This is a genomic window from Leclercia sp. S52 (assembly GCF_039727615.1).
In the GTDB taxonomy this organism is placed as follows: domain Bacteria; phylum Pseudomonadota; class Gammaproteobacteria; order Enterobacterales; family Enterobacteriaceae; genus Enterobacter; species Enterobacter adecarboxylatus_B.
This window is the reverse complement of the sequence record NZ_CP152474.1, coordinates 4,597,961-4,828,646: the sequence shown is the minus strand read 5'-3', so window position 1 is coordinate 4,828,646 and position 230,686 is coordinate 4,597,961. Positions and strand designations below refer to the sequence as shown.

Annotated in this window: 186 protein-coding genes, 10 tRNA genes, 6 rRNA genes, 19 pseudogenes and 1 riboswitch (2 of these 222 cut by a window edge); of the genes and pseudogenes, 125 read left to right on the top strand and 96 right to left on the bottom strand. The window is 57.5% G+C overall.

Annotation, left to right across the window (positions count from 1 at the left end):
* The 5 genes from AAHB66_RS23200 to rhaB all read right to left on the bottom strand — a co-directional run.
* On the bottom strand, positions 1–387 hold the 5' portion of the coding sequence (locus AAHB66_RS23200) for a sugar ABC transporter ATP-binding protein (protein WP_347114725.1). It extends 1,116 nt beyond the left edge of the window; the window shows 387 of its 1,503 coding nt (coding positions 1–387); the start codon lies at positions 385–387; the stop codon falls past the left edge of the window.
* Positions 388–496: 109 nt separating this feature from the next.
* A complete protein-coding gene (rhaS, locus tag AAHB66_RS23195; protein WP_106995762.1) occupies positions 497–1,483 on the bottom strand; it encodes a rhamnose ABC transporter substrate-binding protein in 987 nt (328 codons plus the stop codon).
* Positions 1,484–1,567: 84 nt separating this feature from the next.
* Complete coding sequence (gene rhaD / locus AAHB66_RS23190) at positions 1,568–2,398, bottom strand: rhamnulose-1-phosphate aldolase (protein ID WP_347114724.1); 831 nt, start codon at positions 2,396–2,398, stop codon at positions 1,568–1,570.
* A gap of 95 nt (positions 2,399–2,493) precedes the next feature.
* Complete coding sequence (gene rhaA / locus AAHB66_RS23185; RefSeq protein ID WP_347114723.1) at positions 2,494–3,753, bottom strand: L-rhamnose isomerase; 1,260 nt, start codon at positions 3,751–3,753, stop codon at positions 2,494–2,496.
* Positions 3,750–5,219 carry a rhamnulokinase gene (rhaB, locus tag AAHB66_RS23180; RefSeq protein WP_347114722.1) on the bottom strand — a complete coding sequence of 490 codons (1,470 nt, stop codon included), beginning with the start codon at positions 5,217–5,219 and terminating at the stop codon, positions 3,750–3,752. The genes rhaA and rhaB overlap by 4 nt, the downstream gene beginning before the upstream one ends.
* 300 nt (positions 5,220–5,519) lie before the next feature.
* Here rhaB and rhaS (AAHB66_RS23175) point away from each other — a divergent pair, with 300 nt between their 5' ends.
* From rhaS (AAHB66_RS23175) to yiiM, 4 genes are all read left to right on the top strand, one after another.
* Entirely contained in the window at positions 5,520–6,356 is an 837-nt protein-coding gene (gene rhaS / locus AAHB66_RS23175) for an HTH-type transcriptional activator RhaS (protein ID WP_347114721.1), read from the top strand.
* A 74-nt stretch (positions 6,357–6,430) separates the two neighbouring features.
* A complete protein-coding gene (gene rhaR, locus AAHB66_RS23170) occupies positions 6,431–7,279 on the top strand; it encodes an HTH-type transcriptional activator RhaR (protein WP_347114720.1) in 849 nt (282 codons plus the stop codon).
* Between the two features lie 185 nt (positions 7,280–7,464).
* The gene (sodA, locus tag AAHB66_RS23165; protein WP_106995768.1) at positions 7,465–8,085 is read left to right on the top strand and encodes a superoxide dismutase [Mn]; all 621 of its coding nucleotides are present in this window, start codon (positions 7,465–7,467) and stop codon (positions 8,083–8,085) included.
* Between the two features lie 76 nt (positions 8,086–8,161).
* Positions 8,162–8,845, top strand: a complete 684-nt coding sequence (gene yiiM / locus AAHB66_RS23160) for a 6-hydroxyaminopurine reductase (RefSeq protein WP_347114719.1) — start codon at positions 8,162–8,164, stop codon at positions 8,843–8,845.
* Positions 8,846–8,871: 26 nt separating this feature from the next.
* Here yiiM and cpxA read toward each other — a convergent pair whose 3' ends face one another.
* Positions 8,872–10,245, bottom strand: a complete 1,374-nt coding sequence (gene cpxA, locus AAHB66_RS23155; protein ID WP_106995770.1) for an envelope stress sensor histidine kinase CpxA — start codon at positions 10,243–10,245, stop codon at positions 8,872–8,874.
* The gene (gene cpxR / locus AAHB66_RS23150; RefSeq protein ID WP_106995771.1) at positions 10,242–10,940 is read right to left on the bottom strand and encodes an envelope stress response regulator transcription factor CpxR; all 699 of its coding nucleotides are present in this window, start codon (positions 10,938–10,940) and stop codon (positions 10,242–10,244) included. Before cpxR ends, cpxA begins: the two co-directional genes overlap by 4 nt.
* A 150-nt stretch (positions 10,941–11,090) precedes the next feature.
* Between cpxR and cpxP the strand changes: the two genes are divergently transcribed.
* The 6 genes from cpxP to AAHB66_RS23120 all read left to right on the top strand — a co-directional run bounded on the left by cpxP (position 11,091) and on the right by AAHB66_RS23120 (position 17,295).
* Positions 11,091–11,591 (top strand): cell-envelope stress modulator CpxP, encoded by a 501-nt coding sequence (gene cpxP, locus AAHB66_RS23145; protein WP_347114718.1) that lies wholly within the window; start codon positions 11,091–11,093, stop codon positions 11,589–11,591.
* A 153-nt stretch (positions 11,592–11,744) separates the two neighbouring features.
* Positions 11,745–12,650: a CDF family cation-efflux transporter FieF gene (gene fieF / locus AAHB66_RS23140; RefSeq protein WP_347114717.1), complete on the top strand. Its 906-nt coding sequence runs from the start codon at positions 11,745–11,747 to the stop codon at positions 12,648–12,650.
* Positions 12,651–12,825: 175 nt separating this feature from the next.
* Positions 12,826–13,788 (top strand): 6-phosphofructokinase, encoded by a 963-nt coding sequence (pfkA, locus tag AAHB66_RS23135; RefSeq protein WP_347114716.1) that lies wholly within the window; start codon positions 12,826–12,828, stop codon positions 13,786–13,788.
* A 288-nt stretch (positions 13,789–14,076) separates the two neighbouring features.
* Positions 14,077–15,066 carry a sulfate ABC transporter substrate-binding protein gene (locus tag AAHB66_RS23130; RefSeq protein ID WP_347114715.1) on the top strand — a complete coding sequence of 330 codons (990 nt, stop codon included), beginning with the start codon at positions 14,077–14,079 and terminating at the stop codon, positions 15,064–15,066.
* Between the two features lie 107 nt (positions 15,067–15,173).
* Entirely contained in the window at positions 15,174–15,917 is a 744-nt protein-coding gene (locus AAHB66_RS23125; RefSeq protein WP_347114714.1) for a CDP-diacylglycerol diphosphatase, read from the top strand.
* A 73-nt stretch (positions 15,918–15,990) separates the two neighbouring features.
* Positions 15,991–17,295 (top strand): SLC13 family permease, encoded by a 1,305-nt coding sequence (locus AAHB66_RS23120; RefSeq protein ID WP_347114713.1) that lies wholly within the window; start codon positions 15,991–15,993, stop codon positions 17,293–17,295.
* Between the two features lie 82 nt (positions 17,296–17,377).
* On the opposite strand, the gene tpiA is transcribed toward AAHB66_RS23120, so the two are convergent.
* On the bottom strand, positions 17,378–18,145 hold the full coding sequence (tpiA, locus tag AAHB66_RS23115; protein ID WP_106995778.1) for a triose-phosphate isomerase: 768 nt from the start codon (positions 18,143–18,145) through the stop codon (positions 17,378–17,380).
* 110 nt (positions 18,146–18,255) lie between these two features.
* Positions 18,256–18,852 carry a DUF1454 family protein gene (locus AAHB66_RS23110; RefSeq protein ID WP_347114712.1) on the bottom strand — a complete coding sequence of 199 codons (597 nt, stop codon included), beginning with the start codon at positions 18,850–18,852 and terminating at the stop codon, positions 18,256–18,258.
* Positions 18,853–18,964: 112 nt separating this feature from the next.
* Here AAHB66_RS23110 and AAHB66_RS23105 point away from each other — a divergent pair, with 112 nt between their 5' ends.
* Positions 18,965–19,384, top strand: a complete 420-nt coding sequence (locus tag AAHB66_RS23105) for a DUF805 domain-containing protein (protein ID WP_347114711.1) — start codon at positions 18,965–18,967, stop codon at positions 19,382–19,384.
* Here the strand turns inward: AAHB66_RS23105 and fpr are convergent, their stop codons facing one another.
* The 4 genes from fpr to AAHB66_RS23085 all read right to left on the bottom strand — a co-directional run bounded on the left by fpr (position 19,385) and on the right by AAHB66_RS23085 (position 23,722).
* Complete coding sequence (gene fpr, locus AAHB66_RS23100) at positions 19,385–20,131, bottom strand: ferredoxin--NADP(+) reductase (RefSeq protein ID WP_347114710.1); 747 nt, start codon at positions 20,129–20,131, stop codon at positions 19,385–19,387.
* 96 nt (positions 20,132–20,227) lie between these two features.
* Positions 20,228–21,238, bottom strand: coding sequence for a class II fructose-bisphosphatase (gene glpX / locus AAHB66_RS23095; protein WP_347114709.1), 1,011 nt, complete (start codon positions 21,236–21,238; stop codon positions 20,228–20,230).
* A 105-nt stretch (positions 21,239–21,343) separates the two neighbouring features.
* Entirely contained in the window at positions 21,344–22,855 is a 1,512-nt protein-coding gene (gene glpK / locus AAHB66_RS23090) for a glycerol kinase GlpK (protein ID WP_347114708.1), read from the bottom strand.
* 21 nt (positions 22,856–22,876) lie between these two features.
* On the bottom strand, positions 22,877–23,722 hold the full coding sequence (locus AAHB66_RS23085; RefSeq protein WP_347114707.1) for an MIP/aquaporin family protein: 846 nt from the start codon (positions 23,720–23,722) through the stop codon (positions 22,877–22,879).
* Between the two features lie 393 nt (positions 23,723–24,115).
* On the opposite strand from AAHB66_RS23085, the gene zapB reads away from it, so the two are divergent.
* On the top strand, positions 24,116–24,355 hold the full coding sequence (gene zapB / locus AAHB66_RS23080) for a septal ring assembly protein ZapB (protein ID WP_039032130.1): 240 nt from the start codon (positions 24,116–24,118) through the stop codon (positions 24,353–24,355).
* 81 nt (positions 24,356–24,436) lie between these two features.
* On the opposite strand, the gene rraA is transcribed toward zapB, so the two are convergent.
* From rraA to priA, 7 genes and pseudogenes are all read right to left on the bottom strand, one after another.
* Positions 24,437–24,922 (bottom strand): ribonuclease E activity regulator RraA, encoded by a 486-nt coding sequence (gene rraA / locus AAHB66_RS23075; RefSeq protein ID WP_347114706.1) that lies wholly within the window; start codon positions 24,920–24,922, stop codon positions 24,437–24,439.
* A 92-nt stretch (positions 24,923–25,014) separates the two neighbouring features.
* Positions 25,015–25,936 (bottom strand): annotated as a pseudogene (gene menA, locus AAHB66_RS23070) (1,4-dihydroxy-2-naphthoate polyprenyltransferase).
* A 69-nt stretch (positions 25,937–26,005) separates the two neighbouring features.
* Positions 26,006–27,337 carry an HslU--HslV peptidase ATPase subunit gene (gene hslU, locus AAHB66_RS23065; RefSeq protein ID WP_142487564.1) on the bottom strand — a complete coding sequence of 444 codons (1,332 nt, stop codon included), beginning with the start codon at positions 27,335–27,337 and terminating at the stop codon, positions 26,006–26,008.
* Positions 27,338–27,346: 9 nt separating this feature from the next.
* On the bottom strand, positions 27,347–27,877 hold the full coding sequence (hslV, locus tag AAHB66_RS23060; protein WP_032615282.1) for an ATP-dependent protease subunit HslV: 531 nt from the start codon (positions 27,875–27,877) through the stop codon (positions 27,347–27,349).
* Positions 27,878–27,971: 94 nt separating this feature from the next.
* Positions 27,972–28,965 (bottom strand): annotated as a pseudogene (gene ftsN / locus AAHB66_RS23055) (cell division protein FtsN).
* Positions 28,966–29,058: 93 nt separating this feature from the next.
* Complete coding sequence (cytR, locus tag AAHB66_RS23050) at positions 29,059–30,084, bottom strand: DNA-binding transcriptional regulator CytR (RefSeq protein WP_337018992.1); 1,026 nt, start codon at positions 30,082–30,084, stop codon at positions 29,059–29,061.
* A gap of 134 nt (positions 30,085–30,218) precedes the next feature.
* Positions 30,219–32,414 carry a primosomal protein N' gene (gene priA / locus AAHB66_RS23045; RefSeq protein ID WP_347114705.1) on the bottom strand — a complete coding sequence of 732 codons (2,196 nt, stop codon included), beginning with the start codon at positions 32,412–32,414 and terminating at the stop codon, positions 30,219–30,221.
* A 202-nt stretch (positions 32,415–32,616) separates the two neighbouring features.
* On the opposite strand from priA, the gene rpmE reads away from it, so the two are divergent.
* Positions 32,617–32,832: a 50S ribosomal protein L31 gene (gene rpmE, locus AAHB66_RS23040; protein ID WP_039032122.1), complete on the top strand. Its 216-nt coding sequence runs from the start codon at positions 32,617–32,619 to the stop codon at positions 32,830–32,832.
* A gap of 51 nt (positions 32,833–32,883) precedes the next feature.
* On the opposite strand, the gene metJ is transcribed toward rpmE, so the two are convergent.
* Positions 32,884–33,201, bottom strand: coding sequence for a met regulon transcriptional regulator MetJ (metJ, locus tag AAHB66_RS23035; protein WP_007369220.1), 318 nt, complete (start codon positions 33,199–33,201; stop codon positions 32,884–32,886).
* 278 nt (positions 33,202–33,479) lie between these two features.
* Here metJ and metB point away from each other — a divergent pair.
* The 4 genes and pseudogenes from metB to katG all read left to right on the top strand — a co-directional run bounded on the left by metB (position 33,480) and on the right by katG (position 40,545).
* Positions 33,480–34,641: pseudogene (gene metB / locus AAHB66_RS23030) on the top strand (cystathionine gamma-synthase).
* A 2-nt stretch (positions 34,642–34,643) separates the two neighbouring features.
* Positions 34,644–37,076 carry a bifunctional aspartate kinase/homoserine dehydrogenase II gene (locus AAHB66_RS23025; RefSeq protein WP_347114704.1) on the top strand — a complete coding sequence of 811 codons (2,433 nt, stop codon included), beginning with the start codon at positions 34,644–34,646 and terminating at the stop codon, positions 37,074–37,076.
* A 262-nt stretch (positions 37,077–37,338) separates the two neighbouring features.
* Positions 37,339–38,229 (top strand): methylenetetrahydrofolate reductase, encoded by an 891-nt coding sequence (metF, locus tag AAHB66_RS23020; RefSeq protein ID WP_347114703.1) that lies wholly within the window; start codon positions 37,339–37,341, stop codon positions 38,227–38,229.
* 144 nt (positions 38,230–38,373) lie between these two features.
* Positions 38,374–40,545: a catalase/peroxidase HPI gene (gene katG, locus AAHB66_RS23015; protein ID WP_347114702.1), complete on the top strand. Its 2,172-nt coding sequence runs from the start codon at positions 38,374–38,376 to the stop codon at positions 40,543–40,545.
* A 109-nt stretch (positions 40,546–40,654) separates the two neighbouring features.
* Here the strand turns inward: katG and AAHB66_RS23010 are convergent, their stop codons facing one another.
* The 5 genes and pseudogenes from AAHB66_RS23010 to argE form a co-directional block, all read right to left on the bottom strand.
* Positions 40,655–41,758, bottom strand: coding sequence for a glycerol dehydrogenase (locus AAHB66_RS23010; RefSeq protein WP_347114701.1), 1,104 nt, complete (start codon positions 41,756–41,758; stop codon positions 40,655–40,657).
* Between the two features lie 12 nt (positions 41,759–41,770).
* Positions 41,771–42,434, bottom strand: a pseudogene (fsa, locus tag AAHB66_RS23005) (fructose-6-phosphate aldolase).
* A gap of 129 nt (positions 42,435–42,563) precedes the next feature.
* Complete coding sequence (locus AAHB66_RS23000) at positions 42,564–43,331, bottom strand: helix-turn-helix domain-containing protein (protein WP_347114700.1); 768 nt, start codon at positions 43,329–43,331, stop codon at positions 42,564–42,566.
* Between the two features lie 96 nt (positions 43,332–43,427).
* Positions 43,428–46,079: a phosphoenolpyruvate carboxylase gene (ppc, locus tag AAHB66_RS22995; RefSeq protein WP_347114699.1), complete on the bottom strand. Its 2,652-nt coding sequence runs from the start codon at positions 46,077–46,079 to the stop codon at positions 43,428–43,430.
* A 247-nt stretch (positions 46,080–46,326) separates the two neighbouring features.
* Positions 46,327–47,478, bottom strand: a complete 1,152-nt coding sequence (gene argE, locus AAHB66_RS22990) for an acetylornithine deacetylase (protein ID WP_333854727.1) — start codon at positions 47,476–47,478, stop codon at positions 46,327–46,329.
* Positions 47,479–47,566: 88 nt separating this feature from the next.
* Here argE and argC point away from each other — a divergent pair, with 88 nt between their 5' ends.
* The 4 genes and pseudogenes from argC (at position 47,567) to oxyR (ending at position 52,071) form a co-directional block, all read left to right on the top strand.
* Positions 47,567–48,571 (top strand): N-acetyl-gamma-glutamyl-phosphate reductase, encoded by a 1,005-nt coding sequence (argC, locus tag AAHB66_RS22985; RefSeq protein ID WP_347114698.1) that lies wholly within the window; start codon positions 47,567–47,569, stop codon positions 48,569–48,571.
* Between the two features lie 6 nt (positions 48,572–48,577).
* Positions 48,578–49,354: an acetylglutamate kinase gene (gene argB, locus AAHB66_RS22980; RefSeq protein ID WP_347114697.1), complete on the top strand. Its 777-nt coding sequence runs from the start codon at positions 48,578–48,580 to the stop codon at positions 49,352–49,354.
* A gap of 101 nt (positions 49,355–49,455) precedes the next feature.
* The gene (gene argH / locus AAHB66_RS22975; protein WP_347114696.1) at positions 49,456–50,829 is read left to right on the top strand and encodes an argininosuccinate lyase; all 1,374 of its coding nucleotides are present in this window, start codon (positions 49,456–49,458) and stop codon (positions 50,827–50,829) included.
* Between the two features lie 323 nt (positions 50,830–51,152).
* Positions 51,153–52,071: pseudogene (gene oxyR, locus AAHB66_RS22970) on the top strand (DNA-binding transcriptional regulator OxyR).
* On the opposite strand, the gene sthA reads toward oxyR, so the two are convergent.
* Positions 52,054–53,454, bottom strand: coding sequence for a Si-specific NAD(P)(+) transhydrogenase (gene sthA, locus AAHB66_RS22965; RefSeq protein ID WP_142487548.1), 1,401 nt, complete (start codon positions 53,452–53,454; stop codon positions 52,054–52,056). The pseudogene oxyR and the gene sthA overlap by 18 nt on opposite strands.
* A gap of 196 nt (positions 53,455–53,650) precedes the next feature.
* Here sthA and fabR point away from each other — a divergent pair.
* Together fabR and AAHB66_RS22955 are read left to right on the top strand one after the other, a co-directional pair.
* Positions 53,651–54,290: pseudogene (gene fabR, locus AAHB66_RS22960) on the top strand (HTH-type transcriptional repressor FabR).
* A 10-nt stretch (positions 54,291–54,300) separates the two neighbouring features.
* Entirely contained in the window at positions 54,301–54,660 is a 360-nt protein-coding gene (locus AAHB66_RS22955; RefSeq protein ID WP_032615232.1) for a YijD family membrane protein, read from the top strand.
* Between the two features lie 45 nt (positions 54,661–54,705).
* On the opposite strand, the gene trmA is transcribed toward AAHB66_RS22955, so the two are convergent.
* Complete coding sequence (trmA, locus tag AAHB66_RS22950) at positions 54,706–55,764, bottom strand: tRNA (uridine(54)-C5)-methyltransferase TrmA (RefSeq protein ID WP_347116550.1); 1,059 nt, start codon at positions 55,762–55,764, stop codon at positions 54,706–54,708.
* A gap of 147 nt (positions 55,765–55,911) precedes the next feature.
* Positions 55,912–56,090, top strand: a riboswitch (cobalamin riboswitch).
* Between the two features lie 87 nt (positions 56,091–56,177).
* Here trmA and btuB point away from each other — a divergent pair.
* From btuB to AAHB66_RS22905, 9 genes are all read left to right on the top strand, one after another.
* The gene (btuB, locus tag AAHB66_RS22945) at positions 56,178–58,010 is read left to right on the top strand and encodes a TonB-dependent vitamin B12 receptor BtuB (protein ID WP_347114695.1); all 1,833 of its coding nucleotides are present in this window, start codon (positions 56,178–56,180) and stop codon (positions 58,008–58,010) included.
* Complete coding sequence (murI, locus tag AAHB66_RS22940) at positions 57,955–58,806, top strand: glutamate racemase (protein WP_347114694.1); 852 nt, start codon at positions 57,955–57,957, stop codon at positions 58,804–58,806. The genes btuB and murI overlap by 56 nt, the downstream gene beginning before the upstream one ends.
* 382 nt (positions 58,807–59,188) lie before the next feature.
* Positions 59,189–60,731 (top strand): 16S ribosomal RNA (locus AAHB66_RS22935).
* 71 nt (positions 60,732–60,802) lie between these two features.
* Positions 60,803–60,879, top strand: a tRNA-Ile gene (locus AAHB66_RS22930).
* A 37-nt stretch (positions 60,880–60,916) separates the two neighbouring features.
* A tRNA-Ala gene (locus AAHB66_RS22925) sits at positions 60,917–60,992 on the top strand.
* Between the two features lie 197 nt (positions 60,993–61,189).
* Positions 61,190–64,096: ribosomal RNA gene (locus tag AAHB66_RS22920) — 23S ribosomal RNA — on the top strand.
* A 94-nt stretch (positions 64,097–64,190) separates the two neighbouring features.
* Positions 64,191–64,306, top strand: a 5S ribosomal RNA gene (rrf, locus tag AAHB66_RS22915).
* The 16S, 23S and 5S rRNA genes sit together here with 4 tRNA genes alongside, the layout of an rRNA operon.
* A 55-nt stretch (positions 64,307–64,361) precedes the next feature.
* Positions 64,362–64,438: transfer RNA gene (locus tag AAHB66_RS22910), tRNA-Asp, on the top strand.
* Between the two features lie 50 nt (positions 64,439–64,488).
* Positions 64,489–64,564: transfer RNA gene (locus tag AAHB66_RS22905), tRNA-Trp, on the top strand.
* 102 nt (positions 64,565–64,666) lie between these two features.
* Here AAHB66_RS22905 and hdfR read toward each other — a convergent pair.
* Positions 64,667–65,488: an HTH-type transcriptional regulator HdfR gene (hdfR, locus tag AAHB66_RS22900; RefSeq protein ID WP_347114693.1), complete on the bottom strand. Its 822-nt coding sequence runs from the start codon at positions 65,486–65,488 to the stop codon at positions 64,667–64,669.
* 118 nt (positions 65,489–65,606) lie between these two features.
* Between hdfR and AAHB66_RS22895 the strand changes: the two genes are divergently transcribed.
* Positions 65,607–65,945: a DUF413 domain-containing protein gene (locus tag AAHB66_RS22895; protein ID WP_142487543.1), complete on the top strand. Its 339-nt coding sequence runs from the start codon at positions 65,607–65,609 to the stop codon at positions 65,943–65,945.
* Positions 65,946–65,970: 25 nt separating this feature from the next.
* On the opposite strand, the gene AAHB66_RS22890 is transcribed toward AAHB66_RS22895, so the two are convergent.
* Positions 65,971–67,491, bottom strand: a complete 1,521-nt coding sequence (locus AAHB66_RS22890; RefSeq protein ID WP_347114692.1) for a YifB family Mg chelatase-like AAA ATPase — start codon at positions 67,489–67,491, stop codon at positions 65,971–65,973.
* Between the two features lie 343 nt (positions 67,492–67,834).
* Here AAHB66_RS22890 and ilvL point away from each other — a divergent pair, with 343 nt between their 5' ends.
* The 7 genes from ilvL to ilvA all read left to right on the top strand — a co-directional run bounded on the left by ilvL (position 67,835) and on the right by ilvA (position 74,390).
* Entirely contained in the window at positions 67,835–67,933 is a 99-nt protein-coding gene (gene ilvL, locus AAHB66_RS22885; RefSeq protein WP_001311244.1) for an ilv operon leader peptide, read from the top strand.
* 86 nt (positions 67,934–68,019) lie between these two features.
* A complete protein-coding gene (gene ilvX / locus AAHB66_RS22880; RefSeq protein ID WP_196221615.1) occupies positions 68,020–68,070 on the top strand; it encodes a peptide IlvX in 51 nt (16 codons plus the stop codon).
* 2 nt (positions 68,071–68,072) lie between these two features.
* The gene (ilvG, locus tag AAHB66_RS22875; RefSeq protein ID WP_347114691.1) at positions 68,073–69,719 is read left to right on the top strand and encodes an acetolactate synthase 2 catalytic subunit; all 1,647 of its coding nucleotides are present in this window, start codon (positions 68,073–68,075) and stop codon (positions 69,717–69,719) included.
* Complete coding sequence (gene ilvM / locus AAHB66_RS22870) at positions 69,716–69,985, top strand: acetolactate synthase 2 small subunit (RefSeq protein WP_032615208.1); 270 nt, start codon at positions 69,716–69,718, stop codon at positions 69,983–69,985. Before ilvG ends, ilvM begins: the two co-directional genes overlap by 4 nt.
* Positions 69,986–70,002: 17 nt before the next feature.
* Entirely contained in the window at positions 70,003–70,932 is a 930-nt protein-coding gene (gene ilvE, locus AAHB66_RS22865; RefSeq protein WP_142487539.1) for a branched-chain-amino-acid transaminase, read from the top strand.
* 60 nt (positions 70,933–70,992) lie between these two features.
* Positions 70,993–72,843: a dihydroxy-acid dehydratase gene (gene ilvD, locus AAHB66_RS22860; protein ID WP_347114690.1), complete on the top strand. Its 1,851-nt coding sequence runs from the start codon at positions 70,993–70,995 to the stop codon at positions 72,841–72,843.
* Between the two features lie 2 nt (positions 72,844–72,845).
* Complete coding sequence (ilvA, locus tag AAHB66_RS22855; protein WP_347116549.1) at positions 72,846–74,390, top strand: threonine ammonia-lyase, biosynthetic; 1,545 nt, start codon at positions 72,846–72,848, stop codon at positions 74,388–74,390.
* A 38-nt stretch (positions 74,391–74,428) separates the two neighbouring features.
* Here ilvA and ilvY read toward each other — a convergent pair whose 3' ends face one another.
* Entirely contained in the window at positions 74,429–75,319 is an 891-nt protein-coding gene (gene ilvY / locus AAHB66_RS22850) for an HTH-type transcriptional activator IlvY (protein WP_347114689.1), read from the bottom strand.
* Between the two features lie 154 nt (positions 75,320–75,473).
* Here ilvY and ilvC point away from each other — a divergent pair, with 154 nt between their 5' ends.
* On the top strand, positions 75,474–76,949 hold the full coding sequence (gene ilvC / locus AAHB66_RS22845; RefSeq protein WP_032615195.1) for a ketol-acid reductoisomerase: 1,476 nt from the start codon (positions 75,474–75,476) through the stop codon (positions 76,947–76,949).
* 115 nt (positions 76,950–77,064) lie between these two features.
* Here the strand turns inward: ilvC and ppiC (AAHB66_RS22840) are convergent, their stop codons facing one another.
* Together ppiC (AAHB66_RS22840) and ppiC (AAHB66_RS22835) are read right to left on the bottom strand one after the other, a co-directional pair.
* The gene (gene ppiC / locus AAHB66_RS22840) at positions 77,065–77,346 is read right to left on the bottom strand and encodes a peptidylprolyl isomerase PpiC (RefSeq protein ID WP_032615193.1); all 282 of its coding nucleotides are present in this window, start codon (positions 77,344–77,346) and stop codon (positions 77,065–77,067) included.
* Between the two features lie 49 nt (positions 77,347–77,395).
* A complete protein-coding gene (gene ppiC / locus AAHB66_RS22835) occupies positions 77,396–77,677 on the bottom strand; it encodes a peptidylprolyl isomerase PpiC (protein WP_106995953.1) in 282 nt (93 codons plus the stop codon).
* Positions 77,678–77,788: 111 nt separating this feature from the next.
* Here ppiC (AAHB66_RS22835) and rep point away from each other — a divergent pair, with 111 nt between their 5' ends.
* On the top strand, positions 77,789–79,810 hold the full coding sequence (gene rep / locus AAHB66_RS22830) for a DNA helicase Rep (protein ID WP_347114688.1): 2,022 nt from the start codon (positions 77,789–77,791) through the stop codon (positions 79,808–79,810).
* A 44-nt stretch (positions 79,811–79,854) separates the two neighbouring features.
* On the opposite strand, the gene gppA is transcribed toward rep, so the two are convergent.
* Both gppA and rhlB read right to left on the bottom strand, forming a co-directional pair.
* On the bottom strand, positions 79,855–81,339 hold the full coding sequence (gene gppA, locus AAHB66_RS22825; RefSeq protein WP_347114687.1) for a guanosine-5'-triphosphate,3'-diphosphate diphosphatase: 1,485 nt from the start codon (positions 81,337–81,339) through the stop codon (positions 79,855–79,857).
* 5 nt (positions 81,340–81,344) lie between these two features.
* Positions 81,345–82,610, bottom strand: a complete 1,266-nt coding sequence (gene rhlB / locus AAHB66_RS22820) for an ATP-dependent RNA helicase RhlB (RefSeq protein ID WP_347114686.1) — start codon at positions 82,608–82,610, stop codon at positions 81,345–81,347.
* Between the two features lie 144 nt (positions 82,611–82,754).
* Here rhlB and trxA point away from each other — a divergent pair, with 144 nt between their 5' ends.
* The 17 genes and pseudogenes from trxA to AAHB66_RS22735 all read left to right on the top strand — a co-directional run bounded on the left by trxA (position 82,755) and on the right by AAHB66_RS22735 (position 97,974).
* The gene (gene trxA / locus AAHB66_RS22815) at positions 82,755–83,084 is read left to right on the top strand and encodes a thioredoxin TrxA (RefSeq protein ID WP_004386384.1); all 330 of its coding nucleotides are present in this window, start codon (positions 82,755–82,757) and stop codon (positions 83,082–83,084) included.
* A gap of 338 nt (positions 83,085–83,422) precedes the next feature.
* Complete coding sequence (rho, locus tag AAHB66_RS22810) at positions 83,423–84,682, top strand: transcription termination factor Rho (protein ID WP_001054528.1); 1,260 nt, start codon at positions 83,423–83,425, stop codon at positions 84,680–84,682.
* A 240-nt stretch (positions 84,683–84,922) separates the two neighbouring features.
* On the top strand, positions 84,923–86,023 hold the full coding sequence (gene wecA, locus AAHB66_RS22805; protein ID WP_142487533.1) for a UDP-N-acetylglucosamine--undecaprenyl-phosphate N-acetylglucosaminephosphotransferase: 1,101 nt from the start codon (positions 84,923–84,925) through the stop codon (positions 86,021–86,023).
* Between the two features lie 12 nt (positions 86,024–86,035).
* Positions 86,036–87,082 (top strand): ECA polysaccharide chain length modulation protein, encoded by a 1,047-nt coding sequence (gene wzzE / locus AAHB66_RS22800; protein ID WP_347114685.1) that lies wholly within the window; start codon positions 86,036–86,038, stop codon positions 87,080–87,082.
* Between the two features lie 57 nt (positions 87,083–87,139).
* Positions 87,140–88,270 (top strand): UDP-N-acetylglucosamine 2-epimerase (non-hydrolyzing), encoded by a 1,131-nt coding sequence (wecB, locus tag AAHB66_RS22795; protein WP_347114684.1) that lies wholly within the window; start codon positions 87,140–87,142, stop codon positions 88,268–88,270.
* Positions 88,267–89,529 (top strand): UDP-N-acetyl-D-mannosamine dehydrogenase, encoded by a 1,263-nt coding sequence (wecC, locus tag AAHB66_RS22790; RefSeq protein WP_347114683.1) that lies wholly within the window; start codon positions 88,267–88,269, stop codon positions 89,527–89,529. The genes wecB and wecC overlap by 4 nt, the downstream gene beginning before the upstream one ends.
* Positions 89,526–90,203, top strand: coding sequence for a dTDP-4-amino-4,6-dideoxy-D-galactose acyltransferase (gene rffC, locus AAHB66_RS22785; RefSeq protein ID WP_347114682.1), 678 nt, complete (start codon positions 89,526–89,528; stop codon positions 90,201–90,203). The genes wecC and rffC overlap by 4 nt, the downstream gene beginning before the upstream one ends.
* A 4-nt stretch (positions 90,204–90,207) precedes the next feature.
* Positions 90,208–91,338: a dTDP-4-amino-4,6-dideoxygalactose transaminase gene (gene rffA, locus AAHB66_RS22780; RefSeq protein ID WP_347114681.1), complete on the top strand. Its 1,131-nt coding sequence runs from the start codon at positions 90,208–90,210 to the stop codon at positions 91,336–91,338.
* A 1-nt stretch (position 91,339) separates the two neighbouring features.
* Positions 91,340–92,590, top strand: coding sequence for a lipid III flippase WzxE (gene wzxE, locus AAHB66_RS22775; protein ID WP_347114680.1), 1,251 nt, complete (start codon positions 91,340–91,342; stop codon positions 92,588–92,590).
* Positions 92,587–93,597: pseudogene (locus AAHB66_RS22770) on the top strand (TDP-N-acetylfucosamine:lipid II N-acetylfucosaminyltransferase); the annotation flags it as partial. The gene wzxE and the pseudogene AAHB66_RS22770, both read left to right, overlap by 4 nt.
* Positions 93,598–93,663: 66 nt before the next feature.
* Positions 93,664–95,016: an ECA oligosaccharide polymerase gene (gene wzyE, locus AAHB66_RS22765; RefSeq protein ID WP_347116548.1), complete on the top strand. Its 1,353-nt coding sequence runs from the start codon at positions 93,664–93,666 to the stop codon at positions 95,014–95,016.
* A gap of 12 nt (positions 95,017–95,028) precedes the next feature.
* Positions 95,029–95,769, top strand: a complete 741-nt coding sequence (gene wecG / locus AAHB66_RS22760; protein WP_347114679.1) for a lipopolysaccharide N-acetylmannosaminouronosyltransferase — start codon at positions 95,029–95,031, stop codon at positions 95,767–95,769.
* A 267-nt stretch (positions 95,770–96,036) separates the two neighbouring features.
* The gene (locus AAHB66_RS22755; RefSeq protein ID WP_347114678.1) at positions 96,037–97,419 is read left to right on the top strand and encodes an amino acid permease; all 1,383 of its coding nucleotides are present in this window, start codon (positions 96,037–96,039) and stop codon (positions 97,417–97,419) included.
* Positions 97,420–97,524: 105 nt separating this feature from the next.
* A tRNA-Arg gene (locus AAHB66_RS22750) sits at positions 97,525–97,601 on the top strand.
* A gap of 68 nt (positions 97,602–97,669) precedes the next feature.
* A tRNA-His gene (locus AAHB66_RS22745) sits at positions 97,670–97,745 on the top strand.
* A 21-nt stretch (positions 97,746–97,766) separates the two neighbouring features.
* Positions 97,767–97,853 (top strand) — tRNA-Leu (locus tag AAHB66_RS22740).
* Between the two features lie 44 nt (positions 97,854–97,897).
* Positions 97,898–97,974: transfer RNA gene (locus AAHB66_RS22735), tRNA-Pro, on the top strand.
* 501 nt (positions 97,975–98,475) lie between these two features.
* On the opposite strand, the gene AAHB66_RS22730 is transcribed toward AAHB66_RS22735, so the two are convergent.
* The 5 genes and pseudogenes from AAHB66_RS22730 to hemC form a co-directional block, all read right to left on the bottom strand.
* Positions 98,476–99,681 (bottom strand): MFS transporter, encoded by a 1,206-nt coding sequence (locus AAHB66_RS22730; protein WP_347114677.1) that lies wholly within the window; start codon positions 99,679–99,681, stop codon positions 98,476–98,478.
* 159 nt (positions 99,682–99,840) lie between these two features.
* Positions 99,841–101,040, bottom strand: a complete 1,200-nt coding sequence (gene hemY / locus AAHB66_RS22725) for a protoheme IX biogenesis protein HemY (RefSeq protein ID WP_347114676.1) — start codon at positions 101,038–101,040, stop codon at positions 99,841–99,843.
* 2 nt (positions 101,041–101,042) lie between these two features.
* Positions 101,043–102,234 (bottom strand): annotated as a pseudogene (gene hemX, locus AAHB66_RS22720) (uroporphyrinogen-III C-methyltransferase).
* 21 nt (positions 102,235–102,255) lie between these two features.
* Entirely contained in the window at positions 102,256–102,996 is a 741-nt protein-coding gene (gene hemD, locus AAHB66_RS22715; RefSeq protein ID WP_347114675.1) for a uroporphyrinogen-III synthase, read from the bottom strand.
* Positions 102,993–103,934 carry a hydroxymethylbilane synthase gene (hemC, locus tag AAHB66_RS22710; RefSeq protein ID WP_347114674.1) on the bottom strand — a complete coding sequence of 314 codons (942 nt, stop codon included), beginning with the start codon at positions 103,932–103,934 and terminating at the stop codon, positions 102,993–102,995. The genes hemD and hemC overlap by 4 nt, the downstream gene beginning before the upstream one ends.
* 344 nt (positions 103,935–104,278) lie before the next feature.
* Here hemC and cyaA point away from each other — a divergent pair, with 344 nt between their 5' ends.
* The gene (cyaA, locus tag AAHB66_RS22705) at positions 104,279–106,822 is read left to right on the top strand and encodes a class I adenylate cyclase (RefSeq protein WP_347114673.1); all 2,544 of its coding nucleotides are present in this window, start codon (positions 104,279–104,281) and stop codon (positions 106,820–106,822) included.
* An 88-nt stretch (positions 106,823–106,910) separates the two neighbouring features.
* On the opposite strand, the gene cyaY is transcribed toward cyaA, so the two are convergent.
* Complete coding sequence (cyaY, locus tag AAHB66_RS22700) at positions 106,911–107,231, bottom strand: iron donor protein CyaY (protein ID WP_156264857.1); 321 nt, start codon at positions 107,229–107,231, stop codon at positions 106,911–106,913.
* Between the two features lie 139 nt (positions 107,232–107,370).
* Between cyaY and AAHB66_RS22695 the strand changes: the two genes are divergently transcribed.
* The 7 genes and pseudogenes from AAHB66_RS22695 (at position 107,371) to corA (ending at position 114,326) form a co-directional block, all read left to right on the top strand.
* Positions 107,371–107,574 (top strand): lipoprotein, encoded by a 204-nt coding sequence (locus AAHB66_RS22695; RefSeq protein WP_106995931.1) that lies wholly within the window; start codon positions 107,371–107,373, stop codon positions 107,572–107,574.
* Between the two features lie 32 nt (positions 107,575–107,606).
* Positions 107,607–108,431 carry a diaminopimelate epimerase gene (gene dapF / locus AAHB66_RS22690; protein WP_347114672.1) on the top strand — a complete coding sequence of 275 codons (825 nt, stop codon included), beginning with the start codon at positions 107,607–107,609 and terminating at the stop codon, positions 108,429–108,431.
* Positions 108,428–109,135, top strand: a complete 708-nt coding sequence (locus AAHB66_RS22685) for a DUF484 domain-containing protein (protein ID WP_347114671.1) — start codon at positions 108,428–108,430, stop codon at positions 109,133–109,135. The genes dapF and AAHB66_RS22685 overlap by 4 nt, the downstream gene beginning before the upstream one ends.
* Positions 109,132–110,031: pseudogene (gene xerC / locus AAHB66_RS22680) on the top strand (tyrosine recombinase XerC); the annotation flags it as partial. The gene AAHB66_RS22685 and the pseudogene xerC, both read left to right, overlap by 4 nt.
* Before the next feature lie 3 nt (positions 110,032–110,034).
* Complete coding sequence (gene yigB / locus AAHB66_RS22675; RefSeq protein ID WP_347116547.1) at positions 110,035–110,751, top strand: 5-amino-6-(5-phospho-D-ribitylamino)uracil phosphatase YigB; 717 nt, start codon at positions 110,035–110,037, stop codon at positions 110,749–110,751.
* Between the two features lie 107 nt (positions 110,752–110,858).
* Positions 110,859–113,021 carry a DNA helicase II gene (uvrD, locus tag AAHB66_RS22670; protein WP_347114670.1) on the top strand — a complete coding sequence of 721 codons (2,163 nt, stop codon included), beginning with the start codon at positions 110,859–110,861 and terminating at the stop codon, positions 113,019–113,021.
* Between the two features lie 354 nt (positions 113,022–113,375).
* Positions 113,376–114,326, top strand: coding sequence for a magnesium/cobalt transporter CorA (gene corA, locus AAHB66_RS22665; RefSeq protein ID WP_032615131.1), 951 nt, complete (start codon positions 113,376–113,378; stop codon positions 114,324–114,326).
* A gap of 78 nt (positions 114,327–114,404) precedes the next feature.
* Here the strand turns inward: corA and rarD are convergent, their stop codons facing one another.
* Entirely contained in the window at positions 114,405–115,301 is an 897-nt protein-coding gene (rarD, locus tag AAHB66_RS22660; RefSeq protein WP_347114669.1) for an EamA family transporter RarD, read from the bottom strand.
* Between the two features lie 52 nt (positions 115,302–115,353).
* A complete protein-coding gene (gene yigI, locus AAHB66_RS22655; protein ID WP_347114668.1) occupies positions 115,354–115,821 on the bottom strand; it encodes an acyl-CoA thioesterase YigI in 468 nt (155 codons plus the stop codon).
* A 159-nt stretch (positions 115,822–115,980) separates the two neighbouring features.
* On the opposite strand from yigI, the gene pldA reads away from it, so the two are divergent.
* The 3 genes from pldA to rhtC all read left to right on the top strand — a co-directional run bounded on the left by pldA (position 115,981) and on the right by rhtC (position 119,445).
* Positions 115,981–116,841 (top strand): phospholipase A, encoded by an 861-nt coding sequence (gene pldA / locus AAHB66_RS22650; protein ID WP_347114667.1) that lies wholly within the window; start codon positions 115,981–115,983, stop codon positions 116,839–116,841.
* 91 nt (positions 116,842–116,932) lie between these two features.
* Entirely contained in the window at positions 116,933–118,762 is a 1,830-nt protein-coding gene (gene recQ, locus AAHB66_RS22645) for an ATP-dependent DNA helicase RecQ (RefSeq protein ID WP_347114666.1), read from the top strand.
* 62 nt (positions 118,763–118,824) lie between these two features.
* Positions 118,825–119,445, top strand: a complete 621-nt coding sequence (gene rhtC, locus AAHB66_RS22640; protein ID WP_347114665.1) for a threonine export protein RhtC — start codon at positions 118,825–118,827, stop codon at positions 119,443–119,445.
* A gap of 54 nt (positions 119,446–119,499) precedes the next feature.
* On the opposite strand, the gene rhtB is transcribed toward rhtC, so the two are convergent.
* Positions 119,500–120,120: a homoserine/homoserine lactone efflux protein gene (rhtB, locus tag AAHB66_RS22635; protein ID WP_347114664.1), complete on the bottom strand. Its 621-nt coding sequence runs from the start codon at positions 120,118–120,120 to the stop codon at positions 119,500–119,502.
* 109 nt (positions 120,121–120,229) lie between these two features.
* On the opposite strand from rhtB, the gene pldB reads away from it, so the two are divergent.
* The 3 genes from pldB to AAHB66_RS22620 all read left to right on the top strand — a co-directional run bounded on the left by pldB (position 120,230) and on the right by AAHB66_RS22620 (position 123,033).
* Entirely contained in the window at positions 120,230–121,225 is a 996-nt protein-coding gene (gene pldB / locus AAHB66_RS22630) for a lysophospholipase L2 (protein WP_347114663.1), read from the top strand.
* A 25-nt stretch (positions 121,226–121,250) separates the two neighbouring features.
* The gene (gene yigL / locus AAHB66_RS22625; protein WP_333854887.1) at positions 121,251–122,051 is read left to right on the top strand and encodes a sugar/pyridoxal phosphate phosphatase YigL; all 801 of its coding nucleotides are present in this window, start codon (positions 121,251–121,253) and stop codon (positions 122,049–122,051) included.
* A gap of 82 nt (positions 122,052–122,133) precedes the next feature.
* Entirely contained in the window at positions 122,134–123,033 is a 900-nt protein-coding gene (locus AAHB66_RS22620) for a carboxylate/amino acid/amine transporter (RefSeq protein WP_347114661.1), read from the top strand.
* Here AAHB66_RS22620 and metR read toward each other — a convergent pair.
* Positions 122,921–123,874 carry an HTH-type transcriptional regulator MetR gene (metR, locus tag AAHB66_RS22615; RefSeq protein WP_347114660.1) on the bottom strand — a complete coding sequence of 318 codons (954 nt, stop codon included), beginning with the start codon at positions 123,872–123,874 and terminating at the stop codon, positions 122,921–122,923. The genes AAHB66_RS22620 and metR overlap by 113 nt on opposite strands.
* A gap of 117 nt (positions 123,875–123,991) precedes the next feature.
* Between metR and metE the strand changes: the two genes are divergently transcribed.
* Positions 123,992–126,253, top strand: coding sequence for a 5-methyltetrahydropteroyltriglutamate--homocysteine S-methyltransferase (gene metE / locus AAHB66_RS22610; protein WP_347114658.1), 2,262 nt, complete (start codon positions 123,992–123,994; stop codon positions 126,251–126,253).
* A gap of 66 nt (positions 126,254–126,319) precedes the next feature.
* Here the strand turns inward: metE and AAHB66_RS22605 are convergent, their stop codons facing one another.
* The 7 genes from AAHB66_RS22605 to AAHB66_RS22575 all read right to left on the bottom strand — a co-directional run bounded on the left by AAHB66_RS22605 (position 126,320) and on the right by AAHB66_RS22575 (position 132,952).
* Positions 126,320–126,763: a Shiga toxin A subunit gene (locus tag AAHB66_RS22605; protein ID WP_347114657.1), complete on the bottom strand. Its 444-nt coding sequence runs from the start codon at positions 126,761–126,763 to the stop codon at positions 126,320–126,322.
* Positions 126,764–127,132, bottom strand: coding sequence for a tlde1 domain-containing protein (locus AAHB66_RS22600; RefSeq protein ID WP_347114656.1), 369 nt, complete (start codon positions 127,130–127,132; stop codon positions 126,764–126,766).
* Complete coding sequence (gene tssD, locus AAHB66_RS22595) at positions 127,129–127,626, bottom strand: type VI secretion system tube protein TssD (protein WP_347114655.1); 498 nt, start codon at positions 127,624–127,626, stop codon at positions 127,129–127,131. The genes AAHB66_RS22600 and tssD overlap by 4 nt, the downstream gene beginning before the upstream one ends.
* 204 nt (positions 127,627–127,830) lie before the next feature.
* Positions 127,831–128,667, bottom strand: coding sequence for a PRD domain-containing protein (locus AAHB66_RS22590; protein WP_347114654.1), 837 nt, complete (start codon positions 128,665–128,667; stop codon positions 127,831–127,833).
* A 23-nt stretch (positions 128,668–128,690) separates the two neighbouring features.
* Complete coding sequence (locus AAHB66_RS22585; RefSeq protein ID WP_347114653.1) at positions 128,691–130,154, bottom strand: family 1 glycosylhydrolase; 1,464 nt, start codon at positions 130,152–130,154, stop codon at positions 128,691–128,693.
* Complete coding sequence (locus tag AAHB66_RS22580; protein WP_347114652.1) at positions 130,154–131,965, bottom strand: beta-glucoside-specific PTS transporter subunit IIABC; 1,812 nt, start codon at positions 131,963–131,965, stop codon at positions 130,154–130,156. The genes AAHB66_RS22585 and AAHB66_RS22580 overlap by 1 nt, the downstream gene beginning before the upstream one ends.
* Positions 131,966–132,145: 180 nt before the next feature.
* Positions 132,146–132,952, bottom strand: a complete 807-nt coding sequence (locus tag AAHB66_RS22575) for a dienelactone hydrolase family protein (protein WP_347114651.1) — start codon at positions 132,950–132,952, stop codon at positions 132,146–132,148.
* 251 nt (positions 132,953–133,203) lie between these two features.
* Between AAHB66_RS22575 and udp the strand changes: the two genes are divergently transcribed.
* The 9 genes from udp to tatD all read left to right on the top strand — a co-directional run bounded on the left by udp (position 133,204) and on the right by tatD (position 141,081).
* Entirely contained in the window at positions 133,204–133,965 is a 762-nt protein-coding gene (gene udp, locus AAHB66_RS22570) for a uridine phosphorylase (RefSeq protein WP_045417628.1), read from the top strand.
* Between the two features lie 139 nt (positions 133,966–134,104).
* Positions 134,105–135,553 carry a DNA recombination protein RmuC gene (rmuC, locus tag AAHB66_RS22565; protein WP_347114650.1) on the top strand — a complete coding sequence of 483 codons (1,449 nt, stop codon included), beginning with the start codon at positions 134,105–134,107 and terminating at the stop codon, positions 135,551–135,553.
* 66 nt (positions 135,554–135,619) lie between these two features.
* Positions 135,620–136,375: a bifunctional demethylmenaquinone methyltransferase/2-methoxy-6-polyprenyl-1,4-benzoquinol methylase UbiE gene (ubiE, locus tag AAHB66_RS22560; RefSeq protein ID WP_347114648.1), complete on the top strand. Its 756-nt coding sequence runs from the start codon at positions 135,620–135,622 to the stop codon at positions 136,373–136,375.
* A gap of 13 nt (positions 136,376–136,388) precedes the next feature.
* A complete protein-coding gene (ubiJ, locus tag AAHB66_RS22555) occupies positions 136,389–136,994 on the top strand; it encodes a ubiquinone biosynthesis protein UbiJ (RefSeq protein ID WP_347114647.1) in 606 nt (201 codons plus the stop codon).
* Positions 136,991–138,631 (top strand): ubiquinone biosynthesis regulatory protein kinase UbiB, encoded by a 1,641-nt coding sequence (gene ubiB / locus AAHB66_RS22550; protein WP_347114646.1) that lies wholly within the window; start codon positions 136,991–136,993, stop codon positions 138,629–138,631. Before ubiJ ends, ubiB begins: the two co-directional genes overlap by 4 nt.
* Positions 138,632–138,707: 76 nt before the next feature.
* Entirely contained in the window at positions 138,708–138,962 is a 255-nt protein-coding gene (tatA, locus tag AAHB66_RS22545) for a Sec-independent protein translocase subunit TatA (RefSeq protein WP_032615095.1), read from the top strand.
* A gap of 3 nt (positions 138,963–138,965) precedes the next feature.
* Positions 138,966–139,493: a Sec-independent protein translocase protein TatB gene (gene tatB / locus AAHB66_RS22540; protein WP_347114645.1), complete on the top strand. Its 528-nt coding sequence runs from the start codon at positions 138,966–138,968 to the stop codon at positions 139,491–139,493.
* A gap of 2 nt (positions 139,494–139,495) precedes the next feature.
* Entirely contained in the window at positions 139,496–140,257 is a 762-nt protein-coding gene (gene tatC / locus AAHB66_RS22535) for a Sec-independent protein translocase subunit TatC (RefSeq protein WP_347114644.1), read from the top strand.
* 41 nt (positions 140,258–140,298) lie between these two features.
* Positions 140,299–141,081 (top strand): 3'-5' ssDNA/RNA exonuclease TatD, encoded by a 783-nt coding sequence (gene tatD, locus AAHB66_RS22530; protein WP_347114643.1) that lies wholly within the window; start codon positions 140,299–140,301, stop codon positions 141,079–141,081.
* Here tatD and rfaH read toward each other — a convergent pair.
* On the bottom strand, positions 141,078–141,569 hold the full coding sequence (gene rfaH / locus AAHB66_RS22525; RefSeq protein WP_333854917.1) for a transcription/translation regulatory transformer protein RfaH: 492 nt from the start codon (positions 141,567–141,569) through the stop codon (positions 141,078–141,080). The two genes, tatD and rfaH, sit on opposite strands and share 4 nt — an antisense overlap.
* A gap of 183 nt (positions 141,570–141,752) precedes the next feature.
* Between rfaH and ubiD the strand changes: the two genes are divergently transcribed.
* A complete protein-coding gene (gene ubiD / locus AAHB66_RS22520) occupies positions 141,753–143,237 on the top strand; it encodes a 4-hydroxy-3-polyprenylbenzoate decarboxylase (protein ID WP_262660750.1) in 1,485 nt (494 codons plus the stop codon).
* 43 nt (positions 143,238–143,280) lie between these two features.
* Positions 143,281–143,982 carry an NAD(P)H-flavin reductase gene (gene fre / locus AAHB66_RS22515; RefSeq protein ID WP_262660751.1) on the top strand — a complete coding sequence of 234 codons (702 nt, stop codon included), beginning with the start codon at positions 143,281–143,283 and terminating at the stop codon, positions 143,980–143,982.
* A 161-nt stretch (positions 143,983–144,143) separates the two neighbouring features.
* Here the strand turns inward: fre and fadA are convergent, their stop codons facing one another.
* Positions 144,144–145,307, bottom strand: a complete 1,164-nt coding sequence (fadA, locus tag AAHB66_RS22510; RefSeq protein ID WP_231313462.1) for an acetyl-CoA C-acyltransferase FadA — start codon at positions 145,305–145,307, stop codon at positions 144,144–144,146.
* A 9-nt stretch (positions 145,308–145,316) separates the two neighbouring features.
* Complete coding sequence (fadB, locus tag AAHB66_RS22505) at positions 145,317–147,506, bottom strand: fatty acid oxidation complex subunit alpha FadB (RefSeq protein ID WP_347116546.1); 2,190 nt, start codon at positions 147,504–147,506, stop codon at positions 145,317–145,319.
* 187 nt (positions 147,507–147,693) lie between these two features.
* On the opposite strand from fadB, the gene pepQ reads away from it, so the two are divergent.
* The 14 genes and pseudogenes from pepQ (at position 147,694) to AAHB66_RS22435 (ending at position 164,649) form a co-directional block, all read left to right on the top strand.
* Positions 147,694–149,025: a Xaa-Pro dipeptidase gene (pepQ, locus tag AAHB66_RS22500; RefSeq protein ID WP_347114641.1), complete on the top strand. Its 1,332-nt coding sequence runs from the start codon at positions 147,694–147,696 to the stop codon at positions 149,023–149,025.
* Positions 149,025–149,639: an IMPACT family protein gene (locus tag AAHB66_RS22495; protein ID WP_347114640.1), complete on the top strand. Its 615-nt coding sequence runs from the start codon at positions 149,025–149,027 to the stop codon at positions 149,637–149,639. The genes pepQ and AAHB66_RS22495 overlap by 1 nt, the downstream gene beginning before the upstream one ends.
* 40 nt (positions 149,640–149,679) lie before the next feature.
* The gene (trkH, locus tag AAHB66_RS22490) at positions 149,680–151,131 is read left to right on the top strand and encodes a Trk system potassium transporter TrkH (protein ID WP_142487485.1); all 1,452 of its coding nucleotides are present in this window, start codon (positions 149,680–149,682) and stop codon (positions 151,129–151,131) included.
* A gap of 13 nt (positions 151,132–151,144) precedes the next feature.
* Complete coding sequence (gene hemG / locus AAHB66_RS22485) at positions 151,145–151,687, top strand: menaquinone-dependent protoporphyrinogen IX dehydrogenase (RefSeq protein WP_347114638.1); 543 nt, start codon at positions 151,145–151,147, stop codon at positions 151,685–151,687.
* A gap of 360 nt (positions 151,688–152,047) precedes the next feature.
* Positions 152,048–153,589: ribosomal RNA gene (locus AAHB66_RS22480) — 16S ribosomal RNA — on the top strand.
* 71 nt (positions 153,590–153,660) lie between these two features.
* Positions 153,661–153,737: transfer RNA gene (locus AAHB66_RS22475), tRNA-Ile, on the top strand.
* Positions 153,738–153,786: 49 nt separating this feature from the next.
* Positions 153,787–153,862, top strand: a tRNA-Ala gene (locus tag AAHB66_RS22470).
* A gap of 197 nt (positions 153,863–154,059) precedes the next feature.
* Positions 154,060–156,967 (top strand): 23S ribosomal RNA (locus AAHB66_RS22465).
* A 93-nt stretch (positions 156,968–157,060) separates the two neighbouring features.
* Positions 157,061–157,176: ribosomal RNA gene (gene rrf / locus AAHB66_RS22460) — 5S ribosomal RNA — on the top strand.
* A gap of 178 nt (positions 157,177–157,354) precedes the next feature.
* Positions 157,355–158,383 carry a UDP-N-acetylmuramate dehydrogenase gene (murB, locus tag AAHB66_RS22455; RefSeq protein ID WP_347114637.1) on the top strand — a complete coding sequence of 343 codons (1,029 nt, stop codon included), beginning with the start codon at positions 157,355–157,357 and terminating at the stop codon, positions 158,381–158,383.
* Complete coding sequence (gene birA, locus AAHB66_RS22450) at positions 158,380–159,342, top strand: bifunctional biotin--[acetyl-CoA-carboxylase] ligase/biotin operon repressor BirA (protein WP_347114636.1); 963 nt, start codon at positions 158,380–158,382, stop codon at positions 159,340–159,342. Before murB ends, birA begins: the two co-directional genes overlap by 4 nt.
* 182 nt (positions 159,343–159,524) lie before the next feature.
* Positions 159,525–161,532: pseudogene (hmsP, locus tag AAHB66_RS22445) on the top strand (biofilm formation regulator HmsP).
* Between the two features lie 158 nt (positions 161,533–161,690).
* On the top strand, positions 161,691–162,977 hold the full coding sequence (gene dctA, locus AAHB66_RS22440) for a C4-dicarboxylate transporter DctC (RefSeq protein WP_347114635.1): 1,287 nt from the start codon (positions 161,691–161,693) through the stop codon (positions 162,975–162,977).
* Positions 162,978–163,203: 226 nt separating this feature from the next.
* Positions 163,204–164,649: a pitrilysin family protein gene (locus AAHB66_RS22435; protein WP_347114634.1), complete on the top strand. Its 1,446-nt coding sequence runs from the start codon at positions 163,204–163,206 to the stop codon at positions 164,647–164,649.
* Positions 164,650–164,749: 100 nt separating this feature from the next.
* Here AAHB66_RS22435 and AAHB66_RS22430 read toward each other — a convergent pair whose 3' ends face one another.
* Positions 164,750–165,679, bottom strand: coding sequence for a sugar kinase (locus AAHB66_RS22430; RefSeq protein WP_347114633.1), 930 nt, complete (start codon positions 165,677–165,679; stop codon positions 164,750–164,752).
* A gap of 232 nt (positions 165,680–165,911) precedes the next feature.
* Here AAHB66_RS22430 and pdeH point away from each other — a divergent pair, with 232 nt between their 5' ends.
* Together pdeH and AAHB66_RS22420 are read left to right on the top strand one after the other, a co-directional pair.
* Positions 165,912–166,682, top strand: coding sequence for a cyclic-guanylate-specific phosphodiesterase (gene pdeH, locus AAHB66_RS22425; protein WP_347114632.1), 771 nt, complete (start codon positions 165,912–165,914; stop codon positions 166,680–166,682).
* Between the two features lie 162 nt (positions 166,683–166,844).
* On the top strand, positions 166,845–168,842 hold the full coding sequence (locus tag AAHB66_RS22420) for an AsmA family protein (RefSeq protein WP_347114631.1): 1,998 nt from the start codon (positions 166,845–166,847) through the stop codon (positions 168,840–168,842).
* Between the two features lie 83 nt (positions 168,843–168,925).
* Here AAHB66_RS22420 and AAHB66_RS22415 read toward each other — a convergent pair whose 3' ends face one another.
* The 3 genes from AAHB66_RS22415 to AAHB66_RS22405 all read right to left on the bottom strand — a co-directional run bounded on the left by AAHB66_RS22415 (position 168,926) and on the right by AAHB66_RS22405 (position 172,515).
* The gene (locus AAHB66_RS22415; protein ID WP_347114629.1) at positions 168,926–170,248 is read right to left on the bottom strand and encodes an MFS transporter; all 1,323 of its coding nucleotides are present in this window, start codon (positions 170,246–170,248) and stop codon (positions 168,926–168,928) included.
* A 272-nt stretch (positions 170,249–170,520) separates the two neighbouring features.
* Positions 170,521–171,564, bottom strand: a complete 1,044-nt coding sequence (gene yhjD, locus AAHB66_RS22410; protein WP_347116545.1) for an inner membrane protein YhjD — start codon at positions 171,562–171,564, stop codon at positions 170,521–170,523.
* Between the two features lie 51 nt (positions 171,565–171,615).
* The gene (locus tag AAHB66_RS22405; protein ID WP_347114628.1) at positions 171,616–172,515 is read right to left on the bottom strand and encodes a LysR family transcriptional regulator; all 900 of its coding nucleotides are present in this window, start codon (positions 172,513–172,515) and stop codon (positions 171,616–171,618) included.
* 119 nt (positions 172,516–172,634) lie between these two features.
* Here AAHB66_RS22405 and AAHB66_RS22400 point away from each other — a divergent pair.
* Positions 172,635–173,448, top strand: a pseudogene (locus AAHB66_RS22400) (SDR family oxidoreductase).
* Here AAHB66_RS22400 and AAHB66_RS22395 read toward each other — a convergent pair.
* Entirely contained in the window at positions 173,428–173,955 is a 528-nt protein-coding gene (locus AAHB66_RS22395) for a GNAT family protein (protein ID WP_347114627.1), read from the bottom strand. The pseudogene AAHB66_RS22400 and the gene AAHB66_RS22395 overlap by 21 nt on opposite strands.
* Before the next feature lie 153 nt (positions 173,956–174,108).
* Here AAHB66_RS22395 and AAHB66_RS22390 point away from each other — a divergent pair.
* Positions 174,109–175,714: pseudogene (locus AAHB66_RS22390) on the top strand (STY4199 family HEPN domain-containing protein).
* Between the two features lie 12 nt (positions 175,715–175,726).
* Here the strand turns inward: AAHB66_RS22390 and AAHB66_RS22385 are convergent.
* The 5 genes and pseudogenes from AAHB66_RS22385 to AAHB66_RS22365 all read right to left on the bottom strand — a co-directional run bounded on the left by AAHB66_RS22385 (position 175,727) and on the right by AAHB66_RS22365 (position 181,268).
* Positions 175,727–177,377 (bottom strand): annotated as a pseudogene (locus tag AAHB66_RS22385) (alpha,alpha-trehalase).
* Between the two features lie 238 nt (positions 177,378–177,615).
* Entirely contained in the window at positions 177,616–178,338 is a 723-nt protein-coding gene (locus AAHB66_RS22380) for a hypothetical protein (RefSeq protein WP_347114626.1), read from the bottom strand.
* Between the two features lie 209 nt (positions 178,339–178,547).
* Complete coding sequence (locus tag AAHB66_RS22375; protein ID WP_347114625.1) at positions 178,548–178,817, bottom strand: monooxygenase; 270 nt, start codon at positions 178,815–178,817, stop codon at positions 178,548–178,550.
* Positions 178,818–179,002: 185 nt separating this feature from the next.
* Positions 179,003–180,355, bottom strand: a complete 1,353-nt coding sequence (gorA, locus tag AAHB66_RS22370; protein ID WP_347114624.1) for a glutathione-disulfide reductase — start codon at positions 180,353–180,355, stop codon at positions 179,003–179,005.
* A 70-nt stretch (positions 180,356–180,425) separates the two neighbouring features.
* A complete protein-coding gene (locus AAHB66_RS22365) occupies positions 180,426–181,268 on the bottom strand; it encodes a 23S rRNA (adenine(2030)-N(6))-methyltransferase RlmJ (protein WP_347114623.1) in 843 nt (280 codons plus the stop codon).
* A 203-nt stretch (positions 181,269–181,471) separates the two neighbouring features.
* On the opposite strand from AAHB66_RS22365, the gene prlC reads away from it, so the two are divergent.
* Both prlC and rsmJ read left to right on the top strand, forming a co-directional pair.
* The gene (gene prlC, locus AAHB66_RS22360) at positions 181,472–183,514 is read left to right on the top strand and encodes an oligopeptidase A (protein WP_347114622.1); all 2,043 of its coding nucleotides are present in this window, start codon (positions 181,472–181,474) and stop codon (positions 183,512–183,514) included.
* A gap of 7 nt (positions 183,515–183,521) precedes the next feature.
* A complete protein-coding gene (gene rsmJ / locus AAHB66_RS22355; protein ID WP_347114621.1) occupies positions 183,522–184,274 on the top strand; it encodes a 16S rRNA (guanine(1516)-N(2))-methyltransferase RsmJ in 753 nt (250 codons plus the stop codon).
* 97 nt (positions 184,275–184,371) lie between these two features.
* Here the strand turns inward: rsmJ and uspA are convergent, their stop codons facing one another.
* A complete protein-coding gene (gene uspA, locus AAHB66_RS22350) occupies positions 184,372–184,809 on the bottom strand; it encodes a universal stress protein UspA (protein ID WP_032615029.1) in 438 nt (145 codons plus the stop codon).
* Between the two features lie 283 nt (positions 184,810–185,092).
* Between uspA and uspB the strand changes: the two genes are divergently transcribed.
* Positions 185,093–185,428 (top strand): universal stress protein UspB, encoded by a 336-nt coding sequence (uspB, locus tag AAHB66_RS22345; RefSeq protein ID WP_032615027.1) that lies wholly within the window; start codon positions 185,093–185,095, stop codon positions 185,426–185,428.
* A gap of 56 nt (positions 185,429–185,484) precedes the next feature.
* On the opposite strand, the gene pitA is transcribed toward uspB, so the two are convergent.
* The gene (gene pitA / locus AAHB66_RS22340) at positions 185,485–186,981 is read right to left on the bottom strand and encodes an inorganic phosphate transporter PitA (RefSeq protein WP_231313475.1); all 1,497 of its coding nucleotides are present in this window, start codon (positions 186,979–186,981) and stop codon (positions 185,485–185,487) included.
* A 231-nt stretch (positions 186,982–187,212) separates the two neighbouring features.
* Here pitA and AAHB66_RS22335 point away from each other — a divergent pair, with 231 nt between their 5' ends.
* The 3 genes and pseudogenes from AAHB66_RS22335 (at position 187,213) to AAHB66_RS22325 (ending at position 190,118) form a co-directional block, all read left to right on the top strand.
* The gene (locus AAHB66_RS22335) at positions 187,213–188,406 is read left to right on the top strand and encodes an NAD(P)/FAD-dependent oxidoreductase (protein WP_347114620.1); all 1,194 of its coding nucleotides are present in this window, start codon (positions 187,213–187,215) and stop codon (positions 188,404–188,406) included.
* Positions 188,407–188,533: 127 nt separating this feature from the next.
* Positions 188,534–188,932, top strand: a complete 399-nt coding sequence (locus AAHB66_RS22330) for an ion channel (protein WP_307763290.1) — start codon at positions 188,534–188,536, stop codon at positions 188,930–188,932.
* A gap of 159 nt (positions 188,933–189,091) precedes the next feature.
* A pseudogene (locus AAHB66_RS22325) lies at positions 189,092–190,118 on the top strand (TerC/Alx family metal homeostasis membrane protein).
* An 82-nt stretch (positions 190,119–190,200) separates the two neighbouring features.
* On the opposite strand, the gene AAHB66_RS22320 reads toward AAHB66_RS22325, so the two are convergent.
* The 3 genes and pseudogenes from AAHB66_RS22320 to AAHB66_RS22310 form a co-directional block, all read right to left on the bottom strand.
* Positions 190,201–190,863: an HAD-IB family hydrolase gene (locus AAHB66_RS22320; protein ID WP_307763293.1), complete on the bottom strand. Its 663-nt coding sequence runs from the start codon at positions 190,861–190,863 to the stop codon at positions 190,201–190,203.
* 94 nt (positions 190,864–190,957) lie between these two features.
* Positions 190,958–191,752 carry an SDR family NAD(P)-dependent oxidoreductase gene (locus AAHB66_RS22315; RefSeq protein ID WP_347114619.1) on the bottom strand — a complete coding sequence of 265 codons (795 nt, stop codon included), beginning with the start codon at positions 191,750–191,752 and terminating at the stop codon, positions 190,958–190,960.
* 54 nt (positions 191,753–191,806) lie between these two features.
* Positions 191,807–192,668 (bottom strand): annotated as a pseudogene (locus AAHB66_RS22310) (LysR family transcriptional regulator).
* A 99-nt stretch (positions 192,669–192,767) separates the two neighbouring features.
* On the opposite strand from AAHB66_RS22310, the gene AAHB66_RS22305 reads away from it, so the two are divergent.
* Positions 192,768–193,274, top strand: coding sequence for a phenolic acid decarboxylase (locus AAHB66_RS22305; protein ID WP_106995291.1), 507 nt, complete (start codon positions 192,768–192,770; stop codon positions 193,272–193,274).
* Between the two features lie 5 nt (positions 193,275–193,279).
* Here AAHB66_RS22305 and acpT read toward each other — a convergent pair whose 3' ends face one another.
* The 19 genes and pseudogenes from acpT to AAHB66_RS22210 all read right to left on the bottom strand — a co-directional run bounded on the left by acpT (position 193,280) and on the right by AAHB66_RS22210 (position 209,554).
* On the bottom strand, positions 193,280–193,861 hold the full coding sequence (gene acpT / locus AAHB66_RS22300) for a 4'-phosphopantetheinyl transferase AcpT (RefSeq protein ID WP_347114618.1): 582 nt from the start codon (positions 193,859–193,861) through the stop codon (positions 193,280–193,282).
* Between the two features lie 2 nt (positions 193,862–193,863).
* Positions 193,864–195,093, bottom strand: a complete 1,230-nt coding sequence (locus tag AAHB66_RS22295; RefSeq protein WP_347116544.1) for a beta-ketoacyl-ACP synthase — start codon at positions 195,091–195,093, stop codon at positions 193,864–193,866.
* Positions 195,094–195,822, bottom strand: a pseudogene (locus AAHB66_RS22290) (3-ketoacyl-ACP reductase FabG2); the annotation flags it as partial.
* A gap of 9 nt (positions 195,823–195,831) precedes the next feature.
* Positions 195,832–196,294 (bottom strand): annotated as a pseudogene (locus AAHB66_RS22285) (3-hydroxy-fatty acyl-ACP dehydratase); the annotation flags it as partial.
* Positions 196,291–197,457 (bottom strand): beta-ketoacyl-[acyl-carrier-protein] synthase family protein, encoded by a 1,167-nt coding sequence (locus AAHB66_RS22280; protein WP_347114617.1) that lies wholly within the window; start codon positions 197,455–197,457, stop codon positions 196,291–196,293. The pseudogene AAHB66_RS22285 and the gene AAHB66_RS22280, both read right to left, overlap by 4 nt.
* Position 197,458: 1 nt before the next feature.
* Positions 197,459–198,043, bottom strand: coding sequence for a DUF3261 domain-containing protein (locus AAHB66_RS22275; RefSeq protein ID WP_347114616.1), 585 nt, complete (start codon positions 198,041–198,043; stop codon positions 197,459–197,461).
* Positions 198,040–200,358, bottom strand: a complete 2,319-nt coding sequence (locus AAHB66_RS22270) for an MMPL family transporter (RefSeq protein WP_347114615.1) — start codon at positions 200,356–200,358, stop codon at positions 198,040–198,042. Before AAHB66_RS22270 ends, AAHB66_RS22275 begins: the two co-directional genes overlap by 4 nt.
* Positions 200,327–200,932 (bottom strand): outer membrane lipoprotein carrier protein LolA, encoded by a 606-nt coding sequence (locus AAHB66_RS22265; protein ID WP_347114614.1) that lies wholly within the window; start codon positions 200,930–200,932, stop codon positions 200,327–200,329. The genes AAHB66_RS22270 and AAHB66_RS22265 overlap by 32 nt, the downstream gene beginning before the upstream one ends.
* A complete protein-coding gene (locus tag AAHB66_RS22260; protein ID WP_347114612.1) occupies positions 200,929–201,351 on the bottom strand; it encodes a thioesterase family protein in 423 nt (140 codons plus the stop codon). The genes AAHB66_RS22265 and AAHB66_RS22260 overlap by 4 nt, the downstream gene beginning before the upstream one ends.
* A gap of 3 nt (positions 201,352–201,354) precedes the next feature.
* On the bottom strand, positions 201,355–203,046 hold the full coding sequence (locus tag AAHB66_RS22255; protein ID WP_347114611.1) for a glycosyltransferase: 1,692 nt from the start codon (positions 203,044–203,046) through the stop codon (positions 201,355–201,357).
* Positions 203,037–203,390: a hydroxymyristoyl-ACP dehydratase gene (locus AAHB66_RS22250; RefSeq protein WP_347114610.1), complete on the bottom strand. Its 354-nt coding sequence runs from the start codon at positions 203,388–203,390 to the stop codon at positions 203,037–203,039. The genes AAHB66_RS22255 and AAHB66_RS22250 overlap by 10 nt, the downstream gene beginning before the upstream one ends.
* A complete protein-coding gene (locus AAHB66_RS22245) occupies positions 203,377–204,738 on the bottom strand; it encodes an AMP-dependent synthetase (protein WP_347114609.1) in 1,362 nt (453 codons plus the stop codon). Before AAHB66_RS22245 ends, AAHB66_RS22250 begins: the two co-directional genes overlap by 14 nt.
* On the bottom strand, positions 204,731–205,309 hold the full coding sequence (locus AAHB66_RS22240; RefSeq protein WP_347114608.1) for a hypothetical protein: 579 nt from the start codon (positions 205,307–205,309) through the stop codon (positions 204,731–204,733). Before AAHB66_RS22240 ends, AAHB66_RS22245 begins: the two co-directional genes overlap by 8 nt.
* Before the next feature lie 6 nt (positions 205,310–205,315).
* Positions 205,316–205,570: an acyl carrier protein gene (locus AAHB66_RS22235; RefSeq protein WP_347114606.1), complete on the bottom strand. Its 255-nt coding sequence runs from the start codon at positions 205,568–205,570 to the stop codon at positions 205,316–205,318.
* Positions 205,571–205,583: 13 nt separating this feature from the next.
* Entirely contained in the window at positions 205,584–205,841 is a 258-nt protein-coding gene (locus tag AAHB66_RS22230) for a phosphopantetheine-binding protein (protein ID WP_337018730.1), read from the bottom strand.
* Positions 205,822–206,637: a lysophospholipid acyltransferase family protein gene (locus AAHB66_RS22225; protein WP_347114604.1), complete on the bottom strand. Its 816-nt coding sequence runs from the start codon at positions 206,635–206,637 to the stop codon at positions 205,822–205,824. Before AAHB66_RS22225 ends, AAHB66_RS22230 begins: the two co-directional genes overlap by 20 nt.
* Positions 206,634–207,356 (bottom strand): beta-ketoacyl synthase chain length factor, encoded by a 723-nt coding sequence (locus tag AAHB66_RS22220; RefSeq protein ID WP_347114602.1) that lies wholly within the window; start codon positions 207,354–207,356, stop codon positions 206,634–206,636. Before AAHB66_RS22220 ends, AAHB66_RS22225 begins: the two co-directional genes overlap by 4 nt.
* A 47-nt stretch (positions 207,357–207,403) precedes the next feature.
* Positions 207,404–208,477: a class I SAM-dependent methyltransferase gene (locus AAHB66_RS22215; protein ID WP_347114601.1), complete on the bottom strand. Its 1,074-nt coding sequence runs from the start codon at positions 208,475–208,477 to the stop codon at positions 207,404–207,406.
* Positions 208,478–208,480: 3 nt separating this feature from the next.
* Positions 208,481–209,554: an AI-2E family transporter gene (locus AAHB66_RS22210; protein ID WP_347114600.1), complete on the bottom strand. Its 1,074-nt coding sequence runs from the start codon at positions 209,552–209,554 to the stop codon at positions 208,481–208,483.
* Positions 209,555–209,653: 99 nt separating this feature from the next.
* Between AAHB66_RS22210 and AAHB66_RS22205 the strand changes: the two are divergent.
* Positions 209,654–210,902 (top strand): annotated as a pseudogene (locus AAHB66_RS22205) (MFS transporter).
* 4 nt (positions 210,903–210,906) lie between these two features.
* Here the strand turns inward: AAHB66_RS22205 and AAHB66_RS22200 are convergent.
* Positions 210,907–211,464 (bottom strand): DcrB family lipoprotein, encoded by a 558-nt coding sequence (locus tag AAHB66_RS22200; RefSeq protein ID WP_333853142.1) that lies wholly within the window; start codon positions 211,462–211,464, stop codon positions 210,907–210,909.
* Positions 211,465–211,536: 72 nt separating this feature from the next.
* Positions 211,537–212,202 carry a 7-cyano-7-deazaguanine/7-aminomethyl-7-deazaguanine transporter gene (locus AAHB66_RS22195; protein WP_106995269.1) on the bottom strand — a complete coding sequence of 222 codons (666 nt, stop codon included), beginning with the start codon at positions 212,200–212,202 and terminating at the stop codon, positions 211,537–211,539.
* A gap of 170 nt (positions 212,203–212,372) precedes the next feature.
* Here AAHB66_RS22195 and tusA point away from each other — a divergent pair, with 170 nt between their 5' ends.
* The 4 genes from tusA to AAHB66_RS22175 all read left to right on the top strand — a co-directional run bounded on the left by tusA (position 212,373) and on the right by AAHB66_RS22175 (position 215,613).
* Positions 212,373–212,615, top strand: a complete 243-nt coding sequence (tusA, locus tag AAHB66_RS22190; RefSeq protein WP_333853139.1) for a sulfurtransferase TusA — start codon at positions 212,373–212,375, stop codon at positions 212,613–212,615.
* Between the two features lie 200 nt (positions 212,616–212,815).
* The gene (locus AAHB66_RS22185; protein ID WP_337018749.1) at positions 212,816–213,787 is read left to right on the top strand and encodes a TRAP transporter substrate-binding protein; all 972 of its coding nucleotides are present in this window, start codon (positions 212,816–212,818) and stop codon (positions 213,785–213,787) included.
* A 19-nt stretch (positions 213,788–213,806) separates the two neighbouring features.
* The gene (locus AAHB66_RS22180; protein WP_347114599.1) at positions 213,807–214,316 is read left to right on the top strand and encodes a TRAP transporter small permease; all 510 of its coding nucleotides are present in this window, start codon (positions 213,807–213,809) and stop codon (positions 214,314–214,316) included.
* Positions 214,317–214,326: 10 nt separating this feature from the next.
* Positions 214,327–215,613: a TRAP transporter large permease gene (locus AAHB66_RS22175; RefSeq protein WP_347114598.1), complete on the top strand. Its 1,287-nt coding sequence runs from the start codon at positions 214,327–214,329 to the stop codon at positions 215,611–215,613.
* Between the two features lie 132 nt (positions 215,614–215,745).
* Here the strand turns inward: AAHB66_RS22175 and zntA are convergent, their stop codons facing one another.
* Positions 215,746–217,932, bottom strand: coding sequence for a Zn(II)/Cd(II)/Pb(II) translocating P-type ATPase ZntA (gene zntA / locus AAHB66_RS22170; protein WP_347114597.1), 2,187 nt, complete (start codon positions 217,930–217,932; stop codon positions 215,746–215,748).
* 76 nt (positions 217,933–218,008) lie between these two features.
* Positions 218,009–218,635, bottom strand: coding sequence for a lysoplasmalogenase (locus AAHB66_RS22165; RefSeq protein ID WP_039032500.1), 627 nt, complete (start codon positions 218,633–218,635; stop codon positions 218,009–218,011).
* Between the two features lie 127 nt (positions 218,636–218,762).
* On the opposite strand from AAHB66_RS22165, the gene AAHB66_RS22160 reads away from it, so the two are divergent.
* Positions 218,763–219,122: a DUF2500 domain-containing protein gene (locus AAHB66_RS22160; RefSeq protein WP_347114596.1), complete on the top strand. Its 360-nt coding sequence runs from the start codon at positions 218,763–218,765 to the stop codon at positions 219,120–219,122.
* Positions 219,123–219,204: 82 nt separating this feature from the next.
* Here AAHB66_RS22160 and AAHB66_RS22155 read toward each other — a convergent pair whose 3' ends face one another.
* Positions 219,205–219,486, bottom strand: a complete 282-nt coding sequence (locus AAHB66_RS22155; protein WP_032614948.1) for a DUF1145 family protein — start codon at positions 219,484–219,486, stop codon at positions 219,205–219,207.
* Positions 219,470–220,072, bottom strand: coding sequence for a 16S rRNA (guanine(966)-N(2))-methyltransferase (rsmD, locus tag AAHB66_RS22150; RefSeq protein ID WP_347114594.1), 603 nt, complete (start codon positions 220,070–220,072; stop codon positions 219,470–219,472). The genes AAHB66_RS22155 and rsmD overlap by 17 nt, the downstream gene beginning before the upstream one ends.
* A 136-nt stretch (positions 220,073–220,208) precedes the next feature.
* Here rsmD and ftsY point away from each other — a divergent pair, with 136 nt between their 5' ends.
* The 5 genes and pseudogenes from ftsY (at position 220,209) to AAHB66_RS22125 (ending at position 225,947) form a co-directional block, all read left to right on the top strand.
* Positions 220,209–221,714 carry a signal recognition particle-docking protein FtsY gene (ftsY, locus tag AAHB66_RS22145; protein WP_347114593.1) on the top strand — a complete coding sequence of 502 codons (1,506 nt, stop codon included), beginning with the start codon at positions 220,209–220,211 and terminating at the stop codon, positions 221,712–221,714.
* Positions 221,715–221,716: 2 nt separating this feature from the next.
* The gene (ftsE, locus tag AAHB66_RS22140) at positions 221,717–222,382 is read left to right on the top strand and encodes a cell division ATP-binding protein FtsE (RefSeq protein ID WP_106995258.1); all 666 of its coding nucleotides are present in this window, start codon (positions 221,717–221,719) and stop codon (positions 222,380–222,382) included.
* Positions 222,375–223,434, top strand: a pseudogene (gene ftsX / locus AAHB66_RS22135) (permease-like cell division protein FtsX). Before ftsE ends, ftsX begins: the two are co-directional and overlap by 8 nt.
* A gap of 255 nt (positions 223,435–223,689) precedes the next feature.
* Positions 223,690–224,547, top strand: coding sequence for an RNA polymerase sigma factor RpoH (rpoH, locus tag AAHB66_RS22130; RefSeq protein ID WP_106995256.1), 858 nt, complete (start codon positions 223,690–223,692; stop codon positions 224,545–224,547).
* Between the two features lie 299 nt (positions 224,548–224,846).
* The gene (locus AAHB66_RS22125; protein ID WP_347114591.1) at positions 224,847–225,947 is read left to right on the top strand and encodes a branched-chain amino acid ABC transporter substrate-binding protein; all 1,101 of its coding nucleotides are present in this window, start codon (positions 224,847–224,849) and stop codon (positions 225,945–225,947) included.
* A 97-nt stretch (positions 225,948–226,044) separates the two neighbouring features.
* On the opposite strand, the gene panM is transcribed toward AAHB66_RS22125, so the two are convergent.
* Positions 226,045–226,428: an aspartate 1-decarboxylase autocleavage activator PanM gene (gene panM, locus AAHB66_RS22120; RefSeq protein WP_347114590.1), complete on the bottom strand. Its 384-nt coding sequence runs from the start codon at positions 226,426–226,428 to the stop codon at positions 226,045–226,047.
* A gap of 424 nt (positions 226,429–226,852) precedes the next feature.
* Here panM and livK point away from each other — a divergent pair, with 424 nt between their 5' ends.
* The 4 genes in view from livK to livG are tightly spaced (at most 50 nt apart) and all read left to right on the top strand, a layout consistent with a single transcriptional unit that may run on beyond the window.
* Positions 226,853–227,962 (top strand): high-affinity branched-chain amino acid ABC transporter substrate-binding protein LivK, encoded by a 1,110-nt coding sequence (gene livK, locus AAHB66_RS22115; protein WP_347114588.1) that lies wholly within the window; start codon positions 226,853–226,855, stop codon positions 227,960–227,962.
* A 50-nt stretch (positions 227,963–228,012) separates the two neighbouring features.
* A complete protein-coding gene (gene livH, locus AAHB66_RS22110; protein ID WP_039032510.1) occupies positions 228,013–228,939 on the top strand; it encodes a high-affinity branched-chain amino acid ABC transporter permease LivH in 927 nt (308 codons plus the stop codon).
* Positions 228,936–230,213 (top strand): branched chain amino acid ABC transporter permease LivM, encoded by a 1,278-nt coding sequence (gene livM / locus AAHB66_RS22105; RefSeq protein ID WP_347114587.1) that lies wholly within the window; start codon positions 228,936–228,938, stop codon positions 230,211–230,213. Before livH ends, livM begins: the two co-directional genes overlap by 4 nt.
* Positions 230,210–230,686, top strand: partial view of a high-affinity branched-chain amino acid ABC transporter ATP-binding protein LivG gene (livG, locus tag AAHB66_RS22100; protein ID WP_333853110.1) — the 5' portion only. Its footprint extends 291 nt past the window's final position; only the first 477 of its 768 coding nucleotides appear in the window; it begins with the start codon at positions 230,210–230,212; the stop codon falls past the right edge of the window. Before livM ends, livG begins: the two co-directional genes overlap by 4 nt.

Genomic DNA, 230,686 nt, shown 5'->3' with positions numbered 1-230,686 from the left:
ACGGGTGAGGATCGCCTGTGCCCGGCGATGCATCTCCGGCCAGTCGAGTTTTTTGAAAAAGCCTTTATAGAGGTACTGACCAACAAAAATATTTTCGGTGACCGACAGCTCATCGAACAGCACGGTCTCCTGGTGGATCGCGGTAATGCCCACCTTGTGCGCCGAGTCGGGGGTCGGCAGCTGAATGGGAATGGCTTTATAGAGGATCTCGCCCTCGTCGGGCTGGTAGATGCCGGTCATCACTTTGACCAGCGTCGATTTGCCCGCGCCGTTTTCACCGATCAGGGCGGTGACTTTGCCGGGCCAGAGTTCAAGCTGCACGTTCTCAAGGGCGCGCACACCGGGGAAAACCTTGGTGATGCCTTTAAGTTGAAGCAATGGGGTCATGATAGTTCTCCATTTGATCCCCTCTCCCCCCCGGGAGAGGGTTAGGGTGAGGGGAGTGCGGTCTGATGCCCTCACCCCGGCCCTCTCCCACAGGGAGAGGGAGAAGGAATCAGAAGATTTTCGAGAACTTATCAATGTTGCTGGCATCGTAAACAAAGGGCTCAGCCATCGCGCCGCTGCCGTCGGCATCCAGCTTCACTTTGCCCAGTTTGCCCATGCTGGCTTCGTCTTTGGTCGCCGTGCCTTTCACCAGGTCATCCGCTAAGTAGGTCGCGGCATACCCGAGGTCGATCGGGTTCCAGATGGCGAAGCTCTTGCTGGCACCGGATTTCACCGCGCCCGCCATTTCAGACGGCAACCCTAAGCCGGTCACATACACTTTGCCGATCTTGCCCTGATCTTTCACCGCCTGCGCTGCCGCCACGATGCCGACCGACGACGGGGAGACGATCACCTTCAGATCCGGGTAGGTTTTCAGCAGGCCGACCGCTTCGCGGTAGCTCTTATCCGACAGATCGTCGCCATAGGCCACGGTCACCAGATTGACGGACGGGTACTGCGGCAGCACCTTTTTCATCTCGGCAATCCAGGTGTTCTGGTTGGTGGAGGTTGGGGTGGCGCTCAGCACCGCCACGTCGCCTTTCTCCACGTTCAGCGCTTTCAGCGCCTCGGCCGCCAGCTTGACGTTGGTCTCGCCAATCAGCGCGTTATTGGAAGGGTTGAGGTGGATCTGGCGCCCGGCTTTCGCCACGCCGGAGTCCCATGACACCACTTTGATCCCGCGCTGCATCGCTTTTTTCAGCACCGGCACTACGGCATCAGGATCGTTAGCGGAGATGGCGATCGCATCCACCCCCTGAGCGATCAACCCGTTCAGCACTTCGATCTGCGCTTCGGCCGTGGTAGTGGTCGGCCCGGTATAGATCACTTTGACATCACCTAACTCTTTGGCTGCCTCCTGGGCACCCACGTTTGCCGCTTCGAAGAAGCCATTACCTAAGGATTTCGCCACCAGGGCGATTTTTACTTCCGCTAAAGCAGAACCGGACAACGCCAGGGCGGCAACGGTGAGGATCAAGCTTGTCTTTATTTTCATTGCTTTTACTCCACTTAATGAGGTGATTTGTGTAGGGATTGCAGGTGTAGTTCGCCCCGTCTCAATGAGCGGGGCGCGATGTTCTTATTTGTACAGATCTAACGCCGACTGCACAGGGTTAACGCCAAAGCGTTTGCCCAGCGCAATCAGCTCTTCCCGGGTGATGGTCTGCTTCATGCCACCCATTGAATACACTTTTACCAGCACTTCGGCTGACTTCTCGGCAGTGTCGATCAGACCAAAGGTTTCATCCAGCGTCGGACCACTGCCGAACACGCCGTGGAACGGCCACAGCACCAGGGAATGTTTTTGCATCTCAATCGCTGTGGCTTCGCCGATCTCATCGGTACCCGGCACCATCCACGGCAGAATGCCCACGCCATCCGGGAACACCACCAGACACTCGGTGCTGCCTTCCCACAGCTGGCGGGTGATGACGTCGGTGTTGTTCTCCAGCACGAAGGTCAGGGCGATCAGGTTGGTGGCGTGGCAGTGCATGATCACGCGATCTTTCCCGCCCGTGGCCTTGATACGCTCGCAGTGGGAGAGGAAGTGGGCCGGCAGCTCGGAGGTTGGCACCGCTTCGTCAGTCAGCCCCCAAAGAATGTGGTAGCCCGCGCCGTCGCTGTCCACTTTTACCACCCCTAAATTGGCGGTGGGATCGAGCTGCACGTTGCGGAAGAACTTGCCGGAACCGGTGACGATAAACGGCGTGTTGGCGAGCAGCGGCATCGGCTGGCTCAGGGCGATATAGCGCGGCTTCTGATGGAAGTCGGCGGCAAAGGGTTCAATATCCGCGTCGTCCAGGCGCAGCGTCAGGTTGCCGCCGTTGCGCTCGTCCCAGCCTTTCAGCCAGGCGTCGGAGGTGGCTTTGATCATGCCCTGGACGAACCAGGATTGAGTGATGGTCTGCATTCTGTGTTTCCTTTGGAAATGCCGGGTGGCGCTGCGCTGACCCGGCCTACTTTTACCCGTAGGCCCGGCAAGCGAAGCGCCGCCGGGCAATGTCTTTACTTGCGATTAACTAATACGTCCTGCTCATACGCCCGCACGGTATCCAGCCACTGGCTGCCCGCCGGAGCGTCGTTGCGCTGGCAGTACATCTCCCATACCGCCTGCCACGGCAGTGATTTTTGCTCTTCGAGCAGCGCCAGACGGGCGGTGTAATCCCCTGCGGCTTCCAGCGCGCGCAGCTCGGCGGTAGGCTCCAGCAGGGCGCGCAGCAGGGCTTTTTTCATGTTGCGGGTGCCGATCACCCAGGCCGCGATGCGGTTGATGGAGGCATCGAAGAAGTCGAGGCCGATATGCACCCGGTCAAACAGGTCATGGCGAATGATTTCGCTGGCGATGGCCTGGGTTTCGTCATCCAGCAGCACCACGTGGTCGCTGTCCCAGCGTACCGGACGGCTGACGTGCAGCAGCAGGTGCGGCACATACAGCATCGCGGCGGAAATCTTGTCGGAGATCACCTCGGTTGGATGGAAGTGGCCCGCATCCAGGCACAGCGCGGTCTGGCGGCTGGTGGCGTAACCCATGTAGAACTCGTTGGAGCCGACGGTGTAGCTCTCGGCGCCAATGCCGAACAGCTTGCTCTCCACGGCATCGATGTGGTGCGCCGGGTTCAGCTTTTCGCTAATCACGTCATCCAGCGCCGCCAGCAGACGCTGACGCGGGGCGAGGCGGTCGACGGTAATGTCTTTCATCCCGTCCGGGATCCAGATGTTCATCACCGACGGGGTGCCCAGCTGTTCGCCAAACCAGGCCGACACGCGACGGCTGGCTTTCACGTGGTCGATCCAGAACTGACGGATCTCGTCATCGGCGTGGGCGAGGGTAAAGCCGTCGGCGCTCAGCGGATGTGAGAAGCAGGAGGGGTTGAAATCCAGCCCCAGCTTATTAACTTTGGCCCACTCGACCCAGTGCTTAAAATGTTCCGGCTTGATGGCATTGCGATCGACCGGCGTGTCGGACTCCAGATAGATGGCGTGCAGGTTCAGGCGTTTTGGCCCCGGGATCAGGCTCAGGGCCAGCTCCAGATCGGCCCGCAGCTCGGCAGCGTTACGCGCCTTGCCCGGATAGTTACCGGTAGCCTGGATCCCGCCGGTCAGCGCGCCGCCCGGGTTCTCAAAACCGGCCACGTCATCGCCCTGCCAGCAGTGCATAGAGACGGGCAGACGGTCGAGCTGACGCAGAGCCTCCTCGACATCCACGCCCACGGCGGCGAAACGCTGTTTAGCCAGTTCCCAGGCTTGTTCAAGTTGAGTGGTCATGCGCAAAGCTCCTTTGTCGGTCGTTGTTGCTGAAACTGCGTGCGGTAGCGGGCAATCTCATGATCGGGATGAGGGGTAAAGGTGGTCAGGCCGTAGTTGCCGGTCACCACCTGACGGAATTGATCCACGTTGGTCAGCTCGTCGAGGGTCATCAGTTGAATGCCGATATTGCCGAGCGTCGACGCCTCAACCGGCCCGGCTAGCACAGTGATGCCGCAGGCGTTGGCGCACAGCTGGTTGAGCAGCTGGTTCTGGCAGCCGCCGCCGACAATGTGCAGCTGGCTGAACGGTTTACCGCGCAGGGTGGCCAGCTCATGCAGCACCTCGGCATACAGCAGGGCGAGGCTGTCGAAGATGCAGCGCGCCAGCTCCGCGGCGCTCTCCGGCACCGGCTGGGTGCTTTCGCGGCAGGCGGCCTGGATCTCGGCGCTCATGTTGGCCGGGTTGATAAATCGGTCGTCGTTGGGGTTGATCAGGAAAGTGCAGGCCGTCAGCTTTTCGGTTTCTGCGATAAGCGCCGGCAGGTTAGTGATGTTCTGCTCTTTCAGCACCCGTTGCAGCAGCCAAAGGCCCATAATGTTTTTCAGCACCCGGTAGCGGCCTTCGGCCCCGCCTTCGTTGGTAATGTTCGCCGCCAGCGCGTTATCGCTGGTATAGGGGGTTTTGCTCTCAAAGCCCATCAGCGACCAGGTGCCGGAGGAGAGATAAGCCGCATCCTGTGAGGCCAGCGGAGCGGCGATCACCGCGCTGGCGGTGTCGTGGCTGGCGACGGCGACTACCGGGATGGCGTTATCCTGCGGGCAAATCCAGTGGCCAATCACGTTGCCCGGATGGGTAGGGGTGCCAAACCAGTCGCGCGGCGCCCCGGTCCAGTTGAGCAGGTTCTCGTCCCAGGAGTCGGAATTGATGTTCACCAGCTGGGTGGTGGTGGCGTTGGTATATTCCCAGTTCATCTGGCCGGTGAGTCGGTAGCTGAAGTAGTCCGGGATCAGCAGGGCGTGAGCAACGTTCGCCACCAGCTCCGGCTGCTGTTCCACCAGGGCGCGCAGCTGATACAGGGTATTAAACGGCAGGAACTGGATGCCGCTGCGGCCATAGATCTCCGCTTTTCCGAGCTGCTCCAGCGCGTGCGTCATCACCCCGTCGGTGCGGCTGTCGCGATAGGAGACCGGCAGGCCCACGCGCTCGCCCTTGCTGTTCAGCAGCACGTAATCCACGCCCCAGGTGTCAATCCCGATGCTGTCGATGTGAATGCCCTCTTCACAGACCTTATTCAGCCCGGTGCGGATCTCCGCTTCCAGCGTATCGATATCCCAGCAGTCAAAGCCGTCCTGCTTTTGCAGGAAGTTCACGAAACGGTGGATTTCGCGAAGCAGAAGGGTGCGCTGCTCGCGGTGGTAGCTCGCCAGCATTACGCGGCCGCTGGATGCGCCTAAATCGACTGCCACACAATGGCGAAAAGTCATGGTCCGGTCCTTCCTGTAGTCATTGCCGGACAGTGTAAAAAAAGGAAGCGTCAGCGACCTTCTTGCCACTGACAGCGCATTTCAGGCGCTGGCAAGAAAGCAAAGATGAACGTGAGAGAGTTCACATTTCCCGCTAATTACCGGGATTTCGGGGGATGTGACGGTGGGCGCATTTCCGGATCTTTCCCGCCGTTTCTTGAAAAAGCGACAGGCTTTGCGCCTTTTGCTGTCGAAAATTTAAGGTGAGCCAGGGAACCCTAAATTACTATTTTGAGAACATTTATCATCTGGTGACCCGTTATGACCGTACTGCACAGCGTGGATTTTTTCCCTTCAGGCCACTCGCCTGTGGCGATTGAGCCGCGGCTGCCCCAGGCTGCCTTTCCGGAACATCATCATGATTTTCATGAGATCGTTATCGTTGAACACGGCACGGGCATCCATGTCTTCAACGGACAGCCGTACACCATCAGCGGCGGCACGGTGTGCTTCGTACGCGATCATGACCGGCATATGTATGAACATACCGACAACCTGTGCCTGACCAACGTGCTCTATCGCTCCCCGGAAGCGTTCCAGTTTTTGTCGGGACTGAACCAGCTCCTGCCCCAGGAGCAGGACGGCCACTACCCGTCGCACTGGCGGGTGAATCAGGCCACGCTGCAGCAGGTGCGTCAGCTGGTCAGCCAGATGGAGCAGTCCGAAGAGGGGCAGACCACTCACGCCCTCGCCAGCCGCGAGATCCTCTTTATGCAGCTGCTGGTGCTGCTGCGCCGCGGCAGTCTGGTGGAGGGGGCGGCGGATAACGACGCCCGGCTCAATCAATTGATGGCCTGGCTGGAAGATCACTTTGCGGAGGATGTCTGCTGGGAGACGCTGGCGGATAACTTTTCTCTCTCGCTGCGCACCCTGCATCGCCAGCTGAAACAGCACACCGGACAGACGCCCCAGCGCTACCTGAACCGTCTGCGGCTGATCAAGGCGCGCCACCTGCTGCGCCATACCGACGAGAGCGTCACCGATATAGCCTATCGCTGCGGTTTTGGCGACAGTAACCACTTTTCGACCCTGTTTCGCCGGGAGTTTGACTGGTCCCCGCGCGACATTCGCCAGGGCCGGGATGCCTCGCTTCAGTAACGCGAGGAAAATCACCGTTTTATTGCCGCAAACCGGGTAATAATGTCAGGTTGTTCCCGGGTAGAGGTTGTGATGTGGCTGGACAGTTGATTCTTCGCAGAGCCGATTTTTTTGCATCCGCCGCCCAGGCCGTCGCGGTCGCGGACCGCTATCCGCAAAATGTCTTTGCCGAACACACCCACGATTTCTGCGAGCTGGTGCTGGTGTGGCGCGGCAACGGACTGCATATCCTCAACGATCGCCCCTACCGCATCACCCGGGGCGACCTGTTTTATATCCGCGCGGAAGACAAACACTCCTACGCCTCGGTCAACGATCTGGTGCTGCAGAACATCATCTACTGCCCCGACCGGCTGAAGCTCAACGTGGACTGGGGAGCGAACATACCGGGCTTTCTTAACGCGCGCGGTGCCCCGCACTGGCGGCTGGGCAGCAACGGCATGGCGCAGGTGCGCCCGGTGATCGCTCAGCTGGAGCAGGAGAGCCTGAAGAACGATCCCCACGCGTTCGATATGGCCGAGCTGCTGTTTGCCCAGCTGACGATCATGCTCAAACGCTACCGCTACGCCCCGGATAACCCCGCCGCCAGCGAGCCGGAAGCGCTGCTGGATAAGCTGATCACCGCCCTGGCGGGCAGCCTGAACCGCAGCTTTGTGCTGGAGAAGTTTTGCGAGCAGGAGCAGTGCAGCGAGCGCGCCCTGCGCCAGCAGTTCCGCACCCAGACCGGCATGACGGTGAACCACTACCTGCGCCAGCTGCGCATCTGCCACGCGCAGTATCTGCTACAACATACCGAGCTGATGGTCAGCGAAGTCGCCATGCAGTGCGGCTTTGAGGACAGTAATTACTTCTCGGTGGTGTTTAACCGCGAAGTGGGGATGACCCCGGTTCAGTGGCGTCACCGCAGCCATCACGCGGCGTAACAGAATGCCCGCTCGTCCCTGAGGTCCACCGCACGCCCCGCCAGATCAGTCACATAACGAAAAGTTATATCCTTATTAAAACTACGGCATTGATAAACATTTTCAATATCATTTAATTAACTATAATGAACCAACTGCTTACGCGGCATTAACACGTTTGCCGCCCGACAATAATGGAGATGATTATGAGCTATACCCTGCCATCCCTGCCGTACGCTTACGACGCCCTTGAGCCGCATTTCGACAAGCAGACGATGGAAATCCATCACACTAAACACCACCAGACTTACGTTAACAACGCCAACGCGGCGCTGGAAAGCCTGCCAGAGTTCGCCAGCCTGCCTGCTGAAGAGCTGATCACCAAACTGGATCAACTGCCAGCTGACAAGAAAACCGTTCTGCGTAACAACGCGGGCGGCCACGCTAACCACAGCTTCTTCTGGAAAGGCCTGAAAACTGGCACCACCCTGCAGGGCGACCTGAAATCCGCTATCGAGCGCGACTTCGGCTCCGTTGATAACTTCAAAGCTGAGTTTGAAAAAGCCGCTGCTACCCGTTTCGGCTCTGGCTGGGCGTGGCTGGTACTGAAAGGCGACAAACTGGCTGTGGTTTCTACCGCGAACCAGGACTCCCCGCTGATGGGTGAAGCAATCTCTGGCGCATCCGGTTTCCCAATCGTGGGCCTGGACGTGTGGGAACACGCTTACTACCTGAAATTCCAGAACCGTCGCCCGGACTACATCAAAGCCTTCTGGGACGTGGTGAACTGGGACGAAGCAGCAGCACGTTTCGCCGCTAAAAAATAAGGTTGCAAAGCCGCCTGTGAGAAGCGAGTCTGATGACTCGCTTTTTTTATACCCACAATCTGCGTAAGGAGTCGCGATGAACTACCCCGTTAACGTATTTACCGGAAAAATAAGGGATTACGACGGCAGTCGCCCGAGCGCGATTGCCAAACTGCAGGTTGACGGCGAACTCACCCTCACCGAAAAGGGGCTGGCGGGCGATGAGCAGGCGGAGAAGAAGATCCACGGCGGGCCGGAACGCGCGCTGTGCCACTATCCGCGCGAGCATTATCAGCACTGGGCGAGCGAATATCCCGCCCAGGCCGGGCTTTTTGTCGCGCCGGCGTTCGGCGAAAACCTCTCAACCGAGGGGCTGACGGAGAAGAACGTCTTTATCGGGGATATCTTTCGCTGGGGCGAGGCCCTGATCCAGGTGACCCAGCCGCGTTCGCCGTGCTTCAAGCTCAACTTCCACTTCGGCATTAATGACATGGCCACGCAGATGCAGAATGCCGCGAAAACCGGCTGGCTCTATCGCGTGGTGCTGGCCGGGCAGGTTTCGGCGGATGCGCCGCTGACGCTGGTCTCCCGCCTGAGCGATGTCTCGGTGCATGATGCCTGCGCCATCGCCTGGCATATGCCCTTTGATGACGACCAGTATCACCGGTTGCTGTCGGCGGCGGGGTTATCCACCAGCTGGACCCGAACCATGCAGAAGCGGCGAATTAGCAACAAGATCGAAGATAATTCGCGGAGATTATGGGGAAACCAGGCCGGGTAAGGCGAAGCCGCCACCCGGCACAATAGCTACGATCGTTTGTACAACGGCAGCCACAGGGTTAACCGCAATCCGCCCAGCGGGCTGTCGTCCGCTTTCACCCAGCCGCGGTGCTGCTGAATGGCGGTCTCGACAATCGCCAGACCCAGCCCGGTGCCGCCGGATTCGCGATCTCGCGCCTCGTCGGTGCGGTAGAACGGACGGAAAATCTGCTCGCGATCTTCCGGGCTGACGCCAGGGCCATCGTCATCGACGTTAATGGTGATGCCGTCTTTGTCCACCGAGAACGCCACTTCGATTTTGGTATGCGAGTAGCGCAGGGCGTTACGCACGATATTCTCCAGCGCGCTCTCCAGCGTGTTGGGGTTACCGTATAGCGGCCACGGTCCCGGCGGGAAGTTGACGGTGAAGGATTTCCCCATCTGCTCCGCTTCGAAGGCCGCGTTATCCAGCACCTCATGCCACAGGTGGTTGGCTTTCACCGTTTCGCTGACCAGCGCGTTTTTCTGCTGATTGCGGGACATCACCAGCAGGTCGTTGATCATGCTGTCCAGACGGTGCGCTTCCGTTTCGATACGCTCCAGCTCTTTGCTTTCACCGCTACGGCGGCGCAGCAGGGCGGTGCCCAGTTGCAGCCGCGTCAGCGGGGTGCGCAGTTCATGGGAGATATCAGAGAGCAGACGCTGCTGGGTGGTCATCATCCGCTCCAGCGCGGTCACCATCTGGTTAAAGCTGGCACCCGCCGCCAGGAACTCCTGCGGCCCGGCTTCCAGTTCCGGATGCTGCCGCAGGTTGCCTTGCGCCACTTCATCCGCGGCGTTTTTCAACTTACGCGCCGGTTTCGCCAGGCTCCACGCCAGCCACAGCAGCAGCGGTGAACTCACCAGCATGGTGACAATCAGCAGCAGCAGCGGGCGGTCAAACAGCAGGTTGATAAAGTCGGACTGGGAGTTGCTCGCCGGACGAATCAGATAGAGCTGGTAATTATCTTCCCCGTCATTGACGGAAAAAGGCCCCACCATCTCTACCCGACCATATTTTTTCTTTTGCGGATGATCGGCGTTATCCGCCTGGCCAATGAAGTTGCGGATGATCTGCATTTCATTGCGATCGGCACCGATTACACGACCTTCGCTGGTGACCAGCAGCAGGCGTTGCCCCGGTGGTGCCCATTTTTCGATAGCGCGAAACAGCCTGCGCCACCACATCAAATCATTGGGCGGATCGATGGCCAGCTCTGCTTCCACGTGCTGCTCGATCATCACACCCTGACGTTGCTCGCTATCAAGGAGCTCCGTCATCTGGCGTGAGTCGAGTTTGGGTAACATCAAAACCAGCATTAAAACCAGTGCCAGCGTCAGCCAGAAGATGGCAAAGATGCGGGCGGTTAAGCTGCCTATCATGAAGCGGACACCATCAGATAGCCGCGTCCACGCAGGGTTTTAAACCACGGGTGGCCATCCTTGCGCTCCGGTAATTTGCGGCGCAGGTTGGAGATGTGCATATCAATCGCACGGTCGAACGGGGTCAGGCGTTTACCCAGCACTTCCTGGCTCAGATGTTCACGCGATACCACCTGGCCCAGATGCTGCGCCAGCAGATAAAGCAGGGTGAATTCAGTGCCGGTCAGCTCCAGCGCCTGGCCGTCAAAGCTGGCTTCCTGGCGGCCCGGATTGAGGCTCAGGGAGTCCACTTCAAGGGTTGGCGAACCGTTGTCGGTGTTTTGCTGCTGCTCGCTCCAGTGGGAACGGCGCAGGATCGCCCGAATACGTGCTACCAGCTCACGGTCGTTAAAGGGTTTAGGCAGATAATCATCGGCACCCAGCTCAAGGCCGAGTACGCGATCGAGTTCGCTACCGCGCGCGGTCAGCATAATTACTGGGGTCTGGTGCGTCTGGCGCAGCTCTTTAAGGGTGTCGATACCGTTCTTCTTCGGCATCATAACGTCGAGCAAAAGCAAGTCGATGCTATCGTCGAGTTGGCTCAGCGCCTGCTCCCCGTCGTGGGCCACCGACACGTCAAAGCCTTCCATGTCGAGCAACTCCTTTAAAAGGGATGTCAGCTCTCGGTCATCATCAACTAACAGGATTTTATTCATTGTTTAAATACCTCCGAGGCAGAAATTACGTCATCAAGGCTATCTAATCCATGACTTTACGTTGTTTTACACCCCCTGACGCATGTTTGCAGCCTGAATCGTAGACTGTCTCTCGTTGAATCGCGACACGAAAGATTTTGGGAGTAAGTGATGCGCAAAGTTACCGCTGCCGTCATGGCCTCAACGCTGGCGTTTAGTGCATTTAGCCAGGCTGCTGGAGCTATCACCGGCGATAACCGCTCCTCAGTGGAGGGCATAGCGCAGCACAGCGGCCAGGGCCATATGTTCGACGGCATAAGTTTAACCGAACATCAGCGTCAACAGATGCGAGATCTGATGCAGCGGGCTCGTCATGACCAGCCCCCTGTTAATGTTAGCGAAATGGAGACAATGCACCGCCTTGTCACCGCAGAAAATTTTGACGAAAACGCTGTACGCGCTCAGGCAGATAAAATGGCGCAGGAGCAGGTTGCCCGACAGGTCGAAATGGCCAAGGTCCGCAACCAGATGTTCCACCTGCTAACGCCTGAGCAGCAAGCGGTTTTGAACCAGAAACACCAGCAACGTATGGATCAGTTGCGTGAGGTTGCACGGATGCAGAAGAACGCTGAATCGACGCTTTTTAGTAGCAATACCCGTAGTAACCAGTAGACCCTGTTTTCCTTGCCATAGACACCATCCCTGTCTTCCCCCACATGATGTGGGGGTTTTTTTTGCCCGTCATTCAAACGTCGTAATCGTTTATTCATCTTATTGCCTCCTCTGCATCCGTTATACTAGCGGCATAGCATGACAGGAGTGTTTATGAATCAATCCTATGGGCGACTGGTAAGCCGGGCCGCATTGGCTGCGACGATCATGGCGTCGTGTCTGTTAGTGATTAAAATTTTCGCGTGGTGGTATACCGGTTCAGTCAGTATTCTGGCAGCGTTGGTCGATTCGTTGGTGGATATTGCCGCCTCGCTCACTAACCTGTGGGTAGTGCGTTATTCGCTACAACCAGCAGATGAAGAGCATACCTTTGGTCACGGCAAAGCCGAATCGCTGGCGGCGCTGGCACAAAGTATGTTTATTTCCGGTTCGGCGCTGTTCCTCTTTTTAACCGGCATTCAACACCTGTATACCCCGACGCCGATGAAAGATCCCGGCGTGGGCGTCGTCGTCACGGTTATTGCACTTATTAGCACATTGGTTCTGGTAACGTTCCAGCGCTGGGTTGTGCGTAAAACGCAAAGTCAGGCGGTACGGGCCGATATGCTTCATTATCAGTCTGATGTTATGATGAACGGCGCGATCCTGATTGCGCTCGGTCTGGCCTGGTATGGCTGGCACCGGGCCGATGCGCTATTTGCGTTAGGGATTGGCTTTTATATTTTATACAGTGCGTTGCGCATGGGGTACGATGCGGTGCAATCGCTTCTCGATCGCGCCTTGCCAGACGCAGAACGGCATGAAATCTTCGAAATTGTGACCTCCTGGCCAGGCGTCAGCGGTGCTCACGATCTTCGCACGCGGCAGTCAGGGCCGACCCGCTTTATTCAGATTCATTTAGAAATGGAAGATAACCTGCCGCTGGTTCAGGCACATCTGGTGGCTGAGCAGGTTGAGCAGGCGATTTTGCAGCGTTTCCCGGGGTCAGACGTCATTATTCACCAGGATCCCTGCTCAGTCGTACCTAAGCCAGGCAATGGACATTTTGAGCTTTCGTAATTCGTTGTAAAAAAAGTGAACCGGGCCAGCATTTTGTGGAAAAATAACCGCCATATGGCCTGACCTGAATCAATTCAGCTGGAAGTGATTGATATACTATTTGCAGTATTCGTTGGTCGTCAGAAGTCTTCCGGCAACAGATTTCATTTTTGCATTCCTAAGTTCAGAGGTAGTCATGATTAAGAAAATCGGTGTGTTGACAAGCGGCGGTGATGCGCCCGGCATGAACGCGGCAATTCGTGGTGTAGTTCGTGCTGCGTTGACGGAAGGTCTGGAAGTTTTTGGTATCTATGACGGTTATCTGGGCCTGTATGAAGATCGCATGGTGCAGCTCGACCGCTACAGTGTGTCCGACATGATTAACCGCGGCGGTACCTTCCTGGGTTCCGCACGTTTCCCGGAATTCCGCGACGATCGCATCCGTGAAGTGGCTATCGAGAACATGAAGAAACGCGGCCTCGACGCGCTGGTCGTTATCGGTGGTGACGGCTCCTATATGGGTGCAAAACGTCTGACCGAAATGGGCTTCCCGTGCATCGGTCTGCCAGGTACTATCGACAACGACATCAAAGGCACCGACTACACCATCGGTTACTTTACTGCTCTGGGCACCGTGGTTGAAGCGATTGACCGCCTGCGCGACACCTCTTCTTCTCACCAGCGTATCTCCATCGTTGAAGTGATGGGCCGCTACTGTGGCGACCTGACCCTGGCCGCGGCGATTGCCGGTGGCTGTGAGTTCGTGGTGGTTCCGGAAGTGGAATTCAGCCGTGAAGACCTGGTTAACGAGATCAAAGCGGGTATCGCGAAAGGTAAGAAACACGCCATCGTGGCCATTACCGAGCACATCTGTGACGTTGACGAGCTGGCGAAGTACATCGAAACCGAAACCAAACGCGAAACCCGCGCCACCGTTCTCGGCCACATCCAGCGCGGCGGTTCCCCGGGTCCTTACGACCGTATCCTGGCCTCCCGCATGGGTGCGTACGCAATTGAACTGCTGCAGCAGGGCTTCGGCGGCCGTTGCGTCGGCATTCAGAACGAGAAACTGGTTCACCATGACATCATCGACGCCATCGAAAACATGAAGCGTCCGTTCAAAGGTGACTGGCTGGACTGCGCGAAAAAACTTTACTAATCAGCTGTATGTTGCCGGGTGGCGCTTCGCTTACCCGGCCTCCAAGGTGTGTGCGGGCTGATGCCCTCACCCCGGCCCTCTCCCACGGGAGAGGGAGAACATATTAAAAACGGAAACCCTTGGGTTTCCGTTTTGCTTTTACCTTGAAGCCGCCACCGGGCTTTTTTTGTGCGCACAATACCGCTTTTTATTCCCTGAAGTTATAGCCAATCTTTTTTTATTCTTTAATCATTGGTTCGCTTTCTGGCACGCTGCAATCATCAAACACAACATTAAGAGAGTGGGACGATGAACAAGTGGGGCGTGGGGTTAACTTTATTGCTGGCATCGACCAGCGTTCTGGCAAAGGACATCCAGTTACTGAACGTGTCTTACGATCCGACACGTGAGCTGTACGAGCAGTACAACAAAGCGTTCGCCGCACACTGGAAACAGGAGACCGGCGATAACGTGGTGGTCCGTCAGTCGCACGGCGGCTCCGGTAAGCAGGCCACGTCGGTCATCAACGGTATCGAAGCCGATGTCGTGACCCTGGCGCTGGCGTACGACGTGGATGCTATCGCGGAACGTGGTCGTATCGATAAAAACTGGATCAAACGTCTGCCAGACAACTCTGCGCCATACACCTCCACCATCGTTTTCCTGGTGCGTAAAGGCAACCCGAAACAGATCCACGACTGGAACGACCTGATTAAGCCGGGCGTTTCCGTGATTACCCCGAACCCAAAAAGCTCTGGCGGCGCTCGCTGGAACTACCTGGCAGCCTGGGGCTACGCCCTGCACCACAACAATGGCGACCAGGCCAAAGCCCAGGAATTCGTGAAGTCGCTGTTTAAAAACGTTGAAGTGCTGGACTCCGGCGCGCGCGGCGCGACCAATACCTTCGTTGAACGCGGCATTGGCGATGTGCTGATTGCGTGGGAAAACGAAGCGCTGCTGGCGACCAACGAGCTGGGCAAAGACAAGTTTGAAATCGTGACCCCAAGCGAATCGATTCTGGCTGAGCCAACCGTCTCTGTGGTCGACAAAGTGGCGGAGAAGAAAGGCACCCAGGCCGTAGCGGAAGCCTACCTGAAGTACCTTTACACCCCGGAAGGCCAGGAGATCGCCGCGAAGAATTTCTACCGTCCACGTGATGAAGCGGTGGCAAAGAAATACGAGAACGAATTCCCGAAACTGAAGCTGTTCACTATCGATGAAGAGTTCGGCGGCTGGACCAAAGCGCAGAAAGATCACTTCTCGAACGGCGGTACCTTCGATCAGATCAACAAACGTTAATCACCCATAGCGTTTAAAAAAGCCCGGCAGAATCATACTGCCGGGCTTTTTTGTTTGTCATCAAAGTGCGTTACTCTTTTAGTTCAAGCGGATACAGGGAACGCGTTGTGAAAAAAATAATCGTGCTGGTACTGATTGTCATCGCGCTCGCTGCGGGTGGCTGGTTCTGGATGAAATCAGGTAATCCGGACGCATTGCGGCATATCGTTCTCGACCAGTGCGTGCCTGGTCAGCTGCAAAACCGTAACCCGGCGCCCTGTGCACAGGTAAAGACGGATGCGGGCTATGTGGTGTTCAAAGACCGCAACGGCCCCCTGCAATATCTGCTGATGCCAACGTATCGCATCAACGGCACCGAAAGCCCGCTGCTGACTGAGGCCTATACGCCGAACTTCTTCTGGCTGGCGTGGCAGTCACGCAACTTTATGAGCATGAAGCGGGGTTCCAAAGTACCTGACAGCGCAATTTCACTGACCATCAACTCCCCAACGGGTCGTACGCAAAATCATTTTCATATTCATATCTCCTGCCTGCGCCCGGACGTGCGCGAGAAGCTCAATGCGCATCAGGGGCAGATAAGCACTCAATGGCTGCCGTTTCCTGGTGGGCTGGAAGGGCATGAGTATCTGGCGCGTCGGGTGACAGAAGCCGAACTGGTGAAACGCAGCCCGTTTATGATGCTGGCAGAAGAGCTGCCGGAAGCCCGCGACCACATGGGACGCTTTGCACTGGCAATGGTGCAGCAGGCGGACGGCGCATTTGTTCTGCTGGCGACCGAACGCAATCTGCTGACGTTTAATCTCGCCTCCGCTGAGGAATTGCAGGATCATCAATGTGATATCCTGAAGTGATCCTACTATAAAGAACGTTTACTCCCGCTGCCTGCCGCCGTAGACTTGCTGAAAAATTCTACAGGAGACAGGCATGTCGCTCTGGTTAACTCACCCGCTGTTTCTGCCCTCGCTGATTATCGTCGTCACCATTATCCTGTGGGCGACCTCGCTGCTGCCGGAATTCCTCACCGCGCTGCTGTTCTTTACCGCGGCGATGATCGCCAAAATTGCGCCGCCTGAGGTGATTTTCGGCGGCTTTGCCTCGTCGGCATTCTGGCTGGTGTTCAGCGGATTTGTGCTGGGGGTGGCGATCCGCAAAACCGGGCTGGCGGACAGGGCGGCGCGGGCGCTGTCGTCCAGGCTGACCGACTCCTGGCCGCTGATGGTGGCCAGCGTCGTGCTCCTCACCTATGCGCTGGCGTTTGTGATGCCCTCCAATATGGGGCGCATCGCGCTGCTGATGCCGATTGTGGCGGCGATGGCGAAGCGGGCAGGCATTGCCGACGGCTCCCGGGCGTGGTTTGGCCTGGCGCTGGCGGTGGGGTTTGGCACCTTCCAGCTGTCGGCCACCATCCTGCCGGCCAACGTACCTAATCTGGTGATGAGCGGGGCGGCGGAAGGGTCGTACGGTATTCACCTCAACTATGTTCCGTACCTGCTGCTGCATACCCCGGTGCTGGGCATTCTCAAGGGCCTGATTCTGATCGGCCTGATCTGCTGGCTGTTCCCCGGCGCGCCCAAACCGGCGAGGGATCTGACTCCGCCAGCGCCCATGGGTCGCGACGAAAAGCGTCTCGCCTGGCTGCTGGCGCTAGTGCTGGTAATGTGGGTGACGGAGAGCTGGCACGGTATTGGCCCTGCATGGACCGGGCTTGCGGCATCGATTGTGGTGATGCTGCCGCGGATCGGTTTTATCACCGGGGAGGAGTTCTCGGCCGGGGTGAACATGCGCACCTGTATTTACGTGGCGGGCATTCTCGGGCTGGCGATCACCGTAACACAGACCGGGATCGGCAGTGCCGTGGGCGAGGCGCTGATGCAGGTAATGCCGCTGGATGCCGACGCGCCCTTCACCAGTTTCCTCGCGTTGACCGGCATCACCACCGCGCTGAATTTCATCATGACCGCCAACGGTGTTCCGGCGCTGTATACCACTCTGGCGCAAAGCTTCTCGGATGCCACCGGTTTCCCGCTGTTGTCGGTGATTATGATTCAGGTGCTGGGATACTCCACGCCGCTGCTGCCGTATCAGGCGTCGCCGATTGTGGTGGCGATGGGGCTGGGGAGGGTGCCTGCGCGGGCGGGGATGCTGCTCTGCCTTGCGCTGGCGGTGGTAACGTATCTGGTGCTGCTGCCGCTGGATTATCTGTGGTTTAGTATCCTGGGACGGCTGTAAAAAAAGCCCGGTGGCGCTGGCGCTTACCGGGCCTGGAGAACCGTAGGGCGGGTTAGCGAAGCGCCACCCGCCGCAAAGGCAATTACGCCTGTTTAGCTGCTTCTGCTGCTTTAACGATCACCGCGAAAGCGTCTGCTTTCAGGGATGCGCCGCCAACCAGCGCGCCGTCGATGTCTGGCTGGGTGAACAGCTCAGCGGCGTTCGCTGCGTTAACGGAACCGCCGTACTGGATGATCACTTGCTCAGCGACTTTCGCGTCTGCTTTAGCAATGTGGTCACGGATGAATTTGTGAACCGCCTGAGCCTGCGCTGGGGTGGCAGATTTGCCGGTACCGATCGCCCATACTGGCTCGTAAGCAATGACCGCGCCTTCGAACGCGCTCGCGCCCTGAGTGGTCAGCACTGCGTCGATCTGACGTGCACACACTTCTTCAGTTTTGCCCGCTTCGTTTTCGGCTTCAGTTTCACCGATGCACAGAACCGGGATCAGACCCTGCTCTTTCAGTACCGCGAATTTCTTAGCGATGAACTCGTCGGACTCTTTGTGGTAGGTACGACGCTCAGAGTGGCCGATGATGATGTATTTCGCGCCGATATCTTTCAGCATTTCAGCGGAGGTTTCGCCGGTGAATGCGCCAGACAGGTTAACGTCAACGTTTTGTGCACCCAGAACGATGTGGCTGCCGTCAGCGGCGTGTTTAGCCATATCCAGGTACATGTCCGGCGGAGCGATCGCAACAGCACAGCCCGTTACGCCAGCCAGCTCTTTACGCAGGTTAGCTACCAGCTCGTTTACCATGTGGCGGCTGCCGTTCAGTTTCCAGTTACCCATCACTAAAGGATGTCGCATTTTAATTCTCCACGCTCAAGAGCGAATTAAGGAATATGGCCACCCGGCTGGGCAGCATGGTCTGTGAATCAGTATAGAGATTTTCCCTCGAAAGGCTTTGCTTTTTGTCATTAATTCGACCCGCCGAGACTCTCAGATAACGCCAGCTTAATCGGTTCAACAGCGAAGGTCAGCCCCTTTTCGCCGTTATCTGCCACCACATAGCGAACCGCGCCTTCCGTTTCGGCGTAGTACCGTTTGTTTTTACCGGCAGCCAACAGTTTTTGCAGCTTCTGCTGGCTTTGCGATTTGGTTAACGCCGGGGTGAACGCCCGTAAAATCGCACTCATATACTCCAGCGCTTTAGCTTTGGCGGCTTTTTGCTCCGGCCCCTGAATGGGGAGCCAGGTGATCTGCATACTCTTGATTTTGAGCGTTCCGCGCTCCAGCGCCGTTGAGGCGTACAGATTCTCATTAATCTTGCTGGCGGCACGGGTCAGGTTGGGGGTATCACGGGCACTATCAATGGCACGAAACTCATTCAGCGACAGGCCAGGGTTAGCGCTGTTGAAGGTTTCGCGGAACAGGCTAATGGATTGATCAAACGTCGGCGCGCCCGGCATCACGTAGGGTGCAGTAGCCGGTGCAGATGTCTCGGCAGCGCGCAGAGAAACGCTCGCGCACGACAGTGTTAAACCCAGCCAAATAAGGTGAAACCACATCTTCATCAATAAAGTCTCTAAATGTTACTGTCACGATTAAAACGATATCTGGCTGGCTTGTCAAAAGGATGCGACTCCAGGGTAAACTACGCTCCGCAATGATTTTAAGGAACCCGACATGACCATACAGCAGTGGTTGTTTTCATTCAAAGGGCGTATTGGACGCCGTGATTTCTGGATCTGGATTGGCGTATGGATTGTCGCCATGCTGGGTCTGTTTATTTTTGCGAATAACGCGTGGCTAAGCACCCAGACGGCGGCATTCGCGCTGGTTTCGCTGCTGTGGCCGACTGCGGCGGTGTTGGTTAAACGTCTGCACGATCGCGGTCGTTCGGGGCTGTGGGCGCTGCTGGTGGTGCTGGCGTGGATGCTGCTGGCAGGCAACTGGTCGATGCTGCCTTCCATGCTGCCGTGGGCGGTTGGCAGGCTGATCCCCACCATTATTTTTGTGATGATTATTGTCGATCTGGGCGCCTTCGTGGGCACCCAGGGCGAGAATAAATACGGTAAAGATACGATCGACGTAAAGTACCGCTAATTACCAGTAATGTTCAGCGGTCATATGGCCCGGACGACGGCGTAAATGCTTGGTCATCTGCCGGGTCTCTTTCAGCAGCTGTTGAGTGTCGCGCACCATCTGCGGGTTGCCGCACAGCATCACATGGCTGGTCTCTGCCGTCATCGGCAGGCCAACGGCAGCTTCCAGTTCACCGCTTTCAATCAGGGCCGGCACGCGTCCGGTCAGTGAACCCGCCACCGTTTCACGACTGACTACCGTCTGAACTTTCACTTTCCCTTCGTAGCGTTTCTGCAGTTCAAGCATCTGCGGCAGATAGCTCAGGTCAGCGGCATAGCGCGCGGCATGTACCAGCACGATATTTTTAAAACGTTCCAGGTCTTTCCCGTACTCCAGAATCGACAGGTACGGTCCGATGGCGGTACCGGTCGCCAGCATCCACAGGGTGTCACAGTCCGGAACTTCCTCAAGCACGAAGAAGCCAGCGGCTTCGCTGACAATCTGGATCTCATCGCCAGGCTTGAGGGCCGCCAGGCGTGGGCTGAGTTTGCCATCGGGAACGGTGACGAGATAGAACTCGAGATCCGGGTTATCCGGCGCGTTGACATAGGAGTAGGCGCGCTGCACGCGTTCACCGTCGATTTCCAGCCCCAGCTTGGCAAATTGCCCGGCCGTGAAGGGATGGATGGGCGCATTGACGGTGAGACTAAATAGCGCATCGGTCCAGAACTCTACCTTTTTGACTTTACCTGTTACCCAGTCTGCCATGATGTTCTCCTGTACTGATCTCGTGGTCTATCTTCCTTACCTGAGAGGGAGATTTCCAGCCCGTGGGGGCCGGAAAGCTCAATTGATCAAACGGTTTTACAGAATGTGGGTCTGCACGTCCGGATCTTTGCGGTCGAGATAGTGAATCGACTGGATGCGGCGAATGGTGCGTGATTTACCGCGGATCAGCAGCGTTTCGGTGGTAGCCATATTGCCTTTGCGGGTGATGCCGTCCAGCAGATCGCCTTTGGTGATGCCGGTGGCAGAGAAGATGACGTTATCGTTGCGCGCCATATCATCCAGACGCAGCACGGTGTTGGCCTCAATACCCATCGCGGCGCAGCGGGCCAGCTCCTGCTCACCGATACGGCGGTTCTCTTCGCTGTCGCCTTTCACTTCGTGACGGGCCAGCAGACGACCCTGCATGTCGCCGTCGAGAGCGCGGATCACCGCGGCAGAAACCACCCCTTCCGGCGCACCGCCGATGCCGTACAGCACATCCACTTCACTGTCCGGCATGCAGGTGAGGATAGAGGCCGCCACGTCGCCATCGGGGATGGCAAAGACGCGCACGCCCAGCTGCTGCATATGGGCGATGGTGGTATCGTGACGCGGTTTTGCCAGGATGGTGACCGTCAGTTCGCTCAGCGGTTTATTGAGCGCGGCGGCGATGTTGCGCAGGTTGTCCGCCAGCGGCAGGTTGAGATCGATAACCCCTTTGGCGCCCGGCCCGACAATCAGCTTCTCCATATACATATCAGGCGCGTTGAGGAAAGTACCTTTGTCGCCCACGGCCAGTACGGCGAGGGCGTTAGCCTGACCCATTGCAGTCATGCGGGTGCCTTCAATCGGGTCGACGGCGATATCCACCGCATCGCCATTGCCGGTCCCGACTTTCTCACCGATAAACAGCATCGGCGCTTCGTCGATTTCGCCTTCGCCAATCACGATGGTGCCGTCGATGTTGACCTGGTTAAGCATAATGCGCATGGCATGGACGGCTGCACCGTCAGCGATATTTTTGTCGCCACGGCCAAGCCACTTGTAGCCCGCCAGAGCGGCGGCTTCGGTCACGCGGGAAAATTCGATAGCAAGTTCACGTTTCATTGGGTACTCGTGCGGTCAAAAGGAATTGCACGAAGTTTATCACAGAGTGGGGTGGGGTGCGGGCTGGAGACCCTCTCCCCACAGGGAGAGGGAATATGGAGTGGATTACGCCTCGTCGTGCTCTTCCCACGCCAGAGCGCGTTTCACCGCTTTCTTCCAGCCGCTGTAGCGGTAGTTGCGCTCGGTGGTTTCGATGCCCGGACGGAATTCGCGTTCGATGACCGCTTTCTCCTGCAGCTCGTCCAGGTTCTGCCAGAAACCAACCGCCAGACCGGCAAGGTAAGCCGCCCCCAGCGCCGTGACTTCACGCACTTCCGGACGCTCCACGCGGGTGCCCAGGATGTCGGACTGGAACTGCATCAGGAAGTTGTTAGCCACCGCGCCGCCGTCCACGCGCAGGGCGTGGAGACGAATGCCGGAGTCGGCCTGCATCGCTTCCAGCACGTCGCGGGTCTGATAGGCAATCGACTCCAGCGTGGCGCGGATGATGTGGTTAGAGTTAACCCCACGCGTCAGGCCGAAAATCGCCCCGCGAGCATAGGGGTCCCAGTACGGCGCACCCAGACCGGTAAAGGCCGGTACGACGTACACGCCGTTGGTATCTTTCACCTTGGTGGCGAAATACTCTGAGTCGAAGGCATCGCTGATAAGCTTCATCTCATCGCGCAGCCACTGGATAGAGGCCCCGGCCATAAATACCGCGCCTTCAAGAGCGTAGTTCACCTCGCCGCGCGGGCCGCAGGCGATGGTGGTCAGCAGGCCATGCTCTGATTTCACCGCCTTCTCGCCGGTATTCATCAGCATGAAGCAGCCGGTGCCGTAGGTGTTTTTCGCCATCCCTTCTTTGACGCACAGCTGGCCAAACAGCGCCGCCTGCTGGTCACCGGCGATCCCGGCGATCGGAATACGGGTGCCGCCTTTACCGCCGATGTTGGTCTGGCCGTACACTTCGGACGATTTACGCACCTGCGGCAGCATGGCGCGCGGGATGTCCAGCGCGTCCAGCATTTTGTCATCCCAGTCCAGTTCGTGGATGTTGAACAGCATGGTACGCGAGGCGTTGGTGTAATCGGTCACGTGGACGCGCCCCTGAGTCATCTTCCAGATAAGCCAGGTGTCCACGGTGCCGAACAGCAGTTCGCCGCGTTTAGCACGCTCGCGGGAGCCTTCGACGTGATCGAGGATCCACTTCACCTTGGTGCCGGAGAAGTACGGGTCCACCACCAGGCCGGTGGCGCTGCGCACGTACTCTTCCATACCGTCGCGCTTGAGCTTCTCGCAGATATCCGCGGTGCGGCGGCACTGCCAGACGATGGCGTTGTAGATAGGCTTACCGGTTTCGCGTTCCCAGACAATGGCCGTTTCACGCTGGTTGGTGATGCCAATCGCCGCAATCTCATCGGAACTGATATCGGCTTTCGCCAGCACTTCAACCAGCGTCGAGCTTTGCGACGCCCAGATCTCCATCGGGTCGTGTTCAACCCAGCCTGGACGAGGATAGATTTGCTCGAATTCGCGCTGTGACACGCTGACGATGTTCGCGTCATGATCCATAACGACAGCGCGGGAGCTGGTCGTGCCCTGGTCGAGCGCAACGATATATTTTTTGTCGGTCATAGTTGTGGTCCCGTAGTCAGATTACAGCGAAGCGTTTTGTTGTGTGGCAGAGGCGGCGTCCTTCTCCTCTGTGACACAGGTGTCGCACGGCAGGTGGCGGCCAATCAGCTTACGATAGCCGAATGCACCCAGCGCAGCACCTACAATGGGGCCGAACAGCGGCACCAGGAAGTAAGGAATATCTTTGCCGCCGGTGAAGGCAACGTCGCCCCAGCCAGCAATAAAGGCGAAGGCTTTCGGTCCGATGTCACGCGCCGGGTTCATGGCGAAGCCCGTCAGCGGTCCCATGGAAGCGCCGATCACCGCAATCAGCAGGCCAATCAGCAGCGGCGCCAGCGGGCCGCGTGGAATACCGTTACCATCATCGGTCAGCGCCAGGATAGTACCCATCAGGATGGCGGTAATCACCATCTCCACTGCGAAGGCCTGCACAAAGTTAATGTGCGGGTTTGGATAGGTGGAGAAGATACCCGCCAGCTCAAGGCTCTCGGTGCTGCCACGTACCATGTGATGCGTCTGCTCAAAGTCGATAAACAAATTGTAATAGAGCCCGTAAACTAACGCTGCTGCGCAAAAGGCACCGGCAAACTGCGCCACAATAAAGGGCACAACCTTGCGTTTATCAAAGCAGGCAAACAGCCACAGCGCGATGGTCACCGCAGGGTTAAGATGGGCACCTGAAACACCCGCCGTCAGGTAGATGGCCATCGCCACGCCCAGACCCCAGATCACGCTGATTTCCCACTGACCGAAGCTGGCACCCGCGACTTTCAGCGCCGCTACGCACCCTACACCAAAGAAAATCAACAACCCAGTACCCAGGAACTCTGCAATGCATTGGCCTTTCAAGGTTGATGTTTCACTCATAATCGGATCCTGACAGAAAATTAATGGTTATTGTCATCGCGCCGTTCGTCACGATGTCCTGTAGATACAGTGTTAATTTATCGTTAACGAGCAAAAACGAGAAATATCGAAATTAAAATGTGTGTGCCGCGTCAACAAAATGAGCGATAACGCGCCATGAAGTGTGCGTTAGCGTTTATACGACCGGGTGGGCTGAAGCATTCCATTAACTAAAGTGTTAACAATTTAGGGGTATATGATGCGAACGCACCAGGAGGAGACTGAAAAGTGTTGCAAACCGCAATCTGCGCGGTCTGCCGCTGGACAGGGAGGGCGGGGCTCCATACAATCGACACCAGGTGTTGTGCGCGTTTACGTCAAGCGTCGCCTTGCAAATTCAGGAGAGGTAGCATTATGTCGTTAGAAGTGTTTGAGAAACTGGAATCGAAAGTACAGCAGGCGATTGATACCATCACCCTGCTGCAGATGGAAATCGAAGAGCTGAAAGAAAAAAACAACGCGCTGTCGCAGGAAATTCAGACTGCCCAGCACGGTCGCGAAGAGCTGGAGCGTGAAAACCACCATCTGCGCGAACAGCAGAACGGCTGGCAGGATCGTCTGCATGCCCTGCTGGGACGCATGGAAGAGGTTTAATTCCCGTCATCTTTCACGTCGTAGCGGCATGGAAGGGAATTTGTAGGCCGGGTAAGGCGAAGCCGCCACCCGGCTTTTTTATTACTCGATATCCAGCGGATCTTCCGACAGGATAATGCCGGTATTATCGGCATACAGATGGTCGCCGGAGAAGAACGTCACCCCGCCGAAATTGACGCGCACGTCGCTTTCGCCAATGCCATCACCTGCGGCTCCTACCGGAATAGCGGCAATCGCCTGAATGCCGATGTCCAGCTCTTCGAGGTCATCCACCTGACGCACCGCGCCATACACCACAATGCCTTCCCACTCGTTTTGCGTGGCGAGACGGGCAAGTTCTGCATCGATTAGTGCGCGACGCACGGAGCCGCCGCCGTCGATCAGCAGAATGCGACCACGGCCGTTCTGTTCGAACAGATCGTACAGCAACCCGTTGTCCTCAAAACATTTCACCGTGATGATCTGTCCGCCAAACGACGACCGCCCCCCAAAGTTGGAAAACAGCGGTTCTACGACGTTAACATCTTCCTGGTAGATGTCACAAAGCTCAGAGGTATCGTATTTCATAGGCTTAAGGTTCAGTTGCTGCGAGTGATTTCAGTATATCGCGCGAATTGCATTGTTGGCAAAATCATCAATTGTTAATTGATATTTGTCAGCTAACTTAGCGTCTGGCTAAGCACAATTCCGACCACGAACAACAGGTTAGTGAGCAGCGCACCTTTTACCGTGCGTTCCAGCATTGGCGGCATCGCCGAGGCGTTCTGCTCACAGATGACGTAACGCGCCTGTTTGACCAGCAGCGGCGTGGCGAGCACAAACAGCCAGCCCCAGATACTGTGCAGGGAAAGCAGGTTAAACAGCGCCAGGCAGAGCAGGGCGCCCATCAGCAGGCAGGCATGGTAGCGGCGCGCATTCACCGGCCCCAGACGCACCGCCAGGGTATTTTTCCCGTTCAGCCGATCGCTGTCGATATCGCGCAGATTGTTAATATTGAGCACCGCCGTCGCCAGCATGCCGCAGGCGGTGGCCGGCAGGAACAGGGCAGGGATCAGGGTATGCGCCTGCAGATACCAGCTGCCCATCACGCTCAGCCAGCCGAAGAACACCAGCACCGAAATATCACCCAGCCCGATGTATCCGTAAGGTCGGGTGCCGACGGTATAGGTGATCGCCGCAACAATCGCCAGCAGACCGAGCACGAGGAAGCCAACCGCATCCGCCGGGGTTTTACAGGCCACCAGCACCAGCGCAATCCCGGAAAGACAAATCAGCACGACGGTGATAATCAGCGCCCGCTTCATCTGCGCCTGGGTGATCACCCCTTTCTGCATCCCGCGCAGTGGCCCGATACGGTCTGGCTTATCGCTGCCCTTCACGGCATCGCCATAGTCGTTCGCCAGATTAGAGAGGATTTGCAGGAGCCCGGCGGTGATCAGCGCCAGCGCAGCCACCAGGGGGGTCGAAATGTCCTTGCCACCAGGCAAGAGCCGTGCCCACCACAATGGCGGCGAAGGCGAGAGGAAGGGTTTTAGGACGCAGGCTTTCCAGCCAGGCACGCGTACGGCTGATTTTAGTCATAGGATGTTTAGCCAATAAAAATGGGGCTTTTCAGCCCCATCATCAGTGATGAAAATGCAATGACCGCGATTATAAGATAAAACGGCTCAGATCTTCATCTGCTACTAAAGCATCAAGATGCTTACTCACATAATCGGCATCGATGGTAATGCTTTGACCATTCAGGTCGCTCGCATCATAAGAGATGTCTTCCATCAGGCGTTCCAGTACGGTGTGCAGACGACGCGCACCGATGTTTTCGGTGGTTTCGTTAACCTGCCATGCCGCCTGGGCGATACGCTTGATACCGTCTTCGGTGAACTCAATGTTCACGCCTTCGGTCGCCATCAGCGCTTTGTACTGCACGGTGACAGAGGCGTTCGGCTCGGTCAGGATGCGCTCGAAGTCTTCGGTAGTCAGCGCCTGCAGCTCAACACGAATCGGCAGACGACCCTGCAGCTCGGGGATCAGATCCGACGGCTTAGCCACCTGGAATGCGCCAGAGGCGATAAACAGGATGTGGTCGGTTTTCACCATGCCGTGCTTGGTGGAGACGGTGCAGCCTTCAACCAGCGGCAGCAGGTCGCGCTGTACGCCCTCACGGGAGACATCCGGACCGTTGGACTCACCGCGCTTACAGATTTTATCGATCTCATCGATAAACACGATGCCGTGCTGTTCAACCGCGTCGATTGCGTCCTGCTTCAGCTCTTCCGGGTTCACCAGTTTGGCCGCTTCTTCTTCGATCAGCAGCTTCATCGCGTCTTTGATTTTCAGCTTACGCGGCTTCTGCTTTTGCCCGCCCAGGTTCTGGAACATGGACTGCAGCTGGCTGGTCATCTCTTCCATGCCTGGAGGGGACATGATCTCCACGCCCATAGGCGCGGCGGCGAGATCGATCTCAATCTCTTTGTCATCCAGCTGGCCTTCACGCAGTTTTTTGCGGAATGCCTGGCGTGCAGCAGACGGCTCAGCAGGTTGTTCTGCCTGGCCCCAGTTGTTTTTCGCCGGTGGGATCAGCACGTCCAGCACGCGCTCTTCCGCCATCTCTTCGGCGCGATAGCGGTTTTTCTCGATAGACTGGACGCGCACCATTTTGATCGCAGAATCGGTCAGATCGCGGATGATTGAGTCCACTTCTTTCCCGACATAGCCCACTTCGGTGAACTTGGTTGCTTCCACTTTGATAAATGGCGCGTTCGCCAGTTTGGCCAGACGACGGGCGATCTCGGTTTTACCGACACCGGTTGGGCCGATCATCAGAATGTTTTTTGGCGTCACTTCATGGCGCAGCACTTCATCCAGCTGCATACGACGCCAGCGGTTACGCAGGGCGATCGCCACGGAACGCTTGGCGTTATCCTGGCCAATAATGTGTTTGTTCAGTTCGCTGACAATTTCGCGTGGGGTCATTTCAGACATGAGAAATCCTTACGCCTTAGACGGCAATTCTTCGATGGTGTGGAAGTGGTTGGTATAGATGCAGATATCACCTGCAATATCCAACGCTTTCACAGCGATATCGCGCGCGCCCAGGTCGGAGTTCTCCAACAGCGCGCGGGCGGCGGCCTGGGCGTACGGGCCGCCGGAACCGATAGCAATCAGGTCGTTTTCTGGCTGCACCACGTCACCGTTACCGGTGATGATCAGTGAGGCATTTTCATCGGCTACCGCCAGCAGCGCTTCGAGCTTGCGCAGCATGCGGTCGGTACGCCAGTCTTTCGCCAGCTCAACGGCGGCTTTCACCAGATGGCCCTGATGCATTTCCAGTTTGCGTTCAAACAGTTCAAACAGCGTGAAGGCGTCAGCGGTACCGCCTGCAAAACCGGCGATCACTTTGTCGTTATACAGACGACGCACTTTTTTCACGTTGCCTTTCATGACGGTATTACCCAGCGTGGCCTGGCCATCACCGGCAATTACCACCTGGCCGTTACGGCGTACACTTACTATTGTTGTCACGAGCAGACCCCCTGGTTACAGAATCGGGAAACAGAAGCCCTGAGCCTGTGCTCAGGGCTGAATAGAATGATAGATGGGGGGGATTTTGGGGGTTTCAACCCCCGGAAGCGAGTCGAATGCAGTTTGTGTGACCTGCCATCTTCAGACGAGAGATGGTGCCATCGGCATTGTCTTTACCTTTCACCGGGCCAATCACCACGCGATTCCAGCCGTTGTTGGTGGTGATGCGTGAATCAAAGCCTTCGAAAGCCAGCTGCGCACGCACGGTTTCTGCCTGCTCTGCGCCTTTAAAGGAGCCGCACTGCACCATCCAGCGGCGCTCGTCTTTCTTCTCAGCCGTCTGCTTTGGCGCCTCGGTCTCTTTGGTGATCGGCGCGGCCTGCTGCGTTTTTGGTGCCTGGGCAGTAGTATGCGCCGGGGTCTGCAGCAGATCCTGATACGGCTGATTTTGTTTAGTCGGCTGCGCTTTAGGCTGCTGAACCGGTTGCGTCTGTGCCGTACGCGGTTGCTGATACGGCTGTTCCGCTACGCGCGTCTGCGCTTTCGGCTGCTGTACCGTCTGGCTCTGCGCCCACTGCTGTTGTTGCTGTTGCTGCTGAATCTGTTGCTGCGCCTGGCGTTGACGCTGCAGCGTTTGCTGGCGCTGCGCTGCCGTCTGCTCATTCCACGGCACTTCGTTGAGCTGGGTAGGCTGCTGGCGCATATCGGCCTGCATCTGAGCCAGCAGCTGACGCTGTTCGTTGGTTAACTGGGTAGGATCCACCACCTCGCCACCGGCAGAAGGTTCTGTCGGCGCACGGACGCCCGGCTGGCGGCTCTCAAGCTCTTTAATATAGCGCCAGCGCTCTTCCGGTTTCGGGGGGTAAGCCATTGCCGACAACTTTATTGCCCTGCAGCGCTTCTGCTTCTTCTTTTTTATGGTGCGTAATGAACCAGAGGCCGCCGATGAATGCCACCAGTACCGCCGCCGCAATCGCGACCATGGCAGGCGAGACCGCAGGCATGCTGCGTTGCGGTTTCCGTGAGCTACTCTTTTTGCGTCGCGAAGGTGCCGGCTGGCCGCGACGTACATAATCTCGTTGTGCCACTATCGTTTCGCTGTATTTTTTCGTTTGTCAGCCCGTCATGTTACTTAAGCGACGGGCCTTTGACCAGATGAGGAAGTCTGAAAGGCGGCGGCTTTACGTTAGCGCCTGGGTTGAACCGCGAACAATCAATTCACAGTCCAGTAAACGGGAGCCGCTGCTGACCGTCTGGCCGTTCAGTTGATCCAGCAATAACAGCATCGCTTCCCGGCCAATGTCATAGCGGGGCTGCGCCACGGTCGTGAGCGGCGGATCGCAAAACTCAGACAGGGAAATGTTATCGAAGCCAATGATGGAGAGATCTTTCGGCACGTTCAGGCCGCGGCGCTTGGCATACGAGAGCGCGCCCAGCGCCATCACGTCGCTGTGGCAGAACACCGCGGTCGGCGGCTGTGGCAGCGAGAGCAGTTTTTCCAGCGCCAGCCCGCCTGCGGCGTAGGTAAAATCGCCCCGGGCAATGTAGTGCGGATCCACCGTCGCCCCGGTGCGGCGCAGCGCCTGAACGTAACCCTGCAGGCGATAATGACACAGCGGCATCTCTTCCGGCCCGGCGATACAGCCGATGCGTTTATGGCCCAGCTCCTGCAGATAGTTCACGGCGTTGAAGGCAGCGGTGAGGTTATCGATGTGAACGGTAGGCAGTTCCAGCTCAGGAGCGAACTCGTTGGCCATCACCATCGGCGGCAGGTTGCGCTGCTCTTCAATGCTGGCATCGAAGGGCAGGCGTGAACCGAGCAGCAGCATGCCGTCGATCTGCTTGGTAATAATCAGATCGATGAAGGTTTTTTCCTGCTGATTCTGGTGGGCGCAGTCGCCAATCAGCACCAGGTAGCCCTGAGCCGCGGCGGTCACTTCGATGCCGCGGATGATTTCGCTGAAAAAGGGATCGCAGATGTCGGGCACAATGACCAGGATGGTGCGGGATTCGTTACGTTTGACGTTACGTCCCATCGCCTGAGGCAGATAACCGACCTCCAGCGCAGCCTGCTCAACACGATTACGTGTGGTCTGAGAGACTTTATCGGGATTCATTAAGGCTCGGGATACCGTTGCCGTTGAGACTTTTGCTTTCAGGGCAACATCTTTCATGGTCGCCGAGGCAACCTCTTTCCTGGACTTCAACCTCTTCTCCTCGCCGGCGTATCACCGCTTTTCTGACTGAGTCAGTTTTATCAGATTGCGAATGGAAGCGGTTACAGAATTTTCATAAAAAGTGTGAGGCATGTTGAATTTTTCGATCCGCCTCCCACCATTTTTTAGCTTTCGATGGGATCGACGTCCAGCACCCACTTCACTTTGCGCGCTTCCGGCAGCGTGTTAATCAACGCCAGGGTGCCGCTGACGATATGCTGCAGGCGGATCCGCGACGGGTGTTGCAGCAGGATTTGCCAGCGATAGCGCCCGCCGCGTTTGGGGGCAAGGGCCGGAACCGGGCCTAAAATCCACAGCTGGTTATCCACCAGCGGGCTGGCCTGCAGCAGGTTGCGCAGCTGCTGGAGGAACAGCGGTGCCTGCTGGTTGTTGTGATCCTCGGCGCGGATAATCACATGGCTGGTCCAGGGCGGTAATTGCAGGGTCTGGCGCTCGGCCAGCGCCTGCTCGGCAAAGGCGTCGTAGCCTTTATGCAGCAGGGTTTGCAGCAGCGGATGCTCGGGATGGTGGGTTTGCAGCACCACTTCGCCCTGCTTGCCGGCGCGTCCGGCGCGGCCTGCCACTTGGGTATAGAGCTGGGCAAAACGCTCTGCGGAGCGGAAATCCGCCGAGAAGAGCGCACCGTCAACGTCCAGCAGCGCCACCAGGGTCACGTCAGGGAAGTGATGCCCTTTTGCCAGCATCTGGGTGCCAATCAGGATCCGTGCGCCGCCGCGATGGACTTCCGCCAGCTGCTGCTCAAGCGCCCCCTTGCGGCTGGTGGTGTCGCGGTCGATACGCGAGATGGCCACGCCCGGGAAGAAGGGGGTTAACGCCTGTTCCAGCTGTTCGGTGCCCAGCCCGACCGGCACCATATGCGTCGAGCCGCAGGAGGGACACTGGCGCGGGATCGGGCGCTGGCTGTCGCAGTGGTGACAGCGCAGGTGATGCTGGGCCTGATGCAGGGTGTAGTAGTGATCGCAGCGCGGGCATTCGGCTATCCATCCGCAGTCATGGCACAGCAGCGCCGGGGCAAAGCCGCGACGGTTGAGAAACAGGATCACCTGGTTGTTGGCCTGCAGATGCTGACGCATGCGGGTAATTAACGCCGGGGCTAATCCCGCCTGCACCTGCTGGCCTTTCAGATCGAGAACATGCTGCACGGCCGGACGCGCATTCCCCGCCCGGCGCGTCAGGCGCAGCATATGGTATTTACGCTGACGCACGTTGTGCAGCGTCTCCAGCGCGGGGGTGGCGGAGCCAAGAATAATCGGGATCTGCTCGCTGTGGGCGCGGTATACCGCCAGGTCGCGGGCGTGGTAGCGCCAGCCCTCCTGCTGCTTATAGGAGCTGTCGTGCTCTTCGTCGATGACGATCACGCCCAGATTCTTAAACGGCGTGAACAGCGACGAGCGGGTGCCAATCACAATCGCCGCTTCGCCATTTCTGGCTTTCAGCCAGGCGCTGAGACGTTCGCTGTCGTTTAAACCGGAGTGCAGCACTTCGACCGGAGCGTTAAACCGCTCGCGAAAACGGGCGATGGTCTGCGGGGTCAGGCCGATTTCCGGCACCATCACCAGGGCCTGCTTGCCCTGCGCCAGCACGTTTTCCAGCACGCTCAGATAGACTTCGGTCTTACCGGAGCCGGTGACGCCCGCCAGTAGCCAGGCCGAGAAGCGATCCGAGGCGCTGTGGATCGCCCCGACGGCGGTGGCCTGTTCGGTATTGAGACGCAGGCGGTCGCCGGCCACGCTAAAGCCGTCGCGCCAGTCGATCAGCGCGGGGGCTTCACAGGCCAGCTCGCTCAGCCCCTTTTTACGTAACCCCTGCAGCGCCGCGTCGTTAAAATCGAGGCTCTCGACCTGATGACGCCAGATCCTGCCCTGGCGTAACGCCGCCAGCGCCTGCTGTTGTTTCGGGGAGCGTTTCAGGCTGTTGATGTCCACAGCCTGGCCCTGCTCGGTGGCAAACCAGTACCACATCGGCGCGTGGCTGGCGCTTTTGCCCTGGCGCAGCAGAATGGGCAGGGCGTGGAACAGCACGTCGCCGATGGGATGGTGATAATAGTCGGCAGCCCACAGCAGCAGGCGCCAGACGCTATTCGAGAACACCGGCTCGTCGTCCAGCACCTCCACCACGCTTTTCAGGTCACTGAGGGGTAGCTCGCTTTGCTCGCTTACGGAGACCACAATGCCCACCCGCTGCTGTTTGCCGAACGGCACCGTCACGCGACAGCCCGCTTTGGCCTGCATGCTGTCCGGCAGCAGGTAATCAAAGGTACGGGGAAGCGGAACGGGCAGGGCAACGTGAGCAACGGGCATCGAATCTTCCTGACTTGAAAAGTGGCGCGTTAGTATACACATTAGTGAAAGACGGCGTGCGGATCAGTTTGCATACCCTGGTTAAATTCTGTATGATTCGCCGCCTTTGGTGCACTTTGCATCAAAGAACTTACATTCAACATCGCGTGGTGTCTGGCGTTAGGGCTGGAAGAGCGACGCGGCCTTAACTGAGGTTCTCCCCATGAAAAAAGATATCCATCCTAAATACGAAATGATTACTGCAAACTGCTCTTGCGGTAACTCTATCCAGATCCGCTCTACCGTGGGCCACGATCTGAACCTGGACGTGTGCGGCCAGTGCCACCCGTTCTACACTGGTAAGCAGCGTGACGTTGCAACCGGTGGCCGTGTTGACCGCTTCAACAAGCGTTTCAGCATCCCGGGCTCTTCTAAGTAAGATGCATCCCGAAAAAAAAGCGCCGAAAGGCGCTTTTTTTATATCTGCAAATCAGTATTCCCACGTATCCGGGTCGATACCCAGCTCACGCATGATCACCTTCGCCTCTTCCGGAATTTCGTCACTACGCTCTTTGCGCAGGTCTTCATCGTTCGGCAACGGTTGACCGGTAAACGCGTGCAGGAACGCTTCGCACAGCAGTTCGCTGTTGGTAGCGTGACGCAGGTTATTCACCTGACGACGCGTGCGTTCATCGGTGAGGATCTTTAACACCTTCAGAGGAATGGAAACCGTAATTTTTTTTACTTGTTCACTCTTCTTACCGTGCTCAGCGTATGGGCTGATATATTCGCCGCTCCATTCAGCCATGAGATACCTTTAATCCTCTCTGTCATTAATATGAGGCCGACACCGCAGCGGTTCGCAGGGTTTCGCGCCATAATCTTGCGTAGTTTACCGTAGAGACGCCACCGTGACACGGATATTGCCTCTGGGTTATGCGCTAAAGCATGTAATTTTAACGGCTATTTGCGGATTGCTCAATCTATACGCAAAGAAGTTTAGATGTCCAGATGTATTGACGTCCATATAATCAATGTTTAATCTGGTGCCTGACTTTTCATCCATTAAGCCAGGAAGCCTTCACCATGACGCGTAAACAGGCCACCATCGCAGTGCGTAGCGGATTGAATGACGACGAACAGTACGGCTGCGTTGTCCCGCCGATTCATCTCTCCAGTACCTACAACTTCACCGGATTTAATGAACCACGCGCCCATGACTATTCGCGCCGTGGCAACCCGACGCGTGATGTCACCCAGCGTGCGCTGGCGGAACTGGAAGGCGGCGCAGGCGCGGTGATGACCAATACCGGCATGTCGGCTATCCACCTGGTGACCACCGTGTTCCTGAAACCTGGCGATCTGCTGGTGGCCCCGCACGACTGCTACGGCGGCAGCTACCGTCTGTTCGACAGCCTGGCGAAGCGCGGTTGCTATCGCGTGCTGTTCGTCGATCAGGGCGATGAGCAGGCGCTGAAACAGGCGCTGGCAGAGAAACCGAAGCTGGTTTTAATCGAGAGTCCAAGCAACCCGCTGCTGCGCGTGGTGGATATTGCGAAAATTTGTCAGCTTTCGAGGGATGCGGGAGCGATAAGTGTAGTGGATAATACCTTCCTCAGTCCGGCCTTGCAGAACCCGCTGGCACTGGGTGCGGATCTGGTATTGCATTCATGCACCAAATACCTGAACGGTCACTCGGACGTCGTGGCCGGGGTGGTGATTGCCAAAGATCCGGAGCTTGTCACCGAACTGGCATGGTGGGCGAATAATATCGGCGTCACCGGCAGTGCGTTTGACAGCTACCTGCTGCTGCGCGGGCTACGTACCTTGTCGCCGCGTATGGACGTGGCGCAGCGTAACGCCCAGGCGATTGTCGATTTCCTGAAGACCCAGCCGCTGGTGAAAAAGCTTTATCACCCGTCGCTGCCGGAAAATCAGGGACACGAGATTGCTGCGCGTCAACAAAAGGGTTTTGGCGCGATGTTAAGTTTTGAGCTGGATGGCGATGAGCAGACGCTGCGTCGCTTCCTGAGCGGGTTGTCACTGTTTACGCTGGCGGAATCGTTAGGGGGGAGTCGAAAGCTTAATCTCCCACGCCGCAACAATGACGCACGCAGGCATGGCGCCAGAAGCGCGTGCCGCCGCCGGGATCTCTGAGACGCTGCTGCGTATCTCAACCGGTATTGAAGATTGTGAAGATTTAATTGCCGATCTGGAAAATGGCTTCCGGGTCGCAGCCAAGGGGTAATCATGAGTGTGATAGCGCAGGCAGGGGCGAAGGGTCGCCAGCTGCACAAGTTTGGTGGTAGTAGTCTTGCTGATGTGAAATGTTACCTGCGGGTCGCGGGGATCATGGCAGAGTATTCGATGCCGGGGGACATGATGGTTGTCTCTGCGGCGGGCAGCACCACCAACCAGTTGATTAGCTGGCTTAAGTTAAGCCAGACCGATCGTCTCTCTGCGCATCAGGTTCAACAAGCGTTACGCCGTTACCAGAGTGAACTGATCGCCGGTTTATTGCCTGCCGACGTGGCCGATGGCCTGATTAGCACCTTTATCCAGGATCTGGAGCGGCTGGCCGGTTTACTCGACAGCGGCGTTACCGACACAGTCTATGCCGAAGTGGTGGGCCACGGCGAAGTGTGGTCTGCCCGTCTGATGGCGGCCGTCCTGCAACAGCAGGGCCTGGACGCCGCCTGGCTGGACGCGCGCGATTTCCTGCGTGCCGAGCGCGGCGCTCAGCCGCAGGTGGATGAAGGCCTCTCCTATCCGCTGCTCCAGCAGCTGCTGGTACAGCATCCAAATAAACGTATTGTCGTGACCGGCTTTATCAGCCGCAGCAACGCGGGTGAAACCGTGCTGCTGGGACGTAACGGTTCCGACTACTCTGCAACGCAGATCGGTGCCCTGGCGGGCGTATCCCGCGTCACCATCTGGAGCGACGTGGCCGGTGTCTATAGCGCTGACCCGCGCAAGGTGAAAGATGCCTGCCTGCTGCCGCTGCTGCGCCTCGACGAAGCCAGCGAGCTGGCCCGTCTGGCAGCCCCGGTGCTGCACGCGCGCACGCTTCAGCCGGTCTCCGGCAGCGATATCGACCTGCAGCTGCGCTGCAGCTACACGCCGGATCAGGGCTCGACCCGTATCGAGCGCGTGCTGGCCTCCGGCACGGGGGCGCGTATCGTCACCAGCCATGACGATATCTGCCTGATCGAATTCCTCGTTCCGGCCGGACATGATTTCAAACAGGCGCATAAAGAGATCGACCTGATCCTGAAGCGGGCCCACATCCGCCCGCTGGCCGTGGGGGTACACACTGACCGTCACCTGCTGCAGTTCTGCTACACCGCAGAAGTGGCCGACAGCGCGCTGAAAATCCTCGACGAAGCGGGTCTGCCGGGCGAGCTTCGTCTGCGTCAGGGCCTGGCGCTGATTGCGATGGTGGGGGCGGGCGTCACCCGTAACCCGCTGCACTGCCACCGCTTCTGGCAGCAGCTGAAGGGCCAGCCGGTAGAGTTTACCTGGCAGTCGGAAGAGGGCATCAGCCTGGTCGCGGTCATGCGTACCGGGCCCACCGAGAGCCTCATCCAGGGCCTGCACCAGTCGCTGTTCCGCGCTGAAAAACGTATCGGCCTGGTGCTGTTCGGGAAAGGTAACATCGGCTCCCGCTGGCTGGAGCTGTTTGCCCGCGAACAGACCACGCTTTCGGCGCGTACCGGTTTTGAATTTGTGCTGGCGGGCGTGGTGGACAGCCGCCGCAGCCTGCTCAGCTATGAAGGGCTGGACGCCAGCCGCGCGCTGGCCTTCTTTAACGACGAAGCCATTGAGCAGGATGAAGAGTCGCTGTTCCTGTGGATGCGCGCCCATCCGTACGATGACCTGGTGGTGCTGGATGTGACCGCCAGCGAGCAGCTCGCCGATCAGTATCTCGATTTCGCCAGCCACGGTTTCCACGTTATCAGCGCCAACAAACTGGCGGGCGCGAGTAACACCCGCAACTATCGCCAGATCCACGATGCCTTTGAAAAAACGGGCCGTCACTGGCTGTACAACGCCACCGTGGGTGCCGGTTTGCCGGTTAACCACACCGTGCGCGATCTGATCGAAAGCGGCGACAGCATTCTGGCTATCAGCGGTATCTTCTCTGGCACCCTGTCGTGGCTGTTCCTGCAGTTTGATGGCACCGTACCCTTCACCGACCTGGTGGATCAGGCGTGGCAGCAGGGGCTGACCGAGCCCGACCCACGCGTTGACCTCTCCGGTAAAGACGTAATGCGTAAGCTGGTGATTGTGGCGCGTGAAGCGGGCTACGACATCGAGCCGAACCAGGTGCGCGTGGAGTCCCTGGTGCCGACGGATTGTGAAGAGGGGTCTGTCGATCACTTCTTCGAGAACGGCGATGCGCTGAACGAGCAGATGCTGCAGCGCCTGGAGGCGGCCCGTGAAATGGGTCTGGTTCTGCGCTACGTGGCGCGTTTCGATGCCAATGGCAAAGCGCGCGTCGGGGTTGAAGCCGTACGCCCGGAACATCCGCTGGCAGCGCTGCTGCCGTGCGATAACGTCTTCGCCATCGAAAGCCGCTGGTACCGCGATAACCCGCTGGTGATCCGCGGTCCGGGCGCGGGCCGCGACGTCACCGCCGGAGCGATCCAGTCAGATATCAACCGTCTGGCGCAGCTGCTGTAATCCCTGTGTTTTCCCCCTCTCCCTGTGGGAGAGGGGATGATGTGCTCCCTCTCCCTTCAGGGAGAGGGCCGGGGTGAGGGTGAACAACCCGCTCGATCTCCTTTCATGAACTTTTTTCATCTTCCCTGAGCATTCCTCACCGTCAATGATGATATTTTCAGTTGACGCCAGTCCGCTTTTCCGTCATTTTTACATCTGGACGTCTAAACGTATAGAAGTTCGAACACAACAAAACAACGACACGCGATTGATGAGGTAAGGTATGAGCTTTTTTCACGCCAACCAGCGGGAAGCCCTGAATCAGAGCCTGGCTGAAGTAAACGGCCAGATTAACGTCTCTTTTGAATTTTTCCCGCCGCGCACCAGTGAAATGGAGCAGACCCTGTGGGCCTCTATCGATCGCCTGAGCAGCCTGAAGCCGAAATTTGTTTCGGTGACCTACGGTGCCAACTCCGGGGAGCGCGACCGCACGCACAGCATTATCAAAGGCATTAAGGATCGTACCGGTCTGGAAGCCGCGCCGCATCTGACCTGCATCGATGCCACCCGCGACGAACTGCGCACCATCGCCCAGGATTACTGGAACAACGGCATCCGCCATATCGTGGCCCTGCGTGGCGACCTGCCGCCGGGCAGCGGTAAGCCGGACATGTACGCGACCGATCTGGTGGCACTGCTGAAGGAGGTTGGCGACTTCGACATCTCCGTGGCGGCTTACCCGGAAGTGCACCCGGAAGCGAAAAGCGCCCAGGCGGATCTGCTCAATCTGAAGCGCAAAGTGGATGCCGGTGCCAACCGCGCCATCACCCAGTTCTTCTTTGATGTCGAAAGCTATCTGCGCTTCCGCGACCGCTGCGTCTCCGCCGGTATCGACGTCGAAATTATTCCGGGCATTCTGCCGGTCTCTAACTTCAGGCAGGCGAAGAAATTCGCCGACATGACCAACGTGCGTATCCCACAGTGGATGGCGAAGATGTACGAAGGCCTGGACGATGACGCCGAAACCCGCAAGCTGGTGGGGGCCAGTATCGCCATGGACATGGTGAAGATATTAAGCCGCGAAGGGGTGAAAGATTTCCATTTTTATACCCTCAACCGCGCCGAAATGAGCTACGCGATCTGCCATACGCTGGGGGTTCGCCCGGGTCTGTAACGGCAAAGCCCTCAGTAATGTGAGGGCTTTTATATTTCAGGCAGATATCAACGGTATTAACTATCAAATCTGTGGATGGTTTCAATTATCTCTTGTTCCCGGTGGTGTATATCCTAACGATAAAACCATAGAGGGAGCAGAGCGATGAGTACGTCCGACGAGAACCAGAATTCAGGTAAGTGCCCTTTCCATCAGGGCAGTTATGACAAGAGTGCAGGTGCCGGCACCAACAGCCGGGACTGGTGGCCCAAACAGCTTCGTATCGACCTTCTTAATCAACACTCCGAACGTTCCAACCCGCTAGGCAAAGACTTCAACTACCGCAAAGAATTCAGCAAATTAGATTACTCTGCCCTGAAAGGCGATCTGAAAGCCCTGCTGACCGACTCTCAGCCGTGGTGGCCTGCAGACTGGGGCAGCTATGCCGGTCTGTTCATCCGTATGGCGTGGCACGGTGCGGGGACCTACCGCTCCGTAGACGGACGCGGCGGCGCGGGCCGGGGTCAACAGCGTTTCTCTCCACTCAACTCCTGGCCGGATAACGTCAGCCTCGATAAGGCGCGTCGTCTGCTGTGGCCGATCAAGCAGAAATATGGCCAGAAAATCTCCTGGGCCGACCTGTTTATTCTTGCCGGTAACGTGGCGCTGGAGAACTCCGGTTTCCGTACCTTTGGCTTTGGTGCCGGGCGTGAAGACGTCTGGGAACCGGATCTGGACGTTAACTGGGGTGACGAGAAAGCCTGGCTTGAGCATCGCCATCCGGAAAGTCTGGCGAAAAGCGCCATTGGTGCCACCGAGATGGGGCTGATCTACGTGAACCCGGAAGGGCCAAACGCCAGCGGTGAACCGCTGTCTGCGGCGGCGGCGATCCGTGCCACCTTCGGCAACATGGGAATGAACGATGAAGAGACCGTCGCGCTGATCGCTGGCGGTCATACGCTGGGTAAAACCCACGGTGCCGGGGAAGCGACTCACGTCGGTATCGATCCGGAAGGCGGCCCGCTTGAAGCTCAGGGCCTGGGCTGGGCCAGCACCCACGGCAGCGGTTTTGGTGCCGATACCATTACCTCCGGTCTGGAGGTGATCTGGTCCCAGACGCCGACCCAGTGGAGCAACTACTTCTTCGAGAATCTGTATAAATACGACTGGGTGCAGACCCGTAGTCCGGCAGGTGCCATCCAGTTCGAAGCGTCGAATGCGCCGGAAATTATGCCCGACCCGTTTGACCCCTCGAAAAAACGTAAACCGACCATGCTGGTTACCGACCTGACGCTGCGTTTCGATCCGGAGTTCGACAAGATTTCCCGTCGCTTCCTCAACGATCCGCAGGCCTTTAACGAAGCCTTCGCCCGGGCGTGGTTCAAACTGACCCACCGTGACATGGGGCCAATTGCACGTTATATCGGGCCGGAAGTGCCGAAAGAAGAGCTGATTTGGCAGGATCCGCTGCCGCAGCCGTTCTTCCACCCGACCGCAGAAGATATTCAGAGCCTGAAAGCAGATATCGCCGCTTCCGGGCTGTCGGTCAGCGAGCTGGTATCGGTGGCATGGGCGTCGGCATCTACCTTCCGCGGCGGCGATAAGCGTGGCGGGGCCAACGGTGCCCGTCTGGCGCTCGCGCCGCAGCGCACCTGGGATGTTAACGCCGTGGCCGCACGCGTGCTGCCGGTGCTGGAAGACATCTATAAATCGGCGCATAAAGCGTCGCTGGCGGATATTATCGTGCTGGCCGGTGTGGTGGGCGTTGAGCAGGCGGCCAAAGCCGCTGGCGTGAACATCACCGTGCCGTTCACGCCGGGCCGGGTTGACGCGCGCCAGGATCAGACCGATATCGGGATGTTTACGCTGCTGCAGCCGGTTGCCGATGGCTTCCGTAACTACCGGGCGGCGATCGACGTGTCGACCACCGAATCGCTGCTGATCGATAAAGCGCAGCAGCTGACGCTGACCGCGCCAGAGATGACGGTGCTGCTGGGCGGGCTGCGCGTGCTGGGCGCTAACTTCGATGGCGGCAAGAGCGGTGTCTTTACCGACCGCGTGGGCGTACTCAGCACGGACTTCTTCGTCAATCTGCTGGATATGGGCACCCAATGGAAAGCCACCGACGAGTCCAGCGAGCTGTTTGAAGGCCGCGACCGCGTGAGCGGGGACGTGAAATACCTGGCGAGCCGTGCGGACCTGGTGTTTGGTTCCAACTCCGTACTGCGCGCCCTGGCGGAGGTTTACGCCAGCAGCGATGCCCACGAGAAGTTCGTGAAGGACTTTGTCGCGGCCTGGGTGAAAGTGATGAACCTCGACCGGTTTGATCTGCTGTAAACCAGAAAATCCCCGCTTCGGCGGGGATTTTTTTGCCCGGCGGCGGCTTCGCCTTACCCGGCCTACGGATTGTAGGCCCGTGCAAGCGCAGCGCCGCCGGGCATGAAGGCTACTCCCATTCCTGTAAAAAACGCTGACCGTACCGATCGGCAACCACCAGGGCGGCATACACCTGGTCCGGTGTCGCACCGCCCGGCATGTTATGAATGGTTTCATCTTTCGCGCACGACGCGGCCGCCACTAAGCGCATTTTGGCGGGGATATCGGTGGTGATATCCAGCTGCGCCAGGGTGATAGGTAGCCCCACGCTGTGGCACAGTGCCGCCACGGTTTCGATCTCTTCCACCGGGGCATTCTCCAGCACCAGCTGGGTCAGGGTGCCAAAGGCCACTTTCTCGCCGTGGTAGTAATGATGGGCATCCGGGATGGCGGTCAGGCCGTTATGGATCGCATGTGCCGCTGCCAGGCCACCGCTTTCAAACCCGACGCCGCTGAGATAGGTGTTGGCTTCAATCACCCGCTCAAGGGCCGGGGTCACCACGTGCTGCTCCGCAGCCAGCATCGCTTTTTCACCCTCTTCCACCAGCGTGTTGTAGCACAGCTCGGCCAGCGCCAGCGCGGCCTGCGTGCACTTGCCGCCCGCCATAGTGGTGGCGCCGCTGCGGGAGCAGGCCCGGGCTTCAAACCAGGTCGCCAGCGCGTCGCCAATCCCGGCAGCCAGCAGACGCGCCGGAGCCCGTGCCACCACCTGGGTATCCACAATCACCATGTTTGGGTTGTGCGGCAGCATCAGATAGCGATCGAACTCGCCGCTGTCGGTATAGATAACGGAAAGTGCGCTGCAGGGCGCATCGGTAGAGGCAATGGTCGGGGCGATAGCGACCGGGACGTCCATAAAGTGCGCCAGCGCTTTGGCGGTATCCAGCGTCTTACCGCCGCCGATGCCGAGAATGGCCTGGCAATCGGCACCTTTGGCCAGCTCACGCAGACGGTCGATCTCATTCTGTGAACATTCCCCGCCAAAGGGCGCGATTTCGACACAGAGTTCCGCCTGTTTGAAGCTCTGACGCAGCGTCTCTTCAGCAAAACCCAATACAAATTTATCGCCTACTACCAGCCAGCGAGCCGCCAGCGGCTTGAGATAATCGCCGAGGCGGGTGAGCACATCGGCACCCTGAATGTACTTACCGGGTGATTGAATAATACGGTCCATACTGTGTCTCCCTTAGAGGCTGAGGTTACCAAACGCGTTTTTCCAGTCCTGCTCGAACTTGTCGATGGCCGACTCTACCGCGGGGGTATTGAGCATTTGCTGCGCGACATCGGTGGGCAGGGTGATGGCTTCACATCCGGCGAGCAGGCAGTCCAGCGCCTGGCGCGAGGTTTTGAAGCTGGCGGCCAGCACCATGCTCTCCGGCGCGTGCAGCTCCAGCAGGCTTTGCAGCTCCTGCACCGTGCGGATCCCGTCTCCGCCCTGGGCATCCACGCGGTTGACGTAGGGCGCGATGTACTTCGCACCGGCCAGCGCGGCCAGCAAACCCTGTGCGGCGCTGTAAACCGCGGTGCCGAGGGTGGTGATGCCCTCTTTTTTTAAGGATTTTGATGGTGACCAGGCCTTCTGCGGTAACCGGAATCTTGACCACGAGCCCGGGGAAAGCGGCGCTCAGGCGTCTGGCTTCGGCAACCATTCCGTCGGCGTCACGGCTCATAGTCTGGGCAAACAGGGTGCCTTGTGGGCCCACGATCTTCTGCAGCCGCGGGAGGACATCCCAGACGGATTCCCCGCTGGCGGCAATAATGCTCGGGTTGGTGGTCACGCCGGCAATGGGAAAAATGCGGGCAAGGCGTTCAACGTCCGCGACGTTGGCGGTATCAAGATACAGTTCCATTATTTTTCCTTAAGTCTTCAGGTCTGAATTAAGGATACGGCGGGCCGGACGGGGGGAGATAGAGGTCAATTTTGCCAAATACTGGACAAATGTAAGGTCCTTAGCGAAGTGAGAGGGGGGATCACAATGCTAGTTTTTGGCGGTGAGCTGGCTGTGATACTGGCGGCGGTATTCTGAAGGCGAGCGCTCGGTGTGCTTGCGAAACAGTCGGCAGAAGTAGTTGCTGTCGGTAAAGCCGCAGTGCGTGGCGATATCCTTGATTTTCAGATCGTAGCCTTTGAGCAACTGCCGGGCATGCTCGAGACGGGTTCGGGTCAGGTATTCATTGAACCCCACGCTGCCGGTCTTTTGAAAAAGATGCGAAAGGTAGTTCGGTGAAATGTAAAACGCCTGCGCCACCGACTCGCGGGTCAGGGCTGAGGCATGGTGTTCTTCAATATACGTCCGAATGGCTTCAAACAGCGCCCGGCTGCGGGAGGCGGTGTGGATATCGCTGCCCAGCAGATCGCGACAGTGGCTAAGCAGGCTTAAGACCACCAGCCTGGCCGTCTCCTGTTCATCCGGCTGCATCTGCAACTCGATGAGCGTTTGCAGCAGAAAGGCACCCGTTCTTGGCCCGCGTCTGGCAACCTGCTGCTGGTGCAAAACGGTGGCGTCACGCTGTAGCTGGAGAGTCAGCTGCTGTTTGCCGAAGCTGATGCTGAGACAGGTTGCGGGTTGCAGAGGAAGATGCCCGGCTGAAGAGAACACCGCGTCATGAGTTTGGCCCTCAGGCACAATGACCAGACGAGGAGAAGCGTGGGGGATCGGGTCGACCAGAGATGCAAAACGCACCTGACGCAGGGGCGACGTGCCGTTGATCAGGTCAGTGAGGATGGCGGTGATATCGTGTTGCATGGTGGGCGTTCCGGAGGTATTGCCCGGCGGCGCTGTGCTTGCCGGGCCTACGGTCCTGTAGGCCGGGTAAGCGCTAGCGCCACCCGGCAAAGGTGATTAGCCGGTGTTACGCATCCCCGCTGCAACGCCCGCGATGGTGACCATCAGCGCTTGTTCCACGCGTGGATCCGGCTCCAGACCCTCTTCTTCCGCTTTACGCGAGCGGTACAGCAGCTCTGCCTGCAGCACGTTCAGCGGGTCGGTGTAGATATTACGCAGCTGGATGGACTCGGCAATCCACGGCAGATCGGCCATCAGATGGGAGTCGTTGGCGATAGCCAGCACCACTTTGATGTCGTCTTCCAGTAGCTCGCGCAGCTCGCTGCCCAGCGCCCACAGCTCTGGTTTCACCAGACGCTGATCGTAGTATTCCGCCAGCCACAGGTCGGCTTTTGAGAACACCATCTCCAGCATGCCGAGGCGGGTGGAGAAGAACGGCCAGTCGCGACACATTGTCTCCAGTTCGCTCTGCTTGCCGTCTTCCACCACTTTCTGCAGCGCGGCACCGGCACCCAGCCAGGCCGGAAGCATCAGGCGGTTCTGCGTCCAGGCGAAGATCCACGGAATAGCACGCAGGGACTCCACGCCGCCGGTCGGGCGACGTTTTGCCGGACGTGAACCCAGCGGCAGTTTGCCCAGCTCCTGCTCCGGGGTTGCCGAGCGGAAGTAAGGCACGAAGTCTTTGTTTTCGCGCACATAGCCGCGATACATATCGCAGGAGATATCCGACAGCTCGTCCATGATATGACGCCAGGCGTCTTTCGGCTCCGGCGGCGGCAGCAGGTTCGCTTCGAGGATTGCGCTGGTGTAAAGCGACAGGCTGCTGATGGTCACTTCCGGCAGACCGTACTTGAAGCGGATCATCTCGCCCTGTTCGGTCACACGCAGGCCGCCTTTCAGGCTGCCCGGCGGTTGGGAGAGCAGAGCCGCATGGGCAGGGGCGCCGCCACGGCCAATCGAGCCGCCGCGACCGTGGAACAGGGTCAATTCAATACCGGCTTTTTCACAGGTTTTGATCAGCGCATCCTGAGCCTGATACTGCGCCCAGGAGGCGGCCATCACGCCCGCATCTTTTGCGGAGTCGGAATAGCCAATCATTACCATCTGTTTGCCCTGGATAAAGCCGCGATACCAGTCGATGTTCAGCAGCTGGGTCATCACGTCGTTGGCGTTATTCAGGTCGTCGAGGGTTTCAAACAGCGGCGCAACCGGCAGGGCGAAGGTAATACCCGCTTCTTTCAGCAGCAGGTGAACCGCCAGCACGTCGGATGGGGTTTTCGCCATGGAGATCACATAGGCCGCCACCGATCCTTTCGGCGCATCGACGATCGCTTTGCAGGTGTCGAGCACTTCGCGGGTCTCTTCGCTTGGCGCCCAGCTCCGCGGCAGCAGAGGACGTTTGGAGTTCAGTTCGCGGATCAGGAAGGCCTGTTTGTCGGCTTCTGACCAGCTTTCGTAGTCGCCAATGCCGAGATAGCGGGTCAGTTCGCCCAGTGCCTCGGTGTGGCGGGTGCTCTCCTGACGCACATCGATACGCACCAGCGGCACGCCGAAGCACTTCACGCGGCGCAGGGTATCGAGCAGCTCGCCGTTGGCGATGATGCCCATCCCACAGGCCTGCAGCGACTGATAGCAGGCGTACAGCGGCTCCCACAGCTGCTCGTTCTGGCTCAGCAGACCGGCCGGTTTCGGCAGGCGCTGGCCCTTGAGACGCGCTTCGAGCCAGGCCTGAGTGGCCAGCAGCTGGCTGCGCAGGTTTTTGAGCAGGAAGCGGTAAGGTTCGGTTGCACCGGCTTCACCCACCAGCTCAAGCAGTTCTGGCGTGGCTTCGACCATCGACAGCTCTGAAATCAGCACCTGAATGTCTTTCAGGAACAGGTCAGTGGCTTTCCAGCGGCTCAGCAGCAGGACGTGACGGGTGATCTCGGCGGTAACGTTCGGGTTGCCGTCGCGGTCGCCGCCCATCCAGGAGGTGAAACGCACGGGTACAAAATCCACCGGCAGGCGATAGCCGAGGTTCTCTTCCAGCTGCTCATTCAGCTCGCGCAGGTAGTCAGGTACCCCTTTCCACAGGCTGTTTTCCACCACCGCAAAGCCCCACTTGGCTTCATCAACCGGGCTTGGGCGGTGCTTACGAATCTCATCGGTATGCCAGGACTGGGCAATCAGCTGGCGCAGACGGCGCATCAGCTGGTTACGTTCGTAGTCGGCAATCTCTTTGTTATCCAGCTGCTTGAGGCAGCTATTCACTTCACCCATCTTGTGGATCAGGGTGCGGCGGGTGATCTCGGTCGGGTGGGCGGTCAGTACCAGCTCCAGGGACAGAGACTCGACGGCCTTTTTAATGGTCGCTTCGTTGAGGTCGGGTTGGTCCTTGAGTTTTCTGAGCGTGCGGGCAATCACTTCCGGGTTGCTGGCCCCTTCGCCATTCGGCGAAATGCTGTGGTACTGCTCGGCGGTATTCGCCAGGTTAAGGAACTGGCTGAAGGCACGGGCAACGGGCAGCAGCTCATCGTTGGAGAGGTTCTGCAGCGTAGTGAGCAGCTCCTGACGATTGGCTTCGTTACCGGCGCGGGAAGATTTAGACAGCTTACGGATTGTTTCAACGCGATCGAGAATGTTCTCGCCCAACGCATCCTTGATGGTATCTCCCAGCACCTTGCCGAGCATACTGACATTACTACGCAACGCGGAATATTGTTCGTTCATAAAAACCCAGTCACCCCATCATTTTTGTTTATGCCCGGCCAGACATCTAACGGACATTATTTTGTCATCTCCCTTTATAAAGCCACGTAAAACCCCCGTCGTCAATTGCTGCGAAAACGGTTCAGCATACGAATAAATGCGGGCAATTTACGAAATTTAATTGGCTTCGCGTCAGATAAGAGATGCTTATGAGAGTGTGACGAAGATCATGAGATTTTTCCCCTCTCGTGAGAGAGGGGAGCAGTCATTAATGCCAGCAGAAGTGATGCACAACCTGAGTAATTAACTCACGGGTTGGTTTGATAAAGCGGGTTTCCAGGTACTCGTCCGGCTGGTGGGCCTGGTTGATGGAGCCTGGGCCGAGGACCAGCGTCGGACACAGAGTCTGAATAAACGGCGCTTCGGTGCAGTAGTTCACCACGTCGGTTTTCTCGCCGAGCAGTTTTTCCACCACTTCGACCAGCTGGTGGTCCGGCGGGCACTCGTAGCCCGGGATCGGCGGATGCAGTTCAGAGACAGTCAGGCGACCCGGCCAGCGCTCGCTCACCGGCGCCAGGGCTTCATTCAGCAAGCCATCGAGATCGCTCAGCGTCATGCCCGGCAGCGGGCGGATATCCATATGCAGCTCACAGCAGGCGCAGATGCGGTTGGAGGCATCGCCGCCGTGCAGGCTGCCGAGATTCAGGGTTGGATACGGCACGGTGAAGGCGTCGTAGTGATAACGCTCTTTCAGGTCATCACGCAGGGTCATGATGCGGCCAATGGCGTCGTGCATTAGCTCGATGGCGTTCACGCCGCGCGCCGGATCGCTGGAGTGGCCGGACTGGCCCAGCACGCGTACCGCCGTGGAGATATGGCCTTTATGTGCGCGGATCGGCTGCAGAGACGTTGGCTCGCCGATGATGGCGCAATCCGGGCGAATCGACGTATTTTCAGAGAAGTAGCGTGCACCCGCCATGCTGGTCTCTTCGTCGGCGGTCGCCAGAATGTAGAGCGGCTTTTTCAACGTTTTCACATCGACGTCACGCAGCGCGTCGAGGATAAAAGCGAAGAAGCCTTTCATGTCGGCAGTGCCCAGTCCGTAGAGCTTGTTGTCGTGCTCGGTCAGGGTGAAGGGATCGCGCGTCCAGCGACCATCGTCAAAGGGCACGGTATCGGTATGTCCCGCCAGCAGCAGCCCGCCCGCACCCTGTCCGGTACTGGCGAGCAGGTTAAATTTATTACGGGTTCCCGGGACCGGCTGAACCTCCACCTTAAACCCGAGATCGCTGAACCACCCCGCCAGCAGATTGATTAAAGTCTCATTACTCTGATCCAGCGCTTCTTCCGTTGCGCTGATGGACGGCGTGGCAATCAGGGCGCGGTAGATCTCGATAAATGGCGGTAAATTCATTTTCATTGTTGACACACCTTAGGTCGTGATAGTATCAATATTCATGCAATAAATGTGAATAAAAATACATTAACGTTGAGCATAAAGGAACCCGATGTTGAATACGCTGATTGTAGGCGCTAGCGGTTATGCGGGCGCAGAGCTTGTAAGCTACGTGAATCGCCATCCTCATATGACCATAACCGCTTTGACTGTCTCAGCGCAAAGCAATGATGCAGGAAAGTTAATTTCCGATTTACATCCGCAACTTAAAGGGATTGTCGATCTGCCGTTGCAGCCAATGTCGGATATCAGCGAGTTTACCGACGGCGTGGACGTGGTGTTTTTAGCCACCGCTCACGAAGTCAGCCACGACCTGGCGCCGCAGTTCCTGGCCGCCGGCTGCGTGGTGTTCGATCTCTCCGGTGCGTTCCGGGTGAACGACGCCGCGTTCTATGAAAAATACTATGGCTTTACTCATCAGCACCCGGATCTGCTTGAAAAAGCGGTGTACGGTCTGGCGGAGTGGAGCGCAGATGCGCTGAAAGAAGCCAACCTCATTGCGGTGCCGGGTTGCTACCCGACGGCGGCGCAGCTCTCCCTGAAGCCGCTGATCGACGCGGACCTGCTGGATCTCAACCAGTGGCCGGTGATCAACGCCACCAGCGGCGTGAGCGGGGCAGGGCGCAAAGCGGCCATCTCCAACAGTTTCTGTGAAGTGAGCCTGCAGCCGTATGGCGTGTTCAATCACCGCCATCACCCGGAAATCACCACCCATCTGGGGGCGGATGTCATCTTTACGCCCCATCTGGGCAGCTTCCCGCGCGGGATCCTCGAAACCATCACCTGCCGCCTGAAGCCGGGCGTGACGAAAGACCAGGTGAATGCGGTCTTCACGACGGCCTATGCGGATAAACCGCTGGTGCGTCTGTACGATAAAGGCGTGCCGGCGCTGAAAAACGTGGTCGGCCTGCCGTTCTGCGATATCGGCTTTGCCGTGCAGGGCGAGCATCTGATTGTGGTGGCCGCAGAAGATAACTTATTGAAAGGGGCTGCCGCCCAGGCAGTTCAGTGCGCAAATATTCGTTTTGGCTATGCTGAAACGCAGTCTCTTATTTAAGGTGTGATGATGAACCCATTAATTATCAAGCTTGGTGGTGTACTGCTGGACAGCGAAGAGGCGCTGGAGCGTCTGTTTACCGCGCTGGTCAACTATCGCGAATCCCATCAACGCCCGCTGGTGATTGTTCACGGCGGCGGCTGTGTGGTCGATGAGTTAATGAAAGGCCTGAATCTTCCGGTGAAAAAGAAGAACGGCCTGCGCGTCACGCCTGCTGACCAGATCGACATTATTACCGGCGCGCTGGCGGGCACGGCCAACAAAACCCTGTTGTCCTGGGCGAAGAAACACCATATCGCCTCCGTGGGCCTCTATCTGGGCGATGGCGACAGCGTGAAAGTGACCCAGCTCGACGAAGAGCTTGGCCACGTGGGGCTGGCGCAGCCGGGTTCGCCAAAACTGATTAATACGCTGCTGGAAGGCGGTTTCCTGCCGGTTGTCAGCTCTATCGGCGTGACCGAAGAGGGTGCGCTGATGAACGTCAACGCCGATCAGGCGGCAACCGCTCTGGCGGCGACGCTGGGCGCAGACCTGATCCTGCTCTCTGACGTGAGCGGCATTCTGGACGGCAAAGGCCAGCGCATTGCGGAAATGACGGCTGAGAAAGCCGAACAGCTGATCGAACAGGGCATTATTACCGACGGCATGATTGTGAAAGTGAATGCGGCGCTGGATGCCGCCCGCACGCTCGGTCGTCCGGTGGATATCGCCTCATGGCGTCACGCGGAGCAACTCCCGGCGCTGTTTAACGGCACGCCGATTGGTACGCGTATTCTGGCTTAAGATTTACTGCCCGGCGGCGCTCTGCTTGCCGGGCCTACAAGACCGTAGGCCGGGTTAGCGTAGCGCCGCCCGGCGGAACTAACGAATAAAGGAAGCATGTTATGGCACTTTGGGGTGGGCGTTTTACACAGGCAGCGGATCAACGGTTCAAACAGTTCAACGACTCTTTGCGCTTCGACTACCGCCTGGCCGAACAGGATATCGTCGGCTCTGTGGCCTGGTCCAAAGCGCTGGTCACCGTGGGCGTGCTGACCACTGACGAACAGCTGCAGCTGGAAGAGGCGCTGAACAACCTGCTGGAAGAGGTGCGTCTGAACCCGCAGCAGATCCTCGAGAGCGACGCTGAAGATATTCACAGCTGGGTGGAAGGCAAACTGATCGACAAAGTCGGCCAGTTAGGTAAAAAGCTGCACACCGGCCGGAGCCGTAACGATCAGGTCGCAACCGACCTGAAGCTGTGGTGTAAAGATACCGTGGTGGAGCTGCTGGCGGCGAATCGTCAGCTGCAGAACGCGCTGGTGGAAACCGCACAGAACAATCAGGATGCGGTGATGCCGGGTTATACCCACCTGCAGCGCGCGCAGCCTGTCACTTTTGCGCACTGGTCGCTGGCCTACGTTGAGATGCTGGCGCGTGATGAGAGCCGTCTGCAGGATACCCTGAAGCGTCTGGACGTCAGCCCGCTGGGCAGCGGCGCGCTGGCCGGTACCGCTTATGAAATCGACCGTGAGCAGCTGGCCGGCTGGCTGGGCTTTGCCTCTGCCACCCGTAACAGCCTGGACAGCGTCTCCGACCGTGACCACGTGCTTGAGCTGCTCTCCAATGCCTCTATCGGCATGGTGCACCTGTCGCGCTTTGCCGAAGACCTGATCTTCTTCAACTCTGGCGAAGCCGGGTTTGTCGAGCTGTCTGACCGGGTGACCTCCGGCTCCTCCCTGATGCCGCAGAAGAAAAACCCCGATGCGCTGGAGCTGATCCGCGGCAAGTGTGGCCGTGTACAGGGCGCGCTGACCGGGATGATGATGACCCTGAAAGGGCTGCCGCTGGCCTACAACAAAGATATGCAGGAAGACAAAGAGGGGCTGTTCGACGCGCTCGACACCTGGCTGGACTGTCTGCATATGGCGGCGCTGGTGCTGGATGGCATTCAGGTGAAACGCCCGCGTTGCCAGGAAGCAGCCCAGCAGGGCTATGCTAACTCCACCGAGCTGGCGGATTATCTGGTTGCCAAAGGCGTGCCGTTCCGTGAAGCACACCATATTGTCGGTGAAGCGGTCGTGGAAGCTATTCGTCAGGGGAAACCGCTGGAAGATCTGCCGCTGACCGACCTGCAGAAATTCAGCAGCGTGATTGGTGATGATGTCTATCCGATCCTGGCGCTGCAGTCCTGTCTGGACAAGCGTGCGGCGAAAGGCGGCGTGTCGCCGAAGCAGGTGGCGCAGGCGATTGCGGATGCGAAAAACCGTCTGGTGTGATTCGTGCGGGCTGTTGCCCTCACCCCGGCCCTCTTCCACCGGGAGAGGGAGCAAACACTAAAAATGGCAACTTCGGTTGCCATTTTGCGTTTATCCGGCTTTTTTTACGCAAAAAAAAGGCGGACCACGGGGTCCGCAAAAGTTCACGTTGGCTTTAGTTGTTCGAGTTTTGAGAGAAACTCGTAAGACGGGACAGGACTTCAAGGGTAATCGGTGCCGCCTCGTCTCTGTGATGCATTATTCAACAGAACGCTTGATAGGGATAATCGTTCGTTGCTATGCTATCTATCGCCATGAACTATCGTGGCGACGGAGGATGAATAATGAATATTCGTGATCTTGAATACCTGGTCGCATTAGCTGAACACCGCCATTTTCGCCGCGCGGCAGACTCCTGCCACGTCAGTCAACCTACGCTTAGCGGTCAGATCCGCAAGCTGGAAGACGAACTGGGCGTGATGCTGCTGGAGCGCACCAGTCGTAAAGTGCTGTTCACCCAGGCAGGTCTTCTGCTGGTGGATCAGGCGCGCACCGTGCTGCGCGAGGTCAAAGTGCTCAAGGAAATGGCAAGCCAGCAGGGGGGAGACCATGTCCGGCCCGCTGCACATCGGCCTGATCCCAACCGTTGGCCCGTACCTGCTGCCGCAAATTATTCCGATGCTGCATCAGACCTTCCCGAAACTCGAAATGTACCTGCACGAAGCGCAAACCCATCAGCTGCTGGCGCAGTTAGATAGCGGCAAGCTCGACTGTGCCATTCTGGCGCTGGTCAAAGAGAGTGAAGCCTTTATCGAAGTGCCGTTGTTTGACGAGCCGATGATGCTGGCGATCTATGAGGATCACCCGTGGGCGAACCGCGATCGCGTGCCGATGGCCGATCTGGCCGGTGAAAAGCTGCTGATGCTGGAAGATGGTCACTGCCTGCGCGATCAGGCGATGGGCTTCTGTTTTGAAGCGGGTGCCGATGAAGATACCCACTTCCGCGCAACCAGCCTGGAAACGCTGCGCAACATGGTGGCGGCAGGAAGCGGTATTACGCTGCTGCCTGCGCTGTCGGTCCCGCCGGAGCGTCGCCGCGACGGGGTGGTCTATCTGCCGTGCATCAAGCCGGAGCCGCGCCGTACCATTGGTCTGGTCTACCGTCCGGGGTCGCCGCTGCGCAGCCGCTATGAGCAGCTGGCAGAGGCCATCCGCAGTTCGATGGATGGCCGTTTCGACAGTGCGTTAAAACAGGCGGTTTAAGCCGTTCAGCGCCGCTACCCGATAAGCTTCTGCCATGGTCGGATAGTTAAAGGTGGTATTAACAAAGTATTCGATGGTGTTACCGCCACCTTTTTGCTCCATGATCGCCTGGCCGATGTGAATGATTTCCGCCGCACGCTCACCGAAGCAGTGAATGCCGAGGATCTCTTTCGTCTCGCGATGGAACAGGATCTTCAGCGTACCCACGCTCATCCCGACGATTTGCGCCCGCGCCAGATGTTTAAACTGGGCACGACCCACCTCGTAAGGCACCTTCATGGCCGTCAGCTGCTGTTCGGTTTTACCGACGGAGCTAATTTCCGGAATGGTGTAAATGCCGGTCGGGATATCTTCAATCAGATGCGCCGTCGCTTCACCTTTCACCAGCGCCTGAGCCGCAATGCGCCCCTGGTCATACGCCGCTGACGCCAGGCTTGGATAACCAATCACGTCACCCACGGCATAGATATGCGGCAGGGCGGTCTGGTACATGCTGTTGACCTTGAGCTGCCCACGACTGTCGGTGGTCAGGCCGATGTTTTCCAGCGCCAGCGAATCGGTATTACCGGTACGGCCGTTGGCATACAGCAGGCAGTCGGCTTTCAGCTTTTTGCCGGACTTCAGGTGCATGATCACGCCATCATCGCAGGGTTCGATCTTCTCGTACTCTTCGTTGTGACGAATCACCACGCCGCTGTTCCAGAAATGATAGGAGAGCGAATCGGACATCTCCTGATCGAGGAACGCCAGCAGACGGTCGCGGGTATTGATCAGATCAACTTTGACGTTCATGCCGCGGAAGATGGAGGCATATTCACAGCCGATCACCCCGGCGCCGTAGATCAGCACGTGGCGCGGCTCGTGGTGCAGGCTCAGGATGGAGTCGCTGTCGTAGACGCGCGGATGGGAGAAATCCACATCGGCCGGACGGTACGGGCGCGAGCCGCAGGCGATCACAAATTTCTCGGCGGTGATGGTCTCGACGGAACCGTCATGACACTCCAGCGCCAGCGTATGCTCATCAACGAAATGTGCGCTGCCCTGCAGAATTTCGCAGTGGTTGCGCTCATAAAAACCCTGGCGCATCCGCGTCTGCTGATTAATCACGGTATCCGCATGATTCAGGATATCGGCAAAAGATGAGCGGAGAAGGCGGGAGTGATCGCTGTAAAGAGGGTTCTGGTTGAATTCAATAATGCGGCTGACGGCGTGGCGGAGGGCTTTCGAAGGGATGGTGCCCCAGTGGGTACAGCCGCCGCCAACGTTATGGTAGCGCTCAATGACCGCTACTCTGGCTCCTTGCTTAACCAGTCCCATAGCAGCGCCTTCGCCGCCGGGGCCGGAACCAATAACTATTGCGTCGTAATCGTAGGAATGTGACATGGTAAGGCTTACCTGTTCTTATACATAAAAGCAACAGAATAGTAACATCATTGCCGGGATAACCCAATTATCGTTGTGCTCTTTTCGCGTGGTGGAGCACAAACAACAGGGAAACCTTCATTCTGTAAGCCAGGTAAACAGATTAATTTTATTCTCTGGTATAGTGCCAGCGGGCCTTTGGAAGGATTCAACTATCGTGATGGGCGTAAGAGCACAACAAAAAGAGAAAACCCGGCGTTCGCTGGTAGAAGCCGCATTCAGTCAGCTGAGTGCCGAGCGAAGTTTTGCCAGTCTGAGCCTGCGCGAAGTCGCACGCGAAGCCGGGATTGCGCCTACCTCTTTCTACCGTCATTTCCGTGACGTAGATGAACTGGGTCTGACCATGGTGGATGAGAGCGGGCTGATGCTCCGCCAGCTGATGCGCCAGGCGCGTCAGCGTATCGCCAAAGGGGGGCAGCGTGATCCGCACCTCCGTTTCCACCTTTATGGAGTTTATCGGCAACAATCCTAACGCGTTTCGTTTACTGTTGCGGGAACGCTCCGGTACCTCGGCCGCGTTTCGTGCCGCCGTGGCGCGTGAGATTCAGCATTTTATTGCGGAACTTGCCGACTATCTTGAACTCGAAAACCATATGCCGCGCGCCTTCACTGAAGCGCAGGCCGAGGCGATGGTGACAATAGTCTTCAGTGCGGGCGCCGAAGCACTGGATGTGAGCGTTGAACAACGCAAGCAACTCGAAGAGCGACTGGTATTGCAACTGCGGATGATCTCTAAAGGAGCGTATTACTGGTATCGCCGTGAACAAGAAAAACTGGCGCATCAATCCGATGAGTGAAAGGTGAGTAATGAAACAGACAGGACAGGATAAAGGAACATTGTTGCTGGCATTGATCGCTGGCTTATCCATTAACGGGACCTTTGCAGCGATTTTTAGCTCCATTGTACCGTTTTCGGTTTTCCCGATGATCTCTCTGGTGCTGACGGTGTACTGTCTGCATCAGCGTTATCAGAATCGCACCATGCCGGTGGGGTTACCGGCATTGTCGGCGGCGTTCTTTGTGCTGGGCGTCCTGCTGTATAGCACCGTGGTGCGCGCAGAGTACCCGGACATTGGCTCTAACTTCCTGCCTGCGGTGCTGTCGGTAGCGCTGGTCTTCTGGATCGGCTTTAAAATGCGTAACCGTAAGCAGCAGCTGCCAGAGTAACGGTTTTGTAGGCCGGGTAAGCGCAGCGCCACCCGGCAATACGATTTACCGGGCCGTCAGTAACACGCCGCACTCCATATGGTGCGTATACGGGAACTGATCGAACAACGCCAGACGTTCAACCTTGTGCGTCTGGCTTAATGTTTCCAGGTTCTTGCATAAGGTTTCCGGGTTGCAGGAGATATACAGAATACGCGGGTACGCCTGCACCATCTTCTCGGTTTCGCTGTCCAGCCCGCTGCGCGGTGGATCGACGAAAATCGTTTCACACTGGTAGCTCTTCAGATCAATCCCCTGCAGGCGGTTAAATTCCCGCACGCCATTCATCGCCTGAGTAAACTCTTCCGCCGACATGCGAATGATCTGCACATTATCAATGTGGTTCGCCGCGATGTTGTATTGTGCTGCGGCAACCGACGGCTTGGCGATTTCGGTGGCCAGTACGCGCTCGAAGTTACGCGCCAGCGCCAGCGAGAAGTTGCCGTTGCCGCAGTAGAGCTCCAGCAGATCGCCGGTTGAACCCTCAGTAGCATGCAGCGCCCACTCCAGCATCTGCACGTTCATCGCCGCGTTCGGCTGGGTAAAGCTGTTCTCAACCTGGCGATAAATCATCTCTTTGCCCGCCACCGGCAGGCGCTCGTCGATGAAATCCTGGTCCAGCGCGATTTTTGTTTTTGTTGCGCGGCCAATCAGATGCACGTTGATGTTCTGCGCGCGCAGCGCATCGCGCAGGGCTTCTGCCGCCTGGCGCCACTCGTCATTCAGCGCTTTATGGTACAGCAGGGAGACGATGGCCTGATTGCTTTGGGTGGTCAGGTAGTCAATCTGGAACAGCTTATGGCGCAGCAGCGGATTATCGCGCACGCCATCCATCATCAGGGTCATCAACTGGTTAATCAGCTCGCTGGCCGCCGGGAAGCTGTCCACGCGGATCCGGCTTTTGGTCTGCTGATCGAAAATGATGTGGTACAGGTCGTCGCCGTCGTGCCAGATACGGAATTCGGCACGCATACGGTAGTGGCTGACCGGGGAGCGGAACACCTCAGGCGCAGGCGCAGCAAAAGGCGTCATCATACTTTGCAGACGGACGACTTTCTCTGCCAGTTGCGCGTCGTACTGTTCTGTCGGGAGGTGTTCGGGGGGTCATGATGCTTCCTGATTGATGATGAATTACGCGGGGATTGTAGGGATTGTGCAGGGGATGTCCAGCCTTAATGGTTAACGGCAGTCTGGACATCTATACGTGTCTAAATGTAGCATTATGTTTCCGGTCTCTTTTGAGTGAAAAGGGAATCCAGTGCAAATCTGGAGCTGACGCGCAGCGGTAAAGACTGGCGGGATGAGAGCTGTAGACACTGCTGCTGAGCGGGAAGTCTTCATCCACAACACGCCACCTAGCCCGAAGACCTGCCGGGATCACGTCGCATTTGGTTTCATCATCGCGTGCTATGGGTGAGGCCTGCGGCATCCTTCTTATATTGTGGATGCTTTTACAATGATTAAAAAAAGTATCGCTGTTGACGGCGCTTTCCGTCACGGCATTTTCGGGCTGGGCGCAGGATAGCGCGGACGCGTTGGTCGTAACGGCAAACCGTGTTGCACAACCTGCCAATACCGTTCTGGCCCCCAGCTCCGTTGTTACCCGGGAAGATATTGAACGCTGGCAGGCAAAAAGCGTCGTTGAAGTCATGTCACGCTTACCGGGCGTAGATATCGCCCAAAGCGGCGGCATGGGTGCCAACTCCTCTACCTTTATTCGCGGGACGGAATCCCGTCATGTGCTGGTGCTGATCGACGGCATTCCACTGAATAACGCCGGGATCAGTAACTCCCCCGATCTCAGCCAAATTCCCGTTTCTCTTATCCAGCGTGTCGAATACATTCGTGGTCCGCGCTCGGCCCTATATGGTTCGGATGCGATTGGCGGCGTGATTAACATCATTACGGGTCGCGACAAGCCAGGGGCGGAAATTACCGCCAGCGTCGGCTCGAAAGGCTATCAATCCTACGATGGGGCCTTCCAGCAGGTGCTGGATAAAACCAAAATCACCCTGGGCGGTAACTATACCTACACCCGTGGTTTTGATATCGATGCGGCAGATGCGCCACGCCAGCCCGATCGCGACGGCTTTATGAGTAAGTCGCTGTTTGGCGCGGTTGAGCAGCAGATCACCGACAACCTGAGCGGCTTCGTGCGTGGCCTCGGCTATGACAACCGCACCGCGTATGACGGCTATGAGCATTATGACGACAGCTTTATGGTCGATGGCCTGCCGGATACCCGTCAGCTATACAGCCAGAACTGGGACACCGGCCTGCGCTATAACCAGGGGATCTACCAGACACAGCTGGTGGCCGGTTACGGTCGCAGCAAAGACCAGAACTTTGATCCGAGCAAAGGCCGTTATGCTTCTTCGGCCACCATGGATGACGTCAAGCAGTACACCGCCCAGTGGATGAACACCGTCACGGTGGGTCACGGTAATATCGGTGCCGGTCTGGACTGGCAGAAGCAAAAAACCCAGGCGGGAACGGGGTATCTGGATAAAGGCTACGACCAGCGCAACACCGGCGTATTCCTGTCTGCCATGCAGCAGTTCGATAGCGTTACCCTGGAAGCCGCAGCGCGTAATGACGACAACTCTAACTTTGGTAACCATAACACCTGGCAGACCAGCGCCGGATGGGAGTTTATCGACGGTTACCGGATCATCGGTTCCTACGGCACGGCCTATAAAGCGCCGACAATGAGCCAGATCCACAGCGCGAGCTATGGCAACCCGGACCTGAAGCCGGAAGAGAGCAAGCAGTGGGAAGGCGGCTTCGAAGGGCTGACCGGCCCGGTGACCTGGCGCGTATCGGGTTATCGCAACGATATCGATAACCTGATCAGCAGCGACCCGCGCACGTTCCGCTACTACAACGTGGATAAAGCGCGCATTAAAGGTATCGAAGCGACGGCGCAGTTCGATACTGGCCCGGTAGGGCACCAGATTTCTTACGACTACGTCGATCCGCGCAATGCCAAAACCAACGAGGTGCTTGCCCGTCGTTCGAAGCAGCAGGTGAAGTACCAGCTGGATACGCAGGTGTGGGATCTCGACTGGAATCTGGCCTACCGCTACCTGGGCACCCGTTATGACGTGGCGTATGATCCTAATACGTTCACCTCAGAGCGAGTGAAAATGGGTGGGGTCAGTCTGTGGGATCTCGCAGTTTCATATCCTGTCACCTCTCACCTTACAGTTCGTGGTAAAATCGCCAACCTGTTCGATAAAGACTACGAGACAGTTTATGGCTACGAAACTGCAGGACGGGAATACACCTTGTCTGGCAGCTACACCTTCTGACCCACGTCCCACCGTACTGGTGTTTGACTCCGGTGTCGGTGGGCTTTCAGTCTATGATGAGATTCGGCATCTCCTGCCGGATCTTCATTACATCTATGCATTCGATAACGTGGCTTTTCCGTATGGGGAAAAGAGCGAAGAGTTTATTGTCGAACGCGTCGTTGAGATCGTTACCGCCGTGCAACAGCATTATCCTCTTGCACTGGCGGTAATTGCCTGTAATACGGCGAGCACGGTTTCCCTTCCCGCCCTACGCGAAAAATTCCCGTTCCCGGTTGTCGGCGTAGTGCCGGCGATTAAACCTGCGGCGCGCCTGACGGCGAATGGCGTGGTGGGACTGCTGGCAACCCGCGGTACGGTTAAGCGTCCTTATACCCGCGAACTGATCGAGCGCTTTGCCAATGAATGTCAGATCGCGATGTTAGGTTCTGCCGAGCTGGTGGAGATGGCCGAAGCGAAACTGCACGGTCAGCCGGTGTCGCTGGAAGAGCTGCGTCGTATTTTGCGTCCCTGGCTGCGTATGGCGGAACCGCCAGACACGGTGGTGCTGGGCTGCACGCATTTCCCTTTATTGCAGGAAGAGCTGCTTGCCGTACTGCCGGAAGGCACCCGCCTGGTAGATTCGGGGGCAGCTATTGCCCGTCGCACCGCCTGGCTGCTTGAACATGAAGCGCCAGATGCGAAATCTGCCGAGGCGAATATCGCTTATTGCATGGCATTGACCGCTGAAACTGAGCAACTTTTACCCGTTTTGCAGCGTTACGGCTTTGAAACGCTCGAAAAACTAGCGCTGTAGCACGTTTTTGAGCAAAAAAAAGACGGTTGAAAGATTTTTTTAAATTAGCTCTTGTCACTGCCGGAGAACTCCCTATAATGCGCCTCCACTGACACGGAACAACGGATTACAAACCGCCGTGACAGCAGGCTTCAGAGATGAACGCCGACGGAGAAAAGCGAAAATAATTGCTTGACTCTGAATGAGGAAAACGTATTATACGGGACCTCGCAACGGTGAGCGAAAGCCGCGTTGCACTGCTCTTTAACAATTTATCAGACAATCTGTGTGGGCACTCAAAGTGACATGGATTCTTAATGTCTTCGGACAATAAATGAATACCAAAGTCTCTGAGTGAACATACGTAATTCATTACGAAGTTTAATTCACGAGCATCAAACTTAAATTGAAGAGTTTGATCATGGCTCAGATTGAACGCTGGCGGCAGGCCTAACACATGCAAGTCGAACGGTAGCACAGAAGAGCTTGCTCTTCGGGTGACGAGTGGCGGACGGGTGAGTAATGTCTGGGAAACTGCCTGATGGAGGGGGATAACTACTGGAAACGGTAGCTAATACCGCATAACGTCGCAAGACCAAAGAGGGGGACCTTCGGGCCTCTTGCCATCAGATGTGCCCAGATGGGATTAGCTAGTAGGTGGGGTAACGGCTCACCTAGGCGACGATCCCTAGCTGGTCTGAGAGGATGACCAGCCACACTGGAACTGAGACACGGTCCAGACTCCTACGGGAGGCAGCAGTGGGGAATATTGCACAATGGGCGCAAGCCTGATGCAGCCATGCCGCGTGTATGAAGAAGGCCTTCGGGTTGTAAAGTACTTTCAGCGGGGAGGAAGGCGATAAGGTTAATAACCTTGTCGATTGACGTTACCCGCAGAAGAAGCACCGGCTAACTCCGTGCCAGCAGCCGCGGTAATACGGAGGGTGCAAGCGTTAATCGGAATTACTGGGCGTAAAGCGCACGCAGGCGGTCTGTCAAGTCGGATGTGAAATCCCCGGGCTCAACCTGGGAACTGCATTCGAAACTGGCAGGCTAGAGTCTTGTAGAGGGGGGGTAGAATTCCAGGTGTAGCGGTGAAATGCGTAGAGATCTGGAGGAATACCGGTGGCGAAGGCGGCCCCCTGGACAAAGACTGACGCTCAGGTGCGAAAGCGTGGGGAGCAAACAGGATTAGATACCCTGGTAGTCCACGCCGTAAACGATGTCGACTTGGAGGTTGTTCCCTTGAGGAGTGGCTTCCGGAGCTAACGCGTTAAGTCGACCGCCTGGGGAGTACGGCCGCAAGGTTAAAACTCAAATGAATTGACGGGGGCCCGCACAAGCGGTGGAGCATGTGGTTTAATTCGATGCAACGCGAAGAACCTTACCTACTCTTGACATCCAGAGAACTTAGCAGAGATGCTTTGGTGCCTTCGGGAACTCTGAGACAGGTGCTGCATGGCTGTCGTCAGCTCGTGTTGTGAAATGTTGGGTTAAGTCCCGCAACGAGCGCAACCCTTATCCTTTGTTGCCAGCGGTTAGGCCGGGAACTCAAAGGAGACTGCCAGTGATAAACTGGAGGAAGGTGGGGATGACGTCAAGTCATCATGGCCCTTACGAGTAGGGCTACACACGTGCTACAATGGCGCATACAAAGAGAAGCGACCTCGCGAGAGCAAGCGGACCTCATAAAGTGCGTCGTAGTCCGGATTGGAGTCTGCAACTCGACTCCATGAAGTCGGAATCGCTAGTAATCGTAGATCAGAATGCTACGGTGAATACGTTCCCGGGCCTTGTACACACCGCCCGTCACACCATGGGAGTGGGTTGCAAAAGAAGTAGGTAGCTTAACCTTCGGGAGGGCGCTTACCACTTTGTGATTCATGACTGGGGTGAAGTCGTAACAAGGTAACCGTAGGGGAACCTGCGGTTGGATCACCTCCTTACCTTAAAGAACCTGCCTTTGCAGTGCTCACACAGATTGTCTGATGAAAAGTAAGCAGTAAAAAATCTCTGCAGGCTTGTAGCTCAGGTGGTTAGAGCGCACCCCTGATAAGGGTGAGGTCGGTGGTTCAAGTCCACTCAGGCCTACCAAATTTGCCCCGCAAATTTGAAGAGATATAACTACGATGGGGCTATAGCTCAGCTGGGAGAGCGCCTGCCTTGCACGCAGGAGGTCTGCGGTTCGATCCCGCATAGCTCCACCATCCTTTACTGCAACAACAAGAAAACTTCAGAGTGTACCTGAGAAGGTGCGCTGCGAAGTTTTGCTCTTTAAAAATCTGGATCAAGCTGAAAATTGAAACGACACGCCGTGTCTGCTCTCCGTAATAAGAGCAGATAAGCGGTGTGTTGGAGTCTCTCAAATTTTCGCAATCAGAAGTGAAACATCTTCGGGTTGTGAGGTTAAGCGACCAAGCGTACACGGTGGATGCCTAGGCAGTCAGAGGCGATGAAGGACGTGCTAATCTGCGATAAGCGTCGGTAAGGTGATATGAACCGTTATAACCGACGATTTCCGAATGGGGAAACCCAGTGCAATCCGTTGCACTATCGTTAAGTGAATACATAGCTTAACGAAGCGAACCAGGGGAACTGAAACATCTAAGTACCCTGAGGAAAAGAAATCAACCGAGATTCCCCCAGTAGCGGCGAGCGAACGGGGAACAGCCCAGAGTCTGAATCAGCATGTGTGTCAGTGGAAGCGTCTGGAAAGTCGCAGGGTACAGGGTGATACTCCCGTACACGAAGATACACCTGCTGTGAACTCGAAGAGTAGGGCGGGACACGTGGTATCCTGTCTGAATATGGGGGGACCATCCTCCAAGGCTAAATACTCCTGACTGACCGATAGTGAACCAGTACCGTGAGGGAAAGGCGAAAAGAACCCCGGCGAGGGGAGTGAAAAAGAACCTGAAACCGTGTACGTACAAGCAGTGGGAGCACCTTCGTGGTGTGACTGCGTACCTTTTGTATAATGGGTCAGCGACTTATATTCTGTAGCAAGGTTAACCGTATAGGGGAGCCGAAGGGAAACCGAGTCTTAACTGGGCGTTAAGTTGCAGGGTATAGACCCGAAACCCGGTGATCTAGCCATGGGCAGGTTGAAGGTTGGGTAACACTAACTGGAGGACCGAACCGACTAATGTTGAAAAATTAGCGGATGACTTGTGGCTGGGGGTGAAAGGCCAATCAAACCGGGAGATAGCTGGTTCTCCCCGAAAGCTATTTAGGTAGCGCCTCGTGAATTCATCTCCGGGGGTAGAGCACTGTTTCGGCTAGGGGGCCATCCCGGCTTACCAACCCGATGCAAACTGCGAATACCGGAGAATGTTATCACGGGAGACACACGGCGGGTGCTAACGTCCGTCGTGAAGAGGGAAACAACCCAGACCGCCAGCTAAGGTCCCAAAGTCATGGTTAAGTGGGAAACGATGTGGGAAGGCACAGACAGCCAGGATGTTGGCTTAGAAGCAGCCATCATTTAAAGAAAGCGTAATAGCTCACTGGTCGAGTCGGCCTGCGCGGAAGATGTAACGGGGCTAAACCATGCACCGAAGCTGCGGCAGCGACACTATGTGTTGTTGGGTAGGGGAGCGTTCTGTAAGCCGTCGAAGGTGGACTGTGAGGTCTGCTGGAGGTATCAGAAGTGCGAATGCTGACATAAGTAACGATAAAGCGGGTGAAAAGCCCGCTCGCCGGAAGACCAAGGGTTCCTGTCCAACGTTAATCGGGGCAGGGTGAGTCGACCCCTAAGGCGAGGCCGAAAGGCGTAGTCGATGGGAAACAGGTTAATATTCCTGTACTCGGTGTTACTGCGAAGGGGGGACGGAGAAGGCTATGTTGGCCGGGCGACGGTTGTCCCGGTTTAAGCATGTAGGCGGAGGTTCCAGGTAAATCCGGTACCTTTTCAACGCTGAGGTGTGATGACGAGGCACTACGGTGCTGAAGTAACAAATGCCCTGCTTCCAGGAAAAGCCTCTAAGCATCAGGTAACATCAAATCGTACCCCAAACCGACACAGGTGGTCAGGTAGAGAATACCAAGGCGCTTGAGAGAACTCGGGTGAAGGAACTAGGCAAAATGGTGCCGTAACTTCGGGAGAAGGCACGCTGATATGTAGGTGAAGCCCCTGCGGGTGGAGCTGAAATCAGTCGAAGATACCAGCTGGCTGCAACTGTTTATTAAAAACACAGCACTGTGCAAACACGAAAGTGGACGTATACGGTGTGACGCCTGCCCGGTGCCGGAAGGTTAATTGATGGGGTTAGCGGCAACGCGAAGCTCTTGATCGAAGCCCCGGTAAACGGCGGCCGTAACTATAACGGTCCTAAGGTAGCGAAATTCCTTGTCGGGTAAGTTCCGACCTGCACGAATGGCGTAATGATGGCCAGGCTGTCTCCACCCGAGACTCAGTGAAATTGAAATCGCTGTGAAGATGCAGTGTACCCGCGGCAAGACGGAAAGACCCCGTGAACCTTTACTATAGCTTGACACTGAACACTGGTCCTTGATGTGTAGGATAGGTGGGAGGCTTTGAAGCGTGGACGCCAGTCTGCGTGGAGCCAACCTTGAAATACCACCCTTTAATGGCTGGTGTTCTAACGTGGACCCGTTACCCGGGTTGCGGACAGTGTCTGGTGGGTAGTTTGACTGGGGCGGTCTCCTCCTAAAGAGTAACGGAGGAGCACGAAGGTTAGCTAATCCTGGTCGGACATCAGGAGGTTAGTGCAATGGCATAAGCTAGCTTGACTGCGAGAGTGACGGCTCGAGCAGGTGCGAAAGCAGGTCATAGTGATCCGGTGGTTCTGTATGGAAGGGCCATCGCTCAACGGATAAAAGGTACTCCGGGGATAACAGGCTGATACCGCCCAAGAGTTCATATCGACGGCGGTGTTTGGCACCTCGATGTCGGCTCATCACATCCTGGGGCTGAAGTAGGTCCCAAGGGTACGGCTGTTCGCCGTTTAAAGTGGTACGCGAGCTGGGTTTAGAACGTCGTGAGACAGTTCGGTCCCTATCTGCCGTGGGCGCTGGAGAATTGAGGGGGGGCTGCTCCTAGTACGAGAGGACCGGAGTGGACGCATCACTGGTGTTCGGGTTGTCATGCCAATGGCACTGCCCGGTAGCTAAATGCGGAAGAGATAAGTGCTGAAAGCATCTAAGCACGAAACTTGCCCCGAGATGAGTTCTCCCTGAGCCTTTAAGGCTCCTGAAGGAACGTTGAAGACGACGACGTTGATAGGTCGGGTGTGTAAGCGCAGCGATGCGTTGAGCTAACCGATACTAATGAACCGTGAGGCTTAACCTTACAACGCCGAAGCTGTTTCGGCGGTATTTGAGACAATTTTCAGCTGATACAGATTAACTGACAGGCCCGAAGGGCGTGTCGGAAACAGAATTTGCCTGGCGGCTGTAGCGCGGTGGTCCCACCTGACCCCATGCCGAACTCAGAAGTGAAACGCCGTAGCGCCGATGGTAGTGTGGGGTCTCCCCATGCGAGAGTAGGGAACTGCCAGGCATCAAATTACGTAGTGAACCGGGGCATTAAACCGGTGGTTACAGAAGTATTCGGTGGAGCGGTAGTTCAGTCGGTTAGAATACCTGCCTGTCACGCAGGGGGTCGCGGGTTCGAGTCCCGTCCGTTCCGCCACCTATTTAAACTAAGCCTGCTTTATTAGCAGGCTTAGTAGTAAGAAATTTAGGGGCGTAGCTCAGTTGGTAGAGCACCGGTCTCCAAAACCGGGTGTCGCGAGTTCGAGTCTCTCCGCCCCTGCCATATAAAGGATCCTTTGCTTCGGCAAAGGATTTTTTTTTGCCTTTCAGAAAGCAAAACCCTCCCTCTGTAGTGTCTTTGCGTTGCGTCCCTGCAACATATCCCTTAATCCATCACGTTGATTTTGAGCAGATCTTTAATTTGTCCTTGCTTGTCGCTGTTCTGCAGCCAGATGGCATACAGAGGCCTCTGGAGCAGGGCTGAATCCGCCACCGTATACAGTCCGGCTTTTTGACTGGCCCAGCGCTGTGGCAACCAGGTGCAACCCTTTAGCGAGGCGAGTTGCTGGCAGGCTATCTCGGCCGAACTGGTGGTCAGGATCGGCACATCGTCAATGGCAATCAAACCCGCTTCATGCGGCTGAAAATCGGGGCCCCATTCGAGTCGCAGATAGTTCAGGTCGCTTTTCATGGCTGACGGTTCAGCAGCATAAAGCGCCAGGGTGAACTGCCCGAGGATCTGGCTGCTAAATTCATCCATTTTCGGGGCTTCGGTGGTGATCAGCAGATCCAGCTGACGTTCATGTAACTGCTTCACCAGCGACTGCCGCTGCGCAATGCGAGCCTCAAACTGCAGCTGTCCGTGAGAGCGATACAGCCGGCTCAGCCAGGGGCTTAGCATGCACTCCCATAAAGAGGCGCTGGCACCGATAGAAAACTCATTATGCTTTGAGGTATGGGCAACCTCTTTACGCGCGGCCTGCCAGGTGTTCATCAAAGTTTCTGCATACGGCAGAAGCTTTTCACCTGCGGGCGTTAAGCGAATGTTGTTGCGGTGGCGGGTGAAAAGGTTCACCCCAAGCTGATTTTCAAGCTGCCGAATACGAAAGCTCACCGCCGACTGCGTCAGATAAAGCGCTTCTGCGGCGCGCCCAAAGTGGCGAGTTCTGCTCACTTCGAGGAAAGTTTTTAGCAATTCCGTATCCACGGTTTTCTCCGCAAAATAATTTGTCGTTATGATTTAAATGTTTTGTTGGACGCTCTGTCAAGCGTAACTAATACTCCGCGCCATAAATAGCTCGGCCAAAGATATAGGAGCGTGTAGGATGGCGGAAAGCTTTACGACGACTAATCGTTTTTTCGACAATAAAAATTATCCACGCGGATTTTCTCGCCATGGTGATTTCACCATCAAAGAAGCACAACTGCTTGAGCGCCACGGTTATGCTTTCAATGAACTGGATTTGGGAAAACGCGAACCCTCCACTGAAGACGAAAAATCGTTTGTTGCCGTCTGCCGTGGCGAGCGTGAGCCGGTAACGGAAGCGGAGCGCGTATGGATCAAGTATATGGCACGTATCAAACGTCCAAAGCGTTTCCATACCCTGTCTGGTGGTAAACCACAGATGGAAGGTGCGGAAGACTACACCGAATCAGACGATTAAGAAGAAGGGGCTACGGCCCCTTTTTTCATTCCAGCATCTTTTGCAGGTGCAACAGCAGACGGTCAATAGCACGATAGCTCAGGGCTTCCTGCAAATGCCTGCGTTCAATCTTTTCACTCTCTTCCAGGTCAGCAATCGTGCGGGCCACCTTTAGCAGCCGCTGCCAGGCACGCACCGACAGGCCGAACCGGGTAAGGGTCTCTTCCAGCCACAGGGCATCCTCTGCCATGAGGGGGCAATACCTGCGGATCTCCGCATTATCCAGATGAGCATTGAGTTTATTCTGCCGCACCCGCTGACGTTCCTGCGCGGCGAGCACTCTGTTTCGTACGGTGAGACTGGTTTCTCCTGCTTTGTGCGCCTGGCTTAGCAACCCTGGCGGTGGGAGCGGGATCTCAAGCGATAAATCGAAGCGATCGAGGAACGGGCCCGACAGGCGTCCCAGGTAGCGGAGCGTCTGTTCGGGCGAACAGCGATTATGGTTACCCTGATAGTGTCCCGTTGGGCTGGGGTTCATGGCGGCGATAAGCTGAAAGCGAGCCGGATAACTGATCTTGGCGCGGGTACGGGAGATATTAATCTGGCCTGATTCGATAGGCTCGCGTAAGGCATCCAGCACGCGCCGTTCAAACTCGGGTAACTCATCCAGAAAGAGAATGCCGTTATGCGCCAGCGAGATCTCTCCCGGCGCGGGGATAGCACCCCCGCCCACCATGGCCATGAGCGAGGCGCTGTGGTGTGGTGCCCGAAAGGGACGCCGGCGCCACTGCTTATACATCGATGTGGCGTTGACCAGACTGACGATTGCCGCACTCTCCAGCGCCTCATGGTTGCTGAGTGGCGGCAACAGGCCATTGAGCCGACTCGCGAGCATGGTTTTGCCAGTGCCGGGTGGGCCAATGAGTAGCAGATTGTGCGCGCCGGCCGCGGTGATCTCCAGCGCCCGTTTGCCCTGCTCCTGGCCGATAATATCGCTGAGGTCCTGATCGCTGTTTTCTACCTCAAACGGCTCCTGAACGGGCGCAGCCAGCTCGTGGCGACCTTCAAGAAAAGCGCATACTTCCTGCAAGTGTTCTGCCACCAGGCAGCCTTTTTGTTCAATAAGGCTGACTTCGGCAGCGTTATCGTTGGCGACGATAATCTCTCTGCCAGCCTGAATGGCCGCCAGAGCGCCAGATATCGCGCCAGGAACCCCTCTTAATGCGCCTGTAAGCGCCAGCTCACCTACAAACTCGTATGCGCTCAGTCGGGAAGAGGAGAGCTGCTCAGAGGCGGCGAGAAGCGCAATGGCGATAGGTAAATCATATCGCCCGCCTTCCTTGGGTAAATCGGCAGGGGCCAGATTGATGGTGATCTTTTTGGCTGGAAAGGTATAACCGCTATTGATGATTGCGCTACGTACCCGGTCTCTGGCTTCCTTGACGGTAGTTTCCGGCAGGCCGACCAGGGTTAAGCCCGGCAGGCCATTACTGAGGTGAACTTCTACGGAAATCAGCGGCGCTTTAACGCCTAACGCAGCGCGGGTATAAACAACCGACAGTGACATAAAGAGCCTCCTTGAAGCGCTACTATGCCACCATGAAATGCCCATTTTTATCGGCAAATCGCGTTTTTACGCGGTCTGTTCCTTATTATTTCCCCGAAATTGTAATCTTTTCATCGTCATGGAAGACCGCTCGCAAACAGCAATAAGCTTTACTTCTCGGCTTTGGCTGAGCAGCAAAAAAATGAAAATAATTCATTTTCTATTTTTGTCATAAAAAACAATGATTTTTATCTAAACTATTAGCGTAATAAGAAAGTGAATTATAAAAAAATGTTGTGTTCGGTTCGATATCTGTGATAACTCTTTAGGTATTCCTTCGAACAAGATGCAAAAAGAACAGAAAATGACAGCCCTTCTACGAGTGATTAGCCTGGTCGTGATTAGCGTGGTGGTGATTATTATCCCACCGTGCGGGGCTGCACTTGGACGAGGAAAGGCTTAATAATCAAGCCTTAACGAACTAAGACCCCCGCACCGAAAGGTCCGGGGGTTTTTTTATGACTTTAAAACATAAGCGAGGAGCAGACGATGAGTAGTAGCACAAAATTCTGTTTCTCTCGATTTACGACGGGGAAGTAACTATGAATGGCGCACAGTGGGTAGTACATGCGTTGCGAGCGCAGGGAGTCGATACCATCTTCGGTTACCCGGGCGGCGCGATTATGCCGATTTACGATGCATTGTATGACGGCGGCGTGGAACATCTGTTGTGCCGGCACGAGCAGGGCGCGGCGATGGCGGCCATTGGTTATGCACGTGCAACCGGAAAAACAGGCGTCTGCATGGCGACCTCCGGCCCGGGCGCAACCAATCTGATCACCGGCCTGGCTGACGCGCTGCTTGATTCCGTTCCCGTTGTCGCCATCACTGGCCAGGTTGCTTCTCCCTTCATCGGGACCGATGCTTTCCAGGAAGTGGACGTTCTCGGTTTGTCACTGGCTTGCACGAAACACAGCTTCCTCGTGCAATCCCTGGAAGAGCTGCCGCGCGTCATGGCGGAAGCCTTTGAGGTGGCAAACTCAGGCCGTCCTGGCCCGGTTCTGGTTGATATCCCGAAAGATATTCAGGTTGCGTTGGGCGATCTCGAACCACACTTCTCCACCGTTGAAAATGACGATGCGTTCCCGTTCGCCGAAGTCAGCGAAGCCAGCCAGATGCTGGCCCACGCGCAAAAGCCGATCCTGTATGTAGGCGGCGGTGTGGGGATGGCGCAGGCGGTTCCTGCCCTGCGTGAATTTATCGCCACCACCAAAATGCCAGCCGCCTGCACGTTGAAAGGGCTGGGTGCGGTGGATGCCCACTATCCGTACTATCTCGGCATGCTGGGGATGCACGGCACCAAAGCCGCCAACCTCGCCGTGCAGGAGTGTGATTTGCTGATCGCCGTGGGCGCGCGTTTTGATGACCGCGTAACCGGCAAGCTGAACACCTTCGCACCGAATGCCAAAGTCATTCATATGGATATCGACCCGGCAGAGATGAATAAGCTCCGTCAGGCGCACGTGGCCTTGCAGGGCGATCTCAATGCGCTGCTGCCTGCTTTACAGCAGCCTTTAGCGATCGACGCGTGGCGTCAGCACGCGGCAGAGATGCGCCGGGAACATGCCTGGCGCTACGACCATCCGGGTGACGCCATCTATGCCCCGTTGCTGCTGAAACAGCTGTCGGATCGCAAACCGGCGGACAGCGTAGTGACCACCGACGTGGGTCAACATCAGATGTGGTCGGCCCAGCACATGACCTACACGCGCCCGGAAAACTTCATCACCTCAAGCGGCTTAGGCACCATGGGCTTCGGCTTGCCAGCCGCCGTAGGTGCCCAGGTGGCACGCCCGGAGGATACGGTGATCTGTGTCTCCGGTGATGGCTCCTTCATGATGAACGTCCAGGAGCTGGGCACCATCAAGCGTAAGCAGCTGCCGGTGAAAATCGTGCTGCTGGATAACCAACGTTTAGGCATGGTGCGCCAGTGGCAGCAGCTCTTCTTCCAGGAGCGTTACAGCGAAACCACCCTGACCGATAACCCCGATTTCCTCGTTCTGGCCAGCGCCTTCGGCATCCCCGGCCAGCACATCACCCGTAAAGACCAGGTTGAAGCGGCACTTGATGAAATGCTGTCAAGCAAGGGGCCTTACCTGCTTCATGTCTCAATCGACGAGCTTGAGAATGTCTGGCCGTTGGTGCCGCCCGGCGCCAGTAACTCACAAATGCTGGAGAAATTATCATGATGCAACATCAGGTCGCCGTGCAGGCTCGCTTCAACCCGGAAACGTTAGAACGTGTATTGCGCGTGGTGCGCCATCGTGGGTTCCAAATCTGTTCGATGAACATGGAAACCGCCACCGACGCGCAGAACATAAATATTGAATTGACCGTTGCCAGTCAGCGCCCCGTGGAATTACTGTTTAGCCAGTTAAGCAAACTGGTCGACGTCGCCCGGGTCGATATCCAGCAGCGTGCCGCTACATCGCAAACACAACAAATTCGCGCCTGAGCGCAATAGGAAGAAAAATGACGACGAAAAAAGCTGATTTCATTTGGTCCAATGGTGAGATGATTCGCTGGGAGGACGCTAAAGTCCACGTGATGTCCCACGCGCTTCACTACGGTACGTCTGTTTTTGAAGGCATCCGTTGCTACGACTCACACAAAGGCCCGGTTGTGTTCCGCCATCGCGAACACATGCAGCGTCTGCGTGATTCAGCCAAAATTTATCGTTTCCCGGTTTCCCAGAGCGTTGACGAGCTGATGGAAGCTTGCCGCGCCGTTCTGCGCAAAAACAACCTGACCAGCGCTTATATCCGTCCTCTGGTATTTGTGGGCGATGTGGGTATGGGCGTTAACCCGCCAGCCGGTTACACCACTGATGTGATCATCGCCGCGTTCCCGTGGGGAGCCTACCTTGGCGCAGAAGCGCTGGAGCAGGGGATCGACGCGATGGTTTCCTCCTGGAACCGTGTAGCACCAAATACTATTCCGACCGCCGCTAAAGCGGGCGGTAACTACCTCTCCTCCCTGCTGGTTGGCAGTGAAGCACGTCGCCACGGCTATCAGGAAGGTATCGCCCTGGATGTGAACGGCTACATCTCCGAAGGCGCAGGTGAGAACCTGTTCGAAGTAAAGGATGGCATTCTGTTCACCCCGCCATTCACCTCTTCCGCTCTGCCGGGCATCACCCGTGACGCCATTATCAAGCTGGCGCAGGATCTGGGTATCGAAGTGCGCGAGCAGGTGTTGTCCCGCGAATCTCTGTATCTGGCCGATGAAGTCTTTATGTCCGGTACCGCAGCAGAAATTACGCCGGTACGCAGCGTTGACGGCATCCAGGTGGGTGAAGGCCGCCGCGGTCCGGTAACCAAACGTATCCAGGAAGCATTCTTTGGCCTCTTTACCGGTGAAACCGAAGATAAATGGGGTTGGTTGGATCAGGTTAATCAATAAGCATAAATATGGGACGGCACGCACCGTCCCATTTACCAGATAGACGGGAGTAAATAACGCATGCCTAAGTACCGTTCCGCCACCACCACTCACGGCCGCAACATGGCGGGTGCCCGCGCGCTGTGGCGCGCCACCGGAATGACCGACGCCGACTTCGGGAAACCGATCATCGCCGTGGTCAACTCTTTTACCCAGTTTGTACCGGGCCACGTGCATCTGCGCGATCTCGGGAAGCTGGTTGCTGAGCAAATTGAAGCCTCCGGCGGCGTGGCGAAAGAGTTCAACACCATTGCCGTGGATGACGGGATCGCGATGGGGCACGGGGGCATGCTTTATTCACTGCCGTCGCGCGAGCTGATTGCCGATTCGGTGGAGTATATGGTCAACGCCCACTGTGCCGATGCAATGGTCTGCATCTCCAACTGCGACAAAATCACCCCGGGGATGCTCATGGCCTCCCTGCGCCTGAACATTCCGGTGATCTTCGTCTCCGGCGGTCCAATGGAAGCGGGTAAAACCAAGCTCTCAGATAAAATCATCAAGCTCGACCTGGTCGATGCGATGATTCAGGGCGCCGACCCGAAAGTCTCCGACGAGCAGAGCGATCAGGTTGAACGTTCCGCCTGTCCGACCTGCGGATCCTGTTCCGGTATGTTCACCGCCAACTCAATGAACTGCCTGACCGAAGCGCTGGGTCTGTCTCAGCCGGGCAACGGCTCGCTGCTGGCGACCCACGCCGATCGTAAAGAGCTGTTCATCAACGCCGGTAAACGCATCGTTGAACTGACCAAACGCTACTACGAGCAGGACGATGCCAGCGCGCTGCCGCGTAATATCGCCAGCAAAGCGGCGTTTGAAAATGCCATGACCCTGGATATCGCCATGGGCGGTTCCACGAACACCGTTCTGCACCTGCTGGCCGCCGCCCAGGAAGCGGAGATCGACTTCACCATGAGTGATATCGACAAGCTGTCCCGCAAAGTGCCTCAGCTGTGTAAGGTTGCGCCGAGCACGCAGAAATACCACATGGAAGACGTTCACCGTGCCGGTGGCGTGCTGGGGATCCTCGGCGAGCTGGACCGCGCCGGGTTGATGAACCGTGAAGTGAAAAACGTGCTGGGCCTGACGCTGCCGCAGTCGCTGGATCAGTACGACGTGATGCTGACCAAAGATGAGTCAGTGAAAAAAATGTTCCGCGCTGGCCCGGCCGGCATACGCACTACCCAGGCGTTCTCGCAGGATTGCCGCTGGGACACTCTGGATGACGATCGCGCCGAAGGCTGCATTCGCTCGCTGGAAAATGCCTACAGCAAAGATGGCGGCCTGGCGGTTCTGTACGGCAACTTCGCGGAAAACGGCTGTATCGTCAAAACCGCGGGCGTGGACGACAGCATCCTGAAATTTACCGGCCCGGCAAAAGTGTACGAAAGCCAGGATGACGCGGTTGAAGCTATCCTCGGCGGCAAAGTCGTGGCTGGCGATGTTGTCGTCATCCGCTACGAAGGACCGAAAGGCGGCCCGGGGATGCAGGAGATGCTCTATCCAACCACTTTCTTGAAATCCATGGGGCTCGGTAAAGCCTGCGCGCTGATCACCGACGGTCGTTTCTCCGGCGGTACATCCGGCCTCTCTATCGGCCACGTTTCGCCGGAAGCAGCCAGCGGCGGCAACATCGCGATCATCGAAGATGGCGATCTGATCGAAATCGATATTCCGAATCGCGGTATTCAACTGCAGCTGAGCCCGCAGGAGATTGCTGCCCGCCGTGAAGCACAGGATGCGCGTGGCGATAAAGCCTGGACGCCGAAAGATCGTCAGCGCGAAGTCTCCTTCGCCCTGCGCGCCTACGCCACCCTTGCCACCAGCGCGGATAAAGGCGCGGTGCGCGATAAATCCAAGCTTGGGGGCTAATGATGGCCGAATCCCAACCCTTATCGTCTGCCCCTGAGGGGGCAGAATATCTCCGGGCAGTGCTGCGAGCGCCGGTCTATGAGGCGGTGCAGGTAACGCCGTTGCAAAAAATGGACAAGCTGTCGTCGCGGCTGGATAACGTCATTCTGGTGAAGCGCGAAGACCGCCAGCCGGTGCACAGCTTCAAGCTGCGCGGCGCCTACGCGATGATGGCCGGGCTGACCGACGAGCAAAAAGCGCGTGGTGTGATCACGGCGTCTGCGGGCAACCATGCCCAGGGCGTGGCGTTCTCGTCTGCGCGTCTGGGGCTGAAAGCCCTGATCGTCATGCCTGTGGCAACCGCAGATATCAAAGTCGATGCGGTGCGGGGATTTGGCGGTGAAGTGCTGCTCCACGGTGCCAATTTTGACGAAGCGAAAGCCAAAGCCATCGAGCTGGCGCAGCAGCAGGGTTTCACCTGGGTGCCGCCGTTCGATCACCCGATGGTGATTGCCGGTCAGGGTACGCTGGCGCTGGAACTGCTGCAGCAGGACGCGCATCTTGACCGCGTGTTCGTGCCGGTTGGCGGCGGCGGCCTGGCCGCTGGTGTGGCAGTGCTGATCAAACAGCTGATGCCGCAGATCAAAGTCATTGCCGTGGAAGCGGAAGACTCTGCCTGCCTGAAGGCGGCGCTGGACGCCGGTCATCCGGTGGATCTCCCGCGCGTCGGGCTGTTTGCCGAAGGCGTGGCGGTGAAACGTATCGGGGATGAAACCTTCCGTCTCTGCCAGGAGTATCTTGACGACATCATCACCGTCGACAGCGATGCCATCTGCGCAGCAATGAAAGATCTGTTCGAGGATGTGCGTGCGGTGGCAGAGCCGTCCGGCGCGCTGGCGCTGGCGGGGATGAAAAAATACATCGCCCAGCACAACATCCGCGGCGAACGTCTGGCGCATGTGCTCTCCGGTGCTAACGTCAACTTCCACGGCCTGCGCTACGTGTCCGAGCGTTGCGAGCTGGGGGAACAACGCGAAGCCCTGCTGGCGGTGACCATCCCGGAAGAGAAGGGCAGCTTCCTCAAGTTCTGCCAGCTGCTGGGCGGTCGTTCGGTGACGGAGTTTAACTACCGTTTTGCCGATGCCAAAGATGCCTGCATTTTTGTCGGCGTGCGTCTGAGCCGCGGGGTGGAAGAGCGTAAAGAGATCCTCAACCTGCTGCACCAGGGTGGCTACAGCGTGGTGGATCTCTCCGACGACGAGATGGCGAAACTGCACGTGCGCTACATGGTGGGCGGGCGTCCGTCGAAGCCGTTACAGGAACGTCTGTTCAGCTTCGAGTTCCCGGAGTCACCTGGCGCATTGCTTAAGTTCCTGCATACCCTGGGTACGCACTGGAACATCTCCCTGTTCCACTACCGCAGCCATGGCACCGACTACGGCCGCGTGCTGGCGGCATTTGAACTGGGCGAGCACGAGCCGGATTTCGAAACGCGGCTGAACGAGCTGGGTTATGACTGTCATGACGAGACCCATAACCCGGCGTTCAGGTTCTTCCTGGCAGGTTAAGTGAATCGTAGGCCGGGTAAGCGCAGCGCCACCCGGCTTTAGTGGTTCGGCAATATCTTCCAGAACGCATTAATAAGCGGCTCATGCAGCCGCTTTTTTTGTGCGCAGACGCCTAGCTCAAACGGCGTTTTCTCATCGCTGCGCTCCAGAATCATCACGCGATTGCGCACCGGTTCCGGGCTGTTCTCCAGCACCACTTCCGGCAGCAGCGCCACGCCGCAGCCGAGCGCCACCATCGAGACCATCGCCTCGTGGCCGCCGACCGTTGCGTAAATTGACGGATTGCTGATCTTCTGGCGACGGAACCACAGCTCGATGCGGCGGCGCACCGGTCCCTGATCGGCCATGATAAAGGGCACCGTTGACCAGTCTGGTTTTTCCACCGACACCTGGTTACGCACCGGGCAGGGCAGCGCCGGGGCGATCAGTACCACCGCCAGATTTTCCAGCATCGAAAACGCCACCGCCCCCGGCAGGGTTTCCGGCTTCCCGGCAATCGCCAGATCCGCTTCGCCCGTTACCACCTTTTCCATTGCATCGGCGGCATCGCCGGTGGTGAGTTTGATCTCAACCGACGGATGCTCAGCGCGGAAGCGATCGAGGATGGGCGGCAGGTGGCTATAAGCAGCGGTCACCGAACAGAAGATATGGAGTTCACCGGAAAGCGAGGGGCCCTGCTGGTCGATGGTGTGACGCAGCTGCTGATACTGCAGCAAGGTTTGCTGGGCAAAGGTGCGCAACTCTTCTCCGGCTTCGGTGAGCGTCACCGTGCGATTATCGCGCACAAAGAGTGGCTGGCCGAGGTCCTCCTCAAGGCGCTGGATCTGACGTGAGAGCGTGGAGGGGCTGACGTGCATCGCCCGCGCGCTGCGGCCAAAATGGCGGCTTTCCGCCAGATGCAGGAACAATTTCAGATCGCGTAAATCCACCGATTCCACTCCAGGATTTTACATTGCAGAAATTGCAACGTGACGTTGTGAATATATCAATTTCCGCAATAAATTTCCTGTCATATAGTAAGTTCATTCTCGCATAAGCGAACCGAACAATAAGCACGACAACACAACATCACGAGGTATCACCATGGCTAACTACTTCAACACACTGAATCTGCGCCAGCAGCTGGCTCAGCTGGGCAAATGCCGCTTTATGGCGCGCGATGAATTTGCCGATGGCGCAAGCTATCTTCAGGGTAAAAAAGTGGTCATCGTCGGCTGTGGCGCTCAGGGTCTGAACCAGGGCCTGAACATGCGTGACTCCGGTCTGGATATCTCCTATGCCCTGCGTAAAGAAGCCATTGCTGAGAAGCGTGCTTCCTGGCGTAAAGCGACCGAAAACGGCTTCAAAGTGGGTACTTACGAAGAGCTGATCCCGCAGGCGGATCTGGTGGTTAACCTGACGCCGGACAAACAGCACTCTGACGTTGTGCGTTCCGTACAGCCGCTGATGAAAGACGGCGCGGCGCTGGGTTACTCCCACGGCTTCAACATCGTTGAAGTGGGTGAGCAGATCCGTAAAGACATCACCGTCGTGATGGTGGCACCGAAGTGCCCGGGTACCGAAGTGCGTGAAGAGTACAAACGTGGTTTCGGCGTGCCGACGCTGATCGCGGTTCACCCGGAAAACGATCCGAAAGGCGAAGGCATGGCGATTGCCAAAGCATGGGCAGCGGCCACCGGCGGCCACCGTGCGGGCGTTCTGGAATCTTCCTTCGTTGCGGAAGTGAAATCTGACCTGATGGGTGAGCAGACTATCCTGTGCGGCATGCTGCAGGCCGGTTCCCTGCTGTGCTTCGACAAGCTGGTGGAAGAGGGCACCGACCCGGCATACGCTGAGAAACTGATTCAGTTCGGCTGGGAAACCATCACCGAAGCGCTGAAGCAGGGCGGTATCACCCTGATGATGGACCGTCTGTCTAACCCGGCAAAACTGCGTGCATTCGCACTGTCCGAGCAGCTGAAAACCATCATGGCGCCGCTGTTCCAGAAACACATGGACGACATCATCTCCGGTGAGTTCTCTTCCGGCATGATGGCTGACTGGGCAAACGACGACAAAAACCTGCTGACCTGGCGTGAAGAGACCGGTAAAACCGCATTCGAAACCGCCGCGCAGTTCGATGGCAAAATCAGCGAGCAGGAGTACTTCGATAAAGGCGTTCTGATGATTGCGATGGTGAAAGCGGGCGTTGAGCTGGCCTTCGAAACCATGGTGGATTCCGGCATCATCGAAGAGTCTGCATACTATGAATCACTGCACGAGCTGCCGCTGATCGCCAACACCATCGCCCGTAAGCGTCTGTACGAAATGAACGTGGTGATCTCTGATACCGCAGAGTACGGTAACTACCTGTTCTCTTACGCATGCGTACCGCTGCTGAAAGAGTTCATGACCACCCTGCAGACCGGCGACCTGGGTAAAGCGATTACCGAAGGCGCGGTAGATAATGCCCAGCTGCGTGACGTGAACGAAGCCATTCGCAGCCACGAGATCGAGAAAGTGGGCCAGAAGCTGCGTGGCTACATGACCGATATGAAACGTATCGCGGTGGCAGGCTAAAAACTCATGTCGGGTGGCGCTTCGCTTACCCGACCTACAAAATCAGAGTAGGCCGGGTAAGGCGCGAGCCGCCACCTGGCAAAAAAAGCCCGGTGTTCACACACCGGGCTTTTTATTAGTTGCGGTACAGCACCTTAATGATGTGATAACCGAACTGGGTGTGCAGCGGGCCGGTTGGCTCCAGCACCGGGCAGGAGAACACCACTTTATCGAACGCCGGAACCATCTGGCCCTGACGGAATTCACCTAAGTGGCCGCCTTTTTTACCTGATGGGCAGGTGGAGTGCTTTTTCGCCAGCTTCTCGAAGTCGCCGCCGTTCTTGATCTGCTCCAGAAGCTCCAGAGCCAGTTTCTCTTCTTTTACCAGGATGTGCATTGCTGCCGCTGTTTTCGCCATGATCGTGCCTTGAAGGGTTAAGTAAAATCGGGGCGCAATATACCACGCGTTAGCTGCGGTACAGCACCTTAATGATATGGTAGCCAAATTTGGTTTTCACCGGGCCGTAAGGCTTCAGCAGCGGGCAACTGAAGACCGCCTGATCGAAGGGCCCCACCATGGCTCCCTGCTTAAATTCACCTAAATCGCCGCCGTTACGCCCGGACGGGCATTTCGAGTAGCGCTTCGCCAGATGATCGAAGCTGATGCCGCGTTCCAGTTTGGCGAGGATCTCCTGCGCCAGCTTCTCTTCTTTGACCAGAATGTGCAGGGCCGCTGCGGTCTTTTTCATGGTTCTGCTCTCGGGTTTATCGCGTTTTCTTCACTTTATCATTAGCCGGTAAATCTGCGCCCGGCTTTCTGCTACAATCCCCACCCCGTTCGAAGATTGAGCAATATTCCCATGCGTTTAAACCCTGGACAACAACAAGCGGTCGAATTCGTTACTGGACCATGCCTGGTGCTGGCAGGGGCCGGTTCCGGTAAAACCCGCGTGATCACCAACAAGATCGCCCACCTGATCCGCGGCTGCGGCTATCAGGCACGTCATATCGCGGCGGTAACCTTTACCAACAAAGCGGCACGCGAGATGAAAGAGCGTGTCGGGCAGACGTTAGGGCGTAAAGAGGCCCGCGGCCTGATGATCTCCACCTTCCATACCCTGGGGCTGGATATCATTAAGCGCGAGTATGCGGCCTTGGGCATGAAGTCGAACTTCTCCCTGTTCGACGATACCGATCAGGTAGCGCTGCTGAAAGAGCTGACCGAAGGGCTGATCGAAGACGACAAAACGGTGCTGCAGCAGTTGATCTCCACGATCTCTAACTGGAAAAACGATCTGATGGACCCTGCCCAGGCCGCTGCGAGCGCCAAAGGGGAGCGGGATCGGATCTTTGCCCACTGCTACAGCCTTTACAACGATCATCTCAAAGCCTGTAACGTGCTCGATTTCGATGACCTGATCCTGCTGCCCACGCTGCTGCTGCAGCGTAATGAAGAGGTGCGCGAGCGCTGGCAGAACAAGATCCGCTACCTGCTGGTGGATGAATATCAGGACACCAACACCAGCCAGTACGAGCTGGTCAAACTGCTGGTGGGGCAGCGGGCGCGTTTTACCGTGGTGGGTGATGACGACCAGTCGATCTACTCCTGGCGCGGTGCCCGTCCGCAAAACCTGGTCCTGCTGAGCAAAGACTTCCCGGCGCTGCAGGTGATCAAGCTGGAGCAGAACTACCGCTCATCCGGCCGTATTCTGAAGGCGGCCAACATCCTGATCGCCAATAACCCGCACGTCTTCGAAAAGCGCCTCTTCTCCGAGCTGGGCTATGGCACTGAGCTTAAGGTGCTGAGCGCCAATAATGAAGATCATGAAGCCGAACGCGTGGCGGGAGAGCTGATTGCCCATCACTTCGTGAATAAGACCGACTACAAAGACTACGCCATTCTCTATCGCGGGAATCACCAGTCGCGCGTCTTTGAAAAGATGCTGATGCAGAACCGCATTCCGTACAAAATTTCCGGCGGCACCTCGTTCTTCTCGCGTCCGGAAATCAAGGATCTGCTCGCCTACCTGCGCGTGCTCACCAACCCGGATGATGACAGCGCGTTCCTGCGGATCGTGAATACGCCGAAGCGTGAGATTGGCCCGGCAACGCTGCAAAAACTGGGCGAGTGGGCGATGACCCGTAATAAGAGCCTGCTGAACGCCAGCTTCGATATGGGCCTGAGCCAGACCTTAACCGGGCGTGGTTATGAATCGCTGACCCGCTTTACCCACTGGCTGCGCGAGATCCAGCAGCTGAGCGAGCGGGAGCCGATCGCGGCGGTGCGCGATCTGATCCGCGGCATCGACTATGAATCCTGGCTGTATGAAACCTCCGCCAGCCCGAAAGCGGCAGAGATGCGGATGAAGAACGTTAATACGCTTTTCAGCTGGATGACCGAGATGCTGGAAGGTTCCGACATCGACGAGCCGATGACCCTGACCCAGGTCGTCACGCGCTTTACCCTGCGTGACATGATGGAGCGCGGCGAAAGCGAAGAGGAGGCAGACCAGGTGCAGCTGATGACCCTCCACGCCTCAAAAGGGCTGGAGTTCCCCTATGTCTACCTGGTGGGGATGGAAGAGGGCATCCTGCCGCACCAGAGCAGCATCGATGAAGATAACGTCGATGAAGAGCGCCGTCTGGCCTACGTAGGCATTACGCGGGCGCAGAAAGAGCTGACCTTCACGCTCTGTAAAGAGCGTCGTCAGTACGGAGAGCTGGTGCGTCCGGAGCCGAGCCGCTTCCTGCTGGAATTACCCCAGGATGATGTGCTCTGGGAGCAGGAGCGCAAAGTGATTACCGCCGAAGAGCGGATGCATAAAGGCCAGGCCAGTATCGCCAATATTCGCGCGATGATGGAGAAAGCAAAAAGCCGCTAGCCTGAAGGCCCGGCAAGCGTAATGCGCCGGGCGTTTAATCGGGATTAGTGTGCTTCAAGGCTCCAGTGCACATAGCTCTGCCACTGACACTCCTGCACCAGCATTTCTGCACCCAGCGGATGGCTACCCAGCCAGTTTTCCGGCAGGTTCAGCGTCAGCTTCTCACCTTCCGCCGTCAGGGTCATGGCCGGCAGCAAATCGTCGCGCCGACGGCTGGCAAAGAGGATCGCCAGACGCAGCAGGCGGCAGAGATGTTCCGCCACGCGCGGCGGCACCGCATTTTGCTGGTGGAGCGAAGAGAGATCGACGGGGTTGGTCTGGTTTAACAGCAGCGTGGCCAACAGCTTCTTCTGCGCCGGGGTATAGCCAGGCAGATCGAGATTGCGTACCAGGTAGGCGGCATGCAGCGGTGCCTGTTTGAAATCGACGCTCAGGCCGATCTCATGCAGCTGACAGGCGCTAACCAGCAGTTCGCGGCTGACAGGCTCAAGGTGCCACTCGCTTTCGACCTGATCGAGGAAACTGACCGCCAGGTTCGCGACCCGATGCGCCTGTTCGATATCTACCATAAAGCGGCGCTGAATATTACGCAGCGTATGGTTACGAATGTCCTGGTCGACGGCCAGATGCAGCATGCCGTAGACCAGACCTTCCCGCAGCGCACCGCCCGCAAGGGTCATGCACTGAATATTCAGTTCGGTGAAAATGGCAATCAGGATCGCCAGGCCGCTGGGGAACACCAGGGCGCGCTCAAGGGTCAGCCCTTCAATTTCCAGCTCTTCCAGACGACCACAGAGGATTGCGCGCTGCTTTAACTGCTGCAGTTTCGCCAGCGTGATGCGCTCATCCATCCCCTGCGCCATCATGATTTCCTGCAGCGCCTGAACCGTGCCGGATGCGCCAACGCAGACCTTCCAGCCGTGATAACGCAGCTCATCCGCCACCGGACGCAGCACCTCGCGTGCGGCTTTTTCCGCATCATCGAAGTTCTCTTGCGCCAGATTGCGATCGGTAAAGTAGCGTTCAAGCCAGGTGACACAGCCCATCGACAGGCTGTTCAGGGAGGTTGCCTGCGCACCGATACCGGTGACCAGTTCGGTGCTTGCGCCACCGATATCCACCACCAGACGACGCTCATCGCCGCCCGTGGTGTGCGCCACGCCCTGATAAATCAGGCGAGCTTCTTCTTCACCGCTGATCACCTGCACCGGGCAGCCGAGGATCTCCTGCGCGGTGGCAATAAACTCACCGGCATTCACCGCCAGACGCAGGGTTGCGGTGGCGACAACACGGATTTGCTGGGGGGGAATATCCTGCAGACGTTCAGCAAAGAGACGCAGGCATTGCCAGCCGCGCTCCATGGCTTCAGGAGAGAGGTGATTATCCGCACTCAGGCCCGCCGCGAGACGGACCTTGCGCTTAATACGCGTCAGCGTCTGTATACTTCCCGCCACCTCGCGTACAACCAGCATATGAAAACTATTCGAACCTAAATCAATAGCTGCATAGAGCGAGGTGGACCGGAGCATAGTTTTTAGCCTGAACGACGACGATTACGCGGTGCGCTGTTACGGCGCGGGCCATTGCCGGAACGGGCGCGGGTGAGGCGCTTCGCCGGCGGCAGTTCGCTTAACAGGGCTTCCGGGTTGTATTTACTCTGCGGTATCGAGTGCCCGATATAGGTCTCAATTGCCGGCAGGTTCAGCGCGTACTCTTCACAGGCGAGGCTGATAGAGTGACCGCTGGCGCCCGCACGACCGGTACGGCCGATACGGTGAACGTAATCTTCGCAATCATCCGGCAGGTCGTAGTTAAAGACATGCGTCACCGCCGGGATGTGCAGACCGCGTGCGGCTACGTCCGTCGCTACCAGAATATCCAGGTCGCCACGGGTGAACTCTTCGAGGATACGCAGGCGTTTTTTCTGCGCGACGTCGCCGGTCAACAGACCCACACGGTGTCCATCCGCAGCCAGGTGGCCCCAGATATCTTCACAGCGGTGTTTGGTGTTGGCGAAGACGATGGCGCGATCTGGCCACTCTTCTTCGATCAGCGTTTGCAGTAAACGCATTTTTTCTTCGTTCGACGGGTAGAAGAGCTCTTCTTTAATACGGTGGCCGGTTTTCTGTTCCGGTTCCACTTCGACGTATTCGGCGTTGTTCATCTGTTCGAACGCCAGCTCACGGACGCGATAAGACAGCGTAGCCGAGAACAGCATGTTCAGACGCTGGTTGGCTGCAGGCATACGACGGAACAGCCAGCGGATATCTTTAATAAAGCCCAGATCGTACATGCGATCGGCTTCATCCAGCACCACAACCTGGATAGCAGCGAGGTTAATGTGGTTCTGTTTGGCGTAATCGATCAGACGGCCAGTGGTGCCGATCAGAATATCGACGCCGCTTTCCAGCACTTTCAGCTGTTTGTCGTAACCGTCACCGCCGTAGGCCAGGCCGAGCTTCAGGCCGGTGGTTTGCGCCAGCGGTTCTGCGTCAGCGTGGATCTGTACCGCCAGTTCTCGCGTCGGGGCCATGATCAGCGCGCGCGGCTGGTTAACTTTGCGGTCAGCAATTGCCGGATGAGAAAGTAAATAATGAAACGTTGACGTTAAAAACGCCATCGTTTTGCCGGTACCGGTTTGCGCCTGCCCTGCAACATCGCGACCTGCCAGCGTTAGCGGGAGGGCGAGAGCCTGAATGGGCGTACAGTTATGAAACCCTTTATTTTCAAGGGCTTCGATCACTTTTGGGTGCAGGGCGAAGTCGGAAAACTTCTGTTCTGTTAAATGTGTTTTGCTCATAGTGTGGTAGAATATCAGCTATCTATTGCTTTACGAAAGCGTATCCGGTGAAATAAAGTCAACCTTTAGTTGGTTAATGCTACATCAACAGGTCGTTGATGGAAGCGAGATCAACGCACCAGGCTTATTCCTGTGGAGTTATATATGAGCGATAAAATTATTCACCTGACTGACGACAGTTTTGACACGGACGTACTTAAAGCTGACGGGCTGACCCTCGTCGATTTCTGGGCTGAATGGTGTGGTCCTTGCAAAATGATCGCCCCGATTCTGGATGAGATCGCTGACGAATATCAGGGCAAACTGACCGTAGCGAAACTGAACATCGACCAGAACCCGGGCACCGCGCCTAAGTATGGTATCCGTGGTATCCCAACCCTGCTGCTGTTCAAAAACGGTGAAGTTGCAGCGACCAAAGTGGGCGCACTGTCCAAAGGTCAACTGAAAGAGTTCCTCGACGCCAACCTGGCGTAAGGTTCTCGTCCGTGCGTCCAGGGTTTCTAAATTGTTTGGATCTCTGGACGCCCGGCTTGAGTCGTGCTAAGTTACCTATGACTTCGTTTTAAACATACCTTGTTGTTTGAATCTTGTTTTACCCGATACTTCCCGTTGTTTCCTTTTAAACAGTGCGTGAAGTGGATAGATTCCGGGCTTGTCACTCAATCCGTCTTGTCGTTTCAGTTCTGTGCTTTCCCTGTGACCAGACAGCGAACAGACATGAGTTGATGGCCGCTAACAGGCATGGATGACCCTGCCATACCATTCACAAATTAAGTTCGAGTATCACCCCGAGTTTAAGAACCCACACCATTATGAATCTTACCGAATTAAAGAATACGCCGGTTTCTGAGCTGATCACTCTCGGCGAAAATATGGGGCTGGAAAACCAGGCTCGTATGCGCAAGCAGGACATCATTTTTGCCATCCTGAAGCAGCACGCAAAGAGTGGCGAAGATATCTTTGGCGACGGTGTGCTGGAGATATTGCAGGACGGATTTGGTTTCCTCCGCTCTGCAGACAGCTCCTACCTCGCCGGTCCTGATGATATCTACGTTTCCCCCAGCCAAATCCGCCGTTTCAACCTCCGCACTGGTGACACCATTTCAGGTAAGATTCGTCCTCCTAAAGAGGGTGAACGCTACTTTGCGCTGTTGAAAGTTAACGAAGTTAACTACGACAAACCAGAAAACTCGCGCAATAAGATCCTGTTTGAAAACTTAACGCCGCTGCACGCGAACTCTCGCCTGCGCATGGAGCGTGGTAACGGTTCTACCGAAGACCTGACTGCTCGCGTTCTGGATCTGGCGTCTCCGATTGGTCGTGGCCAGCGTGGTCTGATTGTGGCACCGCCAAAAGCGGGTAAAACCATGCTGCTGCAGAACATCGCTCAGAGCATCGCTTACAACCACCCAGACTGCGTGCTGATGGTGCTGCTAATTGACGAACGTCCGGAAGAAGTGACCGAGATGCAGCGTCTGGTGAAAGGTGAGGTTGTGGCCTCTACCTTCGACGAACCAGCATCCCGTCACGTTCAGGTTGCGGAAATGGTTATCGAGAAGGCGAAGCGTCTGGTTGAGCACAAAAAAGACGTTATCATCCTGCTCGACTCCATCACCCGTCTGGCGCGTGCTTATAACACCGTGGTTCCGGCTTCCGGTAAAGTGTTGACCGGTGGTGTGGATGCCAACGCCCTGCACCGTCCGAAGCGTTTCTTCGGTGCTGCGCGTAACGTGGAAGAGGGCGGTAGCCTGACCATCATCGCAACCGCGCTGATCGACACCGGTTCGAAGATGGATGAAGTTATCTACGAAGAGTTTAAAGGTACAGGCAACATGGAACTGCACCTCTCTCGTAAAATCGCTGAAAAACGCGTCTTCCCGGCTATCGACTACAACCGTTCCGGTACCCGTAAAGAAGAGCTGCTCACCACTCAGGAAGAGCTGCAGAAAATGTGGATCCTGCGCAAAATTATCCATCCAATGGGTGAAATCGACGCAATGGAGTTCCTCATTAACAAACTGGCGATGACCAAAACTAACGACGATTTCTTCGATATGATGAAGCGCTCGTAAAGTAAATAAAGCGCCGAAACGCCACGTTTTTACGTGGCGTTTTTCTTTTCTGACTTATACGCTGTTAAAGTGCGCTGTAGAATTATTCTGCAGATGGCGAAAATCGGAATGTTCGTCAAAGCAGAAAAGTAATTGTCTGAAAAATAAACAAAGGGACTTGGGTGAGGCCTGCTTTTTCCTTCTGGAGCCGAGCCTTCAAGGTTATACTTCCGGGATTAACATTTGTTGAGAGTATCCATAGTGAATCTACTCACCGCGGTGACTGAGCTAATCAGTATTTTTCTTTTCACCACCTGCTTTTTATTTCTCGCCCGTAAGGCGGCGAAGAGAGTCGGTTTGGTGGATAAGCCCAATTATCGTAAACGCCATCAAGGCTTGATTCCGCTGGTTGGCGGAATTTCTGTTTATGCGGGTATCTGCTTCACCTTCAGCATTGCGGATTACTATATCCCGCATGCGGCGCTCTATCTGGCGTGTGCCGGTGTGCTGGTGCTGGTGGGGGCGCTGGACGACAGGTTCGATATCAGCGTGAAATTCCGTGCTGCGGTTCAGGCAGCCATCGGCGTCATCATGATGGTGGTCGGGAAACTCTATCTCAGCAGCCTGGGCTACATCTTCGGCACCTGGGAGATGGTGCTGGGGCCGTTCGGCTACTTCCTGACGCTGTTTGCCGTATGGGCGGCGATTAACGCCTTTAACATGGTGGACGGTATCGACGGCCTGCTGGGCGGTCTCTCCAGCGTTTCGTTCGCCGCCATCGGCATCATCCTGTGGTTCGACGGGCAGTACAGTCTGTCGATGTGGTGCTTTGCGATGATTGCCGCCATTCTGCCTTATATCCTCCTTAACCTCGGGGTGCTGGGGCGTCGTTACAAAGTCTTTATGGGCGATGCCGGGAGTACGCTGATTGGTTTCACCGTTATCTGGATCCTGCTGGAAACCACTCAGGGTAATACCCACCCGATTAGCCCGGTAACGGCCCTGTGGATTATTGCCATTCCGCTGATGGATATGGTGGCGATCATGTACCGTCGTCTGCGTAAAGGGATGAGCCCGTTCTCGCCAGACCGCCAACACATTCACCATCTCATTATGCGCGCCGGCTTCACCTCCCGTCAGGCATTTGTCTTAATTACCCTTGCCGCTGCGCTGCTGGCCGGCATTGGTGTCGCCGCAGAATACGCACATTTCATCCCTGAATGGGTAATGTTGGTATTATTCTTGCTAGCATTTTTCCTGTACGGCTACTGTATAAAGCGCGCATGGAAAGTGGCGCGCTTTATTAAACGCGTGAAACGCCGTATGCGTCGAAATGGCAATAACCCAACTTTAACCAAGTAAATCGGGACTGTAATGACTCAACCGTTGGCGGGAGCAAAATCAGTGGTAACTGAGAATGAGCTGGATGTTCGTGGCTTGTTCCGCGTGTTGTGGGCGGGCAAGTTTTGGATCGCAGGCATTGCGCTGGGCTTTGCACTTATCGCCCTGGCTTATACCTTTTTCGCCAGACAAGAGTGGAGCGCGACGGCAATTACCGATCGCCCGACGGTGAACATGCTTGGGGGTTTCTACTCCCAGCAACAGTTTTTGCGTAACCTTGATGTGAAAGCGAACCCGGCCTCCGCTGAGCAACCCTCGGTGATGGACGAGTCCTACAAAGAGTTCATTATGCAGCTCGCCTCCTGGGATACGCGTCGTGATTTCTGGAACCAGACCGACTATTTCAAACAACGTATGGTGGGCAACAGCAAGGCGGATGCCGCCCTGCTGGATGAGCTGATCAACAATATCCAGTTCATGGCGGGCGACCCGCTGCGCAACATTAACGACAGCGTCAAGCTGATCGCGGAAACTGCGCCGGATGCCAATAACCTGCTGCGTCAGTACGTCGCTTTCGCCAGCCAGCGAGCGGCCAGCCATCTTAATGATGAGCTGAAAGGGGCCTGGGCGGCACGTACCGTGCAGATGAAAGCGCAGGTCAAACGTCAGGAAGAGGTAGCGCAAGCGATCTTCAATCGCCGGGTTCATAATATTGAACAGGCGCTGAAGATTGCGGAGAAGAGCAATATCTCCCGCAGCGAAACCGACGTGCCGGCAGACGAACTGCCAGATTCAGAAATGTTCCTGCTGGGCCGTCCGATGCTGCAGGCGCGCCTGGAAAACCTGCAGGCCGTAGGCCCGGATGTTGACCTCGACTACGACCAAAACCGCGCCATGCTCACAACCCTCAATGTAGGTCCGACACTGGACCCACGTTTTCAGACCTATCGTTATTTGCGAACACCTGAAGAACCTGTAAAACGCGATAGTCCACGTCGCGCATTCCTGATGATTATGTGGGGGATTGTGGGTGCTTTAATTGGCGCAGGCGTGGCATTAACCCGTCGTCGCAAAATTTAAGAACGCCATCTACGATGAAGGCTCACGGCCTTCATCGCCTAATCGAAGAGAATCGATGTGAAAGTACTCACTGTCTTTGGTACGAGGCCGGAAGCCATCAAGATGGCGCCTCTGGTTCATGCGCTTGCAAGCGACCCTTATTTTGAGGCGAAAGTTTGCGTTACCGCGCAGCATCGGGAGATGCTGGATCAGGTCCTTAACCTCTTTTCTATTGTTCCCGATTACGACCTCAATATTATGAAGCCGGGACAAGGATTAACCGAAATTACCTGCCGTATTCTGGAAGGGTTAAAACCCATTCTGGAGTCGTTTAAGCCTGATGTCGTGCTGGTGCACGGCGATACGACTACCACTATCGCCACCAGCCTGGCGGCGTTCTACCAGCGTATTCCGGTAGGGCATGTCGAAGCCGGATTGCGTACCGGCGATCTCTCCTCTCCCTGGCCTGAAGAGGCGAACCGTACCCTGACCGGGCATCTGGCGATGTATCACTTCGCGCCGACGGAGAATTCCCGTCAGAACCTGCTGCGCGAGAACGTCAACGACCAGCATATCTTTGTCACCGGCAACACGGTGATCGACGCCCTGATCTGGGTGCGTGACCGGGTGCTGGCGAGCGACACCCTGCGCGGGGAGCTGGCCGAAAGGTATCCGTTCCTTGCCAATGGCAAAAAGATGATCCTGGTAACCGGACACCGTCGTGAAAGTTTCGGCCAGGGCTTCGAGCAAATCTGCCATGCGCTGGCAGAAATCGCAGCACTTAATGAAGATGTGCAGATTGTCTATCCGGTGCACCTGAATCCCAACGTCAGTGAGCCGGTCAACCGCATCCTGGGGCACGTCAAAAACGTCATCCTCATTGAGCCGCAGGACTATCTGCCTTTCGTCTGGCTGATGAACCATGCCTGGCTGATCCTGACCGACTCGGGTGGCATTCAGGAAGAGGCCCCTTCGCTGGGTAAACCGGTGCTGGTGATGCGTGAAACCACCGAGCGCCCGGAAGCGGTCAAAGCCGGAACCGTGCGGCTGGTGGGCACCGATTCACGGCTGATCGTGAAAGAGGTGACGCGCCTGCTGCACGACGAAAAAGAGTATCAGGCCATGAGCCGGGCCCATAATCCGTATGGTGATGGCCAGGCCTGTGACCGTATTTTGCACGCACTTAAACACAATCGGGTATCGCTATGAGTTTTACGACCATTTCTGTCATTGGGCTTGGCTACATCGGGCTGCCAACGGCGGCGGCATTTGCCTCCCGTCAAAAACAGGTTGTGGGTGTGGACATCAACCAGCATGCGGTTGCGACCATCAACAGAGGTGAAATTCACATTGTTGAGCCGGATCTCGACAAGGTGGTGAAAACCGCCGTTGAGGGTGGATACCTGAAGGCCAGCACCACGCCGGTGGCCGCCGATGCCTATCTGATTGCCGTCCCGACGCCGTTCAAAGGCGATCATGAGCCGGATATGGTGTATGTCGAAGCGGCCGCGAAATCCATTGCCCCGGTGCTGAAAAAAGGCGCCCTGGTGATCCTCGAGTCGACCTCCCCGGTGGGAGCCACCGAGCAGATGGCCCAGTGGCTGGCCGAGGCGCGCCCGGATTTGACCTTCCCGCAGCAGGCGGGTGAGCAGGCAGATATCAACGTCGCCTACTGCCCGGAGCGCGTGCTGCCGGGGCAGGTGATGGTCGAACTGATTAAGAACGATCGCGTGATAGGCGGCATGACGCCGGTCTGTTCCGCCCGTGCCAGCGAGCTGTACAACATCTTCCTCGAGGGCGAGTGCGTGGTGACTAACTCCCGTACCGCCGAGATGTGCAAGCTGACGGAAAACAGCTTCCGTGACGTCAATATCGCTTTTGCTAACGAACTGTCGCTGATTTGTGCCGATCAGGGGATTAACGTCTGGGAATTAATTCGTCTGGCCAACCGCCATCCGCGCGTCAATATTCTGCAGCCCGGCCCGGGCGTAGGCGGCCACTGTATCGCGGTCGACCCTTGGTTTATCGTGGCGCAGAACCCGCAGCAGGCGCGTCTGATCCGTACGGCTCGCGAAGTAAACGACAGCAAACCGCACTGGGTACTGAACCAGGTAAAAGCCACGGTGGCGGATTACCTGACGCAGAGCGGCAAGCGGGCGAACGAGGTGACTATTGCCTGTTTCGGTCTCGCCTTTAAGCCGAACATCGACGATCTGCGTGAAAGCCCGGCGATGGAAATTGCTGAGATGATCGCCGACTGGCACAGCGGCGAAACGCAGGTGGTTGAACCCAATATCCACGAGCTGCCGAAAAAACTGGCCGGCCACTGCACCCTGACACGCGTGGATGATGCCCTGGCTACCGCCGATGTGCTGGTACTGCTGGTGGACCATAACGAGTTCAAAGCGATTTCGGGCGATGCCGTGCGTCAGGAATTTATCGTTGATACCAAAGGTGTCTGGCGTTGAGTCAGCTGCGTGGCGCATTACAGCCGCTGGACTGGGAAAGTGAGTTCTTTTCCCTGCCCACGGCCATTGTGCGCCTGTCTGATGACGCTCCGTTGCTGGTGGCCGACGATTTAGCCGCCTGGCAACGCGTGCAGGCCAAAATTCCGGCTACCCGCGCCGACTGGCTGGACGCGCTCCAGCAGCAGGGGTTCAGGCTGGTCGAAGGCGAAGTTGATCTCACTATTAAGGTGACGCAGCACGCCTGCCCTGGGGCGGAAATCGCCACTGAGCAGGATATTCCGGCGCTGCGCCAGCTGGCCGCGCAGGCCTTTGCGCAGAGCCGCTTTCGCACGCCGTGGTACGCCCCGGCCGACAGCGGCCGCTTCTATGCCCAGTGGATTGAGAATGCGGTTAAAGGCACTTTCGATCATCTCTGCCTGGTGTTCCGTGCGCCGGATGGCGCCATTCAGGGCTTTGTCTCACTGCGTAAACTGAATGACACCGACGCGCGCATTGGCCTGCTGGCCGGGCGCGGCATGGGCGAGCAGTTAATGCAGGCGGCGCTGGGCTGGGCTCAGCAGCAGCAGCTTTCTACTTTGCGGGTGGCGACCCAGATGGGCAACACCGCCGCGCTTAAACGTTATATCGCAAGCGGCGGTAACATCGAAACGACCGCTTACTGGCTATACAGGTGACAAGATGATCCCATTTAATGCGCCTCCCGTGGTGGGCACCGAACTTGATTACATGCAGTCTGCGATGGGCAGCGGCAAACTCTGTGGCGATGGCGGCTATACGCGCCGTTGCCAGCAGTGGATGGAGCAGCGCTTTCAGAGCGCGAAGGTCCTGCTGACTCCATCCTGCACCGCTTCGCTGGAGATGGCAGCCCTGCTGCTGGACATCGGTCCTGGCGATGAAGTGATCATGCCGAGCTATACCTTCGTTTCGACCGCTAACGCCTTCGTGCTGCGCGGAGCAAAAATCGTCTTCGTGGATATCCGCCCGGATACCATGAACATCGACGAAAACCTGATTGAAGCGGCGATCACCGACAAGACCCGCGCCATCGTGCCGGTACACTATGCCGGCGTGGCGTGTGAGATGGACACCATCATGGCGATCGCCAAAAAGCACAACCTGTATGTGGTGGAAGACGCCGCACAGGGGGTGATGTCCACCTACAAAGGCCGCGCCCTGGGCACCATCGGTCATATTGGCTGCTTTAGCTTCCACGAAACCAAAAACTACACCGCAGGCGGTGAAGGCGGCGCGACCCTGATTAACGATCGCGCTCTGGTGGAGCGCGCGGAGATCATCCGCGAGAAGGGCACCAACCGCAGCCAGTTCTTCCGCGGGCAGGTGGATAAGTACACCTGGCGCGATATCGGCTCCAGCTACCTGATGGCGGATCTGCAGGCGGCGTACCTGTGGGCTCAGCTGGAGGCGGCAGACCGCATCAACCAGCAGCGACTGGCGCTGTGGCAGACCTATTACGATGCGCTGGCCCCGCTGGCGCGCAAAGGCCGTATCGAGCTGCCGACCATCCCGGCAGACTGCGTGCATAACGCGCATATGTTCTACATCAAGCTGCGGGATAACGACGATCGCAGCGAGCTGATCGCGTACCTGAAAGAGGCGGAGATCCTGGCGGTGTTCCACTACATTCCGCTGCACTCCAGCCCGGCAGGGGAAGCCTTTGGTCAGTTCGTGGGTGAAGATCGCTTTACCACCAAAGAAAGTGAGCGGTTACTCCGCTTGCCACTGTTCTACAACCTCGCCGCAGTTAACCAGCGCACGGTGATTAATACTCTTCTGAGTTATTTCGGCTGATATGTCTCTGGCGAAAGCATCGGTGTGGACCGCCGCGTCCACACTCGTCAAGATCGGCGCGGGACTGCTGGTCGTCAAACTGCTGGCCGTCTCATTTGGTCCGGCGGGCGTCGGGCAGGCGGGTAACTTCCGTCAGCTGGTCACCGTGCTGGGCGTGCTGGCCGGGGCGGGTATCTTCAACGGCGTGACCAAATACGTGGCGCAATATCATGACGATAAGGCGCAACTACGCACGGTGGTCGGGACCTCATCCGCGATGGTGTTGGGCTTTTCCACCCTGCTGGCGGTGATCTTTTTACTGGCGGCCGCGCCCATCAGCCAGGGGCTGTTTGGTCATACGGGCTATCAGGGCCTGGTGCGGCTGGTGGCGCTGGTGCAGATGGGTATCGCCTGGGCGAACCTGCTGCTGGCGCTGATGAAGGGCTTCCGTGATGCCGCCGGCAATGCGCTGGCGCTGATCGTCGGCAGCGTGATTGGGGTGATCGCCTATTACGCCTGCTATCGTCTCGGCGGCTACGAAGGTGCACTGCTGGGGCTGGCGCTGGTGCCTGCGCTGGTGGTGATCCCGGCGGCGTTTATGCTGATGCGCAGAGGCACCATTCCGCTGCACTATCTTAAGCCGAAATGGGACAACATCCTCGCGGGACAGCTGGGCAAATTTACCCTGATGGCGCTCATCACCTCCGTCACCCTGCCGGTGGCCTATGTGATGATGCGAAACCTGCTGGCGGCGCACTACAGCTGGGATGAGGTAGGGATCTGGCAGGGGGTCAGCAGTATCTCCGACGCCTACCTGCAGTTTATTACCGCCTCCTTTAGCGTCTACCTGCTGCCCACCCTGTCACGTCTGACGGGGCGTCAGGAGATCACCCGCGAAATACTCCGTTCCCTGCGCTTCGTCTTACCGGCAGTGGCTGTCGCCAGCTTTACCGTCTGGCTGCTGCGCGACGTCGCTATCTGGCTGCTGTTTTCCGACAAATTTACCGCGATGCGCGATCTGTTTGCCTGGCAGCTGGTGGGCGATGTGCTGAAAGTAGGCGCTTACGTCTTTGGCTACCTGGTGATCGCCAAAGCCTCGCTGCGGCTCTATATTCTCGCGGAAATCAGCCAGTTCACCTTGCTGACGGCCTTCTCGCACTGGCTGATCCCCACGCACGGCGCGCTGGGTGCGGCCCAGGCCTATATGGCCACCTACATTGTCTATTTTGCTGCCTGTTGCGGCGTCTTTTTACTTTGGCATAAACGCGCATGACTGCACTGATTCACGTCCTGGGATCGGATATCCCACATCATAACCAGACCGTACTGCGGTTCTTTAACGATGAGCTGGCACCCGGCAGCGCCCTGGCGCGCGAATTTATGGTGGTGGGGAAGGATACCGGCCTGAGCGCCGCCTGCCCGGCACTGCAGCTGACCTTCTGGCCGGACAAAGCCACGCTTGCCAAAGCGGTGATCGCCAGAGCCAAAGCGGATCGCCAGCAGCGTTTCTTTTTCCACGGGCAGTTCAATACCGGCCTGTGGCTGGCGCTGCTGAGCGGGGGCATCAGGCCCGCGCAGTTTAACTGGCATATCTGGGGGGCAGATCTGTATGAAGTCTCCCAGGGCTGGAAATTCCGTCTCTTCTATCCCTTGCGCCGCATGGCGCAGGGGCGGGTGGGCTGCATCTTTGCCACCCGCGGCGATCTGAACTATTTCGCCCAGCGTCATCCGAACGTCCGCGGCGAGCTGCTCTATTTCCCGACCCGCATGGATCCGTCCCTGAACGGGTTAGCCAGTGATGTGAAGCGCGAGGGCAAGCTGACGATTCTGGTGGGCAATTCCGGGGATCGCAGTAACGAACATATTGCGGCCCTGAAGGCGGTGCATCAGCAATTTGGCGATACGGTCAACGTGATCGTCCCCATGGGCTATCCTGCTAATAACGCGGCGTACATCGATGAAGTCCGTCAGAGCGGCCTGTCGCTGTTCAGCCCGGAGAATCTGCAGATCCTCAGCGATAAGCTGGCCTTTGACGATTACCTCGCCTTACTGCGCCAGTGCGATCTTGGCTACTTCATCTTCGCGCGCCAGCAGGGGATTGGCACGCTGTGTCTGCTGATTCAGGCGGGTGTGCCCTGCGTGCTCAATCGCGACAATCCGTTCTGGCAGGACATGGCGGAGCAGCACATTCCGGTGCTGTTTACCACGGATGACCTGAATGAGGAGGTGGTGCGCGAAGCGCAGCGGCAGCTGACGCAGGTGGATAAAAACGCCATCGACTTCTTCAGCCCGAACTACCTCACGCCGTGGCACCAGGCGCTGCGGATCGCCTCAGGGGGAGAAAGCATGAGCCAGTTGCAATTTAGCGGCCTGTTGGTCATCTGGCTTCTCAGTTCGCTGTTTATCGCCACCCTGACCTGGTTCGAGTTCCGGCGGGTGCGCTTTAACTTCAACGTCTTTTTCTCGCTGCTGTTTCTGCTGACCTTTTACTTCGGCTTCCCGCTGACCAGCGTGCTGGTGTTCCGCTTCGACGTGGCCGTCGTGCCGCCGGAGATCCTGATGCAGGCCCTGCTGTCAGCCACCTGCTTCTATGGGGTCTACTACGTTGCCTATAAGACGCGGCTGAAGCCCGCCAGTTCTGGTGCTGAGCGACGGCCGCTGTTTACCATGAACCGGGTCGAGACCCACCTGACCTGGGTGATGCTGATGGGGATCGCGCTGATTACCGTCGGTATCTTCTTCATGCACAACGGATTTTTGCTGTTTAAGCTGCACTCCTACAGCCAGATCTTCTCCAGCGAAGTCTCCGGGGTGGCGCTCAAGCGCTTCTTCTACTTCTTCATTCCGGCGATGCTGGTGGTCTATTTCCTGCGCCAGGATGCCCGGGCGTGGCTGTTTTTCCTCGTCAGCACCGTGGCGTTTGGCCTGCTGACCTACATGATAGTTGGCGGCACGCGCGCCAACATCATCATCGCCTTCGCCATCTTCCTGTTTATCGGCATCATTCGCGGCTGGATCTCGCTGTGGATGCTGGCTGCGGCGGGGGTAATGGGGATTGTCGGCATGTTCTGGCTGGCGCTGAAACGCTATGGCATGGACGTCAGCGGCGATGAGGCGTTTTACACCTTCCTGTACCTCACCCGCGATACCTTCTCGCCGTGGGAGAACCTGGCCCTGCTGCTGCAAAACTACGACAAAATCGACTTCCAGGGGCTGGCGCCCATCGTGCGCGATTTTTATGTCTTTATCCCCACCTGGCTGTGGCCGGACAGGCCGGGCGTGGTCCTGAATACCGCCAACTACTTTACCTGGGAAGTGCTGAACAACCACTCCGGGCTGGCGATTTCACCGACGCTGATCGGCTCGCTGGTAGTGATGGGCGGCGGCTGGTTCATCCTGCCGGGGGCGATCGCCGTGGGGCTGATTATCAAATGGTTCGACTGGCTCTATACGCTGGGCAATCAGGAGACCAATCGCTATAAGGCAGCGATTTTGCATAGTTTCTGTTTCGGTGCCATTTTCAATATGATCGTGCTGGCGCGAGAGGGGCTGGATTCGTTCGTCTCCCGCGTGGTCTTTTTCATGGTGGTTTTTGGCGCCTGTCTGCTGATGGCAAAGCTGCTGTACTGGTTGTTCGACAGCGCCGGGTTAGTGCACAAGCGCGAGCCGGCCAGCGGCAGGACGCTTTCGCGAGTCTGAGTAAGGATAATAATGACTGACAATACCTCTGCGCCGCAGTATGACCTGCGGGGCCTGAAGCTGATCGGCTGGCGTGATATGCAACACGCGCTGGACTACCTGTGCGCCGGGAATGGGATAAAAACCGGCACGCTGGTGGCCATCAATGCAGAAAAGATGCTTACCATTGAGGATAACGCCCAGGTACGCGATCTCATTGAGGCGGCAGAATTTAAATACGCTGACGGGATCAGCGTAGTGCGCTCGGTGCGGAAGAAATACCCGGATGCGAACATCTCCCGCGTGGCGGGTGCCGACCTCTGGGAAGCGCTGATGGCTCGGGCGGGCACAGACGGCACGCCGGTGTTCCTTGTTGGCGGCAAACCGGAGATCCTGGCGCAAACCGAGCAGAAGCTGCGTAGCCAGTGGCAGGTGAATATCGTCGGTAGTCAGGACGGTTATTTCAGTGCCGACCAGCAGCAGGCGCTGTTTGCCCGCATTCGTGACAGCGGGGCGAAGATTATCACCGTGGCGATGGGATCCCCGCGTCAGGAGATCCTGATGCGCGACTGCCGTCAGGTCTACCCGGACGCGCTCTATATGGGCGTGGGCGGCACCTATGACGTCTTTACCGGCCATGTGAAGCGTGCGCCAAAGGTATGGCAGAACCTGGGGCTGGAGTGGCTGTATCGCCTCTTATCACAGCCCAGCCGCATCACCCGGCAGCTGCGTCTGCTGCGTTATCTCGGCTGGCACTACTCCGGTCGGCTTTAATCGGTGATTTGCAGCGCGATCTGCTGTTCGCGCTGCAACCTGCCTGCAAACCTGCTGCTTTTCTGTGCAATACATTCATTTTTTTAACGCATCATTTGCCATTTCACAAAATTTAAGAAACCATTCCTCCCCGCACTACCGTACCAGGCTGTTTTTGCATCAACCCTTAACATAAAGGGTCCATGCTGCACAGCCCGTGATAGCACATCTGTACCTATAACAATAACCGGCTGAGGCCGGGAGAGTCGCAAGCACAACCGAGGATTTATGGCAGAGAAAAAACCGGAGCTACAGCGTGGGCTGGAAGCTCGTCATATCGAACTTATCGCCCTGGGCGGGACGATTGGTGTCGGCCTGTTTATGGGCTCCGCCAGCACCCTGAAATGGGCCGGGCCGTCGGTCCTGCTGGCGTATATCATCGCCGGACTGTTCGTCTTCTTTATCATGCGCTCGATGGGCGAAATGCTGTTCCTTGAGCCGGTTGCCGGTTCGTTCGCCGTCTACGCTCACCGCTACATGAGCCCGTTCTTTGGCTATCTCACGGCCTGGTCCTACTGGTTTATGTGGATGGCGGTCGGGATATCGGAGATCACCGCCATCGGGGTCTACGTGCAGTTCTGGTTCCCGGAGATGGCGCAGTGGATACCCGCGCTGATCGCCGTGGGGCTGGTGGCGCTGGCTAACCTCGCGGCCGTGCGTCTGTACGGTGAGATTGAGTTCTGGTTCGCGATGATTAAAGTCACCACCATCATCGTGATGATTGTCATTGGGGTCGGGGTGATCTTCTTCGGCTTTGGCAACGGCGGGCAGGCGATTGGCTTTGGCAACCTGACCGAGCACGGCGGCTTCTTTGCCGGAGGCTGGAAGGGCTTCCTGACCGCGCTCTGTATCGTAGTGGCCTCCTATCAGGGCGTTGAGCTTATCGGTATCACTGCCGGTGAAGCTAAAAATCCGCAGGTGACCCTGCGCAGCGCGGTAGGCAAAGTGCTGTGGCGCATCCTGATCTTCTACGTAGGCGCGATTTTCGTCATCGTCACCATCTTCCCGTGGAATGAGATTGGCAGCAACGGCAGCCCGTTCGTGCTGACCTTCGCCAAAATCGGTATTACCGCGGCGGCAGGCATTATCAACTTTGTGGTGCTGACGGCGGCGCTGTCCGGCTGTAACAGCGGCATGTACAGCTGTGGGCGTATGCTTTATGCCCTGGCGAAAAACCGCCAGCTTCCGGCAGCGGTGGGCAAGGTCTCCCGCGCCGGGGTACCGGTGGCGGGCGTGGCCATCTCGATTGCCATTCTGCTGGTGGGGTCATGCCTGAACTACATCATCCCGAACCCGCAGCGTGTCTTTGTCTACGTGTATAGCGCCAGCGTTCTGCCGGGAATGGTGCCGTGGTTTGTGATCCTGATTAGCCAGCTGCGTTTCCGTCAGGCGCATAAAAAAGCGATTGCCAGCCATCCTTTCCGCTCCATTTTGTTCCCGTGGGCGAACTATCTGACCATGGCCTTCCTGATCTGCGTGCTGATCGGCATGTACTTCAATGAAGATACCCGCATGTCACTGTATGTCGGGATGATATTTATCGCTGCCGTGAGCCTGGGATACAAGCTATTTGGCCTGGGACGACACGTCGAAAGGGCAAAAACGCAGTAATATGCGGCAAAGTGCGCAAACTGTAATCAAACGCGCATTTATTTTAAAAAAGCACTAGACAGCAGACCGAGACCTCCGTAATATCCAGCCCCGCAACGGCGCTAAGCGCCCGTAGCTCAGCTGGATAGAGCGCTGCCCTCCGGAGGCAGAGGTCTCAGGTTCGAATCCTGTCGGGCGCACCATTTTACCCGGTGCTGGAGCTGCGGTGGTCTGTGAAGTAGGCAGAACCGCGTGAAAGAATAAAGTTGTGGTGGCTATAGCTCAGTTGGTAGAGCCCTGGATTGTGATTCCAGTTGTCGTGGGTTCGAGTCCCATTAGCCACCCCATTATTTAAAGAGTTGTGAATTGCGAAGGTGGCGGAATTGGTAGACGCGCTAGCTTCAGGTGTTAGTGTCCTTAGGATGTGGGGGTTCGAGTCCCCCCCCCTCGCACCACGACTTTTAATGAATTGAACTAAAAATTCAAAAAAGCAGTACAACGGCGAGTAGCGCAGCTTGGTAGCGCAACTGGTTTGGGACCAGTGGGTCGGAGGTTCGAATCCTCTCTCGCCGACCAATTTTGAACCCCGCTTCGGCGGGGTTTTTTGTTTTCTGCTATTCCTGCCTCTGTTGCTAATTGCCGACAGCGATATTCTGGCCTGTCGTGAATAAGTGACACTTAACTCAATGAAAAATAAAAATATATCTCTTTATGTGCCCTGGTGTCGCTTTCAGGAGACACTTTGCTCGCGATCCCGTGGGAATTTGCCGCCCGTAACCTGCCCAACTGACATAATTTCCTTTTATCTTAAAAAGTTGGAGATCGGACAACTTCCCTGTGCAAACCTGGCATGTTGCGTGCAATAATATACGTGTAGATGCTCATTCCATCTCTTATGTTCGCCTTAGCGCCTCATAAACCCCGGAATGATGCAGAGCCATTTACGGTGCTTATCGTCCACTGACAGATGTCGCTTCGGCCTCATCAAACACCATGGGCACAACGTTGAGTGAAGCACCACAAGTTGTCGAACAGACCTGTTTAACGCCTGCTTTTTAGCAGGCGTTTTTTTATGCCTTATCTGCAGTAGCGCGTCAGGATCCCCACCACCATCAGCAAGGCACAGCCCGACACGCCATACAGCGCCTGCAGCGGCCCCAACACGTCAGCAATCAGTGCCGTGAGGCAGGTAAAGAGTGACGCACTGGCGGTTTGCCATCGCCACGCCTTGCCGCTGGCAGACGAGACCTGGCCGGCCTGAAAGCTGCTCAACAGGCTAAACGTGCCCACCGCAAAAACGATGTTCGAGGCCAGATGGGCAATAAATACCACCCCCAGCGCTTGCCTGCCCGAGAGCAGCGGGACCGTCCCGTAGGCGAGTAAAAAGAGCCCGAGGCAGGTCAGCAGGAGTCGGTTGTGCCCGGCGTAGCGTGGCAGGCTCTCTCTTTTCAGCAGCAGCGGGCCGCACAGCTGTCCCATGCTGCGGGCAAAGAGTAAGGGCAGGGCCAGCCCGGCGGCATCATCCGGTTCGATCTGCTGCGCCAGAGCAGGCAGCAGCGCCATAGCGGGCGATCCCACGGCGGCGAGGGCAGGAAGCAGTAACAGGCTGCGTTTTTGCAGTGGAGCCAGTGCCTGCCAGCGCACCGCCACCGGTCTTTCGGTTTCCGCTGCCTGCTCAGGTGCCAGAGAGGGCAACGCGCTGCCGGCGAGGATCAGCATCAGCAAGGAGCCCACAAAGGTGAGCGCGTCGACCCCCAGCAGGGCCAGGGCGGGCAGATGATGAAACAACACCATACCCAGCCCGGTACCCAGCAGCACCTGCGACGCAAAAATCATCGACTCCAGGCATGTCGCCGCGGGCAGCTCGGCTTCGGATAATCCTCGTCGGAACAGCAGGGTCAACGCGGGCCAGCTCATGCCCGCCAGAAAGGCCTCGGTGGACTGCACCGCCAGCAGCGCCACCATGCTGTGATACTGAATACCCAGCAGGGGAAACAGCAGGGCGAGCAGACCCAGCCACTCGGTCAGGACCAGCAGGCGGATGGGCGAAAAGCGCATACAGAGCTTCTCCCCGACGAGGCTGCCCAGAAATCCCGGAAGCGTGGCAAACAAATATGCCAGGGTCAGCAGAGAGGCGGGGGCCTGCCAGTCCAGCAGCAGGCCAAAGACCATCACCTGGGTTAAGCCATTCCCCACAGAGGTAAACAGAAAAGCGCAGGCCAGCAGGCGCAGCCAGCGATGGCTGCGGAGCGCGCAAAAAAGCGCGTACAAAAGCGTGTTCATGAAACGATCCTTTCAAAAACGATTTAGTCCACGCCGGAAAGGCGTGTGCAGGAAAAATGTTTAATGAAAGGTGTTCGTTACATTGGCGGAGGTGGTCTCATGAGGAAGATGCAAAGAATGTAGCAAATAAAAAAGGAGGCCGTCAGGCCTCCTTTGCAATTATTGCTGCGGGGGATTGTTCTGCAACGTCAGCAGCAGACCATCGCGACGCATCGCGGCGGCCTCCTCTGGCAGATGCAGCTTGTCCAGGGTATCCGCCAGCCAGGCGTAGTCAAACGCATCCGGGCGCTGTTTTAACGCGGCGCGGAAGGCGAGGCTGGCCTCTTTCCATTCGCCATGTCTGGCCAGAGACTGACCGAGGGTGCTCCACAGCAGCGGCCGATCGCCCACGGTTTTGATCTGCTGGCGAAGCATCTTCTCGATCTGCTCCGGGTTATTGGTTTTCAGGCGCGGGATCACCATCACCAGCCGATCGTCATACTGGCGCTTCAGGCCATCAAGAATGATGCTCTGCGCGGTATCGTGATCGCCGCACTCAATCAGGTGTTCCGCCATCGCTACCTGCAATGGCACCTGCTGGCGCGTTTTGCGGCTCTGATTTTTCCACCAGGCCTTCAGGCCATCGCTGCCCTGATCGGCACGCGCCTGGTCCATGAGACCAATCCAGGCCTGACGTTGCAGGTCGTCGCGCTGTTCATCGTCACCCACCTCGGCTTTTGCCATCGACGGGATGATGTCCAGCAGCGAGCCCCATGCACCGGTACGGATATAGGCCTGCTCAGCCAGACGCAGTACCTCCGGATGACGCGGGGCAATCTCCAGCAGACGATCGACGCCGTGACGGGCGGCATGGTTTTCGTTCCGCGCCAGCTGCAGACGCACCCGGGTGATCTCCACCGGGATCGGATCGTTTTCGGCGAGTTCGGAGGCGCGCTCCAGATGCTGATTGGCGCGCACTTCGTCGCCGCGCTGCTGGGCGGCTTCGGCTGCCAGCAGATAGTTGACCACCGGTTGTTCAGCATGATCGGCGTTCTTCGACATCAGCTTCTCAACCTGCTGATAGTCGCCTTCGGCCAGCTTCAGCAGCGCCTGTTCGGTCTGCTTGCGGGCGCGGCGGCGCTTGCGGCCGACAAACCAGCTGCGGGTATGCGCTCCGGTACGGAAGATGCGGCGCAGGATCCATTCGATCGCCAGAAACGCCACCATCACCAGGATCAGAATGATCACCAGCCCGGTGACGCTGGTTTCGATATTGTAGTTATCGGTCTGGATCAGCACGTAACCCTGATGACCCGCCAGCATAGGACCAAGCACGATCCCGGCGAGCAGCAGTGCGAAGAGTAACAGGACTTTCAACATAATTACTCTCCTTGCGGCGCGCTGTCAGGGGCCGGAGCCGGAGCCGGAGCCGGAGCAGAAGCAGGTGTCTGCTCTGCAGCCACGCCCGGCTGTGCCAGCAGGTTGCGCACGCGCGTCTGCATCAGCTTCTCCAGAATCGGCTGGCTCGCCAGCTTATCCGGGACGTTCATGGTGATGTTCTGCTGGCTCAGCTTGTCCACATCTTCGAGGAAGGCCGTGGTGGTGGCATCGTCGGTATCGTAGTAGGCACGCACCCAGGTCGAGACGTTGTCCAGCGCCTGCTTGTAGGTCTCTTCCTGATGGCGAGGCACCGCCTGGGCGGCCACCAGCAGGCGTGAGCGCAGGTTTTCACGCAGGTAGACGTCCTGATTCGGGGCTAACAGCGGTACGGTGGTCTCATCGCGACGGCGCACGGTGATAAAGCTGTCCATAAAGTTCTGCCAGCTTTTTTGCAGGTTGATGCGCCACTCGCTCAGCGAGCTGGAGAGTTCGCTGCTGTCGGAATCCATCGGGGAGTCGTCGTCGTTATTGTCTGCCAGACGCAGGTTATCGATCTGGTTCGACAGCTGATTCACTTTCAGAATGATGCCGTCGTAGTCCACCTGCGAAACGGTCGCCAGGCTGGCGATATCTTCGGTGAGGGCGCGACGGGCGGTGATAAGGCTCGGGTCGTTCATGTCGCCCAGGCTGGCGTCGGCGCTTTTCAGCAGCGCGGCGGCGGTGGTGACGTCCTGATCGCTCCACAGCTTACGCCCGGCCAGTTTGACGAGGAAATCCGCCTGCGCCAGCAGCCAGGTTTTGGCGTCGGTGCCGGAAATGGCCGCCACTTTTTGCTGCATCTCATCCAGTTGCTTCGTCAGCTCAGCCTGCTGACGGTTCGCGTCGGCCAGTTGGGCTGCCTGCTGTTTAATCACCCCCCTCCAGCTCGGTTTTCTGCGCCTGCTGTGCCTGTTGCAGGGCGGTAACCTGGGTCACCAGCGCGTCGCTGGTGGCGGTCTGATTGGTGGCTTGTTTCTTCACCAGGCCGTACAGGCCGATGCCTGCGGCCAGCGCAATGGCGATGGCAATCGCGCTTAACGCCAGACTGGTTTTATTGCTGCCATGCTTCTTCTCTGTCGTTTCTGGCTGTGGCGTGGTGTCCACAGTCTCCCTGGTCTCTTCAACCACGGCGGAGGATTTTTCTTGTTCCGTCATTATGGCTTCCCATTATGAGAGTTATTGTAATGCGCGCAGCAGCGCATCGTTGTCGGCGTTATCAGCGATCCGAATATCTTGCCAGCCCAGTTCCCGGGCGAGGTTCGCCAGACGCTCACTGACGACCAGAAGCCGACAGCGGAGTAACCAGTTATCACGATAACATTGTGGGATCAGCGACCAGAGCTGTTGCAGCATTTCGCCGCTGGTCACCACCAGAGTGGTCACGCCGCGGGACTGCCAGCGCATCGCCTCTTCTGCACCGTCATAATGTTTATTACAACGTTGATAACATTCACAGAATGTCACTTCTGCTCCGCGCTCACGCAGCGTGTCGCCCAGCAATTCTCGTCCACCGTTGCCGCGCAAAATCAGAATGCGCTTTCCCACAACAGTTTGTAATTCAGGTAATTGTAGCAACACTTCGCTGGTTTCCCGATCCAGCGGATAGCGAATGTCTTTGCCACTTTCGGTATGCAGCGCCAGGGCGGTGGTTCTGCCGATGGCGAAATAGCGTGGCGCATCCGGCCAGCGCTGGCCGTCCTGCTGCAGCCGGGCGTGGGCAAACTCCACGGCGTGTTGCGACAGGGCAAACAGCATGTCATCGGCCTGCAGCGCGGCAAGATGGCCAGCGAGCAGGGACAGCTCCCGGCCCGGAGAGAACTCAATCAGCGGAAAGCTCCACGCCACCTGCCCGAGTGTGCGCAGACGGCTCACTAACTCATCTCCAGCGGGAGAAGGGCGGGTGACGAGAATACTCATGCCGGGGGTTCTCCATTATAGACTTCCGTGAGAATTTCACGGGCACCGTTATTCAGCAGCTCTTCAGCCAGCGAAATACCCAGCTGTTCTGCATCCTGAGGGTGGCCACGGCGTTCGCCGCGCACCATCTGCGAACCGTCCGGCGCGCCAACCAGCGCACGTAGCCACAGTTCGCCATCAATTAATTCAGCATAGCTGCCAATCGGCACCTGACATCCCCCTTCAAGGCGGGTGTTCATGGCGCGCTCCGCCTTGACGCGGATTACCGTCTCGTCGTGATTGAGCGGTGCCAGCAGCGCATGGGTGCGTGTATCGTCGAGCCGGCACTCAATGCCTACCGCGCCCTGACCGACGGCCGGCAGCGACTGTTCCGGTGGTAACGCCACCTTAATGCGCGACTCCAGACCCAGGCGTTTCAGCCCAGCAACTGCCAGAATGATGGCGTCGTATTCGCCGTTATCGAGCTTGCCGAGACGGGTGCCGACGTTACCGCGCAGGGAGCGGATAACCAGGTCCGGCCGGGACTCGGCCAGCTGGCACTGGCGGCGTAAACTTGACGTGCCAACGATGCTGCCCTGCGGCAGCGCGTCCAGCGAGTCGTAGCGGTTTGAAACAAAGGCGTCACGCGGATCTTCGCGCTCGCAAATGGTGACCAGCCCCAGCCCCTCGGGGAAATCAACCGGGACGTCCTTCATGGAGTGAACCGCGATATCGGCGCGATCCTCAAGCAGTGCCAGCTCCAGCTCTTTGACGAACAGGCCTTTACCGCCCACTTTCGCCAGCGGTGTATCAAGAATGACATCGCCGCGCGTGACCATCGGCACCAGCTCAACGCGCAGGCCTTCATGGCAGGCTTCGAGGCGCTGCTTAACATAATGTGCCTGCCAGAGCGCAAGGGGGCTTTGGCGTGTGGCAATTCTTAAAACATTGTCTAACATGCTTGTTACCGTCTTAATCATCTACTGACCATCCTAACATTGTTGTCCTGGGAGTGTCAGGTTTACGGACGTTGAGGGGTTCAGGACAGGGCAGCGATAGAGGTTGCCTGCTGCCGTATTCAGGAATTTACACGTACAGAACGGTGCTACACTTGTATGTAGCGCATCTTTCTTTACGGTCAAACGGCAAGGTGTTAAATTGATCACGTTTTAGACCATTTTTTCGTCTCCGAGACCAGAAAGATAAGGGCGAAAAAGGGCGACGGTTACTTTCGAAATACTGTGAACGCGTAATCCTCGGTCCTGATGAGGATTAATGCCTTCTGAACATCAGGCGATACGTCTTGTACCTCTATATTGAGACTCTGAAACAGAGACTGGATGCCATCAACCAACTGCGTGTCGATCGCGCGCTTGCGGCGATGGGTCCTGCTTTCCAGCAGGTTTACAGTCTTCTGCCGACATTGTTGCACTATCACCACCCACTGATGCCGGGTTACCTCGACGGTAACGTTCCCAAGGGCATCTGCCTTTTCACGCCTGATGAAACCCAAGAACACTACCTGAAAGAGCTTGAGCTCTACCGTGGCATGCCGCCGCAGGATTCCCCGAAAGGTGAACTGCCGATCACCGGCCTCTACACCATGGGCAGTACCTCTTCGGTAGGGCAGAGCTGTTCTTCGGATCTGGATATCTGGGTCTGCCATCAGTCCTGGCTCGATAACGACGAGCGTCAGCTGCTGCAGCGTAAATGCAGCCTGCTGGAGAGCTGGGCGGCCTCGCTCGGCGTGGAAGTAAGCTTCTTCCTGATTGATGAAAACCGTTTCCGCCATAATGAAAGCGGCAGTCTGGGTGGTGAAGACTGCGGCTCGACGCAGCACATCTTGTTGCTGGATGAGTTTTACCGTACCGCCGTGCGCCTCGCCGGGAAGCGTATTCTCTGGAGTATGGTGCCGTGCGACGAAGAAGAGCATTACGACGATTACGTCATGAAGCTCTACGCCCAGGGGGTCCTGACGCCAAACGAGTGGCTGGATCTGGGCGGCCTGAGCTCGCTGTCTGCCGAAGAGTACTTCGGTGCGAGCCTGTGGCAGCTGTATAAAAGTATCGATTCCCCCTATAAAGCGGTGCTGAAAACCCTGCTGCTTGAAGCCTACTCGTGGGAATACCCGACGCCGCGCCTGCTGGCGAAAGACATTAAACAGCGTCTGCATGATGGCGAGATTGTCTCTTTCGGTCTGGATGCCTACTGCATGATGCTCGAGCGCGTCACCGAATACCTGAAAGCCATCGACGATCCGACCCGTCTGGATCTGGTCCGTCGATGTTTCTACCTCAAAGTCTGTGAAAAGCTCAGCCGCGAACGCGCATGCGTCGGCTGGCGTCGTGAAGTGGTCAGTCAATTAGTCAAAGAGTGGGGATGGGACGAAGAGCGTCTGTCGATGCTCGATAACCGCGCCAACTGGAAGATCGATCAGGTGCGTGAAGCGCACAACGAGCTGCTCGATGCCATGATGCAGAGCTACCGTAACCTGATCCGCTTTGCCCGTCGTAATAACCTCAGCGTTTCCGCCAGCCCGCAGGATATCGGTGTTCTGACCCGTAAGCTGTACGCCGCGTTTGAAGCGCTGCCGGGTAAAGTGACGCTGGTGAACCCGCAAATTTCGCCGGACCTGTCTGAACCAAACCTGACCTTTATCTATGTGCCGCCGGGTCGCGCGAACCGCACCGGGTGGTATCTGTACAACCGTGCGCCGAGCATGGACTCGATCATCAGCCATCAGCCGCTGGAATATAACCGCTATCTGAATAAGCTGGTGGCCTGGGCCTGGTTTAACGGCCTGCTGACGTCACGTACCCGCCTGTTTATTAAGGGCAATGAGATCGTCGATCTCGCCAAGCTGCAGGAGATGGTGGCAGATGTGTCGCACCACTTCCCGCTGCGTCTGCCTGCCCCGACGCCGAAAGCGCTCTACAGCCCGTGCGAAATTCGCCATCTGGCGATTATCGTCAACCTGGAATATGACCCGACGGCGGCGTTCCGCAATCAGGTTGTGCATTTCGATTTCCGTAAGCTGGATGTATTCAGCTTTGGCGAGCAGCAAAACTGCCTGGTGGGCAGCGTCGATCTGCTCTACCGCAACTCGTGGAACGAAGTGCGTACTCTGCACTTCAACGGCGAGCAGGCGATGATCGAAGCGCTGAAAACCATTCTCGGCAAGATGCACCAGGATGCTGCTCCGCCGGACAGCGTTGAGGTCTTCTGCTACAGCCAGCATCTGCGCGGCCTGATCCGTACACGCGTGCAGCAGCTGGTCTCCGAGTGTATCGATCTGCGTCTCTCCAGCACCCGTCAGGAAACCGGGCGCTTCAAAGCGCTGCGCGTCTCCGGGCAGACCTGGGGCCTGTTCTTTGAGCGTCTCAACGTGTCGGTGCAGAAGCTGGAAAACGCCATCGAGTTCTACGGCGCCATTTCGCACAATAAACTGCACGGTCTGTCGGTCCAGGTTGAAACCAACCACGTTAAACTGCCGCAGGTGGTGGATGGCTTTGCCAGCGAAGGGATTATTCAGTTCTTCTTTGAAGAGTCGGGCGACGATGCCGGTTTCAATATCTATATCCTTGATGAAACCAACCGCGCCGAAGTGTATCACCACTGTGAAGGCAGCAAAGAGGAGCTGGTGCGCGACGTCAGCCGCTTCTACTCCTCCTCACACGACCGCTTCACCTACGGTTCAAGCTTTATCAACTTCAACCTGCCGCAGTTCTACCAGATTGTGAAGGTCGATGGCCGTGCGCAGGTGATTCCGTTCCGTACCCAGGTGATTGCCGCCGCGCCGGCCAATCAGGACGCCAACACCCCGCTATTGCAGCAGTATTTCTCCTGAGCCGCTGTGCCGGATGCGCTTTGCTTATCCGGCCTACGGTTCGAGCCGTTGTAGGCCCGGTAAGCGCAGCGCCACCGGGCAATAAACCTTAGCGGAAGCTCACCTCTTCGCCTGACTGCGCGGTCGCGGCCTGCTCAAGCAGATCCCAGAACGCTTCACCGCTGCGATCGCAAATCCACTCGTCGCCCTTCAGGTCGAAATGGTAGCCGCCCTGCTTGGTGGCCAGCCACACCTGGTGAAGCGGTTCCTGACGGTTAATAATGATCTTGCTGCCGTTTTCAAAGCTGATGGTCAGTACGCCGCCGTTGATCTCACAATCGATGTCGCTGTCGCCATCCCAGTCGTCAAGGCGTTCTTCGATGGTTTGCCACAGGTTATCGGCAAGGCGATGGAATTCACTGTCATTCATGGTTCTGTTCCTGTTTTTCGTGATGGCGGCAGTATAACGCTAAATAATTCCGGTTGCAGGTTAGCGGCAAACTCTTGCTTTTGTGCCTTCTCCTGCGATGATAGAAAACAGAAAGCATGAACTTACAGGCAACCTGATAATGAAAAACGTTTTTGGAACGCTTGCCGTTCTCCTCGCACTGTTTAGCCTGAGTGGCTGTGGTCTGAAAGGGCCGCTCTATTTCCCACCGGCAGATAAAACCGCGCCGCCACCGACCAAAAAAGCGCAAAGCCCTGTACAAACCACCATGCCAGATCGTAACGATCGCGGCGACAATGGCGGCCCAAGCCAGGTGAATTACTGACGCGCGTTGCGAACCGCGCAATGGAGTAAATAATGCAGTTCTCTAAAATGCATGGCCTTGGCAATGATTTTATGGTCGTCGACGCGGTAACGCAGAATGTCTTCTTTTCGCCGGAGCTGATCCGCCGTCTGGCCGATCGGCACCTCGGGGTAGGTTTTGATCAGCTGCTGGTGGTGGAGCCGCCTTACGATCCGGATCTCGATTTTCACTACCGCATTTTCAATGCCGACGGCAGCGAAGTCTCCCAGTGTGGCAACGGCGCGCGCTGTTTTGCCCGCTTTGTCCGTCTGAAAGGGCTGACTAACAAGCGCGATATCCGCGTCAGCACCGCCAATGGGCGGATGGTGCTGAGCGTCACCGACGACGAACTGGTACGGGTCAACATGGGCGAGCCGAACTTCGAGCCGGCGCAGGTGCCGTTCCGCGCCAACAAAGCGGAAAAGACCTATATCATGCGCGCCGCAGAACAGACAGTCTTGTGCGGCGTGGTCTCCATGGGGAACCCGCACTGCGTGATTCAGGTTGATGACGTCGCGACCGCGCCCGTTGAGACGCTCGGTCCGGTGCTGGAAAGCCATGAACGTTTCCCTGAGCGCGCCAATATTGGATTTATGCAGGTCATCACTCGCGATCACATCCGTCTGCGCGTCTATGAACGCGGGGCAGGTGAAACACAGGCGTGCGGCAGCGGTGCCTGTGCCGCCGTCGCGGTGGGGATTGCGCAGGGTTTACTGGCGGAAGAGGTACGCGTGGATTTACCAGGCGGCCGTCTTGATATCGCCTGGAAAGGCCCGGGTCAGCCGCTGTATATGACGGGCCCGGCGACACAAGTTTACGACGGGTTTATCCATCTATGAAACAACCAGGAGAAGAACTGCAGGAAACGCTGACGGAGATGGACGACCGGGCGGTTGTTGATTATCTGCTGCGCAATCCTGAGTTTTTCATTCGCAATGCCCGCGTGGTTGAAGAGATGCGCGTGCCGCATCCGATCCGCGGTACGGTTTCACTGGTCGAATGGCATATGGCGCGCGCGCGCAACCATATCAACCATCTGGAAGAGAACATCTCGCTGCTGATGGAGCAGGCCACCAGTAATGAAGGTCTTTTCCATCGTCTGCTGCATCTGCAGTCGCGACTGGCCTCGGCCAGCAGCCTGGACGAATTTTTGCTCCGCCTGCATCGCTGGGCGCGCGAGCTGGGGCTGGCCGGGGCAACCCTGCGCCTGTTCCCGGACCGCTGGCGCATTAGCCCCCCCTCCAGCTTTACCCATCTGGCGCTATCGCGTCAGTCGTTTGAGCCGCTGCGCATTCAGCGCATGGGGCGTGAGAACCACTATCTTGGGCCGCTGAATGGTCCGGAGCTGCTGGTGGTCCTGCCGGAGGCCAAAGCCATCGGTTCGGTGGCTATGTCGCTGATGGGACGCGACGGCGATCTCGGGGTGATGTTGTTCACCAGCCGCGATCCGCAGCACTATCTGCAGGGACAAGGGACGCAGCTGCTCCAGGAGATCGCGCAGATGCTGCCCGAGCTGCTGGAACGCTGGATCGAACGCGTATGACGGATGCTCTGCTGGCCCCTGCCGTCACGCGTTTTCTGCGCTATCTGGGCGTTGAGCGCCAGCTCAGCCCCATCACACTGGTAAACTATCAGCGTCAGCTTGATGCCATCATGCAGCTGGCCGACGAGATCGGCCTGACGAGCTGGCAGCAATGTGACGCCGCCACGGTGCGAACCTTTGCCGTGCGCAGCCGCCGAAAAGGGCTTGGCCCTGCCAGCCTCGCGCTGCGTCTGTCGGCCCTACGCAGCTTCTTCGACTGGCTGGTAAGCCAGGGCGAGCTTAACGCCAACCCCGCCAAAGGGATCGCCGCGCCGAAAGCGCCGCGCCACCTGCCGAAAAATATCGATGTCGATGACGTTAACCGCCTGCTGGATATCGATCTCAACGATCCGCTGGCGGTACGGGATCGGGCGATGCTGGAGGTGATGTACGGCGCAGGGCTACGTCTTTCCGAGCTGGTGAACCTCGATATCAAACACCTCGATCTGGACACCGGCGAAGTGTGGGTAATGGGCAAAGGCAGCAAAGAGCGCCGCCTGCCCATTGGCCGCAACGCCGTGGCGTGGATTGAACACTGGCTCGATCTGCGCGGCCTGTTCGGCACCGAAGAGGATGCGCTGTTCCTCTCAAAGCTCGGGAAGCGTATCTCGGCGCGTAACGTGCAAAAACGCTTTGCCGAGTGGGGGATCAAGCAGGGGCTGAACAGCCATGTTCATCCGCATAAACTGCGCCACTCGTTCGCCACGCACATGCTGGAGTCCAGCGGCGATCTACGCGGCGTGCAGGAGCTGCTGGGCCACGCCAATTTGTCCACCACCCAGATCTATACCCATCTTGATTTTCAACACCTTGCCTCGGTGTACGACGCGGCGCATCCACGCGCCAAACGGGGGGAAATAATGCGTTTTTATCGTCCATTAGGCCACATCTCAGCACTGACGTTCGACCTTGATGACACCCTTTACGACAACCGCGAGGTGATCCTGCGTACCGAGCAGGAAGCACTGGCGTTTGTGCAAAACTACCATCCGGCGTTAAAGACGCTGGAAAATAAAGAGTTTCATCGCCTGCGTCAGGCGTTACGGCAAACCGAGCCGGAAATCTATCACGACGTCACCGAGTGGCGTCGCCGCGCCGTTGAGCAGGCGATGCTCAATGCCGGCCTGACCGCCGCCGAAGCCGCGCTGGGCGCAGAAGCGTCGATGGCGCACTTTGCCCAATGGCGCAGCCGTATCGACGTGCCGCAGGAGACCCACGACACCCTGGCGAAGCTGGGCCAGAAGTGGCCGCTGGTGGCCATCACCAATGGCAACGCCCAGCCGGAGCTGTTTGGCTTGGGTGACTACTTCGAGTTTGTCCTGCGCGCGGGCCCGCACGGGCGCTCCAAACCCTTTAACGATATGTACCATCTGGCGGCGGAGAAGCTCGGCCTGCCGCTGGGGGAGATCCTGCACGTGGGCGATGACCTGACGACCGACGTCGCCGGCGCGATCCGCTGCGGGATGCAGGCCTGCTGGATTAAGCCGGAAAAGGCCGATCTGATGCAGACCGCCGACAGCCGCCTGCTGCCGCACATCGAAATTTCACGGTTGGCATCCCTCACCACGCTGATATAATCATCAGTACTATTGTATAAATTACCAGGGTTTTGCAGTCGTAGGCCCGGTAAGCGAAGCGCCACCGGGCGTTTTGCAGTGTTCCTGATTACTACGTGACGGTGCCAATGGACGTTTCTTACCTGCTCGACAGCCTTAATGACAAACAGCGTGACGCGGTTGCCGCGACGCGCACCAATATGCTGGTGCTGGCAGGGGCGGGCAGTGGTAAGACACGCGTGCTGGTACACCGTATCGCCTGGCTGCAGAGCGTGGAGAACTGCTCGCCGTACTCAATTATGGCGGTGACCTTCACCAACAAAGCGGCGGCGGAAATGCGCCACCGTATCGCCCAGCTGATGGGCACCAGCCAGGGCGGCATGTGGGTCGGTACCTTCCACGGGCTGGCGCACCGCCTGCTGCGTGCGCATCATCTGGACGCCAACCTGCCGCAGGATTTCCAGATCCTCGACAGCGAAGACCAGCTGCGTCTGCTGAAGCGCCTGATCAAGGCCATGAACCTCGACGAGAAGCAGTGGCCGCCGCGTCAGGCAATGTGGTACATCAACAGCCAGAAAGACGAAGGGCTGCGCCCGCACCATATCCAGAGCTTTGGCAACCCGATTGAGCAGACCTGGCAGAAGGTCTATCAGGCCTATCAGGAGGCCTGCGATCGCGCCGGGCTGGTAGATTTCGCAGAGCTGCTGCTGCGCGCCCACGAGCTGTGGCTCAACAAGCCGCATATCCTGCAGCACTACCGCGAACGCTTTACCAATATCCTGGTGGACGAATTCCAGGATACCAACAACATTCAGTACGCGTGGATCCGCCTGCTGGCGGGCGACTCCAGCAAGGTGATGATCGTCGGCGATGACGATCAGTCGATCTACGGCTGGCGTGGCGCCCAGGTGGAGAACATTCAGCGCTTCCTGAAAGACTTCCCTGGCGCAGAAACTATCCGCCTGGAGCAGAACTACCGCTCCACCAACAACATTCTGAGCGCGGCCAACGCCCTGATTGAAAACAACAACGGGCGTCTGGGTAAAAAGCTGTGGACCGAGGGCATCGACGGCGAGCCGATCTCGCTCTACTGCGCCTTCAATGAGCTGGACGAAGCCCGCTTCGTGGTTAACCGGATCAAAACCTGGCAGGACAACGGCGGCGCGCTGGAGAAGTGCGCCATTCTCTACCGCAGCAACGCCCAGTCGCGCGTGCTGGAAGAGGCGCTGCTGCAGGCGAGCATGCCGTACCGCATCTATGGCGGGATGCGCTTCTTCGAACGCCAGGAAATCAAAGACGCGCTCTCCTATCTGCGCCTGATTGCCAACCGTAACGACGACGCGGCCTTTGAGCGCGTGGTCAACACGCCAACGCGCGGCATCGGCGATCGTACCCTCGACGTGGTGCGCCAGACCTCCCGCGACCGCCAGCTGACCCTGTGGCAGGCGTGTCGCGAACTGCTGCAGGAGAAGGTCCTCGCCGGACGTGCGGCCAGCGCCCTACAGCGCTTCCTGGAGCTGATTGAAGCCCTGGCGCAGGAAACCGCCGACATGCCGCTGCACGTTCAGACCGACCGGGTAATCAAAGACTCCGGCCTGCGCATGATGTACGAGCAGGAGAAGGGCGAGAAGGGTCAGACCCGTATCGAGAACTTAGAGGAGCTGGTGACGGCGACGCGCCAGTTCAGCTACAACGAAGAAGATGAGGACCTGATGCCGCTGCAGGCGTTCCTGTCCCATGCCGCGCTGGAAGCGGGCGAAGGGCAGGCCGACACCTGGCAGGACGCCGTCCAGTTGATGACCCTGCACTCGGCCAAAGGGCTGGAGTTCCCGCAGGTGTTTATCGTCGGCATGGAGGAGGGGATGTTCCCGAGCCAGATGTCGCTGGATGAGGGCGGGCGTCTTGAAGAAGAACGTCGTCTGGCCTACGTCGGCGTGACCCGCGCGATGCAAAAGCTGACCCTGACCTATGCGGAAACCCGTCGTCTGTACGGCAAAGAGGTTTACCACCGCCCGTCGCGTTTTGTTGGTGAACTGCCGGAAGAGTGCGTGGAAGAGGTCCGTCTGCGGGCCAGCATCAGCCGCCCGGTCAGCCATCAGCGTCTGGGTGCGCCGATCTCGGAAAACGACAGCGGATTCAAACTCGGCCAGCGCGTGCGCCACGCCAAATTCGGGGAAGGCACGATTGTGAACCTCGAAGGCAGCGGGGAACACAGCCGTCTGCAGGTGGCGTTCCAGGGGCAGGGGATCAAATGGCTGGTGGCCGCTTATGCCCGGCTGGAAGCAGTGTAACTTTCCGAAAAATATCACTATTTTTTAATAAGCTGCCAGGCTTAAACGCTGAAGGGCATTTAAAGTTCTTCAGCGTTTCGTTGCGTGTTGACGCCGCTGTGACTGCTGGCGTAACATGCGCGCACGATTACGCTAAGAGGACATTCGCCTTGGACACACCCAGTAGATGCTGGCTCAATTCCCTGTCATCCAGGAACAACTCCTAAGGCTATCTCCTCACGCTGATGCCCTTAGTGGTTGTCAGCGACAGTTATTCCCGTCGCGCTGAGTCAGGCTGTTTAATGGTCTGAAACCCAATTTGTTTCTGTGTGCCCACCGAACTGTCCGATATTTTTTGCATTGGGAGTCCCGGTCATGCTGAGCGCATTTCAACTGGAAAAGAACCGACTGATTCGGCTTGAAGCTGAAGAGTCACAACCCCTCATTGATGCCGTTTGGGTGGATCTGGTCGAGCCGGACGACGACGAACGCCTGCGCGTACAATCTGAGCTCGGACAAAGCCTGGCCACCCGCCCGGAACTGGAAGACATCGAGGCATCGGCCCGTTTCTTCGAAGACGAAGACGGTCTGCACATCCACTCCTTTTTCTTCTTCGAAGATGCGGAAGATCACGCCGGTAACTCCACTGTCGCATTCACCATTCGCGATGGCCGCCTGTTTACCCTGCGTGAGCGTGAACTGCCCGCGTTCCGTCTCTACCGCATGCGCGCCCGTAGCCAGGCGATGGTGGACGGCAATGCCTATGAGCTGCTGCTTGACCTGTTCGAAACCAAAATCGAACAGCTGGCGGACGAGATTGAGAACATCTACAGCGATCTGGAAGAGCTGAGCCGGGTGATCATGGAAGGCCATCAGGGCGATGAGTACGACGAAGCGCTGTCGACCCTGGCGGAGCTGGAAGATATCGGCTGGAAGGTGCGTCTGTGTCTGATGGATACCCAGCGCGCGTTGAACTTCCTGGTGCGCAAGGCGCGTCTGCCGGGCGGTCAGCTGGAGCAGGCGCGTGAGATCCTGCGCGATATCGAATCCCTGCTGCCGCACAACGAATCCCTGTTCCAGAAGGTGAACTTCCTGATGCAGGCGGCGATGGGCTTTATCAACATTGAGCAGAACCGCATCATCAAGATCTTCTCGGTGGTCTCGGTGGTGTTCCTGCCGCCTACGCTGGTGGCCTCCAGCTACGGGATGAACTTTGAGTTTATGCCGGAGCTGAAATGGAGCTTTGGTTATCCGGGGGCGATTGTCTTTATGGTGCTCGCCGGTCTCGCGCCGTATCTCTACTTTAAGCGCCGCAACTGGCTTTGATGGTTGCGCCCGGTGGCGCTACGCTTACCGGGCCTACGATCGGGTTCCCTCTCCCTGTGGGAGAGGGTGAGGGCAACACTACAATCCTTTGCGCGTCCTGCGCTGGGTATAAATCGCATCCGCCACAAACACCGCCAGCGCCACCCAGATAAAGGCAAAGGTCACCATCTTATCCGCACCCGGCACTTCGCCGTAGAACAGCACCGCCAGCAGGAACATCAGCGTCGGACCGATGTACTGGAAAAAGCCCAGCGTCGACAGGCGCAGACGCGTTGCCGCACCGGTAAAGCACAGCAGCGGGATAGTGGTGACCACACCGGCCGCTATCAGCATCAGATTCAGTGACCACGGGTTACTGCCCATATGGCTGGTGCTGCTGTCGGCAATGCCGAACAGGTAAATCGCGGCCACCGGCAGCAGCCACAGGGTTTCAAACAGCATCCCGGTTTGTGCTTCCACGGCGATTTTCTTACGCACCAGGCCATAGAAGGCGAAGCTGAACGCCAGCCCCAGGGCGATCACCGGCAGCGAGCCGAAGGTCCAGAGCTGAACCAGCACGCCGCAGAGGGCGAGGAACACCGCCAGCCACTGCATCCGGCGGAAGCGCTCGCCGAGAAACAGCATCCCCAGCACGATATTCACCAGCGGGTTAATGAAGTAGCCGAGGCTCGCCTCCAGCATATGCTGGTTGTTAACCGCCCAGATGAACAGCAGCCAGTTGCCGCCAATCAACACGGCAGACAGCGCCAGCAGGAAAATTTTCTTTGGCGTTTGCAGGAGCGTTTTCACCCCCGACCACTGACGGCTTACGCTCATCAGCGCCACCATAAAGAAAAACGACCAGATCACGCGGTGGGTAAGAATTTCGTCAGCGGGGACGTAGTGAATCAGCTTGAAGTAGGCGGGCGCGATACCCCAGATAAAATAAGCGGCAAGTGCGAGTAAAACGCCCTGCCGCGTCTGTTTAGCATCCATCAGGAAAATCCGTTACAAAAAAAGTAACGCAATTTTACCCGATTTTACCTTCTCAACCCACCATATAAGTGGCGGTTGCGCTGGCGATATAAACCTTATCCTCGTTATGCAGCTCGACGCGCGCGACCGCGACTTTATTGCCTGCCCGCAGCAGGCTGCTGCTGGCGGTAAAGCGATTCCCGCGACCGGGGCGCAGATAATCGACGCGCAGATCGATGGTGCCCATCCGCGACAGGCGCTGGCGCAGCTCGTCTTCGTTGATGGTGTCGTGGCGGGTCAGGGTGCTGCCGACGCAGACCAGCCCGGCGGCAACGTCGAGGGCAGAGGCGATCACCCCGCCGTGGAGAATGCTTTGCGCCCAGTTACCGACCATCATCGGCTGGTTGTTAAAGCTCAGCTGGGCAAAATCTTTCTCGTAACGCTCCAGCTCGAGCCCCAGCGCACGGTTGAACGGCATATGGTAGACGAAGATCTCACCGACAAGCTTCAGGGCTTCTTCGGCAGTAAGCGTGGCAGACATAGCGCGTCACATCCTTATTGTTAAAAGGCTGTTGATTTTATGCCTCATTAGTGTGAATTTCTACTTTCAGAACCCGGATATAAGCAGTTAATCATTAATTCTGTAGAATGAATAAACCATAACTATTCATTAAAACAATTTCGCAGGAGAGCATCACCGATGCGGATATATCAGGCCGGGTTCCTGGCGGCGGTTACGCTGCCCTCTGTGGCATTGGCGCAGGACGCGGCAACTCAGGAGGTGCCTGCCGTGCGCGGCAGCATCATCGCTAACCTGTTGGAAGAGCACGATAATCCTTTTACGCTCTATCCCTATGACAGCAACTACCTTATCTACACCGCCACCAGCGACCTCAATAAAGAGGCGATCCGCACCTATGACTGGGCCGACGATTCGCAAAAGGATGAGGTGAAGTTCCAGCTGAGCCTCGCCTTCCCGTTATGGCGCGGCATTCTGGGGCCGAATTCGATTCTGGGTGGCTCCTACACGCAGAGGTCGTGGTGGCAGCTGTCGAACAGCGATGAATCCTCGCCGTTTCGTGAAACCAACTATGAGCCGCAGCTGTTCCTCGGCTTTGCCACCGATTACTCGCTGGCGGGCTGGACGCTGCGGGACGTGGAGTTTGGCTACAACCACATGTCGAACGGCCGCTCCGACCCGACGTCACGCAGCTGGAACCGTCTCTATACCCGCCTGATGGCGCAGAACGGCAACTGGCTGGTGGAGGTAAAGCCCTGGTACGTGGTGGGCAACACCGACGATAACCCGGATATCACCAAATACATGGGCTACTACCAGCTGCGGGTGGGCTATCAGCTGGGCGAAGCGGTGCTGAGCGTGAAGGGGCAGTATAACTGGAACACCGGCTACGGCGGCGCGGAGATGGGCGTCAGCTACCCGCTGACCAAACATGTTCGTCTCTATACCCAGGTCTACAGCGGTTACGGCGAATCGCTGATCGACTACAACTTCAACCAGACCCGCGTCGGCGTGGGCGTGATGCTGAACGATCTTTTCTAGCCTCCTCGAATGTTTTTGTCTTAAACGTTGAAGTTTCTCTCGCAGGCGCTGAAAATAGCGCCTGTTTTTATTTCAGGCAAATGGGGTTGATGTGGTGCAGGCGGAAGTCGTAAATCAGGAGTTGCTGGCTAAACAGGTTTTGCATGAAACCTTTGGCTACCAGCAGTTCCGCCCGGGCCAGGAAACCATCATTAACACCGCCCTTGCGGGCCGTGACTGTCTTGTGGTCATGCCCACCGGCGGCGGGAAATCGCTGTGCTATCAGGTTCCCGCGCTGGTATTGAACGGCCTGACGGTGGTGGTATCACCGCTGATCTCGCTGATGAAAGATCAGGTCGACCAGCTGCTGGCGAACGGCGTGGCGGCGGCCTGTATCAACTCCACCCAAACCCGCGAGCAGCAGCAGGAGGTGATGGCCGGGTGCCGTACCGGACAGGTGCGTCTGCTGTATATCGCCCCGGAACGCCTGATGCTGGATAACTTCCTTGAGCATCTGGCGCACTGGAACCCGGTGCTGCTGGCGGTGGATGAAGCGCACTGTATTTCCCAGTGGGGCCATGATTTCCGTCCGGAGTATGCTGCCCTCGGTCAGCTGCGCCAGCGCTTCCCCGAGCTGCCGTTTATGGCGCTCACCGCGACCGCCGACGACACTACCCGCCAGGATATCGTGCGCCTGCTGGGGCTTAACGATCCGCTGATCCAGGTCAGCAGCTTCGACCGCCCGAATATCCGCTATATGCTGATGGAGAAATTCAAGCCGCTGGATCAGCTGCTGCGCTATGTCCAGGAGCAGCGCGGTAAGTCGGGCATTATCTACTGCAACAGCCGGGCGAAGGTGGAAGACACCGCCGCGCGTCTGCAGAGCCGGGGTTTCAGCGCTGCGGCCTACCATGCCGGGCTGGAAAACCACATTCGCGCCGAGGTGCAGGAGAAGTTCCAGCGCGACGACCTGCAAATCGTGGTGGCAACCGTCGCCTTTGGCATGGGTATCAACAAGCCGAACGTGCGCTTTGTGGTGCACTTCGACATTCCGCGCAATATCGAATCCTACTATCAGGAGACGGGGCGCGCCGGGCGTGATGGCCTCCCCGCCGAGGCGATGCTGTTTTACGATCCGGCCGATATGGCCTGGCTGCGCCGCTGCCTCGAGGAGAAACCGCAGGGGCCGTTGCAGGATATCGAGCGCCACAAGCTCAACGCGATGGGGGCCTTTGCCGAAGCGCAAACCTGCCGCCGCCTGGTGCTGCTTAACTATTTTGGCGAGGGGCGTCAGGAGTCGTGCGGTAACTGCGATATCTGCCTCGATCCGCCGAAACAGTACGATGGGCTGATGGACGCGCGTAAGGCGCTCTCCACCATTGGCCGCGTTAACCAGCGCTTCGGCATGGGCTATGTGGTGGAAGTGCTGCGCGGGGCCAACAATCAGCGTATCCGCGAGATGGGCCATGACAAGCTGCCGGTCTACGGCATTGGTCGCGATCAGAGCCATGAGCACTGGGTGAGCGTCATCCGTCAGCTCATTCACCTCGGCTTTGCGACCCAGAACATCGCCCAGCACTCTGCGCTGCAGCTCACCGAAGCCGCCCGCCCGGTGCTGCGCGGCGTCGTGGAGCTGCAGCTCGCCGTGCCGCGCGTGGTGGCGCTGAAACCGCGGGTGATGCAGAAATCCTACGGCGGCAACTACGATCGCAAGCTGTTTGCCAAGCTGCGTAAGCTGCGCAAAGCCATCGCCGATGAAGAGAATATCCCGCCATACGTGGTGTTTAACGACGCGACGCTGATTGAGATGGCCGAGCAGATGCCGCTCAGCGCCAGCGAAATGCTCAGCGTTAACGGCGTCGGCACGCGTAAGCTGGAGCGTTTTGGTAAGGAGTTTATGGCGCTGATCCGTTCCCATACGGATGGTGATGATGAGGAGTAGTCAGCCCGGCAAAAAAAGTGCCAGGATGATGACTCCCTGAACTATTTCCCCGCGAGTTAAATATGTTAACCCTGTTTCTGACCGTGGCGCTGGTGCATATTGTGGCGCTCATGAGCCCTGGCCCTGACTTTTTCTTCGTCTCCCAGACGGCGGTGAGCCGCTCCCGCAAAGAGGCGATGATGGGCGTGCTGGGCATTACCCTTGGCGTCATGGTCTGGGCTGCCGTGGCGTTGCTGGGCCTGAACCTGATCCTCGAAAAAATGGCGTGGCTGCACAACATCATTATGGTCGGCGGCGGTCTGTATCTGTGCTGGATGGGCTATCAGATGCTGCGTGGGGCGTTCAGGAAAGAGGACCGCGCGGCGCCTGAGCCAAAAATGGAGCTGGCGGCCAGCGGGCGTAGCTTTGTGAAAGGGCTGCTGACCAACCTCGCCAATCCAAAAGCGATTATCTATTTCGGCTCGGTATTTTCACTGTTCGTGGGTGAAGACGTCGGGGCCGGCGCGCGCTGGGGCATTTTCCTGCTGATCGTGCTGGAAACCTTCGCCTGGTTCACGGTGGTAGCGAGCCTGTTTGCGTTGCCGTCGATGCGTCGCGGGTATCAGCGTCTGGCGAAGTGGATTGACGGCGTTGCCGGCGCGTTATTCACCGGCTTCGGCATTCACCTGATCCTGTCCCGATAAAGAGGGGAAGGCTAATCGTAGGCCGGATAAGCGTAGCGCCATCCGGCAATGTGATTAAGCGTGCCGTGCTGACGCCAGCAGCGCACCCACTAGCATAAACAGCGAACCGAACACTTTATTCAGGGCCTTCATCTGACGAGGCCCTTTAATCCATGTCGCAATCCGCGTGGCCAGCGTCGCATAGCCAATCATCACAATAATATCGACCACAATGGTGGTCACACCGAGCACCACGTACTGCATGATCTGGGGCTGATGCGGGACGATAAACTGCGGGAACAGGGCCGCCAGAAAGACGATGCTTTTCGGGTTGGTCAGGTTCACAAACACCGCGCGCTTAAACAGGCGGCCCCGGCTTTGCGTCTGAGCCAGGGTGTTCAGGTCGATGGCACCCGCGGCGCGCCACTGCTGAATGCCCAGCCAGATAAGGTAGGCCGCACCGGCCCACTTCAGCACTTCAAAGGCCAGCACCGAGCGGGAGAAGAGCGTGCCGAGCCCCACGCCAACCAGCACGATGTGAATACCCAGCCCGGTCTGTAACCCGGCAATGGATGCCGCCGCACCGCGATAGCCATGGTTCATGGCGGTGGTCATGGTATTGATGGCCCCGGAACCCGGCGAAAGGCTGAGGATGATGGATGTCAGCAGGTAAGCGAACCACCACTCGAAGGTCATTTGAAGCTCCCGAATCGTCTATTTTTATGCCACAATACGCTAATGTTGCGTCATTTTACGACCCGTCACGAAAAAACGATATTCCTTGGCTTACAGGGGTGTAAACCCGATGTTTCAGCAGAATAAGGACTGGGAAACGCGAGAAAAGGCTTTTGCTGCTTTCTCTATGGGGCCGTTGACCGATTTCTGGCGCCAGCGCGAGGAAGGCGGGTTCACAGGCGTCGATGATGTTCCTGTGCGCTTTGTTCGTTTTCAGGCCGAAACGCATGATTCGGTGATAGCGATCTGCCCTGGCCGGATCGAAAGCTACGTTAAGTATGCCGAGCTGGCATACGATCTCTTCCGGCTGGGCTATGACGTGCTGATTATTGACCATCGTGGTCAGGGGCGTTCCGGACGCATGTTGTCCGACACGCACCGCGGCCATGTGAGTCAGTTCAGCGATTACGTCGATGATTTTTCCGCCTTCTGGGAACAGGAAGTACAGCCCGGCCGGTGGCGAAAACGCTTTATCCTGGCGCACTCAATGGGCGGCGCAATCGCCACGCTGTTTTTACAGCGCCACCCGCAGCACCAGTGTGATGCCATTGCCCTGAGCGCCCCGATGTTTGGCATCGTCATGCGCTTCCCGGACTGGATGGTACGCCATATTCTCGACTGGGCTGAGGGCCATCAGCGCATTCGTGAAGGCTATGCCATCGGCACCGGGCGCTGGCGCGCGCTGCCGTTTGCCATTAACGTGTTAACCCACAGCCGGCAGCGTTATCGCCGTAATTTGCGCTTTTATGCCGATGAACCGCGTTTACGCGTCGGCGGGCCAACCTACCATTGGGTGCGTGAAGGCATACTGGCAGGTGAAGAGGCCCTGGCGGGCGCCGGTCAGGACGGTACTCCCACGCTTATCCTTCAGGCAGAAGAGGAGCGGGTAGTGGATAACCGCATGCACGACCGCTTTTGTGAACGGCGAGCCGCAGCCGGTCACCCCTGCGAAGGGGGTAAACCGCTGGTCATAAACGGCGCGTACCATGAGATCCTTTTCGAAAAGGACGCCATGCGCTCAGTCGCACTCAACGCCATCGTCGACTTTTTCGGCAGGCATAACTGATATTCACCAGAGGTTAAATTTTTCTATGTACCAGGTTGTCGCGTCTGATTTAGATGGCACGCTGCTCTCTCCCGACCACACTTTATCGCCTTACGCGAAAGAGACCTTAAAACTCCTGACTGCCCGTGGCGTGAATTTTGTCTTCGCCACCGGCCGCCACCACGTTGATGTGGGGCAGATCCGCGATAATCTGGAGATCAAATCCTACATGATTACCTCCAACGGTGCCCGCGTGCACGATCTGGACGGGAATCTGATCTTCACCCACAATCTCGATCGCGACATCGCCACCGATCTGTTCGGTATCGTGCATAACAACCCCGATATCATTACCAACGTCTATCGCGATGACGAATGGTTTATGAACCGTCACCGCCCGGACGAGATGCGTTTCTTCAAAGAGGCGGTCTTTAACTACTCCCTGTATGAACCGGGTCTGCTGGAGCCGGAAGGCATCAGCAAGGTGTTCTTCACCACCGACAGCCACGAAGCGCTGCTGCCGCTGGAGCAGGCGATCAATGCTCGCTGGGGCGACCGGGTTAACGTCAGCTTCTCCACGCTTACCTGTCTGGAAGTGATGGCGGGCGGCGTCTCCAAGGGCCATGCCCTGGAAGCGGTGGCCAAACGTCTGGGCTTTAACCTGCAGGACTGCATCGCCTTTGGCGACGGCATGAACGACGCCGAAATGCTCTCCATGGCGGGTAAAGGCTGCATCATGGAAAACGCCCACCAGCGCTTGAAAGACCTGCACCCGGAGCTGGAAGTGATCGGCACTAACGGTGATAACGCGGTGCCAAAATACCTGCGTAAGCTGTTCCTTGAATAATCTTCATTTGGTTATTTAACGTTCAGTTGTCAACCCAGTAGTTCGCTACAATGCCTGTCCATCTTTCAAAGAGACAAGCATTGTGGCGCTACTCATCATCACCACTATCCTGTGGGCCTTCTCCTTTAGCCTGATCGGTGAATACCTTGCCGGACACGTCGACAGCTACTTCTCCGTGCTGATGCGCGTCGGGCTGGCGGCGCTGGTGTTCCTGCCGTTCCTGCGTACGCGCGGGCAAACGCTGAAAACCATTCTGCTCTATATGCTGGTGGGCGCGATGCAGCTTGGCATCATGTACCTGTTCAGCTTCCGGGCTTACGTCTACCTGTCGGTCTCGGAGTTCCTGCTGTTTACGGTGCTGACGCCGCTCTATATCACCCTGATTTACGATCTGCTGAGTAAACGCCGTTTGCGCTGGGGCTACCTGCTGAGCGCTGCGCTGGCGGTGGTGGGCGCGGCGATCATTCGCTACGACAAAGTGAGCGATCACTTCTGGACCGGGCTGATGTTTGTCCAGCTCGCCAACATCAGCTTTGCGATCGGCATGGTGGGCTATAAGCGCCTGATGGAAACCCGCCCGATGCCGCAGCACAACGCCTTTGCCTGGTTCTACATGGGGGCAGCGATCGTGGCGGTGGTAGCGTGGTTCATGCTGGGGAATCCGCAGAGGCTGCCGACCACCACGCTGCAGTGGAGCGTGCTGATCTGGCTGGGGGTCGTGGCATCCGGGCTGGGTTACTTCATGTGGAACTACGGCGCCACGCAGGTGGACGCCGGAACGCTGGGGATCATGAACAACGTCCATGTCCCTGCGGGCCTGCTGGTGAATCTCGCCATCTGGCAGGAACAACCGCACTGGCCGAGCTTCATCATTGGGGGGACGGTGATCCTGGCTTCACTGTGGGTACATCGCCGTTGGGTCGCTCCGCGCTCCGGACAAACGGCAGATGGTCGCAAGCGTGATTCCGCGCTGAGCGAATAAAGGCCTCGGTCACCGGTTGACGCTGCTCGCCATCGCGTACAGCAGAGTACAGCCGGCTCCACAACCCCTCGCCCAGGGTCTTGGTCACCACCAGACCCTGGCGTTCAAAACTCTCCACCACCCAGTGCGGCAGCGCCGCAATGCCCATTCTGGCCGCCACCATCTGAATCAACAGCAGGGTGTTATCCACGCTTTTCAGCTGCGGGTTGATGCCTGCCGGCTGCAGGAAGTGACGCCAGATATCCAGACGACTGCGCTGGACCGGGTAGATCAGCAGCGTTTCCGTCGCCAGATCTTCCGGCGTGATGCGCGTTTTCGCGGCCAGCGGATGATCCGGGGCCAGCACCAGGCGCACTTCGAAATCAAACATCGGCGAATAGTGCAGCCCGCTGCGAGGCAGAATGTCCGAGGTCATCACCAGATCCAGCTCGCCCTGCACCAGGGACGGCTGCGGATCAAAGGTCACACCGGAGTTAAAGTCCATCTCCACCTGCGGCCACTTCTGGCGGAAGTTCTCAAGCGCGGGGGTCAGCCACTGAATACAGCTGTGGCACTCAATAGCGATACGCAGTTTGCTCTGCTGCGGCTCATGGCAGGCCTGCAGCGCGCTGGCGATCTGCGGCAGCACCTGATTGGCCAGCTGCAGCAGGATTTCCCCCTGCGGCGTAAAGCGTAGCGGCTGACTTTTACGCACAAACAGACGGAAGCCAAGGCGTTGTTCCAGATCGCTGAACTGGTGAGAAAGGGCGGATTGCGTCTGGTGCAGCGTGGCCGCCGCCGCCGCGAGAGAACCGCAGTTCCGCAACGCTTGTAGCGTTTTCAGGTGTTTTATCTCGATCATGAAAGTCCTTCACTTCGCCATGAACATATTGCGCTTGAGGAATATACAGTACTTGCGAATTATAGATGTGTAAACATCTGGACGGCTAAATCCTGAAAATTCCATAAGGGGCATACCATGACAATTCGCAACCACACCCTCGGTTTCCCGCGCGTCGGCCTTCGCCGCGAACTGAAAAAAGCACAAGAGAGCTACTGGGCAGGCAACGCAACGCGTGACGAACTGCTGGCGGTGGGTCGCGAGCTGCGCGCCCGTCACTGGGAGCAGCAGAAACAGGCGGGCGTGGATCTGCTCCCGGTGGGCGATTTCGCCTGGTACGACCATGTTCTGACCACCAGCCTGCTGCTTGGCAACGTGCCGGCTCGTCATCAGAACAGCGATGGATCGGTGGATATCGACACCCTGTTTCGCATTGGCCGTGGCCGCGCACCCACCGGCGAGCCCGCGGCGGCGGCAGAGATGACCAAATGGTTTAACACTAACTACCACTACATGGTGCCGGAGTTCGTGAAGGGCCAGCAGTTCAAACTGACCTGGACCCAGCTGCTGGATGAGGTGGACGAAGCGCAGGCGCTGGGCCACAAGATCAAACCTGTCCTGCTGGGCCCGGTGACATATCTGTGGCTGGGCAAAGTGAAGGGCGAGCAATTTGACCGCCTGAGCCTGCTCAACGATATTCTGCCGGTGTACCAGCAGGTGCTGGGCGAGCTGGCAAAACGCGGCGTTGAGTGGGTGCAGATCGACGAACCGGCGCTGGTGCTGGAGCTGCCGCAGGCGTGGCTGGATGCTTTCAAACCGGCGTATGACGCCCTCGCGGGCCAGGTGAAGCTGCTGCTGACCACCTATTTCGAAGGGGTGACCCCAAACCTCGACACCATCACCGCGCTGCCGGTACAGGGCCTGCACGTGGACCTGGTTCACGGTAAAGATGACGTTGCTGAGCTGCACAAACGCCTGCCGTCCGACTGGCTGCTCTCTGCCGGGCTGGTGAACGGGCGTAACGTCTGGCGCGCCGATCTCACTGAGAAATATGCGCAGATCAAAGACATTGTCGGAAAACGCGAGCTGTGGGTGGCCTCGTCCTGCTCCCTGCTGCACAGCCCAATCGACCTGAACGTGGAAACCCGACTGGATGCGGAAGTGAAGAGCTGGTTCGCCTTCGCCCTGCAAAAATGTGAAGAGCTGGCCCTGCTGCGCGATGCGCTGAATACGGGCGACACGGCGGCGATTACCGAATGGAGCGCCCCGATTCAGGCCCGTCGTCACTCAACCCGCGTGCACAACCCGGCCGTGGAAAAACGTCTGGCGGCCATCACTGCCCGGGACAGCCAGCGTCAGAGCGCCTATGAGGTGCGTGCCGAAGCCCAGCGTGCCCGTTTCAACCTGCCGGCCTGGCCGACCACCACCATTGGGTCTTTCCCGCAGACCACCGAGATCCGCGGCCTGCGTCTGGACTTCAAAAAGGGCAATCTGGATGCCAATAACTACCGCACCGGCATCGCCGAACACATCAAACAGGCGATTGTGGAGCAGGAGAGTTTAGGTCTCGACGTGCTGGTGCACGGTGAAGCCGAGCGTAACGACATGGTGGAGTACTTCGGTGAACACCTCGACGGGTTCGTGTTTACCCAGAACGGCTGGGTGCAGAGCTACGGCTCCCGCTGCGTGAAGCCGCCGGTGGTGATCGGCCACGTCAGCCGTCCGGAAGCGATCACCGTGGAGTGGGCGAAGTACGCCCAGTCCCTGACCGACAAGCCGGTAAAAGGCATGCTGACCGGTCCGGTGACCATCCTCTGCTGGTCCTTCCCGCGTGAAGACGTGACGCGTGAAACCATCGCGAAACAGATTGCCCTGGCGCTACGGGATGAAGTGGCAGATCTGGAAGCGGCGGGCATCGGCATCATCCAGATCGACGAACCGGCGCTGCGCGAAGGTCTGCCGCTGCGTCGCAGCGACTGGGAGGCGTACCTGGCCTGGGGCGTGGAAGCCTTCCGCATTAACGCCGCCGTGGCGAAGGATGATACCCAGATCCACACCCACATGTGTTACTGCGAATTTAACGACATCATGGATTCCATTGCCGCGCTGGATGCCGACGTGATCACCATCGAGACGTCCCGTTCCGACATGGAGCTGCTGGAGTCGTTCGAAGAGTTCGACTACCCGAACGAAATCGGGCCGGGCGTATACGACATTCACTCCCCGAACGTGCCGAGCGTGGAGTGGATCGAAGCCCTGCTGCAGAAAGCGGCCCAGCGTATCCCGGCAGAGCGCCTGTGGGTGAACCCCGACTGCGGTCTCAAAACCCGCGGCTGGCCGGAAACCCGCGCCGCGCTGGCGAACATGGTGAAGGCTGCGCAGAATTTGCGTCAGGGTTAACCCCGGCGGCAGGATTGCCGGGCGGCGCTGACGCTTGCCCGGCCTACGTTAAGTCTTCCTGAGAAATTAAAATTCCCTTGAAAGCGTAATATAACCATTAAACCTGACAGAGCATTCATCTTTGTTCATAAGGCTGGAGGCAATAAATATATCTTTCTTCATTTCATTATTAATATAAATATATTTCGCTGTTAGCGATTGCGTATAATTTTCATAATAGCTTTCAAAGTAAGCACTTTCAGGTATTGTCGCTTTACCCTGTGCCATCGCGCTTTCGTAATCGATTTTAGCTAACGATCTTGCGTACAGTTTTGATACGGGAGAGGTGTCGATAACGTTAACAATCGTTTTGTTTCTCAGAATAGTCGATGTATCGATCTGCAAATCTCGTGAGATAGTATCAAATAAAGTGGTTTCCATTGAGGCGCCGACAATAGCACACCCCTTGTTCTGTGCTTCTGAGAGTAACGGAACCATTAAAAATATCCAGAGGAGTTTTTTTCTAAACATTTAATCCTCCACGACTAATATTTTATCACTGCTTGCGGCAATAATTTTACGACTGGATAAATTCAGAATGATACAGCCATCGGATGCTTCTCCCGGATGCGCTGAACTTTCACCATGTATCATAAAACTATCCCGGCCACACATGTCGATACCGGCATAAGGTGTTAATCTCATCGTCCATGCTTTGGTTTTAGGGTGATAGAAGGCAGCCCCTATTGTATAAGTTCCTCTTGGTAACGGGCCTTTGTTTTTTACGCATTCATTTGCCGAGTCGTTTTTAAACCCAGGCCTTCCTGCATACAGACCATCAAACTGATAAGTGCCATCCAGATAAAAAGAGTGCGAACTTACTTTATAAACCCACGTCATACTACAGCCTCCTGCTCAGCACCCCATCTATCTGTATGAATAATATTCCCATCCAGATAGTGCCATGTGATTATTTCGTAAGCTAAATAAAAAGCTTCAAGATGATTGTGCCTTTCAAAGGTAGAGTTTTTAATGTCGAACATTAACGGTTCTATTCCATTAACCCTGACATTTTCCATTGTTATACGGAAATATTCCTCTTCCTGACCATTGTGATTTATATGAAAAAATTTAAGCTCTGCTTTCTTAAATTTTTTACCAGCAGATACGCCTTTATAAAGGTAAGGCGATGAGCTATCTATTTCTTTGATTAAAGCAAAGTCACCATGGATACGTTTGCCAGTAATTTTACCTGTAAGGTTGTCCGTGGGAAGATCGACAGAATGCATAAACTCTATAATCTCGATACTTCCTTCTCTTCCTCGTATATCAACGGAACCTTTAACCTGATTTCCTGCATAGTCTGTTAACCAAAGATAGACGGGTATAGCCATCTTATAACCTCCTGTTTTAAGAATAGATATTAAAACCAGCGTACGCCCGGCATACAGAACAGGGAACGATAAAAGTATGGTTAATTTCCTAAAGCGTTTGTACCTGGTGAAGGATCACAAAATCAGGAGGTGAAGAGGGTTAACCCAGGGACACGATTTAATGTCATTTGTAGGCCCGGTAAGGCGCCGCCGCCACCGGGCAATTTACGCCTGCCCGTCCATCAACCGGCTAATATGAATGCTCAACCACGTCAGTTCATCTTTCGGCAGGGTGAGCTGATACTTATCCTGCACGTAGTCGCGGATCGCCCAGGCCACGGTCATCGCGTCCGGGCGGTGACGCATCAGCTCCTGATAAAAATCGTCGGTCTCAGTGAGGGCGATTTTCCCGGCCAGTACTCGCTCGGCAAAATAACGCAGATGGGTAATAAAGCGCATGTAGTTAACCGACTGCGTATCGATGCTCTTACCCAGCTTATAGCGCACGATATCGGCGATGCGGTTGACCAGCTCAACCTGCTGGTGGGCGGTGCTGTCGTCGTCCTGGCTGGTGGCGTTGATCAGATGAAAGGCGATGTTCACCGCCTCTTCTTCGGGTAATTCCACCTCAAACTTCTCATTCACCTGGGCGCGCGCCTGCAACCCCACGCTGTACTCCTGTGGGTAGTAGCGCTTCACTTCCCAGCTCAGCTTATTGAGGATCCTCTGCCCGCTGCGGCTGCGCTCCACCGCAAAGTGCAGATGCTCAGCAAGGGTAAAGAGCAATACAGAATTGAGCTTATCTCCGCACAGGCGGCGTGCGAGGATAAGAATTTCATGGCTAATGTCGAAGAACGCCGCAGGAATGGTATCCGTCAGGGATAAAAAATGGCGGGATTTGAGATCGCTCAGCGGCAGGAATACTTTCTCCACCTGCGCCATGTCGATATTCGTTCCAGGTTTCGCGCCAAAGCCGATCCCTTTGCCGAACAAAATCATCTCCCGCTGGTCGTTATCGACCAGCAGCATACTGTTATTAAGCGACTTTTTTATCGTTATCACGGTTATTCCTGCGGCATGGCCGGTTAGCGCATGTCTGCGCCATTGCTGGCAATCACTTTTTTGTACCACGAGAAGGAGTCTTTTTTCAGGCGTTTCAGCGTGCCTTTGCCTTCATCGTCCTGATCGACATAGATAAAACCGTAGCGCTTGGACATCTGCGAGGTGCCCGCACTGATAATGTCGATGCATCCCCAGGTGGTGAATCCCATCACATCCACCCCTTCATTTATAGCTGCCAAAGTTTGTTCGAAGTGGGCGCGGAAATAGTCGATGCGGTAGCTGTCGTGGATCGCGCCGTTTTCTACCACATCCTTCGCGCCGAGGCCGTTCTCCACGATAAACAGCGGCTTCTGGTAGCGATCGTACAGCTCCAGCAGGGAGATTTTCAGCCCGACAGGGTCAATCTGCCAGCCCCATTCGGACGCCGGCAGGTACGGATTTTTCACTCCCAGAACGGTATTCCCGGGGATGCGCTCCACGTCCGGCTGGGTCGATTCGGTCATCGACATGTAGTAGCTAAAGGAGACGAAATCGACGGTATGATCCTTTAAAATGTGGCGATCGTCGGCCTGCATTTCGATCTGGATGTCCCGACGTGCCAGATCCCGCAGGATCAGCGGTGGATATTCGCCAAACACCTGCACATCGGCGTAGAAGTAGTTCTCCAGATTCTTCTTCAGCGTCGCCTCTACATCTTCCGGACGGCAGCTGTGCGGATAGGTGGTGAGCTTGGTCAGCATGCACCCGACCTGGCTGCCCGGGATTTTGGCGTGGCAGTCGCGCGTCACCAACGCAGAGGCGACAAACTGGTGATGCAGCCCCTGATAGATATCCTGCTGTGCTTTGCCCGGTGCGCTTTTCTCTTCCCGGATGCCCGCCGTGGTAAACGGGTGGCGGTGGATACTGTCGATCTCATTGAAGGTCAGCCAGTAGCGGACCAGATCTTTGTAGCGGTCGAAACAGACGTTGCTGAAGCGCACGAAGGCATCCACCACGTTGCGGTGCACCCAGCCGTTATATTTTTCGCTCAGGGCCAGCGGCATTTCGTAGTGGGAGAGGGTCACCAGCGGCTCGATGTTATGGCGACGCAGCTCGCGGAACATCTCTTCATAAAACTGCAGCCCCGCCTCGTTTGGCGCGGCGTCCTCACCGGTCGGGAATATACGTGACCAGGCGATCGACACCCGCAGCACGCTATAGCCCATCTCGGCAAACAGGGCGATATCGTCCTTATAGTGGTGATAAAAATCGATGCCGCGACGTTTCGGGTAGAGCGCGTCATTTTTACCTTCGAACGCGTCGCGGATGTTTTCGTCGGTCAGCGCCATATGGCCGCTGTAATCCTTCACGGACAGGTTGGGCTTCCAGGTGATGGCGTCAGCTACGGACGGCCCTTTGCCATCCACATTCCATGCCCCTTCAGCCTGATTGGCGGCTATGGCGCCGCCCCATAAAAAACCTTGCGGAAACGGGAGGGATTTCTCCATTACACGGACTCCTTAAGCGTCATGATGATATGCGGATTTGGATTCTTATCGTCGGTATTACCTGGTGTCAGCGAAAAGCGTTCGCCGTTAGTGACCACCATCATCACCACCGGATCGAGCCCGGCGGCAGCAATGGTATCGAGTGAAAATTCAATCAGCGTGTCGCCGCTTTTAACATGCTGGCCCTCCACCACCCGTGGGGAGAAGCCTTCGCCCTGCAATCGGATGGTGTCGATGCCGATATGGAAAATCAGCTCGACGCCCGCGTCGGTGAGCAGGCTTAACGCATGGCCGCTGTCAAATACGTTCACAATGGTTCCATCTGCCGGGGCCCGCAGCACACCCTGAGAAGGGATAATCGCGATCCCGTCGCCCATGATTTTGCGGGAGAAGACGTCATCGTTCACGTTTTCAAGCGGGATGATCTGCCCCTCAACCGGACGGGTGAAGCTCAGCGCGTCGCTGTTTTCAGCCGCTTTGTCGCGCCACAGCACGAAGGCACTGATAAAGGCCACGGCAAAGGATAACCCCGCCCCGGCGAAGGCCCAGACGATGTTCATGGGGTTATCCGGAGAGACAAACATTGAGATGCTGGCAAGGCCAGGGCCAACGAGGGCAAAGGCCTGAATCGCCATCCAGCCGATAAAGGCCCCGCCGACAATGCTGCCGAGGATCACGCTGTAAAGCGCCTTTTTATTCAGCAAGGTAACGCCATACAGCGCCGGTTCGGTGATGCCGAACAGGGCGGAGATCCCGGCGGAGAAGGCGGTGGATTTCAGCACCTTATCTTTGCTCTTGAGGGCAATCGCCAGGCATGCGCCGGACTCGGCAATATTGTGCGCCAGCGACGCGGGCAGATAGAGCATCTCACGCCCGAACTGGCTCATGGAGGCCACGGCGTAAGGCAGCATCGGCTTGTGCATCCCGGCGGCGACCATAAAGGGCAGGGCGGCGGCCAGCAGCCCCGTTGCCACAAAACCCAGTTTGCCGTACAGCCATAAAATCACCGTTGCCAGACCGGCACCCAACTCGTAGCCCAGCGGCCCTAGGATCAGCAGCGTGACGGGGACCGTCACCAGCAGAGAGAGCATCGGCGAGAGAAAAATGCGCAGCGCGCCGGGCGAGTAGCGGTTGAACAGCTTTTCCGTCCGGGCGTAAAAGAGCACGCACAGAATCGCCGGGAAGACCTGCGAGGCGTAGGCCACGTTGCGCAGATCAAACGACATGAACGCCGTTCCGTCGGCCAGCTGTTTGGTCATCGCCGGCAGCACCATCACGGAAACTGCCGAAACGGCAACCAGCACGTTTACCTTCAGCTTCATCGCCGTGGTGATCGCCACCAGGATCGGCAGGAAGTAGAGCGGCGCGGAGCCGATATTATCCAGGACCTTGTAGGTCGAACTGTCCCGGCTGAGCCAGCCCATGACGTCCAGCAACAGCAGCAGCGATTTCAGGACACCGCCACCGGCAATGGCAGGCACCAGCGGCTGAAAAACGCTGATCACGAAATCAACAATCTGCGCGCCACGGCTGATTCTGGCAGGCGCATGTTGTCCTCCCGCCTGAGGTGAACCCACCAGCGAGCGCACTGCCTCAAAGACCTGCACCACGTCGTGACCAATAATTACCTGGCACTGCACGTTAACGCGCACGCCCAGCACGCCGTCGACCTTGGCCAGCACCGCTTCATTGACCTTGCCATTGTCGTACAGGCTCAGCCGCAAGCGGGTGGAGCAGTGTTCGATATGTTCGATATTCTCAGCACCGCCGACCTGGGCGATGATCTCCAGCGCTGTTTGCAAGTGGTTCATGTTCTGGCCCCTGTCTCCAGAGCAAAAAAAAGACCTGAACCCCCCTCTCCGCTCGAAAACGGAGAGGGGGTTCAGGTCTTGCCTACGGATCGTAGTTACACGCCTGTGGGTTTTATATCGTCCAGATTGTGTTTAAAAGTCAAACAGTCACCTCACTTTGCGTAGCGAAATGTGAGCCGCTTAACCTTTTTTAGCACCGTACTGTTGGAACCACGCCAGCATCCGCTGCCAGCCATCTTTGGCTGATTCTGCGTGATAGCTCGGACGATAATCGGCGTTGAAGGCGTGTCCGGCTCCCGGATAAACCACAATCTCCGCCGTTGCGTTTGCCGCGCGCAGCGCATGACGCATGGTCTCTACCGTATCCAGCGGGATCCCGGTATCTTCTGCGCCATAGAGTCCGAGGACGGGCGCGTTCAAATCGGTCGCAATATCCACCGGATGCTTCGGTGAATTCAGCGTCTTTTCGCCCACCAGCTTGCCATACCACGCTACGGCAGCTTTCAGCTGCGGGTTGTGCGCGGCATACAGCCAGCTGATGCGTCCGCCCCAGCAGAAGCCGGTGGCCAGCAGGCGGTGAGGATCGCCCCCGTTGCGCGCCGCCCAGTTGGCGACGTGGTCAAGATCCGCCAGCACCTGAGCATCCGGCACTTTACTTACCAGATTGCTGAACAGGGTGGGAATGTCGTTGTAATCGTTCGGATCGCCCTGACGGAAATAGAGTTCAGGCGCGACGGCCAGATAGCCTTCCAGCGCCAGGCGACGGCAGAGATCGCGAATATGCTCATGCACGCCGAAAATTTCCTGAATCACGATGACGATCGGCAATGCCCCCTGCGCATTTTTGGGCCGGGCATGATAAGCGGGCATATTATCGCCCTGAGTCGGAATAGAGGTCTCCCCGGCGGTAATCGCCTCGTCGGGGGTGGTGACAACGGTTGAGGCTTGCAGATCAGCAGCAGGGGCAAATCCAGATGTTCCAGTCATGGCATTCTCCGTACCAATTAGCGCAAAAGTAAATATAGTCCGCAGGTTAACAATCCACAGTGCCCGAAACAGGCTATCTTTTGTGCAACAGTTAACGATATAACTCGTTAATGTGATGTTAATCACTATTTCATGGTAATTAACTGCAATCAATTTTATTCATGGTGATGTCTGTCACGAAACTAAGCCGATTCCTTCGGTAAAGTACCGCTTTGCTTCTGCTGACAAACTGACCCACAGAGGAGTTTTCTATGTCTAAGTCTGATGTTTTTCATCTCGGCCTCACTAAAAACGATTTACAAGGGGCTACGCTCGCTATCGTCCCTGGCGATCCTGAGCGTGTGGAAAAGATCGCCGCGCTGATGGATAAGCCGGTTAAGCTGGCAGCCCATCGCGAATTCACGACCTGGCGGGCAGAGCTGGATGGCAAAGCGGTGATCGTGTGCTCTACCGGTATCGGTGGCCCGTCTACCTCGATTGCTGTTGAAGAGCTGGCACAGCTGGGCATCCGTACTTTCCTGCGTATCGGTACCACCGGTGCGATCCAGCCGCACATTAACGTTGGCGACGTGCTGGTCACCACTGCGTCCGTTCGTCTGGACGGCGCGAGCCTGCACTTTGCGCCAATGGAGTTCCCGGCAGTGGCCGATTTCGAGTGCACCACCGCGCTGGTGGAAGCCGCGAAATCCGTTGGTGCGACCACGCACGTTGGCGTAACCGCCTCCTCTGATACGTTCTATCCTGGCCAGGAGCGCTACGACACCTTCTCCGGTCGCGTTGTCAGCCGTTTCAAAGGCTCGATGGAAGAGTGGCAGTCTATGGGCGTGATGAACTACGAAATGGAATCTGCCACGCTGCTGACCATGTGCGCAAGCCAGGGTCTGCGTGCCGGTATGGTTGCGGGTGTGATTGTTAACCGTACCCAGCAAGAGATCCCGAACGCCGAAACCATGAAGCAGACCGAAAGCCACGCGGTGAAAATCGTGGTGGAAGCGGCCCGCCGCCTGCTGTAATTTCCCCTTTTCTATGCCAAAGGCCGACCTGTTCGGCCTTTTTCTTTGCGTAGCGCCTCGCAGAAAACCCTTTTCAAACTGGACGTTTATACAGCACAATTCTATTTTGTGCGGGTCATACCTTGATGCAGGGGGCATCGTGGATATTTCCATCCTTTTTTATGCCGTTATTGCGCTGGTCAGCGTCGGCGTGGGCTGGTTGTTCGCCAGCTATCAGCATGCGCAGCAGAAGGCCGATCAGCTTGCCGAACGTGAAGAGATGGTGGCCGATCTCAGTGCATTAAGACAGAACATAGCCCAGAGCGGGCACTGGCGCGACGAATGCGAGCTGCTCAACAACGAGTTGCGCAATCTGCGGGATATCAACACCTCGCTGGAAGCCGACCTGCGCGAAGTCACCACCCGGCTGGAGTCCACCCAGCTGCATGCGGAAGATAAAATCCGCCAGATGCTCAACAGCGAACAGCGCCTGAGCGAGCAGTTTGAAAACCTCGCCAACCGCATCTTTGAGCAGAGTAACCGCCGCGTCGATGAACAAAACCGCCAGAGCCTGAACGGCCTGCTGTCGCCTCTGCGCGAACAGCTGGACGGCTTTCGTCGCCAGGTGCAGGACAGCTTTGGTCAGGAGGCGCGGGAGCGGCACACGCTGGCCCATGAAATCCGTAACCTCCAGCAGCTGAATGCCCAGATGGCGCAGGAGGCTATCAACCTCACTAAAGCGCTGAAAGGCGACAATAAAACCCAGGGCAACTGGGGCGAAGTGGTTCTGACCCGCGTGCTGGAGGCTTCTGGCCTGCGCGAGGGCCACGAATATCAAACCCAGGTCAGCATTGAAACCGAAAACCGCGCGCGAATGCAGCCTGACGTCATTGTCCGTCTGCCGCAGGAGAAGGACGTGGTTATCGACGCCAAAATGACCCTGGTGGCCTATGAGCGCTACTTCAACGCCGAAGACGACTACACCCGCGAGACGGCTCTGCAGGAGCATATCGCCTCGGTGCGTAACCATATCCGCCTGCTGGGACGCAAAGACTACCAGCAGTTACCCGGCCTGCGTTCTCTGGACTACGTGCTAATGTTTATCCCGGTTGAACCGGCTTTCTTACTGGCGCTGGACCGCCAGCCGGAGCTGATCTCCGAGGCGCTGAAAAACAACATTATGCTGGTCAGCCCCACCACGCTGCTGGTGGCGCTGCGCACTATTGCCAATCTGTGGCGCTATGAGCACCAGAGCCGCAATGCCCAGCAGATTGCCGATCGCGCCAGCCGCCTGTATGACAAAATGCGCCTGTTCGTCGATGACATGTCGTCGGTCGGGCAGAGCCTGGATCGCGCCCAGGATAACTACCGTCAGGCGATGAAAAAGCTGGCCTCCGGGCGCGGTAACCTGCTGGCTCAGGCCGAATCGTTCCGCAGCCTTGGCGTGGAAGTAAAACGCGAGATTAATCCGGAATTGGTTGAACAGGCCACGTCGCAGGATGAAGAGTACCGGCTGCGCAGTGACGAGCCAGTTCAAAATACAAACAATACCTTAGCAGGCGCGCAGGCGTCGGCTGACCCCCTGGAGCGTTATTCCCGGGGTGGTTGAATCGTAGGGCAAATGCGCCCAATCTGTTACACTTCTCGAACATTTGACTGATAAGCAGGCTCTGAGATGGTTGAAGATTCACAAGACACAACGCACTTTGGCTTTCAGACTGTCGCTAAAGCGCAGAAAGCTGACATGGTGGCCCACGTATTCCATTCCGTGGCGGCGAAGTACGATGTAATGAATGACCTGATGTCATTCGGCATTCATCGCTTGTGGAAGCGCTTCACTATTGACTGTAGCGGCGTGCGTCGTGGACAAACCGTGCTGGATCTGGCCGGCGGCACCGGCGACCTGACGGCGAAATTCTCGCGTCTGGTGGGTGAAACGGGCCGCGTTGTGCTGGCTGATATCAACGACTCGATGCTGAAAATGGGTCGTGAAAAACTGCGCAACATCGGCGTGGTCGGCAATGTTGAATATGTTCAGGCGAACGCTGAAGCGCTGCCTTTCCCGGATAACACCTTTGACTGCATCACCATCTCTTTCGGTCTGCGTAACGTCACCGATAAAGAGAAAGCGCTGCGCTCCATGTACCGCGTGCTGAAACCGGGTGGACGCCTGCTGGTGCTGGAGTTCTCCAAACCCATTATTGAGCCGCTGAGCAAAGCCTACGATGCCTATTCGTTCCACATTCTGCCGCGCATTGGCGAAATGGTGGCTAACGACGCAGACAGCTATCGCTACCTGGCCGAATCCATCCGTATGCACCCAAATCAGGACACCTTAAAAGCCCTGATGCAGGATGCCGGCTTTGACAATGTTGACTACTTCAACATGACGGCAGGCGTTGTCGCGCTGCATCGCGGTTATAAGTTCTGAGTGGAGGTGGCAGATGCCGTTTAAACCCTTGATCACAGCCGGTGTGGAAAACGTACTAAATACCTTTCTGTACCGGTCTCCCGCGCTGAAAACGGCGCGTCAGCGTCTGAACGGCAAAGTGCTGCGGGTAGTATTAAAAGAGTTTTCGACCCCGCTGGTGCTGGTGTTCAGCGAGCGTCAGCTCGACGTGCTCGGCGAGTGGGAAGGCGAGGCCGACTGCTCCGTCATCACCCATATGAACACGCTGCCCAAACTGCGCGATCGCCAGCAGCTTACCGCCCTGATCCGCAGCGGCGAGCTGGAGGTTCAAGGCGATATTCAGGTGGTGCAAAACTTTGTCGCGCTGGCCGATCTGGCCGAGTTCGATCCGGCAGAGCTGCTGGCCCCGTGGACAGGCGATATTGCCGCTGAGGGGATCGGTAAAGTGTTGCGCGGCGGCGCCTCCTTGCTGAAGAAGGGTTTTATGCGCCAGCAACGCTATGCCGCAGAAGTGCTGACCGAGGAGTGGCGCATGGCGCCGGGGCCGCTGGAAGCGGCATGGTTCGCAGAAGAGACCGCCGCGGTTGAGCGTGCGGTTGATGCACTGACAAAACGGCTTGAAAAACTGGAGGGCAAATGACGCCTGGTGAAATTCGGCGCCTCTACTTTATCATCCGCACCTTTTTGAGTTACGGGCTCGACGAGCTTATCCCCCGAATGCGCATCACACTGCCGCTGCGTATCTGGCGGCGAACGCTATTCTGGATGCCAAATCGCCATCAGGACAAACTGCTTGGTGAGCGTCTGCGTCTGGCGCTTCAGGAGCTGGGGCCTGTCTGGATCAAGTTCGGCCAGATGCTCTCCACCCGTCGTGACCTGTTCCCGCCTATGATCGCCGATCAGCTGGCGATGCTGCAGGATAAAGTTGCCCCATTCGACGGTAAGCTGGCGAAGCAGCAGATCGAAAAAGCGATGGGCGACATCCCGGTTGAAACCTGGTTTGATGATTTCGACATTCAGCCGCTAGCTTCCGCCTCCATTGCGCAGGTTCATACCGCACGGCTGAAAGAGAATGGCAAAGAGGTGGTCATCAAGGTGATCCGCCCGGACATTCTGCCGATCATCAGAGCCGACATGAAACTCATCTATCGCCTGGCCCGCTGGGTACCGCGTCTGCTGCCGGATGGCCGCCGTCTGCGCCCAATGGAAGTGGTGCGCGAATATGAAAAGACGCTGATTGATGAGCTGAACCTGCTGCGTGAATCGGCGAACGCCATTCAGCTGCGCCGCAACTTTGAAAACAGCCCGATGCTGTATGTGCCGGAAGTCTATTCCGACTATTGCAGCCAGGACATGATGGTGATGGAGCGTATCTACGGGATCCCGGTCTCGGACGTCGCAACCCTGGAAAAGCAGGGCACCAACATGAAGCTGCTGGCCGAGCGTGGTGTACAGGTCTTCTTCACCCAGGTGTTCCGCGACAGCTTCTTCCACGCCGACATGCACCCGGGCAATATCTTCGTCAGCTACGAGCACCCTGAAGATCCGCAGTATATCGGTATCGACTGCGGTATCGTCGGCTCGCTGAACAAAGAAGATAAGCGCTATCTGGCCGAGAACTTTATCGCCTTCTTTAACCGCGATTACCGCAAAGTGGCCGAGCTGCACGTCGATTCCGGTTGGGTTCCGCCGGATACCAACGTTGAAGAGTTTGAGTTCGCCATTCGTACGGTCTGTGAGCCTATCTTCGAGAAGCCGCTGGCTGAGATCTCGTTCGGCCATGTGCTGCTGAACCTGTTCAATACCGCTCGTCGCTTTAATATGGAAGTGCAGCCGCAGTTAGTTTTACTTCAGAAAACATTACTTTACGTTGAAGGGGTGGGGCGACAGCTCTATCCTCAGTTAGACTTATGGAAAACGGCAAAACCCTTCCTTGAGTCGTGGATCAAAGACCAGGTTGGCCTTCCGGCGCTGGTGCGCTCCCTGAAAGAGAAAGCACCGTTCTGGATTGAAAAAATGCCCGAAATTCCTGAACTGGTGTATGACAGTTTGCGTCAGAGCAAAAACTTGCAACACAGCGTGGATAAAATTGCCCGCGAGTTGCAGACCAACCATGTGCGTCAGGGGCAGTCCCGGTATCTGTTTGGCATTGGGGCGGTACTGATGTTAAGCGGCACGCTGCTGCTGATTAACCGTCCTGAGTGGGAGCTCATGCCTGCCTGGTTGATGGCGGGTGGCGTGGTTGTCTGGTTAGCCGGATGGCGCAAAACGCGCTGAATTGCGTCGCACTAGCAGGGCCGCGTAACGTATAATGCGGCCTGCTTAATTAATCATCTACAACTGGGGAAGATGTATGGGTGGTATCAGTATCTGGCAATTGTTGATCATTGCCGTCATCGTCGTGCTGCTGTTCGGTACCAAAAAACTCGGTTCTATCGGTTCCGATCTCGGCGCGTCCATCAAAGGCTTCAAGAAAGCGATCAAAGATGATGACGAGAAGCAGGATAAATCCAGCCAGGATGCGGATTTCACTGCTAAATCTATCGCCGATAAACAAGACGATGCCAAAAAGGAAAACGCTAAACGCCACGATAACGAGCAGGTGTAATTCGTGTTCGATATCGGTTTTAGTGAACTGCTGCTGGTCTTCGTGATTGGCCTCATTGTCCTGGGGCCACAACGTCTGCCTGTGGCGGTAAAAACGGTTGCAGGCTGGGTGCGTGCGCTGCGATCGCTGGCGACAACGGTGCAAAATGAGCTGGCCCAGGAGCTTAAGCTGCAGGAGTTTCAGGACAGCCTGAAAAAGGTTGAAAAGGCGAGCATGGAAAACCTGACGCCGGAACTGAAAGCCTCGATGGACGAACTGCGCGAAGCGGCGGAATCCATGAAGCGCTCTTACAGCGTCAACGATCCTGAAAAAGCGAGCGATGAAGCCAATACCATTCGCAACCCGCTGGTCAAAGATAACGAAGCGCAGCATGAAGGCGTGACGCCTGCCACTGCTGAGCATCAGGCTACCGCGCCCGAACAGGCGCCAGCCGAGCCGGTGACCCCAAAACAAGAACCGACGCCAGCGCCCGCAGAGAAAAAGCCTGCACCCGCGGCTGCCGCGTCCCCCTCGTCGAGTGATAAAGCGTAAACATGGCAGTAGATGAAACTCAACCGCTGATTACGCACCTGATCGAGCTGCGTAAACGCCTGCTGAACTGCATTATTGCGGTTTTGCTCATTTTTTTATGCCTGGTCTATTTTGCCAACGACATCTATCAGGTGGTCTCTGCGCCCCTGATTAAGCAGATGCCGCTCGGGGCAACCATGATCGCCACCGACGTGGCGTCGCCTTTCTTCACGCCGATCAAGCTGACCTTCTGGGTGTCGCTGATTGCCTCTGCGCCGGTGATCCTCTACCAGGTCTGGGCCTTTATTGCCCCCGCGCTGTACAAGCATGAACGCCGCCTGGTGATCCCGCTGCTGGTCTCCAGCTCGCTGCTGTTTTATATCGGCATGGCCTTTGCCTACTTCGTGGTCTTCCCGCTGGCCTTTGGCTTCCTGGCAAATACCGCGCCGGTAGGGGTCCAGGTCTCCACTGATATTGCCAGTTATCTCAGCTTTGTGATGGCGCTGTTTATGGCCTTCGGCGTGGCGTTTGAGGTGCCGGTTGCCATCGTGCTGCTCTGTTGGATGGGGATCACCACCCCGGATGAATTACGCAAAAAGCGGCCTTACATTCTGGTAGGCGCCTTTGTTGTGGGCATGCTGTTAACGCCGCCGGACGTCTTCTCGCAAACTCTGCTGGCGATCCCGATGTATTGCCTGTTTGAGGTGGGCGTTTTCTTCTCGCGCTTCTATACCGGTAAGCGACGTGAAGATCTCGACGAAGAGTCAGAAGAGACAAAAGAATAACACCAACCGCCCGCCAGGGCGGTTGTCATATGGGAGCCTGTATGTTTGATATCGGTCTGAACCTGACCAGCCCGCAGTTTGCCCAGGATCGCGATGAGGTGGTAGCCAGGGCCGCCGCCGCCGGGGTTAACGGCTTACTGCTGACGGGTACCAACCTGCACGAAAGCGAGCAGGCGCGGCAGCTGGCGCAGCGCTACGACCGCTGCTGGTCAACGGCGGGTGTACATCCGCACGACAGCAGCCAGTGGACCGCAGAGAGTGCCGACACGCTCCGGGCCTTAGCCGCAGCGCCTGAGGTGGTGGCTATCGGTGAGTGTGGTCTCGACTTCAATCGTAACTTTTCGACCCCCGCTGAACAGGAGCATGCCTTTAGCGCCCAGCTGGCGTTAGCGGCGGAGCTGGGCATGCCGGTATTTATGCACTGCCGTGACGCTCACGAACGCTTTCTGGCACTGCTGGAACCCTGGCTGGATAAACTGCCCGGGGCGGTGCTGCACTGTTTTACCGGCACGCGGCAGGAGGCAATAGACTGTCTGGATCGTGGATTGTATCTGGGGATTACCGGCTGGGTCTGCGATGAACGACGCGGGCTGGAGCTGCGCGAGCTGCTGCCGGTCATTCCTGCCGATCGTCTGCTAGTGGAGACAGATGCGCCTTATCTGCTGCCGCGCGATCTCCGTCCAAAACCGGCATCGCGACGCAATGAACCGGCTTATCTGGGACATATCATGGAACGGGTCGCCCACTGGCGCGGCGAAGAGGCGCAGTGGCTGGCAGCACAGACGGATGACAACGTGCGTCGTCTGTTTGACGTCGACTTTTAAACTTTACGGAAGCTGGTATTTTTCACGCTCTGCTTCACTTCTTTATTCAGTAAGTTCAGCAGCAGCATGGAACGGGCTTCACCGTCCGGTTCAGCGAAAATCGCAACCAGCCCTTCAAAGGCCCCTTCGGTGATCACTACATCGTCGCCGGAGAAGGGGGTATCGGGATCGGTAATGCCTTCAGGCTGTTTGTAGACCGAGAGCTGGTGGATCACGGAAGAGGGCACCGTGGCCGGATGCGCGCCAAAGCGCACGAAGTGGCTGACACCGCGCGTCGCATTAATAGTGGTGGTGTGGATCACTTCGGGGTCGAATTCAACAAACAGGTAGTTAGGGAACAGCGGTTCACTGACGGTGGTGCGTTTTCCGCGAACCATTTTTTCCAGCGTGATCACAGGCGTCAGACAGTTCACCGCCTGGCGTTCCAGATGTTCCTGAGCGCGCTGAAGTTGCCCACGCTTGCAATACAGTAAATACCAGGCCTGCATAATGACTCTTTTCCGCTTGTTATGCCGGCAAGCATATCAAAACCCTGGCGGGATCGCTAAGCTGATTATAATGGCCGTACGCAGAAGAAGCCGTGAATCTTCACGCTTATTTAACAAAAATACAGCATCAGGCAGTCTTACGCCGTATAATGAAACGCTTACAGAGAGAGCTTGACTAACTGCATGAAATACAACGATCTACGCGACTTCCTGGAACTGCTGGAAAAGCAGGGCGAACTCAAACGCATCACCCTTCCTGTCGATCCTTATCTGGAGATGACAGAGATTGCCGACCGCACTCTGCGCGCCGGTGGGCCAGCGCTCCTGTTTGAAAACCCGAAAGGCTATACCATGCCGGTGCTCTGCAACCTGTTTGGCACACCAAAACGGGTGGCGATGGGCATGGGTCAGGAGGATGTCAGCGCGTTGCGTGAAGTGGGTAAGCTGCTGGCCTTTTTAAAAGAGCCTGAGCCGCCAAAAGGGTTTCGCGATCTCTTCGATAAGCTGCCGCAGTTTAAGCAAGTCCTGAATATGCCGACCAAACGTCTGCGCGGCGCACCCTGCCAGCAGAAAATCCTGGAAGGCGATGCGGTCGATCTGACGCGTATCCCAATCATGCAGTGCTGGCCCGAAGACGCGGCCCCGCTGATCACCTGGGGTCTGACCGTGACGCGCGGTCCGCACAAAGAGCGCCAGAATCTCGGGATCTATCGTCAGCAGCTGATTGGTAAGAATAAATTGATTATGCGCTGGCTGTCGCATCGCGGCGGCGCGCTTGATTTCCAGGAGTGGTGTGCGGCCCATCCTGGTGAACGCTTCCCGGTTGCCGTGGCGCTGGGCGCCGATCCGGCCACCATTCTCGGTGCCGTCACGCCGGTGCCGGATACCCTGTCGGAATACGCCTTTGCCGGGCTGCTGCGCGGTACCAAAACCGAAGTGGTGAAATGCGTTTCTAACGATCTGGAAGTGCCTGCCAGCGCCGAAATCGTGCTCGAAGGCTACATCGAGGCGGGTGAGATGGCCCCGGAAGGTCCGTATGGCGACCACACCGGCTATTACAACGAAATCGACAGCTTCCCGGTGTTTACCGTGACGCACATTACCCAGCGTGAAGATGCCATTTACCACTCCACCTACACGGGTCGTCCGCCGGATGAGCCCGCGGTGCTCGGTGTGGCGCTGAACGAAGTCTTTGTGCCGATCCTGCAGAAGCAGTTCCCGGAAATTGTTGATTTCTATCTGCCGCCGGAAGGGTGCTCCTATCGCCTGGCGGTGGTAACCATTAAGAAGCAGTATGCGGGTCACGCTAAACGGGTGATGATGGGCGTATGGTCTTTCCTGCGCCAGTTTATGTACACCAAGTTTGTGATCGTTTGCGATGATGACGTTAACGCCCGTGACTGGAATGACGTGATCTGGGCCATTACCACCCGTATGGATCCGGCGCGCGATACCGTGTTAGTTGAAAACACGCCGATAGATTACCTGGATTTTGCCTCACCGGTTTCCGGTCTTGGCTCAAAAATGGGACTGGATGCCACCAATAAATGGCCCGGCGAAACCCAACGTGAATGGGGTCGTCCGATCAAAAAGGATCCTGAGGTGACTGCGCGAATTGACGCGATCTGGGATGAACTGGCCATAATGAATAACGGTAAAGACGCCTGAATGCGGCCGTTATGCCCTATTGACTTCCCGACAGAGAGAGCGAATGACAACCTTAAGCTGTAAAGTGACTTCGGTAGACGCTATCACCGACACCGTATATCGCGTCCGTTTAGTACCTGAATCGGCGTTCTCCTTCCGCGCTGGCCAGTATTTAATGGTGGTGATGGATGAGCGGGATAAGCGCCCTTTCTCAATGGCCTCGACGCCGGACGAGCAAGAGTTTATCGAGCTGCACATTGGGGCGTCTGAGCTCAACCTGTATGCGATGGCGGTGATGGATCGCATCCTGAAAGAGAACGAGATCGAGATTGATATTCCTCACGGCGAAGCCTGGCTGCGCGATGACGAAGAGCGTCCACTGATCCTGATTGCGGGCGGCACCGGTTTCTCCTACGTGCGCTCCATTCTGCTGACGGCGCTGGCGCGTAACCCGGATCGTGACATCACCATCTACTGGGGTGGCCGCGAAGCGAAGCATCTTTACGATCTCTCCGAGCTGGAAGCGTTGAGCGTGACCCATCCCAACCTGCGGGTTGAGCCAGTGGTTGAGCAGCCGGAAGAGGGCTGGCGCGGTCGCAGCGGCACCGTGCTGACGGCGGTGCTGCAGGATCATGGCACGCTGGTGAACCACGATATCTATATTGCCGGCCGGTTTGAGATGGCGAAAATTGCCCGGGACCTGTTCTGCAACGAACGTAACGCCCGTGAAGATCGCCTGTTTGGCGACGCATTTGCGTTTATCTGATAAGAAAAAACCCGCCCCTGACAGGCGGGAAAACGGCAACTAAACCTTTTCTCTTTGCCATTGTTTCTAATGGCAGCCAGATACCTTTCGTAGGCCGGGCAAGCGTAGCGCCCCCGGCAAAAGCCCGATGGCGCGTTGCTTATCGGGCCTACGTTTAAGCCTTAAACCCTTTCAAACACCGTCGCGATCCCCTGACCCAGCCCGATACACATGGTTGCCAGACCAAACTGGGCATCTTTGCGTTCCATCAGGTTGATCAGCGTGGTGCTGATACGCGCCCCGGAACAACCCAGCGGGTGACCCAGCGCAATGGCACCGCCGTTGAGGTTAATCTTCTCGTCGATCTGATCCATCAGGCCCAGATCCTTAATGCACGGCAGGATCTGCGCGGCGAAGGCTTCGTTCATCTCGAAGAGGTCGATATCGCTGGCGGAGAGCCCGGCTTTTTTCAGCGCCAGCTTAGAGGCCGGCACCGGGCCGTAACCCATGATGGACGGATCGCAACCCACTACCGCCATCGAGCGGATGCGGGCGCGCGGCGTCAGCCCCAGCTCGCGGGCACGGCTTTCGCTCATCACCAGCATCGCCGCCGCACCATCGGACAGGGCAGAAGAGCTGCCTGCCGTCACGGTGCCGGTGACCGGATCAAAGGCCGGTTTCAGCGTCGAGAGGGCCTCAACGGTGGTTTCCGGGCGGATCACTTCATCGAAATAGAACTGCTTCAGCACGCCGTCAGCGTCGTGACCGCCGGTGGGCAGAATCTCATTTTTGAATGCGCCGGACTGCGTCGCGGCCCAGGCACGGGCGTGGGAGCGGGCGGCAAAGCTGTCCTGCATTTCACGGCTGATACCGTGCAGGCGGGAGAGCATCTCTGCCGTCAGGCCCATCATGCCCGCAGCTTTCGCCACGGTGCGGCTCATGCCGGGGTGGAAATCGACGCCGTGGTTCATCGGCACGTGGCCCATGTGCTCCACGCCGCCAATCATGCACACCTGCGCATCGCCGGTCATGATCATGCGTGCCGCATCGTGCAGGGCCTGCATTGACGAACCGCACAGGCGGTTGACGGTGACAGCCGGTACCGAATGCGGGATTTCCGCCAGCAGGGCCGCATTACGGGCGATGTTAAAACCCTGCTCCAGGGTCTGCTGAACGCAGCCCCAGTAGATATCGTCCAGCGCGGTAGCTTCCAGCGCCGGGTTGCGCGCCAGCAGGCTACGCATTAAATGTGCGGAGAGATCTTCCGCGCGCACGTTACGAAATGCGCCGCCCTTCGAACGGCCCATCGGGGTGCGAATTGCATCGACAATGACAACCTGTTCCATTGTGACTCCTTAAGCCGTTTTCAGTGCGCCAACCGGACGGGCAGGCTCAACCGGGGGATAGTACGCTTCATTATTACGCGCTTTGGTACGCAGACCTTCCGGAGCCTGATACAGCGCGCCGAGATGCTCATACTGCTGCGTCATATCCAGATAGCGGGCGCTGCCCAGCGTATCCAGCCAGCGGAACGCGCCGCCGTGGAACGGAGGGAAGCCCAGGCCGTACACCAGCGCCATATCCGCTTCCGCAGGGCTGGCAATAACGCCCTCTTCGAGACAGCGCACCACTTCGTTGACCATCGGGATCATCATGCGGGCAATAATCTCTTCGTCGCTGAAATCGCGCTTCGCGTGGCTGACCTCTGCCAGCAGGCTATCCACGGCTGCGTCTTCCTCTTTCTTCGGTTTGCCCTTGCTGTCTTCTTTATAACGCCAGAAGCCGAGGCCGTTTTTCTGCCCGTAGCGGTTCGATTCGTACAGAGCGTCGATGGCATCGCGGTAATCTTTCTGCATCCGCTGTGGGAAGCCTGCCGCCATCACCGCCTGAGCGTGATGCGCGGTATCAATCCCGACCACGTCCAGCAGATAAGCCGGGCCCATCGGCCAGCCAAACTGTTTTTCCATCACTTTGTCGATCTTGCGGAAATCTGCCCCGTCGCGCAGCAGCTGGCTAAAACCGGCAAAGTACGGGAACAGCACGCGGTTGACGAAGAAGCCCGGGCAGTCGTTAACCACAATCGGGGTTTTGCCCATCTTGCTGGCCCAGGCCACCACTTTGGCGAGGGTCTCGTCAGAGGTTTTCTCCCCGCGGATCACTTCAACCAGCGGCATACGGTGCACCGGGTTAAAGAAGTGCATGCCGCAGAAGTTTTCCGGGCGCTTGAGGACGCTGGCCAGTTCGCTGATGGGGATGGTGGAGGTGTTGGAGGCCAGGACCGTATCCGGGTGGACCTTGTCTTCCGTCTCTGCCAGCACCGCTTTTTTCACTTTCGGGTTTTCGACCACCGCTTCGACAACCACATCTACACGATCGAACCCGCTGTATTCCAGGGTCGGGTGAATAGTGGAGATCACTCCGGAGAGCTTCAGGCCGTCGATTTTGCCGCGTTCGAGCTGTTTGTTCAGCAGCTTGGCCGCTTCGGTCATGCCCAGGGTCAGCGACTTCTCGTTGATGTCTTTCATCACCACCGGCACGCCTTTCCACGCCGACTGGTAAGCGATGCCGCCTCCCATAATGCCTGCGCCCAGCACCGCCGCCTGTTTTGGCGTCTCAACATTTTTGGTGAGCTGCTTCGCTTTGCCTTTCACGAACTGATCGTTGAGGAAAATACCGACCAGCGCACGGGCTTCGTTGGTGTGAGCCAGCGGGACAAAACTTTGGTTTTCTAATTTCAGTGCTTCGTCACGGCCCAGACGTGCGGCGGCTTCGATGGTTTTCACCGCGGTGATCGGCGCCGGATAGTGTTTACCCGTCGTCTGCATCACCATGCCTTTGGCAATGGTGAAACTCATGGTGGCTTCAATTTTACTTAAGTGCAGAGGCTCCAGCTTCGGCTGACGCTTCGCTTTCCAGTCGAGGTCGCCGTTGATCGCCTGACGCAGAATGGCCAGCGCCCCTTCATGCAGTTTTTCAGGCTTAACCACGCCATCCACCAGACCGAGTTTTAACGCCTGATCGGCACCCACGTCTTTACCGGCCGCAATGATCTCCAGGGCGCTGTCGGCACCCAGCAGGCGCGGCAGACGGACCGAGCCGCCAAAGCCCGGCATAATGCCCAGCTTGGTTTCCGGCAGGCCGATGCGCAGATCCGGCGTGGCCAGACGGTAATCGGTCGCCAGCACGCATTCGCAGCCGCCGCCGAGCGCATAGCCGTTGACCGCGGCGATGGTCGGGACCGGCAGATCTTCCAGGCGGTTAAAGACGCTGTTGGCAAAATGCAGCCACTGGCTCAGCTGCTCCTGGGGGACCAGGAACAGGGAGAGAAATTCGGTGATGTCTGCGCCGACGATAAATGCCGCTTTTTCGGAACGCAGCAGCAGACCTTTTAGGTCGGCTTGTTTTTCAAGCACGTCCAGCGCGTGGCCAAGGCTGGCCACGGTTGCGGTGTCCAGTTTATTCACTGAGCCGGGGGCGTCGAACACCAGTTCGGCAATGCCACCTTCCAGCCAGTCTACGTACAGGGTGTCGCCTTTGTAGAGCATGTCGGTCTCCTGAATCCAGCAATTGGATCTGGTCATACCAGATGATTCGGAGTGTGGGTTTTGTGTTAATGAAATGCAAATTACTCATTAAATAATTGTAGGTCTGATCACGCTCGGCGGAGATCACGCAGCCTTTCTGAGGTGTGCTAAGATGCGGTGACTTGAGGTCAAAACAAAAGGAAGAACGATGGACTCACTGGCCGCGCTGTATAAAAATCACATTGTTACGTTACAGGAACGTACCCGCGACGTACTGGCTCGCTTTAAGCTGGATGCCTTGCTCATCCACTCCGGCGAGCTGTTTAATGTCTTTCTCGACGATCACGCTTATCCCTTCAAGGTGAACCCGCAATTTAAAGCCTGGGTGCCGGTAACCCAGGTTCCCAATTGCTGGTTGCTGGTGGATGGCGTGAACAAGCCAAAACTGTGGTTCTACCTGCCGGTGGATTACTGGCACAACGTGGAACCGCTGCCGACCTCCTTCTGGACGGAAGAGATCGAGGTGATTGCCCTGCCGAAAGCCGACGGCATTGGCAGCCAGTTACCTGCTACCCGCGGCAACATTGCCTACATTGGCCCGGTACCGGAGCGCGCGCGCGGTCTGGAGATCGCTGCGGATAACATCAACCCGAAAGGCGTGATCGACTATCTGCACTACTACCGCTCCTATAAGACCGACTATGAGCTGGCGTGCATGCGTGAAGCGCAAAAAACGGCGGTCAACGGCCACCGTGCGGCGCACGAAGCCTTCCTGTCCGGCATGAGCGAGTTCGATATTAACCAGGCCTACCTGACCGCCACCGGCCATCGTGATACCGACGTGCCGTACAGCAACATCGTGGCGCTGAATGAGCACGCGGCGGTGCTGCACTACACCAAACTCGATCACCGCGCGCCGTCCGAAATGCGCAGCTTCCTGCTGGATGCCGGGGCAGAGTACAACGGCTATGCCGCTGACCTGACCCGTACCTGGGCCGGCAACAGCGATACCGAGTTCGCCCAGCTGATCAAAGACGTGAATGAAGAACAGCTGGCCCTGATCGCCACCATGAAGGCCGGTGTGAGCTACGTGGATTACCACGTTCAGTTCCATCAGCGCATTGCGAAGCTGCTGCGTAAACATCAGATCGTCAGCGATATGAGCGAAGAGGCGATGGTGGAAAACGACCTGACCGGGCCGTTTATGCCGCACGGTATCGGCCACCCGCTGGGTCTGCAGGTGCACGACACCGCTGGCTTTATGCAGGATGACACCGGTACCCATCTGGCGGCGCCGTCCAAATATCCTTACCTGCGCTGCACCCGCATCCTGCAGCCGCGCATGGTGCTGACCATCGAGCCGGGCATCTACTTCATTGAGTCTCTGCTGGCGCCGTGGCGCGAAGGGCAGTTCAGCAAGCACTTCAACTGGCAGAAAATTGAAGCGCTGAAGCCGTTTGGTGGCATCCGTATCGAAGATAACGTGGTGATCCACGAAAACGGTACGGAAAACATGACGCGAGATCTGAAGCTGGCGTAATGGAGAGCTGGCTCATACCGGCAGCGCCGGTCACCTTTACGGAAGAGATCAAAAAAAGCCGTTTCATCACGCTGTTGGCCCATACCGACGGCGTGGAGGCGGCAAAAGCCTTTGTTGAGTCAGTACGGGCAGAACATCCTGACGCCCGCCACCACTGCGTGGCGTGGGTGGCCGGGCCGCCTGATGATTCACAGAAGCTGGGGTTCTCGGATGATGGTGAACCGGCGGGCACGGCGGGCAAACCCATGCTCTCCCAGTTAATGGGCAGCGGCGTTGGCGAAATCACCGCCGTCGTGGTGCGTTACTACGGCGGCGTTTTATTGGGAACGGGCGGGCTGGTTAAGGCCTATGGCGGCGGGGTCCAGCAGGCGCTGAATCATCTGACAACGATCCGCAAAACGCCACTTACCGAATATACTTTATTGTGCGATTACGCCCAGTTATCCGGCATCGAAGCGTTGCTGAAGCAGTATCAGGGCCTGATTGTGCACAGTGATTACCAGGCGACGGTGCAATTGCGTGTGGCGCTACCCCAGGCGTCGCTTCCGGCATTCTCAGCAAAACTGGCTGATTTTAGTCGTGGTTCGTTGCAATTACGGCCGATTGAAGAATAATCCCCACCTTACTTATTGAATACCTAAGGAAGCGGCAGAGATGCATTTTCGTGCCATAACCCGAATCGTTGGATTGCTGGTCATACTCTTTTCCGGGACGATGATCCTCCCCGGACTGGTGGCGCTTATTTATCGGGATGGTGCGGGCCGGGCCTTTACGCAGACCTTTTTCGTCGCGCTGATGATTGGCTCCCTGCTGTGGTGGCCTAACCGTCGTGAGAAAGGGGAGCTCAAATCCCGCGAAGGCTTCCTGATCGTGGTGCTGTTCTGGACCGTGCTGGGCAGCGTGGGGGCATTGCCCTTCATCTTTTCTGAACAGCCCAACCTGACCATCACCGATGCGTTCTTTGAATCCTTCTCAGGGCTGACCACCACCGGGGCAACCACGCTGGTGGGGCTGGACTCGCTGCCCCATGCCATCCTCTTTTACCGGCAGATGCTGCAGTGGTTTGGCGGGATGGGGATCATCGTATTAGCCGTGGCGATCCTGCCGATACTGGGCGTCGGGGGGATGCAGCTCTACCGGGCCGAGATGCCGGGGCCGCTGAAAGATAACAAGATGCGCCCGCGTATCGCCGAGACGGCTAAAACCTTGTGGCTCATCTATGTGCTGCTGACCGTCGCCTGTGCGCTGGCGCTGTGGTTTGCCGGGATGCCGGCCTTTGATGCTATCGGCCATAGCTTTGCCACCATCGCGATTGGCGGGTTTTCTACCCATGATGCCAGCATCGGCTATTTTGACAGCCCGACGATCAACACCATCATTGCGGTCTTCCTGCTCATCTCCGGCTGTAACTATGGTCTGCACTTCTCTTTACTGAGTGGCCGTAACCTGAAGGTGTACTGGCGCGATCCGGAATTCCGCATGTTTATCGGCGTGCAGCTGACGCTGGTGGTGATCTGCACCCTGGTGCTGTGGCTACACGATGTCTATGCTTCGGCGGTCACCACGCTGAACCAGGCCTTCTTCCAGGTGGTGTCGATGGCGACGACCGCAGGCTTTACCACCGACAGCATTGCGCGCTGGCCGCTTTTCCTGCCGGTCCTGCTACTCTGTTCGGCCTTCATCGGCGGCTGTGCCGGGTCGACGGGCGGTGGTTTGAAAGTGATCCGTATCCTGCTGCTGTTCAAGCAGGGCAACCGCGAGCTTAAACGTCTGGTGCACCCGAATGCGGTTTACAGCATCAAGCTGGGTAACCGCGCGCTGCCGGAACGTATTCTCGAAGCGGTGTGGGGCTTCTTCTCCGCCTATGCGCTGGTCTTCATCGTCAGCATGCTGGCGATTATCGCGACGGGCGTGGATGACTTCTCGGCGTTCGCCTCCGTTGTGGCCACACTGAATAACCTGGGACCCGGCCTTGGCGTGGTCGCAGATAACTTTGCCAGCATGAATCCGACCGCGAAGTGGATCCTGATTGCCAACATGCTGTTCGGGCGTCTTGAGGTCTTTACGCTGTTGGTCCTCTTTACCCCAACATTCTGGCGCGAATAAAAGGGAGCCATTTGTGAAAACACTTATTCTATTTTCAACGCGCGACGGGCAAACGCGCGAGATTGCCGCTTTTTTGGCTTCTGAGTTAAAAGAGCAGGGCATCTATGCCGACGTCATTAACCTGAACCGCGCCGAAGAGATTGCGTGGCAGGAGTATGACCGCGTGGTGATCGGCGCTTCCATACGCTACGGCCATTTCCATCCGGCGGTGGATCGCTTTGTGAAAAAGCATACGGCAGCGCTGAACAGCCTGCCGGGCGCTTTCTTCTCCGTGAACCTGGTAGCGCGTAAAGCGGAGAAGCGTACCCCGCAGACCAACAGCTACACGCGTAAGTTTTTGCTGAGCTCGCCCTGGAAGCCAGCTGCCTGTGCCGTCTTTGCCGGCGCGCTGCGTTACCCACGCTATCGCTGGTACGATCGCTTTATGATCCGTCTTATTATGAAGATGACCGGCGGCGAAACGGATACACGCAAAGAAGTGGTCTATACCGACTGGCCCCAGGTCTCCAGTTTCGCCCGTGAAATCGCGCAATTAACCGGCAATCCGCGGCTTTAATAAACGTAAAGATTGAAAAGTAAGCGAACGAAAAACTTTTTGAGATTTATGCTTGTCACCGCCGAAGAACTCCCTATAATGCGCCTCCACTGACACGGAACAACGGCAGACAAGCCGCCGGGTCAGCAGAGAAAAGCGCGAAATAATCGCTTGACTCTGAAAGAGGAAAACGTATTATACGGGACCTCGCAACGGTGAGCGAAAGCCGCGTTGCACTGCTCTTTAACAATTTATCAGACAATCTGTGTGGGCACTCAAAGTGACATGGATTCTTAATGTCTTCGGACAATAAATGAATACCAAGTCTCTGAGTGAACATACGTAATTCATTACGAAGTTTAATTCACGAGCATCAAACTTAAATTGAAGAGTTTGATCATGGCTCAGATTGAACGCTGGCGGCAGGCCTAACACATGCAAGTCGAGCGGCAGCGGAAAGTAGCTTGCTACTTTGCCGGCGAGCGGCGGACGGGTGAGTAATGTCTGGGAAACTGCCTGATGGAGGGGGATAACTACTGGAAACGGTAGCTAATACCGCATAACGTCGCAAGACCAAAGAGGGGGACCTTCGGGCCTCTTGCCATCAGATGTGCCCAGATGGGATTAGCTAGTAGGTGGGGTAATGGCTCACCTAGGCGACGATCCCTAGCTGGTCTGAGAGGATGACCAGCCACACTGGAACTGAGACACGGTCCAGACTCCTACGGGAGGCAGCAGTGGGGAATATTGCACAATGGGCGCAAGCCTGATGCAGCCATGCCGCGTGTATGAAGAAGGCCTTCGGGTTGTAAAGTACTTTCAGCGGGGAGGAAGGTGCTGAGGTTAATAACCTCAGCAATTGACGTTACCCGCAGAAGAAGCACCGGCTAACTCCGTGCCAGCAGCCGCGGTAATACGGAGGGTGCAAGCGTTAATCGGAATTACTGGGCGTAAAGCGCACGCAGGCGGTCTGTCAAGTCGGATGTGAAATCCCCGGGCTCAACCTGGGAACTGCATTCGAAACTGGCAGGCTAGAGTCTTGTAGAGGGGGGTAGAATTCCAGGTGTAGCGGTGAAATGCGTAGAGATCTGGAGGAATACCGGTGGCGAAGGCGGCCCCCTGGACAAAGACTGACGCTCAGGTGCGAAAGCGTGGGGAGCAAACAGGATTAGATACCCTGGTAGTCCACGCCGTAAACGATGTCGACTTGGAGGTTGTTCCCTTGAGGAGTGGCTTCCGGAGCTAACGCGTTAAGTCGACCGCCTGGGGAGTACGGCCGCAAGGTTAAAACTCAAATGAATTGACGGGGGCCCGCACAAGCGGTGGAGCATGTGGTTTAATTCGATGCAACGCGAAGAACCTTACCTACTCTTGACATCCAGAGAACTTAGCAGAGATGCTTTGGTGCCTTCGGGAACTCTGAGACAGGTGCTGCATGGCTGTCGTCAGCTCGTGTTGTGAAATGTTGGGTTAAGTCCCGCAACGAGCGCAACCCTTATCCTTTGTTGCCAGCGGTTAGGCCGGGAACTCAAAGGAGACTGCCAGTGATAAACTGGAGGAAGGTGGGGATGACGTCAAGTCATCATGGCCCTTACGAGTAGGGCTACACACGTGCTACAATGGCGCATACAAAGAGAAGCGACCTCGCGAGAGCAAGCGGACCTCATAAAGTGCGTCGTAGTCCGGATTGGAGTCTGCAACTCGACTCCATGAAGTCGGAATCGCTAGTAATCGTAGATCAGAATGCTACGGTGAATACGTTCCCGGGCCTTGTACACACCGCCCGTCACACCATGGGAGTGGGTTGCAAAAGAAGTAGGTAGCTTAACCTTCGGGAGGGCGCTTACCACTTTGTGATTCATGACTGGGGTGAAGTCGTAACAAGGTAACCGTAGGGGAACCTGCGGTTGGATCACCTCCTTACCTTAAAGAACCTGCCTTTGCAGTGCTCACACAGATTGTCTGATGAAAAGTAAGCAGTAAAAAATCTCTGCAGGCTTGTAGCTCAGGTGGTTAGAGCGCACCCCTGATAAGGGTGAGGTCGGTGGTTCAAGTCCACTCAGGCCTACCAAACTCCTTGTGATAAAGGATGAGCGGTACAGAGATTAGCATTTTGCGATGGGGTTATAGCTCAGCTGGGAGAGCGCCTGCCTTGCACGCAGGAGGTCTGCGGTTCGATCCCGCATAGCTCCACCATCCTTTACTGCGACAACAAGAAAACTTCAGAGTGTACCTGAGAAGGTGCGCTGCGAAGTTTTGCTCTTTAAAAATCTGGATCAAGCTGAAAATTGAAACGACACGCCGTGTCTGTTCTCCGTAATAAGAGCAGATAAGCGGTGTGTTGGAGTCTCTCAAATTTTCGCAATCAGAAGTGAAACATCTTCGGGTTGTGAGGTTAAGCGACCAAGCGTACACGGTGGATGCCTAGGCAGTCAGAGGCGATGAAGGACGTGCTAATCTGCGATAAGCGTCGGTAAGGTGATATGAACCGTTATAACCGACGATTTCCGAATGGGGAAACCCAGTGCAATCCGTTGCACTATCGTTAAGTGAATACATAGCTTAACGAAGCGAACCAGGGGAACTGAAACATCTAAGTACCCTGAGGAAAAGAAATCAACCGAGATTCCCCCAGTAGCGGCGAGCGAACGGGGAACAGCCCAGAGTCTGAATCAGCATGTGTGTCAGTGGAAGCGTCTGGAAAGTCGCAGGGTACAGGGTGATACTCCCGTACACGAAGATACACTTGCTGTGAACTCGAAGAGTAGGGCGGGACACGTGGTATCCTGTCTGAATATGGGGGGACCATCCTCCAAGGCTAAATACTCCTGACTGACCGATAGTGAACCAGTACCGTGAGGGAAAGGCGAAAAGAACCCCGGCGAGGGGAGTGAAAAAGAACCTGAAACCGTGTACGTACAAGCAGTGGGAGCACCCTTGTGGTGTGACTGCGTACCTTTTGTATAATGGGTCAGCGACTTATATTCTGTAGCAAGGTTAACCGTATAGGGGAGCCGAAGGGAAACCGAGTCTTAACTGGGCGTTAAGTTGCAGGGTATAGACCCGAAACCCGGTGATCTAGCCATGGGCAGGTTGAAGGTTGGGTAACACTAACTGGAGGACCGAACCGACTAATGTTGAAAAATTAGCGGATGACTTGTGGCTGGGGGTGAAAGGCCAATCAAACCGGGAGATAGCTGGTTCTCCCCGAAAGCTATTTAGGTAGCGCCTCGTGAATTCATCTCCGGGGGGTAGAGCACTGTTTCGGCTAGGGGGCCATCCCGGCTTACCAACCCGATGCAAACTGCGAATACCGGAGAATGTTATCACGGGAGACACACGGCGGGTGCTAACGTCCGTCGTGAAGAGGGAAACAACCCAGACCGCCAGCTAAGGTCCCAAAGTCATGGTTAAGTGGGAAACGATGTGGGAAGGCACAGACAGCCAGGATGTTGGCTTAGAAGCAGCCATCATTTAAAGAAAGCGTAATAGCTCACTGGTCGAGTCGGCCTGCGCGGAAGATGTAACGGGGCTAAACCATGCACCGAAGCTGCGGCAGCGACACTATGTGTTGTTGGGTAGGGGAGCGTTCTGTAAGCCGTCGAAGGTGGACTGTGAGGTCTGCTGGAGGTATCAGAAGTGCGAATGCTGACATAAGTAACGATAAAGCGGGTGAAAAGCCCGCTCGCCGGAAGACCAAGGGTTCCTGTCCAACGTTAATCGGGGCAGGGTGAGTCGACCCCTAAGGCGAGGCCGAAAGGCGTAGTCGATGGGAAACAGGTTAATATTCCTGTACTCGGTGTTACTGCGAAGGGGGGACGGAGAAGGCTATGTTGGCCGGGCGACGGTTGTCCCGGTTTAAGCATGTAGGCGGAGGTTCCAGGTAAATCCGGTACCTTTTCAACGCTGAGGTGTGATGACGAGGCACTACGGTGCTGAAGCAACAAATGCCCTGCTTCCAGGAAAAGCCTCTAAGCATCAGGTAACATCAAATCGTACCCCAAACCGACACAGGTGGTCAGGTAGAGAATACCAAGGCGCTTGAGAGAACTCGGGTGAAGGAACTAGGCAAAATGGTGCCGTAACTTCGGGAGAAGGCACGCTGATATGTAGGTGAAGCCCCTGCGGGTGGAGCTGAAATCAGTCGAAGATACCAGCTGGCTGCAACTGTTTATTAAAAACACAGCACTGTGCAAACACGAAAGTGGACGTATACGGTGTGACGCCTGCCCGGTGCCGGAAGGTTAATTGATGGGGTTAGCGGCAACGCGAAGCTCTTGATCGAAGCCCCGGTAAACGGCGGCCGTAACTATAACGGTCCTAAGGTAGCGAAATTCCTTGTCGGGTAAGTTCCGACCTGCACGAATGGCGTAATGATGGCCAGGCTGTCTCCACCCGAGACTCAGTGAAATTGAAATCGCTGTGAAGATGCAGTGTACCCGCGGCAAGACGGAAAGACCCCGTGAACCTTTACTATAGCTTGACACTGAACACTGGTCCTTGATGTGTAGGATAGGTGGGAGGCTTTGAAGCGTGGACGCCAGTCTGCGTGGAGCCAACCTTGAAATACCACCCTTTAATGGCTGGTGTTCTAACGTGGACCCGTTACCCGGGTTGCGGACAGTGTCTGGTGGGTAGTTTGACTGGGGCGGTCTCCTCCTAAAGAGTAACGGAGGAGCACGAAGGTTAGCTAATCCTGGTCGGACATCAGGAGGTTAGTGCAATGGCATAAGCTAGCTTGACTGCGAGAGTGACGGCTCGAGCAGGTGCGAAAGCAGGTCATAGTGATCCGGTGGTTCTGTATGGAAGGGCCATCGCTCAACGGATAAAAGGTACTCCGGGGATAACAGGCTGATACCGCCCAAGAGTTCATATCGACGGCGGTGTTTGGCACCTCGATGTCGGCTCATCACATCCTGGGGCTGAAGTAGGTCCCAAGGGTACGGCTGTTCGCCGTTTAAAGTGGTACGCGAGCTGGGTTTAGAACGTCGTGAGACAGTTCGGTCCCTATCTGCCGTGGGCGCTGGAGAATTGAGGGGGGGCTGCTCCTAGTACGAGAGGACCGGAGTGGACGCATCACTGGTGTTCGGGTTGTCATGCCAATGGCACTGCCCGGTAGCTAAATGCGGAAGAGATAAGTGCTGAAAGCATCTAAGCACGAAACTTGCCCCGAGATGAGTTCTCCCTGAGCCTTTAAGGCTCCTGAAGGAACGTTGAAGACGACGACGTTGATAGGTCGGGTGTGTAAGCGCAGCGATGCGTTGAGCTAACCGATACTAATGAACCGTGAGGCTTAACCTTACAACGCCGAAGCTGTTTCGGCGGATTTGAGACGATTTTCAGCTGATACAGATTAACTGACAGGCCCGAAGGGCGTGTCGGAGACAGAATTTGCCTGGCGGCTGTAGCGCGGTGGTCCCACCTGACCCCATGCCGAACTCAGAAGTGAAACGCCGTAGCGCCGATGGTAGTGTGGGGTCTCCCCATGCGAGAGTAGGGAACTGCCAGGCATCAAATAAGTAAGAAGCCCATCCTCCCGGATGGGCTTTTTGCGTTGCGGCGGGAAAAACCACCGGGTGGCGGCTTCGCCTTACCCGGCCTACAACCCCCCCCAGGCCCGGCAATTCCAGCCGACAAAGATCCCCCAATGGGGTAAACTATCCCGGTTTTTGCATCTGGATAGCGTCTATGAATCACTCCCTTAAGCCCTGGAATACCTTCGGCATCGACCGAAATGCCCGACAGATCGTGCGAGCCGACGATGCGCAGCAGCTGCTGGCCGCATGGAATCATGCAATGCAACAACACCAACCGGTTCTTATTCTGGGCGAGGGCAGTAATGTTCTCTTTCTGGAAGACTTTTCCGGCACGGTGATCGTTAACCGCATCCGTGGGATTGCGGTTGAGGAGACGCAGGAATGCTGGCGTCTGCATGTGGGTGCCGGAGAAAACTGGCACGATCTGGTGCAATACACCCTTGAACACAACATGCCAGGGCTGGAAAACCTTGCCCTGATCCCTGGCTGCGCCGGTTCATCCCCTATTCAGAACATCGGTGCCTACGGCATCGAGCTCAAACATGTCTGTGAATATGTTGATTGTATTGAGCTGGCGACCGGTGAAGCGCGTCGTTTACAAGCCGATGAGTGCCGTTTCGGCTACCGCGACAGCATTTTCAAACATGAATATCAGGACAAATATGTCATCGTCGCGGTCGGTCTGCGCCTGACCAAAAACTGGCAGCCGGTCCTCTCCTACGGTGATTTAACCCGTCTTGATCCCGCGACTGTAACTGCGAAAGAGATTTTTGCGGCAGTCTGCCAGATGCGAATGAGCAAATTGCCTGACCCGAAAGTGAACGGTAATGCCGGGAGTTTCTTTAAAAATCCGGTGATCGCCGCCGAAAACGCACAGACCCTGCTTGCAGAATGGCCGAACGCGCCGCACTACCCGCAGGCGGATGGCAGCGTCAAGCTCGCTGCCGGTTGGTTGATCGATCAGTGTCAGCTCAAAGGCACCACCTGCGGTGGCGCGGCGGTACATCGCCAGCAGGCGCTGGTGCTTATCAACGAAAACAATGCCACCAGCGATGATGTCGTGCAGTTGGCCCATCAGGTGCGTCAGCGCGTGGGTGAGAAGTTTAACGTCTGGCTGGAGCCGGAAGTGCGCTTTATCGGGCACCACGGTGAAGTGAACGCGGTGGAGACCATTGCATGAAAGACCATACCGTCCCCCTGAAGCTGATCGCCACTCTGGCCGACGGCGATTTTCATTCCGGTGAACAGCTCGGTGAACAGCTGGGAATGAGCCGCGCCGCCATTAACAAACATATTCAGACCCTGCGCGACTGGGGCGTGGATGTCTTTACCGTGCCGGGCAAAGGCTACAGCCTGCCGGAGCCGGTTCAGCTGTTGAACGAAGCCTTTATCCACAGCCAGATTACCGATAACAGCGTCGCCGTTCTGCCGGTGATTGACTCCACCAACCAGTATCTGCTCGACAGGCTCAACGAGCTGAAGTCTGGCGACAGCTGTGTGGCAGAGTACCAGCAGGCCGGACGCGGTCGTCGGGGACGTAAATGGTTTTCGCCTTTTGGCGCTAACCTGTATCTGTCCATGTACTGGCGTCTGGAGCAGGGGCCCGCTGCCGCCATCGGTCTTAGTCTGGTGATTGGTATTGTGCTGGCCGAGGTTCTGCAAGCCCTGGGGGCCGACGACGTGCGGGTGAAGTGGCCAAACGATCTCTATCTTAAGGATCGTAAACTGGCCGGTATCCTGGTTGAACTGACGGGCAAAACCGGCGATGCGGCACAGATCGTGATGGGGGCCGGGATCAACCTGGTGATGCGTAACGTGCAGGCGGATGATATCAATCAGGGTTGGATCAACCTGCAGGAGGCGGGGATCGCCATCGATCGTAACGTCCTTGCGGTACAGGTCATCAATGAGCTGCGCCACTCGCTGAAAATCTTCGAGCAGGAGGGTTTAGCGCCGTTCCTGCCTCGCTGGGAGAAGCTGGATAATTTTGTTCACCGTCCGGTGAAGCTCATTATTGGTGATAAAGAGATCTACGGCACCTCGCGCGGTATTAACGAACAGGGCGCGCTGCTGCTGGAGCAGGATGGTGTGATTAAGCCCTGGGTTGGCGGTGAGATTTCTCTGCGCAGCGCCGAATAAAAGGCCGGGAGCCGCTGGCTCCCGGGCAGTCATACAGCCGTTTAGCCCGAGTGCGAAGCGGCAACCAGAATAATCCCTAAACGGTTGGTTACACTCTCTTAAACACATCACGATAAGGTATACTCTGAAAGCAGCAGGGTAACAGTTGATTAACCTGCGTTTCGCGTTTCTGGAGATTCATTTTGCGTGTCAGCCGCTCTTTAACTATCAAACAAATGGCGATGGTGACTGCCGTCACTATGGTGTTTGTTTTTGTCTTTTGCGTCATTTTGCTGTTTCATGCCATTCAGCAGAATCGCTACAACACGGCTTCGCAACTCGAAAGTATTGCCCGCTCAATCCGGGAGCCTCTTTCTGCCGCCATTCTGAAGGGCGACATTCCCCAGGCGGAATCCATTATTAAGAGCATCAGGCCGGCAGGCGTCGTCAGCCAGGCGGATGTGGTGCTGCCCAATCAGTTTCAGGCCCTGCGCATGAACTTTATTCCGGAGCGTCCGGTGCCGGTGATGGTCAAGCGCATGTTTGAGCTACCGGTTCAGATCTCCCTGCCGGTCTATTCCCTGCAGCGTCCGGCGAACCCGCAGCCGCTGGCCTATCTGGTGCTGCAATCGGACTCCTGGCGGATGTATAAATTCGTCATCAGCTGGGTCTCGACGTTGGTAACCACTTACTTATTGTTGACGCTGATGCTGACCGTGGCGCTGACCTGGTGCATCAACCGGCTGATCGTCCATCCGCTGCGCCGGATTGCCCGCGAGCTGGATGCCCTTTCGCCGCAGCAGCAGAGCGGGCACCAGCTCCCTGTGCCGCGCCTGCACCATGATGACGAAATCGGCATGCTGGTCCGCAGCTACAACCTCAACCAGCAGCGCATGATGCGCCAGCATGAAGAGATTAATCACAACGCCACCCGCTTTGCGGTTTCGGATCTGCCCAACAAGGCCTTTCTGATGGCGATGCTGGAGCAGGCGGTGAAACGCCAGCAGACCACCGCCCTGATGGTGGTGGCCTGTGAAACCTTGCAGGACACCGCCGGCGTGCTGAAGGAGAGCCAGCGGGAAATGGTACTGCTGACGCTGGTTGAGAAGCTTAAATCCGTGCTTGCGCCGCGGATGGTGCTCACCCAGGTAAGCGCCTATGACTTTGTGATTATCGCCAATGGCGTCAAAGAGCCGTGGCACGCCATTACGCTGGGTCAGCAAGTACTCACTGTTATAAATGAACGGCTGCCGGTACAGGGGATCCAGCTGCGCCCGAGCGCCAGCATCGGCATCGCCATGTTTAACGGCAGCCTGACCGCCGAGCAGCTCTTCCGTCGGGCGTTTTCCGCTGCCTTTACTGCCCGGCAAAAGGGAAAGAACCAGATCCAGTTCTTCGAGCCCGAGCAGATGGAGAAGGCGCAGCAGCGGCTGTCAGAAGAGAACGATATCCTCACCGCGCTGGACCATAACCACTTCGCCATCTGGCTGCAGCCGCAGGTGGATCTGCATACCGGCAAGGTCAGGAGTGCCGAAGCGCTGCTGCGGATGCGCCAGGCCGATGGCAGCTGGGAACTCCCGGAAGGGCTGATCGACCGCATTGAGAACTGTGGTCTGATGGTGACCGTGGGCCAGTGGGTGCTGGAAGAGTCCTGCCGCTTGCTGTCAGCCTGGCAGTCGCGGGGGGGTGATGATGCCCCTGTCGGTTAACCTGTCGGCGCTACAGCTGATGCACCCGAACATGGTCCCGGAGCTGCTGGAGCTGATCGGTCGCTACCGCATCCAGCCTGATACCCTGATTCTGGAAGTAACCGAGAGCCGCCGGATCGACGATCCTAACGAAGCTGTGGCGATACTCCGCCCGCTGCGTAATGCCGGGGTGCGTATTGCGCTGGACGATTTCGGTATGGGGTACGCCGGGCTGCGTCAGCTGCAGCATATGAAAACCCTGCCGGTCGACGTGCTGAAGATCGACAAGGCTTTTGTCGAGGGCCTGCCTGACGACAGCAGCATGGTAGAGGCGATTATCCAGATGGCGCACAGCCTGAAGCTGGGAATTATCGCCGAAGGTGTCGAAACCGAAGCCCAGCGGAGATGGCTGGCTGAGGCCGGGGTGGAGTGCGGACAAGGTTTTCTGTTTGCCAAAGCTGTTCCCCAGGATATTTTTGAAAGTCGTTATCTTCACCAGAATGACAATCACACCGTTGAATGAAATGTTGCTGGTTTGTGCGAGCCAGCTCAAAATTCTTAACATTTGTGTTTCAAATTCAGCCTGAGTTCCTATTTGTCCTGATTATTGGGTGCTATTTTAAAGCCGCAGGTGAGCAGTAACCCTACACTGCCTGCGGTTTTTCTTCCCAAGGACATCTTATGAAAACCTCTCTCTTCAAAAGTCTTTATTTTCAGGTGTTAACCGCCATCGCCATCGGTATTCTGCTTGGCCATTTCTACCCTGAATTAGGCGCCCAAATGAAACCGCTTGGCGATGCCTTCGTTAAGCTGATTAAGATGGTGATCGCTCCGGTTATTTTCTGTACCGTCGTGACCGGCATCGCAGGCATGGAAAGCATGAAAGCCGTAGGCCGCACCGGTGCGGTTGCGCTCCTCTATTTTGAAGTGGTCAGCACCCTCGCGCTGATCATTGGCCTGATCATTGTGAACGTGGTTCAGCCTGGTGCAGGCATGAACGTTGATCCCTCGACGCTGGATGCAAAAGCGGTAGCGGTCTACGCGGATCAGGCGAAAGACCAGGGCGTGGTCGCCTTCCTGCTGGACGTGATCCCCGGCAGCGTGATTGGCGCCTTCGCCAGCGGCAACATTCTGCAGGTGCTGCTGTTCGCCGTGATGTTTGGCTTTGCCCTGCATCGCCTCGGCAGCAAAGGCCAGCTGATTTTCAACGTGATTGAAAGCTTCTCGCAGGTCATCTTCGGCATCATCAATATGATTATGCGCCTGGCGCCGATCGGGGCCTTCGGGGCGATGGCCTTTACCATCGGCAAATATGGCGTCGGCACCCTGGTGCAGCTCGGCCAGCTGATTATCTGTTTCTACATCACCTGTATTCTGTTTGTGGTGGTGGTGCTGGGCAGCATTGCCCGCGCCACGGGCTTCAACATCTTTAAGTTCATCCGCTATATCCGTGAAGAGCTGCTGATTGTGCTGGGTACCTCTTCCTCCGAATCGGCGCTGCCGCGCATGCTCGACAAGATGGAGAAGCTGGGCTGCCGTAAATCGGTGGTGGGGCTGGTGATCCCGACCGGCTACTCCTTTAACCTCGACGGCACCTCCATCTACCTGACGATGGCGGCGGTGTTTATCGCGCAGGCCACCAACAGCCATATGGACATCTTCCATCAGATCACGCTGCTGGTGGTGCTCCTGCTCTCCTCGAAAGGGGCGGCTGGGGTAACGGGCAGCGGCTTTATCGTGCTGGCAGCGACCATCTCTGCAGTAGGGCACCTGCCGGTGGCCGGGCTGGCGCTGATCCTGGGTATTGACCGCTTTATGTCCGAAGCCCGCGCGCTGACCAACCTGGTGGGTAACGGCGTGGCGACCATCGTGGTGGCGAAGTGGGTAAAAGAGCTGGACCACAAAAAACTGGACGATACGCTGAATAATCGTGCGCCAGACGGCAAAACACAGGGTTTATCCTCTTAAAATCTTCTCTCTGGCCCGCATTCCCTTGTCGGGGTGCGGGCTCCTGCGCATAATGGCCCCTGAAGACTTGTCATAATCGGACAAGAATTATTTCGGGTATATTTCACTTCTTGCCGTGACGTTTCGCTTCACGCGCGGTCTAATCGGAGTGTTTTGAACATCATCTTTAGAGTGCGACAGGGCGTGTGGCACTCTTTATAACCAGGAATGTTGATCAGGGGTTCACATGCAGGGCACAAAAATTCGACTCTTAACCGGCGGTTTGCTCATGATGGCAGCAGCCAGTTATGTGCAGGCTGACGCGCTCCAGCCTGACCCGGCCTGGCAACAAGGTACGCTGGCGAACGGTTTTCAGTGGCAGGTTTTAGCCACACCGCAACGCCCCAGCGACCGCATTGAAATCCGCCTTTCCGTCAATACCGGCTCCCTGACCGAGAGTACGCAACAGAGCGGTTTCAGCCATTTTCTTCCCCGTCTGGCTCTGACCCAAAGCGGCAGCCTGCAGGCCGTACAGGTCCGTTCACTGTGGCAACAGGGTATCGATCCTAAACGCCCTCTGCCGCCTGCCGTGGTCTCCTATGACTACACCATGTTTAACCTCAGCCTGCCAAACAACCGTAACGATCTGCTCAAAGAGGCATTGACCTGGCTGTCGGATACCGCCGGTAACGTCTCGATTACGCCTGAGACCGTGAACTATGCCCTGAGCAACAGCGATATGGTGGCGACCTGGCCGGCGGATACCAAAGAGGGATGGTGGCGCTATCGCCTGAAAGGTTCTGCGCTGCTGGGTCACGATCCGGCGGAGCCGCTGAAGCAGCCGGTTGATATTGAGCAGGTGAAATCCTTCTACCAGACCTGGTATACCCCGGACGCCATGACCCTGATTGTGGTCGGCAACATTGATAGCCGCTCGGTGATCGAACAGATTAGCAAAACCTTCGGCGAGCTGAAGGGCAAACGCAGCACTCCTGCGCCGGTGCCAACCCTGTCGCCGCTGCGCGCAGAGCCGGTCAGCATCATGACCGATGCCGTGCGTCAGGACCGACTCTCTATTATGTGGGACAGCCCGTGGCAGCCGATTCGTGAATCTGCCGCGCTGCTGCGCTACTGGCGCGCCGACTTAGCCCGTGAGGCGCTGTTCTGGCATGTTCAGCAAACCCTGAGCAAGAACAACGCCAAGGACATTGGTCTGGGCTTTGATTGCCGGGTGCTGTTCCAGCGCGCCCAGTGCGCCATTAACGTGGAGTCGCCGGGCGACAAGCTGAACGCCAATATGGCGGTGGTCGCCAAAGAGCTGGCGAAGGTGCGTGAGAACGGCCTGAGCGAAGAGGAGTTCAACGCGCTGGTGGCGCAGAAAAACCTCGAGCTGCAAAAACTGTTTGCCACCTATGCCCGTACAGATACCGATATTCTGATCAGCCAGCGCATTCGCTCGCTGCAAAACCAGGTGGTGGATATCGCGCCGGAACAGTATCAGAAGCTGCGTCAGGATTTCCTTAACAGCCTGACCGCAGAGATGCTGAGCCAGGATCTGCGCCAGCAGCTTTCTCAGGATATGTCTTTGATTCTGATGCAGCCGAAAGGCGAGCCGGAATACAACATGAAGGATCTGCAGGCGACGTGGGATGGGATTATGGCGCCAGCGAAATCGGCATCGCAAGGGCAGTAACTCTGAGGGCAGTGCGGTCTGATGCCCTCACCCTGGCCCTCTCCCACTGGGAGAGGGAACAAACACTAAAAACGGCAACCTGAGGGTTGCCGTTTTGCTTTTACCTCGGCATCGCTTCCCGCGGAATAATCGCGCCGCGATACTGAATCACCGTGCTGGCGGTCAGGTGGCCGCGCTGCGCTGCCGCTTCCGGGGTACCGCCGGTCAGGCGCACCGCCAGATACCCGGCGCTGAAGGAGTCCCCCGCCGCGGTGGTATCAATCACTTTCTCTTTCGCCAGCTTCACCGCAGGCACTTCAATAATCGCTTCCCCGGCAATCGCCACCAGGCAGGAGTCTGCTCCGCGCTTAATCACCACTTCGCTGACACCGGCGGCCTGAGTGCGGGCGATCACCTCTTCAACCGGCTTTTCACCCCACAGGGCATCTTCGTCGTCGAGCGTCAGGAAGGCGATATCGGTGCACTCCAGCATGCGGGTATAGACCTGCTGCGTCTCTTCGCGGCTGGCCCACAGGCGTGGACGGTAGTTGTTGTCGAAAATCACTTTTCCGCCGTTAGCGCGGCATTCGCGCAGCAGGGAGAAGAGTTTTTCACGGCTACCCGGGCTGAGGATCGCCAGGCTGATGCCGCTCAGATAGAGATAGTCAAAGTGGGCCAGCGTTTCGCAGATGTGGGCCGCGCTGTCGCTCTCCAGCCAGAATTTGGCAGCCGCTTCGTTACGCCAGTAGTAGAAGGTGCGCTCGCCGGTGCTGTCGGTCTCGATGTAATAGAGGCCCGGCAGGCGGTTTTCCATCCGCTGGGTCAGGGAGGTGTCGACATTTTCACTCTGCCAGGCATCCAGCATCTGCTGGCTGAAATTGTCTGTGCCCAGGGCCGTCACATAGTTGACCGCCAGCGCGTCAGCATCAACCTGACGGGCAATATACACCGAGGTGTTTAAGGTATCACCCCCAAAGCCACGGTTCACTTCCGCGCCTTTCTGGGACAGTTCGATCATACATTCGCCGATCACGGCAATTTTCTTAGACATAGTCGTGAACCTGAACAGTTAAATTAGCGCTAGTGTGCGCTGCAGCCCGGGAGCGGTCAACTGTATTAAAACGACGTTCCATTATTTTTTTGAACCCGGACAAGTTTCGGGTGAGTTTCAGATCCCAGATTTTCATATTCGTCCGCAACCGAACATAAAGTTCTCTTACCTGGGGCCGATAATCCTTTGACCAGTCCCCACAGGCTCTTCCCCATTCAACAGGATATCTGAAATGAAGTTAAGGCAGGACATCCAGCTGCTGAGCATCCCCGAGGCAAGTATTGAGAACTTGCAGGAACATCGCTACTGGCTGCAATGTGAGCGTGCTTATACTTATCAGCCCATTTACCGCACCGACGGTAAACTGATGGCGATCGAGATCCTGACCGTCGTAACCCATCCGTCAAACCCGGCACAGCGGATCGCCCCGGATCGCTATTTTGCGGAACTGCCGGTGCGCCACCGTCTGGATATCCTCGAAGAGCAGCTCAGCATGCTGACGGCAAAGCAGGACTTCTTCGCCGACAACAGCATTCTGGCCTCGGTCAACGTCGATGGCCCAACCCTGCTGGCGGTGCGTCAGGATGAGAGCCTGCAGAAGCTGATCCAACGCCTGCCGTGGCTGCGCTTTGAGCTGGTGGAGCACGTTCGTCTGCCGCAGGACTCCTCGTTTGCCACCATGTGCGAATTTGGTCCCCTGTGGCTGGACGACTTTGGTACCGGCATGGCGAACTTCTCCGCCCTGAGCGAAGTGCGTTACGACTACATCAAAGTGGCGCGTGACCTGTTCATTATGCTGCGTCAGACCCCGGAAGGCCGCAACCTGTTCACCCTGTTGCTGCAGCTGATGAACCGCTACTGTCAGGGGGTCATCGTCGAAGGCGTTGAGACGCTGGAAGAGTGGCGCGATGTGCAAAACTCGCCTGCCGCCGCCGCGCAGGGCTATTTCCTCTCCCGCCCGGTACCGATGGAGACGCTCGACAACGTTATCGTCAACCTGTAAGCCCGGCTGCTTCCCATAATAGCGCGTGGTTAACGCGTTATTACCGGACGCTGCCGCTCCTTTTTTCCTCGTCTAAACTATATTCATGACTGGCAAGGTAAAAAAGGAATTATGGGATGACAAAAACAGCGAAGATTATCACCTGGTCCGGGGGGGGTCTTCTTGTTGCTGATTGTGGTGCTCATTGTCGTGATCGCGACATTTGACTGGAACCGCCTCAAACCGACCATCAACCAGAAAGTCTCGACCGAACTCAACCGTCCATTCGCCATTCGCGGCGATCTGGGCGTCGTATGGGAGCGCCAGAAGGGCGAAACGGGCTGGCGCAGCTGGATCCCGTGGCCACACGTACATGCCGACAACGTTATGCTCGGCAATCCGCCCGATATTCCTGAAATCACCATGGTGCATCTGCCACGCGTCGAAGCCACGCTGGCTCCGCTGGCGCTGCTGACCAAAACGGTCTATCTGCCGTGGATCAAACTCCAGAAACCCGACGCCCGGCTGATCCGCCTGTCGGAGAAGACCAATAACTGGACCTTTGATTTCGCCGAGAGTAAAGACAAAGAGGCCGCAGCCAAACCCTCGTCCTGGTCGTTCCGTCTCGATAACATCATTTTCGATCGCGGGCACGTCGCCATTGACGATGCGGTGAGCAAAGCCAACCTCGAGATCTTTGTCGATCCGCTGGGTAAAGCGCTGCCTTTCAGCGAAGTGACCGGCACCAAAGGGAAAGACGGAAAAGATAAGCCTGGTGATTACGTCTTTGGCCTGAAAGCCGAAGGGCGTTACAACGAACAGCCTCTGAAGGGTAGCGGCAAAATTGGCGGCATGCTGGCCCTGCGCGGCGAAGGTACGCCTTTCCCGGTGCAGGCTGATTTCCGCTCCGGCAATACCCGGGTGGCCTTTGTCGGCACGGTGAGCGATCCCATGAAGATGGGCGGGGTCGATCTGCGCCTTAAATTCTCCGGCGATTCGCTGGGCGAGCTGTACGAGCTGACCGGTGTTCTGCTCCCGGATACCCCACCGTTCGAAACCGATGGTCATCTGGTGGCAAAAATCGACCCTGAAAAATCGTCTGTCTATGATTACCGCGACTTCAACGGTCGGATCGGTGACAGCGATATTCATGGCTCGCTGACCTACACCACCGGCAAACCACGGCCGAAGCTGGAAGGCGACATGGAGTCACGGCAGCTGCGGCTGGCCGATCTGGGGCCGCTGATTGGCGTCGATTCCGGTAAAGGCACCAAAGCGCAGAAGGTCAGAAAACAGGCACCGCCGTCAGGGAAAGTGCTGCCTAACGACCGCTTCGAAACCGACAAATGGGATGTGATGGATGCCGACGTACGCTTCAAGGGGCGGCGAATCGAGCATGGCAGCAGCCTGCCGCTCAGCGATCTCTCGACCCATATCATTCTTAAAAATGCTGACCTGCAGCTGAAGCCGCTGAAATTTGGCATGGCGGGCGGGACTATCTCGGCAAACATTAAGCTGGAAGGGGACAAGAAGCCGATGCACGGCCAGGCGGAGATCCAGGCCCGGCGGCTGAAGCTCAAACAGCTGATGCCTGATGTGGAGCTGATGCAGAAAACCCTCGGCGAGATGAACGGTGATGCCTCCATCCGCGGCGTGGGTAACTCCGTGGCGGCCCTGCTGGGCAACGGTAACGGCAACCTGAAGCTGCTGATGAACGATGGGCTTGTCAGCCGCAACCTGATGGAAATTCTGGGGCTGAACGTCGGCAATTACCTGATAGGGCAGATATTTGGTGACGATGAGGTGAGGGTCAACTGTGCAGCGGCCAATATCGACCTGGTGAACGGTGTTGCCCGTCCGAAAATCTTTGCCTTTGATACTGAAAATGCCGTTATCAACATTACCGGCACGGCCAGTATGGCCTCGGAGCAGCTGGATCTCACCATCAATCCGGAGAGCAAGGGCATCCGCATCGTCACCCTGCGCTCGCCGCTGTATGTGCGCGGTTCCTTTAAAGATCCACAGGCCGGGGTAAAACCGGGGCCGTTGATTGCGCGTGGCGCAGTGGCAGCGGCGCTGGCAACGCTGGTGACGCCTGCGGCGGCACTGCTGGCGCTGATCTCCCCGTCAGAAGGGCAGGCTAATCAGTGTCAGGTGATCCTGTCGCAGATGAAGAAATAGGGCGGGGGTTTTTGCCCGGCGGCGCGTTGCTTGCCGGGCCTGGGTGTTATTCACCCTCTCCCTTTGGGAGAGGGTATTTTGAATCACAGTGACTGATGGCGGGTCTCGTGGGTCAACAGCAGGGCAATCAGCGTCAGCGCCGCCATGGCCGCCAGGTAGTAACCGACATACGCCAGACCGTAATTCGCCTGCAGCCAGGTGGCGATATACGGCGCAACAGAGGCACCCAGAATCGAGGAGACGTTATAGGAGAATGACGCTCCGGTATAACGCACTTCGGTCGGGAACAGCTCTGGCAGCAGCGCGCCCATCGGGCCGAACGTCAGCCCCATCAGGCTCAGACCAATCAGCAGATAAGCCATCACCAGCGCCGGGTTACCGGAACCCAGCAGCGGCGGGAAGACGAACAGCGCAAACAGAATGATCAGCGAAGTAATGACGATCATGCTCGGGCGACGACCAAAGCGGTCAGCCAGCAGCCCGGCAATCGGTACCATCACGCCAAAACCAATTACCGCCATCATCAGCATCCACAGCACTTCGTTACGCGGCAGACCCAGACCCACAGGTGCAGCGGTGGTGCTAAAGGTCATGGAGTAGACGGTCATGATGTAGAACAGCGTATAGGTCGCCAGCATGATGAAGGTGCCCAGCACCGTCACGCGAACGTGTTTGGTCAGCAGGGTGCCGAGCGGGATTTTTACCTGTTTCTTCGCGGCCGCCACTTTGGCAAACACCGGGGTCTCGTGCAGAGAGACGCGCACGTACAGGCCGATCAGCACCAACACCGCCGAGAAGATAAACGGAATACGCCAGCCCCAGGTCATGAACTGCTCGTCGGTCAGCAGCCAGGAGAGCAGCAGGAAGGTGCCGTTGGCAAAGAAGAAGCCAATAGGCGCACCCAACTGCGGGAAGGAGCCATAGAGCGCACGCTTGCGCGGTGGGGCATTCTCGGTCGCCAGCAGCGCCGCGCCGCCCCATTCACCGCCCAGACCCAGACCCTGACCAAAACGGGCCAGCGCCAGCAGCAGCGGAGCCAGAATACCGATAGTCTCGTAGGTCGGCAGCAGGCCGATGGCGACGGTGGAGATCCCCATGGTCAACAGCGAGGCGACCAGCGTCACCTTACGCCCGACGCGATCGCCGAAGTGGCCGAACAGCGCCGAACCAATAGGACGTGCGATAAAGGCGATGGCGAAGGTCGCCAGCGACTGCAGCGTGGCCGCCGTCGGGTCGCCCTGCGGGAAGAAGATATGCGGGAAAACGATGACCGCAGCGGTGGCGTAAATATAGAAGTCGAAGAATTCGATGGCGGTGCCAATCAGCGATGCGACGACGACTTTATTGCGCGAGTTAACCGGGACGTTTTCCTGCTCTGAATTGAGTGTTGTGGCTGTGGCTTGCATAAACTTTTCTTATTTTTGGCGAACGAAAGGCCATATTACGCACAGCAAAAGCGACATTTCAATCTGTAACAAACGCAGCGGATGGCGAAAAAGCCGGCAAAAAGTGAATAATTTTCAGACCAGGAAATTCACATCTATGAAATGCTTCACAGAAATTAATACTTAGATGATAAAACTGGTTTTGGGTTAAATAAAAGTTACAGGCTGGATTTATATGCTGAAATGATGAATCGGGCTGAAATATTGCATTCTTATCCAGCCCGATGGAGTGCTTAACGGTGTGATTTGCCAGGCATTCGCCGGTCATCCGGGTACTCGGCGGTGGCGATCCAGGCCGCGCAGAACAGCGTCAGCCTGGCGAAGAAGTAGAAGAAGGCCAGCAGTCCCAGCACCGAGCCGAATGCCGCTCCGGACGGGGAGGTTACCAGCGACGGCAGGGTGTAGGTCATCACGATTTTGATGACCTCAAAACCAATCGCGGCAATGAAGGTGCCACGGATCAGCGCCTTGCGGCGTGGCCGGTGGCGCGGCAGCCGCCAGAAGATCCAGAAGAACAGCAGATAGTTCGCCAGCATCGAAATGGCCAGCCCCACCAGATGCCAGACCGGTTTCAGCCACTCGATGGTGTCCAGATAGAGCGCGGAGATAATCATCTGCTGCGCTGCGCCTGCCGCGGAGGTGATGGAGAGGGTGATAATCAGCGCCACCAGCAGGCCAATCAGCGAGATGAAGTCGCGTAAATACTTGATCCAGAATTTCTCCTCATCCTGCGCCTTACGCTCCCAGACGTCACGGGACTGGGCGCGGATCGCTTCCCGCAGGTTGCCCATCCAGTTAATGCCGGAGTAGAGCGCCACTAACAGCCCGACAATTCCCACGGTGGTACGCTGCTGTACGGCGGTGCTGATGGTATTTTTCAGGGTGGCCGCCAGCGTCGGATCGCTGACGTTGAGCAGAATTTTACCGAAGATATCCTGGAGCAGGGTCGGGTGCGACACCAGAATGAAACCCGCCGCGGCAAAGGAGAGCATCAGGATCGGGATCATCGATAAAAATGAGAAGTAGGTGATCGCCGCGCCAAACTGATTGCCCAGCCGATCGTTAAACCGCTCGGTGGCGCGCAGCAGGTGGGCAATCATCGGCCGCTGCAGCAGCAGCTGGATTACATCCTTCGCCTTATCCAGCAGGCTGCCCGTTTTGCGCACTGCGGTGATTTTAGGCTCCGGCGGCGCCTCGGGCGGACGGGTTTCCAGTTTTTTAATCGGATCGAAGTCCAGATCCTGAGTAGGACGTTGCGGGTTGCTTTCCGGCATCAGTCACATTTTCCTTATCGTTTAGCGGGTGGTCTTTGGAATTATAGTCTGCCCTCAGTCAACGTACGCTTTCATGATTTCCGTGAGCCAGGCCATAAACAGATGCACCCGGCGGGAGAGGTTGCGGCGGTGAGGGTAGATGAGGGAGACCGGCATCGGTCTGGCGCGGTACTGCGGCAGGATCTCCAGCAGCTTTTTGGCGCGCAGCGCATCACGCACGCCCACCCGCGGCACCTGAATAATCCCCAGCCCGGCCAGCGCAGAGGCGTGGTAGGTCTCGGTGCTGTTGACCGTCAGTATGCCGCCGGTCTTGATCCAGTGGGTCGACTCGCCGTCGTAATATTCGAACCCCTGTGGCCGGGTGCCGAGGTGCGTCGCGTAGTGCACCACGGCATGAGAGGCTAAATCGTCCAGCCCGTCGGGATAGCCAAAACGCGACAGATAATCGGGGCTGGCACAGTTGATCACCGACAGCTTGCCGAGCGGGCGGGCGATTAAGCCGGAATCCTTCAGGGTGCCGACGCGCACCACGCAGTCAAACCCTTCCCGCACCACATCCACCAGCCTGTCGCTGCTGCTCAGCTCCAGTTCAATGCCGGGATACTGTTGCAAAAAAAGCGGCAGTCGGGGGATGACTAGATTTCGCGCAACGCCGGTGGGCATATCCACCCGCAGTCTTCCGCTGACGCTGGCAGGGTCGTGCAAAAAAAGACCATCCAGTTCATCCATGTTGGCCAGCAGATCTTTGGCCCGCTCGTAGTAGACCATCCCGTCCTGGGTCAGGCTGACGCGCCGCGTGGTGCGGTGCAGCAGCTGGGTGCCAAGCCCGTTCTCCAGGGCCTGGATCTGGCGGGATACGCTACCTTTAGGAAGGCCCATTGAGTCCGCTGCGCGGGAGAAACTCTCCAGTTCAGCGACGCGAATGAACAACTGCATTGCCTGAATTTTATCCATAGGGAGCACTCATTGTTGTTAGCTATGAAACAGTGAAGCGTTTTTAGCCATATTTATTGATTTTCTATCACCTAATAAGCTCTTTCTCAATCACCACCACAGCCGAAACGAGGTTTCTTATGACTGAACGTATTGCATTAGTGACTGGCGGCAGCCGCGGGCTCGGTAAAAACGCGGCGCTGAAGCTGGCAGAGAAAGGTGTCGGGATCCTCCTGACCTGGAACCGTAGCCAGCAGGAGGCGCTCGATGTCGTGCGCGAAATTGAGCAAAAAGGGGTCAAAGCGGCAGCATTGCAGCTGAACGTCGGGGATATTACCCACTTTGAAGGCTTTGCCCGACAGGTTGAAGAAACGCTGCACCGAGTATGGCAGCGCAACAGCTTCGATTATTTGTTGAACAACGCAGGGGTGGGTTTATACGCCCCCCTATGTGGAGACCACGGAAGCGCAATTTGATGAGGTGATGAACATTCATTTCAAAGGGCCATTCTTCCTGACCCAGCGCCTGTTACCGCTGATGAAAAACGGCGGACGTATCCTGAACGTCTCTTCAGGCCTGGCGCGTTTTGCCCTGCCGGGCTCCAGTACCTACGCGGCAATGAAAGGGGCGATGGAGGTGCTTACCCGCTACCAGGCGAAAGAGCTGGGCGCGCGTGGGATCACCGCCAATATCATTGCCCCGGGCGCCATTGAAACTGACTTCGGCGGCGGGCGCGTGCGCGATGACAAGGAGATCAACCAGCACATTGCCTCGCAGACGGCGCTGGGGCGCGTCGGGTTGCCGGACGATATCGGCGATGCGATTGCCGCCCTGCTGAGCGATGAGCTGGGCTGGATGAATGCGCAGCGGATTGAAGTCTCCGGGGGGGATGTTCCTGTAGCCTTATGCCGGGGAGGGATCCCCGCGGCACGCTTAGCGGTACTCTTTCTTTAACAGCCCAAACAGCCAGTCATTATGCCACTGGCCTGCAAGCCAGTAGCTTTCGCGCAGTTCCCCTTCCAGCACAAACCCCACTTTTTCCAGCAGGCGTTTCGAGGCGACATTGCCCGCCGTCACCGTGGCGGTTAAGCGGCGGATCCCGCCCTGACCGAAGGCGTAATCGCACACCGCCTGCAAGGACTCAAAGCCGTAGCCTTTTCCCTGCGCCTCCGGAGCAAACAAGAACCCCACTTCGGCGCAATCATCATCATGATGAATATACCCGGTGACCCCGAGCGGCAGCTGGCTGGCGTTATCGCGTACCACCAGGCACAGCCAGTGGTCGCTGCCCGGGATCCATGCGGGCAGTCGCGCGGTAAAGGCCTCACGAATGGCCTCCTCCGGCCGGGCTTCAGCCACGTAGCGCATCACATCGGGATGCTGCTGCAGCGAGAGAAAAAAGGGCCAGTCTGTTTCCTGCAGCGGGGAGCAGGTTAAACGCGGGGTGTGCAACACGGGCATGCCAGATCTCCGGGAACTTTTGTAAATGATTTTAACATTATCACTGAAATAGTACCCATTATCGGGTATGTTTAATCTGGTAGAACCACTTAAAAAAAAGACCGCTCTCCGACAGCTGCCTCTGCATAAGTGCGCAGCATTTAAAGGAATATGATGACCCTCAGTAAATCGCACGTGAACCGCGAGCAGTTTGAACGCTGTCTGGGAATTATTCGTCAGGCCTCCGTTGAGATCCTGCTCCTGTTAAAGGTGCACGTTGCCGAAGGCAAAGATCCCCGTTGGTTCCTTGAGCAGCTCGATTCCGCCAGGCTGGCGCTGGGGGGGCTGGGCGAGAGTGGCAAAGCAGCTCAACCTGAACGATGCGGAGCTGTCGCAGTTCACCCTGCAACTGCGGCTGCTACAGCAGCGGGTGCCGCAGTACGAAAGCGGGCAGGAGGTGAGCGACAACCAGCTGATTGCTGCGACGCGCTTTGTGACCGCGCTTGAGCATCTGCGTCTGCAGCAGCCGCTGCTGACCTACAGCACGGAGATGGGGCCCAGCGATGACCTGCGCCAGCAGCACGCGCAGAAGCAGGTGCGGACGCTGGAGTTGATGATTAAAGGGCTGATTATGCAGGCCTGGCCGGATCCCACGCGGCTGAACAATCACCTGAAAACCTTGTTCAGCGCCGATCGGGTACGCGGCTGGCTGCAGCAGGGCGAACGTAACGACGCCCTCGGCGGCATGATGTTCAGCGAGCTGGCCCTGATGCTGGTGGATAAAAAAGAGTACTCCCGCTCCTACTCGGCGCTGTTCAGCGATCCGTCGCTGCTGACGCTGATGGTGGAACCGCGTAAAACCCTACAGACCTTCCTCGATGATATCCGGCTGATCCGCAATAAAATTATTGCCCAGCAGCCGCTGACCTCTACGCAAATTCTGCTGCTGGATAACTACTACGCCCAGATTGCCAGCCCCGTACAGCGGGCGTTTGATGAAGGCCGCACTGCCGTAAATCCGGCGGGACTGATGGCAGCGGATACTCACGAGCTGAATCTCTTCTGGGAGAACGCGCGGATAAAAAATAACGTCACGGGGGACGACATTTTTGAGGTGCGCGACACCATCGATAAACCGAACCGTCGGCCTGCGCGCACCCCTGAGCAGCGTGATTACCTGATCTCGGTCGTGCTGTGGGGCGCGGTAGGGGTGATGGTGATGGGCATGATGATGATGGGCACCTGGCTGTTAATTGAAAGCAGCGCCCCGACCCAGGCGGCCAGCAATGTGGCTCCCGCAAAGCCCGTACAGGCGGTGGCGGAAGAGATGCGCGAGACCCCTTCATCCCGTGAAACGCTCACAAGACTGGGGGTCACCTGGGATGAGAATAACTTCCGGGCGGCCATCGACCGCAACGACACCCGGGTGACATTACTGTTCCTGAAAGCGGGGATGGACTGGAAACTCTCCTGGACCGAGCATGCGCTCTCCGTCAACCATCGCGAGGTGCTGGATTTACTGATGCGCTATCGCCTGCAAATGACCCAGGAGAAGCCCTGCCGGCAGTTTATTACTAACCTCGGCCATGCGATGGCCGCAGGCGAAACGCTGACGGGCCTGCGTAAAGAATATCTCCAGGCATTTTGTACCGTTCCGGCGGTAGTCGAGCGCCAGCGACGCGAGATGGATCAGGCAAAGCGGCGAGCACAGGCGCAGCCGAACGACAGCAGCAAAAAATGGCTGTCGATCCAGACGGCGATTTATCAGGTGATCCGCTGACAGCACGGGGAGCTACGGCTCCCCGTACAGGCCAATCAGGCGGCGTACCACGCCGTTGGTCCAGCCAAACCCGTCCTGCAGGGGGGTACTCACCCCCGCCCCCTTCGCGAGGCTGACTGCTGGCGATGTGGTACTTCTCAATCAGCTTGTAGTGCGTTTTGTAGAATTGGTTAACGGTCTGCAGCCAGCTCCAGGCGATCTCATCCCCCAGCGAGTCGTTGCCGTACTGCTTGAACCCCTGGATCGCCATCCACTGCAGCGGTGCCCAGCCGTTGGGTTTATCCCACTGCTCACCGGTTTCATACTCGGTGGCCAGAATACCGCCCGGCGTCAGCAGACGGGCTTTCACCGCATCTGACAGACGTTCTGCCTGCTCATGGGTCGCCATACCCACGTACAGCGGCACGATGCTGGCGGCTGAGAAGAGCGCCAGCTCCTCCCGACGCCAGTCGTAATCGCGATAGCAGCCGTTTTCCTCATCCCACAGATAGCGGTTGACCGCCGCGCGGCGATCGCTCGCCTTCTGGCGGAAAATCTCCGCGGTCTCTTTGTCCCCTTTCGAGGCCGAGATATTGGCGATGGCGCTCTCCAGCTTGAACAGGAAGGCGTTGAGATCGATAGGGATAAACTGGGTGGTGCGAATACTCGCCAGCCGGCTCGGATCCCGCAGCCAGCGGGAGGAGTAGTCCCAGCCGGACGCGGCCCCGGCACGCAGATCGCGATAGACCTCGTTGGGCGGACGACCGGAGTGGCGGGCGGTCTCGACGTCCTCTATCCAGGACTCGTCCCGCGGGGTGTCGCGGTCATCCCAGTAGCGGTTGAGCAGAGAGCCGTCCGGCATACGCACCGCACTGCGGTAGGCCTGGTTGAGCAGCAGCGACTCCGCGCCGTCCATCCAGAAGGCGTACTCCATTTTCAGGTGATCGAGATAGCGCTTGGCTCCGCGCACGCCGTCCTCTTCAAACAGCTCCACCATCAGGGCAAACACCGGCGGCTGGGAACGGCTCAGGTAGTAGGTACGGTTGCCGTTGGGAATATGGCCATATTTTTCGATCATCCACGCAAAGTTATCCGCCATGCACTTAAGCATGTCGTGGCGACCGCTTTCGGCCAGGCCCAGCATGGTGAAATAGGAGTCCCAGTAGTAGGTTTCGCTGAATCGCCCGCCGGGCACAATGTAGGCCTGCGGCAGCGCCAGCAGCGACGACCAGGGGATGTGATCCTGCGGCTCGCGGGTCAGCACCGGCCACAGGTTGTCGATATGTTCCTTGAGCGAAAGGGACGGATCGGACACATACTCGCTCGACAGGACTTCCGGCAGCCAGAAGTGATTTTCCACAAACTGGCGGAGATCGAAGTCCCGGTGACGTCTCACCTTACGGTAGCGGATGAGGATATCCAGCGGATCCATTTTTGGTGCGCAGTCGGGGAAGGTTTTGCTGTCGGCAAACAGTCGCGACGACTGCACGTGCTCAAAGAGCTCAAGGTAGCGATCGGCAGGGGTGAGCGCATCGGATGCGGGCAGCCCTTCAATCATTTCAGGTTCCGGCTCCGCCTCGAGCATTTCATCCAGTTTTAACTCGCAGGGATCGATTTCGTAGAGAAGTTCTTGTTCTATATCGAACTCTACGGTCTCTACAGTGCGTATATGCTGGTTGAACATGGTGGTCAGGACCTCCGGTTAATGTTGTCTCGGGTCTGGTTTTATCCGGTTGCCTACTAAGCTTAGTCATTCGCTTCGGTCTGTGAAGAGGTATATGTGCGGTAGATCACATTTTACTGGAAGCGAAAAACCGGCACTGCTGGCGGCATGTTGATGTTATTGCAGGCAATAAACAGGCGATCCAGCAGTGCGGAGGCGATCTAAAATTCGGATCATTCGCTTTGCAACAGAGTATGAATCAGAGGGCTTCTTCTGGTTCCTCGTTGAGGCGATGCGCTTGCGCGCGGTCGAAAATATCTTCAGATGAGAGGCGGGCGCGGAAACCTCTCCCTTCTGGCTGAATCACGATTTGCAAAGATTCTGACAGCACTACGGGTTGATCTTTACTGTCAGTGCCAATGATGCCATTGGGGGCAAAAGGCGCAATGGCGTCAGCAAAAGCCTCCTGCATCTCTTCATGCGTTTTATAATGAGCATCTTCAATGTTAAGGGCGCTATGAAGAAGAGCGCAGTCTAGCATGGTGCCCTGCAGCCAGTAGCATGAAGAGGAATAAGCGGCGCACCAGGTCAGTTTGCTGCCTTCGAGGAACTGCTCCAGTAAATGGGTTTTGCTGCCCGCAAAGCATGAGCCCAGCATTAAACCTTTGATATTGAATTTTTTAGATTTTTCGTTAATAGCGTAGAGAATATCGTCGAGTGAAACATCACCGATACGGGTTTTAGTGCCATGTGCCGCAATATAGACGAGAGTGTTATCAAATTTCTGACGACACAGGCATTCCAGCGCAATCTCGAAGCTCTTTTTATTATAAAAATTCAGAGAATAGACTTCGGTGTCGCCATGCATTTTGGCGATCCCCTGAACAAACGGCAGCACTGACGAGCGGTTGGCATCGTAATCGTCGAGTTTCCATGGTGATTCAAATACCAGAATAGCGTTTTTACTTTTGCTGATTGGCATGAATATTCCCTCAAGGTAAATTATTTTTATTTGGTTAATATCGCTGTGTCTTCGAACTTTTGTTTTATCGGCCAATTTTGCAAATACTTGTCCAAAATCGATATTGATGGCGGGGATGCGTCTGTTAAATATGCCGCGCAGAATGTTTATTTTTGAGGAGTGTACCGGCGTCGGGCAGATCCTGTTTGCCTGACACCGGTGGGGCACAATCAGTGCGCCTGACGTGGATCGGCGGCGATTTTCTCGGTCTTCTGTTTGGTCTCTTCGCTTTGATTCAGAGCATTGTTGGCCGCTTTTTCCGCATGGGCCGCGCTATAGGCAGCCAGATGCGACACCACGATGGCGTAAATACTCATCAGGGAGACCCAGAGGATACTGTTTTTCCACCACAGGAGGGTGGGTATGGTTAACATCGCCCACACAAGGGCAAGAATGAGGTGGAATTTAGCCAGGCTTTTTGCGTTGATCTTCACTTGCATTGTCTTTTCTCTAATCTTAAATAATCGTTCCAGGTAAGCGCTTAATACTTTTTAAGATTAGCCAGGTCTGCCACCGTTTCCGGTGAATTTTGTTACCGTTTGTACAGTCGGGCTGAGGGGGCATAAAAAAACCGACCACTGAGGGCCGGTCTTTATAAGCGCAGAATCGCGAGTGGCAAGGCCTATTAACGCATGGTCACAAACTCTTCTGCCGCCGTTGGGTGGATTGCCACAGTATTATCGAAGTCTTTCTTGGTGGCACCCATTTTCAGCGCCACTGCAAAGCCCTGCAGGATCTCATCCATACCGAAGCCAATACCGTGAATACCGACGATCTTCTCTTCCGGGCCGACGCAGACTAACTTCATGCGGCACGGCTGACGGTGAGCGGTGACGGCGGTATACATGGCGGTGAAAGCCGATTTATACACTTTCACCTGGTCATCGCCATAGTGCGCGCGCGCCTGCGGTTCGGTTAAACCAACGGTGCCGATTGGCGGGTGGCTGAAGACCACGGTCGGGATATTGCTGTAGTCCAGATGCTCGTCCGGTTTGTTGTTAAACAGACGCTCGGAGAGACGACGACCCGCGGCAACGGCGACTGGCGTCAGCTCAACCGCACCGGTGTTATCGCCCACGGCGTAAATGCCCGGCACGCTGGTGTTCTGGAACTTATCGACAACGATATAGCCCTTCTCATTGGTTTTCACGCCCGTGACCGCCAGGTTGAAGTTGTCGTTTGCTGGTTCACGACCAATGGCCCAGATCAGGCAATCAACGGTCTGGCTACGGCCATCTTCCAGCTCCAGGGTCAGGCTGCCGTCGGCGTTTTTCACCACCGCTTTCGGAATAGCTTCCGTATGCAGATGAGGGCCTTCGGCGTTCATCACTTCCACCAGCGTATCGACGATCAGCGGATCGAAGCTGCGCAGCGGGGCGTGTTTACGCACGAACAGGTGCGCTTCCGCGCCCAGTCCGTTAATCACGCCAGCCAGCTCCACGGCGATATAACCCGCGCCCACAACGGCAACGCGTTTCGGCAGGGCAGGCAGCTCAAAGAAACCGTCGGAGTCGATGCCATATTCCGCACCCGGAATAGACGGATGGCTCGGACGGCCGCCAGTGGCGATCAGGATATGATCGGCGGTGATCGTCTCGCCGTTCACTTCGATGATCTTCGCATCCACAAAACGGGCGAAACCACGGATCACATCGACGTTGTTCTTACCCAGCACGTTGTCGTAGGAGGTGTGAATTCGGTCAATGTATGCCGTACGGCTGGCGATCAGGCGATCCCAGTCGAAGTTATTGATGGTGGTGTCAAAACCATAATCCGGGCCATAAAGATGGATGGCCTCACGGATCTGCGCCGCATGCCACATCACTTTTTTCGGTACACAACCGACGTTGACGCAGGTGCCGCCGAGGTCTTTCGCTTCAATCAGGGCGCACTTCTGGCCATACATGGCCGCACGGTTAATCGAGGCGATACCGCCGCTGCCGCCGCCAATAGCGATGTAGTCATAATGCTTAGTCATGGTCTTATCCTTAATCGTTAATTGCCGCGATTGTATACCTGAAATCAATAGCTTCCACCGATTGCTGTAATTACTCAGGCACGATCCAGCTGACGGTGGCGTGGCCGGTGCCGGCCGGAACCAGTTTTTTATGCAGCCACGGCAGGACGTTGTTCATCTGCGCTTCCAGCTTCCACGGTGGGTTAACCACGATCATGCCGGAGGCGGTCATGCCGCGGCGATCGCTGTCCGGGAGAACCGCCAGCTCAATTTGCAAGATCTTACGGATGCCTGTCGCTTCCAGGTCCTTGATCATGCGCTTGATCTGCGAGCGCAGCACCACCGGATACCACAGGGCATAGGTGCCGGTGGCAAAGCGTTTGTAACCTTCGTGGATGCCCGCGACCACTGCCTGATAATCGCTTTTGATCTCATACGGCGGGTCGATCAGCACCAGGCCGCGACGGGAAACCGGCGGCAGCTTCGCTTTCAGCTGCTGATAGCCGTCCGCTTTCTCCACGCGCGCGCGGCTGTCTTTCTGGAATTCAGAGCGCAGCAGCGGGTAGTCGCTCGGGTGCAGTTCGGTCAGCTGGATGCTGTCCTGCTCGCGCAGCAGCTGGCGGGCAATCAGCGGCGAGCCCGGGTAGTAACGTAACTGGCCACTGCGGTTGTAGTGGTTGATGACGTTGATGTACGGCTCCAGCTCGGCCGGCAGGTCGTCCTGCTGCCAGATACGGGCGATGCCTTCGAGGTACTCCCCGGTGCGCTCGGCGTGTTCACCGCTCAGCTGATAGCGGCCCGCGCCGGCATGGGTGTCCAGATAGAGAAAAGGCTTATCTTTCTCTTTAAGGGCCTCGATAATCAGGCTCTGAACGGTATGTTTAAGAACGTCGGCGTGGTTGCCCGCGTGAAAGCTGTGGCGATAACTGAGCATGGGTAGATGTATTCCGATAATGACGATTGGCCACAGTTTACAGCAGAACGGCGCAGATTACCCGCAGGCCCGGCACGCCCCGTCGCGGCGGCTGTTTTTCTGTCACCCCAGCCATTGAAATTCACTACACTTAACCCCATCCTGGAAACAATATGCTCGCGCAGGATGCGCGCTTCATTCACTCATTTAACAGGACAGTGCTTATGACCAACCCATTACTGACGCCTTTTTCGTTGCCACCGTTTTCCTCCATTCTGCCTGAACACGTTGTTCCCGCTGTTACCAAAGCACTGGACGATTGCCGTGCCGCCGTCGAGAGCGTGGTAGCGCAGGGCGCGCCTTACACCTGGGAAAACCTGTGTCAGCCGCTGGCGGAAGTGGATGATGTGCTCGGCCGCATCTTCTCCCCGGTCAGCCACCTGAACTCGGTGAAAAACAGTCCGGAGCTGCGTGAAGCCTACGAACAAACCCTGCCGCTGCTGTCGGAATACAGCACCTGGGTCGGGCAGCACGAGGGGCTGTACAAAGCGTACCGCGACCTGCGCGATGGCGACCACTATGCCACCCTGAACATCGCCCAGAAAAAGTCCGTTGATAACGCGCTGCGCGATTTTGAACTGTCGGGCATTGGCCTTGCGAAAGACAAACAGCAGCGCTACGGCGAAATCGCCACGCGCCTGTCCGAGCTGGGCAATCAGTACAGCAACAACGTGCTGGATGCCACCATGGGCTGGACCAAACTGATTACCGACGAGGCCGAGCTGGCCGGCATGCCGGAAAGCGCGCTGGCGGCGGCGAAAGCCCAGGCCGAGGCGAAAGAGCAGGAAGGCTACCTGTTGACCCTGGATATCCCGAGCTATCTGCCGGTGATGACCTACTGCGACAACCAGGCCCTGCGTGAAGAGATGTATCGCGCCTACAGCACCCGTGCCTCCGATCAGGGCCCGAATGCCGGTAAGTGGGATAACACCCCGGTGATGGCGGAGATCCTCGCCCTGCGTCACGAGCTGGCGCAGCTGCTGGGCTTCGACAGCTACGCGGATAAATCCCTCGCCACCAAAATGGCGGAAAACCCGCAGCAGGTGCTCGATTTCTTAACCGATCTGGCCAAACGCGCCCGTCCTCAGGGCGAGAAAGAGCTGGCCCAGCTGTGCGCCTTTGCGAAAGCGGAGTTCGACGTGGATGAGCTGCAGCCGTGGGATATCGCGTATTACAGCGAGAAACAGAAGCAGCATCTCTACAGCATCAGCGATGAGCAGCTGCGTCCGTACTTCCCGGAAAACAAAGCCGTAAACGGCCTGTTCGAAGTGGTGAAGCGCATCTATGGCATCACCGCCAAAGAGCGCAACGATGTGGAAGTGTGGCACGACGACGTGCGTTTCTTCGAGCTGTATGACGACAAAAACGAACTGCGCGGCAGCTTCTATCTGGACCTGTATGCCCGCGAAAACAAACGCGGCGGTGCCTGGATGGACGACTGCGTAGGCCAGATGCGTAAAGCCGACGGCTCGCTGCAAAAGCCGGTGGCCTACCTGACCTGTAACTTCAACCGTCCGGTCAGCGGCAAACCTGCGCTGTTCACCCACGATGAAGTGATCACCCTGTTCCACGAGTTCGGCCACGGTCTGCACCATATGCTGACCCGGATCGAAGCCGCAGGCGTAGCCGGTATCAGCGGTGTGCCGTGGGATGCGGTCGAGCTGCCGAGCCAGTTTATGGAAAACTGGTGCTGGGAGCCGGACGCGCTGGCGTTTATCTCCGGCCACTACGAGACCGGCGAGCCGCTACCAAAAGCGCTGCTGGATAAGATGCTGGAAGCGAAAAACTACCAGGCGGCGATGTTTATCCTGCGCCAGCTGGAGTTCGGCCTGTTCGATTTCCGTCTGCATGCCGAGTTCAGCCCGGAGCAGGGGGCGAAGGTGCTCGAAACCCTGGCAGAGATCAAGAAGCAGGTGGCCCTGATCCCTGGCCCGACCTGGGGTCGCTTCCCGCACGCGTTCAGCCATATCTTTGCTGGCGGCTATGCGGCGGGTTACTACAGCTACCTGTGGGCAGACGTGCTGGCGGCAGATGCTTACTCCCGCTTCGAAGAAGAGGGGATTTTCAACCGTGCCACCGGACAGTCGTTCCTCGATCACATCCTGACCCGCGGCGGTTCCGAAGAGCCAATGGAGCTGTTCAAACGCTTCCGTGGCCGCGAGCCGCAGCTGGACGCGATGCTTGAGCATTACGGCATCAAGGGTTAGTTGATTCGTGAAGATCCACTTAGCAGATGAAACAGGCGCCGGAGACGGCGCCTTATCTGTTCTGGCGGCCCGCTGGGGGCTGGAACACGATGAAGAGAACCTGATGGCGTTGGTAATGACGACAGCGCATCTCGAATTACGTAAACGCGACGAGCCCAAACTCGGCGGCATTTTTGTCGACTTTGTCGGCGGGGCGATGGCGCACCGGCGCAAGTTCGGCGGCGGACGTGGCGAAGCGGTCGCCAAAGCGGTTGGGATCAAGGGCAGCTATCTGCCGGACGTGGTGGATGCCACCGCCGGGCTGGGACGCGACGCCTTTGTACTGGCCTCGGTGGGCTGTCGGGTGCGGATGCTGGAGCGTAATCCGGTGGTCGCCGCACTGCTCGATGACGGCCTGACCCGCGGCTATGCCGACCCGGAAATAGGTGGCTGGTTGCAGGAGCGGTTACAGCTGATCCACGCTTCAAGCCTGACGGCGCTGACGGATATCACCCCGCGTCCGCAGGTGGTCTATCTCGACCCGATGTTCCCGCATAAGCAGAAAAGCGCGCTGGTGAAGAAAGAGATGCGGGTGTTTCAGTCGCTGGTGGGGCCGGATCTGGATGCAGATGGCCTGCTGGAGCCTGCTCGCCTGCTGGCAACGAAGCGGGTGGTAGTGAAACGTCCTGACTATGCGCCGCCGCTGGCGGAGGTCGCCACCACCAATGCGATAACCACGAAAGGACACCGGTTTGATATTTACTCCGGTACGCCGGAATAAAAAAAGCCGGGTGGCGGCTTCGCCTTACCCGGCCTACGTCCTCAATCTATTCCCTCTCCCTGTGGGAGAGGGTTAGGGTGAGGGGTATTTAATGCACTTACTCGTCGTCTTCGTCGCGCAGCGGCACAATCAGCATATCCACGTGTACAGTGTTAATCAGCTGACGCGCTGATGACATCAGCTTGCTCCAGAAGTCCTGGTGATGGCCGCAGACCACCAGATCCATATCGTATTTCTTGATTGCATCGACCAGCACCTGGCCCAGATCGCCGCTGCCGCTCAGGGTTTCAGTGATTGGATAGCCCGCGTTGGTGGAGAGTTCGGTCAGCGCCTGGTGAGTCTCTTCGGAGATACGCTTCTGCATGTCGCCCAGGTTCACGTCAATCAGGCCGGTATAGAGATCGGAGTAATTCACGTCCACATGAATTAAGGAAACTTTCGCATTGTACGGACGGGCCATGGATACCGCTTTATCAACCAGCACCTTGCTCTCCGGGGAGAGGTCAACCGCGATAAGAATGTGTTTATAAGCCATAGTGTTACTCCTTCCTTAAGTTATCGATGACCAATGCGTGTAGCAGTCGTCTACCTGCCTTCATTACGGCCCAGTTAAACAAAATTTTCAAGCATTGGTGTTGATAACGATTAACCTTGTGGCAAAAAAATTAGCGGATCTCCTACACTATTGAATAAGCCGTTCGGATACTAAAATGTGAAGCCGATCGGCTTTTGAGTCTCTCTTTCACTGAACCGTCTGTCAGGGCATGGGTGCGGTAGTCCCGGAGCATTGCTTCGTGGGCGGACGCCGGGGAGGAAGTATGATTAGCACCGTCGCATTGTTTTGGGCGTTATGTGTAGTTTGCATCGTGAATATGGCGCGTTATTTCTCATCCTTGCGCGCCCTGTTAGTGGTACTGCGTGGCTGCGATCCGCTGCTTTATCAATATGTCGACGGCGGGGGCTTTTTCACCTCGCACGGGCAGCCCAGCAAACAGATGCGCCTGGTGTGGTATATCTACGCCCAGCGTTATCGCGATCATCATGACGATGAGTTTATCCGCCGCTGTGAACGCCTGCGCCGCCAGTTCATTCTGACCAGCGCGCTGTGCGGCCTGGTGGTGGTGAGTATGATTGCTCTCCTCATCTGGCATTGAGCGCAAAAAAAAGCGGGCCAGTTTCCTGACCCGCTCTTCGTGTTACCTGCCTGCGATTAGAGGAATTGCAGGGAGATCCAGTACAGACCGCCAGACAGCAGAATCGAGGCCGGAAGGGTAAATACCCAGGCCATCAGAATGCTGGTCACGGTTTTGCGCTGCAGACCGCCGCCATCAACCAGCATGGTACCCGCCACGGACGAAGAGAGTACGTGGGTAGTGGATACCGGCATACCGGTGTAGCTGGCCAGACCGATAGAGACCGCTGCCGTCATCTGAGCAGACATCCCCTGGGCATAGGTCATGCCTTTCTTACCGATCTTCTCGCCAATGGTGGTCGCCACGCGACGCCAGCCGACCATCGTACCGAGACCCAGCGCCAGCGCGACCGCCATGATGATCCAGATCGGCGCATACTCGATGGTATTCAGCATGTCGACTTTCAGTTTCTTCAGCAGACGCTGGTCGTCAGCAGACACTTCAGGCAGCTTAGACACTTTCTCGGTCACGTCAGAGATACACAGCATGATGCGACGCATCTGGCCACGCTGCTCTGGAGTGAGCTTCTCGTAGCTTTCGACATCCGTCAGCATGCCTTTCGCCCGCTCCAGCGCGTTGATCGCGTTGGCCGGATGGCAGTGGAACTCAGCCGGTTTGGTTGCGCCCGCTTCCGGAGAAGGGATCAGCTGATCAACGCCGGTCGCTTTTTTCAACAGGTCAGGACGCTGCTGGAAATAGGTTTCGACGTTGTTGATTGCATCACGGGTACGGGTAATTTCGTAACCGGTGGCATTCATATTCACCACGAAGCCCGCAGGCGCCACGCCGATCAGCACCAGCATCACCAGACCAATCCCTTTCTGGCCGTCGTTCGCGCCATGAGAGAAGGCCACGCCGATAGCAGAAACGATCAGAGCGATACGCGTCCAGAATGGCGGCTTTTTCTTACCGTCTTTCTTTTCACGCTCGGCTGGCGTCAGGTGGATACGGGCACGTTTTTTGGTGCCGCTCCAGTAACGACGCAGCAGGAAGATTAAACCACCCGCTACCACCAGACCGACAATCGGAGAAACAATCAGTGAACCGAAGATACCCAGGACTTTAGGAATATTCAGCGCGTCCACCACAGACGTACCGGTCATCAACGCATTGGTTAAACCAATACCGATGATGGCGCCGATCAGCGTGTGAGAACTGGATGCTGGCAGGCCGAAATACCAGGTACCGAGGTTCCAGATAATTGCAGCAAACAGCAGTGAGAACACCATGGCCAGGCCATGGCCGGAACTGACATTGAGTAGCAGATCCGTTGGCAGCATATGCACAATGGCGTAGGCTACGCTCAGACCTCCCAGAAGAACACCAAAGAAGTTAAACACCGCAGCCATCACAACCGCAACTTGCGATCGTAAAGCACGGGTGTAGATAACGGTTGCGACTGCGTTCGCAGTGTCGTGGAAGCCGTTAATCGCTTCGTAGAACAATACAAAGGCCAGAGCAAGCAAGAGTAAAAGCCCGGTATGAAAATCCAGGCCGGCAAACAAATGTAGCATAGGACGTTACGCCATCTTGAGGACATGAACGCGGCGCATTATCCAGGACAAATGCGCAACGGGCAAAGTGAAATATAGACTTTTTTTTGATTTGCCTACTGACATAAGCGTAGCAGTAAAAGAATTATTTTTTAAATTTCAATTAAATGAACGAGATCGCGGATATTTGCGCTGGCACGCTTCTTGAGGAAACTTTACAATCCGCGCCCTCAAAACCAGGAGAATCGAGACGTGGAAAAGTATGATGCCATCATTATTGGCGCCGGTGCGGCAGGTTTATTCTGTGCGGCAATGGCCGGACAGGCAGGGCGCCGGGTTCTGCTGCTCGATAACGGTAAAAAAGCGGGTCGAAAAATCCTGATGTCTGGCGGGGGCCGCTGCAACTTTACTAATCTTTATATCGAACCTGCGGCCTATCTGAGCCAGAACCGTCATTTTTGCAAATCTGCTCTTGCACGCTACACCCAGTGGGACTTTATTGACCTGGTGGGGAAACACGGTATCGCCTGGCATGAGAAAACCCTCGGCCAGCTGTTCTGCGACGATTCGGCGCAGCAGATTGTCGATATGCTGTTAGCAGAGTGCGAAAAAGGTCAGGTTACCCTGCGTTTGCGCAGCGAAGTGCTGGAAGTGGCCCGCGATGAGGCGGGATACACCCTGCAACTGAATGGCGAAACCGTGAGCGCGGAAAAGCTGGTGATTGCCAGCGGCGGGCTCTCAATGCCGGGGCTGGGCGCGTCGCCGTTTGGCTATAAAGTTGCCGAACAGTTTGGCCTGAAGGTGCTCCCGACCCGTGCCGGTCTGGTGCCGTTCACCCTGCATAAACCTTTGCTGGAGCAGCTGCAAACCCTCTCCGGCGTCTCGGTGCCCTCAGTCATCACGGCTGAGGACGGCACCGTATTCCGTGAGAACCTGCTCTTCACCCATCGCGGTCTCTCCGGTCCGGCGGTCCTGCAAATCTCCAGCTACTGGCAGCCGGGGGAGTTCGTCACCGTCAACTTAGTACCGGACTGCGATCTGGCGAGCTTCCTGGATGAACAGCGCGCGGCGCACCCGAATCAGAGTCTGAAAAACACCTTAGCCATGCAGCTGCCGAAGCGGCTGGTGGAGTGCCTGCAGCTGCTGGGGCAAATTCCCGATCTGTCGCTGAAGCAGCTTAACAGCCGTGACCAGCAGGCGCTGGTGGAGACCTTAACCGCCTGGCGCGTCCAGCCCAACGGCACCGAAGGGTATCGCACCGCAGAAGTGACGCTTGGCGGCGTGGACACTAACGAGCTCTCCTCGCGCACCATGGAGGCCCGCAACGTGCCGGGACTCTATTTTATCGGTGAGGTGGTGGATGTAACCGGCTGGCTGGGTGGGTATAACTTCCAGTGGGCGTGGGCCAGCGCCTGGGCCTGTGCTGAAGCCCTGGCAGAGAAATAGTACCTCGTCGCAACTATTGCCCCTTTTCCATCCTCCGGTTCCGCTACACTGCACTGCAAATGTCTCTCCATCCTGCGCGCTGTTTGTCTGAACAGGGCGCATTTTGTTGCTCACCAGAGAGGGTGATATGCAGCTTGTCAGCATCATTATTTTGATCAACCTGACGGTGATCATTCATTCCGTATGGATGTTTGTGGTCCTGAAATACATCAATCTGAATGTTGAATCGGTTATCCGCATTGTGTTCCGCAATATTGCCATTATTGTCACCGCACTCTTTGCCCATCTGCTTGAAGCCAGCCTGTTTGCCGTCTTTTATCGCGTTGTAGAGGCCTTTTCTGACTGGAATACCAGCTTCTATTTCTCGCTGGTCAGCTACGCTACAGTAGGGTACGGGGATGTCACTCTGCCGGAACACTGGCGGCTGATTGGCGGCGTGGAGGGGCTGATCGGGGCGCTGATGGTAGGCTGGTCGGTCGCGGTGCTGGTGGCGGTACTGCAACGGCTGCGCGGCATGAGCCCCTAAACCGCCGATGGCAGAACCTCTGCGTTGTGAGGTAAAGTACATTCCCGCACGAAGGGTTTCGTGTTTTAAGGGGAGAAGAGCGTAAAACTGTCCCCCCTTTTCCTTTACTGGCCTCGCCAGTCTGCATGGTTTGTATTTTGTCTTCAAAAAGGGTTGTGTATGTCATCTGCTCATCTCGGTTTCCCGACGGAAACCGTTGTTGTATTTGTGGTTATGGCGGTGGGGGCGATGTTCATCGACCTCTTCATGCATCGCCATGACAAACCCATTTCACTGAAAAGTGCTGCGCTGTGGTCGATCTTCTGGGTGATGACCGCGATGGCGTTTGCCGGGTTCCTGTACGTTCATCACGGCGCCGAAGTGGCAAGCCTGTTCCTCACCGGTTACGCGCTGGAAGAGGTGCTCTCCGTTGATAACCTGTTTGTGATGATGGCGATCTTCGCCTGGTTTGGCGTGCCGGATCAGTATCGTCACCGGGTGCTCTACTGGGGGGGTGATTGGCGCTATCGTCTTCCGCGGCATTTTCGTCGCCATCGGCACCAGCCTGCTGAGCCTCGGGCCGTACGTTGAGGTGGTCTTTGCCCTGATTGTCGCCTGGACGGCGGTGATGATGCTCAAGCGTGGCGAAGAGCAGGACGAGATCGAAGATTACTCTCAGCACCTGGCCTATCGCGCGGTCAAACGCTTCTATCCGATCTGGCCGAAAATCACCGGCAACGCCTTCCTGCTGAGCCAGAAAGAGGTGGATGCCGAGCTGGAAAAACCGGAGAACCAGGAGGTGATGGTTGGCCGCGTCAAGAAGGCGAAGCGCTATGCCACGCCGCTGCTGCTCTGCGTGGCGGTGGTGGAGCTGTCCGACGTGATGTTCGCTTTTGACTCGGTGCCGGCAATCATCGCCGTGAGCCGCGAGCCGCTGATTATCTACAGCGCCATGATGTTCGCGATCCTCGGCCTGCGTACTCTCTATTTCGTGCTGGAGGCGCTGAAGCAGTATCTGGTGCATCTGGAGAAAGCGGTGATCGCGCTGCTGTTCTTTGTGGCCTTCAAGCTCGGTCTGAACGCCACGGATCACTTCTGGCATCACGGCTACGGCATCGGTGCCACGGCGAGTCTGCTGGTGGTGCTGGGCGTGCTGGCGGCAGGGATTGTGGCGAGTTTATTGTTCCCGGGGAAACGGGAAGCCTGAGTGATATTGCCCGGCGGCGCTTCGCTTGCCGGGCCTACGGATGTTGTAGGCCGGGTAAGGCGAAGCCGCCACCCGGCAGGTTTTACGGCTTGATGGGCGAATTCCGGCGCGCGCGCGGCGGGTGGAAATGTCGCCAGTGCGGATCCTGCGCTGCAGCCAGCAGCTCGTGATCGCCGCGGGTATCGCCCCAGGCGCGCACATGGTAGTTGGTCAGGCTGCCGTAGACGTGCTCCAGCCGGGCCACCTTCTGCGCACAGCGACAGTTATGGCCGGTGATGCGTCCGGTCAGCTTGCCGTCCTTCACTTCCAGCTGGGTGCCGATAAGTTTAATACCGAGCTTGTCGGCCCAGGGCTGCAACACCAGCGCCGGGGAGGCGGAACAGATCGTCACTTCCGCACCGGAGTTCACTTCCGCAGCCACCGCCAGTACGCCCTGCGGGCGCATCAGTTTGTCCCAGTATTTCTCGCAGAACAGCTCCGCCTGCTGACGCAGCCAGTGCTCATCCACCCCGGTCAGGAAGGTCCTGATCAGCACCTCTTTCAGCTCGTCACGGGTCAGCTTGCGGCGCACGCAGTGCAGGGTAGGCAAGGCCATCCGGACCAGGCGACCGGCAAAATAGCGTTTACCGAACGCAAAGCGTAAGAAAGGGATAAAGCTGTCGTGATGCGTCAGCGTGCCGTCGAAGTCGAACACCGAAAGTACGCTGGATTTTGCCACTGCCTCATCGGCAATCATATTGGTCATAGCTACGTCTTAGCTGAAATACACATTCTGCCCATCAGTTTACCTGCTTTAGCGTCAGATGCCACCCGCCAGCGGACGGGCGGCACCGGCATGGCTAGATAATATCGTCCACCACGCCGCCATCGACGCGCAGCGCCGCGCCGGAGGTGGCGGACGCCTGCCGGGAACAGACGTAGACCACCATGTTGGCGACCTCTTCTACCGTGGCGGCCCGCTGGATCACCGAGCTTGGGCGGTGAGCCATGACAAACTCTTTTGCCAGCGTCTCCAGCGATTTGCCGGTTTTCTCGATCTCGTCTTTCATCATCTCCGCAAAGCCGTCCGACATCGTCGGGCCTGGCAGGACGCTGTTGACGGTGACGCCGCTGCCGGCGACAAATTTTGCCAGCCCGCGCGCCAGTGACAGCTGGGCGGTCTTCGTCACCCCGTAGTGGATCATGTCCGCCGGAATATTGCAGGCCGACTCCGAGGAGATAAACACCACCCGGCCCCAGCCTTTTTGCACCATGCCGGGCAGCAGGGCGCGGGACAGACGCACGCCGGACATGACGTTGGTTTGCCAGTAGTTATTCCAGGTCTCGTCGTCGGTGGCGTAAAAATCCTGTGGCCCGTAAATCCCGGCGTTGTTCACGAGAATATCGACGCCCGAGGCGACCTTCAGCAGGGTTTCCACGCCGTCAGCGGTGCTGAGATCGGCAATTGCCGCCCGCACCTGCACCCCGGGTATCACCTGCTGTAGCTTTTGAATTCCCCGGTTGACCGAGTCGGTGCTGCGTCCGTTAACAATCACCTCAGCGCCGCTTTCCGCCAGCCCTCTGGCGATGGCGAAGCCAATGCCGCCGGTGGAGGCGGTCACTAACGCCACTTTTCCCGTAAGATCGATTTTCACGGTCTGCTCCTTGTCATATTTGAAGTTCAGACCGTTAAGCGTAGCAGTTCACCTTTACGACGGCTGTCTGAAGAGGTGCAGTAAGGTTTCAACCTGTTCGTCGAGCGGGGCGAGCGTGCGTTTTACAATCAGATGCAGCGGTGTCGCACGGCGCGTGCCGTGGTTCAGGGGGGAGTGTTTTCAGCACACCGCTTTCCAGCTGTTGCTGAATTCGCTCTTCCGGCAGCCAGCCATACCCCACCTGATACATCACCGCATCGATAGCGGCATCAATGGTGGAGAAGGTCCAGGCTTCACCGCCGGGAGGCGCGGCGTAGTTCTGCCCGGCGATCTGGATGAGTGGCCAGGGGCGTAGCATTTCATCAGTGAGCGGCGTGTCGTGTTCAAACAGCGGATGCTCCCGATGCGCCACGGCAACGAAATCGATATTCATCAGCCACTCGCCACGCCCGGTCACATCCTGGCGGCGGGTTAGCACCATCACGTCGGCCTCGCTCTGGGTCAGCGCCTCGCCGGCGTTCTCAAGTATTTCGGTCAGATGCACCTCGGTTTGCGGATAGCGCTGTTGGAACTGGCGCAGAATGGCAAACAGATGACGGCGAGGGAAAATGCTGTCCACCACCACATCCAGTCGGGTACGCATCCCGTTGCGTAGCGTCGTGGCGCGAGTCTCCAGCAGGGTAAAGGCGTTTAGCAGCGGCTTGACCTGATTTAACAGCAGCTCCCCTTCCGGGGTCAGCACCGCCTTACGCCCCGCCTGAACCAGGAGCGCCACGCCCAGCCGCTCCTGCAACAACGCCAGGTTATAACTGACGGAAGATTGGCTGCGATGCGTCTCCTCTGCGGCGCGGGCAAAGCTGCCCAACTCGACGACACGTTCAAGCAGCGACCACTGCTCAAGAGTAGTTTTGTGCATGATTTATCTGATTTTTGAATGAATTTGATTAAATCATAGCGTTATTCATCCAATTTTTGCAGGCGTAAGATGGGCTCATTGAAACAGAGGAGACAAAGTATGAGCCATTTTGATAAACATGATTTAAGCGGTTTCGTCGGCAAACATCTGGTATACACCTACGATAACGGCTGGAACTACGAGATTTATGTCAAAAACGAGCAGACCCTCGACTACCGTATTCACAGCGGGATCGTGGCAAACCGTTGGGTGAAAGATCAGCAGGCTTATATCGTTCGCGTGGGCGAGAGTATTTATAAAATTTCGTGGACCGAACCGACCGGTACCGATGTGAGCCTGATTGTGAACCTCGGCGACAAGCTGTTCCACGGCACTATCTTCTTCCCGCGCTGGGTGATGAATAACCCGGAAAAAACCGTCTGCTTCCAGAACGATCATATTCCGCTGATGGTCTCTTATCGCGAGGCGGGCCCGGCCTACCCAACCGAGGTCATTGATGAGTTCGCCACCATTACCTTTGTGCGCGACTGCGGTGCCAATAACGATGCTGTCATTGACTGTGCTGCCAGCGAGCTGCCGGCAGACTTTCCGAATAATTTGAAATAAGCGGGTTACAGAACCTGAAGGGCACCGTTATGGAGGGTGAAGGGCGTTGGCGTACAGACGGCGAGGCTGAGTTCGCCGTGCTGGATGTGACTGACGCTCAGCGCGGATCTGAAGGTGCTGTCGACGCTGACAATCTGCCAGGCACTGCCGCCGCGCTGTTTGACGATCGCCTCTTTGCGCGTCCAGATGCGCCAGAAGGCCGCCAGTTTTGCCTCCGGGGCTTCCCGTTCCAGCTCGTCATGTTCGGCGATGCTGAAGACGGCGTTGGCCAGCGCCTGCCAGTTATCCCGCGGGCGGATCACTTCGATGTCGCAGCCCACTTCACCCTCATCGCTTAACAGCAGGGCAATATCATCCCCGCTGTGGCTCAGGTTAAACCAGTACGGATGAGCATCGACGAAGGCGGGTTTCCCCTGTTCACCGAAGATGATTTCCGGCACCGGGGAGGGCGATAATGCCCGGGCGAGCAGCGTCCGCCCGGCCAGCCAGGGGGTGCGACGCGCGCCCTGAGGCGCCTGCTCGGCCAGCGCTGACGCCAGAGGGTCAGCGCTGAGGGTAGAGATTTTTCCCAGAAGGAACTGGTACATAGTTACGCCCAGCGTTTAATGATAATGGAGGTATTAATGCCGCCGAACGCGAAGTTGTTGCTTTGCAGATATTCGCAGTCAATATGACGGGCTTTTCCCATAATATAATCTAACGCGCCGCATTGCTCATCCGGTTGTCTTAAATTAAGGGTCGGCGCGAACCAGCCCTCGCGCATCATCTGCAGGCTTATCCAGGACTCCAGCGCGCCACAGGCCCCTAAGGTATGGCCGAAATAGCTCTTTAAAGAGGAGATCGGCACGCTGTCGCCGAACACGGCGGCGGTGGCCTGACTTTCGGCAATATCGCCCCGATCGGTGGCGGTGCCGTGCGCCGAAATATAGCCGATATCCTGCGGACTCAGCCCGGCCATGTTCAGCGACTTCTCCATGCAGATCTGCATGGTTTCCCGCTGCGGCTGGGTGATGTGCGCCGCGTCGCAGTTGGTGGCGAAGCCGACGATCTCTCCGTAGATAGTCGCGCCACGCGCCTTCGCATGCTCCAGCTCTTCCAGAATCAGCGTGCCCGCCCCCTCGCCAATCACCAGCCCGTCGCGCTGGATATCGAACGGTGCCGGGGTCGCTTGTGGGGCGTCGTTACGCTGGCTGGTGGCGAACAGGGTATCGAACACCGCCGCTTCCGACGGACAGAGCTCTTCGGCGCCCCCTGCCACCATCACCTTCTGATAGCCGTGGCGGATGGCTTCCCATGCATAGCCAATCGCCTGACTGCCGGAGGTACAGGCGCTGGAGGTGGGGATCACCCGCCCGCGCAGGCCGAAAAACAGGCCGGTGTTCACCGCCGTGGTATGCGGCATCATCTGCACATAGGTGGTGCCGGTGATGTTGTTGGTGTGCTTCTCGGTGAGCATGGTGGCGAACTCGCTCACCGGGCCGGTGCTGCCGGTCGACGAGCCGTAGGCAATGCCGGTTTCGCCCTGGGTCAGGATCGGATCGTCAATCAGCCCCGCCTGCTCCAGCGCCAGTTCGGTGGCGCGGGTCGACAGTAACGACACGCGACCCATGGCGCGGATGCGCTTGCGGGTGTAGTGAGCCGGCAGGGTAAAATCATCAATCGGCGCGGCCAGCAGGGTGTGCAAACCCTCATAGATCGTCCACTCCGGCATCTTGCGTACCGCGTTTTTATACGCCAGCAAGCGGGCAGAAACCGACTGCCACTCTTCACCGAAGGCGGTGACGCCGCCCATGCCGGTGATCACTACCCGACGCGTCATAACATTCCCCCCGTTAATGGAGATCACCTGGCGGGTCACATAGCCTGCACTGTCCGACATCAGATAGCTGGCCAGTCCGGCCACCTCCTCCGCCTGACCCATCCGCTTCATCGGGATCATGGCCATCGCCTCTTTCAGCGCAGCCTCTTCCATCTCGATCATCCCGGTATCAATCAGCCCGGGCGCGATGCAGTTGACGGTGATGTTGCGCTTCGCCAGCTCCATCGCCAGGGCTTTGGTGGCGCCGATAATGCCCGCTTTTGCCGCGCTGTAGTTCACCTGACCGCGGGTGCCCATCACGCCCGAAACCGACGACAGCGTGATAATGCGTCCACCCTTGCGGGTGCCGATCATGGGCATGATGCAGGGGTGAATGACGTTGTAAAAGCTGTCGAGATTGGTGTGGATCACGCTGTCCCAGTCCTCTTCACTGAGGGCCGGGAAGGCACCATCCCGGGCGATCCCGGCGTTGCTGACCACGCCGTACCAGGGGCCATGGGCCTCGATATCCTGCTCCAGCACCTCGCGGCACTGCGCGCGATTGCCCACGTCAAACGAGAGCAGACGCCCGTTGCCTCCCGCCTGCTCGATGGCTTTCAGGGTTTCCTGCGCGCCCGCGGCGTCGCGGTGGTAATGCACGCCGAGGGTAAACCCGTCGGCGGCGAGCTTGAGGGCGATAGCCCGGCCAATGCCTTTGCTGGCGCCGGTGACCAGAACGGAACGACTCATTGATTTACCCCCCTGTTTAAACAGTGATGCTAATTCCTGCTGGCTGGGCTGGAAGGTATTCACCCGCCCGGTGGCCAGCGTGGCCCCCCTCGGCGAGGATGGCGCACTCGAAGCTACTAAAGCGTTCATCCTGCATCAGCAGCGTGGCCGTGATGGTTAACTCGCTGCTGGCCGGGAAGCACCCTGCGGCGCAGACCAGCTCCCGCGCCCCCAGCACCATGCCAAGCGACATGCTCTCCTGACCCTTCTGCTGGCGGTGCCAGCCGGACCAGACGCCAACGGTCTGGGCCATCAGCTCAAGGGCGTACCAGCCCGGCAGATCGCCCGCGGCATCGAGAAACGGTGCCAGCACGCCATGCGGACTGACGGTGACGCGGCAGACGGCAGACTCGGCCAGCACATTTTCGACCGATTCCAGCAGCAGCATGGGGGCATCGTGAGGCAGGTAGTCGGTCGGGGATAAATAACTCATGACGCTCTCCCCAGCAGGATGCTGGCGTTATTGCCGCCAAAGGCGAACGAATTTGACAAAATCACCGCTTTTTTCAACGCGGTGGGCTGATGTAGCACGCCGCAGGGGGCGAGCGTCGGATCCGGCGCATAGCGGGTGAAATCCTGGGCGGGCAGGGACAGGTCGCGGGTCAGGATCAGCCAGCTCAGCGCCGCTTCGGTGATCCCCGCCGCCCCCAGCGTATGCCCGGTCAGGTGCTTAGTTGAACTGCAGGGTACCGCCTCGCCAAACAGGTCATGCACCACCTGGGATTCAATCTGATCGTTGAGCGGTGTCGCGGTGCCGTGCAGGTTGATGTAGCCCACCTCGTCCGGTTTCATTCCGGCGTCGTTCAGTGCCTGGGTAATGGCGCGGATCGCCCCTTCGCCCTGGGGGTGCGGAGCGGAAATATGGTATGCATCGCTCGACTCGCCGGTACCCAGCAGCGCCACCGGCTGCGGCTCGCGGGTGAGCACCATCAGCGCCGCCGCTTCACCAATGGTGATCCCCCGGCGGTCGCGGCCAAAGGGTTCGCATAGCGTGGGGGAGAGGGATTCGAGGCTGTTAAAGCCATTCACCGGCATCCGGCTCAGGGTATCTGCCCCGCCGACGATGGCGACATCCACCAGGCCGGCGTCAATCAGGCGACGCCCGCTGATGATTGCCCGCGCGCTGGAGGAGCAGGCGGTCGAAAGGGTAAAAGCCGGACCTTCCAGACCGAGCCAGTTCGCCAGAAAGCGCGACGGATCGCCCAGCTCCTGCTGGGCGTAGCGCCAGTTGACGCTGGCTTCGCCGCTCATCGACAGGTCCACATGCTTGTCGCCTTCGTCGAGCCCGGAGGTGCTGGTGCCCAGCACCACCGCCACCCGATCGTGGCCGTAACGGGCAATGGCCTCATCGACGACTGGCTGGATCTGCGCCAGCGCCGCCAGCAGCAGCTGATTATTGCGCGAGCGGTGCGTGGCAAAGCTCTCCGGGATCGCAGGCAGGTCGCCGTCGACGCCGCCCAGCACCGCGTCCTGACCCTGTAACCAGCCGCTGCGCAGGCGCATGCCGGGGGCCACGCCGCGCGTCAGGTTAGCGGCAATCTCGTCGGGCGAATTGCCCAGGGCGTTGATCAGGCCAACGGCAGAAATGTAGATCATCTCAGTCATCCAGATATTGAATGGTGATGTGGTAGTGGAACACCTGCTGTTCGATGCTGATCGGCACGCGCTTGCCTTTGCGCTGCAGGTAGACAATCTCCGTCACCAGCTTGCCGTCGGCATTGCGCAGCTCGCGGCGGTCGCCTTTATCCTTCAGCGTCCAGCCCTTCGGCAGCTGCGGCAGCCAGGCGCTAATCGGCCAGTGGCTGAGCATCACGTCCGCCAGCACCTGGCTGGCCGGAGGCAGCTCAGGTGCAACAATCGACTGTTCAGTATGGATGCCCGTTTCATTATAGGTGGCGAGGAACAGCCGGATACCCACCGATGACAGCCCGGCGAGGGTCACTTTTTGCGCATCGGCATTCAGCATCACCAGCAGCGACTGGGTTTTGCCGTTAACGCTGGCGGTCAGTAGCTGCTGGGAGTTCAGCCCCGGGGTAATGCCCGGCGGCGGCAGCGTCACTCTGGTGCCCGGCTGGAGCCACGCCTGCGGGCGCGCATCGTCATTTTTTTGTGCCGTGTGGCTGCAACCGGCCAGCAGCAGCGCGCCGATAAGCGCCACGGCGCGGTAAAAAGGGGACATCATCGTTCTCTCTCTTTTTGAGCGGGCATTGCCAGCGGCGCCAGCAGGAAGGCGGTGAAAATACCGCTGACCAGCACAATGCCGAAGCTGCCGATCGCCTGGGTGGCGCTGAAGACCAGCATGCCCAGGGTTAACAGGGTCGTTATCATCGCCAGGGTAATGGCCAGCATCGAGGTCAACGGCGTGCCGCGTGGGTTGTTGAAGAATAGCGTGTAGTTGATCCCGATGCCGAGGACCAGCACCAGCGCCAGCAGCGAAAACAGGTTCACCGGGTGGCCGGTGACCGCCAGCGCGGCGAGGCCGCAGCCCAGCGACACCAGCGAGGGCACCAGAGTGATCAGCCCCTTACGCCAGCCGAGGCGCAGCATGGCACCGCAGGCGATCGTCGCCAGGGCGACCGCCAGCAAACCGGTGAGCACGCTGCGGTAGAGGGCAAACAGGCTGTCGAAACTCGCCTTGCGATCCACCCACACCACGCCCGAATGTTGCTCCGCCAGCTCGCGCAGCGCCGGGCTGTTTTTCACGCCATCCACCGGTACCAGCACGCCGCTTTCGCCGTCGGGCAGCGTAAGCCACAGCAGACGCCAGCCTTCACTGGCCGGGCTGGCAAGCCAGGCTTCAACCCCGACCGGCATAGCGCTCAGATCCGGCGACACGCTCGTCAGCCCGGCGTTTTGTAGCACCCGGGTGACGGCAGGCGCCGCCTTGCGCAGCAGGGTCAGATCGCGCTCCTGCCTCGCCAGCGAGTTCAGCGGCAGGGTGCGCCAGGATTTCAGGTCACCCGCCTGCTGCGCCCGGGCCAGCGCCGGGGTAAAGGCCTCCAGCCGCTCCAGCGTCTGCTGGGCCGACGCACCGTGCACCACAAACCATTTCTGATCGACATTCTGCCCGGTCAGGGCGGTAATGGTTTTCTCCTGGGCCAGAATATCCTGCGGCAGAGCCTGAAGCTGGGCGATATCGTCATCCACCCGTAGCGTGACAATACCCGCCAGGGCGACCAGGGCCAGCGCAACCGGCACGCCAACCGACACGCGCCGGTCGCGCCATGCTGCCAGCCAGCGCAGCATCAGCCCGCTGGCCGGAACCGGACGCACCGGTAAACCGCGACACAGCCACGGATGCCAGAAAATGACCGTCAGGCACGAGGCGCTCAGCCCTACGGCGGCAAACACCGCCATCTGGCGAATGCCCGGGAAGGGTGCCAGCATCATGATCAAATAGGCCGCCACGGTGGTGAGCAGCGCCAGCAGCAGCGCATTACGCACCTTCGTCAGGCTTTGCCACGGCGAGGCCTGCCCGCCGTGAACCATCCGCTCGGTCAGGTAGTAGAGCGTGTAATCCGCCGAGATGCCGATGATGCTCATGCTCATCACCAGGGTCATCAGATGCAGTTCGCCAAACAGCAGCAGCGTCGTGACCGTACCTGCCAGCGCACCCATGGCGATGGAGATCAGGCACAGCAGCAGCGGTCTCAGGGAGCGGAACACCGCCACAATCAGCAGGATCACCCCCAGCACGGTGGCGACGCCGAGGGTCGAGATATCCCGTTTGGCCTGCTGGCTGGCGTAGTCGCTGTAAAACACCGTCCCGCGCGACAGCAGCTGCGCCTGCGGATACTGGGTTTTCAGCTGGCTTTCGAGATCGTGAAGCCGGGTCACCAGCCGGTGGGTTTGCTGCATATCGAACGACGAACCGGCCAGCTCGCCGTGCAGCAGATACCAGTAATTTCCGGCATCGTCTTTGGTCACCAGCCAGCCGTCCATCAGCCGCAGCTTCTGGCTGTTTTGTGCCAGCGACAGCTGCGAGCCGCGCATCAGCATCAGCGGATCGTTTTGCAGCTCTTTGCCGCTGACCCCGGAGAAGGCCGAATACAGCTGGGAGAGGATCCACTGCGCTTGTGCCTCACCGCCGTTTTGCAGGCGCGCGCGGGTGGCGGGGTCGATCAGGCCGTTGCGGTGCTGCCAGAAAAACTCGCCCCAGGCTTTCTGCCCGGCGGCGTCCATCGGCCCATTTACCTCGTGCAGGGACCCCGACCCCTGCAACAGACGCAGCCACTGCTGCGCCACCTGCGGATCGGGTTGTTTACCCGGGCTGACCAGCCATACCAGCTGGCGATCGAGGCGCTCAATAAAGCCGTCGTTCAGGGCCGGAGGGATCGCCCCGAGGCTCTGTTTGGGCAGCATCGCCAGCACGCTGCTGTTCAGCCGCGCTCCCGGTAGCAGCGTCAGCAGTATGCCCAGCAGCGCCAGGCATACCGCCGCCCACACCAGCGCCGGACGTCGGGAATTACGGTGCGGCAAAGCGTTGGCGTTCGGCATCGGTCAGACTGGCGGGCGTGAGCTGGTGGTGGGAAAGGGCGATATCCGTCCGGTCGCCCTGCTTGTCGTTCAGCACGATGGATTCCAGATACGTTGCGCCACCCAGATCCATTGAGGCGAAAATCTTGTCCAGCGGGGTGGTGGTGGGGGTCAGCACCAGCGACCAGCGGCCATTGCCGAGGTCTTTAAAGTCGATGCGGAAGTTCTCCTCCAGCACCTTGCGATCCGCCTGGAACAGGGCGCGCAGCAGGTGGTTGAACTGGAACATCTGCGGGTTATTTTCCGCGGTAATGGTCTGCGGCGGCTGGCCGTTGATGACCTGCACCATCCGTGTGTCGTCCAGCAGCAGCGTCATCGGGAAAGGGGCCTTTTGATCCCACAGCAGACCGCTGTCGCGGGCGATCAGCATCTCGCCGTGGGATCGCAGCGGCTGGGGCAGATCCTTGATGGTGCGGGTCTGCTCAAAGTGGGCGCGCACCACCGGCTGTTCGGTAAAGCGCTGCTGTAGTTCGTCCAGCGTCACGGCGCTGACCAACGGGCTGACCAGCAGGGCAAGCAGCGGTAACCACTTCATGGTGTCACTCCCATACGCTCAAACAGGACAGCCGGGCTGACAAAGCAGAGCTCGCGGCTCTTCTCTTCCACCGCCACCTGAATGGTGTAGCCGGTGGTGGTTCGTTTGCCGCTGTTGGCGTCAAAAATCTGATAGGCGATACGCAGGCGGTTCTCAAACTCTTCGATGTGGGCCCGGACGCGGATCCGTTGCTCGAAGGTGAGGACATCGCGGTATTTTACCCGGGTATCAACCACCGGCCAGAGATAGCCGGACGCTTTCATCTGGCGATAGCCATAATCGAACTGGTTGAGCAGGGCCTCGCGGGCAATCTCAAAATAACGGAAATAGTTGCCGTGCCAGACCACGCCCATCATATCGACGTCGTGAAACGGTACGGTCAACTCTATTTCGGTCGTAAAGCGGGGATCGGTCAGCACCCTTTACTCCTTCTCTTTGGCATCCGGCAGACGCCAGAAATCGAAAAAATTAAACCAGTCGAGCGGGGCCTGCAGCGCAAAGTGCTCCAGCCGTTGGGCATAACGGTCGACGGTCTGCTGTAACGCCTGCTGGCGCTCGCTGCGCGGTAACAGCAGCGGATCGGCAAAGTCTTCGCAGTGGATATGCAGCTTCTGCTGCTGGTGCAGGGCGAAAATCAGCATCACCGGGCAGCGCATCAGCGAGGCGAGTATAAATGGCCCTTCGGGGAAGGGGGCAGGCTGGCCCATAAAGTCGCTCCACACCACGCGCCAGCTGCCGCCGCGCTGCGGATCGACGGCGATCCGATCCCCGACGATCGCCACCCATTCTCCGCGATCGATCTTCTCTTTCAGCAGGATGGCGGTCTCGGGGCCAATATTGGTCACCGGGATCAGGTTCAGCCCGGCCTGAGGGGCCATCTCCTGCATGATCTGTTTAAAGCGTTGGGCGTTATCGCTGAACACCAGGGCATTGATGATCTTGCTGCCGTCGAGCTGCGCCAGCGCACGGCAGGCCTCGACATCGCCGAGATGGGAGGCCAGCAGCAGCTTGCCCTCAGGCACGCTAAGATCGAGCTTTTCCCGTGCGCCAGGGGCAAACACCACGTCCCGGCCCAGTTTCAGCTCGCCCCGCCAGCTGGCGACCTTATCCAGCATCGCATTGCCAAAACGCAGAAAGTGGAAAAAGCTGTTCAGGCGCGCGGGCGTTGGCTGCTGGCGCTGCGCCAGGGTCTCGCGCACCCGGGCAAGCCACTGTTGCGATGCCTGACGCGCCGGGCGGGCGGTCAGCCAGTAGACGGCAATCACCGGCCACAGCAGGAGGGTAAATGCCCTGCGGCCCAGCAGCTGCCAGACCCGCAGCATCAGGCGCATACCGTTCAGCCCTTTCACCTCCTGCTGCTGAGCCCAGTGCGGGCTGCGGCGGCGAAAGAGCAGAGAAGGGATGCGCGGCAGCATGCCGAAGAACAGCCGGGTGTGCATCCATGAGATGCGCAGGTTGTCGTTCAGGGCATCGAAGTGGGAGATACCATCCTGGGGATAGGTCACCCGGGTGGGCAGGAAATAGCTGGGATTGCCCTGCCAGTAGAGGCGCACCATCACTTCGGTATCAAAATCCATGCGCTTGCCAATCGGCACGCTGTTAATCACCTGTAGCGTCGGGGCCACCGGGTAGACCCGAAAGCCGCACATGCTGTCCTTGAGCTGCAATGAGAGGGTTTCGATCCACACCCAAATGTGGGTGACCCAGCGGCCATACAGGCGCGAGCGGGGGATGGAGTCATCAAAGACCGGCTGGCCGGAGATCAACGCCTGCGGGTGGCGCTCTGCCAGCGCCAGCAGCTGCGGAATGTCCTCAATGGCATGCTGACCGTCGGCATCCACCTGCACCGCATGGGTAAAACCGGCGCCGGCGCAGACCTTCAGCCCGCGGATCACCGCCGCCCCTTTACCGCCGTTGTGCGTCAGCCGCACCAGCGTCACCTGCGCATTGTCGGCTGCCAGGCGGTCCAGCTCCTGACGGGTGCGGGCGTCGCTGCCATCATCGACCACAATCACCGGCAGATGAAACGGCGCCAGGCGGCTCAGGACGTCCGCCATCATCGCCCCGTGGTTGTAGCAGGGGATCAGGATGCAGGGGCGGAAGGTTAATGGCATAAGCGAATCTTCCCGCTGCTGGCCATAAGGCGCTGTTCGCCGTCGTGGCGTTGATAGCTAAAGGCGATCGTCTGGCGCTCCGCGTTCCAGTCGAGGACGAGCGTCACGGTGGCACCCGGGAGCAGCGGCGCCTGGAATTTCACGTTCTGAATACTGTGAAAACGGTGCTCGGGTGCCAGCAGCGTGGTGGCGTAGTGCATCACCCAGTCAAGCTGGGCGACGCCCGGCAGCAGCGGCTGCACGGCAAAATGGCCCTGGAACCAGAACAGCGCCGGATCGAGGTACAGGACGATCTCAAGATGCTGCGGTTGTGCCTGATGGCGCTCGATTTCATGGATTTTCATGAAATAACTCCTGTAACTGCGCATAGACACGCTTGTTCATACTGTTTACCGGCATTTCATCAATGATGCGCCAGTAGCGGGGGATGGCGACCGGCTCGAGCCAGGGCCGCAGGGCGCGTCGCCAGGCGAGGATCTGCGCTTTACTGCCGCGCTGATGCAGCTGTTGACGCCCGGCGTCATTCACCACCAGCAGCACGCCAACGCTCTGACGTCCACCGCGGGTTACCGGCAGCGCTGCCGCTTCGCAGATGCCGTCCAGCGCCAGCAGACGCTGTTCGACCTCGGACAGGGAGATGCGTTTCTCTTCGATTTTCACCACCCGTCCCCGACGGCCAAGAAGGCTGAACTGACCGTTCTCCTCGAGGTGCAGAATATCGTCGAGCAGCGCGCCGTCCGCCTCAACGATCAGCGGCGAGGTGACGCGCAGGGCGTCATTATCGCGGCTAAAGGTCACGCCGGGGAAGGGGTGCCAGAGGCGTTTATCCGCCTGACGATAGCGCCAGGCGAGGACGCCGGTTTCGCTACTGCCGTAAATTTCATCCGGCCAGAGTCCCAGCCAGCGCTGGGTATCGCAGGCCGATTCCCACGTCAGCATGCCTCCGGCCGAGATCAGCACCGCGACGGGCGGCGGGGTGAGCCGGGTATCGAGCCGCTTCAGAAACGCCGGGCTGCTGATAAACAGGTAGCGCTGAGTGCGATCCAGCGCCGCCAGCTGTTCGGCATAGGCGAGCATCTCCGTGTGCAGCGGCAGCCCCAGCGACATCGGCAGCACAATGCGAAACGTCAGGCCGTACAGGTGCTGTGGCACCACTGAAGCCACCACGCGGCAGCCGTTCAGCCGCTCGCCAAAATGGGCAGCCAGCAGCCTGGCCTCCCGATCGAGCTGGGCGATGCTCTTGACGATCCGCTCAGGCCGCCCGGTGGAGCCGGAGGTGAACAGCTCGACCACGCGGGCGTCATCAATGGCCGGTAGCGGTGTGCAGGTGGCTGCCCTGCAACGGGCAGCGCTGACCACCATCAGGCGGCCGCGGACGTTCAGCGTCCTGTCGCTCAGCACCCCGCTGAACAGTTCCTGCTGCTCTTCCAGTTGCGCTTCGCGGCTGTGGCCGGGCAGCACCGGGGTTTTACCCGCATGCAGCGTGGCCAGCAGGGCGACGATAAACAGATAGCTGTTGTCAAAACAGAGCGCCCAGCGATCGCCTTCCTGCTGCTGCAAACAGGCCGTCAGGACGCTGACGTCGTGGCGCAGCTGCCCGAGCGTCCAGCCACCATCCCCCGACCAGGCGACAGGGGTGTCGTCCGGGCGAGGGGCGCTCAGCCACTGGCTCAAAGGCAGGGGCTTATGCATCTTTTTTGATCATCCGTTGCCGTACCAGCCACTCGCCTGCCATTAAGGTTCCCATCAGGATGTAGGCAATCATGCCGTTCCACAGCGTCCAGAGGTGCATATCACCGCGCAACACGGTGAACAGCGCCACCCCCCCGTTGAAGATGAAAAAGCCGCACCACACCCGGGTGACGACGCGGGTATAGCGCACGCCGGAAGGGGGTAAATTCGGGTCACGGAGTCGCGCCAGTCGTTCGACCAGCGGCATCGCTGTCCACAGCGATCCGCCAAAGACGGCCAGCATCGCCAGGTTGACGATCACCGGATAGAACAGCAGCCACTGATGCGCTTTCAACAGAACGCTTGCCGCACACAGGACGATGCCCGCCAGGGCCACGCTCTGCGTCACATAGCGCATCGGCCCGGCGTTCTGCCGCGCCTGGCGAAAACGGAACAGCAGCAGGGCAGCCATTAGCGGCAGCAGCCAGTGCAGGCTGTTATGCGCCAGCCCAAAGCCAATCAGAAAGGGCCATGCGACCAGTAGCAATCCCGTCAGCAGTGGGAGCACCGGAAATGACCGTCCGCCACGCATGGGATCTCAGGCTTCGCGCAGAAGTTTTTCTACTGCATCCACGACGTCCTGCACGGTACGTACCGACTTGAAGGTTTCCGGTTTGATGCGGGCGCCGGTTCTCTTCTGCAGGTGAACGACCATGTCGACGGCGTCGATGCTGTCCAGCTCCAGGTCCTCATACAGGCGCGCCTCGGGAGTGATAGCGTCCGGTGCAACTTCAAACAGGGTGATCAGGAGGGTGGTGACTTCCTGGTAAACGGTTTTGTGTTCTGTAGTCATAATAAATTCGGTCTCAGGCGCGTTGGGCGGTGATGAAGGAGGCCAGGGTGGCGACGGAGTAGAAATGCTGGCGCATCTCTTCGCTTTCGGCGGATAACACCACGCCGTACCGGTTTTTTATCGCCAGTCCCAGTTCAAGGGCATCAATTGAGTCAAGGCCCAACCCATCGCCAAACAGTGCGGCATCCGTATCGATATCCTCTGCGGTCAATTCGTCCAGATTGAGGGTGGTAATGATAAGATTTTTAATTTCAAGGTAGAGCGCTTGCATCATTAATTCCTGACAAAGATTGAAGACCGGATGTTAAGCGATGCTGCAGGTGCCGGTTAAGTTGTCTTGCCGCCAGAGCCGGCTCGTGGACTGCTGCATCGTAAAAATCATTAATATTGACCCGCTCACGAACATCGACCGTGAAAAAGGGTTTATTCGGCGGTACGTCATACCACCGGCTGTGTTTATCGAGCAGATGCTCGCTGCAGTGGATGAGCACCACCCGCAGGTCGCTGGCGCAACGCACGGCAATATTGGCCGCGCCGCGTTGCAGCGTAATGGCTTTCCCCACCTGCGTGCGCGTGCCTTCCGGGAAGATCAGCAGGGTGTCACCCTGGTTCAGCCGTTGCTGACAGGCGCTTAACAGGGTGTCGGCTTCGCTGTTGATCAGGTAATCCGCCGCCCGGATCGCCCCGCTGAGAAAAGGGTTACGCAGCAGGGCGCTTTTCACCAGACAGTCGGTTTCCGGCATCACCGAGGCGATCAGCACGTAGTCGATCAGCGTCGGATGATTCGCCACTACCAGACAGCCGCGCTCCTGGCGCAGCGCCTCGAGATTATCGAAGCGGTAATCCAGCACGCCGAGGGCGCGGGCGACGGTTAAAAAAGCCCGGAAGCTGGCGGCAATACTGCGTCGGGCAAGGCGACGACGACGGGCGCGATCGCGCTGGACCAGGTTCAACAGGTTGAACCACACCAGCGACAGCAGCAGGCCGCCCGCGCCAAACAGCACGAAGCACAAGCCGGTCATCACCAGCCGCCAGCCGCGGCTGAGGGCCGCCCGGATACCTGTCATGCCCGATTCCACTGCCACAGCAGGCGCTCGCCGGGCACGTCAAACTGCCGATCGTCACGCAGGTAGTGGCGCAGAAACAGCAGGCTCTGCGGCAGGGAGAGTTCTTCAACGCAGCGGGCAGGCTGCGTTTCGCAGCGCAGGGCGTCACCGGCTTCGATGACCAGCGCCAGAGCATAGGGCCAGGTCGGCATTTGGGCCGGGAGCGCGGAGCGGTAAAAGTCGGGTAGGGTGCCGTCGAAATCGACCATGAGCACCCGCTTATAGCCGGCATGCAGCAGGCTCAGCACTTCGCACAACCCCTGCTGAAAAGTATCCATACCGGCAGAAAGGGACGACGAGACAATCGGCTGGCGCGCCGCGATAGTCAGATTGCCCACCGCAGAGTTGTGGACCGACATGGCGAAATCGGTAGGGGAAACATCCTGCCCGGTCGCCAGCGCATGCAGGAGGCGATAGTTACGCTCCAGCTCGCCGTGACGGCTGGTATAGACCACTGCATCGATGGCATGTTTTCGCACCATCGCCAGACCGCAATCGACCGCCAGTTTACTGCCGGAACTGAGGCGGCGGGCGGTCATCATCGGCAGTTCGGACAGCGTGGCCTGCGGCGCAGCAGGATCGATGGCATGCAAACCCTGTGACCATGCCTGCCAGTGGCTGGCATCACTAAGGCCTGGCGCTCTGGCTTGCCAGTCGAGAATGTTAAGTGCAAATTTCATCTGCGCGCGTCCGCGATAAACCCGTTATCCAGCAACGCGGCCGAAGGTCAGGTCGCGTTATTGTTTAGTTTCTGACAAATCAATAAGGTGTGGCCTACCCCGAGATTGTCCTGCCGTTGTTCTACCCGGAATCCTGCTCTCTCCAGGTAGTGGTAAAATTTTTCTACGCTGTAAAAACGGCTGTTGCCGTTCGCCATACAGGTGAAATAGAGCGAGGTGGCGTTCAGGCTGAAGGAGGCCGCTTCGAATCGTTGCGCATCCCAGAACAGCTCCATGATGCACAGGCGGGCGCCTGGCTTCATCACCTTCGCCACCTTGCTCAGCAGGGCAACAATCTGATCGGGGGAGAAGCAGTCCAGAAACTGGCTCATCCACCAGATATCCGCGTCATCCGGCAGAGCAGCGTCGCTAAGCATATCGACAGGGTAGAGCTCAATACGATGAGATAATCCTGCTTTTGCGATATTTTCCTGAGCCAGTGCGATTTGCTGCGGCAGATCGAGCAGCGTCACGGTGATATTTTCATCGTAACGACAGCAGCGTAGCGCCCATTTACCCGTATTTCCGCCGACATCGTACAATTTTGTCGGCCTGCTTGCGAATATAAGGGGTAATGCGGCCTCGAATGCGCCATCGGAATAGAAGTGATCGAAAGCAAACCAGCTCCGCTGCGCCTGTTCGGGCAGGGCGGAGAGCGCCGGATAAATGGTCGGCCACTCGCCAAAGACGGCGAGCCCGGCCGGTTTTTCCGCTTTCAATGCATCGGCAAGATGAAACAGGCCCTGGTAGCAAACATCCTGGGTGAAATCCATGTTGATGCGGGTCATGCTGTCATGCAGGAGATAGTGACCAATTTTGGCCAGATAGTATCGCCCCTCGCTGTGGGTCACGATCCGCCCGCTTAACCCCATATCCAGCAATACGCCAGCGCCATAGTCACTGAGGGTGCTGTTGGCCACGATCTCATCAAGAGAAGCGCCGCGCTGTCCCTGCTTGTCCAGCCAGGCGAGGATGCCGGTGTTACGCAGACAGAGCGCGGTCTGAAACAGCATCGGGGCAAATGCGATACGCTGCGCTTCGGTGATGGCCTCAAGCGCGCTGAGGGTGTCCTTTTCGTACATACGTTATCCTGGTAAGCGGCTTTTTGGTCGGCCCGGGCCAAGCAGGATCGCCAGCTTGCTGCCCCCCTGAGTGGTCTCCATCCAGATCTTACAGACGCTGGTGAGCGGAACGGACAACAGCATTCCGACCGGGCCGAGTAACCAGCCCCAGATCAGTAACGACAGGAACACCACCATGGTCGACATCCCCAGCCGGTGGCCCATCATCCGGGGCTCAACGATATTCCCCAGCACCATATGGACGATCAGGAACAGCGCCCCCACCATGGCGCACTCATAGAGGCCATTAAACAGAAACGCCTGGATCATCGGCGGGACGGCGGAGATCACCGCGCCAATATTGGGTACATAGTTGAGCAGGAAGGCCAGCACGCCCCACATCAGGGCGAACTGCACCCCCAGCAGCGTCAGCCCCAGCCAGACAATCGCGCCCGTCCAGAGGCTTAACAGCGTTTTCAGCGCCAGATAGTGGGACACGCCCTTCAGCGCCCGGTGCAGGCCGGCGATGTGGATCTGTGGGTTATTGAGGGCAAAACGCATTTTGTACGGCACGTGGCGGACTTCAAACAGCATAAAGACCACCGTCATCACCAGCAGCAGGACGCTGGCCATCGCCCCGGAAAGCTGGGTCATCAGCGCGGTGGCAAAGGTCATCACCTTTTCCGAGTCCATTCGCTTCAGCATTCGCTCCGGGGAGATATGCAGGTTGAGAAACGGGAACATCTCCTGCAGATCGACCAGCTTGCGCGTCAGCTCTTTATTGTATTTCGGCAGCAGGGCGGCAAATTCATTGAGCGAGGCCGCCAGCACCCCAAACAGCGCCGTCAGGCCAATCAGCATCACCACCACCACAATGGTGATGGCCAGAGGGCGGCTGAACCCACGACGCAAAAACCAGGTGACGAGAGGGTTGAGAACGATAGCGAAAAAGAGCGCCAGCAGCAGCTGCACGAGAATATCCGCGGCGGCGTGAATACCTGCGAGGATCACCACCAGGCAGGCCAGTTTGAGCAGAATGTGAAGACCGGATTTATCAGGCTGTGTAAGACCCGGCTTACCGGGTGGCGTGGTTAACATAGTGTTTCCTCTTATGAGATGCTCATAAGTGTAGTGCGCGCGCAGCGCTTCGGCGGAGGCCGTTAATCTTAAAGTCGCTGCTGCATTTCAGCCCCTGTCATGGTAATAGTGAAACACTGTTGTAAAAATTCTGGTGAACCTGATGCCCGAACCCGCCGCCGAACCGGCACTGAGTGGATTACGCCTCAACCTGCGTATTGTTTCCGTCGTTATTTTCAACTTTGCCAGCTATCTGACCATCGGCCTGCCGCTGGCCGTCCTGCCGGGCTATGTCCATGACGTCATGGGCTTTAGCGCCTTCTGGGCCGGTCTGGTGATCAGCCTGCAATACTTCGCCACCCTGCTGAGCCGCCCCTATGCCGGACGCTATGCCGATCTGTTTGGCCCGAAAAGCATTGTGGTGCTGGGGCTCTGCGGCTGCTTCCTGAGCGGGGTGAGCTATTTCCTCGCCGGGCTAACCAGCGCCTGGCCGATGGTGAGCCTGGCGCTGCTCTGTCTGGGGCGGGTGATCCTCGGGGTCGGGCAGAGCCTCGCCGGAACCGGCTCCACGCTGTGGGGCGTCGGGGTGGTGGGGGCGTCGCACATCGGGCGGGTGATCTCCTGGAACGGGATTGTGACCTACGGGGCGATGGCGATGGGGGCCCCGCTCGGCGTGCTCTGCTATCGTTACACCGGCCTGAGCGGGCTGGCGCTCACCATTATGGTGGTGGCGCTGCTGGCAATTTTATTTGCGCTGCCGCGACCGAAAGTCAAAGCCAGCAAAGGCAAGCCGATGCCGTTTCGCGCGGTGCTGGGGCGCGTCTGGCCCTACGGCATGGCGCTGGCCCTCGGCTCGGCAGGTTTTGGGGTGATCGCCACCTTTATCACCCTGTTCTACGCCGATAAAGGCTGGGACGGCGCGGCCTTTGCGTTGACCCTGTTCAGCTGTGCCTTCGTCGGGACGCGGCTGCTGTTCCCGAACGGCATCAACCGGCTGGGCGGGCTGAACGTCGCCATCATCTGCTTCAGCGTTGAGATTGTCGGCCTGCTCCTGACCGGCATCGCCGATGCACCCTGGATGGCGCGGATCGGGGTGTTCCTCGCGGGGGCGGGCTTCTCGCTGGTGTTCCCGGCGCTGGGGGTAGTGGCGGTGAAGGCGGTGCCGCAGCAGAACCAGGGCGCGGCGCTGGCGACCTACACGGTATTTATGGATATGTCGCTGGGGATCACCGGGCCGCTGGCCGGGCTGGTGATGGCATGGGCCGGGGTGCCGGTTATCTATCTGGCGGCAGCGGGGCTGGTGGCGGTGGCGTTACTGCTGACGTGGCGGCTAAAAAAATGGCCTCCAGTGGAGGCCATTTCATCGTGAGAACTTACTGAATCACGAGGGTATTGATGATGTTCTCTGCGGCAGTTTGCGCTTTCTGCTGATCGTCAGCAGGCAGCGTGATCTGCAGGGTCAGCAGTTTGTTGTCCACTTTGCCCAGCACCACGGAAGAGTAAGCGGTCTGGCCTTTGGCAGAGATAATGCTGTCCAGCTGTTGCAGCTTCTGGCCTTTCAGCTCGATGGCTTTGTTGGTCACGACCTGCAGCTGCGGGTCGCGGCTGCGCTGCTGATCTTCCAGACGTTTCGCCAGCACGCCCAGGTCTTCATTGGTGTCATCGCCGACGATCACAATCACCGCTTTTTGCCCGGTGGCATCGGAATAGACGTGCATGTTGTTGGCCTGGGTGCCCAGCTTGCCGCTCTGATCGGTCATATCCGCCGGCAGAGAGAAGCTGAGTTTGCCATCCATCAGGCTGACCGGTTGACCCGTGGCGTTGCTTTCAGCAGACGCAGCCTGAGCAGGCGTTTTGGTGTCGCTGTTATCACAGGCTGCCAGCCCCATCACCAGCAGGCCAATCCCGACATATTTAACCAGATTGCGCATTACATTCTTCCTTTCGATAAACGGCCATAACGGCGCATCAATCCATCTTATCACAACTGTTCAGGGGAACCCTTAACCAGCCTGCAATCCCGGGATTTCAGATTTATCCGCGAATCTTTTCAGCAACATATTCAGCAGCACGCCGTACATCGGCAGGAAGAAGACCAGGCTGATAAGTACCTTAAAGGCGTAGTCCACCAGCGCAATTTCCATCCAGTGCTGCGCCATGAACGCATCCGGGCTGCGCCAGAAGGCGATAAAGAAAAAGGCCAGGGTGTCGCTGACGTTGCCAAACAGCGTTGAGGCGGTCGGTGCCATCCACCAGCGATGGTTCTGTCGCAGGCGGTTAAAGACATGCACGTCGAGGATCTGCCCCAGCGCATAGGCCATAAAGCTGGCGGCGGCGATACGGGCGACGAACAGGTTGAAGTGCGTCAGCGCCTCAAAGCCCTGCCAGCTGCCCATATAGAACAGGGACGAAATCACGTACGAAACGAACAGCGCCGGGAGCATAACGGCAAAGATAATGCGTCGGGCCAGCGGGGCGCCAAAGATGCGGACGGTGAGATCGGTCGCAAGGAAGATAAACGGGAAACTGAACGCGCCCCAGGTGGTATGAAAACCAAAAATGGAGATTGGCAGCTGCACCAGGTAGTTACTGGAGGTGATCACCAGCAGATGAAAAAGCGAAAGCCAGAACAACGCTTTTACGCGCTGCGATTGAGAGAACTGCGTCATATTGTGACCTTTTTGATTAATATTTGGGGTGAGGGAACCCAATAAAGCCGCCGCATGATACTGCTTTGATGGCAGTTTGCAATGGCTAATTTTCACGCAATCGTTAACCTGGTTTGCTTTGCCCGGCTCGCGGCGTAAACTACTGCCGTTTTTATCTGGACGAGACCAAGATGACCGATCTGTTTACCCACCCGGACCACACCCTTGATGCCCAGGGCCTGCGCTGCCCGGAACCCGTCATGATGGTGCGCAAAACCGTGCGCACGATGCAATCCGGCGAAACGCTGTTAATTATTGCCGACGATCCGGCCACAACCCGTGATATTCCGGGCTTCTGTACCTTTATGGAACATGAGCTGCTGGCGCAGGAGACCGGGGCGCTGCCGTATCGGTATCTGATTCGCAAAGGGTAACAAGTCCGTTGACCTTGTAGGCCGGGTAAGGCGTAGCCGCCACCCGGCATGACATCCCGCACAAATCTGAACCACCATTTCATTTTTTGGCGCTTTTTGTGAGGCGCTTCACCTACGCTTTCCAGGCCGTAGTCTAGTTATTAAACGTATAAATAAAACGACGTTTCGATACCTACCCTCACTACCCTGGAGTTGACTCGATGAAAACGACCCTCAAGCCGTTGCTGGCCGCTCTGTGTCTGTCTGCTGTCGCTGCCTCTGTTTCTGCTCAAACCATTAAAGCTGCCGATGTGCATCCTGAAGGCTACCCGAACGTGGTGGCGGTGCAGCACATGGGTGAAAAACTCAAACAACAAACCGACGGCAAGCTGGAGATGAAGGTCTTCCCCGGCGGCGTGCTGGGGGATGAAAAGCAGATGATTGAGCAGGCCCAGCTGGGCGCTATCGATATCATCCGCGTTTCTATGGCGCCGGTGGCCGCGATCCTGCCGGATATTGAAGTCTTTACGCTGCCCTACGTCTTCCGCGATGAAGACCATATGCACAAAGTGATCGACGGCGATATCGGCAAGCAGATCGGCGAGAAGCTGACCGCCAACCCGAAATCCCGCCTGGTGTTCCTCGGCTGGATGGACTCCGGCACGCGTAACCTGATCACCAAGAATCCGGTGGTGAAACCGGAGGATCTGAAAGGGATGAAGATCCGCGTTCAGGGCAGCCCGGTGGCGCTGGCCACGCTGAAAGACATGGGGGCTAACTCGGTGGCGATGGGGGTCAGCGAAGTCTACAGCGGGATGCAGACCGGGGTCATTGACGGTGCCGAGAACAACCCGCCAACCTTTGTCGCCCACAACTACATGCCGGTGGCGAAAAACTACACCCTCAGCGGCCACTTTATCACCCCGGAAATGCTGCTCTACTCCAAAGTGAAGTGGGACAAGCTGAGCGCCGATGAGCAGGAAAAGATTAAAACCCTGGCCCGTGAAGCACAGATGGAGCAGCGCAAACTCTGGCAAGCCTACAACACCCAGGCGCTGGAAAAAATGAAGGCCGGCGGCGTGCAGTTCCATGACATCGACAAGTCGGTGTTTATCAAAGCGACGGAGCCGGTGCGCGCCCAGTATGGCGACAAGCATCAGGATCTGATGAAAGCGATCGCTGACGTCCAGTAACCCTCTGCGTGGAGGACGTATGTCCGAACACTATCTGAAGTGGATGGATCGCCTGTACCTGCTCGCCATGGCCGTGGCGGGCGTTTCGTTGCTGGTGATGACCATCGTGATCCCGATTGGGATTTTTTCCCGCTACGTCCTCAATCGTGGCGAGTCCTGGCCGGAGCCGATCGCCATTATCTGCATGGTGACCTTTACCTTTATCGGCGCGGCTGTGGGCTACCGCGCCGGATCGCATATCGCGGTAAACATGCTCACCGACCGCCTGCCTGCGGCGTTAAAAACGCTGTGCGCCAAGGTGGTGGATGTGCTGATGCTGCTGATTTCGCTGATCATCTTCTGGTACAGCTATCTGCTCTGTATCGAACTGTGGGAACAGCCGGTGGCGGAGTTCCCGGTGCTGACCTCCGGCGAGAGCTATCTGCCGCTGCCCATCGGTTCAGCGATCCTCATTTTGTTTGTCCTTGAGCGCCTGCTGTTTGGCTCCCAGGAAAACCGTCCGGTCGTGCTGATCGGCAACCACACTTAAGGGGTGAATTATGGATGCGTTTGTTTTGCTCTTCACCCTCGCCATTTTGCTGGCGCTGGGGATGCCGGTGGCCTTTGCCGTCGGGCTAAGTGCGGTGGCCGGGGCGCTGTGGATCGATCTGCCGCTGGAAGCGCTGATGATCCAGATCACCAGCGGGGTTAATAAATTTACCCTGCTGGCGATCCCGTTCTTTATCCTCGCCGGGGCGATCATGGCGGAAGGGGGCATTGCCCGCCGGCTGGTGAACTTTGCCTATATCTTTGTCGGCTTTATTCGCGGCGGGCTGTCGCTGGTGAATATCGTCGCCTCGACCTTCTTCGGCGCGATTTCGGGCTCGTCGGTGGCGGATACCGCCTCCATCGGCAGCGTGATGATCCCGGAGATGGAGAAGAAGGGCTATCCACGTGAGTACGCGGCGGCGGTGACCGCCAGCGGCTCGGTGCAGGCGATTCTGATCCCGCCCAGCCACAACTCGGTGATCTACTCCCTGGCGGCAGGCGGGACGGTGTCGATTGCGACGCTGTTTATCGCCGGGGTGCTGCCGGGGCTGCTGCTGGGTCTGTGCCTGATGATCCTGTGCCTGGGCTTTGCCCATAAGCGCGGGTATCCGAAAGGCGAGCGGATCCCCTTTAAGCAGGCACTGAAGATTTTCTTCGATGCCCTGTGGGGGCTGATGACTGTGGTGATCATTCTCGGCGGTATTTTGTCGGGGATCTTTACCGCGACGGAATCGGCGGCGGTTGCCTGCCTGTGGGCATTCTTTGTCACCATGTTTATCTACCGCGACTACAAGTGGAACGAGCTGCCGAAGCTGATGTGCCGCACGGTGAAAACGGTGACGATCGTGATGATCCTGATTGGCTTCGCGGCGGCGTTTGGCGCGGTGATGACCTACATGCAGTTGCCGATGCGGATCACCGAGTTCTTCACCTCGCTCTCGGACAACAAGTACGTGATCCTGATGTACCTCAACGTCATGCTGCTGCTGATTGGCACCCTGATGGACATGGCGCCGATCATCCTGATCCTGACTCCGGTGCTGCTGCCGGTGACCAACTCGCTGGGCATCGATCCGGTGCATTTCGGGATGATCATGATGGTCAACCTCGGGATTGGGCTGATTACGCCGCCGGTGGGGTCAGTGCTGTTTGTTGCCAGTGCGGTGAGTAAGCAGAAGATTGAGAGCGTGGTCCGGGCGATGCTGCCGTTCTACGGTGCGCTGCTGCTGGTGCTGGGGATGGTGACCTACATCCCGGCGATATCGCTGTGGCTGCCGCGGATGTTGGGGATGCAGTAGTGAAAATGCCGGGCGGCGCTGCGCTTGCCCGGCCTACATATTCTGTGCCTGTATTTTGCCGGGTGGCGGCTACGCCTTACCCGGCCTACAAAACCGTAGGCCCGTGCAAGCGTAGCGCCGCCGGGCGTTTTTTTACCGACCACGCAACAGCCGCAACGCGTTCGCCGTCACCAGTACCGTCGCTCCGGTATCCGCCAGCACCGCCAGCCACAATCCCGTCATTCCCAGTAACGTGGTCACCAGGAAAATCCCCTTCAACCCCAGCGCAATGGCGATGTTCTGCCGGATATTGGCGCGCGTCGCGCGGGCCAGACTTATCATCTGCGCCAGCCCGGTCAGGCGGTTGTGGGTCAGCGCCGCATCGGCGGTCTCCAGCGCCACGTCGGTGCCGCTGCCCATCGCAATACCCAGCGTGGCCGCCTTCATTGCCGGGGCGTCGTTAATCCCGTCTCCGACCATCGCCAGCGGCATGTCCGCATTCAGGGCCGTCACCGCCTGTACTTTATCGGCAGGCAGCAGCCCGGCGCGGAAATCGAGGCCCAGCTCGCCGGCAATGGCCGCGGCGGCACGTGGATTATCGCCGGTCAGAATCGCTCCCTTGATGCCCAATTGATGCAGCGCGGCTACGGCCTCTTTCGCGTCATCCCGCAGGGTATCCCGCAGCGCGACCAGACCTTTTGCCACGTCGTCCTGCACCACCATCACCACCGTCTGTCCGGCCTGCTCCAGGGTAGCGATTTGCGTTGCAAAGTGCGGGGCAGGGAATTTATCCGCCGCGCAAATAAGCACCTTGCTGCCCGCAACCTCGGCTTCAATCCCCGACCCCATCAGCGCGCGCTGGGCGGTCGCCGCCGGCACAGCCAGCCCGCGAGCCTGCGCTTCTCGCACTATCGCCTGCGCCAGCGGGTGGGTGGAGCCTTGCTCCACCGCGGCGGCCAGCACCAGCAGATCCTGTTCGCGGATCTCATGTGGATAAATGCCCGTCACCTGCGGCTTACCCACCGTCAGGGTGCCGGTCTTGTCGAACGCCACCTGCTGCACCTGCGCCAGTTGCTCCAGCGCGGCACCGCCTTTAATCAGCGCACCACGGCGTGCGGCGGCCGCCAGCCCGGAGGTAATGGCCGCCGGGGTGGAGATCACCAGCGCACAGGGACAACCAATCAGCAGCAGGGTCAGCCCTTTGTAGATCCAGCCTTCCCATGCAGCGCTGAACAGCAGCGGCGGCACCACGGCGACCAGCAGCGCAATCAGCATAATCACCGGGGTATAGATCCGGCTGAAGCGGTCGATAAAGCGCTCCACCGGGGCGCGGCGTTCTTCCGCCTCTTCGATCAGCTTCAGGATGCGGTCGATGGCGCTGTCGCCCGGTTCGGACAGGACCGTCAGCTGCACCAGACGATCGACGCTGGTGGCCCCCGCCGGGACTTTTTCCCCCGCTGCGCGATCGACCGGAATGGATTCGCCGGTCAGGGCGCTTTCGTCAAAGCTGGCCGCGGCGGTAAGCAGCGTCCCGTCGGCAGGCAGACGCCCACCGGCGGCCACTTCAATCACATCACCCGGACGCAGCGCGGCGATGGGCACGGTTTTGCGCTCGCCATTAATCACCTGCGTAGCAGTTTCCGGCTTCAGCGCCATCAGGGCGCTGACCCCTTTCCGCGCCCGGCTGGCCGCCCAGCCCTCGAGCCGCTCGCCAATCAGAAACAGCAGCAGCACCATCGCCGCTTCCGCCGTGGCACCGATAAACAGCGCCCCGATGGCCGCCACGCTCATCAGCGTTTCAATGGCGAACCAGCTGCCGCTTTTCATCAGGCGCAGCGCCTGGCGGGCCACCGGCCAGAGTCCGACCAGGGTGGTGGCGATAAAGGCGAGGTTGCCGAGCGGGTGGTTGAACTGTTCCAGCCCCCAGCTCAGGGCCATCAGCAGAATAAGCGTGATGAGCGGCAGGTTATCGCGCAGCACGGAGGCTTTTTCGGCGGGGGCATTTTCGTTGCGCAGCGTATAGCCCGCATTGATCACCGCCGCTTCGACCTGGGCGCTGACGTTACTGCCTGCATCGACCAGCAGTTTTTCGGTGGCAAACAGGACCTGGACATGATTGACGCCCGCGACCTGGCGGACGGCGGTTTCCACCTTGCGGGCGCAGGCTGCACAGTCCATGCCGTTGACCACCCAGCTGTAACGCTGACCCTGGACGGGAGCCGAGGCCTCGGCCTGCACAGAACCGTGATCCGCAGCGCAGCAGGGTTCTTTAGCGGGAAGGGGGGCGAGCTTAAGTGCCGAAAACTGCGGCACTTTTTTAGGTGTTTCTGGAGTCGACATGGCACTCTCCGGCAATGATAATTTTCTCATTAACCGCAGTATGCACTCTGGAGTCGACTCCAGAGTCAAGCGCTATTTAAATATACAGCGAACGCACAATCAGGAAGTGCCCGGCGAAGTAGCAGGCCGCGGCAATGGCGTTATCGGCACGGAAACGGCGACGATAGTGGCTACCCAGCCAGACGATATTCCCCAGCAGCAGGAGCGTGGCGCCGATAAAGGCCGACAGGGCCGGTGCCGTCGGACGGAAGAACCACAGCTCGCCTGCCAGCCAGACCATCACCAGCGTCATGGCGATAAAGGTACACACCGCCCAGCGCAGCTCTTCCAGACGCGACCAGATCACCGCGATCAGCAGCGCGCCAATCACCAGCAGCGCCAGCGGCAGCGGCCAGAAGAACGACAGCGTCATCTGGCTGGCGAAATAGATGGTGTAGAGGAGATGCGATAAGAAGAACGCCCCCACGGCATACAGCAGACGCTGGCGCGGCAGCAGGGTCAGGGCATCACCGGCCAGCGACGCGCAGAGCCCGGCGAGCACCAGGTAGCTGATGGCGTTAAACATCGGCGCCTGCCAGGCCAGCAGCAGGAGCAGCAACAAGGTGACGGGTTTAAAGAGCCAGCGCTGCCAGGCTGGGCCGCGGTAGGACGCATCGACATACAGCCATGCGGAGAAACAGACAGCGATAAATGACCAAAGCATATTAAGTCCCTGTATCTGTTATTGTTGAATAAACAGTTTCACTTCAGTGTAGTGGTGCAGACGGGCCAATAGCAATGCACAGCGTGGCACGCTATTCTGATTTCAGCCTGGTCTTAAGGATTGTCTAATGAGCAAGATGCCGCTTTTTTTTATTATCGTGCTGGCAATTATCGTTATTGCCGCCTCGTTTCGCTTCGTGCAGCAGCGCCGGGAAAAGGCGGATAACGACGCCGCCCCGCTACTGCAAAAGCGGGTGGTGGTGAGCAATAAACGGGAAAAAGCGCTCAACGATCGTCGATCGCGACAGCAGCAGGTGACGCCCGCCGGCACCAGCATGCGCTATGAAGCGAGCTTCAGGCCGGAGAGCGGCGGTCTGGAGATGACCTTTCGCCTCGACGAGAAGCAGTACCATCAGCTGACGGTGGGGGATAAAGGGACGTTGAGTTATAAGGGCTCGCGGTTTGAGGGGTTCAGTCCGGCGCCGTGATTTGCCGGGCGGCACTGCGTTTGCCCGGCCTACGGGACCGTAGGCCCGGTAAGCATAGCGCCACCGGGCAACAGCGCGCACATTACTTCTTCGCCTGCGCCTTAAACTTATTCATCCACACCAGCAGCTCAAATACGCCAAAAATAAACACCCGCAGCTGCTGCCAGCCGGTCATTTTCGGGCCATCTTTCGGCATACCGTTTTTCAGCATCACCATCTGCAGGGCATGCATAAATGAGGTGAAGATCAGCGCCACGTTGACGAAGATATTCATCGGACGCGGGAAGGGGTGGACGAGGTTGAGCAGCAAAAAGGCCCAGACCCCGATCATCAGCAAACGACCCAGATTAATCAGTACCGGCATCAGTCTCTCCTTGTGATTGACGGTGATAAAGACGATAGGCGACCTGTCCAGCCACTTTTTCCCGGTGCAGCTCCCAGTGAGCGGGCACCGGCGGTAAACCGTTCTCTACCTCGCTCTCGACGTAGATTAGCGCATCATCCGCCAGCCAGCCGTTGTTTTCCAGCAGCGTCAGCGTCTCTTCCAGCAGCCCTTTACGGAACGGCGGATCGACAAACACCACATCGTGCGGCGTACCTGTCTGCGCAAGAAAGGCGAGGGAGTTAGTATTGACCACTTTAGCGTGTGTCGCTTTCAGCGAGGCCAGGTTTTGCTGAAGCTGTTGGGAAACGCTGCGATCCATCTCCAGCAGCGTGGCGCTGGCGGCGTAGCGCGACAGGGCTTCGAGACCCAGCGCGCCGCTTCCGGCGAAGCAGTCCAGGCAGCGGGCATCTACCATTGAAGGTGCCAGCCAGTTAAACAGCGTCTCGCGAACGCGGTCGGTGGTCGGGCGCAGGCCGGGGCTATCCGGTACCGGCAGTTTACGGCCTCGCCACTGGCCGCCGATAATGCGTATCTGGCCCGCGGCGGCACGGTTGGGTTTCTTCATATCTTTGCTCGGGTACACCGACGGCCTGCGCTTGCAGGCGGTGATGTGCGTTAAGTTAAGTGATAAACTATTTCATCATTTTTTTAGCTTCCATGTATATAGCGCCAGTAATTAACCGCGAGGGGTGTAGTCGCAGATGGCAAAAGAGAAAAAACGTGGCTTCTTTTCCTGGCTGGGCTTTGGTCAAAAAGAGCAGGAAACCGAGCAGCAGAACGAAGAACAACAGATCGCCGAACAGCCTGCCGTTGTTGAACAGCCGCAGCCTGAAACCCCTGTTGAGACCGTCGCTGACGTAGAAGCAGAAGCGCGCACCCACAGCCAGCAAGAGACTGAAGCCTTCGCTGAAGAGGTGGTTGAGGTCACTGAGCAGGTTCAGGAGAGCGAAAAACCGCAGCCGGTTGAGCCAGAGCCTGTACCGGTAGCCGTTGAGCCGGAACCGGTGGTCGTGGAAGAGATTGTCGAGCCGGTCGCCGAGGTGGAACCACCGCAGGCGGTTGAGCATGAAGAGTTACCGCTGCCGGAAGAGATCCTCGACGAAATTGAGGAAGCGATCCCGGAAGAGTACCTACCAGAGACCGACGTTGAAGAACCTATCAGCGATGAAGAGCTCGAAGCGCAGGCGCTGGCGGCCTCGGCGGCGGAAGAGGCGGTTATCGTCGTCCCGGTCGCCGAAGAGGAAGAGCCGGTTGAAGAGATTGCCCAGGAGCAGGAAAAACCGACCAAAGAAGGTTTCTTCGCGCGCCTGAAACGCAGCCTGATCAAAACCAAAGAGAACCTCGGTTCCGGATTTATCAGTCTGTTCCGCGGTAAGAAAATCGACGATGATCTCTTTGAAGAGCTGGAAGAACAGCTCCTGATTGCCGACGTTGGCGTGGAGACCACCCGCAAAATCATCATTAGTCTGACGGAGAGCGCCAGCCGTAAACAGCTGCGTGACGCCGAGGCGCTGTACGGCCTGCTGAAAGAAGAGATGGGTGAAATCCTCGCAAAAGTTGACGAACCGCTTAATATTGAAGGCAAAATGCCCTTTGTTATTCTGATGGTCGGCGTTAACGGCGTGGGTAAAACCACCACCATCGGCAAGCTGGCGCGTCAGTTCGAACAGCAGGGCAAATCGGTGATGCTGGCTGCGGGCGATACCTTCCGTGCCGCTGCCGTTGAGCAGCTGCAGGTATGGGGCCAGCGCAACAACATCCCGGTGATTGCCCAGCATACCGGGGCGGATTCCGCCTCCGTGATCTTTGACGCCATTCAGGCGGCCAAAGCGCGTAACGTGGATGTGCTGATTGCCGATACCGCAGGACGTCTGCAGAACAAATCGCACCTGATGGAAGAATTGAAGAAGATCGTCCGTGTGATGAAAAAGCTGGACGAAGATGCACCGCATGAAATTATGCTGACTATTGATGCCAGCACCGGGCAGAACGCCATCAGTCAGGCGAAGCTGTTCCATGAAGCGGTAGGGCTGACCGGGATCACGTTGACCAAGCTGGATGGCACCGCGAAAGGCGGGGTAATCTTCTCGGTAGCCGATCAGTTCGGGATCCCTATCCGTTACATCGGTGTTGGCGAACGTATCGAAGATTTACGTCCGTTTAAATCGGGCGACTTTATTGAGGCACTTTTTGCCCGAGAGGATTAACAATGATTCGCTTTGAACACGTCAGCAAGGCCTATCTCGGTGGGAGACAAGCGCTGCAGGGGATTAACTTCCACCTGCAGCCGGGCGAGATGGCATTTCTGACCGGCCACTCCGGCGCAGGGAAAAGTACCCTGCTCAAGCTTATCTGTGGGATCGAACGGCCCAGCGCCGGGAAAATCTGGTTTAGCGGCCACGACATCAGCCGCCTGAAAAACCGTGAAGTGCCGTTTCTGCGTCGGCAGATCGGCATGATTTTCCAGGATCACCATCTGCTGATGGACCGCACGGTATTCGACAACGTGGCGATCCCGCTGATTATCGCGGGTGCCAGCGGGGATGATATTCGTCGTCGCGTGTCGGCGGCGCTGGATAAGGTCGGGCTGCTGGACAAAGCGAAGAACTTTCCGATCCAGCTCTCCGGCGGTGAACAGCAGCGCGTCGGCATTGCCCGCGCGGTGGTGAATAAACCGGCGGTGCTGCTGGCGGATGAACCTACCGGTAACCTGGACGACGCCCTTTCCGAAGGGATCCTGCGTCTGTTTGAGGAGTTTAACCGCGTTGGGGTGACAGTACTGATGGCGACGCACGACATGGGGCTTATCTCCCGTCGGTCGTACCGCATGCTGACGCTGAGCGACGGTCATTTGCACGGAGGCCTCGGTGAATAAGCGTGATGCAATAAACCAGATGCGGCAGTTTGGCAGCAAGCTCGACCGTTTTCGTAAATCGGCGGGCGGCCCGGGCGACGGCAACCGCAATGCGCCGAAGCGCAGCAAAGCCGCGCCAAAACCCAACTCGCGCAAAACCAACGTGTTTAACGAGCAGGTGCGGTACGCCTTCCAGGGCGCGCTGCAGGATCTGAAAAGCAAACCGCTGGCCACCTTCCTGACGGTGATGGTAATTGCCATCTCCCTGACCCTGCCCAGCGTCTGCTATATGGTCTACAAAAACGTTAACCAGGCAGCGTCGCAGTACTATCCCTCCCCGCAGATCACCGTCTATCTCGACAAAGCGCTCGACGATAACGCGGCTGCGCAGGTGGTGGGGCAGCTGCAGGCGGAGCAGGGCGTTGAGAAGGTCAACTACCTGTCGCGGGATGAGGCGTTAGGCGAGTTCCGTAACTGGTCCGGCTTTGGCGGCGCGCTGGATATGCTGGAGGAGAACCCCCCTGCCCGCGGTGGCGGTGGTGATCCCGAAACTGGATTTCCAGGGCACCGAGTCGCTGAACACCCTGCGCGATCGCGTCTCCCGCATTAACGGCATTGATGAAGTGCGGATGGACGACAGCTGGTTTGCCCGTCTGACGGCGCTGACCGGTCTGGTCGGGCGCGTGGCGGCCATGATCGGCGTACTAATGGTGGCGGCGGTGTTCCTCGTTATCGGCAACAGCGTACGTCTGAGCATCTTCGCCCGTCGCGATACCATTAACGTGCAGAAGCTGATCGGCGCCACCGACGGTTTTATCCTGCGCCCGTTCCTGTATGGCGGCGCACTGCTCGGTTTTTCCGGCGCATTTCTTTCACTGATTTTGTCAGAAATTTTGGTGATGCGTCTCTCCGCTGCGGTCACCGATGTGGCGCAGGTTTTTGGAACCAAGTTTAATATCAGTGGCTTAGCCTTCGATGAGTGCCTGTTACTGCTGCTGGTTTGCTCGATGATCGGCTGGATCGCAGCATGGTTAGCGACTGTGCAACATTTACGTCACTTTACCCCTGACTAAAAAATCTCTGGTATAATCTTTCCCTGCATTGAGAATCACCGTGCAGGGAAAGAGTCCCCTGTTGTCTCTTACCCCGCATAATCATCCCCATGTCACATTTTGTGCGTAATTTATTCACAGTTTCACTCGGAACTTGTGGATAAAATCACTGTCTGATAAAAGAGTGAATGATATTCTCGTTGCTCATTAATTCTGGCATGTTCGTTGCCTGACGGGGACAAACCGCCGCCAGAAAGAATCGATTGAGAGGAATGAATGACCAAAGAAATGCAAACTTTAGCTTTAGCCCCTGTTGGTAACCTGGAATCTTATATCCGGGCTGCGAACACCTGGCCGATGTTGACGGCCGAGGAAGAAAAGGAGCTTGCTGAAAAGCTGCATTACCAGGGCGATCTGGAAGCAGCTAAGACGCTGATCCTGTCTCACCTGCGCTTTGTTGTTCACGTTGCTCGTAACTACGCGGGCTACGGCCTGCCGCAGGCTGACCTGATCCAGGAAGGTAACATCGGCCTGATGAAGGCGGTGCGTCGCTTCAACCCGGAAGTGGGTGTGCGTCTGGTCTCCTTCGCCGTGCACTGGATCAAAGCGGAAATCCACGAATACGTGCTGCGTAACTGGCGTATCGTGAAGGTCGCAACGACCAAAGCACAGCGTAAGCTGTTCTTTAACCTGCGTAAAACCAAGCAGCGTCTGGGCTGGTTTAACCAGGACGAAGTGGAAATGGTTGCCCGCGAGCTGGGTGTTTCCAGCAAAGACGTGCGCGAGATGGAATCCCGTATGGCCGCGCAGGACATGACCTTTGATATGTCCTCTGACGACGACGCGTCCGATAGCCAGCCGATGGCCCCGGTCCTGTATCTGCAGGATAAATCGTCCAACTTTGCCGACGGCATCGAAGACGACAACTGGGAAGAGCAGGCCGCCAACAAGCTGACCTTCGCAATGGAAGGCCTCGATGAGCGTAGCCAGGATATTATCCGTGCCCGCTGGCTGGACGAAGACAACAAGTCCACCCTGCAGGAGCTGGCCGACCGCTACGGCGTCTCCGCTGAACGTGTGCGTCAGCTGGAAAAGAACGCCATGAAAAAACTTCGCGCCGCTATCGAAGCGTAATTTCCGCGAAGTCCCCGATAACCCTCGAATGCAGATTCGGGGGGTTTTGTTTTTTTAACGCCTGCCCAGGCCGAATTCCCTTCTCCCCGCAAACACTTATCGCACTGTTGAGCGCTGACTCGTTAAAGCCTCCCTTACCTTATATACATTTCAAAATAGCTATTCCAAATAGATAAAAATGGGGTATGTTTTAGCAGAGTGTGCTGAAAAGGCGCGTACGGCAGACGCATAATCGAAATAAAGCGCCATAAAACAACATCACAACAAACACAATAACCACCACAATGGGGATTCTCAGGATGAATATGAAGGGTAAAGCCTTACTGGCAGGATGTATCGCGTTGGCATTCAGCACCATGGCTCAGGCTGATATCAAAGTGGCCGTGGTTGGCGCAATGTCCGGTCCGGTAGCGCAGTACGGCGATCAGGAGTTCACCGGCGCAGAGCAGGCGGTTGCCGACATTAATGCCAAGGGCGGTATCAAAGGCGAAAAGCTGCAGATCGTAAAATATGATGATGCCTGTGACCCGAAACAAGCGGTTGCGGTAGCGAACAAAGTGGTGAATGACGGCATCAAATACGTTATCGGCCACCTGTGCTCCTCCTCCACCCAGCCTGCGTCTGATATCTACGAAGACGAAGGCATTCTGATGATCACCCCTGCCGCCACCGCGCCGGAACTGACCGCTCGTGGCTACAAGATGGTGATGCGTACCACCGGTCTGGACTCTGACCAGGGGCCAACGGCCGCGAAATATATCGTCGATAAAGTGAAGCCGAAGCGTATCGCTATTGTCCATGACAAGCAGCAGTACGGTGAAGGCCTGGCGCGTTCCGTGCAGGACAACCTGAAAAAATCTAACGCCAACGTGGTGTTCTTCGATGGTATCACCGCCGGTGAGAAAGACTTCTCTACCCTGGTGGCGCGTCTGAAGAAAGAGAACATCGATTTCGTCTACTACGGTGGTTACCACCCGGAGATGGGCCAGATCCTGCGCCAGTCCCGTGCTGCCGGCCTGAAAACCCAGTTCATGGGTCCGGAAGGGGTAGCGAACGTGTCGCTGTCTAACATCGCCGGTGAATCGGCCGAAGGCCTGCTGGTGACCAAGCCGAAGAACTATGACCAGGTTCCGGCGAACAAACCGATCGTGGATGCCATCAAGGCCAAGAAACAGGATCCAAGCGGCGCGTTCGTGTGGACCACCTACGCCGCGCTGCAAACCCTGCAGGCTGGCCTGAATCAGTCTGCTGAACCGGCTGACATCGCCACCTGGCTGAAAGCGAACTCCGTTGAGACCGTGATGGGGCCGCTGTCATGGGATGAGAAGGGCGATCTGAAGGGCTTCGAGTTCGGCGTGTTTGACTGGCATGCTAACGGTACCGCGACCGACGCCAAATAAAAGCAAAAAGGCAACGTAAGTTGCCTTTTTTTATGTTTGCACCCTCTCCCCGTGGGAGAGGGCCGGGGTGAGGGCATCAGGCCGCACCCGTGGTTTTTTACCGCTTCTCCCACCCGTTACTTTGCGCCGTAAACCCCAGCGCCTGCATAAAGGCCGCCATCACGCCCCGGTCTTCCACGCCGATATCCGCCATCCACCACGAGGCCACGCTCGGGTTATCGCGCATCACTTCCTCAATCAAATATTGCCCTACGCCTCGACGGCGGGTGACTTCACGCACGCGCAGGGAGTCCAGCGCCCCTTGCGTACCGCTCAGGGTGACCCGCACCGCGCCTAACAGCCGCTCGTTAAAGCGCGCAGCATAAATACGGTGTGTTTCATCAACGCTGAGCGAGGAGGGAGAATATTCCGGCCAGATCTTGTTGAGGTCGATATGATCCTGGTCGCTAAAGTTCTCCAGACGGTGGATGGTCAGTTTCATTAGCCGCTTGTCCAAATCAAAAAGAGTGCTGGCAGTGTCTCAATTTATTCTGCCAGACGCTTCCACTTTTTAAATCCATTCTCCAGGTGATTACTTTTTTTAGCGTTACGTTGCGTAGTCTTAAAACGCAGGGATCGAAAAATAAGCAGAATTTTAACCTGAAAGGCAGCGTTTTATTCGGCGCTTTGTACCGTTATTTTATGCTGCAACTCGCGCTTTTATTTGTTTATCTCTGCCTGATTTCAGAATATTATCTTTGCTTAATCGCCTGAAATATAGAGATTTTAGTCTGGTTTTTGCTAAAAAACTGCGCTAAACCATTAAAGGCAATAGCAAAAGTTGCGTTGTTTAATAAAAGTACAGAATGCTTTTTAACCATAATAAAACAAAATATATACATCACGTCACGAATGGGGATTCCTGGATGAGAATGAACGCGAAAACATTAGTCGCGGGGATGGTTGCACTGGCGATCTCACATACCGCTGCGGCGGAAGATATTAAAGTTGCCATTGTTGGTGCCCTGTCCGGCCCTGTCGCTCAGTGGGGCGATATGGAGTTCAACGGCGCGCGCCAGGCAATTAAAGACATCAACGCCAAAGGCGGTATTAAGGGCGACAAACTGGTCGGCGTGGAATATGACGACGCCTGCGACCCGAAACAAGCCGTCGCCGTCGCCAACAAAATTGTGAACGATGGCATTCAGTATGTAATTGGCCATCTCTGCTCGTCCTCCACCCAACCGGCGTCCGATATCTACGAAGACGAAGGCATCCTGATGATCACGCCAGGGGCGACCAACCCGGAACTGACCCAGCGTGGCTATCAGAACATCATGCGTACCGCCGGTCTTGACTCCTCGCAGGGGCCCACCGCGGCGAAGTACATCATCGAAAACGTCAAGCCGCAGCGTATTGCCATCATTCACGATAAGCAGCAGTACGGCGAAGGGCTGGCCCGCTCGGTACAGGACGGCCTGAAAAAAGGCGGCGCAAACGTGGTCTTCTTCGACGGCATCACCGCGGGCGAGAAAGACTTCTCGGCGCTGCTGGCGCGTCTGCAGAAAGAGAACATCGACTTCGTTTACTACGGTGGCTACTACCCGGAAATGGGCCAGATGCTGCGCCAGGCCCGTGCTGTCGGCCTGAAAACCCAGTTTATGGGCCCGGAAGGGGTGGGTAACGCCTCGCTGTCGAACATCGCGGGCGACGCGGGTGAAGGCATGCTGGTGACGATGCCAAAACGCTATGACCAGGATCCGGCCAACGCTGCTATCGTCGATGCCCTGAAAGCGGAGAAGAAAGACGCGAGTGGTCCGTACGTGTGGATCACCTATGCCGCCGTACAGTCTCTGGCGACCGCCATGGATCGTACCGGCAGTAAAGAGCCGCAGGATCTGATTAAAGATTTAAAAGCACACGGGGCAAACACCGTGATTGGGCCGCTGAACTGGGATGAGAAAGGCGATCTGAAGGGATTTGAGTTTGGTGTCTTTAAGTGGCACGCCGACGGTTCATCCTCGGTCGCCAAATAATCATTATCCCACCGCCCGGCACGACCGGGCGGGACTAGAAAGGTTATCTTATGTCCGAGCAGTTTCTCTATTTTTTGCAGCAGATGTTTAACGGCGTAACGCTGGGAAGCACCTATGCACTGATCGCCATCGGCTACACGATGGTGTACGGCATTATCGGCATGATCAACTTCGCCCACGGCGAGGTGTATATGATCGGCAGTTATGTCTCCTTTATGATTATCGCCGCGCTGATGATGATGGGGATCGACAGCAGCTGGCTGCTGGTGGCCGCCGGGTTTGTCGGGGCGATTGTCATTGCCAGCGCCTACGGCTGGAGCATCGAGCGGGTGGCCTATCGCCCGGTGCGTAGCTCCAAGCGCCTGATCGCGCTGATCTCCGCCATCGGGATGTCCATCTTCCTGCAAAACTACGTCAGCCTGACCGAAGGGTCGCGCGACGTGGCGCTGCCAAGCCTGTTCAACGGCCAGTGGATTGTGGGCGCCAGCGAGAATTTCTCGGCGTCGATTACCACCATGCAGCTGGTGATCTGGATTGTCACTTTCCTCGCCATGCTGGCGCTGACCCTTTTCATCCGTTACTCCCGCATGGGCCGCGCCTGCCGCGCCTGTGCTGAAGACCTGAAAATGGCGAGCCTGCTCGGCATCAACACCGACCGCGTGATTGCTCTGACCTTCGTGATTGGTGCAGCGATGGCTGCCGTCGCAGGTGTCCTGCTCGGCCAGTTCTACGGCGTCATCAACCCGTACATCGGCTTTATGGCCGGGATGAAAGCCTTTACCGCGGCGGTGCTGGGCGGGATCGGCAGTATTCCGGGTGCAATGATCGGCGGCCTGATCCTCGGCGTGGCCGAAGCGCTCTCCTCTGCCTACCTGAGTACCGAATATAAAGATGTGGTGTCGTTTGCCCTGCTGATTCTGGTTCTGCTGGTTATGCCTACCGGTATTCTGGGTCGTCCGGAGGTAGAGAAAGTATGAAACCGATGCATTTTGCAATGGCGCTGCTCTCTGCAGTCATGTTCTTCGTGCTGGCGGGCGTCTTCATGGGCGTTCAGCTGGAGCTGAGCGGCACGAAGCTGGTGGTGGATTCCGCGTCGGATATCCGCTGGCAGTGGGTCTTTGTCGGTACGGCGGTGGTCTTCTTCTTCCAGCTGCTGCGTCCTGTTTTCCAGAAGACACTGAAGAGCGTCTCCGGGCCGAAGTTTGTGCTGCCAGCCATCGATGGCTCGACCGTTAAACAGAAGCTGTTCCTGGTGGCGCTGCTGGTGGCTGCCGTGGCCTGGCCGTTCATGGTCTCCCGCGGCACGGTAGATATCGCCACCCTGACCATGATTTACGTGATCCTCGGCCTCGGGCTGAACGTGGTGGTGGGCCTGTCCGGCCTGCTGGTGCTGGGCTACGGCGGCTTCTACGCCATCGGCGCTTACACCTTCGCCCTGCTGAACCACTATTACGGTCTCGGCTTCTGGACCTGTCTGCCGCTGGCGGGGCTGGTCTCTGCGGCTGCCGGGTTCCTGCTTGGCTTCCCGGTGCTGCGTCTGCGCGGTGACTACCTGGCAATTGTGACCTTAGGCTTCGGCGAAATCGTCCGTATCCTGCTGCTTAACAATACCGAAGTGACCGGCGGCCCGAACGGCATCAGCCAGATCCCGAAACCGACCTTCTTCGGCCTGGAGTTCAGCCGCTCCGCCCGTGAAGGCGGCTGGGATACCTTCAGCAACTTCTTCGGCGTGAAGTACGATCCGTCCGACCGCGTGATCTGGCTCTATCTGGTGGCGCTGCTGCTGGTGGTTATCACCCTGTTCGTGATTAACCGCCTGCTGCGTATGCCGCTGGGGCGTGCGTGGGAAGCGCTGCGTGAAGATGAGATTGCCTGTCGCTCCCTGGGCCTGAACCCGACCCGCATCAAGCTGACCGCCTTTACCATCAGCGCCGCGTTCGCCGGTTTCGCCGGGACGCTGTTTGCCGCGCGCCAGGGCTTCGTCAGCCCGGAATCCTTCACCTTTGCGGAATCCGCTTTCGTGCTGGCGATAGTGGTGCTCGGCGGGATGGGCTCGCAGTTCGCGGTCATTCTCGCGGCGATCCTGCTGGTGGTCTCCCGTGAGCTGATGCGTGACTTTAACGAATACAGCATGCTGATGCTGGGTGGTTTGATGGTACTGATGATGATCTGGCGTCCGCAGGGCTTGCTGCCGATGACCCGTCCACAGTTGAAGCTGAAAAACGGGCAAGCGAAAGGAGAGCAGGCATGAGTCAGCCATTATTATCCGTTAACGGCCTGATGATGCGTTTTGGCGGCCTGCTGGCGGTCAACAACGTCTCGCTGGATCTGCATCAGAAAGAGATTGTTTCGCTGATCGGCCCGAACGGCGCCGGTAAAACCACGGTGTTCAACTGCCTGACCGGTTTCTACAAGCCGACGGGCGGCACCATCATGCTGCGCGACCAGCACCTGGAAGGGCTGCCGGGCCAGCAGATTGCCCGTATGGGCGTGGTGCGTACCTTCCAGCACGTGCGTCTGTTCCGCGAAATGACGGTGATCGAAAACCTGCTGGTGGCACAGCATCAGCAGCTGAAAACCGGGCTCTTCGCCGGCCTGCTGAAAACCCCGGCGTTTCGCCGGGCGCAGGACGAAGCATTAGATCGCGCCGCTACCTGGCTCGACCGTATCGGCCTGCTGCAGCATGCGAACCGTCAGGCCAGCAACCTGGCCTACGGCGACCAG

Bases quoted from the DNA above. Each gene is read 5' to 3' on its own strand.
- rhaS (WP_106995762.1), bottom strand. From the start codon at position 1,483: ATGAAAATAAAGACAAGCTTGATCCTCACCGTTGCCGCCCTGGCGTTG.
- rhaD (WP_347114724.1), bottom strand. From the start codon at position 2,398: ATGCAGACCATCACTCAATCCTGGTTCGTCCAGGGCATGATCAAAGCC.
- rhaA (WP_347114723.1), bottom strand. From the start codon at position 3,753: ATGACCACTCAACTTGAACAAGCCTGGGAACTGGCTAAACAGCGTTTC.
- rhaB (WP_347114722.1), bottom strand. From the start codon at position 5,219: ATGACTTTTCGCCATTGTGTGGCAGTCGATTTAGGCGCATCCAGCGGC.
- rhaS (WP_347114721.1), top strand. From the start codon at position 5,520: ATGACCGTACTGCACAGCGTGGATTTTTTCCCTTCAGGCCACTCGCCT.
- sodA (WP_106995768.1), top strand. From the start codon at position 7,465: ATGAGCTATACCCTGCCATCCCTGCCGTACGCTTACGACGCCCTTGAG.
- yiiM (WP_347114719.1), top strand. From the start codon at position 8,162: ATGAACTACCCCGTTAACGTATTTACCGGAAAAATAAGGGATTACGAC.
- cpxA (WP_106995770.1), bottom strand. From the start codon at position 10,245: ATGATAGGCAGCTTAACCGCCCGCATCTTTGCCATCTTCTGGCTGACG.
- cpxR (WP_106995771.1), bottom strand. From the start codon at position 10,940: ATGAATAAAATCCTGTTAGTTGATGATGACCGAGAGCTGACATCCCTT.
- cpxP (WP_347114718.1), top strand. From the start codon at position 11,091: ATGCGCAAAGTTACCGCTGCCGTCATGGCCTCAACGCTGGCGTTTAGT.
- fieF (WP_347114717.1), top strand. From the start codon at position 11,745: ATGAATCAATCCTATGGGCGACTGGTAAGCCGGGCCGCATTGGCTGCG.
- pfkA (WP_347114716.1), top strand. From the start codon at position 12,826: ATGATTAAGAAAATCGGTGTGTTGACAAGCGGCGGTGATGCGCCCGGC.
- AAHB66_RS23130 (WP_347114715.1), top strand. From the start codon at position 14,077: ATGAACAAGTGGGGCGTGGGGTTAACTTTATTGCTGGCATCGACCAGC.
- AAHB66_RS23120 (WP_347114713.1), top strand. From the start codon at position 15,991: ATGTCGCTCTGGTTAACTCACCCGCTGTTTCTGCCCTCGCTGATTATC.
- tpiA (WP_106995778.1), bottom strand. From the start codon at position 18,145: ATGCGACATCCTTTAGTGATGGGTAACTGGAAACTGAACGGCAGCCGC.
- AAHB66_RS23110 (WP_347114712.1), bottom strand. From the start codon at position 18,852: ATGAAGATGTGGTTTCACCTTATTTGGCTGGGTTTAACACTGTCGTGC.
- AAHB66_RS23105 (WP_347114711.1), top strand. From the start codon at position 18,965: ATGACCATACAGCAGTGGTTGTTTTCATTCAAAGGGCGTATTGGACGC.
- fpr (WP_347114710.1), bottom strand. From the start codon at position 20,131: ATGGCAGACTGGGTAACAGGTAAAGTCAAAAAGGTAGAGTTCTGGACC.
- glpX (WP_347114709.1), bottom strand. From the start codon at position 21,238: ATGAAACGTGAACTTGCTATCGAATTTTCCCGCGTGACCGAAGCCGCC.
- glpK (WP_347114708.1), bottom strand. From the start codon at position 22,855: ATGACCGACAAAAAATATATCGTTGCGCTCGACCAGGGCACGACCAGC.
- AAHB66_RS23085 (WP_347114707.1), bottom strand. From the start codon at position 23,722: ATGAGTGAAACATCAACCTTGAAAGGCCAATGCATTGCAGAGTTCCTG.
- zapB (WP_039032130.1), top strand. From the start codon at position 24,116: ATGTCGTTAGAAGTGTTTGAGAAACTGGAATCGAAAGTACAGCAGGCG.
- rraA (WP_347114706.1), bottom strand. From the start codon at position 24,922: ATGAAATACGATACCTCTGAGCTTTGTGACATCTACCAGGAAGATGTT.
- hslU (WP_142487564.1), bottom strand. From the start codon at position 27,337: ATGTCTGAAATGACCCCACGCGAAATTGTCAGCGAACTGAACAAACAC.
- priA (WP_347114705.1), bottom strand. From the start codon at position 32,414: ATGCCCGTTGCTCACGTTGCCCTGCCCGTTCCGCTTCCCCGTACCTTT.
- rpmE (WP_039032122.1), top strand. From the start codon at position 32,617: ATGAAAAAAGATATCCATCCTAAATACGAAATGATTACTGCAAACTGC.
- metJ (WP_007369220.1), bottom strand. From the start codon at position 33,201: ATGGCTGAATGGAGCGGCGAATATATCAGCCCATACGCTGAGCACGGT.
- AAHB66_RS23025 (WP_347114704.1), top strand. From the start codon at position 34,644: ATGAGTGTGATAGCGCAGGCAGGGGCGAAGGGTCGCCAGCTGCACAAG.
- metF (WP_347114703.1), top strand. From the start codon at position 37,339: ATGAGCTTTTTTCACGCCAACCAGCGGGAAGCCCTGAATCAGAGCCTG.
- katG (WP_347114702.1), top strand. From the start codon at position 38,374: ATGAGTACGTCCGACGAGAACCAGAATTCAGGTAAGTGCCCTTTCCAT.
- AAHB66_RS23010 (WP_347114701.1), bottom strand. From the start codon at position 41,758: ATGGACCGTATTATTCAATCACCCGGTAAGTACATTCAGGGTGCCGAT.
- AAHB66_RS23000 (WP_347114700.1), bottom strand. From the start codon at position 43,331: ATGCAACACGATATCACCGCCATCCTCACTGACCTGATCAACGGCACG.
- ppc (WP_347114699.1), bottom strand. From the start codon at position 46,079: ATGAACGAACAATATTCCGCGTTGCGTAGTAATGTCAGTATGCTCGGC.
- argE (WP_333854727.1), bottom strand. From the start codon at position 47,478: ATGAAAATGAATTTACCGCCATTTATCGAGATCTACCGCGCCCTGATT.
- argC (WP_347114698.1), top strand. From the start codon at position 47,567: ATGTTGAATACGCTGATTGTAGGCGCTAGCGGTTATGCGGGCGCAGAG.
- argB (WP_347114697.1), top strand. From the start codon at position 48,578: ATGATGAACCCATTAATTATCAAGCTTGGTGGTGTACTGCTGGACAGC.
- argH (WP_347114696.1), top strand. From the start codon at position 49,456: ATGGCACTTTGGGGTGGGCGTTTTACACAGGCAGCGGATCAACGGTTC.
- sthA (WP_142487548.1), bottom strand. From the start codon at position 53,454: ATGTCACATTCCTACGATTACGACGCAATAGTTATTGGTTCCGGCCCC.
- AAHB66_RS22955 (WP_032615232.1), top strand. From the start codon at position 54,301: ATGAAACAGACAGGACAGGATAAAGGAACATTGTTGCTGGCATTGATC.
- murI (WP_347114694.1), top strand. From the start codon at position 57,955: ATGGCTACGAAACTGCAGGACGGGAATACACCTTGTCTGGCAGCTACA.
- AAHB66_RS22895 (WP_142487543.1), top strand. From the start codon at position 65,607: ATGGCGGAAAGCTTTACGACGACTAATCGTTTTTTCGACAATAAAAAT.
- AAHB66_RS22890 (WP_347114692.1), bottom strand. From the start codon at position 67,491: ATGTCACTGTCGGTTGTTTATACCCGCGCTGCGTTAGGCGTTAAAGCG.
- ilvL (WP_001311244.1), top strand. From the start codon at position 67,835: ATGACAGCCCTTCTACGAGTGATTAGCCTGGTCGTGATTAGCGTGGTG.
- ilvG (WP_347114691.1), top strand. From the start codon at position 68,073: ATGAATGGCGCACAGTGGGTAGTACATGCGTTGCGAGCGCAGGGAGTC.
- ilvM (WP_032615208.1), top strand. From the start codon at position 69,716: ATGATGCAACATCAGGTCGCCGTGCAGGCTCGCTTCAACCCGGAAACG.
- ilvE (WP_142487539.1), top strand. From the start codon at position 70,003: ATGACGACGAAAAAAGCTGATTTCATTTGGTCCAATGGTGAGATGATT.
- ilvD (WP_347114690.1), top strand. From the start codon at position 70,993: ATGCCTAAGTACCGTTCCGCCACCACCACTCACGGCCGCAACATGGCG.
- ilvA (WP_347116549.1), top strand. From the start codon at position 72,846: ATGGCCGAATCCCAACCCTTATCGTCTGCCCCTGAGGGGGCAGAATAT.
- ilvC (WP_032615195.1), top strand. From the start codon at position 75,474: ATGGCTAACTACTTCAACACACTGAATCTGCGCCAGCAGCTGGCTCAG.
- ppiC (WP_032615193.1), bottom strand. From the start codon at position 77,346: ATGGCGAAAACAGCGGCAGCAATGCACATCCTGGTAAAAGAAGAGAAA.
- ppiC (WP_106995953.1), bottom strand. From the start codon at position 77,677: ATGAAAAAGACCGCAGCGGCCCTGCACATTCTGGTCAAAGAAGAGAAG.
- rep (WP_347114688.1), top strand. From the start codon at position 77,789: ATGCGTTTAAACCCTGGACAACAACAAGCGGTCGAATTCGTTACTGGA.
- gppA (WP_347114687.1), bottom strand. From the start codon at position 81,339: ATGCTCCGGTCCACCTCGCTCTATGCAGCTATTGATTTAGGTTCGAAT.
- rhlB (WP_347114686.1), bottom strand. From the start codon at position 82,610: ATGAGCAAAACACATTTAACAGAACAGAAGTTTTCCGACTTCGCCCTG.
- trxA (WP_004386384.1), top strand. From the start codon at position 82,755: ATGAGCGATAAAATTATTCACCTGACTGACGACAGTTTTGACACGGAC.
- rho (WP_001054528.1), top strand. From the start codon at position 83,423: ATGAATCTTACCGAATTAAAGAATACGCCGGTTTCTGAGCTGATCACT.
- wzzE (WP_347114685.1), top strand. From the start codon at position 86,036: ATGACTCAACCGTTGGCGGGAGCAAAATCAGTGGTAACTGAGAATGAG.
- wecC (WP_347114683.1), top strand. From the start codon at position 88,267: ATGAGTTTTACGACCATTTCTGTCATTGGGCTTGGCTACATCGGGCTG.
- rffA (WP_347114681.1), top strand. From the start codon at position 90,208: ATGATCCCATTTAATGCGCCTCCCGTGGTGGGCACCGAACTTGATTAC.
- wzxE (WP_347114680.1), top strand. From the start codon at position 91,340: ATGTCTCTGGCGAAAGCATCGGTGTGGACCGCCGCGTCCACACTCGTC.
- wzyE (WP_347116548.1), top strand. From the start codon at position 93,664: ATGAGCCAGTTGCAATTTAGCGGCCTGTTGGTCATCTGGCTTCTCAGT.
- wecG (WP_347114679.1), top strand. From the start codon at position 95,029: ATGACTGACAATACCTCTGCGCCGCAGTATGACCTGCGGGGCCTGAAG.
- AAHB66_RS22755 (WP_347114678.1), top strand. From the start codon at position 96,037: ATGGCAGAGAAAAAACCGGAGCTACAGCGTGGGCTGGAAGCTCGTCAT.
- AAHB66_RS22730 (WP_347114677.1), bottom strand. From the start codon at position 99,681: ATGAACACGCTTTTGTACGCGCTTTTTTGCGCGCTCCGCAGCCATCGC.
- hemY (WP_347114676.1), bottom strand. From the start codon at position 101,040: ATGTTGAAAGTCCTGTTACTCTTCGCACTGCTGCTCGCCGGGATCGTG.
- hemD (WP_347114675.1), bottom strand. From the start codon at position 102,996: ATGAGTATTCTCGTCACCCGCCCTTCTCCCGCTGGAGATGAGTTAGTG.
- hemC (WP_347114674.1), bottom strand. From the start codon at position 103,934: ATGTTAGACAATGTTTTAAGAATTGCCACACGCCAAAGCCCCCTTGCG.
- cyaY (WP_156264857.1), bottom strand. From the start codon at position 107,231: ATGAATGACAGTGAATTCCATCGCCTTGCCGATAACCTGTGGCAAACC.
- AAHB66_RS22695 (WP_106995931.1), top strand. From the start codon at position 107,371: ATGAAAAACGTTTTTGGAACGCTTGCCGTTCTCCTCGCACTGTTTAGC.
- dapF (WP_347114672.1), top strand. From the start codon at position 107,607: ATGCAGTTCTCTAAAATGCATGGCCTTGGCAATGATTTTATGGTCGTC.
- AAHB66_RS22685 (WP_347114671.1), top strand. From the start codon at position 108,428: ATGAAACAACCAGGAGAAGAACTGCAGGAAACGCTGACGGAGATGGAC.
- yigB (WP_347116547.1), top strand. From the start codon at position 110,035: ATGCGTTTTTATCGTCCATTAGGCCACATCTCAGCACTGACGTTCGAC.
- uvrD (WP_347114670.1), top strand. From the start codon at position 110,859: ATGGACGTTTCTTACCTGCTCGACAGCCTTAATGACAAACAGCGTGAC.
- corA (WP_032615131.1), top strand. From the start codon at position 113,376: ATGCTGAGCGCATTTCAACTGGAAAAGAACCGACTGATTCGGCTTGAA.
- rarD (WP_347114669.1), bottom strand. From the start codon at position 115,301: ATGGATGCTAAACAGACGCGGCAGGGCGTTTTACTCGCACTTGCCGCT.
- yigI (WP_347114668.1), bottom strand. From the start codon at position 115,821: ATGTCTGCCACGCTTACTGCCGAAGAAGCCCTGAAGCTTGTCGGTGAG.
- pldA (WP_347114667.1), top strand. From the start codon at position 115,981: ATGCGGATATATCAGGCCGGGTTCCTGGCGGCGGTTACGCTGCCCTCT.
- rhtC (WP_347114665.1), top strand. From the start codon at position 118,825: ATGTTAACCCTGTTTCTGACCGTGGCGCTGGTGCATATTGTGGCGCTC.
- rhtB (WP_347114664.1), bottom strand. From the start codon at position 120,120: ATGACCTTCGAGTGGTGGTTCGCTTACCTGCTGACATCCATCATCCTC.
- pldB (WP_347114663.1), top strand. From the start codon at position 120,230: ATGTTTCAGCAGAATAAGGACTGGGAAACGCGAGAAAAGGCTTTTGCT.
- yigL (WP_333854887.1), top strand. From the start codon at position 121,251: ATGTACCAGGTTGTCGCGTCTGATTTAGATGGCACGCTGCTCTCTCCC.
- metR (WP_347114660.1), bottom strand. From the start codon at position 123,874: ATGATCGAGATAAAACACCTGAAAACGCTACAAGCGTTGCGGAACTGC.
- metE (WP_347114658.1), top strand. From the start codon at position 123,992: ATGACAATTCGCAACCACACCCTCGGTTTCCCGCGCGTCGGCCTTCGC.
- AAHB66_RS22605 (WP_347114657.1), bottom strand. From the start codon at position 126,763: ATGTTTAGAAAAAAACTCCTCTGGATATTTTTAATGGTTCCGTTACTC.
- AAHB66_RS22600 (WP_347114656.1), bottom strand. From the start codon at position 127,132: ATGACGTGGGTTTATAAAGTAAGTTCGCACTCTTTTTATCTGGATGGC.
- tssD (WP_347114655.1), bottom strand. From the start codon at position 127,626: ATGGCTATACCCGTCTATCTTTGGTTAACAGACTATGCAGGAAATCAG.
- AAHB66_RS22585 (WP_347114653.1), bottom strand. From the start codon at position 130,154: ATGGAGAAATCCCTCCCGTTTCCGCAAGGTTTTTTATGGGGCGGCGCC.
- AAHB66_RS22580 (WP_347114652.1), bottom strand. From the start codon at position 131,965: ATGAACCACTTGCAAACAGCGCTGGAGATCATCGCCCAGGTCGGCGGT.
- AAHB66_RS22575 (WP_347114651.1), bottom strand. From the start codon at position 132,952: ATGACTGGAACATCTGGATTTGCCCCTGCTGCTGATCTGCAAGCCTCA.
- udp (WP_045417628.1), top strand. From the start codon at position 133,204: ATGTCTAAGTCTGATGTTTTTCATCTCGGCCTCACTAAAAACGATTTA.
- ubiE (WP_347114648.1), top strand. From the start codon at position 135,620: ATGGTTGAAGATTCACAAGACACAACGCACTTTGGCTTTCAGACTGTC.
- ubiJ (WP_347114647.1), top strand. From the start codon at position 136,389: ATGCCGTTTAAACCCTTGATCACAGCCGGTGTGGAAAACGTACTAAAT.
- ubiB (WP_347114646.1), top strand. From the start codon at position 136,991: ATGACGCCTGGTGAAATTCGGCGCCTCTACTTTATCATCCGCACCTTT.
- tatA (WP_032615095.1), top strand. From the start codon at position 138,708: ATGGGTGGTATCAGTATCTGGCAATTGTTGATCATTGCCGTCATCGTC.
- tatC (WP_347114644.1), top strand. From the start codon at position 139,496: ATGGCAGTAGATGAAACTCAACCGCTGATTACGCACCTGATCGAGCTG.
- tatD (WP_347114643.1), top strand. From the start codon at position 140,299: ATGTTTGATATCGGTCTGAACCTGACCAGCCCGCAGTTTGCCCAGGAT.
- rfaH (WP_333854917.1), bottom strand. From the start codon at position 141,569: ATGCAGGCCTGGTATTTACTGTATTGCAAGCGTGGGCAACTTCAGCGC.
- ubiD (WP_262660750.1), top strand. From the start codon at position 141,753: ATGAAATACAACGATCTACGCGACTTCCTGGAACTGCTGGAAAAGCAG.
- fre (WP_262660751.1), top strand. From the start codon at position 143,281: ATGACAACCTTAAGCTGTAAAGTGACTTCGGTAGACGCTATCACCGAC.
- fadA (WP_231313462.1), bottom strand. From the start codon at position 145,307: ATGGAACAGGTTGTCATTGTCGATGCAATTCGCACCCCGATGGGCCGT.
- fadB (WP_347116546.1), bottom strand. From the start codon at position 147,506: ATGCTCTACAAAGGCGACACCCTGTACGTAGACTGGCTGGAAGGTGGC.
- pepQ (WP_347114641.1), top strand. From the start codon at position 147,694: ATGGACTCACTGGCCGCGCTGTATAAAAATCACATTGTTACGTTACAG.
- AAHB66_RS22495 (WP_347114640.1), top strand. From the start codon at position 149,025: ATGGAGAGCTGGCTCATACCGGCAGCGCCGGTCACCTTTACGGAAGAG.
- trkH (WP_142487485.1), top strand. From the start codon at position 149,680: ATGCATTTTCGTGCCATAACCCGAATCGTTGGATTGCTGGTCATACTC.
- murB (WP_347114637.1), top strand. From the start codon at position 157,355: ATGAATCACTCCCTTAAGCCCTGGAATACCTTCGGCATCGACCGAAAT.
- birA (WP_347114636.1), top strand. From the start codon at position 158,380: ATGAAAGACCATACCGTCCCCCTGAAGCTGATCGCCACTCTGGCCGAC.
- dctA (WP_347114635.1), top strand. From the start codon at position 161,691: ATGAAAACCTCTCTCTTCAAAAGTCTTTATTTTCAGGTGTTAACCGCC.
- AAHB66_RS22435 (WP_347114634.1), top strand. From the start codon at position 163,204: ATGCAGGGCACAAAAATTCGACTCTTAACCGGCGGTTTGCTCATGATG.
- AAHB66_RS22430 (WP_347114633.1), bottom strand. From the start codon at position 165,679: ATGTCTAAGAAAATTGCCGTGATCGGCGAATGTATGATCGAACTGTCC.
- pdeH (WP_347114632.1), top strand. From the start codon at position 165,912: ATGAAGTTAAGGCAGGACATCCAGCTGCTGAGCATCCCCGAGGCAAGT.
- AAHB66_RS22415 (WP_347114629.1), bottom strand. From the start codon at position 170,248: ATGCAAGCCACAGCCACAACACTCAATTCAGAGCAGGAAAACGTCCCG.
- AAHB66_RS22405 (WP_347114628.1), bottom strand. From the start codon at position 172,515: ATGGATAAAATTCAGGCAATGCAGTTGTTCATTCGCGTCGCTGAACTG.
- AAHB66_RS22395 (WP_347114627.1), bottom strand. From the start codon at position 173,955: ATGCCCGTGTTGCACACCCCGCGTTTAACCTGCTCCCCGCTGCAGGAA.
- AAHB66_RS22380 (WP_347114626.1), bottom strand. From the start codon at position 178,338: ATGCCAATCAGCAAAAGTAAAAACGCTATTCTGGTATTTGAATCACCA.
- AAHB66_RS22375 (WP_347114625.1), bottom strand. From the start codon at position 178,817: ATGCAAGTGAAGATCAACGCAAAAAGCCTGGCTAAATTCCACCTCATT.
- gorA (WP_347114624.1), bottom strand. From the start codon at position 180,355: ATGACTAAGCATTATGACTACATCGCTATTGGCGGCGGCAGCGGCGGT.
- AAHB66_RS22365 (WP_347114623.1), bottom strand. From the start codon at position 181,268: ATGCTCAGTTATCGCCACAGCTTTCACGCGGGCAACCACGCCGACGTT.
- prlC (WP_347114622.1), top strand. From the start codon at position 181,472: ATGACCAACCCATTACTGACGCCTTTTTCGTTGCCACCGTTTTCCTCC.
- uspA (WP_032615029.1), bottom strand. From the start codon at position 184,809: ATGGCTTATAAACACATTCTTATCGCGGTTGACCTCTCCCCGGAGAGC.
- uspB (WP_032615027.1), top strand. From the start codon at position 185,093: ATGATTAGCACCGTCGCATTGTTTTGGGCGTTATGTGTAGTTTGCATC.
- pitA (WP_231313475.1), bottom strand. From the start codon at position 186,981: ATGCTACATTTGTTTGCCGGCCTGGATTTTCATACCGGGCTTTTACTC.
- AAHB66_RS22330 (WP_307763290.1), top strand. From the start codon at position 188,534: ATGCAGCTTGTCAGCATCATTATTTTGATCAACCTGACGGTGATCATT.
- AAHB66_RS22320 (WP_307763293.1), bottom strand. From the start codon at position 190,863: ATGACCAATATGATTGCCGATGAGGCAGTGGCAAAATCCAGCGTACTT.
- AAHB66_RS22305 (WP_106995291.1), top strand. From the start codon at position 192,768: ATGAGCCATTTTGATAAACATGATTTAAGCGGTTTCGTCGGCAAACAT.
- acpT (WP_347114618.1), bottom strand. From the start codon at position 193,861: ATGTACCAGTTCCTTCTGGGAAAAATCTCTACCCTCAGCGCTGACCCT.
- AAHB66_RS22295 (WP_347116544.1), bottom strand. From the start codon at position 195,093: ATGACGCGTCGGGTAGTGATCACCGGCATGGGCGGCGTCACCGCCTTC.
- AAHB66_RS22280 (WP_347114617.1), bottom strand. From the start codon at position 197,457: ATGATCTACATTTCTGCCGTTGGCCTGATCAACGCCCTGGGCAATTCG.
- AAHB66_RS22275 (WP_347114616.1), bottom strand. From the start codon at position 198,043: ATGATGTCCCCTTTTTACCGCGCCGTGGCGCTTATCGGCGCGCTGCTG.
- AAHB66_RS22270 (WP_347114615.1), bottom strand. From the start codon at position 200,358: ATGCCGAACGCCAACGCTTTGCCGCACCGTAATTCCCGACGTCCGGCG.
- AAHB66_RS22265 (WP_347114614.1), bottom strand. From the start codon at position 200,932: ATGAAGTGGTTACCGCTGCTTGCCCTGCTGGTCAGCCCGTTGGTCAGC.
- AAHB66_RS22255 (WP_347114611.1), bottom strand. From the start codon at position 203,046: ATGCCATTAACCTTCCGCCCCTGCATCCTGATCCCCTGCTACAACCAC.
- AAHB66_RS22250 (WP_347114610.1), bottom strand. From the start codon at position 203,390: ATGAAAATCCATGAAATCGAGCGCCATCAGGCACAACCGCAGCATCTT.
- AAHB66_RS22245 (WP_347114609.1), bottom strand. From the start codon at position 204,738: ATGCATAAGCCCCTGCCTTTGAGCCAGTGGCTGAGCGCCCCTCGCCCG.
- AAHB66_RS22240 (WP_347114608.1), bottom strand. From the start codon at position 205,309: ATGCGTGGCGGACGGTCATTTCCGGTGCTCCCACTGCTGACGGGATTG.
- AAHB66_RS22235 (WP_347114606.1), bottom strand. From the start codon at position 205,570: ATGACTACAGAACACAAAACCGTTTACCAGGAAGTCACCACCCTCCTG.
- AAHB66_RS22230 (WP_337018730.1), bottom strand. From the start codon at position 205,841: ATGCAAGCGCTCTACCTTGAAATTAAAAATCTTATCATTACCACCCTC.
- AAHB66_RS22225 (WP_347114604.1), bottom strand. From the start codon at position 206,637: ATGACAGGTATCCGGGCGGCCCTCAGCCGCGGCTGGCGGCTGGTGATG.
- AAHB66_RS22220 (WP_347114602.1), bottom strand. From the start codon at position 207,356: ATGAAATTTGCACTTAACATTCTCGACTGGCAAGCCAGAGCGCCAGGC.
- AAHB66_RS22215 (WP_347114601.1), bottom strand. From the start codon at position 208,477: ATGTACGAAAAGGACACCCTCAGCGCGCTTGAGGCCATCACCGAAGCG.
- AAHB66_RS22210 (WP_347114600.1), bottom strand. From the start codon at position 209,554: ATGTTAACCACGCCACCCGGTAAGCCGGGTCTTACACAGCCTGATAAA.
- AAHB66_RS22200 (WP_333853142.1), bottom strand. From the start codon at position 211,464: ATGCGCAATCTGGTTAAATATGTCGGGATTGGCCTGCTGGTGATGGGG.
- AAHB66_RS22195 (WP_106995269.1), bottom strand. From the start codon at position 212,202: ATGACGCAGTTCTCTCAATCGCAGCGCGTAAAAGCGTTGTTCTGGCTT.
- tusA (WP_333853139.1), top strand. From the start codon at position 212,373: ATGACCGATCTGTTTACCCACCCGGACCACACCCTTGATGCCCAGGGC.
- AAHB66_RS22185 (WP_337018749.1), top strand. From the start codon at position 212,816: ATGAAAACGACCCTCAAGCCGTTGCTGGCCGCTCTGTGTCTGTCTGCT.
- AAHB66_RS22180 (WP_347114599.1), top strand. From the start codon at position 213,807: ATGTCCGAACACTATCTGAAGTGGATGGATCGCCTGTACCTGCTCGCC.
- AAHB66_RS22175 (WP_347114598.1), top strand. From the start codon at position 214,327: ATGGATGCGTTTGTTTTGCTCTTCACCCTCGCCATTTTGCTGGCGCTG.
- zntA (WP_347114597.1), bottom strand. From the start codon at position 217,932: ATGTCGACTCCAGAAACACCTAAAAAAGTGCCGCAGTTTTCGGCACTT.
- AAHB66_RS22165 (WP_039032500.1), bottom strand. From the start codon at position 218,635: ATGCTTTGGTCATTTATCGCTGTCTGTTTCTCCGCATGGCTGTATGTC.
- AAHB66_RS22160 (WP_347114596.1), top strand. From the start codon at position 218,763: ATGAGCAAGATGCCGCTTTTTTTTATTATCGTGCTGGCAATTATCGTT.
- AAHB66_RS22155 (WP_032614948.1), bottom strand. From the start codon at position 219,486: ATGCCGGTACTGATTAATCTGGGTCGTTTGCTGATGATCGGGGTCTGG.
- rsmD (WP_347114594.1), bottom strand. From the start codon at position 220,072: ATGAAGAAACCCAACCGTGCCGCCGCGGGCCAGATACGCATTATCGGC.
- ftsY (WP_347114593.1), top strand. From the start codon at position 220,209: ATGGCAAAAGAGAAAAAACGTGGCTTCTTTTCCTGGCTGGGCTTTGGT.
- ftsE (WP_106995258.1), top strand. From the start codon at position 221,717: ATGATTCGCTTTGAACACGTCAGCAAGGCCTATCTCGGTGGGAGACAA.
- rpoH (WP_106995256.1), top strand. From the start codon at position 223,690: ATGACCAAAGAAATGCAAACTTTAGCTTTAGCCCCTGTTGGTAACCTG.
- AAHB66_RS22125 (WP_347114591.1), top strand. From the start codon at position 224,847: ATGAATATGAAGGGTAAAGCCTTACTGGCAGGATGTATCGCGTTGGCA.
- panM (WP_347114590.1), bottom strand. From the start codon at position 226,428: ATGAAACTGACCATCCACCGTCTGGAGAACTTTAGCGACCAGGATCAT.
- livK (WP_347114588.1), top strand. From the start codon at position 226,853: ATGAGAATGAACGCGAAAACATTAGTCGCGGGGATGGTTGCACTGGCG.
- livH (WP_039032510.1), top strand. From the start codon at position 228,013: ATGTCCGAGCAGTTTCTCTATTTTTTGCAGCAGATGTTTAACGGCGTA.
- livM (WP_347114587.1), top strand. From the start codon at position 228,936: ATGAAACCGATGCATTTTGCAATGGCGCTGCTCTCTGCAGTCATGTTC.